229 protein-coding genes, 6 tRNA genes and 1 other RNA gene (2 of these 236 running past the window's edge) are annotated in these 222,974 nt (G+C 62.5%); 135 read left to right on the top strand and 101 right to left on the bottom strand.

The window, feature by feature from the left end; genetic code table 11:
* A protein-coding gene (locus K3165_RS04535; RefSeq protein WP_221547614.1) for a universal stress protein crosses the window boundary here: on the top strand, window positions 1-793 show its 3' portion. Its footprint begins 29 nt before the window's first position; 793 of the gene's 822 nt are visible here — the last part of the coding sequence; its start codon lies off the left edge, out of view; it ends in the stop codon at window positions 791-793.
* A gap of 26 nt (window positions 794-819) precedes the next feature.
* On the opposite strand, the gene K3165_RS04530 is transcribed toward K3165_RS04535, so the two are convergent.
* Window positions 820-2,637, bottom strand: a complete 1,818-nt coding sequence (locus K3165_RS04530) for a DEAD/DEAH box helicase (RefSeq protein WP_221547613.1) — start codon at window positions 2,635-2,637, stop codon at window positions 820-822.
* 193 nt (window positions 2,638-2,830) lie between these two features.
* Complete coding sequence (locus K3165_RS04525; protein WP_221547612.1) at window positions 2,831-3,997, bottom strand: glutathionylspermidine synthase family protein; 1,167 nt, start codon at window positions 3,995-3,997, stop codon at window positions 2,831-2,833.
* Between the two features lie 84 nt (window positions 3,998-4,081).
* On the opposite strand from K3165_RS04525, the gene K3165_RS04520 reads away from it, so the two are divergent.
* Window positions 4,082-4,756, top strand: a complete 675-nt coding sequence (locus K3165_RS04520) for a DUF1190 domain-containing protein (RefSeq protein WP_221547611.1) — start codon at window positions 4,082-4,084, stop codon at window positions 4,754-4,756.
* Window positions 4,757-4,777: 21 nt separating this feature from the next.
* Here the strand turns inward: K3165_RS04520 and K3165_RS04515 are convergent, their stop codons facing one another.
* From K3165_RS04515 to hisG, 6 genes are all read right to left on the bottom strand, one after another.
* Complete coding sequence (locus K3165_RS04515) at window positions 4,778-5,674, bottom strand: acyl-CoA thioesterase (RefSeq protein WP_221547610.1); 897 nt, start codon at window positions 5,672-5,674, stop codon at window positions 4,778-4,780.
* A gap of 93 nt (window positions 5,675-5,767) precedes the next feature.
* Window positions 5,768-7,867: a sodium-translocating pyrophosphatase gene (locus tag K3165_RS04510; protein ID WP_221547609.1), complete on the bottom strand. Its 2,100-nt coding sequence runs from the start codon at window positions 7,865-7,867 to the stop codon at window positions 5,768-5,770.
* A 147-nt stretch (window positions 7,868-8,014) separates the two neighbouring features.
* Window positions 8,015-8,878: a thiamine-phosphate kinase gene (thiL, locus tag K3165_RS04505; protein ID WP_221548324.1), complete on the bottom strand. Its 864-nt coding sequence runs from the start codon at window positions 8,876-8,878 to the stop codon at window positions 8,015-8,017.
* Window positions 8,875-9,327 (bottom strand): transcription antitermination factor NusB, encoded by a 453-nt coding sequence (gene nusB / locus K3165_RS04500; protein ID WP_221547608.1) that lies wholly within the window; start codon window positions 9,325-9,327, stop codon window positions 8,875-8,877. Before nusB ends, thiL begins: the two co-directional genes overlap by 4 nt.
* Entirely contained in the window at window positions 9,324-10,613 is a 1,290-nt protein-coding gene (gene hisD / locus K3165_RS04495) for a histidinol dehydrogenase (RefSeq protein ID WP_221547607.1), read from the bottom strand. The genes nusB and hisD overlap by 4 nt, the downstream gene beginning before the upstream one ends.
* A complete protein-coding gene (gene hisG / locus K3165_RS04490; RefSeq protein ID WP_221547606.1) occupies window positions 10,613-11,266 on the bottom strand; it encodes an ATP phosphoribosyltransferase in 654 nt (217 codons plus the stop codon). Before hisG ends, hisD begins: the two co-directional genes overlap by 1 nt.
* Before the next feature lie 44 nt (window positions 11,267-11,310).
* Between hisG and K3165_RS04485 the strand changes: the two genes are divergently transcribed.
* The gene (locus tag K3165_RS04485; protein WP_221547605.1) at window positions 11,311-12,378 is read left to right on the top strand and encodes a DUF2332 domain-containing protein; all 1,068 of its coding nucleotides are present in this window, start codon (window positions 11,311-11,313) and stop codon (window positions 12,376-12,378) included.
* On the opposite strand, the gene K3165_RS04480 is transcribed toward K3165_RS04485, so the two are convergent.
* Genes K3165_RS04480 through K3165_RS04465 form a run of 4 tightly spaced genes read right to left on the bottom strand, consistent with a single transcriptional unit; the run spans window position 12,375 to window position 15,276 of the window.
* Window positions 12,375-13,271 (bottom strand): alpha/beta fold hydrolase, encoded by an 897-nt coding sequence (locus tag K3165_RS04480; protein WP_221547604.1) that lies wholly within the window; start codon window positions 13,269-13,271, stop codon window positions 12,375-12,377. The two genes, K3165_RS04485 and K3165_RS04480, sit on opposite strands and share 4 nt — an antisense overlap.
* Window positions 13,271-14,086 carry an SDR family NAD(P)-dependent oxidoreductase gene (locus K3165_RS04475; RefSeq protein ID WP_221547603.1) on the bottom strand — a complete coding sequence of 272 codons (816 nt, stop codon included), beginning with the start codon at window positions 14,084-14,086 and terminating at the stop codon, window positions 13,271-13,273. The genes K3165_RS04480 and K3165_RS04475 overlap by 1 nt, the downstream gene beginning before the upstream one ends.
* A gap of 10 nt (window positions 14,087-14,096) precedes the next feature.
* Entirely contained in the window at window positions 14,097-14,987 is an 891-nt protein-coding gene (locus K3165_RS04470) for a pirin family protein (RefSeq protein WP_221547602.1), read from the bottom strand.
* A 16-nt stretch (window positions 14,988-15,003) separates the two neighbouring features.
* Window positions 15,004-15,276, bottom strand: coding sequence for a BolA family protein (locus K3165_RS04465; RefSeq protein ID WP_221547601.1), 273 nt, complete (start codon window positions 15,274-15,276; stop codon window positions 15,004-15,006).
* Window positions 15,277-15,335: 59 nt separating this feature from the next.
* Here K3165_RS04465 and K3165_RS04460 point away from each other — a divergent pair, with 59 nt between their 5' ends.
* The gene (locus K3165_RS04460; protein WP_221547600.1) at window positions 15,336-15,926 is read left to right on the top strand and encodes a J domain-containing protein; all 591 of its coding nucleotides are present in this window, start codon (window positions 15,336-15,338) and stop codon (window positions 15,924-15,926) included.
* Here K3165_RS04460 and K3165_RS04455 read toward each other — a convergent pair.
* Genes K3165_RS04455 through K3165_RS04445 form a run of 3 tightly spaced genes read right to left on the bottom strand, consistent with a single transcriptional unit; the run spans window position 15,923 to window position 17,809 of the window.
* Window positions 15,923-16,552, bottom strand: coding sequence for a glutathione S-transferase family protein (locus K3165_RS04455; protein ID WP_221547599.1), 630 nt, complete (start codon window positions 16,550-16,552; stop codon window positions 15,923-15,925). The two genes, K3165_RS04460 and K3165_RS04455, sit on opposite strands and share 4 nt — an antisense overlap.
* Window positions 16,552-16,911, bottom strand: coding sequence for a DUF1428 domain-containing protein (locus K3165_RS04450; RefSeq protein WP_221547598.1), 360 nt, complete (start codon window positions 16,909-16,911; stop codon window positions 16,552-16,554). The genes K3165_RS04455 and K3165_RS04450 overlap by 1 nt, the downstream gene beginning before the upstream one ends.
* A 52-nt stretch (window positions 16,912-16,963) precedes the next feature.
* Window positions 16,964-17,809: an oxygenase MpaB family protein gene (locus K3165_RS04445; RefSeq protein WP_221547597.1), complete on the bottom strand. Its 846-nt coding sequence runs from the start codon at window positions 17,807-17,809 to the stop codon at window positions 16,964-16,966.
* Window positions 17,810-17,895: 86 nt separating this feature from the next.
* Here K3165_RS04445 and K3165_RS04440 point away from each other — a divergent pair, with 86 nt between their 5' ends.
* The 3 genes from K3165_RS04440 (at window position 17,896) to K3165_RS04430 (ending at window position 21,862) form a co-directional block, all read left to right on the top strand.
* Complete coding sequence (locus K3165_RS04440) at window positions 17,896-18,570, top strand: cupin domain-containing protein (RefSeq protein WP_221547596.1); 675 nt, start codon at window positions 17,896-17,898, stop codon at window positions 18,568-18,570.
* Window positions 18,571-18,644: 74 nt separating this feature from the next.
* Entirely contained in the window at window positions 18,645-19,628 is a 984-nt protein-coding gene (cobS, locus tag K3165_RS04435; RefSeq protein WP_425594401.1) for a cobaltochelatase subunit CobS, read from the top strand.
* A 50-nt stretch (window positions 19,629-19,678) separates the two neighbouring features.
* Window positions 19,679-21,862, top strand: a complete 2,184-nt coding sequence (locus tag K3165_RS04430; protein WP_221547594.1) for a transglycosylase domain-containing protein — start codon at window positions 19,679-19,681, stop codon at window positions 21,860-21,862.
* 3 nt (window positions 21,863-21,865) lie between these two features.
* On the opposite strand, the gene K3165_RS04425 is transcribed toward K3165_RS04430, so the two are convergent.
* Window positions 21,866-22,279: a PaaI family thioesterase gene (locus K3165_RS04425; RefSeq protein WP_221547593.1), complete on the bottom strand. Its 414-nt coding sequence runs from the start codon at window positions 22,277-22,279 to the stop codon at window positions 21,866-21,868.
* Window positions 22,272-22,733 carry a PaaI family thioesterase gene (locus tag K3165_RS04420; protein WP_221547592.1) on the bottom strand — a complete coding sequence of 154 codons (462 nt, stop codon included), beginning with the start codon at window positions 22,731-22,733 and terminating at the stop codon, window positions 22,272-22,274. The genes K3165_RS04425 and K3165_RS04420 overlap by 8 nt, the downstream gene beginning before the upstream one ends.
* Before the next feature lie 134 nt (window positions 22,734-22,867).
* Between K3165_RS04420 and K3165_RS04415 the strand changes: the two genes are divergently transcribed.
* From K3165_RS04415 to K3165_RS04405, 3 genes are read left to right on the top strand one after another with little or no spacing between them, the layout of a single operon-like run.
* On the top strand, window positions 22,868-23,029 hold the full coding sequence (locus tag K3165_RS04415) for a hypothetical protein (RefSeq protein ID WP_221547591.1): 162 nt from the start codon (window positions 22,868-22,870) through the stop codon (window positions 23,027-23,029).
* A 16-nt stretch (window positions 23,030-23,045) separates the two neighbouring features.
* Window positions 23,046-24,008, top strand: a complete 963-nt coding sequence (locus tag K3165_RS04410; RefSeq protein ID WP_221547590.1) for a hypothetical protein — start codon at window positions 23,046-23,048, stop codon at window positions 24,006-24,008.
* Window positions 23,996-24,907 carry a transposase gene (locus K3165_RS04405; protein ID WP_221547589.1) on the top strand — a complete coding sequence of 304 codons (912 nt, stop codon included), beginning with the start codon at window positions 23,996-23,998 and terminating at the stop codon, window positions 24,905-24,907. The genes K3165_RS04410 and K3165_RS04405 overlap by 13 nt, the downstream gene beginning before the upstream one ends.
* Here K3165_RS04405 and K3165_RS04400 read toward each other — a convergent pair.
* From K3165_RS04400 to pyrE, 9 genes are read right to left on the bottom strand one after another with little or no spacing between them, the layout of a single operon-like run.
* The gene (locus tag K3165_RS04400) at window positions 24,892-25,032 is read right to left on the bottom strand and encodes a hypothetical protein (RefSeq protein WP_221547588.1); all 141 of its coding nucleotides are present in this window, start codon (window positions 25,030-25,032) and stop codon (window positions 24,892-24,894) included. The genes K3165_RS04405 and K3165_RS04400 overlap by 16 nt on opposite strands.
* Before the next feature lie 18 nt (window positions 25,033-25,050).
* Window positions 25,051-25,536, bottom strand: coding sequence for a Holliday junction resolvase RuvX (ruvX, locus tag K3165_RS04395; RefSeq protein WP_221547587.1), 486 nt, complete (start codon window positions 25,534-25,536; stop codon window positions 25,051-25,053).
* Window positions 25,515-26,756 carry a DUF3089 domain-containing protein gene (locus K3165_RS04390; protein ID WP_221547586.1) on the bottom strand — a complete coding sequence of 414 codons (1,242 nt, stop codon included), beginning with the start codon at window positions 26,754-26,756 and terminating at the stop codon, window positions 25,515-25,517. Before K3165_RS04390 ends, ruvX begins: the two co-directional genes overlap by 22 nt.
* The gene (locus K3165_RS04385; RefSeq protein WP_221547585.1) at window positions 26,746-27,861 is read right to left on the bottom strand and encodes an AI-2E family transporter; all 1,116 of its coding nucleotides are present in this window, start codon (window positions 27,859-27,861) and stop codon (window positions 26,746-26,748) included. Before K3165_RS04385 ends, K3165_RS04390 begins: the two co-directional genes overlap by 11 nt.
* 11 nt (window positions 27,862-27,872) lie before the next feature.
* On the bottom strand, window positions 27,873-28,757 hold the full coding sequence (gene lepB, locus K3165_RS04380) for a signal peptidase I (protein WP_221547584.1): 885 nt from the start codon (window positions 28,755-28,757) through the stop codon (window positions 27,873-27,875).
* Window positions 28,754-29,155, bottom strand: a complete 402-nt coding sequence (gene acpS, locus K3165_RS04375) for a holo-ACP synthase (protein ID WP_221547583.1) — start codon at window positions 29,153-29,155, stop codon at window positions 28,754-28,756. The genes lepB and acpS overlap by 4 nt, the downstream gene beginning before the upstream one ends.
* Window positions 29,152-29,424: a pyridoxal phosphate biosynthetic protein gene (locus K3165_RS04370; protein WP_221547582.1), complete on the bottom strand. Its 273-nt coding sequence runs from the start codon at window positions 29,422-29,424 to the stop codon at window positions 29,152-29,154. Before K3165_RS04370 ends, acpS begins: the two co-directional genes overlap by 4 nt.
* On the bottom strand, window positions 29,421-30,161 hold the full coding sequence (locus K3165_RS04365) for a pyridoxine 5'-phosphate synthase (protein ID WP_221547581.1): 741 nt from the start codon (window positions 30,159-30,161) through the stop codon (window positions 29,421-29,423). Before K3165_RS04365 ends, K3165_RS04370 begins: the two co-directional genes overlap by 4 nt.
* A complete protein-coding gene (pyrE, locus tag K3165_RS04360) occupies window positions 30,158-30,739 on the bottom strand; it encodes an orotate phosphoribosyltransferase (RefSeq protein WP_221547580.1) in 582 nt (193 codons plus the stop codon). The genes K3165_RS04365 and pyrE overlap by 4 nt, the downstream gene beginning before the upstream one ends.
* A gap of 213 nt (window positions 30,740-30,952) precedes the next feature.
* On the opposite strand from pyrE, the gene coxB reads away from it, so the two are divergent.
* From coxB to K3165_RS04290, 14 genes are all read left to right on the top strand, one after another.
* Complete coding sequence (gene coxB, locus K3165_RS04355; RefSeq protein ID WP_247713879.1) at window positions 30,953-31,993, top strand: cytochrome c oxidase subunit II; 1,041 nt, start codon at window positions 30,953-30,955, stop codon at window positions 31,991-31,993.
* A 33-nt stretch (window positions 31,994-32,026) separates the two neighbouring features.
* The gene (ctaD, locus tag K3165_RS04350; RefSeq protein WP_221547579.1) at window positions 32,027-33,742 is read left to right on the top strand and encodes a cytochrome c oxidase subunit I; all 1,716 of its coding nucleotides are present in this window, start codon (window positions 32,027-32,029) and stop codon (window positions 33,740-33,742) included.
* An 83-nt stretch (window positions 33,743-33,825) separates the two neighbouring features.
* A complete protein-coding gene (locus K3165_RS04345) occupies window positions 33,826-34,785 on the top strand; it encodes an alpha/beta fold hydrolase (protein ID WP_247713878.1) in 960 nt (319 codons plus the stop codon).
* 28 nt (window positions 34,786-34,813) lie between these two features.
* Window positions 34,814-35,737, top strand: a complete 924-nt coding sequence (locus K3165_RS04340; RefSeq protein WP_221547578.1) for a heme o synthase — start codon at window positions 34,814-34,816, stop codon at window positions 35,735-35,737.
* 123 nt (window positions 35,738-35,860) lie between these two features.
* Window positions 35,861-36,424, top strand: a complete 564-nt coding sequence (locus K3165_RS04335; protein WP_221547577.1) for a cytochrome c oxidase assembly protein — start codon at window positions 35,861-35,863, stop codon at window positions 36,422-36,424.
* Between the two features lie 95 nt (window positions 36,425-36,519).
* A complete protein-coding gene (locus K3165_RS04330) occupies window positions 36,520-37,341 on the top strand; it encodes a cytochrome c oxidase subunit 3 (protein ID WP_221547576.1) in 822 nt (273 codons plus the stop codon).
* A gap of 89 nt (window positions 37,342-37,430) precedes the next feature.
* Window positions 37,431-38,012 carry an SURF1 family protein gene (locus K3165_RS04325; RefSeq protein WP_221547575.1) on the top strand — a complete coding sequence of 194 codons (582 nt, stop codon included), beginning with the start codon at window positions 37,431-37,433 and terminating at the stop codon, window positions 38,010-38,012.
* Between the two features lie 51 nt (window positions 38,013-38,063).
* Window positions 38,064-39,455 (top strand): threonine synthase, encoded by a 1,392-nt coding sequence (gene thrC, locus K3165_RS04320; RefSeq protein ID WP_221547574.1) that lies wholly within the window; start codon window positions 38,064-38,066, stop codon window positions 39,453-39,455.
* Window positions 39,455-40,342, top strand: a complete 888-nt coding sequence (locus K3165_RS04315; RefSeq protein ID WP_221547573.1) for a class I SAM-dependent methyltransferase — start codon at window positions 39,455-39,457, stop codon at window positions 40,340-40,342. The genes thrC and K3165_RS04315 overlap by 1 nt, the downstream gene beginning before the upstream one ends.
* 9 nt (window positions 40,343-40,351) lie before the next feature.
* Complete coding sequence (locus K3165_RS04310) at window positions 40,352-40,723, top strand: dihydroneopterin aldolase (protein WP_221547572.1); 372 nt, start codon at window positions 40,352-40,354, stop codon at window positions 40,721-40,723.
* Complete coding sequence (locus K3165_RS04305; RefSeq protein ID WP_221547571.1) at window positions 40,723-41,025, top strand: Rossmann fold domain-containing protein; 303 nt, start codon at window positions 40,723-40,725, stop codon at window positions 41,023-41,025. The genes K3165_RS04310 and K3165_RS04305 overlap by 1 nt, the downstream gene beginning before the upstream one ends.
* Window positions 41,025-41,267, top strand: a complete 243-nt coding sequence (locus tag K3165_RS04300) for a MoaD/ThiS family protein (RefSeq protein WP_221547570.1) — start codon at window positions 41,025-41,027, stop codon at window positions 41,265-41,267. Before K3165_RS04305 ends, K3165_RS04300 begins: the two co-directional genes overlap by 1 nt.
* A 46-nt stretch (window positions 41,268-41,313) precedes the next feature.
* Window positions 41,314-41,727 carry a molybdenum cofactor biosynthesis protein MoaE gene (locus K3165_RS04295; RefSeq protein ID WP_221548321.1) on the top strand — a complete coding sequence of 138 codons (414 nt, stop codon included), beginning with the start codon at window positions 41,314-41,316 and terminating at the stop codon, window positions 41,725-41,727.
* Window positions 41,728-41,801: 74 nt separating this feature from the next.
* The gene (locus K3165_RS04290; protein ID WP_221547569.1) at window positions 41,802-42,227 is read left to right on the top strand and encodes a hypothetical protein; all 426 of its coding nucleotides are present in this window, start codon (window positions 41,802-41,804) and stop codon (window positions 42,225-42,227) included.
* 8 nt (window positions 42,228-42,235) lie between these two features.
* On the opposite strand, the gene K3165_RS04285 is transcribed toward K3165_RS04290, so the two are convergent.
* The gene (locus K3165_RS04285; protein ID WP_221547568.1) at window positions 42,236-42,916 is read right to left on the bottom strand and encodes a Crp/Fnr family transcriptional regulator; all 681 of its coding nucleotides are present in this window, start codon (window positions 42,914-42,916) and stop codon (window positions 42,236-42,238) included.
* On the bottom strand, window positions 42,913-43,395 hold the full coding sequence (locus tag K3165_RS04280; RefSeq protein WP_221548390.1) for a hypothetical protein: 483 nt from the start codon (window positions 43,393-43,395) through the stop codon (window positions 42,913-42,915). Before K3165_RS04280 ends, K3165_RS04285 begins: the two co-directional genes overlap by 4 nt.
* Before the next feature lie 226 nt (window positions 43,396-43,621).
* On the opposite strand from K3165_RS04280, the gene rplU reads away from it, so the two are divergent.
* The 3 genes from rplU (at window position 43,622) to K3165_RS04265 (ending at window position 45,148) form a co-directional block, all read left to right on the top strand.
* Window positions 43,622-44,113: a 50S ribosomal protein L21 gene (gene rplU / locus K3165_RS04275; RefSeq protein ID WP_221547567.1), complete on the top strand. Its 492-nt coding sequence runs from the start codon at window positions 43,622-43,624 to the stop codon at window positions 44,111-44,113.
* Between the two features lie 12 nt (window positions 44,114-44,125).
* Window positions 44,126-44,395: a 50S ribosomal protein L27 gene (gene rpmA / locus K3165_RS04270; protein ID WP_006833595.1), complete on the top strand. Its 270-nt coding sequence runs from the start codon at window positions 44,126-44,128 to the stop codon at window positions 44,393-44,395.
* Window positions 44,396-44,608: 213 nt separating this feature from the next.
* Window positions 44,609-45,148, top strand: coding sequence for a GNAT family N-acetyltransferase (locus tag K3165_RS04265; protein ID WP_221547566.1), 540 nt, complete (start codon window positions 44,609-44,611; stop codon window positions 45,146-45,148).
* 60 nt (window positions 45,149-45,208) lie between these two features.
* On the opposite strand, the gene K3165_RS04260 is transcribed toward K3165_RS04265, so the two are convergent.
* A complete protein-coding gene (locus tag K3165_RS04260) occupies window positions 45,209-46,087 on the bottom strand; it encodes a metal-dependent hydrolase (protein WP_221547565.1) in 879 nt (292 codons plus the stop codon).
* Window positions 46,088-46,203: 116 nt separating this feature from the next.
* On the opposite strand from K3165_RS04260, the gene K3165_RS04255 reads away from it, so the two are divergent.
* The gene (locus tag K3165_RS04255) at window positions 46,204-46,803 is read left to right on the top strand and encodes a TetR/AcrR family transcriptional regulator (protein WP_221547564.1); all 600 of its coding nucleotides are present in this window, start codon (window positions 46,204-46,206) and stop codon (window positions 46,801-46,803) included.
* Here K3165_RS04255 and ygfZ read toward each other — a convergent pair.
* Window positions 46,787-47,530, bottom strand: a complete 744-nt coding sequence (gene ygfZ, locus K3165_RS04250; RefSeq protein WP_221547563.1) for a CAF17-like 4Fe-4S cluster assembly/insertion protein YgfZ — start codon at window positions 47,528-47,530, stop codon at window positions 46,787-46,789. The genes K3165_RS04255 and ygfZ overlap by 17 nt on opposite strands.
* Before the next feature lie 39 nt (window positions 47,531-47,569).
* On the opposite strand from ygfZ, the gene pyrC reads away from it, so the two are divergent.
* A complete protein-coding gene (gene pyrC, locus K3165_RS04245; protein WP_221547562.1) occupies window positions 47,570-48,616 on the top strand; it encodes a dihydroorotase in 1,047 nt (348 codons plus the stop codon).
* Here pyrC and rarD read toward each other — a convergent pair.
* Window positions 48,594-49,496, bottom strand: a complete 903-nt coding sequence (rarD, locus tag K3165_RS04240; RefSeq protein ID WP_221547561.1) for an EamA family transporter RarD — start codon at window positions 49,494-49,496, stop codon at window positions 48,594-48,596. The genes pyrC and rarD overlap by 23 nt on opposite strands.
* A 183-nt stretch (window positions 49,497-49,679) precedes the next feature.
* Between rarD and K3165_RS04235 the strand changes: the two genes are divergently transcribed.
* Entirely contained in the window at window positions 49,680-50,186 is a 507-nt protein-coding gene (locus K3165_RS04235) for a glycine zipper 2TM domain-containing protein (protein WP_221547560.1), read from the top strand.
* Between the two features lie 102 nt (window positions 50,187-50,288).
* On the opposite strand, the gene astD is transcribed toward K3165_RS04235, so the two are convergent.
* On the bottom strand, window positions 50,289-51,737 hold the full coding sequence (gene astD / locus K3165_RS04230; protein WP_221547559.1) for a succinylglutamate-semialdehyde dehydrogenase: 1,449 nt from the start codon (window positions 51,735-51,737) through the stop codon (window positions 50,289-50,291).
* A 66-nt stretch (window positions 51,738-51,803) separates the two neighbouring features.
* A complete protein-coding gene (locus tag K3165_RS04225; protein ID WP_221547558.1) occupies window positions 51,804-53,216 on the bottom strand; it encodes a protein adenylyltransferase SelO family protein in 1,413 nt (470 codons plus the stop codon).
* Between the two features lie 79 nt (window positions 53,217-53,295).
* Here K3165_RS04225 and K3165_RS04220 point away from each other — a divergent pair, with 79 nt between their 5' ends.
* From K3165_RS04220 to K3165_RS04205, 4 genes are all read left to right on the top strand, one after another.
* Window positions 53,296-54,156, top strand: coding sequence for an alpha/beta fold hydrolase (locus K3165_RS04220; protein ID WP_221547557.1), 861 nt, complete (start codon window positions 53,296-53,298; stop codon window positions 54,154-54,156).
* Window positions 54,153-55,268, top strand: a complete 1,116-nt coding sequence (locus K3165_RS04215) for a glycosyltransferase family 4 protein (protein WP_221547556.1) — start codon at window positions 54,153-54,155, stop codon at window positions 55,266-55,268. The genes K3165_RS04220 and K3165_RS04215 overlap by 4 nt, the downstream gene beginning before the upstream one ends.
* A 131-nt stretch (window positions 55,269-55,399) precedes the next feature.
* The gene (locus K3165_RS04210; RefSeq protein ID WP_221547555.1) at window positions 55,400-56,179 is read left to right on the top strand and encodes a tetratricopeptide repeat protein; all 780 of its coding nucleotides are present in this window, start codon (window positions 55,400-55,402) and stop codon (window positions 56,177-56,179) included.
* 17 nt (window positions 56,180-56,196) lie between these two features.
* Window positions 56,197-57,549, top strand: coding sequence for a PQQ-like beta-propeller repeat protein (locus tag K3165_RS04205; protein ID WP_221547554.1), 1,353 nt, complete (start codon window positions 56,197-56,199; stop codon window positions 57,547-57,549).
* Between the two features lie 12 nt (window positions 57,550-57,561).
* Here K3165_RS04205 and K3165_RS04200 read toward each other — a convergent pair whose 3' ends face one another.
* Genes K3165_RS04200 through K3165_RS04190 form a run of 3 tightly spaced genes read right to left on the bottom strand, consistent with a single transcriptional unit; the run spans window position 57,562 to window position 60,049 of the window.
* Window positions 57,562-57,864 (bottom strand): putative quinol monooxygenase, encoded by a 303-nt coding sequence (locus tag K3165_RS04200; RefSeq protein WP_221547553.1) that lies wholly within the window; start codon window positions 57,862-57,864, stop codon window positions 57,562-57,564.
* Window positions 57,865-57,880: 16 nt separating this feature from the next.
* Complete coding sequence (locus K3165_RS04195) at window positions 57,881-59,251, bottom strand: glutamate--cysteine ligase (protein WP_221547552.1); 1,371 nt, start codon at window positions 59,249-59,251, stop codon at window positions 57,881-57,883.
* Between the two features lie 42 nt (window positions 59,252-59,293).
* Window positions 59,294-60,049 carry a 16S rRNA (uracil(1498)-N(3))-methyltransferase gene (locus K3165_RS04190; RefSeq protein WP_221547551.1) on the bottom strand — a complete coding sequence of 252 codons (756 nt, stop codon included), beginning with the start codon at window positions 60,047-60,049 and terminating at the stop codon, window positions 59,294-59,296.
* Between the two features lie 39 nt (window positions 60,050-60,088).
* On the opposite strand from K3165_RS04190, the gene ubiA reads away from it, so the two are divergent.
* Genes ubiA through K3165_RS04175 form a run of 3 tightly spaced genes read left to right on the top strand, consistent with a single transcriptional unit; the run spans window position 60,089 to window position 62,081 of the window.
* The gene (gene ubiA / locus K3165_RS04185; protein ID WP_221547550.1) at window positions 60,089-61,003 is read left to right on the top strand and encodes a 4-hydroxybenzoate octaprenyltransferase; all 915 of its coding nucleotides are present in this window, start codon (window positions 60,089-60,091) and stop codon (window positions 61,001-61,003) included.
* On the top strand, window positions 61,003-61,623 hold the full coding sequence (locus K3165_RS04180) for an SOS response-associated peptidase (protein WP_221547549.1): 621 nt from the start codon (window positions 61,003-61,005) through the stop codon (window positions 61,621-61,623). Before ubiA ends, K3165_RS04180 begins: the two co-directional genes overlap by 1 nt.
* A gap of 5 nt (window positions 61,624-61,628) precedes the next feature.
* The gene (locus tag K3165_RS04175; RefSeq protein ID WP_221547548.1) at window positions 61,629-62,081 is read left to right on the top strand and encodes a tRNA (cytidine(34)-2'-O)-methyltransferase; all 453 of its coding nucleotides are present in this window, start codon (window positions 61,629-61,631) and stop codon (window positions 62,079-62,081) included.
* Between the two features lie 59 nt (window positions 62,082-62,140).
* Here K3165_RS04175 and K3165_RS04170 read toward each other — a convergent pair whose 3' ends face one another.
* On the bottom strand, window positions 62,141-62,524 hold the full coding sequence (locus K3165_RS04170; protein ID WP_221547547.1) for a VOC family protein: 384 nt from the start codon (window positions 62,522-62,524) through the stop codon (window positions 62,141-62,143).
* Window positions 62,525-62,637: 113 nt separating this feature from the next.
* On the opposite strand from K3165_RS04170, the gene soxR reads away from it, so the two are divergent.
* The 3 genes from soxR to K3165_RS04155 all read left to right on the top strand — a co-directional run bounded on the left by soxR (window position 62,638) and on the right by K3165_RS04155 (window position 65,489).
* Window positions 62,638-63,075, top strand: coding sequence for a redox-sensitive transcriptional activator SoxR (gene soxR, locus K3165_RS04165; RefSeq protein ID WP_221547546.1), 438 nt, complete (start codon window positions 62,638-62,640; stop codon window positions 63,073-63,075).
* A gap of 109 nt (window positions 63,076-63,184) precedes the next feature.
* The gene (locus K3165_RS04160) at window positions 63,185-64,393 is read left to right on the top strand and encodes an acyl-CoA dehydrogenase family protein (RefSeq protein WP_221547545.1); all 1,209 of its coding nucleotides are present in this window, start codon (window positions 63,185-63,187) and stop codon (window positions 64,391-64,393) included.
* A 4-nt stretch (window positions 64,394-64,397) separates the two neighbouring features.
* The gene (locus tag K3165_RS04155) at window positions 64,398-65,489 is read left to right on the top strand and encodes an acyl-CoA dehydrogenase family protein (protein WP_221547544.1); all 1,092 of its coding nucleotides are present in this window, start codon (window positions 64,398-64,400) and stop codon (window positions 65,487-65,489) included.
* Between the two features lies 1 nt (window position 65,490).
* Here K3165_RS04155 and K3165_RS04150 read toward each other — a convergent pair whose 3' ends face one another.
* The 4 genes from K3165_RS04150 to K3165_RS04135 form a co-directional block, all read right to left on the bottom strand.
* Window positions 65,491-65,835, bottom strand: coding sequence for a hypothetical protein (locus tag K3165_RS04150; protein WP_221547543.1), 345 nt, complete (start codon window positions 65,833-65,835; stop codon window positions 65,491-65,493).
* A 41-nt stretch (window positions 65,836-65,876) separates the two neighbouring features.
* Window positions 65,877-66,404: a SixA phosphatase family protein gene (locus tag K3165_RS04145; protein ID WP_221547542.1), complete on the bottom strand. Its 528-nt coding sequence runs from the start codon at window positions 66,402-66,404 to the stop codon at window positions 65,877-65,879.
* The gene (locus tag K3165_RS04140; RefSeq protein WP_221547541.1) at window positions 66,401-69,151 is read right to left on the bottom strand and encodes an ATP-dependent DNA helicase; all 2,751 of its coding nucleotides are present in this window, start codon (window positions 69,149-69,151) and stop codon (window positions 66,401-66,403) included. The genes K3165_RS04145 and K3165_RS04140 overlap by 4 nt, the downstream gene beginning before the upstream one ends.
* Window positions 69,152-69,214: 63 nt before the next feature.
* Entirely contained in the window at window positions 69,215-70,423 is a 1,209-nt protein-coding gene (locus K3165_RS04135; protein WP_221547540.1) for a methionine gamma-lyase, read from the bottom strand.
* A 117-nt stretch (window positions 70,424-70,540) separates the two neighbouring features.
* Here K3165_RS04135 and K3165_RS04130 point away from each other — a divergent pair, with 117 nt between their 5' ends.
* Complete coding sequence (locus K3165_RS04130; protein WP_221547539.1) at window positions 70,541-70,990, top strand: Lrp/AsnC family transcriptional regulator; 450 nt, start codon at window positions 70,541-70,543, stop codon at window positions 70,988-70,990.
* A gap of 51 nt (window positions 70,991-71,041) precedes the next feature.
* On the top strand, window positions 71,042-72,670 hold the full coding sequence (locus K3165_RS04125) for a lysine--tRNA ligase (RefSeq protein WP_221547538.1): 1,629 nt from the start codon (window positions 71,042-71,044) through the stop codon (window positions 72,668-72,670).
* A 9-nt stretch (window positions 72,671-72,679) separates the two neighbouring features.
* Here the strand turns inward: K3165_RS04125 and K3165_RS04120 are convergent, their stop codons facing one another.
* On the bottom strand, window positions 72,680-73,348 hold the full coding sequence (locus K3165_RS04120) for a prolyl hydroxylase family protein (protein ID WP_221547537.1): 669 nt from the start codon (window positions 73,346-73,348) through the stop codon (window positions 72,680-72,682).
* A 102-nt stretch (window positions 73,349-73,450) separates the two neighbouring features.
* Here K3165_RS04120 and K3165_RS04115 point away from each other — a divergent pair, with 102 nt between their 5' ends.
* A complete protein-coding gene (locus tag K3165_RS04115; RefSeq protein WP_221547536.1) occupies window positions 73,451-74,005 on the top strand; it encodes a cytochrome b in 555 nt (184 codons plus the stop codon).
* 93 nt (window positions 74,006-74,098) lie between these two features.
* On the opposite strand, the gene K3165_RS04110 is transcribed toward K3165_RS04115, so the two are convergent.
* Complete coding sequence (locus K3165_RS04110; RefSeq protein ID WP_247713877.1) at window positions 74,099-75,091, bottom strand: RcnB family protein; 993 nt, start codon at window positions 75,089-75,091, stop codon at window positions 74,099-74,101.
* Between the two features lie 177 nt (window positions 75,092-75,268).
* Between K3165_RS04110 and K3165_RS04105 the strand changes: the two genes are divergently transcribed.
* Both K3165_RS04105 and K3165_RS04100 read left to right on the top strand, forming a co-directional pair.
* Window positions 75,269-75,838 (top strand): PNPOx family protein, encoded by a 570-nt coding sequence (locus K3165_RS04105; RefSeq protein WP_247713876.1) that lies wholly within the window; start codon window positions 75,269-75,271, stop codon window positions 75,836-75,838.
* An 83-nt stretch (window positions 75,839-75,921) separates the two neighbouring features.
* The gene (locus K3165_RS04100; protein WP_221547535.1) at window positions 75,922-76,767 is read left to right on the top strand and encodes a substrate-binding domain-containing protein; all 846 of its coding nucleotides are present in this window, start codon (window positions 75,922-75,924) and stop codon (window positions 76,765-76,767) included.
* Here K3165_RS04100 and K3165_RS04095 read toward each other — a convergent pair whose 3' ends face one another.
* From K3165_RS04095 to K3165_RS04085, 3 genes are read right to left on the bottom strand one after another with little or no spacing between them, the layout of a single operon-like run.
* Window positions 76,768-78,555: a sensor domain-containing diguanylate cyclase gene (locus K3165_RS04095; protein WP_221547534.1), complete on the bottom strand. Its 1,788-nt coding sequence runs from the start codon at window positions 78,553-78,555 to the stop codon at window positions 76,768-76,770.
* A 60-nt stretch (window positions 78,556-78,615) separates the two neighbouring features.
* On the bottom strand, window positions 78,616-78,900 hold the full coding sequence (locus K3165_RS04090) for an acylphosphatase (RefSeq protein WP_221547533.1): 285 nt from the start codon (window positions 78,898-78,900) through the stop codon (window positions 78,616-78,618).
* A gap of 37 nt (window positions 78,901-78,937) precedes the next feature.
* Complete coding sequence (locus K3165_RS04085) at window positions 78,938-79,375, bottom strand: FKBP-type peptidyl-prolyl cis-trans isomerase (protein ID WP_221547532.1); 438 nt, start codon at window positions 79,373-79,375, stop codon at window positions 78,938-78,940.
* Window positions 79,376-79,578: 203 nt separating this feature from the next.
* On the opposite strand from K3165_RS04085, the gene K3165_RS04080 reads away from it, so the two are divergent.
* Window positions 79,579-80,697, top strand: a complete 1,119-nt coding sequence (locus K3165_RS04080) for an endonuclease/exonuclease/phosphatase family protein (RefSeq protein WP_221547531.1) — start codon at window positions 79,579-79,581, stop codon at window positions 80,695-80,697.
* Between the two features lie 22 nt (window positions 80,698-80,719).
* Here the strand turns inward: K3165_RS04080 and K3165_RS04075 are convergent, their stop codons facing one another.
* On the bottom strand, window positions 80,720-81,736 hold the full coding sequence (locus K3165_RS04075; protein ID WP_221547530.1) for a M28 family peptidase: 1,017 nt from the start codon (window positions 81,734-81,736) through the stop codon (window positions 80,720-80,722).
* A 2-nt stretch (window positions 81,737-81,738) separates the two neighbouring features.
* On the bottom strand, window positions 81,739-83,412 hold the full coding sequence (ettA, locus tag K3165_RS04070) for an energy-dependent translational throttle protein EttA (RefSeq protein WP_221547529.1): 1,674 nt from the start codon (window positions 83,410-83,412) through the stop codon (window positions 81,739-81,741).
* 123 nt (window positions 83,413-83,535) lie between these two features.
* Here ettA and K3165_RS04065 point away from each other — a divergent pair, with 123 nt between their 5' ends.
* From K3165_RS04065 to K3165_RS04050, 4 genes are all read left to right on the top strand, one after another.
* Window positions 83,536-84,711 carry a glycosyltransferase gene (locus K3165_RS04065; protein WP_221547528.1) on the top strand — a complete coding sequence of 392 codons (1,176 nt, stop codon included), beginning with the start codon at window positions 83,536-83,538 and terminating at the stop codon, window positions 84,709-84,711.
* The gene (locus K3165_RS04060; RefSeq protein WP_221547527.1) at window positions 84,708-85,706 is read left to right on the top strand and encodes a UDP-glucuronic acid decarboxylase family protein; all 999 of its coding nucleotides are present in this window, start codon (window positions 84,708-84,710) and stop codon (window positions 85,704-85,706) included. The genes K3165_RS04065 and K3165_RS04060 overlap by 4 nt, the downstream gene beginning before the upstream one ends.
* Before the next feature lie 39 nt (window positions 85,707-85,745).
* A complete protein-coding gene (locus tag K3165_RS04055) occupies window positions 85,746-87,101 on the top strand; it encodes a M20/M25/M40 family metallo-hydrolase (RefSeq protein ID WP_221547526.1) in 1,356 nt (451 codons plus the stop codon).
* 133 nt (window positions 87,102-87,234) lie between these two features.
* Window positions 87,235-88,440: a GGDEF domain-containing protein gene (locus tag K3165_RS04050; RefSeq protein ID WP_221547525.1), complete on the top strand. Its 1,206-nt coding sequence runs from the start codon at window positions 87,235-87,237 to the stop codon at window positions 88,438-88,440.
* Between the two features lie 2 nt (window positions 88,441-88,442).
* On the opposite strand, the gene K3165_RS04045 is transcribed toward K3165_RS04050, so the two are convergent.
* From K3165_RS04045 to K3165_RS04020, 6 genes are all read right to left on the bottom strand, one after another.
* On the bottom strand, window positions 88,443-89,588 hold the full coding sequence (locus K3165_RS04045) for a DUF1501 domain-containing protein (protein WP_221547524.1): 1,146 nt from the start codon (window positions 89,586-89,588) through the stop codon (window positions 88,443-88,445).
* Between the two features lie 2 nt (window positions 89,589-89,590).
* Window positions 89,591-90,988, bottom strand: coding sequence for a DUF1800 domain-containing protein (locus K3165_RS04040; RefSeq protein ID WP_221547523.1), 1,398 nt, complete (start codon window positions 90,986-90,988; stop codon window positions 89,591-89,593).
* A 57-nt stretch (window positions 90,989-91,045) separates the two neighbouring features.
* Entirely contained in the window at window positions 91,046-92,308 is a 1,263-nt protein-coding gene (locus K3165_RS04035; RefSeq protein ID WP_221547522.1) for an MATE family efflux transporter, read from the bottom strand.
* Between the two features lie 93 nt (window positions 92,309-92,401).
* Window positions 92,402-92,478, bottom strand: a tRNA-Pro gene (locus tag K3165_RS04030).
* Between the two features lie 33 nt (window positions 92,479-92,511).
* A tRNA-Ile gene (locus tag K3165_RS04025) sits at window positions 92,512-92,588 on the bottom strand.
* A 73-nt stretch (window positions 92,589-92,661) separates the two neighbouring features.
* A complete protein-coding gene (locus K3165_RS04020; protein ID WP_221547521.1) occupies window positions 92,662-94,353 on the bottom strand; it encodes a histidine kinase dimerization/phospho-acceptor domain-containing protein in 1,692 nt (563 codons plus the stop codon).
* Between the two features lie 254 nt (window positions 94,354-94,607).
* On the opposite strand from K3165_RS04020, the gene K3165_RS04015 reads away from it, so the two are divergent.
* Window positions 94,608-95,069, top strand: a complete 462-nt coding sequence (locus K3165_RS04015) for an Lrp/AsnC family transcriptional regulator (protein ID WP_221432201.1) — start codon at window positions 94,608-94,610, stop codon at window positions 95,067-95,069.
* Window positions 95,070-95,272: 203 nt separating this feature from the next.
* Window positions 95,273-97,180, top strand: coding sequence for a TIR domain-containing protein (locus K3165_RS04010; protein WP_221547520.1), 1,908 nt, complete (start codon window positions 95,273-95,275; stop codon window positions 97,178-97,180).
* 60 nt (window positions 97,181-97,240) lie between these two features.
* On the opposite strand, the gene accC is transcribed toward K3165_RS04010, so the two are convergent.
* The 6 genes from accC to K3165_RS03980 form a co-directional block, all read right to left on the bottom strand.
* Window positions 97,241-98,590 carry an acetyl-CoA carboxylase biotin carboxylase subunit gene (gene accC / locus K3165_RS04005; RefSeq protein ID WP_221547519.1) on the bottom strand — a complete coding sequence of 450 codons (1,350 nt, stop codon included), beginning with the start codon at window positions 98,588-98,590 and terminating at the stop codon, window positions 97,241-97,243.
* 3 nt (window positions 98,591-98,593) lie between these two features.
* Entirely contained in the window at window positions 98,594-99,085 is a 492-nt protein-coding gene (gene accB / locus K3165_RS04000) for an acetyl-CoA carboxylase biotin carboxyl carrier protein (RefSeq protein ID WP_221547518.1), read from the bottom strand.
* Window positions 99,086-99,159: 74 nt separating this feature from the next.
* A complete protein-coding gene (locus K3165_RS03995; protein WP_221547517.1) occupies window positions 99,160-99,594 on the bottom strand; it encodes a type II 3-dehydroquinate dehydratase in 435 nt (144 codons plus the stop codon).
* A gap of 56 nt (window positions 99,595-99,650) precedes the next feature.
* A complete protein-coding gene (locus K3165_RS03990) occupies window positions 99,651-99,866 on the bottom strand; it encodes a helix-turn-helix transcriptional regulator (RefSeq protein WP_221547516.1) in 216 nt (71 codons plus the stop codon).
* 7 nt (window positions 99,867-99,873) lie between these two features.
* Window positions 99,874-100,320 (bottom strand): hypothetical protein, encoded by a 447-nt coding sequence (locus K3165_RS03985; RefSeq protein WP_221547515.1) that lies wholly within the window; start codon window positions 100,318-100,320, stop codon window positions 99,874-99,876.
* Window positions 100,321-100,409: 89 nt separating this feature from the next.
* Window positions 100,410-100,823: a holin family protein gene (locus tag K3165_RS03980; protein ID WP_221547514.1), complete on the bottom strand. Its 414-nt coding sequence runs from the start codon at window positions 100,821-100,823 to the stop codon at window positions 100,410-100,412.
* Between the two features lie 154 nt (window positions 100,824-100,977).
* On the opposite strand from K3165_RS03980, the gene K3165_RS03975 reads away from it, so the two are divergent.
* Window positions 100,978-101,412, top strand: coding sequence for a hypothetical protein (locus tag K3165_RS03975; RefSeq protein ID WP_221547513.1), 435 nt, complete (start codon window positions 100,978-100,980; stop codon window positions 101,410-101,412).
* A 64-nt stretch (window positions 101,413-101,476) separates the two neighbouring features.
* Here K3165_RS03975 and K3165_RS03970 read toward each other — a convergent pair.
* Window positions 101,477-101,553, bottom strand: a tRNA-Pro gene (locus K3165_RS03970).
* 203 nt (window positions 101,554-101,756) lie between these two features.
* On the opposite strand from K3165_RS03970, the gene yajC reads away from it, so the two are divergent.
* Genes yajC through secF form a run of 3 tightly spaced genes read left to right on the top strand, consistent with a single transcriptional unit; the run spans window position 101,757 to window position 104,707 of the window.
* Entirely contained in the window at window positions 101,757-102,083 is a 327-nt protein-coding gene (gene yajC, locus K3165_RS03965) for a preprotein translocase subunit YajC (protein WP_221547512.1), read from the top strand.
* A gap of 38 nt (window positions 102,084-102,121) precedes the next feature.
* Complete coding sequence (gene secD, locus K3165_RS03960; RefSeq protein WP_221547511.1) at window positions 102,122-103,717, top strand: protein translocase subunit SecD; 1,596 nt, start codon at window positions 102,122-102,124, stop codon at window positions 103,715-103,717.
* Between the two features lie 12 nt (window positions 103,718-103,729).
* Entirely contained in the window at window positions 103,730-104,707 is a 978-nt protein-coding gene (secF, locus tag K3165_RS03955; RefSeq protein ID WP_221547510.1) for a protein translocase subunit SecF, read from the top strand.
* Window positions 104,708-104,726: 19 nt separating this feature from the next.
* Here secF and K3165_RS03950 read toward each other — a convergent pair whose 3' ends face one another.
* Window positions 104,727-105,299 (bottom strand): helix-turn-helix transcriptional regulator, encoded by a 573-nt coding sequence (locus tag K3165_RS03950; protein ID WP_221547509.1) that lies wholly within the window; start codon window positions 105,297-105,299, stop codon window positions 104,727-104,729.
* A 100-nt stretch (window positions 105,300-105,399) separates the two neighbouring features.
* Between K3165_RS03950 and K3165_RS03945 the strand changes: the two genes are divergently transcribed.
* Window positions 105,400-105,876, top strand: a complete 477-nt coding sequence (locus tag K3165_RS03945) for a DUF6456 domain-containing protein (protein WP_221547508.1) — start codon at window positions 105,400-105,402, stop codon at window positions 105,874-105,876.
* A 67-nt stretch (window positions 105,877-105,943) separates the two neighbouring features.
* Here K3165_RS03945 and K3165_RS03940 read toward each other — a convergent pair whose 3' ends face one another.
* Genes K3165_RS03940 through K3165_RS03925 form a run of 4 tightly spaced genes read right to left on the bottom strand, consistent with a single transcriptional unit; the run spans window position 105,944 to window position 110,265 of the window.
* On the bottom strand, window positions 105,944-106,519 hold the full coding sequence (locus K3165_RS03940; RefSeq protein ID WP_221547507.1) for a uracil-DNA glycosylase family protein: 576 nt from the start codon (window positions 106,517-106,519) through the stop codon (window positions 105,944-105,946).
* Window positions 106,516-108,321, bottom strand: coding sequence for an ABC-F family ATP-binding cassette domain-containing protein (locus K3165_RS03935; RefSeq protein ID WP_221547506.1), 1,806 nt, complete (start codon window positions 108,319-108,321; stop codon window positions 106,516-106,518). Before K3165_RS03935 ends, K3165_RS03940 begins: the two co-directional genes overlap by 4 nt.
* A 48-nt stretch (window positions 108,322-108,369) precedes the next feature.
* Window positions 108,370-108,684, bottom strand: coding sequence for a phage tail protein (locus tag K3165_RS03930; protein ID WP_221547505.1), 315 nt, complete (start codon window positions 108,682-108,684; stop codon window positions 108,370-108,372).
* 24 nt (window positions 108,685-108,708) lie between these two features.
* A complete protein-coding gene (locus K3165_RS03925) occupies window positions 108,709-110,265 on the bottom strand; it encodes an amidohydrolase family protein (RefSeq protein ID WP_221547504.1) in 1,557 nt (518 codons plus the stop codon).
* A gap of 138 nt (window positions 110,266-110,403) precedes the next feature.
* Between K3165_RS03925 and K3165_RS03920 the strand changes: the two genes are divergently transcribed.
* The 4 genes from K3165_RS03920 (at window position 110,404) to K3165_RS03905 (ending at window position 113,712) form a co-directional block, all read left to right on the top strand.
* Window positions 110,404-111,120, top strand: a complete 717-nt coding sequence (locus K3165_RS03920) for an SIMPL domain-containing protein (protein WP_221547503.1) — start codon at window positions 110,404-110,406, stop codon at window positions 111,118-111,120.
* A 61-nt stretch (window positions 111,121-111,181) separates the two neighbouring features.
* Complete coding sequence (locus K3165_RS03915; RefSeq protein ID WP_221431544.1) at window positions 111,182-111,487, top strand: PepSY domain-containing protein; 306 nt, start codon at window positions 111,182-111,184, stop codon at window positions 111,485-111,487.
* A gap of 85 nt (window positions 111,488-111,572) precedes the next feature.
* Window positions 111,573-112,253, top strand: a complete 681-nt coding sequence (locus tag K3165_RS03910) for a response regulator transcription factor (RefSeq protein WP_221428849.1) — start codon at window positions 111,573-111,575, stop codon at window positions 112,251-112,253.
* On the top strand, window positions 112,201-113,712 hold the full coding sequence (locus K3165_RS03905; protein WP_425594393.1) for a sensor histidine kinase: 1,512 nt from the start codon (window positions 112,201-112,203) through the stop codon (window positions 113,710-113,712). Before K3165_RS03910 ends, K3165_RS03905 begins: the two co-directional genes overlap by 53 nt.
* On the opposite strand, the gene K3165_RS03900 is transcribed toward K3165_RS03905, so the two are convergent.
* On the bottom strand, window positions 113,709-114,020 hold the full coding sequence (locus tag K3165_RS03900; protein WP_221547502.1) for a chorismate mutase: 312 nt from the start codon (window positions 114,018-114,020) through the stop codon (window positions 113,709-113,711). The two genes, K3165_RS03905 and K3165_RS03900, sit on opposite strands and share 4 nt — an antisense overlap.
* 67 nt (window positions 114,021-114,087) lie before the next feature.
* Between K3165_RS03900 and K3165_RS03895 the strand changes: the two genes are divergently transcribed.
* Window positions 114,088-115,104: a polyprenyl synthetase family protein gene (locus K3165_RS03895; protein ID WP_221547501.1), complete on the top strand. Its 1,017-nt coding sequence runs from the start codon at window positions 114,088-114,090 to the stop codon at window positions 115,102-115,104.
* 48 nt (window positions 115,105-115,152) lie between these two features.
* Here K3165_RS03895 and K3165_RS03890 read toward each other — a convergent pair whose 3' ends face one another.
* Complete coding sequence (locus tag K3165_RS03890) at window positions 115,153-115,956, bottom strand: hypothetical protein (RefSeq protein WP_221547500.1); 804 nt, start codon at window positions 115,954-115,956, stop codon at window positions 115,153-115,155.
* A gap of 226 nt (window positions 115,957-116,182) precedes the next feature.
* Here K3165_RS03890 and hrpB point away from each other — a divergent pair, with 226 nt between their 5' ends.
* From hrpB to ffs, 3 genes are all read left to right on the top strand, one after another.
* On the top strand, window positions 116,183-118,609 hold the full coding sequence (gene hrpB, locus K3165_RS03885; RefSeq protein ID WP_221547499.1) for an ATP-dependent helicase HrpB: 2,427 nt from the start codon (window positions 116,183-116,185) through the stop codon (window positions 118,607-118,609).
* A 17-nt stretch (window positions 118,610-118,626) separates the two neighbouring features.
* The gene (locus K3165_RS03880) at window positions 118,627-118,905 is read left to right on the top strand and encodes an ETC complex I subunit (protein ID WP_221547498.1); all 279 of its coding nucleotides are present in this window, start codon (window positions 118,627-118,629) and stop codon (window positions 118,903-118,905) included.
* A gap of 56 nt (window positions 118,906-118,961) precedes the next feature.
* Window positions 118,962-119,056: signal recognition particle sRNA small type (gene ffs, locus K3165_RS03875), an RNA gene on the top strand.
* Between the two features lies 1 nt (window position 119,057).
* On the opposite strand, the gene K3165_RS03870 is transcribed toward ffs, so the two are convergent.
* Entirely contained in the window at window positions 119,058-120,164 is a 1,107-nt protein-coding gene (locus K3165_RS03870; RefSeq protein ID WP_221547497.1) for a hypothetical protein, read from the bottom strand.
* A gap of 85 nt (window positions 120,165-120,249) precedes the next feature.
* On the opposite strand from K3165_RS03870, the gene K3165_RS03865 reads away from it, so the two are divergent.
* The 4 genes from K3165_RS03865 to K3165_RS03850 all read left to right on the top strand — a co-directional run bounded on the left by K3165_RS03865 (window position 120,250) and on the right by K3165_RS03850 (window position 125,502).
* Window positions 120,250-122,100, top strand: a complete 1,851-nt coding sequence (locus tag K3165_RS03865) for a DNA polymerase III subunit gamma/tau (RefSeq protein WP_221547496.1) — start codon at window positions 120,250-120,252, stop codon at window positions 122,098-122,100.
* A gap of 10 nt (window positions 122,101-122,110) precedes the next feature.
* Window positions 122,111-122,452, top strand: a complete 342-nt coding sequence (locus K3165_RS03860; protein ID WP_221431535.1) for a YbaB/EbfC family nucleoid-associated protein — start codon at window positions 122,111-122,113, stop codon at window positions 122,450-122,452.
* 136 nt (window positions 122,453-122,588) lie between these two features.
* A complete protein-coding gene (gene lon / locus K3165_RS03855; protein WP_221547495.1) occupies window positions 122,589-124,985 on the top strand; it encodes an endopeptidase La in 2,397 nt (798 codons plus the stop codon).
* A 244-nt stretch (window positions 124,986-125,229) separates the two neighbouring features.
* Window positions 125,230-125,502: an HU family DNA-binding protein gene (locus K3165_RS03850; protein WP_221431532.1), complete on the top strand. Its 273-nt coding sequence runs from the start codon at window positions 125,230-125,232 to the stop codon at window positions 125,500-125,502.
* Window positions 125,503-125,582: 80 nt separating this feature from the next.
* Here the strand turns inward: K3165_RS03850 and K3165_RS03845 are convergent, their stop codons facing one another.
* Both K3165_RS03845 and rlmB read right to left on the bottom strand, forming a co-directional pair.
* Window positions 125,583-126,437, bottom strand: coding sequence for a hypothetical protein (locus K3165_RS03845; RefSeq protein WP_221547494.1), 855 nt, complete (start codon window positions 126,435-126,437; stop codon window positions 125,583-125,585).
* 21 nt (window positions 126,438-126,458) lie between these two features.
* Window positions 126,459-127,250 carry a 23S rRNA (guanosine(2251)-2'-O)-methyltransferase RlmB gene (gene rlmB / locus K3165_RS03840; protein WP_221547493.1) on the bottom strand — a complete coding sequence of 264 codons (792 nt, stop codon included), beginning with the start codon at window positions 127,248-127,250 and terminating at the stop codon, window positions 126,459-126,461.
* 153 nt (window positions 127,251-127,403) lie between these two features.
* Here rlmB and K3165_RS03835 point away from each other — a divergent pair.
* From K3165_RS03835 to K3165_RS03820, 4 genes are all read left to right on the top strand, one after another.
* Window positions 127,404-127,489 (top strand) — tRNA-Tyr (locus tag K3165_RS03835).
* 187 nt (window positions 127,490-127,676) lie between these two features.
* Window positions 127,677-129,395 (top strand): DUF6538 domain-containing protein, encoded by a 1,719-nt coding sequence (locus tag K3165_RS14155; RefSeq protein ID WP_221547492.1) that lies wholly within the window; start codon window positions 127,677-127,679, stop codon window positions 129,393-129,395.
* A complete protein-coding gene (locus tag K3165_RS03825; protein WP_221547491.1) occupies window positions 129,395-130,549 on the top strand; it encodes a hypothetical protein in 1,155 nt (384 codons plus the stop codon). The genes K3165_RS14155 and K3165_RS03825 overlap by 1 nt, the downstream gene beginning before the upstream one ends.
* Window positions 130,550-130,588: 39 nt before the next feature.
* Complete coding sequence (locus K3165_RS03820) at window positions 130,589-131,230, top strand: recombinase family protein (RefSeq protein ID WP_221547490.1); 642 nt, start codon at window positions 130,589-130,591, stop codon at window positions 131,228-131,230.
* Window positions 131,231-131,428: 198 nt separating this feature from the next.
* Here the strand turns inward: K3165_RS03820 and K3165_RS03815 are convergent, their stop codons facing one another.
* Window positions 131,429-131,668 carry a helix-turn-helix domain-containing protein gene (locus tag K3165_RS03815; RefSeq protein WP_221547489.1) on the bottom strand — a complete coding sequence of 80 codons (240 nt, stop codon included), beginning with the start codon at window positions 131,666-131,668 and terminating at the stop codon, window positions 131,429-131,431.
* A 131-nt stretch (window positions 131,669-131,799) separates the two neighbouring features.
* On the opposite strand from K3165_RS03815, the gene K3165_RS03810 reads away from it, so the two are divergent.
* From K3165_RS03810 to K3165_RS03765, 10 genes are all read left to right on the top strand, one after another.
* Complete coding sequence (locus K3165_RS03810) at window positions 131,800-132,213, top strand: hypothetical protein (protein ID WP_221547488.1); 414 nt, start codon at window positions 131,800-131,802, stop codon at window positions 132,211-132,213.
* A 116-nt stretch (window positions 132,214-132,329) separates the two neighbouring features.
* Window positions 132,330-133,511: a hypothetical protein gene (locus K3165_RS03805; protein ID WP_221547487.1), complete on the top strand. Its 1,182-nt coding sequence runs from the start codon at window positions 132,330-132,332 to the stop codon at window positions 133,509-133,511.
* 198 nt (window positions 133,512-133,709) lie between these two features.
* A complete protein-coding gene (locus K3165_RS03800; RefSeq protein ID WP_221547486.1) occupies window positions 133,710-134,141 on the top strand; it encodes a hypothetical protein in 432 nt (143 codons plus the stop codon).
* 295 nt (window positions 134,142-134,436) lie between these two features.
* Complete coding sequence (locus K3165_RS03795; protein WP_221547485.1) at window positions 134,437-135,546, top strand: serine hydrolase domain-containing protein; 1,110 nt, start codon at window positions 134,437-134,439, stop codon at window positions 135,544-135,546.
* Window positions 135,547-135,809: 263 nt separating this feature from the next.
* The gene (locus tag K3165_RS03790; protein WP_221547484.1) at window positions 135,810-136,451 is read left to right on the top strand and encodes a hypothetical protein; all 642 of its coding nucleotides are present in this window, start codon (window positions 135,810-135,812) and stop codon (window positions 136,449-136,451) included.
* Window positions 136,452-136,526: 75 nt separating this feature from the next.
* Window positions 136,527-137,432, top strand: coding sequence for a porin family protein (locus tag K3165_RS03785; RefSeq protein WP_221547483.1), 906 nt, complete (start codon window positions 136,527-136,529; stop codon window positions 137,430-137,432).
* A gap of 170 nt (window positions 137,433-137,602) precedes the next feature.
* Window positions 137,603-139,153, top strand: a complete 1,551-nt coding sequence (locus K3165_RS03780; RefSeq protein WP_221547482.1) for a S8 family serine peptidase — start codon at window positions 137,603-137,605, stop codon at window positions 139,151-139,153.
* Window positions 139,154-139,219: 66 nt separating this feature from the next.
* The gene (locus tag K3165_RS03775; RefSeq protein ID WP_221547481.1) at window positions 139,220-139,768 is read left to right on the top strand and encodes a sigma-70 family RNA polymerase sigma factor; all 549 of its coding nucleotides are present in this window, start codon (window positions 139,220-139,222) and stop codon (window positions 139,766-139,768) included.
* Entirely contained in the window at window positions 139,765-140,508 is a 744-nt protein-coding gene (locus K3165_RS03770; protein WP_221547480.1) for an anti-sigma factor family protein, read from the top strand. The genes K3165_RS03775 and K3165_RS03770 overlap by 4 nt, the downstream gene beginning before the upstream one ends.
* 808 nt (window positions 140,509-141,316) lie before the next feature.
* Window positions 141,317-141,694, top strand: a complete 378-nt coding sequence (locus K3165_RS03765) for a hypothetical protein (protein ID WP_221547479.1) — start codon at window positions 141,317-141,319, stop codon at window positions 141,692-141,694.
* 92 nt (window positions 141,695-141,786) lie between these two features.
* Here the strand turns inward: K3165_RS03765 and K3165_RS03760 are convergent, their stop codons facing one another.
* A complete protein-coding gene (locus K3165_RS03760) occupies window positions 141,787-142,425 on the bottom strand; it encodes a cation diffusion facilitator family transporter (protein WP_247713874.1) in 639 nt (212 codons plus the stop codon).
* Window positions 142,426-142,621: 196 nt separating this feature from the next.
* Window positions 142,622-142,882, bottom strand: coding sequence for a hypothetical protein (locus tag K3165_RS03755; RefSeq protein ID WP_221547478.1), 261 nt, complete (start codon window positions 142,880-142,882; stop codon window positions 142,622-142,624).
* Window positions 142,883-143,032: 150 nt separating this feature from the next.
* Here K3165_RS03755 and K3165_RS03750 point away from each other — a divergent pair, with 150 nt between their 5' ends.
* The 11 genes from K3165_RS03750 to K3165_RS03700 all read left to right on the top strand — a co-directional run bounded on the left by K3165_RS03750 (window position 143,033) and on the right by K3165_RS03700 (window position 157,067).
* The gene (locus K3165_RS03750) at window positions 143,033-143,413 is read left to right on the top strand and encodes a response regulator (protein ID WP_221547477.1); all 381 of its coding nucleotides are present in this window, start codon (window positions 143,033-143,035) and stop codon (window positions 143,411-143,413) included.
* A 1,062-nt stretch (window positions 143,414-144,475) separates the two neighbouring features.
* On the top strand, window positions 144,476-145,066 hold the full coding sequence (locus K3165_RS03745) for a thermonuclease family protein (protein ID WP_221547476.1): 591 nt from the start codon (window positions 144,476-144,478) through the stop codon (window positions 145,064-145,066).
* Window positions 145,067-145,634: 568 nt separating this feature from the next.
* On the top strand, window positions 145,635-146,114 hold the full coding sequence (locus tag K3165_RS03740; RefSeq protein WP_221547475.1) for a hypothetical protein: 480 nt from the start codon (window positions 145,635-145,637) through the stop codon (window positions 146,112-146,114).
* 50 nt (window positions 146,115-146,164) lie between these two features.
* Complete coding sequence (locus K3165_RS03735) at window positions 146,165-146,440, top strand: hypothetical protein (protein ID WP_221547474.1); 276 nt, start codon at window positions 146,165-146,167, stop codon at window positions 146,438-146,440.
* 45 nt (window positions 146,441-146,485) lie between these two features.
* Window positions 146,486-147,058, top strand: a complete 573-nt coding sequence (locus tag K3165_RS03730) for a hypothetical protein (RefSeq protein ID WP_221547473.1) — start codon at window positions 146,486-146,488, stop codon at window positions 147,056-147,058.
* 724 nt (window positions 147,059-147,782) lie between these two features.
* Window positions 147,783-149,027, top strand: a complete 1,245-nt coding sequence (locus tag K3165_RS03725) for a serine hydrolase domain-containing protein (protein ID WP_345720383.1) — start codon at window positions 147,783-147,785, stop codon at window positions 149,025-149,027.
* On the top strand, window positions 149,024-150,457 hold the full coding sequence (locus K3165_RS03720) for a metallophosphoesterase (protein ID WP_221547472.1): 1,434 nt from the start codon (window positions 149,024-149,026) through the stop codon (window positions 150,455-150,457). Before K3165_RS03725 ends, K3165_RS03720 begins: the two co-directional genes overlap by 4 nt.
* On the top strand, window positions 150,454-154,254 hold the full coding sequence (locus K3165_RS03715) for a GMC family oxidoreductase N-terminal domain-containing protein (RefSeq protein ID WP_221547471.1): 3,801 nt from the start codon (window positions 150,454-150,456) through the stop codon (window positions 154,252-154,254). The genes K3165_RS03720 and K3165_RS03715 overlap by 4 nt, the downstream gene beginning before the upstream one ends.
* A 44-nt stretch (window positions 154,255-154,298) precedes the next feature.
* A complete protein-coding gene (locus K3165_RS03710; RefSeq protein ID WP_221547470.1) occupies window positions 154,299-155,441 on the top strand; it encodes a beta-ketoacyl-ACP synthase III in 1,143 nt (380 codons plus the stop codon).
* Window positions 155,442-155,481: 40 nt separating this feature from the next.
* Window positions 155,482-156,231, top strand: coding sequence for a phosphatidylserine decarboxylase (locus tag K3165_RS03705; protein WP_221547469.1), 750 nt, complete (start codon window positions 155,482-155,484; stop codon window positions 156,229-156,231).
* 83 nt (window positions 156,232-156,314) lie between these two features.
* On the top strand, window positions 156,315-157,067 hold the full coding sequence (locus K3165_RS03700) for a CDP-alcohol phosphatidyltransferase family protein (protein ID WP_221548315.1): 753 nt from the start codon (window positions 156,315-156,317) through the stop codon (window positions 157,065-157,067).
* Here the strand turns inward: K3165_RS03700 and K3165_RS03695 are convergent.
* Window positions 157,036-157,278, bottom strand: a complete 243-nt coding sequence (locus K3165_RS03695; protein WP_221547468.1) for a hypothetical protein — start codon at window positions 157,276-157,278, stop codon at window positions 157,036-157,038. The two genes, K3165_RS03700 and K3165_RS03695, sit on opposite strands and share 32 nt — an antisense overlap.
* 354 nt (window positions 157,279-157,632) lie before the next feature.
* On the opposite strand from K3165_RS03695, the gene rpsB reads away from it, so the two are divergent.
* Window positions 157,633-158,382, top strand: a complete 750-nt coding sequence (rpsB, locus tag K3165_RS03690; protein WP_221431524.1) for a 30S ribosomal protein S2 — start codon at window positions 157,633-157,635, stop codon at window positions 158,380-158,382.
* 117 nt (window positions 158,383-158,499) lie between these two features.
* Window positions 158,500-159,426: a translation elongation factor Ts gene (tsf, locus tag K3165_RS03685; RefSeq protein ID WP_221547467.1), complete on the top strand. Its 927-nt coding sequence runs from the start codon at window positions 158,500-158,502 to the stop codon at window positions 159,424-159,426.
* 62 nt (window positions 159,427-159,488) lie between these two features.
* Here tsf and K3165_RS03680 read toward each other — a convergent pair whose 3' ends face one another.
* Complete coding sequence (locus tag K3165_RS03680) at window positions 159,489-160,688, bottom strand: hypothetical protein (RefSeq protein ID WP_221547466.1); 1,200 nt, start codon at window positions 160,686-160,688, stop codon at window positions 159,489-159,491.
* 133 nt (window positions 160,689-160,821) lie between these two features.
* On the opposite strand from K3165_RS03680, the gene pyrH reads away from it, so the two are divergent.
* The 10 genes from pyrH to rpmE all read left to right on the top strand — a co-directional run bounded on the left by pyrH (window position 160,822) and on the right by rpmE (window position 170,221).
* On the top strand, window positions 160,822-161,547 hold the full coding sequence (gene pyrH, locus K3165_RS03675; RefSeq protein WP_221547465.1) for a UMP kinase: 726 nt from the start codon (window positions 160,822-160,824) through the stop codon (window positions 161,545-161,547).
* A gap of 33 nt (window positions 161,548-161,580) precedes the next feature.
* Complete coding sequence (gene frr, locus K3165_RS03670) at window positions 161,581-162,138, top strand: ribosome recycling factor (RefSeq protein ID WP_221547464.1); 558 nt, start codon at window positions 161,581-161,583, stop codon at window positions 162,136-162,138.
* Between the two features lie 36 nt (window positions 162,139-162,174).
* Window positions 162,175-162,861 carry a polyprenyl diphosphate synthase gene (gene uppS / locus K3165_RS03665; protein ID WP_221547463.1) on the top strand — a complete coding sequence of 229 codons (687 nt, stop codon included), beginning with the start codon at window positions 162,175-162,177 and terminating at the stop codon, window positions 162,859-162,861.
* The gene (locus K3165_RS03660; RefSeq protein WP_345720378.1) at window positions 162,851-163,552 is read left to right on the top strand and encodes a phosphatidate cytidylyltransferase; all 702 of its coding nucleotides are present in this window, start codon (window positions 162,851-162,853) and stop codon (window positions 163,550-163,552) included. Before uppS ends, K3165_RS03660 begins: the two co-directional genes overlap by 11 nt.
* A complete protein-coding gene (locus K3165_RS03655; protein WP_221547462.1) occupies window positions 163,549-164,706 on the top strand; it encodes a 1-deoxy-D-xylulose-5-phosphate reductoisomerase in 1,158 nt (385 codons plus the stop codon). The genes K3165_RS03660 and K3165_RS03655 overlap by 4 nt, the downstream gene beginning before the upstream one ends.
* Window positions 164,707-164,732: 26 nt before the next feature.
* Window positions 164,733-165,842: an RIP metalloprotease RseP gene (gene rseP / locus K3165_RS03650; protein ID WP_221548313.1), complete on the top strand. Its 1,110-nt coding sequence runs from the start codon at window positions 164,733-164,735 to the stop codon at window positions 165,840-165,842.
* A gap of 136 nt (window positions 165,843-165,978) precedes the next feature.
* Entirely contained in the window at window positions 165,979-168,741 is a 2,763-nt protein-coding gene (gene bamA, locus K3165_RS03645; RefSeq protein ID WP_425594392.1) for an outer membrane protein assembly factor BamA, read from the top strand.
* Entirely contained in the window at window positions 168,741-169,427 is a 687-nt protein-coding gene (locus K3165_RS03640; protein WP_221547461.1) for an OmpH family outer membrane protein, read from the top strand. Before bamA ends, K3165_RS03640 begins: the two co-directional genes overlap by 1 nt.
* A 22-nt stretch (window positions 169,428-169,449) precedes the next feature.
* Complete coding sequence (gene fabZ / locus K3165_RS03635; RefSeq protein ID WP_221431514.1) at window positions 169,450-169,902, top strand: 3-hydroxyacyl-ACP dehydratase FabZ; 453 nt, start codon at window positions 169,450-169,452, stop codon at window positions 169,900-169,902.
* Window positions 169,903-169,996: 94 nt separating this feature from the next.
* Window positions 169,997-170,221: a 50S ribosomal protein L31 gene (gene rpmE / locus K3165_RS03630; RefSeq protein WP_006834406.1), complete on the top strand. Its 225-nt coding sequence runs from the start codon at window positions 169,997-169,999 to the stop codon at window positions 170,219-170,221.
* Window positions 170,222-170,287: 66 nt separating this feature from the next.
* Here rpmE and K3165_RS03625 read toward each other — a convergent pair whose 3' ends face one another.
* From K3165_RS03625 to K3165_RS03615, 3 genes are all read right to left on the bottom strand, one after another.
* On the bottom strand, window positions 170,288-170,605 hold the full coding sequence (locus K3165_RS03625) for a TraR/DksA family transcriptional regulator (protein ID WP_221431513.1): 318 nt from the start codon (window positions 170,603-170,605) through the stop codon (window positions 170,288-170,290).
* A gap of 70 nt (window positions 170,606-170,675) precedes the next feature.
* Window positions 170,676-171,101 (bottom strand): GFA family protein, encoded by a 426-nt coding sequence (locus K3165_RS03620; RefSeq protein ID WP_247713873.1) that lies wholly within the window; start codon window positions 171,099-171,101, stop codon window positions 170,676-170,678.
* Entirely contained in the window at window positions 171,095-171,730 is a 636-nt protein-coding gene (locus K3165_RS03615; RefSeq protein WP_221547459.1) for a prolyl hydroxylase family protein, read from the bottom strand. The genes K3165_RS03620 and K3165_RS03615 overlap by 7 nt, the downstream gene beginning before the upstream one ends.
* 194 nt (window positions 171,731-171,924) lie before the next feature.
* Between K3165_RS03615 and K3165_RS03610 the strand changes: the two genes are divergently transcribed.
* The 10 genes from K3165_RS03610 (at window position 171,925) to K3165_RS03565 (ending at window position 180,082) form a co-directional block, all read left to right on the top strand.
* Window positions 171,925-172,001, top strand: a tRNA-His gene (locus K3165_RS03610).
* 55 nt (window positions 172,002-172,056) lie between these two features.
* On the top strand, window positions 172,057-173,121 hold the full coding sequence (locus K3165_RS03605) for a Leu/Phe/Val dehydrogenase (RefSeq protein WP_221547458.1): 1,065 nt from the start codon (window positions 172,057-172,059) through the stop codon (window positions 173,119-173,121).
* Between the two features lie 55 nt (window positions 173,122-173,176).
* Window positions 173,177-173,899, top strand: a complete 723-nt coding sequence (gene ccmC, locus K3165_RS03600) for a heme ABC transporter permease CcmC (protein WP_221547457.1) — start codon at window positions 173,177-173,179, stop codon at window positions 173,897-173,899.
* A complete protein-coding gene (locus tag K3165_RS03595; protein WP_221547456.1) occupies window positions 173,899-174,039 on the top strand; it encodes a hypothetical protein in 141 nt (46 codons plus the stop codon). Before ccmC ends, K3165_RS03595 begins: the two co-directional genes overlap by 1 nt.
* On the top strand, window positions 174,036-174,497 hold the full coding sequence (ccmE, locus tag K3165_RS03590) for a cytochrome c maturation protein CcmE (RefSeq protein ID WP_221547455.1): 462 nt from the start codon (window positions 174,036-174,038) through the stop codon (window positions 174,495-174,497). The genes K3165_RS03595 and ccmE overlap by 4 nt, the downstream gene beginning before the upstream one ends.
* A complete protein-coding gene (locus K3165_RS03585; protein WP_221547454.1) occupies window positions 174,494-176,449 on the top strand; it encodes a heme lyase CcmF/NrfE family subunit in 1,956 nt (651 codons plus the stop codon). Before ccmE ends, K3165_RS03585 begins: the two co-directional genes overlap by 4 nt.
* Window positions 176,446-176,973, top strand: coding sequence for a DsbE family thiol:disulfide interchange protein (locus K3165_RS03580; RefSeq protein WP_221547453.1), 528 nt, complete (start codon window positions 176,446-176,448; stop codon window positions 176,971-176,973). The genes K3165_RS03585 and K3165_RS03580 overlap by 4 nt, the downstream gene beginning before the upstream one ends.
* On the top strand, window positions 176,970-177,374 hold the full coding sequence (locus K3165_RS03575; RefSeq protein ID WP_247713872.1) for a cytochrome c-type biogenesis protein: 405 nt from the start codon (window positions 176,970-176,972) through the stop codon (window positions 177,372-177,374). The genes K3165_RS03580 and K3165_RS03575 overlap by 4 nt, the downstream gene beginning before the upstream one ends.
* Window positions 177,371-178,024 carry a tetratricopeptide repeat protein gene (locus K3165_RS03570; RefSeq protein WP_221547452.1) on the top strand — a complete coding sequence of 218 codons (654 nt, stop codon included), beginning with the start codon at window positions 177,371-177,373 and terminating at the stop codon, window positions 178,022-178,024. Before K3165_RS03575 ends, K3165_RS03570 begins: the two co-directional genes overlap by 4 nt.
* A 114-nt stretch (window positions 178,025-178,138) precedes the next feature.
* Window positions 178,139-180,082, top strand: coding sequence for a potassium transporter Kup (locus tag K3165_RS03565; RefSeq protein WP_221547451.1), 1,944 nt, complete (start codon window positions 178,139-178,141; stop codon window positions 180,080-180,082).
* A 7-nt stretch (window positions 180,083-180,089) separates the two neighbouring features.
* Here K3165_RS03565 and K3165_RS03560 read toward each other — a convergent pair whose 3' ends face one another.
* The 6 genes from K3165_RS03560 to K3165_RS03535 are packed head-to-tail and all read right to left on the bottom strand — an operon-like array spanning window position 180,090 to window position 185,894.
* Complete coding sequence (locus K3165_RS03560) at window positions 180,090-180,566, bottom strand: GNAT family N-acetyltransferase (protein WP_221547450.1); 477 nt, start codon at window positions 180,564-180,566, stop codon at window positions 180,090-180,092.
* A gap of 31 nt (window positions 180,567-180,597) precedes the next feature.
* Window positions 180,598-181,233 carry an inner membrane-spanning protein YciB gene (locus tag K3165_RS03555; RefSeq protein ID WP_221547449.1) on the bottom strand — a complete coding sequence of 212 codons (636 nt, stop codon included), beginning with the start codon at window positions 181,231-181,233 and terminating at the stop codon, window positions 180,598-180,600.
* On the bottom strand, window positions 181,233-182,156 hold the full coding sequence (ftsY, locus tag K3165_RS03550; protein WP_221547448.1) for a signal recognition particle-docking protein FtsY: 924 nt from the start codon (window positions 182,154-182,156) through the stop codon (window positions 181,233-181,235). Before ftsY ends, K3165_RS03555 begins: the two co-directional genes overlap by 1 nt.
* A complete protein-coding gene (locus K3165_RS03545; protein WP_247713871.1) occupies window positions 182,153-183,343 on the bottom strand; it encodes a MiaB/RimO family radical SAM methylthiotransferase in 1,191 nt (396 codons plus the stop codon). The genes ftsY and K3165_RS03545 overlap by 4 nt, the downstream gene beginning before the upstream one ends.
* The gene (gene dapF, locus K3165_RS03540; RefSeq protein WP_221547447.1) at window positions 183,325-184,134 is read right to left on the bottom strand and encodes a diaminopimelate epimerase; all 810 of its coding nucleotides are present in this window, start codon (window positions 184,132-184,134) and stop codon (window positions 183,325-183,327) included. Before dapF ends, K3165_RS03545 begins: the two co-directional genes overlap by 19 nt.
* 41 nt (window positions 184,135-184,175) lie before the next feature.
* A complete protein-coding gene (locus K3165_RS03535) occupies window positions 184,176-185,894 on the bottom strand; it encodes a putative bifunctional diguanylate cyclase/phosphodiesterase (RefSeq protein ID WP_345720369.1) in 1,719 nt (572 codons plus the stop codon).
* Between the two features lie 156 nt (window positions 185,895-186,050).
* Here K3165_RS03535 and K3165_RS03530 point away from each other — a divergent pair, with 156 nt between their 5' ends.
* Together K3165_RS03530 and K3165_RS03525 are read left to right on the top strand one after the other, a co-directional pair.
* Window positions 186,051-186,461 (top strand): EVE domain-containing protein, encoded by a 411-nt coding sequence (locus tag K3165_RS03530; protein WP_221547446.1) that lies wholly within the window; start codon window positions 186,051-186,053, stop codon window positions 186,459-186,461.
* Window positions 186,462-186,582: 121 nt separating this feature from the next.
* Window positions 186,583-186,753, top strand: coding sequence for a CsbD family protein (locus K3165_RS03525; RefSeq protein ID WP_221547445.1), 171 nt, complete (start codon window positions 186,583-186,585; stop codon window positions 186,751-186,753).
* A 72-nt stretch (window positions 186,754-186,825) separates the two neighbouring features.
* Here K3165_RS03525 and K3165_RS03520 read toward each other — a convergent pair whose 3' ends face one another.
* Both K3165_RS03520 and K3165_RS03515 read right to left on the bottom strand, forming a co-directional pair.
* Window positions 186,826-188,493: a thiamine pyrophosphate-binding protein gene (locus K3165_RS03520; RefSeq protein ID WP_221547444.1), complete on the bottom strand. Its 1,668-nt coding sequence runs from the start codon at window positions 188,491-188,493 to the stop codon at window positions 186,826-186,828.
* Window positions 188,494-188,839: 346 nt separating this feature from the next.
* Window positions 188,840-190,183, bottom strand: a complete 1,344-nt coding sequence (locus K3165_RS03515; protein ID WP_221547443.1) for an MFS transporter — start codon at window positions 190,181-190,183, stop codon at window positions 188,840-188,842.
* A gap of 115 nt (window positions 190,184-190,298) precedes the next feature.
* On the opposite strand from K3165_RS03515, the gene pgsA reads away from it, so the two are divergent.
* A complete protein-coding gene (gene pgsA, locus K3165_RS03510; RefSeq protein ID WP_221547442.1) occupies window positions 190,299-190,892 on the top strand; it encodes a CDP-diacylglycerol--glycerol-3-phosphate 3-phosphatidyltransferase in 594 nt (197 codons plus the stop codon).
* A gap of 127 nt (window positions 190,893-191,019) precedes the next feature.
* Window positions 191,020-191,268, top strand: coding sequence for a hypothetical protein (locus tag K3165_RS03505; RefSeq protein WP_221547441.1), 249 nt, complete (start codon window positions 191,020-191,022; stop codon window positions 191,266-191,268).
* Between the two features lie 10 nt (window positions 191,269-191,278).
* On the opposite strand, the gene K3165_RS03500 is transcribed toward K3165_RS03505, so the two are convergent.
* Together K3165_RS03500 and rnd are read right to left on the bottom strand one after the other, a co-directional pair.
* Complete coding sequence (locus K3165_RS03500) at window positions 191,279-192,175, bottom strand: hydrogen peroxide-inducible genes activator (protein ID WP_221547440.1); 897 nt, start codon at window positions 192,173-192,175, stop codon at window positions 191,279-191,281.
* Window positions 192,172-193,416, bottom strand: coding sequence for a ribonuclease D (rnd, locus tag K3165_RS03495; RefSeq protein WP_221547439.1), 1,245 nt, complete (start codon window positions 193,414-193,416; stop codon window positions 192,172-192,174). The genes K3165_RS03500 and rnd overlap by 4 nt, the downstream gene beginning before the upstream one ends.
* Window positions 193,417-193,582: 166 nt before the next feature.
* On the opposite strand from rnd, the gene aspS reads away from it, so the two are divergent.
* The 11 genes from aspS (at window position 193,583) to K3165_RS03440 (ending at window position 203,813) form a co-directional block, all read left to right on the top strand.
* Window positions 193,583-195,403, top strand: coding sequence for an aspartate--tRNA ligase (gene aspS, locus K3165_RS03490; protein ID WP_221547438.1), 1,821 nt, complete (start codon window positions 193,583-193,585; stop codon window positions 195,401-195,403).
* Window positions 195,404-195,556: 153 nt separating this feature from the next.
* Window positions 195,557-196,579 carry a tetratricopeptide repeat protein gene (locus tag K3165_RS03485; RefSeq protein WP_221547437.1) on the top strand — a complete coding sequence of 341 codons (1,023 nt, stop codon included), beginning with the start codon at window positions 195,557-195,559 and terminating at the stop codon, window positions 196,577-196,579.
* Window positions 196,580-196,688: 109 nt separating this feature from the next.
* On the top strand, window positions 196,689-196,925 hold the full coding sequence (locus K3165_RS03480) for an acyl carrier protein (protein ID WP_006834437.1): 237 nt from the start codon (window positions 196,689-196,691) through the stop codon (window positions 196,923-196,925).
* A 111-nt stretch (window positions 196,926-197,036) separates the two neighbouring features.
* Complete coding sequence (fabF, locus tag K3165_RS03475) at window positions 197,037-198,299, top strand: beta-ketoacyl-ACP synthase II (protein ID WP_221547436.1); 1,263 nt, start codon at window positions 197,037-197,039, stop codon at window positions 198,297-198,299.
* 14 nt (window positions 198,300-198,313) lie between these two features.
* Window positions 198,314-198,781 carry a hypothetical protein gene (locus K3165_RS03470; protein WP_221547435.1) on the top strand — a complete coding sequence of 156 codons (468 nt, stop codon included), beginning with the start codon at window positions 198,314-198,316 and terminating at the stop codon, window positions 198,779-198,781.
* Window positions 198,782-198,848: 67 nt separating this feature from the next.
* Window positions 198,849-199,808 carry an endolytic transglycosylase MltG gene (gene mltG / locus K3165_RS03465; RefSeq protein WP_221547434.1) on the top strand — a complete coding sequence of 320 codons (960 nt, stop codon included), beginning with the start codon at window positions 198,849-198,851 and terminating at the stop codon, window positions 199,806-199,808.
* Window positions 199,805-200,323 (top strand): 2'-5' RNA ligase family protein, encoded by a 519-nt coding sequence (locus K3165_RS03460; RefSeq protein WP_345720363.1) that lies wholly within the window; start codon window positions 199,805-199,807, stop codon window positions 200,321-200,323. The genes mltG and K3165_RS03460 overlap by 4 nt, the downstream gene beginning before the upstream one ends.
* A gap of 78 nt (window positions 200,324-200,401) precedes the next feature.
* A tRNA-Met gene (locus tag K3165_RS03455) sits at window positions 200,402-200,478 on the top strand.
* A 713-nt stretch (window positions 200,479-201,191) separates the two neighbouring features.
* Window positions 201,192-201,875, top strand: a complete 684-nt coding sequence (locus K3165_RS03450; protein WP_221547432.1) for a LuxR C-terminal-related transcriptional regulator — start codon at window positions 201,192-201,194, stop codon at window positions 201,873-201,875.
* Window positions 201,876-202,070: 195 nt separating this feature from the next.
* Complete coding sequence (locus K3165_RS03445; RefSeq protein WP_221547431.1) at window positions 202,071-203,372, top strand: UDP-glucose dehydrogenase family protein; 1,302 nt, start codon at window positions 202,071-202,073, stop codon at window positions 203,370-203,372.
* 3 nt (window positions 203,373-203,375) lie between these two features.
* Window positions 203,376-203,813 carry a GtrA family protein gene (locus K3165_RS03440; protein WP_221547430.1) on the top strand — a complete coding sequence of 146 codons (438 nt, stop codon included), beginning with the start codon at window positions 203,376-203,378 and terminating at the stop codon, window positions 203,811-203,813.
* Here K3165_RS03440 and K3165_RS03435 read toward each other — a convergent pair.
* The 7 genes from K3165_RS03435 to K3165_RS03405 form a co-directional block, all read right to left on the bottom strand.
* Window positions 203,755-204,747, bottom strand: coding sequence for a glycosyltransferase family 2 protein (locus K3165_RS03435; protein WP_221547429.1), 993 nt, complete (start codon window positions 204,745-204,747; stop codon window positions 203,755-203,757). The genes K3165_RS03440 and K3165_RS03435 overlap by 59 nt on opposite strands.
* A complete protein-coding gene (locus K3165_RS03430; protein ID WP_221547428.1) occupies window positions 204,740-205,708 on the bottom strand; it encodes an NAD-dependent epimerase/dehydratase family protein in 969 nt (322 codons plus the stop codon). The genes K3165_RS03435 and K3165_RS03430 overlap by 8 nt, the downstream gene beginning before the upstream one ends.
* A 20-nt stretch (window positions 205,709-205,728) precedes the next feature.
* Complete coding sequence (locus tag K3165_RS03425; protein ID WP_221547427.1) at window positions 205,729-206,946, bottom strand: class I SAM-dependent methyltransferase; 1,218 nt, start codon at window positions 206,944-206,946, stop codon at window positions 205,729-205,731.
* 34 nt (window positions 206,947-206,980) lie between these two features.
* Window positions 206,981-208,201: a DegT/DnrJ/EryC1/StrS family aminotransferase gene (locus tag K3165_RS03420; RefSeq protein WP_221547426.1), complete on the bottom strand. Its 1,221-nt coding sequence runs from the start codon at window positions 208,199-208,201 to the stop codon at window positions 206,981-206,983.
* Complete coding sequence (gene rfbG, locus K3165_RS03415; RefSeq protein ID WP_221547425.1) at window positions 208,192-209,334, bottom strand: CDP-glucose 4,6-dehydratase; 1,143 nt, start codon at window positions 209,332-209,334, stop codon at window positions 208,192-208,194. The genes K3165_RS03420 and rfbG overlap by 10 nt, the downstream gene beginning before the upstream one ends.
* Window positions 209,327-210,148, bottom strand: a complete 822-nt coding sequence (gene rfbF / locus K3165_RS03410; RefSeq protein WP_221547424.1) for a glucose-1-phosphate cytidylyltransferase — start codon at window positions 210,146-210,148, stop codon at window positions 209,327-209,329. The genes rfbG and rfbF overlap by 8 nt, the downstream gene beginning before the upstream one ends.
* Window positions 210,149-210,304: 156 nt before the next feature.
* A complete protein-coding gene (locus K3165_RS03405) occupies window positions 210,305-211,861 on the bottom strand; it encodes a glycosyltransferase family protein (RefSeq protein WP_221547423.1) in 1,557 nt (518 codons plus the stop codon).
* A gap of 248 nt (window positions 211,862-212,109) precedes the next feature.
* Here K3165_RS03405 and K3165_RS03400 point away from each other — a divergent pair, with 248 nt between their 5' ends.
* Genes K3165_RS03400 through K3165_RS03390 form a run of 3 tightly spaced genes read left to right on the top strand, consistent with a single transcriptional unit; the run spans window position 212,110 to window position 214,849 of the window.
* Window positions 212,110-213,216: a glycosyltransferase family 4 protein gene (locus tag K3165_RS03400; RefSeq protein ID WP_221547422.1), complete on the top strand. Its 1,107-nt coding sequence runs from the start codon at window positions 212,110-212,112 to the stop codon at window positions 213,214-213,216.
* Entirely contained in the window at window positions 213,213-214,181 is a 969-nt protein-coding gene (locus K3165_RS03395) for an ATP-grasp domain-containing protein (RefSeq protein WP_221547421.1), read from the top strand. Before K3165_RS03400 ends, K3165_RS03395 begins: the two co-directional genes overlap by 4 nt.
* Window positions 214,178-214,849: an HAD family hydrolase gene (locus tag K3165_RS03390; protein ID WP_221547420.1), complete on the top strand. Its 672-nt coding sequence runs from the start codon at window positions 214,178-214,180 to the stop codon at window positions 214,847-214,849. The genes K3165_RS03395 and K3165_RS03390 overlap by 4 nt, the downstream gene beginning before the upstream one ends.
* Before the next feature lie 4 nt (window positions 214,850-214,853).
* Here K3165_RS03390 and K3165_RS03385 read toward each other — a convergent pair whose 3' ends face one another.
* The 5 genes from K3165_RS03385 to K3165_RS03365 form a co-directional block, all read right to left on the bottom strand.
* The gene (locus tag K3165_RS03385) at window positions 214,854-215,432 is read right to left on the bottom strand and encodes a sugar transferase (protein ID WP_221547419.1); all 579 of its coding nucleotides are present in this window, start codon (window positions 215,430-215,432) and stop codon (window positions 214,854-214,856) included.
* A 12-nt stretch (window positions 215,433-215,444) separates the two neighbouring features.
* A complete protein-coding gene (locus K3165_RS03380; RefSeq protein ID WP_221547418.1) occupies window positions 215,445-217,760 on the bottom strand; it encodes a GumC family protein in 2,316 nt (771 codons plus the stop codon).
* Window positions 217,761-217,914: 154 nt separating this feature from the next.
* The gene (locus tag K3165_RS03375) at window positions 217,915-219,726 is read right to left on the bottom strand and encodes a hypothetical protein (RefSeq protein ID WP_221547417.1); all 1,812 of its coding nucleotides are present in this window, start codon (window positions 219,724-219,726) and stop codon (window positions 217,915-217,917) included.
* Window positions 219,727-219,947: 221 nt separating this feature from the next.
* Window positions 219,948-221,141, bottom strand: coding sequence for a glycosyltransferase (locus tag K3165_RS03370; RefSeq protein ID WP_221547416.1), 1,194 nt, complete (start codon window positions 221,139-221,141; stop codon window positions 219,948-219,950).
* A complete protein-coding gene (locus tag K3165_RS03365; protein WP_221547415.1) occupies window positions 221,138-222,259 on the bottom strand; it encodes a glycosyltransferase family 4 protein in 1,122 nt (373 codons plus the stop codon). The genes K3165_RS03370 and K3165_RS03365 overlap by 4 nt, the downstream gene beginning before the upstream one ends.
* A gap of 219 nt (window positions 222,260-222,478) precedes the next feature.
* On the opposite strand from K3165_RS03365, the gene K3165_RS03360 reads away from it, so the two are divergent.
* A protein-coding gene (locus K3165_RS03360) for a hypothetical protein (protein ID WP_221547414.1) crosses the window boundary here: on the top strand, window positions 222,479-222,974 show its 5' portion. Its footprint extends 347 nt past the window's final position; the window shows 496 of its 843 coding nt (coding positions 1-496); its start codon is at window positions 222,479-222,481; the stop codon falls past the right edge of the window.

Raw genomic sequence — 222,974 nt, 5'->3', positions numbered from 1 at the left:
CGACGAAGGCCATTCGCGACGTCTCGACGTGGTGCTGGACCTCGTGCGGGCATTCGACGGTCACCTGACCTTGCTGAATGCCGTTCCTTACGAGGCCGCGGCAAGCGCCGATCCCTATGGCGCGGCCTTTGCTGCCATGGTCCCTGTCTGGCGCGAAGAAGCGCGCAAGCTGCGCGAGGAGACCGAGAAGGACCTCGCCAACGAGGACGTGCGGTGGGACTGGATCGATAAGGCCGGGCCGGTATCGCTGGCCCTGCTCCAGAACTCGTCGCTGGCCGACCTAATCGTCCTGGGCGAGCGCGATCCGACCACCCGCGGCAAGGTTCCGTCCTTCACGGCCGGTGAACTGGCAGTCACGGCTGGCTGCCCCGTGCTGGTCCTGCCCGACGATTGCGAGCGGCTCGATTTCGACAAGCCTGCGCTGGTGGCATGGGACGGTTCGGCAGAGGCCAGCCACGCCCTGCGCGCTGCGCTGCCCCTCCTGAAGCGGGCAAGTTCGGTCTATCTCGTCAGCATACGCACGAAGAAATCACGAAAGAAGGACACGCTGGACCTGCCGCCGACACGCGGGGCCGACTACCTCTCGCATTACGGCATCAAGTGCGAAGTCGTCGAAGTCGACGAGGGCGATGAGGGCACCGCGCATGCGCTCAAGAACGCCGCCGACGTGCGTGACGTCGGGCTGGTCGTGATGGGCGCCTACGGCCGCACGCGTATTTCCGAATGGATTTTCGGCGGCGTAACCCGCGCGATGCTGTCAGACATTCGCGTGCCCCTGCTGCTCAAGCACTAGGGGCTGACCGGAGCAGCCGCGCAGGTTCAGCTGCGCGGCTTGCCGCCCGGCTTGCGCTTGCCGGCAAACTTCTTGCCGCCCGGCTTGGGACCATTCTTGAACGGGGCGCCCGGCTTCTTGCCTCCGGGGCCGCCCTTATGCGGGCCCTTGTGCGGACCCTTGCCGAAAGGCTTGGGACGCACGCGCGGACCGCCTTCATGGCGGTCGCGGCGGTTCTGGCGAGCCTCGACGCGCGGACCATCGGGTGCTTCCTCGATCAGGATCGCGTCCTGTTCGTCATCGGCCGACGCCGTGCGGGCGATGGCTTCGGCGAACTTCGGGGCGATGTTGGTCGGGACCTGGAACCACGTTTCGAACTGCCCGACGCGGATCGCGCCGATCTCGTTGCGGGTGATGTGGCCGCGGCGGCAGAGCAGCGGGAGGATCCAGCGCGGCTCGGCGTTCTGGCGGCGGCCGACGCCGATCTTGAACCACACGACATCTTCGAAACCCGGGCGATGGCGGTCGGCCTTGGCCTTGTCGCGCGCTTCGGGAGTGTTGGGGATGAGCTCTTCGGGCTCGGGCAGTTTCGAACGGTGCGCCTGCACCAGCGCCGCCGCGATATCTTCGGGCGAGCGCTTTTCCATCAGCTCCTTGGCCAGTTCGCGGTCATGCTCTGCGAATTCGGTCTCGGCGGTGAGCATTTCCATCAGGCGCGAGCGATCCTGCTTGCGGATCATATCGGGCGTGGGTGCATCCATCCACTGCGCCTCGATCTTCGCGCCGCGCAGCATGCCTTCGACCCGGCGGCGACGGTTATAGGGTACGATGATCGCCGCCGTGCCTTTCTTGCCTGCGCGGCCCGTACGGCCCGAGCGGTGCTGGAGCGTCTCGGCATCGCGCGGAATCTCGACATGGATGACGAGGCTCAGCGTCGGCAGGTCGATCCCGCGCGCGGCCACGTCGGTTGCCACGCAGACACGCGCGCGCCGGTCGCGCAGCGCCTGCAGCGCCTGGTTGCGCTCGGACTGCGAATGCTCGCCCGACAGCGCCACGACGCCGAAGCCGCGCTCCTGCAGGGTGGCATGGAAACGCCGCACATTGTCGCGCGTGGCGCAGAACAGGATGGCCGTCTCCGCCTCGTGATAGCGCAGCAGGTTCACCACCGCATTCTCGATTTCGGACGGCGACACGGTGATCGCCTGATAGCTGATATCGCCATGGCCGCGGTCCTGCCCGACGAGGCTGAGGCGCAGCGAATTGGTCTGGTAACGCTCGGCCAGCCGCTCGATGGGGCGGGGCATGGTGGCGGAGAACAGCAGCGTGCGGCGGCCCTCGGGCGTCGCGTCGAGAATTTCTTCCAAGTCCTCGCGGAAGCCCATGTCGAGCATCTCGTCCGCTTCATCGAGCACCACGCCGACAAGGCCGGAGAGGTCCAGCGCACCGCGTTCCAGATGGTCGCGCAGGCGGCCCGGCGTGCCGACGACGATGGCAGGTCCGGCACGCAGCGCGCGGCGCTCCTTGCTCGCATCCATCCCGCCCACGCAGGTCGCAATGCGCAGGCCCGCGCCCGCATAGAGCCAGCCGAGTTCGCGACTGACCTGCAGCGCCAGCTCTCGCGTGGGCGCGATCACCAGCGCCAGCGGCTTGTCGACAAGGGCGATATTACCCGTTTCGGCCAACAGCGCTTCGGACAGCGCAAGGCCGAATGCGACCGTCTTGCCCGAACCGGTCTGCGCCGACACGACGAGGTCGCGCCCCTGCGCTTCGGGCTCGATGACGGCGGACTGGACGGGGGTGAGGGCGGTATAGCCGCGCGCGGAAAGGGCTTCACCGATTACCGGCGGGAGGGTTTCGAAAGGCATCTTGGCTCGCAATACAAATGCGCCGCGGCAACGGGCCGCGGGGCGAAAACAGGAAGAGGGATAGGGCCGGTCGCTACGACGGCAAAAGGCCCGCGCACCGGCTAACCGGCTCCCACGCGACCTTGGTTCGGCGTGCCCCTACACGAATGCGTTGCGTTTGGCTTGTGTTATTTTGCAGGTGCGAAAAGAAGCGTCAGCCCAGGATCACGTGCGGCAGGTAGCGTGCGAGGTCCCTCGTGATGGGGCTGGCGTCCTCGCGGATCGACATGGCGACGGCCTCGTCGCCGACGATCCAGCTGCCGATGACCGCGTGGTTCTCGCCTGAGCGGGCGAGCGGGGCGTAGGCCTGCACGATCGCGCCTTCCGCGCCATAGCCCTCGTCGGGGCCGCGGTGGCGTTGCTGCCCGTCGTAGAGCGAGATGTCGGCACCCTCGCGGCTGAAGAAGGGTTTGCGCACGTGGGGCCCGCGCGACATCTCGCGGCCTTCGGGCGAATATTCGAAGAAGGTGGGCAGGAGGTTGGGGTGGCCCTCGTTGCGCTCCCACAGGAGCGGGAGCATCGCCTTGTTGGAGAGGATGGCCTTCCAAGCAGGCTCGATGAAGAGGGTCTCGCTACCCGGGATGTCCCTGGCGAAGCTTTCGCGCAGCATGTCCTCCCACGGGTAGAGCTTGAACAGCGCGCCGATCCTGAGGCCTTCGGGATCGACGAAGCGGCCGTCCTCGGTCATGCCGATGGAGGAGATGTCGACGAAGCGGGTTTCCATGCCCGCCTGCCCGGCAAGGTCTTCGAGATAGGCGACCGTTGCGCGATCCTCGATATGGTCGGCGACGCCGGAGAAATGGACGAGGCTGTCCTTCTCGAAGATCGCCTGGAAGCGTTCGATCAGCGCCTCGTGGAGGCGGTTGAACTGGTCGGCATCGGGGGGAAGCTGGCCGAGCTCGATCATGTCCTCGAGCCAGCCCCACTGGAAGAAGGCGGTTTCGTAGATGGAGGTCGGAGTGTCGGCGTTGAATTCGAGCAGCTTGGCCGGGCCACTGCCGTCATAGGCGAAGTCGAAACGGCCGTAGAGCGAGGGATCGCCGTCGCGCCAGCTGTTGGCGACGATGTCGCGCATGTCCTCGGGGATGGCGAGGCGTTCCATCAGCTGCTGGCTGTCGCAAGCCTCGTCTACCAGCTGGAGGCACAGGGCATAGAGTTCGGTCGAGGGATCTTCGATCTGGTTTTCGACCTCGTCGAGCGTGAATTGCCAGCAGGCGCGCTCGTCCCAGTAAAGATCGCCGTCGACGTGATGGAAAATAAATCCGTTGGCCTGAGCAATGTCCTGCCAATTGGGCCGTTCTTCGACCGTTTTTCTCAACATTTCGCGGCTGCGCCCCCGTCGCAAAGAATTTGTCAGGAATTTCCCTGTATGCCCATCAACATAACGGGAAACTGGGGACATCCAATGACGAATTCGGCTTTTCGCACCAAGCGCAGCAAGCGCTCCGGCAAGGTCGCACTGACGACCATGGCAGCGCTGGGTAGCGGTGCGCTTCTGTCGGGCTGCGGCGAGGCTTCTGCCGAACAGACCGTTGCGCCGATGCAGGTGGCAAATGCCGAGACCGGACAGGAAGTCCAGGTCTTCGAAAACGTCTTCGCCTGCGCCAAGGAAACCGGCCTCAGCCGTGAAGAATGTGCCGATATGCGCGAAGAAGCGGTTGCGACCGCCAAGGAAGAAGCTCCGCGTTTCGAAGCGCTGGCCGATTGCGAGGCGCAGTACGGCGCGGGCAAATGCGTCGAGGAAGGCGCCGGACAGCAGGAAACCAGCAGCCGTCGCAGCCATTTCTCGCCCTTCGTGGCGGCATTCCTCTGGAGCCGCTCGAACCCGCGTCCGGTGCCGGCCTTTTCCGCGCCGGGTGGCGGTTACCAGACCAGCCGCGGCGTCCGTCTGGGCTATGCCGGTTCGCCGGGTAAGTATTACGCCGGTGCACGCGCCTTCGAAAAGGCTCGCAGCATTCCGAAGGTGAAAGCTGCCTCGGCAATGGCCAAGGCCGGCGGTTTCGGTGAGAAGAGCCGCGGCTGGAGCGTCTCCAGCCGCACGGGCGCTGCCGGAACCAAGGCTGCAAGCCGCGGCGGCTAAACGCCCGGCCCGCATACCCAGCTATTTCTTGCGTGCTTTCCGCACGACGCCTTCCTGCGCGACGCTGGCGACCAGTTCGCCTGCGCGGTTGAAGATGCGGCCGCGGTTGAAGCCTCTGCCGCTACCCGACCACGGACTATCGGTCGCATAGAGCAGCCACTCGTCGGCGCGGGCAGGGCGGTGGAACCACAAAGCGTGGTCGAGGCTGGCACCCTTCAGTTCGCCGCGCGCCCAGCTCAGGCCATGCGGCAAGGCGCTGGTACCCAGCAAGGTGAAGTCGCTGGCATAGGCGATCACCGCCCGATGGAGCGCCGGATCGTCGGGTAGCGGTGCTGCCGTCCTGAACCAGCTGTGCGCGTGCGGAGGTTTCTTATCCGCGTTCATCCAGTGCAGCTTGCCGCTGGTGCGCATCTCGATCGGGCGCGGGCGGAGCATAAGATTGCGCTGCATTTCGGAGACTTCGCCCATCTCTTCGATGAACTTCTTGCGCATCTCCATGTCGGAGGGGAGATCCTCGGGGTCGGGCACGTCCGGCATGGGGCTGTCGTCATGCTCGAGCCCTTCCTCGGGCCGCTGGAAGCTGGCGGTGAGGTTCAGGATCGGCGTTTCTTCCTGCCGCGCCACGACACGGCGGTTGGCGAAACTGCGGCCATCGAAATCCGAAGCCACGGAAAAGTCGATATCGACCCCTTCGCGGCCGCCACGAAGGAAATAGGCGTGGAGGGAATGGGCTTCCATCCCGTCTGGTGCGTTCGCCTGCGCTGCCTGCAACGCCTGTGCGATGACCTGTCCGCCGAAGACCCTGCCGATACCGCCGGGCTGCTGGTTGCCCTTGAATGCATTCTCTCCATCAGGCGCGACGGTCAGGAGGCGGACGAGGCCGGCGACGAGCTGTTCGGGGGTCTTGGTGTCAGTCACTCGGTAGGCTCTGCGTTCCCTTTACGTGAGGGTCAAGAAAAAGGCGGCGACACCGGAGTGCCGCCGCCCTTTGAAGCGTTATGATCGAAAGGATCAGCCAGCCGCGAGAGCTGCAAGAAGCAGCAGCGCGACGATGTTGGTGATCTTGATCATCGGGTTCACGGCCGGACCCGCGGTGTCCTTGTAGGGATCACCTACGGTGTCGCCGGTCACGGCAGCCTTGTGGGCTTCCGAGCCCTTGCCGCCGTGGTTGCCGTCTTCGATGTACTTCTTCGCATTATCCCATGCACCGCCACCTGCGGTCATCGAGAGTGCGACGAAGATACCGCCGATGATCACGCCGAGCAGCAGTGCACCCACGGCTGCAAAGCCTTCGGCCTGGCTGCCGGTAGCCCAGAGGATCGCGAAGTAGACCACGATCGGGGCAAGCACCGGAAGCAGCGAAGGAATGATCATTTCCTTGATCGCGGCCTTGGTGACGAGGTCCACCGTCTTGGCGTAGTTCGGCTTGCTGGTGCCGGCCATGATGCCCGGATCCGCTGCGAACTGTTCGCGCACGTCGACGACCACGTCGCCGGCGGCACGGCCAACGGCGGTCATGCCCATCGCACCGAACAGGTACGGGAGCAGCGCGCCGAGCAGCAGGCCGACGATGACATACGGGTTCTCGAGGCTGAAATTGACTTCCGTGTCGGGGAAGAATTCGGCCAGGTCTGCCGTGTAGGCAGCGAAGAGAACCAGTGCGCCGAGGCCTGCCGAACCGATGGCATAGCCCTTGGTCACGGCCTTGGTGGTGTTGCCCACTGCGTCGAGCAGGTCGGTCTTTTCACGAACGCTGTCGTCCAGACCGGCCATTTCGGCGATGCCGCCTGCGTTGTCCGTCACCGGACCGTAAGCGTCGAGCGCCACAACCATGCCTGCCAGCGCCAGCATTGCGGTGGCTGCATAGGCGATGCCCATGAGGCCTGCGAGCTGGTAGGTGGCGATGATGCCGGCGACGATGACGATCGTCGGCAGCGCGGTCGATTCAAGGCTGATGGCGAGGCCCTGGATCACGTTGGTGCCGTGGCCCGTTTCCGAGCTCTTGGCGATCGAGCGGACCGGACGATAGTTCGTGCCGGTGTAGTACTCGGTGATCCAGATGATGAGGCCGGTGATCGCAAGACCGATCAGCGAGCAGTAGAACAGCATGCGACCGCTGAACTCGGTGCCCGGAATGGTCGTGGTCATGCTGCCGAGCGCATAGTCGGCGACGAACCAGATCAGCGGGATTGCGAGCACGGCCGAAACAAGGAAGCCCTTGTACATGGCGCCCATCACGTTCGTGCCGCCCTTGCCGAGCTTCACGAAGTAAGTGCCGATGATGCTGGTCACGATGCAAGCGCCGCCGATCAGCAGCGGGAGCGTCATCATGGGCATCAGCAGGTCACCCAGCGCTTCGCCGAAGAGCAGCGCGGTGAGGACCATGGTTGCACCGACGGTCACTACGTAGGTCTCGAACAGGTCGGCAGCCATGCCGGCACAGTCGCCCACGTTGTCGCCCACGTTGTCGGCGATCACGGCAGGGTTGCGCGGATCGTCTTCGGGAATGCCTGCTTCGACCTTGCCGACAAGGTCGGCGCCGACGTCTGCAGCCTTGGTGAAGATACCGCCGCCAAGACGCGCGAAGATCGAGATCAGCGAGGCGCCGAAGGCGAGGCCGACGAGACCATCGATCACTTCACGGCTGTTGGCAGCGTGTCCGGCGGGGCCGGTCAGGTACCAGAAGAACACGGCGATCGCGAGGAGCGCGAGGCCCGCCACGAGCATGCCGGTGATGGCACCAGCGCGGAATGCGAGGGTCAGGCCCTGCTGCAGTCCGCTCTGCGCGGCAGCAGCCGTACGCACGTTCGAGCGCACCGAGATGTTCATCCCGATGAAGCCGGCCACGCCCGACAGGATCGCGCCGATGACGAAGCCAATGACCGGAATGATGCCGAGGAACACGCCGACCAGCACGGCGACGACGACGCCGACCATGCCGATAGTGGTGTACTGACGCTTCAGGTAGGCCTGCGCGCCTTCCTGGATGGCGCCGGCGATTTCCTGCATTTTCTCATTGCCTGCGCCCGAACTGAGCACCTGGCGGCTGGTGACGAAGCCGTAAATTACGGCAAGCAGTCCCAACCCTATGGATAGGATTACAAGGTCCACGAAAAACTCCCCTCCCGTTATATGTTTGATGCGCTCGGCATGGGAGATGCCGGCGCAACGTGGCGGAGAGGTATAAAGGGCATGCAAGTGCTGGCAAGGGGGCAAAAGCGCACATTTCCGCGCTTTTCCCCCGAGCTGCGCGAAAGATTAGTGCGTGTAGCCGAGATCGCCCTCGGGAGGCTCGCCGTCGAGCATGACCGGTCCGGCTCCCATTGCGGTCACTTCGCCGATGCGCGTCACCGGGAATTGCGCGTCCAGTCCGGCAGGGCCCGTACAGAGCAAGACATAGTCGTCGCCCCAGCGCATGGCGTCTTCCAGCCGATCTTCGGGGGCAAGCGGAGCGACCAGGTTCCGCTCGATTGCAAGTGTGACACCGCTTGCATTCGCGATGCGCGATGCGTCAAGCAGCAGGCCATCCGAGACGTCCATCATCGCCGATACATCGGGGGCAAGGTCGCGTCCGAGCGCCAGCTGCGGGACGGGACGACGATAGGCACTGTCATCGTTTTCCGTATCGTCGCGCAATGCCTCGAAGCCGAGCATGGCAAAGCCGATCCGTCCGCCGAGGTAGATCGCGTCACCCGGCTTCGCCCCATCGCGTGCCGGTACTGGAGTATGCGACGCGCGTCCGATTGCCGTGCATCCCCACGAACGGGCACCATCGCCGCGAACCGTGTCTCCGCCAAGCAGTGGGACATCGTAGGTTTCGAGAACATCCTTGAGACCGGCGACGAAACGGTGATCGTCACTGCCGAGCATGTGCGAAACGAGCACGCCGACCGGCTCCGCCCCCTTGGCGGCCAGATCGGACAGGTTCACCGCCACGAGCTTCCAGGCGATATCGGCGGGATCCTGCCCCTCGAGGACATGGACGCCTTCGACCATGGTGTCGTGGGTCAGGACGAGCGTTTCGCTGCCGAATTCGATTACGGCCGCGTCATCGGCGAGCCCTCTGGCCTGCGGCGAGGTCGCGATGGCGCGCAGGGCGGATATGAATTCCGCTTCGTTCAGCGGCCCGCTTCCTTCGCGACTGCGTCGAGGATGCCGTTCACGAACTTGGCTTCGCGGTCGTCGAAGAAGGCCTTGGCGACATCGACATATTCGCTGATCGCAGCAGCCTTGGGCACGTCGGCGCGGGCGAGCAGTTCGTAGCTGCCTGCGCGCAGGATCTGCAGCATCGTCTTGTCGAGACGGGCCAGTGTCCAGCCCGAAGCGAGGCGGGCGGTCAGCAGATCGTCGATCTCTTCGCGGCGGGCGTCGACGCCCTTTACGAGGTCATCGAAGAAATCGACGTCGGCGTCGGCATATTCCTCGTCCTCGATCACTTTGCCGAGACGGTGCTGGTGAAATTCGTTGAGCAGCTTGGCGGTAGGCGTGCCTTCCATCTGCTGCTGGTAGAGCGCCTGCACCGCGCCGAGGCGGGCTGCGCTGCGTGACTGGGAGCGGGGGCTGGTGTTCATGACAGTCTCTTGGAAATCGAAAGGGCGTGGGCGGGAAGGCCCTCGGCATCGGCGAGGCGCACGGCGGCCGGGCCGATTGCCTTCAGAGCATCCTCGGATGCGCCGATGAAGCTGGTGCGCTTCATGAAGTCGAGCACCGACAGGCCGCTGGCAAATCGGGCTCGGCGACCGGTTGGAAGGACGTGGTTGGGGCCGGCGATATAGTCGCCGACGGCTTCAGGAGTCATCCGGCCGAGGAAGACGCTTCCTGCGTGGCGAAGCTTTGCGAAAATGCTTTCAGGATCGTCGGTGGCTATCTCGACATGCTCCGCGGCGAGGCGATCCGACAGGGCAGGTGCTTCGTCGAGGCTGTCGACGATGACGACCAGTCCGTGATCGTCCCAGCTTGCTTTGGCGGTCTTGGCCGTCGGGAGCTTCATGAAGGCAAGGTCGATGGCGTCGCTGACCTGCGCTGCGAAGCCGGCATCGTCGGTGATCAGGATCGACTGGCTGGTCGGATCATGCTCGGCCTGGCTGAGCAGGTCGGCGGCGATCCATTCCGCATTGTTGTCGCCATCCGCGATCACGAGGATTTCGCTCGGCCCTGCGACCATGTCGATGCCGACGACGCCGTAGAGCTGGCGCTTGGCTTCAGCGACCCATGCGTTGCCCGGGCCGGTGATCACATCGACCCGCTCGATCCGGTCGGTGCCATAGGCGAGCGCGGCCACTGCCTGCGCACCGCCGACGCGGTAAACTTCGTCCACGCCCGCGATATGCGCTGCGGCGAGCACGAGGTCGTTCATCTCGCCCTTGGGTGTCGGCGTCGTGACGACCAGCCGCTCCACACCCGCGACCTTGGCGGGGATCGCGTTCATCAGAAGCGAGGAGGGGTAGGCTGCCCGGCCGCCGGGTACGTAGAGACCGGCGGCTTCGACTGCGCTCCAGCGTGCGCCGAGGCGCATGCCGATATCGTCGGTATAGTCGCGATCTTCGGGAAGCTGGCCTTCGTGATAGGCGCGGATACGCGCGGCGGCTGTCTCCAGCGCGTCGCGAAGTTCGGCATCGAGCCCGTCGTAGGCGGCCTTGCAGGCTTCCTTCGAGATCGACCAGTCGTCGTCGCTCGACAGGTTATGCTGGTCGAAGCGTTTGGTGTATTCCACCAGCGCCTTGTCGCCGCGCTCGCGCACTTCGTTGAGAATGCCCGCGACATCGCGCCCGACCTGGACGTCGCTTTCGCGGCGGTCGCGCACGACACGTTCAAACTTCGCCTCGAAATCGGCGTCGCTGGTGCGCAGCAGCTGCATCAGGCCGCTTTCCGGTTTTCGCTATCGGCGCGGAATGCCTCGACCAGCGCAGCGACGCGCGGATCGGTCTTGAGCGCTGCGCGATTGACGATCAGCCGCGCCGTGATGTCGAGAATGTGGTCGGTTTCGACCAGCCCGTTCTCCTTGAGTGTGCGGCCGCTGGAGACGAGATCGACGATACGGCCTGCAAGTCCCAGCTCGGGCGCGATTTCCATCGCCCCGTTCAGCTTCACGCATTCGGCCTGGATACCCTGCCGTTCGAAATGGCGACGGGTGAGGTTCGGGTACTTGGTCGCAACGCGCAGGTGGCTTGCGCCATTGGTCGCACTCGCGCCCTTGGGTTCGGCCACGGCGAGGTAGCAGTGTCCGATGTCCAGATCGACGGGGGCGTAGAGATCGGCGTAGTCGAACTCTTCGATCACATCGCTGCCCACGATGCCCATCTGCGCCGCGCCATGCGCGACAAAGGTCGCCACGTCGAAAGCGCGCACGCGGATCAGCCGCATGTCGTCGCGCGTGGTCGCGAAAGTGAGCGAGCGGTTAGCCTTGTCGTGGAAGGCATCTTCCGGCACCACGCCGGCACGCTCCATGACGGGTAGCGCTTCATCGAGAATGCGCCCCTTGGGAATGGCGAAGGTCAGGCTGTTGGTCATTGCGGAGCGGCAAATAGGCACGCCAGGCGAAAAGGGCAACGAATATGGGCACCAGCGGAGTGATGGATATCGTTTCGGTCCCAGAAGCCATCGAATGGCAGGCCGAGCATGCCGAAAAAGCGGGTGCGCCCGGAACCGCGCAGGTCATCCGCGCGCTCCTGGCGCTGGAAGATAGCGATGCGGCGACGGCGCGTCGGATCTTCGCGTGGCAGGGGCTCTCGCTGCGCGATGCCATGCCGCTGCGGATCGCGGGTGGTCTGCACAACCTCCTGCTGACCGGTGAGGAACCGCGGCTGGAGGATGTCTATGCCGGTCGGATGCCCGCGCAGGACCAGGTTGATGCGCTGGTGCGCGAGATCGTCGAGACGCATGATTTCCAGCTCATGCCATGGCTCGACGGGCCGCCGCAGACGAACGAGGCAGGGCGCTCCGCCAGCCTTGCTGCCGGATTGCTCTGGCTTGCGGACGGACGCACGACTGCGCAGTTCGAATGGCTGGAAATTGGGGCGAGCGCGGGCATCAACACCATGCTGGGCCGCTACCGCTACAATCTGGGCGGCGTGTCTGTAGGCCCGGCGACGAGCCGCATGCAGATCGAGCCGGAATGGCGCGGCGCGCCTCCGCCTGCGGGCGACATCGGTTTCGTGGATGCGCGCGGCAGCGACATTGCGCCGGTGGACCTGACCGACCAGCGGCAGGCGTTGCGTTTGAAAAGCTATGTTTGGCCGGAAGCCACCGGCCGCATGGCGCGGATCGATGCCGCGATTGCCCTCGCAGAGAGAATGCCTCCCGAAATCGAGCGGATGGATGCGGGCGATTGGGTGGAACAGGAGCTGGCGCGCGATCAGGAGGAGGGCGTCACCCGCGTGATCGCGCATTCGATCATGTGGCAATATCTTCCCGATTTCACGCAGGAGCGGATCGAGACTGCCTTGGTAGAGGCTGGCGAAAATGCCACGCCAGAACGTCCGCTCGCCCACCTCTCGCTGGAAACCAATCGCGAGACGTTCGCGCATGAATTGCGGGTGCGCTACTGGCCCGGCGGCGAAGAGGAAGCGCATCTCGCCAATGCCCATCCGCACGGTGCGTGGGTCGAATGGCTGGGCGCTTAGCCCGTTCGCGAGAAGAACTCCTCCATCGCGGAATTGACCGCATCGGGCTTTTCCCAAGGGACGAAATGTCCGCAATCGGGCACCTCGACCAATGTCAGGTCCTCGATGTGATCGGGCAGGGCGGCGGTATTTTCCGGGGGTAGCGCGAGATCGTCCTGCGCCCAGATCACAAGCGTGGGAATGCCAAGCTTGGGGAAGGGCGGTGGTGCCCAGTCTTCGGGAATTTCGAAGGGCGCGTCCATCGGCGGAATATCGATCGGGCTTGCGCGGTACCAGTTGAGCATGGCGAAGGCGGCTTCGCGGTCCTGCCAGTCCTCGAGCAATCGCGCGCGTTCCTCGGGCTCCATCTTGTCAGGAGCGTCCCAACGGATTTCCTGCGCGAGAATGCCGTAGAGGCCTTGTTCGCGCACCAGTTCGTCATTCGCGGGATCGCGGAAGCCGCGCATATATTGGCTCGCCTCGCGTTGGACGGGCGAGGTGTAGAGCAGCTTCTGGAATACGGCGTGATGCGGCGCATTGGCGATAACGGCGCGCGGGACGCGGCCCATCTGTTCGCCCGCCATGGCGACTCCCCATGCGATTGCGCCGCCCCAGTCATGGCCCACGACGGTGAAGTCCTTCACCCCGAGCGCATCGGCCAGCAGGAAAATGTCGCCCACCAGCTTGTCGGGCGTGTAATTGTCGACGCCTTCCGGCTTCGACGATCCGCGATAACCGCGCTGGTCGGGGGCGATGCAGCGGAAGCGATCGCTGAAATGCGCGATCTGGTGCCGCCATGTGCGGTGGCTCTCGGGAAAGCCGTGGAGGAAGATGATGGCGGGCGCATCGCGCGGCCCGACGTCGACCGTGTCGAGCTCGATACCGTTGGCGAGCGTGACGCGCTTCTGTTCCATCAATCCTCCGACTGCATCTTTTCCATGTATCCGGCCGCGACCATGCCTGCGACCTGGTCGAACAATTGGTCGGGCGTCCGGCGCATTTCGCCCATTGCCTCTTCCATGCCCTCGGCCACGATGATCTCGCGCTGGTTGAGCTCGACGGCATCAATGATCCGCGCAGCGGCTTCATCCGGCGCGATACCGTTGTCGATCACCTTGTCGCTGCGCCCGCGCGGAGTGCCGTCGGCGGAAAGCGCGTTGCGGCTGACGTCGGTGGCGACCGAGCCGGGGCAGATCACATGCACGTCGATCCCGCTTTGCGAGAGCTCACCGCGCAACGCATCGGCATAGCCGATGAGCCCGTGCTTGGCCGCGCAATAGGCAGTGCGCATCGGAACGCCGACTTTCCCGGCGATCGACGAGATGAAAAGCAGCTTCCCGCTCCCGCGCTGCGTCATGTGCGGCAGGAGCGCCTGAATTGCGGCGATCTGCGCGGTGAGATCGATGTCGATGATGTCGCGATAAACCTGCATGTCGGTATCGACTGCCGGGCTGCGCTGCGAAATTCCCGCATTGGCCACGAAGATGTCGACACCGTCTTTCCAGCCGGCGGCTTCCTCGGTGGCCCGCTGCATCGCTTCGTCATCGCGCACATCGAAGGGCAGGGTTTTCGTTTCGGTCTCGAGGCGGTCGGCGACCGCGCTTAGCCTGCTTTCGTCGCGTCCGGACAGGATGATGTTGGCGCCCCGCTTTGCCCATTCGCCTGCCAGCGCAGCGCCGATCCCGGAAGATGCGCCGGTGATCCATGCAGTCTTGCCTTCGAAACTCATGCTTGCTTCCTCACGGATAGGTAACTGTTTTCGGCTGGCCGTCGGGGAGCGGGATATATTCCTCACTGTCGCCCGGGACTTGGGGGAAACGTCCCTTCCGCCAGTCATCCTTGGCCTGGTTGATGCGTTCACGGCTGGAACTGACGAAGTTCCACCATGCGTGACGCGGGGTCTGGAAAGCCTCGCCGCCCAGCAGCATTACCCGCGCGCCTGTCTTGCTTTCCAGCGTCATGTCCCGGCCCGGCTGCAGGATAGCCAGTTCATAGGGCTTGAGAGGATGGCCATCGATCACCGCCTCGCCGCCAACGAGCATGACCGCGCGTTCGTCGGCCTCTTCCTCGATCGGGATGGCACCGCCTGCGCCCAGAACGATCTCGGCATAAATGGTGTCGGCATAGGTCGTGGTCGGCGCGCGTTCGCCCCACAGTTCGCCCATGATCACGATCGCCTTGGCGCGGCCATCTTCGATCACGGGCAGGTCACTCACGGCCTCGAACGCCGGATCGATTTCCTCTTTGCCGTCGGGCAGGGCGAGCCATGTCTGCATGCCGTACAGCTTGGGGCCTGCTTTGCGCTCGGCTTCGGGAGAGCGCTCGGAATGCACGATCCCCTTGCCGGCCGTCATCAGGTTCACCTGACCCGGACGAATGGTCGAAAAACTTCCCAAGCTGTCGCGGTGATCTATCGCGCCCTCGAACAGCCATGTGACCGTGGCGAGATTGATGTGCGGATGCGGGCGCACGTCCATCCCGCTGCCGAGGTCGAGCTGCGCCGGGCCGAACTGGTCGACGAAAATGAAGGGGCCGACCATGGTCCGTTTCTTGGAGGGCAGCACGCGTCGGACCTCGAACTGCCCGAGATCATGCGTCGTCGGCGTCAGCGTGAGGTCGATCTGGCTCATTTCATGCCCCTTGTCTCTACGGTGTCGGTGCGGAAGCCTGGATGGCGAGGGCGTGGACGCGCTCTCCGGGAATGTCGCCCAGCGCCTTGTTGACCATGCGCTGGCGGTCGAGGCGCGACTTGTCGGCAAAGGCGGGCGCTTCGATCACGACGGTGAAATGCGATTCCCCGCTGCCGTCGTCACCCGAGTGACCGGCATGTTTTGCGCTGTCGTTGATGACTTCGAGCCGCGTCGGTGCAAAGGCCTCGGTCAGAAGGCGTTCCATCTCCTGTTGGACCGGTCCTGACATACGCTCGAATCTCCTCTCGCCTCTTTCCATACAGGGTTTGGCTCCCCATCCTAGAACGAATGCGCCAGTCAAAGTTCCACGGTAGATACGAAGATACGGGCCGCGTGTGCGCCCACCCGGCTTGCGACGAGCCGGGAGAGTTCCGCGCGCCGGGCAGCGGCCACCGTTTCGACGGGCCGGGCGAATGGCGCTGGATGTGCCTTGAACACGTGCGCGAATTCAATTCCGGCTACGACTGGTTCGAGGGAATGAGCGCGGAGGAAATCCTCGATGCACAGGGGCCGGCCAGCGGCTGGCGCACCGAGAGCCCGAGTTTCCGGCCCACGGCAGGCGTCGACGGGATGCCGCGCTGGTCCGATTTCGACGATCCGCTCGATGCGATCTCGGCGCGGGCTGCCGGCATCAAGAGCCGCGCCCAACGCGAGGCCGAGATGGCAATGGACGGACGCTACAGCCGCGAAGAAGCAGCAGCGCTCGAAGTCATGGGACTGGGCAGCGACACGGACCGGCGGAGGCTACGGAGGCGCTATTCCGAACTCGTTCGCCGCTACCACCCTGATCGCAATGGCGGGGATCGCCAGTACGAAACGCGCCTCAACAAGGTGGTCGAAGCCTACAACACCCTTCGCCAATGCAGGGCAATCGCCTAAGCCTGCGCCTCGGCGATCAGTTGCATGTCGATCGCTTTCGCTTCCTTGTAGGCCTTTCGCTCGCGCAGCCGCGCTGCATAGTCTTCGAATACCTTGCGTTTCGGGATCGATCCGAACTGCAGTCCCCAGTCGACCTGGCTGCCGACATAGACATCGGCCATGGTGAAGCGGTCGCCGCAAACATAGTCTCGGTCGGACAGCAGCATGTCGAAGGTGTCCATCGCCCGTTCGTAGCTGCCGAAGCCCACCATGCCCTGTTTCTGCGGATCGTCGACGCCCCAGCCCATGTTCCGCGCGACCACGGCCTGCTCGACCGGTCCGGCGGCAAAGAAGAGGCGGCGGAAATAGGCCGCTTTCTCATGCGGCTCGGGCAGCAAGCCAGCGTCGGGGTGCATCTCTGCAAGATAGTGGCAGATCGCCGCAGCTTCGGTCACGACATGGACGTGGTCTCCATGGTGGTGGACCAGCGTCGGCACCTTGCCGAGCGGGTTGGCCTTCAGGAATGCCTCGGACTTCGCCGCCCATTCCACCAGCTCGGTATCGTAATCGGCGCCGACTTCATGCAGCGCCCACCGCGCGATCTGGCCGCGGCTCATCGGATTGGTGAAGAAGGTATACTCGGCCATCAGTCTCTCCCCATCGTGTAAAGCGGTGTGAAGCCACCCCACATCATCCGCATGCCGTCGAACGGCATCTCGTTCATCTCCTCCATCCAGAAGGGATCGTCCTCCATCTTGGCATGGGCGGCGTCGGCGGTTTCCTTGTCGGGCCAGATCATCCAGCTGAAGACGATCTTCTCGCCCGGCTCTGCCTTGGTCGCCATGCGGAAGTCGGTGACCTTGCCGTCACTTACATCCTCTTCCCAGGCTTCGACGATTTCGGTCACGCCGTATTCGCGGAACTTGGCCCCGGCCTTTTCTGCCGTTGCACGATAGGCTTCCTTGTTGCCCTCGGGGACCGCGATGAGAAATCCTTGAACATACATGACTGCTCTCCTCTCCACCGCGAGGCTAGCACCGAAGCAAGTCCGTTGCGCGTCAATTCTGGCGGAAGGCCCAGCGCAGCGTCTTGCCCATGCCCCATGTCGCCGCACGTGCGGGGATGGAGGCGAGGCCGGGTCGCTCGAGTCCGAGCATGGAGCGGGCGAAGGGCGGGAGCAGCGCCACCGCCTCTGCGCCCAGCATGGCCTGAACTGCAGGCGGTGCGCCGGCGGGACGCTGGCTCAGCACGAGATCGGCGATCTCGCGGGCCTGTTCAGACGTAGCGAGATCCCCGCGCAGCTCGCGAAAGATCGCTTCGGCCTCGCGCCGGTCGGTGGGGACCGGGTCCGCGCCGAGTGCATTCGCGATGATGGCGAACTGGCGATAATACTCGTCCTGCTCACTACCCGGCATATCGGGACGGACGTGACGCAGGTAGGCGGCGAGGAAGCTCGTGGCCTCGGCGACATGGACCCAGGCAAGCGTGCGCGCATCGGTTGCCGAATAGCTCGATCCGTCGGGGAGCGTCCCGCCGACCGAAGCATGGATGCGGTTCACCCGCTCGATTGCTTTCATCGCATCGTCGCGGTGGCCGAAAGTCGTGACTGCGATAAACCGCGCAGTCCGCCTGAGTCGCCCGTGCATGTCGCTGCGGAAGTTCGAATGGTCGAGCACGCCCTGTAGTGCATGAGGGTGGAGCATCTGGAGCAGCAGCCCGCGGATGCCGCCGACCATCATTGCGACGATATCGGCATGGACCATGCGGATCGGCGTGTCCTTCTCGAACAATGCCTCGTCCGAGACGGGGACCGGCTGCTCCCCGCCCTCGACATCGTTGAAGACGCCGCGAACCTTCTCGACGAGCTTGAGGCGGAGATATTCGCTGGGGGAGGGCGACGCCATGATGGCAATGTAGGAGGGCCGGGCGCACTTGGCGAGGGGCTGTGTCGTTCCCATGTGGCCCCTGCAACTGATTTCGGGAGCACCTAATGCGCGTCAATGCCGACTTTTCCGAGCGGGTCCTCGTCCACACCGACACTCTCGAATGGCAGGCTTCTCCCATGAAAGGGGTCGAGCGGCGGATGCTCGACAGGATCGGCGGCGAAGTCGCTCGTGCTACTTCCATCGTTCGCTATGCGCCCGGCAGCGCCTTTTCGGAGCATACCCATGACGGGGGCGAGGAATTCATCGTGCTGGAGGGTACCTTCCAGGACGAGCATGGCGACTATCCGGCAGGCACCTACGTCCGCAATCCGCCGACCACCCACCACATTCCGCGCTCGGACGGTGGTTGCACGATCTTCGTGAAGCTCTGGCAATTCGATCCCGGGGACCGCAACCAGTTCGATCTCGACCTGTCCGCACTCGACCTCGAACCAGCGGGCGACGGCCTGTCGGCCTCGGTCCTGCACAATGACGAGCGCGAAACGGTAGCCTTCGAGAAGCTGGAGCCGGGAGCTAGCCGATCCTTGGGCGACGCCGGTGGAGCCGAAGTGCTCCTGCTGGAAGGCGCGCTTTCCGGCGAGGGGATCGAGATGGCGAAGCACGACTGGCTACGTCTTCCCAAGGGGGATCGCGTTGACCTCGTCGCCGGACCCGAAGGCGCCTCGCTGTGGATCAAGACCGGCCATCTTGCCCATGTCCGGGAACCAGAGCCCGCCTGAAATCGGTTTCTCATTGCAATGGGGCATTGCGAGCAGCGCGCGCCTCATCTAACCCGCCTCACGATATGAACGAGATGACCGACAAGACCTTCGAGCCTTCCGCCAAGACCGTGCTTCCCGCGCCCGACACCGAAGTCGATGTGCGCGAGACATTCGGGATCGACATCGACTGGAAGGTTCCGGCCTTCTCCAAGCCGGATTCGCGCACGCCAGATCTCGACGAAGCCTATGTCTTCGATCCGGACACCACGCTCGCGATCCTTGCTGGCTTTGCCCACGACCGCCGCGTCATGGTGCAGGGCTATCACGGCACGGGTAAGTCGACCCACATCGAACAGGTCGCCGCGCGCCTCAACTGGCCGTGTATCCGCATCAACCTCGATGCGCACATCAGCCGTATCGACCTCGTCGGCCGCGATGCCATCGTGCTGCGCGACGGTTTGCAGGTCACGGAATTCCGCGAAGGCCTGCTGCCCTGGGCGCTCCAGCACCCGGTCGCGCTCGTGTTCGACGAATATGACGCCGGCCGTCCGGACGTGATGTTCGTGATCCAGCGCGTGCTCGAACAGCAGGGCAAGCTGACGCTGCTCGACCAGAACCGCGTGATCCGTCCCGATCCGAACTTCCGCCTGTTCGCCACCGCCAACACGGTGGGCCTCGGCGACACGAGCGGGCTGTATCACGGCACGCAGGCGATCAACCAGGGCCAGATGGACCGCTGGAATATCGTCACCGCGCTCAATTACCTGCCGGCAGAGACCGAGCAGCAGATCGTCGAGGCGAAGAACCCCGACATCGATCCCAAGATCCTCGCCGACATGATCAAGGTCGCCGACCTGTCGCGGCAGGGCTTCATCAATGGCGATATCTCGACCGTGATGAGCCCGCGTACGGTTATCACCTGGGCGCAGAACTACGCCATCTTCAAGGATGTCGGCTTCGCCTTCCGTCTCTCCTTCCTCAACAAGTGCGACGAGGAAGAACGCATGCTTGTGGCCGAGTATTACCAGCGGGTGTTTGGTGAAGACCTGCCCGAAAGCGTCGTTGGCAAGAGTTAAGGTTGGAGGCTCTATGCATCGCTGTGTTATTTGTGTAGCACAGTAGGTCCATGGGCGTAATCGACTCAATTTTCCGCCGCAAAAGGCCCGAGCCGGAATTCACCGGCCATCGCGGTTATTACGCGACCCATGACGCGTTCGACGATGCGGAGTGGGACAGGCGGCTCGACGATCTCGATCATGCGCTCGCTGCCGAGGAAAAGCGGCGAAAGCGGTTCTGGCAACGCGACTACTGGCGCGGCCGGCGCAAGCGCTGGTGGGCTGCGCGCATCTTCGCCGGGCTGCTCGGAATCTTCATCCTGCTTGTCGGCTGGCTCGCGATCACTGCGCCGCTCGGCAAGTCGCTCGAACCGATCGCTCCTCCGCAGATCACGCTGCTCGCTGCCGACGGCACGCCAATTGCCCGCAATGGCGCGATTACCGACGAGCCGGTCGATGTCTCGAAGCTCCCACCGCATGTGGTGGAGGCATTCCTCGCCATCGAGGATCGGCGTTTCTACAGCCACTGGGGAGTCGATCCGCGCGGCATCGCCCGCGCGGCCGTAACCGGCACGGGCGGTGGCAGCACGATCACCCAGCAGCTGGCGAAATTCACCTTCCTGACGCCGGAACGCACGCTGACGCGCAAGGCCCGCGAGGCGCTGATCGCCTTCTGGCTCGAGGCATGGCTGACCAAGGACGAGATCCTCGAGCGCTACCTCTCGAACGCCTATTTCGGTGACAATGTTTACGGACTGCGCGCGGCGAGCCTGCACTATTTCTACCGCAAGCCCGAGAACCTGAGGCCCAACCAGGCCGCCATGCTCGCCGGGCTGCTCCAGGCGCCCAGCGCCTATGCACCGACCCGCCATTACGATCGCGCTGCCAAGCGGATGGAACTGGTTGTCCAGTCGATGGTCGCAGCCGGCTACATCACCGAGGCCGAGGCCCGCGCCATGCGCCCGCCCGCGCTCGACGTGAGGATGAAGAGCGATATTCCGACCGGCACCTATTTCGCCGACTGGGCGCTGCCCGAGGCTCGCGAGATGTCGGACAGCGGCTATGCCCGGCAGACGCTCACTACCACGCTCGATTCCAAGCTTCAGAATATTGCCCGCCGGGTGACCTCGCGTGCACCGCTTGGCAATGCGCAGGTCGCGCTTGTCGCCATGCGTACCAATGGCGAGGTCGTGGCGATGATCGGTGGGAAGGATTACGAGAAATCACCCTTCAACCGTGCGACGCAGGCCAAACGCCAGCCCGGTTCCACCTTCAAGCTGTTCGTCTACCTAGCTGCGCTGCGCGACGGCTGGGAGATCGACGACCGGATCGACAATCGCGAAATCACGGAGGGTTCGTACCGTCCGGGTAATTCGGGCGGGCGCTATTCGGACAGCCTCACGCTGGAAGATGCCTTCGCCCAGTCGAGCAATGTCGCCGCGGTGCGCCTTTTCGGCGAAGTGGGTAGCGAGAAGGTCATCGAGACCGCCCGCGACCTGGGTGTGACTTCCGACCTCACCAAGGGCGATCCGAGCATGGCGCTGGGCACCTCGACGATGAGCCTTCTGGAATTGACGGCGGCCTATGCCGCAGTGGCCGGCAATGCCTTTCCTGTCGAACCCCATGCCTTTGCGCGCCCCGAGCGGGGCTGGTTCGAAAATCTCGTCGATGGCCCTTCCAGCCTGCCTGGCGATACCCACCGCGAAATGGAGGCCCTGCTCCGGGCCGCGATCAACAAGGGCACGGGTCGCGCGGCTACGCTGAGCGGGCCGAACTTCGGCAAGACCGGCACCACGCAGGACAATCGTGACGCGCTGTTCGTCGGCTATGCTGGCGATCTCGTGGTCGGCGTGTGGATCGGCAATGACGACAATTCGCCGCTCGACGGTATTTCCGGCGGCGGGCTGCCGGCGCGTATCTGGCGTGACTTCATGACGCAGGCGCTCGGTGTTTCCGCCGCTCCCAGCCAGCCCGGTCCGCGCGAGAACACCGATCCGGGCGGACCTGTCGAGCCGCTCGACGTGCCGGACCTCGAGGATATCCCGCTTGGCGATGGCAACAGCCGCCTGCGCATCCGCGATGGCGAGGCCGTGTTCTCGACCGAGGTCGACGGCATCCCCATCGATATTACGATTACCGAAGGCGGTATCGGTATCGACGAAGAAGCAATCGAGGAAGCGCGCCGGCGTGCGGAAGAGGCACGCTACGAGGCGGTCCGGGAAGAGCTGGAGCGGCGGCGCGAGCGGGCCGAGTAGAGCCTAGTCCTTCGGTTCGGCGACCAGCACGTTCATCACGGCAGTCGCGATAGGGCGCGAAGGGTCGTCCTGCCATGCTTCCACCGTCAGATTGGCACTGCGGCGCCCGAGCTTCGTGACGCGTCCCTTGGCATAGCTGGTCCGGCTTTTGCCAGCGGACAGATATTGCACCGTGATATTGATCGGCTTGAGCAGCGCTTCGCGGTCGCGCTTGGCCAGCTCGGCCCGCAGAGCGGCATATCCCGCCGTTTCGAGAAGTCCGCCGGTCGCGCCGCCGTGATAATGTTCGGGCCGACCTTCGACTGCCTCGTCGAAGGCGACGCTCATTACCGGGACACCGTCTTCCATTCCGGACAGCTCGATGCCGAGCGAACGGGCATAGGGCGTCAGCGCATCGGGATTGCCTTTGTCACTCACCGGGCAGCTCCCGCTTGTCGGTCGACTGTCCGATTTTCATGAAAACCGCCTGGATATGCGCGACCGGGTCGCTCGCGTCGCCGTCATGCGCAAGGCCGCGCACGAAGGCGGCCGAGCGGGTGACGCGATAGCATTGCGAACGTCCGAACACCGGCGATCCCTCGCGCGCCGGGCGTACGTAATCGACCCGTAGGTCCAGCGTTGCGATCGGTTCGAACCGGTCCATCGCTTTCCAGATCGCAAGCCCGCTCGCCATGTCCATCAGGCTGAGGATCGGTCCGGATGCGAGCACGCGCTGTCCATCCTCGCCCAAGAGGTCTTCGCGCCAGGGAAGCTCGAGCTCTACCCAGTCGTCGCCATGGTCGGAATAGCGGAGACCCAGCCAGCCGGAGTGGCCGCGGCTGGTCAGGAACGGCGTCGCCGTCTTGGGATCGAATGCGGGTTTGTCGGTCATAGTGGAGAGCCGCCGATAGCGTCCGGTTCCCGACGATTACAATGTTTTAATTCGATCGCGCGGCAACAAGCCGCCAGCCTCCTTGCCGGAGGGTGACACCGGGTCGCGCCTCCGACAATCAGGAGGATTACCTAATGAACCTACCCAAGATCGACCTTTCGAGCCTGCCCGCCCTCGACACGGTGACCGGCCTGTTCGGCACTTTGTCGGCATCCGAAGGTCCGACCGTGGATGATCGCGTGGTCGTGATCATGACCTACATCTACGAAGTCGCTCCGCCCGAAGCGCTGCTGTGATCGGGAACGCGGAACGATGAGAATCGACCCGCAATTGCGCGCGCTGCGGAGCGACACTGCTCCGCAGCGCAAGGCGCAGATCGCGCTGGAAGCGGCCCGCGATGCCTGGGCGCAGGGCCCGGCTCGCAAGGTCCTCGAGGAACTGGAGCGCTACGGGAGCGAGGGCGCGCTTGGTGAGTATCCCGCGCTCGCCGGCCTGTTCGCACAAGAAGGCACCGCCAGAGAGCTGACCGAGGCGCTGATGGCTTCCTTGTTGGAAGAGGTAAGGGCGCACCCGCTCGGACAGGTCCCGCTGCGGCACCAGTACAAGGACGGTTTGTCCGTCCTGCAGATCGCCCAGCGCGGCCGCGCCGCCTTGTCGCTGATCACATATGAAGAGACACAGATCGACCCGACCTCGGTGTGCTTTGCCGGTGGTGAACGTCACGAGGCAGTGCTGGCAGGATCGGCGGACATCTGCGAGTTCGAGCTGCTTGCCGAAGGGCCCGAGCGCGCCTCCATCGATTGCCACACGCGCCGCGCGGTCGCCGGCGAATACCTGCGCTGCGAAGGGCAGGCGCACACGCGCCAGATACGGCAGGTCCATGGCCGCTTCGTTGTCCTGCGGCTTTCGCGGACCGAAGAGGTGCCGCCCGAAACGCGCCAGTACAGCCTTGCCGACGGACGCCTGCTCCACCGTGCGAGCGGCTGCCGTGCGGAAAGCCAGCGCGAAATGGCGACGGCGCTGCTCGGCCGGATGGGACGGAGCGATGTCGCCCCCTTGCTGGCCCGGCTCACGAGGGAAGGCAGCGACCACATCCGCTGGCAGACCCTGCGCGAATGCCTCGCTCTCGATACGGTCCAGGGCTTCGTGGCCCTGTCGGCCATTGCCCGCGATCCCGCCGATCCGCTCTCGACACCTGCCGGTGCGCTAATGGCGCAGCTGGTCGAGGCGCACCCCCAACTTTCCCAAATCGAGGTTTCCAGATGCCCCGCATAATTCCGTCCGACGAAACCGCAGTTCACGGCCTCGAAGAATGCCTCGAAATGCTGGATGCGGTGCCCTTCGAACCGGATGATGAAGATAGCCTCACCAACGGTGCCATGGCATTGAAGCGGCTCGCCAACAATCGCGACTTCCTGGGCGACCTTCTGATCGAGCAATTGAAGGTCGGCCACAAGGATGGCGGGATCGAGAGCGCCTATGGTCCGCAATCGATCGTGCTTTCGCGCATGCGTGGCCGCAGCTTCCTTCGCGCCAATATCTGGCCCAGCGAGCAGGAAAGCTGTTTCCGCGCGAGCGGGTCCGACGCCTTCGTCTACGGCGTGCCGCACGACCATAATTTCAGCTTCCTGACCGCTGGCTATTTCGGGCCGGGCTATGGCAGCGATTACTACGAGTACGACTACGAGAGCGTCGCGGGATATCGCGGGGAAGTGTGCGACCTGCGCTTCGTCGAGCGCACGCATCTGGAGGAGGGCAAGCTCATGCTCTACCGCGCCAATCTCGACATCCATTCGCAATTGCCGCCCGAGAGCATGTCGGTCTCGCTCAACATCATGCACATCGATCCGGCGCAGGCTTGGTCGGACCAGTACGGCTTCGATCTCGACAGCAATGCCATGACGGGCGTGCTCAATCCGACATCGACCGAATGTTTCCTGCGCTGCGCAGTGGGAATGGGCGGCGATGAGGCTCTGGACTTTGCCGAGTGGGCCGGACGCGAACATCCAAGCGACCGGCTCCGGCTGGCGAGCTTCGAGGCGCGGAGCGGGCTGGTGCAGGGTGCCGCACGCGACGCCCTGTGGCGCGAAGCCGAGCTATCGGGAAGCGTCATGCTTGCAAGGGAAGCGGCGGAAAAACGCCGCTGGATCGAGCGATCCTACCAGAGCGCGTAGATCGTCATCACGAGGAAAAGGGCAATGAATGCCATGCCGAGCAGGCGGCCAAGCGCGTTGAACAGACCGCGCCGCCGCCTGCCGCGATTGGGCACGGCTTCGAATACGTCCAGAAAATCCATCATTGCTGCGACCCCTCCCCCTTAAAAACCACCTCCTGCGAGCGTATCGATCGCTCCTTGGAGGATGACCGCAGCTGCATGGCTGTCGATCTTTTCGGCACGCTTTGCGCGGCTCATATCCTGGCCGATCATCGCGCTTTCGGCGGACGATGTCGACCAGCGTTCGTCCCATAAAAGAACCGGCAGTTCAAGCGCTTGTGTAAGGTTCCTGGCGTAAGCACGGCTCGCTTGGGCGCGGGGGCCTTCGCTACCGTCCATATTGCGCGGCAGGCCGAGGACGAGGCCCTTGATGCTGCGCTCTGTCACGATCTCGCGCAGTTTGCCGCAGTCCTTGGTGAACTTGCTGCGCGGGATCGTCTTGCCCGCGGTCGCAAAGCGCCAGCCCGCATCGCAAGTGGCGACGCCGATGGTCTTGGTGCCGAGGTCGAGCCCAAGCAATGCGCCGCCATCTGGCAGCGCATCGCCATAGTCGAGCGCGTTGTCGGTTACGATTGCGTCGGAGCCCATGCGCCCACGCGCCGCAGCACGTCTTCCTGAAGGTTCTTCCAGAACAGCGGAATATCGTAGACGTGGTAATTCCCGCCGGGCAACACGCCCTGTCCGATATCGGGCCCTTCCCCGATCCGCAGGATGCCGCTGGTGTCGCAGCTTGCGGGGACCGCTCCTGCCACGAGCTCGCCTGATGACATGTCCGCGCTGGGCTTGAGCGTGCCGAGATTGTCTTCGGCTGCGGCGGTGCCACCCGTCATACCGGTCAGCGGATTGACGCACAGGATCGTATCGTCCGAGCCGCGTGGCTTTCCATCCATGCCGGGAAGGGCGCTGTAGCGCTTTAGGAGTTGGCCCGGGTCGCCGCCATCGGTGAAGCTGATGTAGCTCACGACGCAGCGCGCCTGGTCCGGCGCGGCACAGGCGGGCAGGGGATAGGACGGCAGGTCATGTTCGACCGAGATCGGCCAGCCGGGGGCGTAGACCGCGGCGATGCGGCTTTCGACCGGGCTGCCGGGTACCTTCTCGCGCAAGAGGCGCAAGATGTGGACCGAACCCTGGCTGTGACCGGCGAGGATGATCGGTTTGTCGGCCCCGACGCTCTCGACGAAGAATTCGAAGGCCTGCTCGACGTCGGCATAGGCCGCGTCGATGGCCATGGTTGCCTCTTCCTGATCGGTCAGGAAGGCACCGACCGCCGCCTGCCGATATTTCGGAGCCCAGATCTCGTCGGCGCGGTTGAAGGGGCTGGCAAGGCCGCGAAGGAAGACACGGGCAAGACGGTCGGTTTCCTCGTCGTTCAGAGGCGCATTCCATTCGCCCAACGCGCCCTTGGTGTAGCTTGTAGGCGGGACGAAGAAGACTGCGAAATCGGGCGTCGCCTGCGCATCGGCAGCTTCGCCTCTCTGCGATCCTGCAGTGTCGAGGGCGCCGGGAGCATCGAGGCTCCGTTCTGCCGCAGGATTGTCGGGCGAGGGGGCCTGCGCTGCCGGATCGGCGGCGGGCTGTGCGACGGCGGGCTGGTAACGCGAAGGGTCGCTCGTGCCGATACCCGGCCGTGAATACCACATGGCCGGATCCTGGTAGGCATTGTCCGCCAGCGCTTGCTGCTCCACGAACTCGCCGCGCGGGACCATCGCGATTTCCGTCGCTTCGCGGGACCAGATCGAAAGGGCGATCGCGCCCACGATCAGCGTCACGATGATGATGGCAATAAAGTAGAGAAACTTACGCGCCATTCTCGGCGGCCTCCTGTTTCTTGGCTTCGGCGTCGTTCTGTTCGGCGCGGCGTTCCAGCGCGACCTTGATCATGGCGAGCAGCGGATCGGCGAGGAAAAGGCCGATGATGCCGAACAGGATGCCCATGATCAGCTGTGCCGCCAGCACCAGCGCAGGTGCAAGATCGACCGTCTTCTTGGCGATCATAGGAATGATCACATAGCCGTCGAAGTTCTGGACGAGGAAATAGACCCCGATGGTGTAGAGGCCCATGTCAGTGCCACCCGAGAAGCCGACGAGCACCATCAGCGCGCCCGAAATGATCGCGCCGAGATTGGGAACGAAAGCCAGCAGGCCGGTCAGGATCGCGAGCAGCGCGGCCATGGGGACCGGATCGATCCCGAACAATTGGCCGCCGAACGCGAGCAGAACGTATGTGAAGATGCCTTCGAACAGCATGCCCACCAAGCGCCCGGCCATGAGGCGGCGCAGGGTCTCGCCCATCCGGGCTGCGGTAATGTAGAATTCATCGCGACGATGACGCGGAAGCATCCATGCAACACCGCGCTCGTACAATGTCGGATCGATCGCGACATAGACACCGATGATCGCAATCAGAACGATTGTGGTCAGCCCGCCGACGATGCCGCTCAGCGCTCGGGTGACGGTGCTGATCCCGCTGCCGATACTGCCGGCATAATTTTCGAGATGGTCCTGCGAGATGGCAAAGCCCTGCGAGCGGGCATAGGACAGGAGCTCACCGATCTGGCGTTCGATGATGGCGGGAAATTCGGCCGCTTCCTGCGAGATGGTGGAGCCGGCGAAATAGACCAGCCAGCCAAAGAACAGCACCACGCCGATCAGGACTATGCTGACGCGCCAGGTCCTTCCGATGGGCAGGACACGTCCGAGAAGCCGTGTTCCGCCCTCGATCATCGAGGCGAAGACGAGTGCTCCGAAAATAACCAGCAGCGGTCGTGCAATGTAGACGGCCAGAACACACAGGCCGATCACGCCAGCCCAGATCGCTGCGCGCATGATCTCCATGCGCATGAGCGGATCGCCAATGCGTGACGGGCTGGTGCCGAGATCCTTGCTGGCGATATCGAGCTTGTCGTCGGCCATCTATACCCCTGTTATTGTGCCTTTTCCGAAGGCTTGGAGGGGCGCAAGGTGGTCCAGGCGCGGCCTTCGCGCAAGCTCGTAAACCAGGTCACCGGATTGAGCGTGGTCGTGCCGTCGAGCGAGAAGGTGATGAATTCCGCGCGCCCCCCGATATTTTCCAGCGGTACCGGGCCCAGCAGCCCACGCGAGGAATTGAGCTCGCGGCTGTCGGAAGAATGGTCGCGGTTGTCGCCCATCACGAAGACATGCCCTTCGGGGATCGTCATCTCGTCGAAATCGTCGAGCCAGCTGTTTGTGTGGTCTATGACGAGGTAATTCGCGCCATTGGGAAGTGTCTCACGGTAAACGGGTACGCGGCAAACGGTCGCGCCTTTGTCGTTCGTGACGATAAAAGAGGGGTCGTCGAAGCCGCGGCAAGTCGAATTCGCGTCGATCGGCAAGTCGAGCGGTGGTTCGGCTTCCTGCGGGACAGGTTCACCGTTCAGGATGATCTGGCCATTGCGGACCGCGATTGAATCCCCCGGCAGGGCGACCACGCGCTTGATGTAATCTTCGTCGCGTTCCGGATGCACGGGAATGACGATGTCGCCATATTCGGGCGTTGCAGGGGCAACGCGCCAGTCGCCACGGGGCGCAAGGTGGAAGCTGACCGAGGACCAGTTCCAGCCATAGGGATATTTGCTCACCACCAGCCGGTCTCCGACCAACATGTTGGGCAGCATGCTTTCCGACGGGATGTAGAACGGCTTCGCCACGAAGCTGTGGAAGGCGAACACCGCCAGCAGCATCAGGGCAAGGCCGCGGATTTCCGCCAGCCAGTCGACCTTCTTGTCGTCGTCGTTCGTGTCGGTTTTTTCGGGGGTCGGTTCTGTCACGGCCGCGGTATCTGAGCTCATGCGGGGTGGGCCTCGATGATTACGAATGCCTGTGCCCATGGATGATCGTCTGTGAGGGTGAGATGAATGCTGGCCTCATGGCCGTGCGGCAGCATTTCGGCAAGCCTTAGTGCAGCGCCCCCGGTGAGCGCCAGCGTAGGCGCGCCCGACTTGGCGTTCACCACACCGATATCGCGCATGAAGACGCCGCGCCTGAAGCCGGTGCCCACGGCCTTCGAGAAAGCTTCCTTGGCGGCGAAGCGCTTGGCGTAGGTGCCGGCGATGGTGAAGGGTCGCTTGCGGGCCTTGGCGCGCTCGATCTCGGTGAAGACGCGGTTCTCGAACCGCTCGCCATAGCGGTCGAGCGAATTGGCGATGCGCTCGATATTGCAGAGGTCGGAGCCGAGGCCGATAATCATAATACCCTCGCGAATATGGCGATCAGGATGACGAGCATCATCCAGTGCAGCACGACCTGTGCCTTGACCAGCGGATGATCGATCTGCCCGCCTGAGCGTTTGAGCGCGCCTGCGTATCCGAACAGCTGGAGCAGCGGCCAGCCGACCGCGAAGGCCAGCAGCACCTGGCGCGAAAAGGCCACGCCGAGCAGGGCCAGGCTAAGCAGGAAGGGGATCGCCGCCGCGAGTGCCCACAACTGAGCGCCGCGCGAAAGCCCGGCCTCGCTCACCGCGCTTCGTCCATCAGCTCGCGCATGTGGCGCACGGCGTGCTCGAGTCCGACGAATACCGCCTCCCCAACGAGGTAGTGACCGATATTGAGTTCGGCGATCTGCGGGATGGCCGCAATCGGCTGGACGTTTTCGTAGGTGAGGCCATGGCCAGCATGCGGTTCGATGCCGTTCTTCGCGGCAAGCGCGGCCATGTCGGAGATGCGCTTCAGTTCGCGCGCGACCTTCTCGCTATCGCCGTCGAGATGGGCATGGGCATATTCGCCTGTGTGGAATTCCACGACTTCGGCACCAAGCTTGAGTGCTGCATCGAGCTGGCGTTCGTCCGCCTCGATGAAGAGCGACACGCGAATGCCGTTGTCGCGCAGTTTCCACACGATCGGGGCGAGCGTGTTGTGCTGGCCCGCCGCATCGAGTCCGCCCTCGGTGGTGCGCTCCTCGCGCTTTTCGGGGACGATGCAGGCGGCGTGCGGCGAGTGCCTGAGGGCAATCTCCAGCATTTCCTCGGTGGCGGCCATCTCGAGGTTGAGCGGGAGGTCGGTCGCATCCTGGATGCGTTTCAGGTCGGCATCACGGATATGCCGCCGGTCTTCGCGCAGGTGGGCGGTGATCCCGTCACCGCCGACACGGGCGACGATCTCCGCTGCCCTGACAGGATCGGGATGGTCGCCGCCCCGGGCGTTCCGGATGGTGGCGACGTGGTCGATATTGACGCCAAGGCGGAGGGGCCGGTTCAAGCCTTGCGGCTCCCCGGCTTCGTGATCTCGATCGCTGCGAGCTCTTCGGGGACCTCGTCATCGGCATAGGTCGGGAAGTTGATGTCGATCAGCGGGAAGAAGGGTACGCCCAGATCGGCCGCGCCATTGCTGCGATCGACGAGCGAGACTTCGGCGATGACCTCGCCGCCCTCGCGACCGACGGCCGCGATCGCCTCGCGGCTGGAAAGACCGGTGGTGACCACGTCTTCTACCATCAGCACCTTGGCGCCCGCTTCGAGGCGGAAGCCGCGGCGCAGGTGGAACTCGCCTTCAGGGCGTTCGAGGAACATGGCGTCCTTGCCGAGCGCACGGCCCATTTCCTGGCCGATGATGATGCCGCCCATCGCAGGGCTGACGACCACATCGATCTGGCTGCGGATGTCGCGCGGGATCTTCTGGGCGAGGGCAAAGGCAAGCCGGCCGGCCCGTTCCGGGTTCATCAGCACGCGTGCGCACTGGAGATAGTGCCCGCTGTGGCGTCCGCTGGAGAGGAGGAAATGGCCTTCGAGCAGGGCTTCGCTGGCGCGGAATTCGGAGAGGATTTCGTCTTCTGTCATGGTGTGGATGCTCAAAGCGCCTCGAGCGCGTTTGCGCAAGAGGCAAAGGGACTTGCACATTTTTATCCGTCACCCGCTTGAGGCGCGCGGCATCCCTGCCTATAGGGCGCATCGCAAACGGACCTCGCATGAGGTGCGGCCACCGCGCACACGCGGTCGCCGCGAAAGCTACAGGGTCCGCCTGACGACACGACACGAAAGAGTTCCAACGTAATGAAAACTCTCGGATTTCACCGGATCGTAGCCAGCCTCGCACTGGCGTTTTCGCTGGTCATCGGCACGCCTGCCGCCATGGCGCAGGACGCAACCGAAGCAGCGCAACTCGAATCCGTCGATCCCGCGGAAGCCGCCGACGTCGCGAATCCCGACGCGGTTGCGGAAGGCAGCGACGCCTACACGCCGATGGCTCCGACCGAAGGCAAGGGTATGCCCGTAGCCGGTGGATGGGACATCCAGCCCCAGTATTCCGAGAATGGTGAACTCGCCTATGGTCTTCACTACGGCCTGATTTGGGTCATGGCGGCGATCAGCATCTTCGTGCTCGTCCTGCTTCTCTACACGGTTTTCCGTTTCCGCCGGTCGGCCAACCCCGTCCCGTCGAAGACCAGTCACAACACGGTGATCGAAGTCATCTGGACTGTCGTGCCGGCACTCATCCTGCTGGTGATCGCGGTTCCCTCGATCACGCTGATTGCCAAGCAGTACGAAACCCCGCCGAAGGATGCGATCACCATCAAGGCGATCGGTTACCAGTGGTACTGGGGCTACGCTTACCCTGACAATGGCGACTTCGAAATCGTCTCGAACATGCTCGAGAAGGAAGAAGCCGATGCGCGCGGCGAACCGCACCAACTGGCAGTCGACAACCGCATGGTCGTGCCCGCGGGTGTTCCCATCCGCCTGCAGGTTACCGCTGCCGACGTTATCCACTCGTTCGCGGTGCCGAGCCTCTGGTTCAAGATGGACGCTGTTCCGGGCCGCCTGAACGAGCGCATCTTCCAGATTGACGAGCCGGGCGTTTACTACGGCCAGTGTTCGGAACTCTGCGGTGCCCGTCATGGCTACATGCCTATCGCGGTCGAAGCACTGCCGATGGACCAGTACAATGCCTGGGTCCTGGCGCAGGGCGGCACCGTGAAGGCTGCCGAAGGCGCTGGCACCGAAGCCGAGATGGTGCCGGTCCAGACTCCCGAAAGCGCAGTTCCCGATGCAGCGGGTGCAGGCGCTCCGCCGGTCGAAAACCCGGCTGAATAATCAAGTTTACGATAGACGCGAGAGTATAGCACGATGGCCACTACCGCCGACAGCTTCCAGGCTCATACCGACGACCACGCACACGACGCCGATCACAAGCCCGGCTTCTTCGCGCGTTGGTTCATGTCCACCAACCACAAGGACATCGGTACGCTTTACCTGATCTTCGCGATCATCGCCGGTATCATCGGCGGCGCGATGTCGGGCGTGATGCGCTTCGAACTTGCAGAGCCGGGTATCCAGTACCTTGGCTGGTGGGTCGAATTCTTCGGCGGCGAAGCAAGCTTCGATGCCAATCTCCACATGTGGAACGTGTTCATCACCGCCCACGGCCTGATCATGGTCTTCTTCATGGTCATGCCGGCGATGATCGGCGGCTTCGGCAACTGGTTCGTACCGCTGATGATCGGCGCACCGGACATGGCCTTCCCGCGCATGAACAACATCTCGTTCTGGCTCACCGTTGCCGGTTTCGTCAGCCTCTGCTTCTCGCTCTTCGTACCGGGCGGCACGGGCCTCGGCGCGGGCGTGGGCTGGACGGTTTATGCACCGCTCTCGACCTCGGGCTCGACGGGTCCGGCTGTCGACTTCGCGATCTTCTCGCTGCACCTTGCCGGTGCAGGCTCGATCCTGGGTGCGACCAACTTCATCACCACCATCTTCAACATGCGTGCGCCGGGCATGACCTTGCACAAGATGCCGCTGTTCGTATGGTCGGTGCTGGTTACCGCATTCCTTCTGCTGCTGGCCCTTCCGGTCCTCGCAGCTGCCATCACCATGCTGATCACGGACCGTAACTTCGGTACGACCTTCTTCGATCCGGCAGGCGGCGGCGACCCGATCCTTTACCAGCACCTGTTCTGGTTCTTCGGTCACCCCGAAGTGTACATCATGATCCTGCCGGGCTTCGGCATGATCTCGCAGATCGTTGCGACCTTCAGCCGCAAGCCGGTCTTCGGCTACCTCGGCATGGCCTACGCCATGGTCGCGATCGGCGTCGTCGGCTTCATCGTCTGGGCGCACCACATGTACACCGTGGGCCTCGACGTGAACACGAAGATGTACTTCACCGCGGCCACCATGGTGATCGCGGTTCCGACCGGCGTGAAGATCTTCAGCTGGATCGCCACGATGTGGGGCGGTTCGATCGAATTCAAGTCGCCCATGGTCTGGGCCCTTGGCTTCATCTTCCTGTTCACCGTCGGCGGTGTGACCGGTGTCTACCTCGCCAATGGCGGCGTCGACGACGTGGTTCACGACACCTACTTCGTGGTGGCTCACTTCCACTACGTGCTGTCGATGGGTGCCGTCTTCTCGATGTTCGCGGGCTTCTATTACTGGTTCCCGAAGATGAGCGGCCGGATGCACTCCGAACTGCTGAGCCACCTGCACTTCTGGGGCTTCTTCATCGGCGTGAACGTGATCTTCTTCCCGCAGCACTTCCTCGGCTGGCAGGGTATGCCGCGTCGCTACCCCGACTATGCCGATGCCTATGCCTACTGGAACGAGATCAGCTCGCTCGGCTACACGATCATGGCGCTTTCGATGATCCTGTTCTTCGTGAACATCATCTACGCATTCGTCGCCGGCAAGAAGGCGGAAGACAACTACTGGGGCGAAGGTGCGACCACGCTCGAGTGGAGCCTGTCGAGCCCGCCGCCGTTCCACCAGTTCAGCGAACTGCCGGTGATCGAGGACCACCACGACCACCACGACCACATTGGCGATGCGAAGCCTGCAACGGCCTGAGCGCGCTAATCACTGGACAGAAACAAGCGGCCGGTTCCACAAGGGACCGGCCGTTTTCTTTTGTGCGGACGAGAGGATTTTTCATGCCCGAAATGCGGACCATCGGTGTCGGAGACCTGAGCCTTAGATGCGCAATAGAGGGAGAGGGGCCGCTGGTTATCCTGGTCCACGGCTTTCCGGAAAGCTGGTACAGCTGGCGCCACCAGCTGGGTCCGTTGGCAGAGGCCGGGTTCACCGCCTGCGCGATCGACGTTCGCGGCTATGGCGGTTCGGGCAAGCCCGAACCGATCGATGCCTATGCGATGGAGCATATCGTCGGCGATCTGGTCGGTCTGAGGAAAGCGCTGTCGCCCGACCGGCCCGCTATCCTTGTCGGGCACGACTGGGGTGCCCCCATCGTGTGGAACTCGGCGCTGACCCATCCGGAGCATTTCCGTGCAGTAGCCGGTCTTTCGGTGCCCTTCGCTGGCGTCCCGAGCCGCCCCTTCACCGAGGTCTTCCACGAGCATTTCACGAGCCAGGGCAAGTTCTTCTATCAGGAATATTTCCAGGAACCGGGCGTTGCCGAGGCCGAGGCGGAAAAGGACCCGCGCGACTGGGTCGCCCGCATGATGTATTCGATCAGCGGCGACGTGCCGCCGGGCGAATACTGGACCAAGCCTTATGGCGCGACCTTCCTCGAAGGCCTGCCCGATCCGCAGCCTGTCGATTGGCTGACCGAGGAGGACCTCGATTTCTACGAGGCGGAGTTCAAGCAGTCGGGCTTCCGCGGTCCGCTCAACCGCTATCGGAATCATGTCGACGACTACGAATGGCTGCAGACCTGGCAGGGCAAGCAGATCGAACAGCCCGCCCTGTTCATCGGCGGAACGCGTGATCCGGCCACCTACCTGTTCGGCGCGGTGGAGGATCCGGTTGCTCTTATGCGGATGTTCGCTCCGAAGGTCGAAGGACATATTCTGGAGGGCGTCGGCCACTGGACACAGCAGGAGCGCCCCGACGAGGTGAACCGCTTGCTGATTGACTGGATTCAGCGGCTCTGAGTCACTATAGGGCGCCCAAGCGAATCCCATGACCGAAGCAACCACACCCTCCACCCAGCTCCCCGCGGACTGGCGCGACTTTTTCGCGCTGACCAAGCCGCGCGTGATGAGCCTCGTGATTTTCACCGGCCTGTGTGGTCTGCTGGCGGCTCCGGGAAGCATCCATCCCATCATCGGTTTCACCGCAATCCTCTGCATTGCGCTTGGCGCGGGCGGTGCCGCGGCGCTGAACCAGTGGTGGGAAGCGGATATCGATGCAGGCATGAAGCGCACGTCCAAGCGCCCTCTGCCCGCCGGGCGGATGAACCGCACCGACGCGCGTGACTTCGGCATCCTGATCTCCGCTGCCTCGGTGGTCATCATGGGCCTGGGCGTGAATTGGCTCGCGGCAGCGATCCTCCTGATCAGCATCATCTACTATGCGGTGGTCTATACGATCTGGCTGAAGCCTCGCACGCCGCAGAATATCGTTATCGGCGGCGGAGCCGGGGCATTTCCGCCCATGATCGGCTGGATCGCGGTGACCGGCGACATCACCCTTATGCCGGTCCTGCTGTTCGCGATCATCTTCTTCTGGACCCCGCCGCACTTCTGGGCGCTCGCCCTGTTCGTGCAGAGCGACTATGCCAAGGTCGGCATCCCGATGATGCCGGTGGTCAAAGGCGAACGTTCGACGCGTCGCCAGATCCTCGCCTATTGCATCCTGCTGGTTCCGATCGCTGCCGCGCCGTGGTTCATCGGCGGCACCGGGGCGTTCTATGGTATGACCGCAATCGTGCTGTCGCTCGTCTTCCTGCTGATGAGCGTGCCTGTCGCCCTGCGTACGGCAGTCGAAGGCGACAAGATGAGCCTCGAGAAACGTCTGTTCGCCTTTAGCGTTTTCTACCTGTTCGCCCTGTTCGCGGCGCTGGTTGTCGACCGGGTCGCAGCCCAATACGGAGTTTTCGGATGACCCCCGAAGAGGAAAAGGAACTACGCCGCCGCCAGAAGAGCCGTAATCTCGTGCTCGGCGGCATCCTGCTGTTCATGGCGATCCTGTTCTACGCAATCACCATCGTGAGGATGTGAGGGACTTATGACCACCGCGACTTTGCAAAACCGGAAGAACCGCACGGCGATGCTCGCCCTGCTGGCGGCGGCGGGCATGCTGGGTCTCGGATATGCGGCGGTCCCGCTCTACCAGCTGTTTTGCCAGGTCACCGGTTTCGGCGGCACCACCCAGCGCGCAACCGAAAGCGAAGCGGCCATTGCCGAACGGATCGGACAGGCAGCGGGCGGCCAGCAAATCTCGATCCGCTTCGATGCCACGACCGCGCCGGGCCTCGGCTGGACGTTTAAGCCCGAACAGGTGACCGATACCGTCACCATCGGCCAGCGCGACATGGCGATCTATCTCGCGAAGAACAATTCGGACCGCCCGGTAACCGGCACTGCGACCTTCAATGTCGAGCCGGAACAGGCAGGCGCCTATTTCAACAAGATCCAGTGTTTCTGCTTCACCGAGCAGACGCTGCAGCCCGGTCAGGAAGTGCGCATGCCCGTGCTGTACTTCGTCGATCCCAAGGCACTGGACGATCCCAATATGGAAGGGGTGGAGCAGATCACCCTGTCCTATACCTTCCACGAAGCGATCGATTAGACCACGAACGCAAGAATAACCTCGGCTGCCCCCTAGACCCGCGCGTTCTTGCGCATTAAGGGCACCCGCATAGCGAAACCCAGGACACAGGTACTATGGCTGGTAACGTCAATCACGAATATCACATCCTCGAACCCGACATCTGGCCGCTGATCGGCTCGATCTCGGCGCTGACCTTCACCAGCGGCATGGTTCTGTTCATGCATGAAATGGGCAGCGCCCATCTCGTGCTGGGCCTCGGTATCGCAGGCCTCATCGCCACTTTCTTCGCCTGGTTCTCGAACATCGTGAAGGAAGCGCAGCGCGGCGATCACACGCCGATCGTGCAGCTGCACATGCGCTACGGCATGATTCTCTTCATCGCTTCGGAAGTGATGTTCTTCGTCGGCTGGTTCTGGAGCTGGTTCGACTTCTCCCTCTTCCCTTCCGAGATTTCGGAAGTCGTCGGCGGCCAGTTCCCGCCTGCAGCAATCGAGGAAGTGATCAATCCGTTCAGCCTCCCACTGCTCAACACGCTGATCCTGCTGTGCTCGGGCACCACGGTTACCTGGGCGCACCACGCGCTGATCCACGGTGACCGCGACGGCCTCAAGAAGGGCCTGTGGGCGACCATCCTGCTCGGCGCGGTCTTCACCGCGATCCAGGCTTACGAATACGGCGTTGCTCCGTTCGCATTCGGCGGCAACACCTACAGCTCGGCCTTCTACATGGCGACCGGCTTCCACGGCTTCCACGTGCTCGTCGGCACGATCTTCCTGATCGTCTGCCTCGTGCGCGCCTACGCCGGCCACTTCACGCCGCGCCAGCACTTCGGCTTCGAAGCCGCTGCCTGGTACTGGCACTTCGTCGACGTGGTGTGGCTGTTCCTCTTCGCCGTCGTCTACGTCTGGGGCGGCTGGGGCGCTGAGTTCCACTGATACCTTCCGGCTTGCCGGACACATGAAAAGGGGCAGTCCGGCAAGTCCGCGACTGCCCCTTTCGCTTTTTCGATCGGACGAAACCCAAGATGACCCGCAACATTCCCATCATCCCGACGATCATCGTGGCCGGCGCCATCGCGGTCATGATTGCGCTGGGCTTCTGGCAGCTTGGCCGGATGGGCGAAAAGGAAGCCCTGATCGCGCAGGCGGAGCAATCGCTGAAGATGTCGTCGGAGGTCGAATATCCCCGCGACGAGGCTGGCATCGAGGCAGCCATGTATCGTCGCACCACGATCCAGTGTGCCAGCGCATCGGGCGGGACGACGACTGCCGGAACCAGCGCCCGCGGCGAAAAGGGCATGGCGCAGCGCGTCCTCTGCCAGCTGGAGGACGGCACACCGGTAAAGGTCGATCTCGGCTTTTCGCGCAATCCCGCTCCGGTCGAGTGGAGCGGCGGCGAAGTAAGAGGCACTATCGCGCCCGGTGGCCGAGTAGTGGCCGCAGAACCGCTGGCAGGGCTGGAGCCGCTCGCCACCCCGGACCCGCGCGATCTGCCCAACAACCACCTCGCCTATGCCGGGCAGTGGTTCTTTTTCGCGCTCACCGCGCTTGTCATCTACATCCTCGCGCTGCGTCGCCGTCCTGCCACCAAGGCTAGGGACGACTAAACACCCGCTTGCTTGCCCGCTTGGACCTGCGCGGCTAACCGCCTTGGCGACATGAAATACGTCTCGACACGCGGTGAGGCCCCGAGCCTCGATTTTGCAGGAGTCACGCTGGCAGGTCTTGCCAGTGATGGCGGTCTCTACGTGCCCGAAAGCTGGCCGCAGTTCTCAGTGGAAGAGATCGCCGCCATGCGCGGGCTTCCCTATGCCGAGCTGGCCGCACGCGTGATGGAGCCGTTCGTTGGCGACTGCCTGACACCCGAACGCCTGCGCGAACTCACGGCCAAGGCCTATGGCCGCTTCGCCCACAAGGCGGTTACCCCGCTGGTGCAGCTGGACGAGCAGCACTGGGTGCTCGAACTCTTCCACGGCCCGACGCTCGCCTTCAAGGACGTGGCGCTGCAGATGCTCGGCCTGCTGTTCGAGGAATTTCTCGGCCGCGAGGAAGGCAGCCTGACCATTGTCGGTGCGACCAGCGGCGATACCGGAAGCGCCGCCATCGACGCGGTCGCGGGTCTCGAGAATGTCGAGATCTTCATGCTCCATCCCAAGGGGCGGGTGAGCGATGTCCAGCGCCGCCAGATGACCACGGTGCGCGCACCCAACGTCCACAATATCGCCATCGACGGCAGCTTCGATGATGCACAGGCGATGGTGAAGCGAATCTTCGCAGATGCAGACGTGACGGCCAAGCATCGTATCGGTGCGGTCAACTCGATCAACTGGGCGCGCCTGATGGCGCAGGTGGTCTATTACTTCGCCGCCTCGCTCCAGCTGGGCGGGCCCGAGCGCAAGCTCGCCTTCAGCGTCCCGACCGGCAATTTCGGCGATGTCTTTGCAGGTCACGTTGCGGCGCGGATGGGCCTGCCGATCGAAAAGCTCATCGTCGCGACCAATGTGAACGACATTCTCCACCGCGCTCTGGCCGAGGGCGACTATTCGACCGGTACCGTCACGCCCACTGCCGCACCGAGCATGGATATCCAGGTCAGTTCCAACTTCGAGCGCCTGCTGTTCGATGTGGGTGGCCGCGACGGACTGGCCCTCGCGCAGCAAATGCGCGATTTCGATGCAGCGAAGGCTATGCGCCTGACCAATTCGCAGCGCGAGGGCGCTTCGGCCATGTTCACCAGCGCCCGCGCGGATGAGCACGATACGCTACAGGCGATGCGTTGGGCCTGCGAGGAATGCGGCGAGATGCTCGACCCGCATACTGCGATCGGTCTCCATGCGGCGCGCAGGGCCGGTATCGAGCCGACCACGCCCGTGGTGACGCTGGCAACGGCGCATCCGGCGAAGTTCCCCGATGCGGTGGAGCGTGCGACGGGCCTGCGTCCCGGTCTGCCATCCCGCGTGGGCGACCTCTTCGCCCGCGAAGAAAGCTATATAGAACTGCCCGGCACCTACGAGGCTGTGCGCGACCACATCATGGAGAAGGCTTCCTGATGGCCGAGCTCGTCCGTAATCCGGTACTGATGATCGGCGAAGGCTGGGACGGCTACCGCCTGCTCGACAGCGGGCATGGCCGCAAGTTCGAAGCCTATGGCGACTATCGCTTCGTGAGGCCCGAACCGCAGGCCATGTGGACCCCGCGCATGGAAGAGTGGGACGCCCACGCCGAATTCGTGCCCGGCAGCGACGAGGACGGCGGCGGCCGCTGGCAGTACTTCCGCGAAGTCCCGCGCGATGGCTGGCAACTTGGCTGGGGCGACCAGGTCCGCTTCACTGCACAGTGCACGCCCTTCCGCCACCTTGGTTTCTTCCCCGACATGGCGCCCGTCTGGACATGGATGGGCGAGCAGCTTGAAGGGCGCGCCGATGCCGAGACGATGAACCTGTTCGGCTATACTGGCGTCGGCACACAGGCGCTGAGCAGATATGGCCGCGTCACCCATGTCGATGCGAGCAAGAAGTCGGTCGCACAGGCGCGCGAGAATGCTGCGCTGGCCGGCCTCGACGACCGTCCCGTTCGCTGGCTGGTCGAAGATGCGATGAAATACACCGCACGCGAGGTTCGTCGCGGGCGTCGCTACGACGGCATCATCCTCGATCCGCCCAAATTCGGGCGCGGACCCGATGGCGAGGTTTGGCGGCTCGAACAGGGCCTGCCCGATCTCGTCTCGGATTGCCGACAGCTGCTCGACAAGGACAGCAGCTTCCTCTTCCTCACGGTCTATGCCGTGCGCATGAGCAGCCTCGCGCTCGGCGGGCTGTTGCAGGAGGTCTTCGAAGGCCTTCCCGGCAAGATCGAGCATGGCGACCTCGCCGTGCAGGAAGAGGGCGGTCGGATGTTGCCCACGGCGATCTTCGCGCGCTGGTCCAATCCGCGCTAGGGAACCTTCATGACCGATTCGCTGATCCTCGAAGTCGCCGATTTCGAACATGATGTCCTGACCGGCATCTATTCCGAAGAGACCGGCAAGCCGCAGCCGCTGCGCTTCACTATCCAGGTGCGGATGAAACCGCTGCACCACTACGATGCCGATACGCCGCTCGACGATTCGAAGAATTACATGGACCTCAAGTTCGCCGCGTCGCAGGCGCTGCCAGAGGGCGTCCATTTCAAGCTGATCGAGGCGGTGGCCGACCATGTCTGCGAAACGCTGTTCCTGCAGGACAAGCGGATCGAGGCGGTCACGGTGAAGATCGTGAAGCTCGCCATTGCCGAGGCGGGCGAGAAGATCGGGATCACGCTCCACCGCGAGCGTCGCTGATGAAGCGTATCGAGGTCGAGGGACTGCCGGAAGAGCCTCTCGCTGCGGCGGGGCTGTTCCACCAGAACTGGCTCGACCCGATCGAACGTGCGCTTGGCGACGGGCTGGACGTTATGGTCGTCCTCGTTCCTGCCGATCACACCCATTCCGAATGGCGCAAGGCTGCTGTTGCCATGCTGGCGCGCAAGCATACGCCGCGCCGCGTCAATTTCGTCGCGGGCGAGGGGCCCGGGATCGACAAGACCGAAGCCTATCTGGCCGACGCTCCCGGTGTGACCGGTCAGTATCTGCAGGTCACCTGATGAGCGTGACCATTCTCTTCCTCGGACCGCTTGCCGACCTTGCTGGCGAAAAGGAGCGCGAAGTCGATGCACCACTCGACTGGGCGGGCCTGATCGACGCGGTCGGCGCCGAAGTAGCCGAACAGCTCGAACTCGAACGCGTCAATGTCGCCTGCAAGGGCCGTGTGCTGGCAGACAAGCGCGCGCTCATGGCGGAAGATGGTGACGAGGTCGCGCTGCTGCCCCCGGTGAGCGGTGGCTAGGCTATTCATCTCCAGCCCGCTCGACGTCCGGCTGCTCGACAGGGGGATGTCGGTGGGCGAGGCTCTGGCGGCCTTCAACGCGGCGCATGGCGAAGCGGGCGGTGTGGTCTCCTTCCTCGGCAAGGTCCGTCCCGACGGCAATGTCCGCGCGCTGGAACTGACGCATTACGAACCGCTTACGCTTCCGGGCATGGAGGACTTGGCCAAAACTGCTGCGAGCAGGTTCGGCCTGGATGGCGCACTGGTCTGGCACCGGATCGGGGTGATGATGCCGGGTGAGGCGATCGTTCTGGTCGCGACTGCGGCACGCCACCGGCGCGATGCATTCGAGGCCGCCGATTATCTCATGGACCACCTCAAGTCCGCCGCATGGCTGTGGAAGCGCGAGAGGCGCGATGACGGCTGGCACTGGATCGAACCGCGCGGTCAGGACCACGAAGATCTCGCCAGATGGCAATAAATTTCGCGGTTTGATTTCGATCAAGGAAGCGTGATCCGGGGTGCGGCAGAAAGGCTCCAACAAAGGAGATCGTCATGTCGAAGCATCTTACCCGTGACCTGGTCGCCGAGCAGGCCGCTATCGTCAAAGCGCCGGCCAAGCACCACGAGGCCGATCGCACGTTCGAGCTGCCCAAGGGCCTGTATGGCGCGACGGTCGCGCTCTACCTCGGCTTCATTGCCATCATGGCTACCGGTCTCCCGACGCCGGGTCTCATCATCCCGATGACCGTCTTTGCATTGGTCATTGTTGCGGCATTCGGCGTTCCCGCCATCTGGACCAGGCTTGCGCCGGAAACCGCTTCGAAGCCGATGCCGTTCGCCAAGCTTCGCAGTCAGGGCATCCAGACGCTGACGGGTCGCCTTCCGGCAAAGGATGCAGCCGTGCAGATGCTCATCCTGCCCGCCATCATCTTCTGCTGGGGCGTAGCGTCCATCACAATCGCGGCACTGGTCCGCTAAGAGAAGCCTCAGGAGAGGGGCAAGAGCGCGGGGTCGATCAGATCGATCCCGCGCTTACCTGTGCGCCTGATCGCCCCGTCCTTTTCGAATCGCGTGAGCATGCGGCTAACGGTTTCGATCGTGATGCCCAGCATGTCGGCAAGCTCGCCGCGCGAGAGAGGCAATTCGAAGCTCGTCGCCGGATGACACGGCGAATCGCTGGCCGCACGGGCGAGCGAGAGCAGGGCGCCTGCCACGCGCTGCTCGGCCGAGGCATTCCCGGTAAGCGCAAGCAACTCGCGGCTGGCGTAGAGATCTTCCTGCGTGCGCCGCAGGAGCGCCTGTCCAAGCCGGGGAAAGCGGTCCACTGCATCGGCGAAGTTGGGACCGGAGAAAACGCACAGCTCCGCATCGCCCAACGCTACGACGTCATGGCGCATATAGGGGCCGAACATCTCCCCGATGAAACCGGAAGGGTGGACCAGCGACAGGATGCGCTCGCGCCCGTCGATATCGGTCGAGGTGATCTTCAGCGCGCCCGACTTGAGCGTGGCGCAGGCGGCTTCGCTCTCACCTGCAGAGAAAAGCGTTTCGCCCTTGGTCAGCTTGCGGGTGCGGCCGACCCGGGCCAATTCGTCACGCTCTTCTTCGCTCAGTACGGCGCAGGCGGCACGGTCGCGTACCGGACAGGTGGCGCAGGAAAGGCTCATCGGATGCTCCCGCGCAGGTTCGCGAGGACCGCGTCCTCTTCGCTGACCATGGCGATCACGGTGCTTCGGGCATCGTCGATCTTGGTGATATCGTCGGCCGCGACGCGGCTGGCAGTATAGAGCGCGTCGAGGTCGGCCAACGGAACCGCGGCGCGACTACGAGCCGAATCGAGTTCGGCGAGGGCGACCTGTGCTGCCGCCCAGCGGTCGCTCGCTATATCGCTGCCGCTCGCGGCCGCGACCAATTGCCTTGCGCCGGGTTCGATCCGGTTGAATTCGGCGTGCGCTTCGCGCGCGGCACCCACCAGGCTGTCCAGGCGCGCGTCGAGACCGCCGGTCAGGTCGACTTCCACGGGCGGGACATCGAGGCGCTTGGGCTCGGGACTTTCGAAGGTTCCTTCGGTCCGCTCGGCATCGCGGATCGACAGCGAGGGATACTCGGAGCCGCTCGATGCGCACGCGCCCAGGGCGAACAACATTGCGAGGGAGAGGGGAACACTTGCAATTGTATGCATGTCCGCCACATAGCATGCGGAAGCGCAGGTGCCAGTGCGAAAGCCAAAAAACCACCGCATCCAGCGTTGACTTGGGGGCACCTTTCGCCTAACGGCACGCTTCTTTCCGGGCCCGCACACCAGCGGGTCGACGGGCGCGCCGTAGATTCGCAAGGATGCGGCACAGCAATTTGTAACGAGAGATACGACCATGTTCGCAGTAGTGCGCACGGGCGGCAAGCAATACCGGGTTGCCGCCGGAGACAAGATCGCGGTTGAGAAGCTGGCTGGCGAAGCCGGTGACACCATCACGCTGGGCGACATCCTGCTCGCCGGCGAAGGCGACAAGATCGAAGACGCCTCGAAGGTGACTGTTTCGGCCGAAATCATCGCCCAGGCGAAGAGCGAAAAGGTCGTCGTCTTCAAGAAGCGTCGTCGTCACAACTACCGTCGCAAGAACGGTCACCGTCAGATGATGACGCTGCTGCGCATCACCGACGTCGGCACCGGCGGCGCCAAGAAGGCTGCTCCGAAGAAGGCCGAAGAAAAGAAGGCCGCTCCGAAGAAGGACACTTCCGAAGAGAAGGCAGCGCCCAAGGCCAAGAAGGCTGCGCCGAAGAAGGCTGCAGCTACCAAGGCGGCTCCCGCCAAGAAGGCTCCTGCCAAGAAGGCAGCTGCCAAAAAGACCGAATCCAAGAAGTAAGGAACCCGGACCATGGCACATAAAAAAGCAGGCGGTTCATCGCGTAACGGTCGCGACTCAGCCGGTCGTCGTCTTGGTGTGAAGAAGTTCGGCAGCGAAAACGTCGTCGCCGGCAACATTATCGTGCGTCAGCGCGGCACCAAGTTCTACCCGGCCGTCAACGTCGGCATGGGCAAGGACCACACGCTGTTTGCGCTTACCGACGGCGTCGTCCGATTCCACTCGGGCAAGCTCGGCCGCAAATACGTATCGGTCGACCAAATGGCTGAAGCTGCCGAATAAACGGACGCTCCGATAACGGGATCGTCCAGACGAGACGGTCCCACAGCCGGGCTAACGATCCGGCAGACGAAGAGGGAGATGGGGCCGACCCGTCTCCCTCTTGTCGTTTCTCCCTCTTCAAAACCGCTTGGGCGAAAATTCCTTTCGCCATCACGCAATTGTCACGTGTCCGGCCTAGGAGCCCGGAGCGTGGTCCTACGGGGAGTAAAACGTATGTTCCATGTAACCGAAAGGCTGCTGCTGCGGCCTGCCTGGCCCGAAGATGCAGATGCACTGTTTGGCGGTATCGCCGACAAGGGAGTCGTCCGCAATCTTGCCCGTGCGCCCTGGCCGTACCTTCCCGAGCATGCTCTTACCTTCGTCAAGCGCATGCAGGACCCGCGATATCCGGTCTTCCTCATTACCATGCCCACAGAACGTGGTTCGCAACTCGTCGGCTGCATCGGCATCGATGCCGGTGAAGGCGCTACCGAACTCGGTTACTGGATAGCCCGGCCGTACTGGGGCCGCGGCTTCGCGACCGAGGCAGGTCGCGGCGTGATCGAGGTGGCCCGCTTGCTGGGACACGAACGCCTGACGGCAGGTCACTTCACTGACAATCCCGCCTCGGGCAAGGTGTTGCGTAAGCTCGGCTTCGTTCCCACCGGCAAGACCGCCATGCGGCACAGCTGCGGGCGCGGCGAGGACGCCGAATGCGTAATGTACAGCCTCGATCTGGACGCGGACCAAGCCTCCAGCCTGCAAGCTGCCTGATACGAAAAAGGGCCCCGCGATCAGCTCGCGGGGCCCTTATCGATTCGCTTGGCGAGGTTCTTACTCGGCAGGCATCAATGCTGCCTGGAATTCGCCCTCATACTTGCCGATCAGTGCGCGATCGTCGTGGTCCCACGGGTGGAAGCCCGGCTTGAAATAGGCCAGCCACGCGGGAAGGATGCGGCGCACGACGCCCGGGGTGATCGTGAGGTACTTGAACAGGCCCCACTTGGCCTTCCAGCCGGTGATTCCGTCCTGCGCAAGCAGTTCGAGCGTGTCGTGGCAGCGATTCTTGAAGAAGTTGAACGTCACGATCAGCATCATGAGGCTGCGCAGCTTCCAGCGGCGCCACTTCGTCCAGTCCTTCGTCGCATGGAGATAGGTGTCGAAGGCGACACCCTTGTGTTCGATTTCCTCGACCGAATGCCATTCCCACATTGCGCGCACTTCGGGATCGGCGTCCTTGAAGTGCTTCGGATTCGCGAGGAATTCGGCGGCCATCATGGCGGTGTAGTGTTCCAGCGCCATGGTCGCGGCGAGATTGACGATGACCGGGCGATCTTTGGTCAGGGCCAACATCTCCGCAACGCGCTGGTCGATCGCCTTGATGTCGTAGCCGTGATCTTCGGCGAGGCGATTGAAAGCGATGTGTTCGCGGGTGTGGTTGATTTCCTGCTTCACGAAAGCGCGGATCTCTTCGGCCAGCTGCGGGTCGGCACCTTCGCGGTGCGCCTTCACGGCCTCGATGAAGAATGCCTCTCCGCGCGGGAAGGTGGCGGAAAGGGCATTATGCCATGCGGTGCCGAAGGGTTCGCCTGCCCACCAGCGACGCGGCGTAGTGCCACGGTTGAAGCGCTCGTCGCGCACGGTGATGGTGAGGTCGCTCGGCGTGGGTGCCTGGCGGTCGGTATCGGTATCGATCTTGACGGGGGCGTTCATGACGGCTCCGGGTTAGTTACTTACATGAGTGTTAATAGCGGTTACTGACATAAATGTCAATAATGCTTGGCTATCGGCTTTGCGTTCGAGCGGGGATGGGTTAACGCTGATCGGCAATGGCAACTCGCAAACGACTTTCCCCCGAGGAATCCCGACTGGCCGCGCTCGAAGCGGCGCGTTCGCTGCTGATCGAAACGGGGCCGCAGTCGGTCACGCTGAAGGCGGTTGCCGGGCGAATCGGGCGCACCCACGCGAACCTGCTCCACCATTTCGGTTCGGCTGCCGGATTGCAGAAGGCACTGGCCGGGCACCTGGCAGAGGCGGTGTGTGCAACCATTGCCGATGCGGTTCGCGCCAGCCGCGCAGGGCTGGGCAGTCCGCGAGAAGTGGTCGACCTGGCGTTCGATGCCTTCGACAAGGAAGGTGCAGGCGCGCTTGCCAGCTGGATGATCCTGACCGGCAATGAAGACGCGCTGACCCCGATCGTGGAGACCATTCACGAGCTGGTCGACGAGATTGCGCCTGAAGAAGCCGCGCATTCCGGAAATGCGACGCAGGTTCATGAAGAGACTTTGGCCTTGGTGCTCATGGCCATGGGCGATGCGCTGATCGGGACTGCACTCGCCCGTTCGCTCGGCCTGCCCGACACCGCGGCGCGCGACCGCGCCGAGCGGATGCTGGTCCGTTCGCTGGAAACCGTTACTCCGCCGGCTTGAAGCTCTCGCGCAGCCATTCCGGCGCGCTCTCTGCATCGATGTCGCTGACCCGCAGGTGATCGACTGCGAGGCCGAGGCTCTCGTAGGCAACCTTGCGGCGTTTCTCGTCCGACTGGTCCAGCGGCACAACGACAAGCCTGCGATTGACCTTGCTGCGCCAGTTCATGCGGGCGGTATTCTCCTGCCCGATGTAGCAGCCTTTGTCGAAGGCGACGCCATGAAGCTCCACCGCATTGGTCTCGAGCCAGAGAATATCGCCCAGCTCTGCACGTCCTTCCGGCACACCCAGCGAAAGGCGGTGCTCGAGATAGGCATCGTCTGCCGCGTCTTCGCCATCCTGCGCAGGGGCAAGCCACCGCTGGCCGAGCGCGGAAAGCCGGGGATCGGGCGCGCCGCCGTCTCCCTGATGTCCCTGCCAATGCACTGCAACGCTCTCGTCGACCGCGATGTCGATCCGGCGGCGCAGGCGATAGAGCGTCAGGCGCCTGGCAAGATCCTGTGCAACCTCGGCCTCGCAATCGAGCAGGATTGCGCCATCGCCTGCCGGCCAGACGAACATGTCGAACATGGTCTTGCCCTGCGGCGTCAGCAGGGCGGCGTAGACCGGCAGCGGCTGCCTGAGATCGTTTGTCAGCAGGCCCTGGAGGAAATCGACGACATTGTCGCCGTCCTCCCCCTGCGGGCTGAGGCGGATCACGGCACGGTTCGTCAGTCGGGTTGCTGTCATGCGTGACAGATAGGCGCCTGCCCGTCATAGGCAACCGTCATGAACACGGCATCCGAATCGCTAACCATCCGCCGCCCCGACGACTGGCATTTGCACTTCCGCGATGGCGAGACCATGCGCGCCGTGGTGCCGCATACGGCCCGCCAGTTCGCCCGCGCGATCGTGATGCCGAACCTTGCGCCGCCGGTGACCACCAGCGCTCTCGCGGCGGCCTATCGCGACCGCATCGCTGCCGCCGTTCCCGAAGGCGTGGAATTCACGCCGCTGATGACCGCCTATCTCACCGACGAAACCGATGCCGACGACATGGCGGCCGGCTTTGCCGATGGCGTGTTGACCGCGGCCAAGCTCTATCCGGCTGGCGCAACCACCAATTCCGCGCATGGCGTCACCGATGTAGCGAATATCGAAGGCGTACTCGAGCGCATGGCCGAGATCGGCATGCCTCTGTGCGTGCATGGCGAGGTCACGCACTCGGAGATCGACATCTTCGACCGCGAGGCTGTCTTTATCGACCGGATCCTCGCACCGCTGGTCGAGCGGCTGCCCGATCTCAAGGTCATCTTCGAACACATCACCACCAAGCAGGCGGTCGAGTTTGTCGATGCCTCGGGTCCGCGCATCGGCGCGACGATCACGCCGCAGCACCTGCATATCAACCGTAACGCGATCCTTGTCGGCGGCATCCGTCCGCACATGTTCTGCCTGCCGGTCGCCAAGCGCGAGGAACACCGGCTCGCGCTGCGCAAGGCGGCGACGTCGGGTTCGGCCAAGTATTTCCTCGGCACCGACAGCGCACCGCATCATCGCCACGCCAAGGAAAGCGACTGCGGCTGTGCGGGTATCTTCAACGCGCCCTTCGCGCTCGAGAGCTATGTCACGGTCTTCGATGAAGAAGGCGCGCTCGAACACTTCGAAGCATTCGCCAGCCTCAACGGCCCGGCATTCTACGGCCTTCCGGTGAACGAGCAGACGATCACGCTGGAGAAGGCTCCGGTCGAAGTGCCGGCAGAGGTCGAGGGCGGCGAGGCCGAGATCGTGCCCTTCCACGCAGGCGAAACGCTCAAGTGGCGGCTGGCTTCCTAGAGCGCGACCACAGGTCCCAGACGAACAGTGCTGCTGCCGTCCAGATAAAGGCGAAGCAGGCGGCCTGGACGGGCTTCAGTTCCTCGCCGAAGACGGTCAGACCCAGGATGAAGACGATGCTGGGCGCGAGGAACTGGATGAAACCCAGCGTCGAATAGGGAAGCTTCTTGGCCGCGATGGCGAACAGCAGCAGCGGGAAGGCCGTCAGCGCACCGCCGAGCATGATCGCCAGCGTAAGACCGGTGGAATCGTCGATCGAGGAGCCCATCGGCGACTGCGCGTAGAACCAGGCGACGCCGGCTGCAGGAAGCAGCAGGACGATGGATTCGATGGTGAGCCCGGGCAGGGCACCCACGTCCACCTGCTTGCGAATAAGGCCATAGGTACCGAAGCTGATGGCGAGTGTCAGGCTGATCCACAGCGTGGTCAGGGCTCCGCCGAGCAGCAGGGAGACCCCGATCATGGCCAGCCCGACCGCTGCCCACTGCGTGCGCGTCAGGCGCTCCTTCAATAGCAGGGTGCCGAGAAGGACGTTGAACAGCGGGTTGATGTAGTAGCCTAGGCTGGCCGCGTAGACATTGCCGGCCTGAATCGCCCAGACATAGACCACCCAGTTGACCGCGATCAGGGCAGAGCTGGCGAGCAACCACATCATCGTCCTGCGATTGGACAGCGCGCGCTTCAGCTCCGGTAGTTGCTTGCGGAATGCCACGATCACGAGGCAGATCGGCAGGGTCCAGATGATACGCCAACCGACGAATTCGAACGGCGGAACGCTCTTCACCAGTATCAGGTAGAGCGGCAGGAAGCCCCAGATGACATAGGCCGTGAACGCCGCGACGAGACCCTTGCGGCCATGCTCGGTTTCTGTCGTGTCCATGAACATCCGGCGCCTAGTGCGCGGCTTTCGCCGCCGCAAGCCTCATCTCGTCGCAGCCTGATATTCGGTTCGTCGATTAACGCAAATCTGTCGTTTGCGTTGCATTCTGTTCAGGATGGCGAGCGTAAACCTGAACGGTATCGAGGCTCCACCGAGTCGAACACGATCCACAGGACAAAGAACATGAACCGCATTTTGAAGACCGCATCGCTGGCGCTGGCCGCATCGGGCCTGACGCTCGCTGTACCGGCAGCCGCCGCACCGCTTCCCGTCCAAGCCGCTCCGCAGGCCCACGTGATGGCAGGCGACACGGTCTACGAGCATGGTCGCGGTCATCACAAACACAAGAAGCGCAAGCATCGTCGTTATCACGGCCGTCATTACGACGACCGTCGTTACTATGACGACCGCAGCTACTATCGCGAGCGCCCCTATTACATGCGTTACGACCGCAACTGGGGTCAGCCGGTCTATCGCAACACCCGCATCTGGCGCGGCCGCGACGATCGCTATTACTGCGAGAAGGACGACGGCACGACGGGCCTGCTGGTCGGTGCCGGAGTCGGCGCGTTGATCGGTCATGAAGTCGCAGGGCGCGGCGGAGACCGCACCCTCGGCGCGATCATCGGTGGCGCGGCTGGTGCGCTGCTCGGTCGCTCGATCGACCGCTCCAGCACTCGCTGCGGCTAATTCTCACGAACTTCGGGCTGCGCCCACCCGCAGCTCGAGGGCGGCCTTCGGGTCGTTCTGGGCGTCGTCCGGATCCTCGCAACGAGGGGCGGGCGGCGCCCTTTACTTATGCGCGTCCTTGGACTTGCGGGTCTTCTTGACCGTGTCGGCCAGGCCGACACCGATGCTTGCGCGGGGCTGGTCCAGCTCGGAGCTGGCCACCGGATAGGCGCAATAGTCGGCTGCGTAGTAGGCGGCCGGACGGTGGTTGCCCGATAGGCCGATGCCGCCGAAAGGTGCGGCGGACGAAGCGCCGTTGGTCGGACGGTTCCAGTTGACGATGCCGGCGCGGGCTTCGCTCCAGAAACGTTCGAAATCGGCGGGCTTGCCGCCGACGAGCGAAGCGGAGAGGCCATAACGCGTGTTGTTGGCTTCCGCGATAGCCTCGTCGAAATCCTTGACCCGTATGACCTGCAGCAGCGGGCCGAACAGTTCCACGTCTGGGCGTTCGGCAATCGCCGTGCTGTCGATGATGCCGGGCGTGAGGAACGGCAGGCTGTCGTCCTTGCGTGTCATTTCCAGGATCGTTTCGGCCCCGTGCGAGGTCAGCGCCTCGTAGCTCTGGATGAGCATATCCGCTGCCTCGTTGTCGATCACCGTGCCCATGAAGGGCTGCGGATCGGCGAAGGGTTCGTCCACCAGCAGGCGCTGCGCGAGGTTCGTCACCGCAGGCACGATTTCGTCATACATGCTGTCGAGCACGACCAGGCGGCGCGCAGCGGTGCAGCGCTGGCCGGCGGTGGTGAATGCCGACTGGATGATGGTGACCGCCGCATCCTCGATCTTTGGCGTCTCGAGCATGACGATCGGATTGTTACCGCCCATTTCGAGCGCCACGATCTTGGAAGGATCGCTCGCAAGCTTGCGGTTGATGGCGATGCCGCCACGCGCGGAGCCGGTGAACAGGACGCCGTTGACCAGCGGGTGCGCGACCAGCGCCTTGCCCGCTTCCGCGCCGCCATGAACCACCTGCACCACGTCTTCGGGCACCTGCGCTTCATGGAACAGCTTCACGAGGAATTCGCCGACGGCGGGGGTCTTTTCGCTCGGCTTGAAGACCACGACATTGCCCGCGATGAGGGCGGGCACGATGTGGCCATTGGGCAGGTGAGCCGGGAAATTATAGGGGCCGAGTACGGCCATCACGCCATGTGGCTTGTGGCGCAGCGCCGCCGAACCCTGAAGCGCGCTGTCGAGCTTCTTCTGGCCGGTGCGTTCGGCATAGGCGGAGATCGAAATCTCTACCTTGTTCTTCACCGCCTCGACTTCGGTACGCGCTTCCCACAGCGGCTTGCCCGTTTCGCGCGCGATCAGTTCGGCGAAGGGTTCTGCGTGCTTGAGGACTTCGTTGGCGAAGCGGCGCATGAATTCCATGCGACGAGCGGCGGATTCGCGTGCCCATCCGGTGCGCGCCTTTGCCGCACGCTCCAGGATCTCGTCGACATCGCCGATCTTGCCGCGCCAGATCTCGTTTCCGGTCGCCGGTTCGGTGGAAATCATTACGTCCGACACTGGAATCCTTGCCCCTGAACCCGTTGCTCTATCTGCAATTGCCTATGTGCTTTCTCTCTAGGCAGGTCAAATTGAGTTTCGGCTAATATGTGCACATGGCGCAGGCGCGCGTCCGTGCGCTTCGCCCATCCGGCGCAGGCGCGCAACCTTGTCGTGAAGCGGCGCCCAGTCATCGCGTTCGTCGATGGCCGACCAGATCGCCTCGACCTCGTCGATGAGCATGCTTTCGGGCGCGTTCTCTTCCCAATATTCGTGGCTGTCACCGACAGCCTCGTACCCCGCCAGTAGGGCGCCAAGCTCGCCTTCGGCATTGCGGCCCCCGCGCAGGCGGTAGAAGAAGGCGTCGGGCTGCTCGCCGCTTTCGGCCATCGCCGCCTCGCATGCCCCGACCAGTTTTCCGTCCTCCTCGAGGCCACGGCTCGCGACACCCAGCCGCCAGCACCAGCGTCGTCCGACCGCTTCCATGTAGAGCGGTCCGAAGCGCTCCATTGCCGCGATCAGCGGAGGTGCATCGCAGATGAGGCGCAGCGCGATCGCGAATTGCCCGCAATTCCAGTGTAGCGCCTCGGGCTGGCGTCCGAAGGCGTAGAGCCCCGCGTGGTCGAAATAGGCAGCGGTGAAACCCGGCTTCCACTGCGGCAGGAAACGCCAGGGTCCGTAGTCGAAGCTTTCGCCCGAGATGTTCATGTTGTCGGTGTTGAGCACGCCGTGGACGAAGCCTGCGACCATCCAGCTTGCGGCAAGATCGGCCATGCGTTCGACCACGAGATGCATCAGCTGGACGGCTGGCTCGTCGCGGCTTGGCGCATCGTCCGGCGGGGGAGGGCCGGGAAACTGGGTGAGGCAGTAGTCGACCAGCTGTCTCATGTGCTCTTCCTCTTCCAGCGCGAGCAGGCGCTGGAAGGTGCCGATGCGGATATGTCCGTGGCTGAGGCGCGTCATGACCGAGGAACGCGTTGGCGAGGGCTCGTCGCCTCGTGTCAGTTCTTCGCCGGTCTCCACGATGCTGAAGGTCTTGGACGTGTTCACGCCGAGCGCCTCGAGCATTTCTGTCGCAAGGATTTCTCGCACGCCGCCTTTCAGCGTCAGGCGTCCGTCGCCATCGCGGCTCCACGGCGTCTGCCCCGAACCCTTGGTCCCGAGATCGAGAAGGCGGTCCGAAGAATCGCGCATCTGGGCGAACAGGAAGCCGCGCCCGTCTCCGATTTCGGGGTTGTACACGCGGAACTGGTGGCCGTGATACCTGAGCGCTAGCGGTGTCGGCAGGTTATTTGGCAGGGGTTCGAAGCGTCCGAAATGCCTGACCCAGTTTTCGTCGGACAGATTCTCGAGACCCACCGCAGCGGCCCAGCGATCGTTGCGGAAACGCAGTGTCGCTTGGGGAAAATCGGCCACACGTACCTCATCGCCAAGCCAGTCGGCGAGCTGAGTGATCGGCGTTTCGGGGCGGTATTCGGCGGGTTTGGGGGCGCTGGGCATATGTGGGGGATGGGGAAGCAGGCACGCGCATGCAAGTCGTCTCTCGAAATTTGCTTCAGGTGGCGCTACCGCAGCATTCATGGATAGCGATTTCAGCGAGCGCAGCTGGCAGAGCCCCGACGGGCTGGAGCTGTATTTCCGCGATTATGCGGGCGACAAACTGCCCGTCCTGTGCCTTCACGGCCTGACCCGTAACAGCCGCGATTTCGAGGGGCTGGCGCCTTTCGTTGCGGAGAAGGGCCACCGTGTCATCGTGCCCGACATGCGCGGCCGCGGCCAGAGCGCCTATGCCGACGACAGCGCGACCTATGCCGTGCCGACCTATATCGCGGACGTGATGGCACTGCTCGAGCAGGAAGGGATCGACCGTTTCGTCTCCATCGGCACGTCGATGGGCGGTTTGATGACCATGCTGATCGCGCAACTCGCCCCGCAGAGGCTGGCTGGCGCGCTGATCAACGATATCGGGCCGGTGGTCGATCCGCGCGGGATCGACAAGATCAAGACCTACCTTGGCAAGGGCGGCAGCTTCCCCACCTGGATGCACGCTGCCCGCAGTCTCGAGGAAGTTCACGGCGCCTCGCATCCCGGTTTCGACACGAATGACTGGATTGCCATGGCCAAGCGCTCGATGACGCTGTGCAACAATGGCCGCATCGCGTTCGATTACGACATGAAAATCGCCGATCCTTTCAACGAGGTCGACGACAACGCCGTCCCGCCCGATTTGTGGCCGGGCTTCGAGGCACTGGCAGGCAAGCCGCTGGTTCTGGTCCGCGGCGAGGTTTCCGAGATTCTCAGCGCCGAAACGCTGGCCGAGATGCAGAAGCGTGCGCCCGATGCGGACACCGTGGTGGTCCCGCACGCTGGCCATGCGCCGACGCTCGACGAACCCGAAGTCCGCAGCGCCGTCGAAGCGCTGCTCGCCTCCGTCAAATGAGCAAACCCAACGACGGCATCCCGCCGCACGTCCTCCATATCTATCCCGACCGCGAGGCGGCTGGGCTGATCGCGCATTACGGGCGCAGGCTGCGGCATACGATCGTCACCGATGACGATCTGGTCATGCAGGCGATGCCTAAGGGGCTGACGCTCAAGCAGGCATCGCATTTCCCGCCGCTGGAGGGTGTTCCCACTCCCGGACGGCTGCAGAAGCTCGCCCGTGCAATGACGCCCTTCGATCTCGTGCTGACGCATGGCTGGGGGGCGATGGATGCGGCGATGGCGCATACGCTGTTCAAGGATGCGATGCAGCTTCCGCCGCTGATCCACCACGAGTTTTCGCTCGGTGAGGCCGAGGCGAGGCGCCTTTCGAAGCGGCGGACGTGGTATCGCCGGATCGCCCTCGGCAAGTCGTCGGGCCTCGTGGTGCCGTCGGAGAAGCTGGAAGAGGCGGCGCTGGTCGACTGGCAGCAGCCGCTCGGCCGCGTCAAACGCATCGCGCCCGGCGTCGATACGAAACTGTTCGCCAAGCAGCCCAAGCCCGATGGCTTCAGGGTCATCAAGCGTCCCGGCGAGTTCTGGGTCGGCACGCATGTCGACCAGGCAGACGCTCAGGACCTGCCGATGCTGGTTCGCGCGTTTTCCTCGCTTGGCGATGACTGGCACCTGATCGTGCTGGGCGAGGGTGCGGGACGCGCAGAGGCGGAACAGACCATCGACGCGCTCGAACTGAACGACCGGGTCCACTGGGTCGGCACGACGGCACAGCCGGAAAAGGTCATGGGCCTGCTCGATATCTTCGCCGTTGCAGCCGATGCGGGGCGCTTTCCCGAGGCGGGCGTACAGGCCATGGCGGCCGGAGCGCCGCTGGTGGTGCCGGACGAAGGCGAGCTTGCGCATACTGTCGCAGACGCCAACCATCCCTGGCTCTTCCAGAAGGGCGACGAGACGGCGCTCGGGGAAAAGCTGGGCGGTCTCGCCAAGGACAAGGCAGCGCGCCGCTCGGTGGGCGAGGCCAATCGCGCCCATGCGGTTGCCCGCTTCGATCGCGACAAGACCATCGCGACCTACCGCCGCCTTTACGGCAGCGCGATGCAGATCGAGCTGTAATGCCTTTCATCGCGCATTCACGCGGGCGGGGACAGGCTTGCCGCAACAGGGTCGAAAGCATTGCCCTTGTGCGGTGCGATGCTTAAAGACCCGCCCATTCAATTTTAGCCAATACTGGAGCCCGCGCCACAGTGGCCCGCACACCCAAGACCGAACCGACCCGCGAAGAAAAGAAGGCCAAGGCCGAAGCTGCAGAGCAGGAAGCGCTGCTGCGCGAAGTCGACGATGCCGTCAGGCAGGGCGATCTCGACAGCTTCCTTTCGACTTACGGCAAGCCCTTGCTCGGGCTGGTAATCCTCGGCCTCGCGGCTTTCGGCGGCTATATCTACTGGCAAAACCAGCAGGAAAAGGCGATCGAAGCGTCGGGCGAACAGCTCGTCCTTGCGCTCGAAAAGCTGAGCGATGGTGACGAAGCCAGCGCCCTGTCCCGCCTCGCTCAGGTCGATGGTGAAGGCAGCGCGGTCTACAGCGCCAAGATGGTGCGCGCGGGCCTGCTTTCGCAGAACGGCGATGACGCACAGGCAATCGAACTGTTCGGCGAAGTCGCCAATGCCGAAGGTGCTCCCGAAGAAATCCGCAATCTGGCGCTGATCCGCATGACGGCGCTCCAGATGGACACGATCAAGCCGGATGAGGTCGTCGCGGCTATGCAGCCGCTGGCGGCGCCGGGCGAACCCTTCTTCGCATCGGCGGGCGAACTGCTCGGCCATGCCTATCTCGAACAGGGCAAGCGCGACGAGGCAGCTGCGCTGTTCGCGGAAATCGCGCGTGACGAGAATACCCCGATGACGGCGCGTGCGCGCATGCTCAACTTGGCTTCGAGCCTTGGCGTCAATGCCGTGGACGACGTGCAGGACCTGCTCGACGTGCAGAGCGGTGGTACGGCTGCGCCCACGCTCGTCAACGAATGAAAAGAAACGGAATTTCGATGAGCCAGATCAATCTCAAGACCATCCTGCGTGCCGGTTCCGGCGCATCCCTCGCACTTGCGCTGGGTGCCTGCAGCGGCGGCCTGTTCGGTGGTGGCGACGGCGAAAAGGATACGCCGACCCTCGGCGATCGCCAGCCGATCCTATCGCGCATCGCCACCGGTGCCGAGGTCGATCCCGCTCTCGTCGGTACGCCGGTCGTGCTGCCCGCAGCGCAGGCAAACGACGTCTGGGGCCAGGCTGGCGGTACGGCCAGCAAGAGCTACGGCCATCTGGCGCTGGCGGAAACGCCCGCCCGCGCATTCACGGTCAATGTCGAAGGTGCCGGTGAACGCCGCCGCCTCGGCGCATCGCCCGTCATCGGCGGAGGCAAGCTCTTCGTCGAAGGTACCGACGGCCGCGTGACTGCGTTCGACGCGCAGACCGGCGCGGCGCTGTGGAACTACCAGAGCGACATTACCGACGATACGCGCGCTTCTGCCTTCGGCGGGGGCGTCAGCTTCGACAACGGTCGCCTTTACGGAACGGACGGTGCGGGCAATGTCTATGCGCTCGACGCCGATACCGGTGCGCAGCAGTGGAAGGTGAAGCCCGGCGGTCCGCTGCGCGGTTCGCCCACTGTCGCGTTCGGAAACGTCTTCGTCATGTCGCAGGACAACCAGCTCTTCGCGCTCGACGGGAATGACGGTGCGCTCCAGTGGCAGGAATCGGGCTCGACGACCATGGCTGGCGTGTTCGGCGTCGCCGCTCCGGCGGCAGGCCAGGGCACCGTGGTCGCCGGCTACACCTCGGGCGAACTCATCGCCTATCGTTACGAGAACGGCCGCAGCCTGTGGGCCGATGCTCTGGCTCGTACCTCGATCTCCACGCAGGTCGGCGCGCTGTCGGACATCGACGCCGATCCGATCATCCACAATGGCCGCGTCTATGCGCTGGGCCAGGGTGGCCGCATGGCCGCTTATGAGCTGGTAACCGGCCAGCGCCTGTGGGAACTGACCGTGGCCGGTATCTCGACGCCCGCCATCGCCGGTGACTGGGTCTTCGCGCTGACCGACGAGGGCAAGCTCCTCGCGATCAAGGCGGACACGGGCAAGGTGCGCTGGCTGACCCAGCTGCCGCGCTACCGGAACGAGGAAAAGAAGAAGAACCCGATCTTCTGGCAGGGTCCGGTTCTGGCCGGCGGCCAGCTGTGGGCGGCGAACTCGGAAGGCCAGATCTACCGGATCAGCACCGGAGAAGGTTCGGCCACGCTGTTCCACGAACTTGAAGAGCCGGTGAGCCTTGCACCCGTCGTGGCGCAGAACACGCTCTACGTGCTCGACGACAGCGGCCGCGTCACGGCATTCCGGTAAGGACCGGAAGGGTCAGCCGAGCGGCTGGCCCTCGTCCGTTTCGTACATCCTGAGTTCCTGCGAGGCGGGCGGGTTCGCCGCCATGACCTCGCGGAAGGTTGCCATGTGCGCGCTTTCGCCATGCGCGGCGAGCGCCGCCTGGTCGCGCCAGCGTTCGAACAGGATCAGCGTGTCGGGATCGGCGATGTCGCGGGCAAAGGAATAGTCGAGGCAGCCATCTTCGGCGCGGCTCGCGCGTACCATTTCGACGATGGCCTTCTGGGTTGCCGCATCGATCGTGCGGCCCAGCTTGATGGTGCCGTTGATCTGGATCATCGCCTCTCTCCTTCGCTCAGAAGCTGTATTTGTAGACTCGTGAAACGTCGCCCTGCCATTCGCCATGATAGCGGTCGAGCAGGACCTGCGCCGGGACCTTCCCGCTGGCGACGATCTCGTCCAGCGTTTCGAGGAAGCCGGTCTCGTTGTCGCCCGAGCTGTTGAAGCGGGCCCTTGAGGTCAGTCCGCTGCGCGCGACGGCGAGAACTTCCCTCGCGAGATCGCGCAGCTTGCCGCCGCCCGGGATGGACGCGTCGAGTGCAAGCTTGGGAACCGCGTTGCGAAGCTCCTCGCGCTCTTCCATCGTCCAGTGCTTGACCAGGTCCCACGCTGCGTCGAGCGCATCCTGTTCATAGAGTAGGCCGACCCAGAAAGCGGGAAGGGCGCAGATGCGGCTCCACGGACCGCCGTCGGCGCCGCGCATTTCAAGGAAGCTCTTGAGGCGCACTTCGGGGAAGGCGGTGGACAGGTGATCCCACCAGTCGCTCTCGGTCGGCTTTTCGCCCGGCAGCACTTCGAGCTTTCCTTCGAGAAAGTCGCGGAAGCTCAGACCCGCAGCATCGATGTATTTTCCGTCTCGGAAGACGAAATACATCGGCACGTCGAGCATGTAGTCGACCCAGCGTTCGTAGCCGAAGCCGTCCTCGAACACGAAGGGCAGCATGCCGGTGCGGTGCGGGTCGGTATCGCTCCAGATATGGCTGCGATAGGACAGGTATCCGTTCGGCTTGCCTTCGGTGAATGGCGAGTTGGCGAACAGCGCCGTCGCGAGCGGCTGGAGTGCAAGACCGGTGCGGAACTTCTGCGCCATGTCGGCTTCGCTCGAATAGTCGAGGTTTACCTGGATGGTGCAGGTACGCAGCATCATGTCGAGGCCCAGCGTGCCGACGCGCGGCATGTGCCGCTTCATGATCTCGTAGCGCCCCTTGGGCATCATCGGCAGTTCTTCGCGGGTCTTGTCCGGCCACATGCCGAGACCTAGGAAGCCCACATCGAGAGCCTCGCCAATTTTCTTCACCTGCTGGAGGTGGCGACCCGTTTCGGCGCATGTCTCGTGGAGGTTTTCGAGCGGCGCGCCCGACAATTCGAGCTGTCCGGCCGGTTCGAGGCTGACCGTCCCGTCCGCCCCGCGCATGGCGATGACCTTGCCGCCTTCCTCGACAGGCTCCCAGCCGAACTGGCGCAGCGACAGGAGGATATCGCGAATGCCGCCCTTCTCGTCATAGCTGGGGGCGCGGTGATCGCTCTTGTGGAATACGAGCTTTTCGTGCTCGGTCCCGATGCGCCAATCGGCCTTGGGTTTCTCGCCCTTCTGCATCGGCGCGACCAGCTGGTCGCGGCTTTCGATGATCGGATCGTCCTTGGCGGAAGTATCGCGCGTGCTCATGATCGGTGGCGATAGGCAACCGAACCTTGCGTGAAAAGGAAATTATTCCTCGTCGAGCCAGTCGCCCGCCTCGGCCATCCACACGGCTGTGCCGGCGATAGCAGCGGTTTCACCGCGAAGGATACGAGGACCAAGGCTGATCGGGCGCGCATTGGGGTGCGCGCGGATCATCGCCCTTTCGGCATCGTCGAAGCCGCCTTCCGGCCCCACCAACAGCGCCGCCGGATCGTCTGCATAGCAAAACGCGTCGGCGGCAGGCTCTCCCCCGTCCTCGTCCGCGAAATAGAGAATGCGTTCTTCGGGCCAGTCGCGCAGCAGCGCCTCGAGTTTCTGGACCGGTGCGATTTCGGGAAGAGCCGTGCGCGCGCATTGCTCCGCCGCTTCGGTTACTATCGTGTCGGCGCGCTCTGCATTGAGCTTGTCCGCGACGCAGCGCCGCGTGACCACGGGCGCGATCCGCGCAACGCCCAGTTCGGTCGCCTTCTCGAGCACGAGGTCGAACCGGTCTTTTTTGAGCAGCGCGGGACAGAGCCAGAAATCGGGCACTTCCTCGCGCTCGCGCAGCTGTTCCTTCACGGAAAGGGTGACGTGCCGCTTGGCCGCATCGACGACTTCTGCCGCCCATTCGCCCGTCACATCGTCGCACAGGATCACTGCATCGCCGGGCGAAACGCGCATCACCTTGCCGAGGTAATGCGCCTGATTGCCCTCGATCACGACTTGCGCATCGGCGGCAAGCGGGTTTTCGACGAACAGGCGGGGTGCGCTCTTGGGCGGCCAGGCGGGTGTTGCAGGCATGGCTTTGCAGGTGGCACGTGCGCTTGTAGGGAGCAAGCCATGAGCGACAGCGCGGCACCTGAAATCGTCCCCGACAGCGAACATCGCGGCCTTGTCGCGCGCCTGCCGCAGCTTCCGCGCGATCTCGCACAGCTTGCGCGGTTCGACCGGCCGATCGGCTGGTGGCTGCTGTTCTGGCCGTGCGTCTGGGGCGTGTGGCTGACCGGCGCAGGCTGGCAGTGGGCGCTGCTCGGCTGGCTGCTCCTGGGCAGCATCGCCATGCGCGGCGCGGGCTGCGTTTACAACGATATCGTCGATGCGAAGCTGGACCAAAAGGTTGCGCGCACGGCCAGCCGTCCCGTTGCAAGCGGACGGGTATCGAAGAAGCTCGCTTGGGGCTGGCTGCTGGTCCTTTGCCTCGTGGGGCTGGTAGTCCTGCTGCAGTTGCGGCCCCTCGCGCAGATCGTCGCTCTTGCGAGCCTCGCGCTGGTCGCCGCCTATCCCTTCATGAAGCGCATTACCTGGTGGCCTCAGGCATGGCTCGGCATGGTATTCACCTGGGGCCTGCTGGTCGGCTGGACCCAGCTGCGCGCCGATAACTGGGATGCGTTGGCTGCCATGTATGCGGGCGCAGCGCTCTGGGTGATCGGTTACGACACGATCTACGCCATGCAGGACCGCGAGGATGATGCGCTGGTAGGCATTCGCTCCAGCGCGCTGAGGCTTGGCGGCCATATCAAGGGCGGGGTGACGCTGTTCTACACCGGAGCGGTTGCGCTCTGGGCGCTCGCATTCTGGCTCTACCGTGCCGACTGGATCGCGCTGCTTGCGCTGCTTCCGGCTGCCGGACACCTCTTGTGGCAGGTCTCGACGCTCGATGGAGAAGACCCGGGTAATCCGCTTGAGCGGTTTCGGTCGAACCGCTGGACCGGTGCCTTGGTCGCTGCGGCCTGCTTTGTCGTGGGGAACGCGTAATGTGCAATCTCTATCGCATGACCAAGAACAAGGACGAGGTCGCGGCCTGGTTCGACGTGGTGAACGAGCTCGGCGGCGCGAATTTCGGTGCGGAAGTCTATCCCGGGTATCCGGGCGCAGTCGTCGCCGAGGGCAAGCTCACGCAGATGAGCTGGGGTTTCCCGCTGGTGATGAAGGGCAAGAGCGGCCAGCCGCTGAAGCCGAAGCCGGTCAACAACGCGCGGACCGACAAGCTCGACAGCTTCTTCTGGCGCTACAGTTTCGAGGAACGCCGCTGCCTCATCCCCGTCACTGCATGGGCGGAGGCCGAGGGGCCGAAGGGCGGCAAGACGCGTAGCTGGCTCTCGCGGCCCGACGCTGAATTGTTCGCTTGCGCAGGCGTATGGCGCAATTCGGACGAATGGGGCGATTGCTACTCCATGGTCATGACCGATGCTGGCGGTCTGGCGAAAGAGGTGCACACGCGTATGCCGGTGCTGCTCGCCAAGGACGACTGGAGCACGTGGACCGGCGGTTCGCCCGATGAGGCCCGCGCGCTTTGCCGTCCGTGGGAGGGCGAACTCGTGCTCGACCGGACCAAGGTGCCATGGTCGGGCAAAGGCCAGGTAGGGCTGCTTTAGTCGCCATGCGGATCGCGCTGTTCGAACCCGAGATCGCCGGAAACGTCGGCAATGTGATGCGGCTGGGTGCCTGCATGGGTGCAGGCGTGGACCTGATCGAGCCGCTCGGTTTTCCGTGGGACGACCGCCGCGTCCGCCGCGCCGCAATGGACTACATCGATCATGTCGAGGTCGTGCGCCACGCCAGTTTCGATGCTTTCCGCGAGGCGAGGGCAGGGTGCAGGCTGGTGCTGTTCACCACCCGCGCGACCCTGTCCTCCTATGAATTCGAGTACCGGCCCGACGACATCCTCCTCTTCGGCAAGGAAAGCGCCGGCGTGACCGATGCCGTGCGGGCAGAGGTCGACGCCAGCGTACGCCTGCCGATGAAGCCGGAGGTCCGATCGCTCAACCTGGCGACCAGCGCGGGCCTCGCGCTGGGCGAAGCGCTGCGGCAGACGGGGCAGTTGCCGAGTTAGGCTTTCCTCTATCCTTCCTATCGGGTCTGCTCTGGAAAATCGGGCGGCGCAGGATGATCTCATTCATAGCTGACGACCTCGAATTCGATGCCGTCCCAGTCGAAGAAGTAGAACCTGCGGCCGGGCTCGTAATCGTCGTGACCGAAGGGCTTCAGGCCATGGCGCTCGACCACCTCTTCCGCCGCGTCGAGATCGCCAACGGTGAAGGCGATGTGGTTGAGCGGCTGGCCCTTCCGGTATTCGCCTTTCACGTGGTCGCCTGTGTAAAGCGCGATGTAGTCGTGATCGGCGCCGACATGCACGGACCTTCCGAATTTCATCGAAGGGCCACGCCAGCGCTCTTTCCAGCCGAGCAGGTCGATCAGAAGGGCGGCGCTGCGTTCGGGGTCGGTGACCGAGATATTGGCGTGTTCGAGGCGGCCCTGTGGTTTCGGGTGTGCCATGGTGCATCTCCTTTTGCAGCCTGCGCGTTGGGCAGGCTCGATTGCGATGCACAAGGATATGCAACCTCAAGCTAAGTTGAGGTCAAGCTTTGTTTTCGCTATCGCTGTGATCGATGAAAGCGAACGACCTCCTGCCAATCGGCGATCTCGCCCGCCGCACCGGCCTCTCGGTGTCGGCAATCCGCTTCTACGAGGAGAAGGGGTTGGTCGAACCGCATCGCACCGCGGGCAACCAGCGGCGTTTCCTGCGCAGCGACATCCGACGGCTGAGTTTCATCCTGATTGCTCAGAAACTCGGCCTTTCCCTGTCGGAGATAGAGGATGCGCTTGCCGGCCTGCCGCAGGGTCGCACTCCCAATGCCGCCGACTGGAAGCGGATAAGCGGGGAAGTGAAGCAGCGCATCGACGCGCAGATCGCCGCTCTCGAGAAGGTGCGCGAGGATCTCGATGGTTGTATCGGTTGTGGTTGCCTCTCCCTCAAGAAATGCGCGCTCTACAATGCGGGTGACAAGTGGGGCGAGGGCGGCAGCGGCCCGCGGGTACTGCGATAGCTCTCCTGTATCGGGCTAATCCCATTTGCGGGTAGCAGCGCGCGCCCTCGGCGTGCATGAAGGGCATCGATCCCGGCCAATCCACATGGCGGGGACGATGGGGAGAGAGATGAAGATCGAATTCGCACCCGAGCTCGAAGCATTCCGCGCCGAAGTTGCAGAGTTCTTCGCCACTGCGCCCACGCCCGCCATTCGCGAGGCCGGCCGCAAGACCACCAGCGTCTTCGCCCCGTTCAAGGAATGCATGGAATGGCACCGCATCCTTTATGAAAAGGGATGGGTGGCCCCGCACTGGCCCGAGGAATACGGCGGCACCGGCTGGAGCGTGGAGCAGCGCTTCATCTTCGCCGAGGAATATCGCAAGGCCGACCTTCCGCCGCTGCTGCCGCAGAGCCTCGGCATGGTGGGGCCGCTGCTGATCGACATCGGGACGCAGGAGCAGAAGGACCGCTACCTTCCCGGCATCCTCAATGGCGACGATTTCTGGGCGCAGGGCTATTCGGAACCCAACTCCGGTTCCGACCTCGCCTCGCTGAGCTGCCGCGCGGAGCCCGATGGCGACGACTACATCATCAACGGCTCGAAGATCTGGACTACATACGCGCATCACGCGAACCGCATGTTCATGCTCGTGCGCACCAGCAACGAGGGCAAGAAGCAGCAAGGCATAACCTTCCTGCTGCTCGACCGGATCGACTATCCGGGCATGGAAATCCGTCCGATCGTGGGCCTCGACGGCTTCCCCGAACAGTGCGAGGTCTTCTTCGAGGATGTGCGCGTACCCCAGTCGGGCCGCGTCGGTGAGGAGAACGACGGCTGGAGCGTCGCCAAGCACCTCCTCAAGCACGAGCGCGGCGGCGGCAATGCCGCGAGCCCGACGCTGATGCGCTATTGCGAAAGGGCGCGGGCAGCGGCCGAGAAGACGCCTTCGCCTTTCGGCGGTATGGTCGCGGACGATGCGGTTTTCCAGCGCGAGATCGGTGAGCTGGAAGCGGACATCGCCTCGCTCGGGCATTTCGAGAAGCTGGCGATCAGCGGTCACGAGATCGCGCGCGATCCCGCGTTCCCCTCGATGAACAAGACGATCAATTCGGAGCTGGTGCAGCGCGCCTCGGTGCTGATGACGCAGGTTTCAGGCGTAGACGGCCTCGCGCGGCAGCTGGAGGCCCTGCGTGTGGGTTCGAACGTAGAACCGCTCGGCAGCGAGTTCGATCTCGTCTCCATGCCGCTCTATCTCAACAGCCGTGCGACCACGATCTACGCCGGTTCCAATGAAGTGCAGCGCGACCTGATCGCCCGCACGGTGTCGGGGAGCTAAGCCGATGGATTTCAGCTTCACGGACGAACAGCAGATGCTGCGCGATGGCGTCGGCAAGTTCCTGGAAAAGAGCTACGATTTCGACACTCGCCAGAAGCTGGTGAACTCGGACGCGCCCTGGTCAGCCGACGCATGGCAGCAATTCGCCGAATTTGGCCTGCTGGCGCTGCCCTTCAGCGAGGAGCAGGGCGGTCTCGGCGGTTCGATCTCCGATTGCGTCGCGTTTGCCGAGCTGTTCGGCAAACATCTGGTGATCGAACCCTATCTCGGCTCGGTCATTCTTGCAGGCTCGGCGCTTGCGCAGAGTGGGCATGAGGCCGCGCAGGAGTGGGTGGAAAAGATCGTCTCGGGCGAGGCAGTGGTCGCTTTCGCTTTCGAGGAAGGACACGGGACGGCTTCGCCCGAGCTGGTCACGATGACCGCGCAGGGCAGCGGAGACAGCGCGCGCCTGACCGGCGAAAAGCGCCTCGTCCATGCGGGCGGGGATGCGGATGCCATTGTAGTGCTGGCAAGGAAGGGCGAGGGCGGCCCTCCCGCATTCTACCTCGTCGAAGCGGGGGCGGAGGGCCTCGATGCGCGCGCCTACACGACCATCGACGGGCGCAGCGCAGCGAACATCACCTTCAACGATGTCGCCGCGACCGAGCTTCAGGCCTCCGAAGAGGCAGTCGAAAAGATCATCTCCGAAGCAATCATCGTCCAATCGGCGGAGGCGGTCGGCGCGATGGAAGCCCTCGTCGCGATGACCGGCGAATATGCCCACACGCGCAAGCAGTTCGGCGTGCCGATCGCGACCTTCCAGGCCGTCGCGCACCGCCTCGCGGATATGAAGATCGCCTATACCAAGGCGCGCGCGACGCTGATCTACACCACAGCGCTGGCCGAATCCGGGGCGGCGACCCCGCGCGATATCGCCATCCTCAAGGGACAGATCGGCAAGCTGGGGCGGGCCGTCGGAGAAGCCGCCATCCAGACGCACGGCGGCGTCGGCATGACCGACGAGCTAAGCGTCAGCCACTACCACAAGCGCCTGCTGGCCTGCGACACGATCTTCGGCGACCATGCTTATCACTTCCGCAAGGTCGGGATGGGTTAACTCAGCCGAGGATCAATGCGGCGGTGAGTGCCAGCGCTGTGGCCGCGATCGCGCGATGCATCCGGGATGGCCCGGAACCCTTCCTGCCGCCCAGAAGAAGCGAGACGGTCGCCGCGATAGGCAGGACCGATATCGCCGTCCCGCTGGCGAGATAGACTGCCTTGCTGGTGTAGCGCCACGATTCGGCGGCCGGACCCTCGGCGCCCCAAGGGTAGCAGTTTGCTGTCCAACGCCCTGCCGAACACGCTTCCGCTCCCAAGGCCATCACCAGATCGATAGCAATAATGACGCCGAACAGGCTGAGAGCAATCCCGATCAGGAGGAGAAGCTTGTCTGTTCGTGCCATGTGCCGGGTCCAGCCGTTCGGGAGCGGATGAGGCGCGCGCCCTAGTGCTCCGGCCCGAGATCGGGATCGAGATCGCGCGGGCGGGCGAAGTGGACGAGCTTGCCGCAACCTTCCTTCAGCTCGGCCCAGTCGTCGATATCGAGCTCGAATACCGCGAAGGCGGCGGTCGGGAATTTGACCTTGGCCTCGTCGAACAAGGCGTTCTCGTTCTTCGGTGCGACCAGTTCGAAGACCATGTCGCCAAAGCCGGGGTTATGGCCCGCGAGCAGGAGAGTGTCGGCATCTCCGCCATCTTCGCGGATCACGTCACAGATCGTTTCTGTCGAGGCGAGATAGAGGCGGTCTTCCCATTCGGGTTCGATACCTATCGCTGCCTGTTCGAGCGTGGTTTTCACGCGCTGCGCAGGGCTGGCGACCAGCTTGTCCCACCTCACCCCGTGTTCCCGGATGTGCTTGCCGATCAAGGCGGCGCCCTTGCAGCCGCGGGAATTCAGACCCCGGTCGAAATCGCGCTTGTCGCTCTGCCCCCAGTCGGACTTGGCGTGGCGCAATAATCCAAGGACCTTCACTGCTCTTCGCTCTCCGCGGTTTCGGCTTCGTCTTGCGTGTCTTTCCCAACACCCTTCGCGACGCGCTGTAAAGCCTCGTCGAGTGTCAGGCGTATGACGGGCGTGCCTTCGGGGAAGGCGGAGAGCAGCCGGCTGGGAAAGGCGGAGGAGAGCACGACGAAGTGCCCGGCATCGTCCTTGCTGCGGATGAGCCGCCCGAACGCCTGGGCAAGACGCGCCCGGATGATGCGGTCGTCATAACGCTGCGCACCGCCCGCCTGCTCTGCCGCTGCAGCGCGGCGGGCGCGGTGGAGAATGGTGGGGCGGGGCCACGGCACGCTCTCCATCACCACGCAGCGCAGGGACCGGCCGGGAACGTCCACCCCGTCACGCAGGGCATCTGTGCCGAGCAGGCTGGCGCGGGCATCGTCGCGGAAAATATCGGTGAGTGTGCCGGTATCGATCGGGTCGACATGCTGGGCAAACAGCGGCAGCCCTGCGCGCGCAAGCCGGTCGGCAATCCGCCCGTAGACCGCGCGCATCCGGCGGATCGCGGTGAACAGGCCGAGCACGCCGCCGTCAGACGCCTCGATCAGCCGGGCATAGGCCCCGGCGAGAGCGGGAATGTCGCCGCGCTTGATATCGGTGACGATCAGCACTTCGGCTCGGCCTGCGTAATCGAAGGGACTGTCGGCCTGCGTGGTTTTGGGCTGCAATTCGAGATGCGGCGCGCCGCTTTTGGCGATGGCATGGTCCCAGTCGGGGCCGGTCTCGTCACGGTCCGTCAGCGTGGCGCTGGTCAGCATCACACCATGCGAGGGTTCGAGCACGACCTGCGCAAACGGTTTCATCGGGTCGAGCCAATGGCGATAGAGCCCGACGTCGAATTCACGCGCGTCGTTGCGATCGACCGCCAGCCAGTCGACGAATTCGGGATCGGCCGGCCCGCCGAGGCGCGAGAGCAGGGCTTCCCACGCGGCGATGAGATCGATGCGCCAGGCGAGTGAGTGCCGCGCGCCCTCGATCCGGGCCCGGCCCTGACCATCGAGCCAGTCTGGTGCATCCTCCAGCACGGCCTCTAGCCTTCCGGCGAGCTTCAACAACGGCGTACGGATCTGCGCCAGCGCCTGCGCTGCGGTGCCTGCTGCCTCCACGAGTTCTCCCGGCAGCTGTGCGGTCTCGGTTTCGATGCCGTAGCCTGCCTCGAGCCCGCTCTCGTCGCGGGCGAAGGTGGTCGCGCGGACCTGTGCAAGCAGTGCTTCGAGTGGTCCCGACGGCGCCCCCTCTGCCAGCCGCCCCAACCAGCCGTCCGAAGGCAGTGCCTCGGCAGCTTCCACCGCGGCCTCGACTGCATCGCCGCCCGCTTCGTCATAGCTCGCGACATCGGCAAGCCTTGCGGCAAGACCGCGCCGGCGTCCGCGCGAATTGCGCTCCGGCCCGATGATCCAGCGGCGAAGCTCGATCGCTTCCTGCCCGGTCAGCGCGGCTGAGAAGGTGCTGTCGGCGGCATCGAAAACGTGATGGCCCTCGTCGAAGACGATGCGGGTCGGACGGCTGGCGAGGTCGCGCCCGCGCGCGGCGTTGACCATTACGAGCGCATGGTTGGCGATCACGAGGTCGGCTTGCGCCGCATTCCTCGCGCTGCGCTCGATGAAACACTTCCGGTAATGCGGGCAGCCTGCATAGACGCATTCGCCGCGCTGGTCGGTGAGCGCCGCGATCCCGCGCTTGCGGAACAGCGTGCCGAGCCAGCCGGGCAAGTCCCCGCCGATCATGTCGCCGTCCTGCGTATAGGCCGCCCAGCGAGCCACCAGCTGCGCGAGGATCGCCGGACGCCCGGCAAAGCCGCCCTGCAGTGCGTCCTCGAGATTGAGCAGGCAGAGGTAATTCTCGCGCCCCTTGCGCACCACCACCGGCGGCGAGCCGTCGGGGCGTGTCGCGGGCCATGCGCGGGTGCTTTCGCGGCGCAGCTGGCGTTGGAGGTTCTTGGTGTACGTGCTGACCCAGACCGTCCCGCCCGATTGCGCCGCCCAGAGCGATGCCGGTGCGAGATAGCCGAGGGTCTTGCCGATCCCCGTACCCGCCTGGGCGAGCAGGACATGTGGGCGCTTCTGCGCATCGCGCGGGGCGAACACCCCGCCGGCACCGCGCGCGAAAAGGCGCTGCCCCTCGCGCTTCTCGGCGCCTTCGCCGGTCAGCCGCTCAAGGTGTGCCTCGATCTCCGGTTCGTCGATCAGGACCTGCGCAGGCTGGGGCCGGTCTGGCGTTTCTTCCCATTCCGGAAGCTTGGTGAAGAGCCATTTTTCGGCTTTCTGTGGCTTGGCGACATGGGGGGCGAGCACATTCGCCCACGGCCAGCGCAGACGCGCCAGGGATTGCAGGCTCGACCATGCGCCCTCGCGCTCGGCCCAGTCATCGCTCTCGCAGGTGGCCACCAGTGCTCCTGCCGCCTGTTGCAGCAGCAGCGGGACGTCGGCGTCGTCAGCGGGCGCTTCCAGTCCCAACGCATCGGCGAGGCCCTTGGGCGTCGGCACGCAGAACTTCGCCGGATACACGAAAGCGAACAGTTCGAGCAGGTCGAGCCCCGACAGGTCGGGATAGCCCAAGCGGCTCGCCACCAGCGGCGCATTCATCAGCAGCAGCGGCGTATCCGCAGCCGCCATGACCGCCTCGCCCTTCGAACAGCCGCGCGTCGCGCCATTGGCATCGCGCAGCCAGGTGCCTGCGTGGCTGGCATGCAGCGAGGGAAGGGGGAGAGGCTGGCTCACCCCCTCGCGTTAGAACACAAACGGAACGAGGGGCAAGGCGTGTACCGCCCAATCCCCCTCGAATTATGCCGCGATCGACAGTTCCGATGCGTGGAGCGCCTGTTCGAGGTCGGCGAAGATGTCTTCGGCGTCTTCCAGCCCGACCGACAGGCGCAGCAGGCCCTCGCCGATGCCGTGCGCGGCGCGCTCTTCGGGCGTGTAGGTCGAATGCGTCATGCTGGCCGGATGCTGGATGAGCGTTTCGGCATCGCCCAGCGACACTGCACGGGTGATCATGCCCAGGCGGTTCATGAAGCGGATGCCCTGGTCGTACCCTCCGGCAAGGTCGAAGGCGATCATGCCGCCGGGCAGCGCCATCTGGCGGCTGGCGAGCTCGGCCTGGCCGAAGCTTTCGAGACCCGGATAGTGGACTGCGGCAACCTGCGGCTGGGCTTCCAGCCAGCGTGCGACTTCGAGAGCGGTCTTGCTGTGGCGCTCCATCCGCAGCGCCAGTGTCTTCAGGCCGCGCATCACCAGCGTCGCGGTGAAGGGGCTCATCACCGCGCCGGTCATGTCTTTCAGGCCTTCGAGCCGCACCTTCTGCATCGTTTCCGCGCTACCGGCGACAAGGCCGCCGACGAGGTCGCCATGGCCGCCAAGATACTTGGTGGCCGAGTGCACGACGATATCCGCGCCGAGCTCGACCGGACGGGTCAGGGCAGGGGTGGCATAGGTATTGTCGACCACGACCTGCGCCCTGCGCTTGTGCGCGACTTCGCTGATCGCAGCGATATCGACCAGCCGCATGTTCGGGTTCGCAGGCGTCTCGAAATAGACGACCTTCACCTTGTCGGTCATCGCCGCTTCGAGCGCAGTCGGATCGGTCAGGTCGACATGCGTCACCTTCACGCCGAACTTGGCAAGCCCGTGGCGGAAGAAGGCAAAGGTACAGCCGTAGAGCGTCTTGTCGGTGATGATCTCGTCACCGGCCTGTAGCAGGCTCCACATCACCGCGGTGATCGCACCCATGCCGCTTGCCGTGGCAACGCCAGCCTCGGCGCCCTCGAGCGTGGCGATGCGCTGTTCGAGGAGATCGAGCGTAGGGTTGGAGATACGGCTGTAGAAATAGCCCTGCTGGTCGCCTGCGAAGATAGCGCCGCCCTGTTCCGCGCTGTCGAAGGCGAAGGTCGATGCCATGTGCATCGGTGGGGTCAGCGCGCCCATGTTCTCTGCCGGATCGTACCCGTGATGGATGGCGCGGCTGGAGAATCCGGAAAGCGTGGAGCGACTCATGTGATTGACCTCATTGTGCGTGTTTGAAGCCGGTATACCGCTATCTGACTGGAATATCCCTGCGAAGTATGCCAACCGAAGGGTCATTATTGGCAGATTGTGCTACTGGAGGGCGTGATGGACGCGAAAGACCGCCAAATCCTGCGTGAATTGCAGCGCGACGGACGGCTCACCAATGCCGAGTTGGCGGAACGGGTAAACCTGTCCCCTTCGCCCTGCCTGCGCCGGGTCCGCAACCTCGAAAGGGCCGGCGTGATCGATCGCTATGTCGCCATCGTGGATCGTGAAGAAGCGGGTTATCCGGTGACCGCCTTCGTCCAGGTCACGCTCGCCAGGCACGACCGCGAGGTGGTCGAGGCCTTCGAACAGCGCGTGCGCGAAACACCGCAGATACTCACCTGTCATCTGATGACGGGAAGTTCAGACTATCTTCTCCAGATCGTGGTCGCAGGCCTCGATGCCTACGAGGCGTTTATGCGAGACACACTGCACACGACGCCGGGCATCGCCACGATCAACACCAGCTTCGTCTACGGTACCGTCAAGGACACGGTGGAGCTGCCCTGACGCGGTTTCGCGCTTGCAACACGCGCGCGCTTGCGCAACAGGCTCACCCCTATGAGCATGAACGATCTGATCACCGCCGCACGTGTGTCCAAGGCCTGGCCCTTCCAGGAGGCGCAGCGGCTGCTCAAACGCTATCCCGACGGTGTTAAGCCCGACGGCAGCCCCGTGCTGTTCGAGACAGGCTACGGCCCCAGCGGCCTGCCGCATATCGGCACCTTCCAGGAAGTCCTGCGCACCACGCTTGTTCGCCGCGCCTATGAAGCGATGATCGGGGCGAAGCCCGAGGACGGCAAGACGCGCCTCGTCGCCTTCTCCGACGACATGGACGGCCTGCGCAAGGTGCCCGACAACGTGCCCAATCAGGCACTGCTCGAGGCAAACCTCCACCTGCCTCTCAGCCGCGTGCCCGACCCGTTCGAGAAGGGCCACGAGAGCTTCGCCGCGCACAACAATGCCAAGCTTCGCGAATTCCTCGACCAGTTCGGTTTCGAGTACGAGTTCATCGCGGCGAACGACATGTACAACTCCGGGCGCTTCGACGATGCGCTGCGACAGGTCCTGCGCAAGAACCAGGACATCCTCGACATCATGTTGCCGACGCTTCGCGAGGAGCGCCGCCAGACCTATTCGCCGGTGCTGCCGATCTCGCCCTCCACGGGCCGCGTGCTGCAGGTGCCGGTCGAGGTTCTCGATGCGGAAGCCGGCACGATCCGCTTCACGGACGAGGACGGCACGGTGGTCGAACAGTCGGCTCTGGGCGGAATGTCCAAGCTGCAGTGGAAGGTCGACTGGGCGATGCGCTGGTATGCGCTCGGCGTCGATTACGAGATGTACGGCAAGGACCTGACCGACAGCGGCGTGCAGTCGGGCCGCATCGTCAAGGTGCTCGGCGGGCGCAAGCCGGAAGGCCTCATCTACGAGATGTTCCTGGACCAAAACGGCGAGAAGATCTCGAAGTCCAAGGGCAACGGCCTCTCGATCGAGGAATGGCTGCAGTACGGCAGCGAAGAGAGCCTCGGCTTCTACATCTTCCCCAATCCCAAGAGCGCCAAGCAGCTGCACGTGGGCGTGATCCCGCGCGCGGTGGACGATTACTGGCAGTTCCGCGAGCGGTTGAGCGAGCAGGAACTCGACAAGCAGCTCGGCAATCCGGTCTGGCACCTCCAGCGCGCGAACGGCGGGTTCGAAACCGACGAGGCCCCGGGTGCAGGCGACAGCCTGCCGGTGACCTACGGCCTGCTGCTCAACCTCGCCAGCGTGCTGGGCGCAGAGGCCAGCGAGGACGCGCTGCGTGATTATCTCGCCAGCTACATCGGCGCCGACAAGATTACCTCCGAGCTGGAGGTCCTGATCGGGACCGCGGTGGCCTATACCCGCGACTATATCGTCCCGACGCTGAAAAAGCGCGCGCCCGAGCCGAACGAGGCAGAAGCATTGCGGGCGCTGGACGCCTATTTGGCGGGGGCTTCGGAATACACCAGCGCTGAAGATCTCCAGACCGAGGTCTACGAGATCGGCAAGCGCGAGGAGTACGGCTTCGAGTCGCTGCGCGACTGGTTCAAGGCGCTCTACCAGACCCTGCTCGGCAGCGATCAGGGACCGCGTATGGGCAGCTTTATTGCGCTCTACGGGGTCGAGAATTCGCGCAAACTGATTGCCGAGGCGCTGGCACGCGCCTGACGCTCCGGCTCAACTGTGCTTGCGCGTGCGGTACCACTTGGTGAGCACGTATTTGGCGCCCGCAATCACCGGCGTTCCGGCATGCATCGTGTCCACATTGGGTTCGCCCTCGGGTGTGGCGTTGTTCCACACTAGGAGAACGCCCGGCTTGGGTTCGATCGAGGCGCCGACTTCGGTGAAGTGCGTGTGACCGCCCTCCTGGACCTTGTTGAGGAAGGCCATGGCAGTCCAGCAGCGTTGACCGCCGCGCTTGCGCTCCAGCTTCCAGTATTCCTGGTCGGTGTAGAACCAGTCGTTATGCGGCTTGAACTCCTGGCCCGGCAGGTAACGCTGGCCCTGGATTGCCTCGCCGGTGACCGGGTTCATGCCCAGCAGGTCGTCGATCCGGCGCGAGATGCCTTTGACGAAGGGATCGTTGGGGTTGAAATTGCCCGAGTAAGACGTGCGGAACTTTGCGATATAGGCCGTCTCGTGCAACTCGCTCGGCCGCGCGACCACATCGATCATGGTGATGAACCGGCGGCATTCGTCGGGCGAGAGGAAATTCGGCACGGCGAAGATCTCGGCGCGGTCGGTCGGCACCTTGTAGATCTCGGGATCGTTTTCGAGGCGTTCGCGCACCTTGGCGCCGATACGCCTGAGAGCATCCTGATCGGGAATCGCAGTGGTCTTGGTCATGGCAGGAAGTGTTAGCGTGGCTCCGCCGCCGCGAAAACCGTCAACTTGCAGAGCGGGTTGGACTCGCTAAGCTCGCGCCAAATTCCTGAGGGGAGTGACTAAATGACCGATACAGCCCGCCGCTATTCCGCCGGTGCGATGATTTTCCACTGGGTGATCGCCATCGCCGTCATCGTGAACTGGAGGCTGGCGGAGAACGCCGAGCATGCCGAGGCGATGGAGGACAAGATTGCCATCTTCGCCAATCACAAGGCGCTTGGCATACTGATCCTCGTCCTGACGCTCGGACGGCTGGCCTGGCGCTGGACCCACCCTGTTCCGCCGCTTCCTTCGAACCTCGCAAAGTGGGAGGCGACGCTGGCGCGCACGGTGCATGTCATCTTCTACGTCCTGTTGATCGGCTTGCCGCTGGGAGGCTGGATGGCCAATTCGCTGTCCGGACGGGAGATCGACATGTTCGGCCTGTTCGTGATCCCGCCTCTGCCCGTCGGCGAGAATGCCGAGGCCGCCAAGGCCATCTTTGGCCTTCATGCGACGGGTGGCAGCGTGTTCATCTACCTGATTGCGCTGCATATACTTGGCGCGTTGAAGCATACGTTCTTCGACAAGAATGGCGGGATCTTCCGCATGCTTCCCTTCGGCAAGGTCCCCGACTGAGGCCAAGGAAAAACCCCCGCCGATCGCTCGGCGGGGATTTCTCTGCTTCTCCGATCCACTCTCACGCCGGAGAAGCGGGGTGAGGTAAGTGACTTACCAGAAGAAGTCGTAGATCACGTCGACCACTTCGCCGCTGTAGATGTCGACCAGCAGCACGTCGTCGTGATACCGGACCCAGCGATAGGGGCCGTAGACTTCCGGCAGGCGATAGCGCCAGGGATCGTTGATCCAGTAGCGGCTGCCGAAGAACAGGTTGCCAAGGCGGAACCCGATGTCGAGCCTGCGATAGCGATAGTCCCGGTACGGCGCGTAGTAACGGCCGAGGCGGAAGATGCTGCGGTTGGTATGGCGATAGCGATACCAGTCGTAGCGGTGGTTATCGCGCCAGCCGTAACGGTCCCACCGGTCGTAATTGTGCCAGCGGCGGCCATCCCAATAGCGCGAACGACGCTCTAGCGTGCTGCGGGCAGCACGGTCACGGACGCTGCGCTCGCGATAGATGCGTTCCGCGCGGCGATCGGCCCGACGGTCTGCGCGACGTTCCTGATAGCGACGTTCTGCGCGGCGGTCGGCACGACGCTCGGCGCGACGCTCTTCGATCCGACGCTCGGTGCGGCGTTCCGCACGACGTTCGGCACGGCGCTGTTCTTCGCGGCGTTCGCTGCGGTTCCAGTCGCGACCCGAACGCTCCTGCGCCCGTTCTGCACGGCGGTCACCACGGTTCCAGTCGGCGCCGCGACGTTCCTCGGCGCGGTTCTCGCGCGAGACTTCGCGGACAGCCTGGCGACGAGCACGTTCGCGCTCGGCACCGTAGTCACGGCGTTCCTGGCGCCGTTCCTGGCGCTGTTCGCTGCGGCGTTCCTGACGCTGCTCACTACGACGCTCCTGGCGTCGTTCGCTGCGTCGTTCCTGGCGTCGATCGCTGCGGCGTTCCTGGCGGCGCTGCTGCTGTCGTTGTTCGCGATCCTGCTGCGAGCGCTGCTCGGCAGCTGCGGCCGCTTCAGCCTGTGCGGGCAGGGCAGTGACCGCCATCGCGACCGCGAGGGCGCTCAGCGCGCTGCCTTTCATCAGCTTTGTAAGTGTCATGGAGCGTGTCCTTTTCTTCTTCTTCAAGCCGCTCCACACCTGCGGCTCATGTTCGATGTATTGCTTTGTATCACATCGGCCTGACTTGTATCTGAACCGGATCGTCGACCTTACGTTCATGTTGGGAGCAGCGAAAATTAACGCAACCCAGTGCCAATTCATGCGTTGGCTCTTGCGATGATCGATAATCTCCCTGCGGTCCGGAAGGACGTTATTGCACGGCTGACGGAAGCCGCAACCGGCCGCAAGTCGCCGATGCACACCCCCGTGGTGGCGACCGCCGATGCGGATGCACGTATCATGGTCTTGCGTGATTTCGATCCGGAGAGCTGGACCTTGCGATTCCACACCGACGTGCGATCTCCGAAGTCCGATGTCATCGGCGAAGGCGCGCCGCTTTGCGTCCTGTTCTACGATCCCGAAGCAAAGGTGCAGATCCGTTGTCGGGGAACAGGCCGGATCGAATCGGAAAGTCAGCGGGTGCAGGAATTCTGGGAGGCGAGCGATCGCTTTGCCCGCCGGTGTTATCTAGGGGCGCCACCGGGCGAAGTTCGCGATGAGCCGTCGAGCGGACTTCCGGACTGGGTCGAGGGAGCGCGTCCCACCGAGGAAGAACTGGCCCCGGCTCGCCAGAATTTCAGCGCTCTTATCGTCGAGATTGCCACCATCAACTGGTATTACTTGTCCTTCGGTGGACATCGTCGTGCGATCCTGCGCAGGGACGAGGCGAATTGGGTTACTCCCTGATAAACCATCCCGATTGTCGGGCTGGTCATGTTTAAGAGCGAGTATAGGCGGAATCCGTTATTTAACAGAGGCTAGCCGGCTCTATGACGTCCAATACGCGCATTCTTATGCTGTTCGACAACATGAACCGCGACTACGTGTCGCGGTTGCAATCGGGTGCCGCGCGCAAGGCCAGTGCGTCCGGCGTGACGATCGAGGCAGAGAATATCCACGGAACGGACAGGAGCGTCGAGAGCCTGCTCGATTCTCCGGGCCTTGGCGGCGTCATCCTGACCGCGCCATTGTGCGATGACCGTCATGTCCTCCTCCAGCTGGAAAAAAGAGGCATCCCTTTCGCACGCATTGCTTCGATGCTCGATCCGGGCCGGGGGATCACCGTATCCATGGATGAGTACGAGGCGTCGCGTGAGATTACGGGGCTGCTGCTCGAGGCCGGCCATCGCCGCATCGCGATCATTCGCGGACCCCGTTCGCACCTTGCGAGCATGCGGCGTTACAACGGCTTCACTGCCGCCATGGGGACCAAGGGTGGCCGAGCCGATCCTGCATTGATCGTGGAGGGCGATTTCACGCCCGAGAGCGGCAAGCAGCTCGCCTCCAAGCTGTTGGCTGGAAGACCGACCGCGGTCTTCTCGAGTAATGACGGCATGGCCGCCGGTTTCATCGAGGCGGCGAGGGCGGCAGGTTATGACCTCCCGGGCCAGATCTCGATCGTGGGCTTCGACGATGATCCGGTTGCCAAATCACTCAATCCGCCGCTGACCACCGTGCGCCAGCCGCTGGAAGAAATGGGGGCGACCGCCTGCACCCTCCTGGCCGACTGTATCAGGGGATCGGGCCGGAGCGTGGCCCATGCCGATGTGCCCTATGCGATTGTGGAACGATCTTCGATTGCGCCGCTGGCGACGGAAGCAGCCAGCGCTGCCTGATCAGGCGGAGTGAACCGAGTGCCGGTTTCGTCCGGCGTGCTTTGCATCATACAGGGCCTGATCGGCCGCACGCAGCAAATCGCGCTCGTCCCAGCCGGGCTTGAGTTCGGCAATGCCGATACTGAGCGTGATCTCTATCGGCTCTTCCCACCGGGTCGAGCTGAGGCGATCATTGATCGAGATGCAGCGTAGGTCGAGCTCTTCCGCGCGGCGGCTGGGGAAGACGAAGAGGAATTCCTCGCCTCCGATACGGCCGACTGAATCATCGCCAATCGCCTCGTCGCACAGGATGTCGGCGATGCCCTTGATCACCCTGTCGCCGACACCGTGGCCGAATTCGTCGTTGATACGCTTGAAGTAATCGATGTCGATCATGGCGACCGACAGCGGGTCGCCCGTCAGTTCGGACGCGTCCATCGCCTCGGCAAGATTGGCGAGGATACAGCGGCGGTTGGGCATGCCGGTCAGCGGGTCGGTGGCAGCCAGTGTGCGGACTTCGGCAGCTTCGCGCTCTGCCCTGGCGCGGGCGGCTTCGAGCTGGCGCATGGTTTCGGCACGTTCGGTCACATCGAGCATCGTGCCGAACAGAGCAGTGACACGGCCCCTGCTGTCGGCTTCGGCCTCGCCGCGGCAATCGATATAGACGATCTCGTTATCGCCGCGCCGGATCCGTGCCTCGAAGGCAAAGGGCAGGGCATGGCTGGTCGCCTCGACGATGAAGGATCGCACTCGTTCGCGATCGTCTTCGTGGAAGAGGTCGAACCAGTCTTCGAGGCTCGGCTGGCTCTCGGCATCGAAACCGCAGATGCGCAGTGCTTCGCGCGACCAGCGGGCCGAATTGTCGACCGGGCTGAAACGCCAGTGGCCGACCTTGGCCGCACGCTCGGCGGATTCGAGCAGGCGCGCATTCTCCGCGATCTCCGCGAGGTCACGTCCGCGCTGGGCGAGCAGGAAGGCGACCGGCATCGAAGAGACGAGCAGGGCGACGAGATAGACCTGGAAGAAGAAGACCTGCTTCTCGGTCGTGTCGAAGAACAACGTGACAGGGCCGGTGTTGGCGATGGTGAGGACCGAGCCGGTTGCCGCGATGATGACGAGCGCTGCTGCAGCGCCGCTGAGGCCAAGCGTTGCGGTTGCGATTGCCATGGCCATGACGGGCAGGAACAGCAGCGGCATATCGGCTTGGCCGAACGCCGCAATGCTCAGGATTGCGACGACACCGACGGTCCAGAGCGAGCGCAGCGACAGCAGGCTTCGGCGGTCCTGCGGGTCCTGCGCAATGAACAGGATAACGGGCGTGACGATCAGCATGCCCAGCGTGACCGTGCTCATCCACGAACTGAGGAAGCCGTATGTGAGATTTCCCGAAAGGACGCCTGCCATCAGCGCACTGAAGCAGCCGGCGGCAATGGCAGCCCCGCCAAAGCGGGCCATGTTCCACGGGCGCGAAAGCATGAGCTGCGTGGCCGAGCGCCCACCCATCAAGGCGAAAACGAGATAGCCTTCAAGCAGGTTGGCAATGGTGTAGCCTGTGGTGGCGAGGAAGCTCGATCCCGCCCACAGGTTCGCTGTCATGCTGGCGGCAGCAATCCATGCAGTGGTTATGACCCTGCGGCGAGGACCGAAGTGGAGAAGGGCGGCAACGAAGATGCCGCTCGATGGCCAGACGGCGGCAATGCCGTCTTCGCCTTGGGTGAGTTTCAGGGCAACCAGCGCACAGACAAGCCACGCGATGCCGTACAGCATCGGCCAGCCATAAAAGCCTGCACCCTTGCGGTTCGAATTCACTGACAGTCCCCTCCCTTGGTCGTCGCTCTAACCAAGGCTGATGACGGCTTGCTTAACGGCTCACCTATCGGATTTCCAGTTGCCTCTCGTGAAACCGGACAAGCTCTGGGATTCAATGATTTGCACGTCGATTCCGGTAGGCCGCGCACGCGGCGGTCCCTCGTGCATGGCTTCTATCATGCGCTCGATGGAGGAGGAATCACCCTCCAGATGGGCCTCGACAGTGCCATCGGGCAGGTTGCGCACCCACCCGGCAAGGCCGAGCGAACGCGCAGTGGCGACGGTCCAGTCGCGATAGAAGACGCCCTGGACCCGCCCGTGGACGATGAGGCGGCGGGCGGTCATCGGATGCGTCCGAAGTTTTCCGCCCGCCGAACTATTGTCAGGCAGCCTGCTTGATTTCGCGCAGGGTGAGCTCGAAGGTCACGTCTTCGCCGGCCAGCGGGTGGTTGCCGTCGACCTTCACCGCCTCTTCGCCGACTTCGACGATGAAGAGCGTCATCGGATTACCGTCGGGAGCCTGTGCCTGAAGCGCCATGCCCGGCTGCGGGGCGGGCTCGGGCGGCAGGTTGGCGCGCGGAATGTCCATGATCAGTTCTTCGCGGCGCGGTCCGAATGCATCGTCGCTGGCGATTGCGACCGTCTGCTGGTCGCCGACTTCCATGCCGGTCAATGCCTGTTCGATCTGCGGGAAGATCTGTCCGCCGCCGAGCTGGATTTCCTGCGGTCCGACCTCTTCGGTATTGCCGACGACCTGGCCGTCACCACGCTTGAGGACGTAGTCGATGGTTACGGTGTCACCGTTGTTGGGAGTGGTCATGAATATCCTTTGAGATTTCGTGTTCGCGGCACTGTCGGTGCCGCATGGAAAGCGCGCCCGCGTACCGGGCGCCTTGCAGGGGGCTCTCGCAATTCGGGCAGGGTTAGTCAAATCGGCGCGCGATTGTGTGGAACTTTGCGGGCTTGCGGCGATAATGCCCCTGTGACCAAGTGAAAAACGCGGTCGGAACAGGGGGAATATTCGTGAGCGAAACGCGCAATCCAACGTGGAAGGTGGCCGGTATCTGGCTGCTGAGGATAGCCGCAATCATGCTGGTTATCGGATCGCTGATGAGTACCACCGATCTCAACCAGTGGTGGATCAGGATCTGGGACTTCCCGCGTATCCAGATCCTTATCGCGATGATCCTCCTCGGGATCGCGCTATGGTTCGTCGATCGTGCCTGGCGCCCATGGCTGCCGGTGGTGCTGGCGGCAGTGAGCATCTGGCAGGTCTATCGGATTGCGCCCTATACACCGCTCGCCCCGGCAGAAGTGGCGCGGGTGTCCCCCGATCAGGCGGCGGGTAATTCCTGTTTCACGTTGCTGACGCTCAACGTCCTGCAAAAAAACCGCGAATACGAGCGCACCATCGACCTCATTCGCCGCGTCGATCCGGATCTCGTCCTTCTGACGGAAACCGACCAGGCATGGGCCGATGCGGTGGCCGGCGTGCTGCAAGATTACCCGGGCCAGATCCAGCGACCGCTCGACAACACCTATGGCATCCTTTTCGCTTCGAAGCTGCCGATGTTCGATGCGGCGATCCAGGACATGGCGCAGGAGGACACGCCTTCGGTCATCGCGACCCTGCGTGCAGGCAATCACAGCTTCCTGATGATCGGCCTGCACCCGCGTCCGCCCAAGCCCAACCAGGATACGGAGGAACGGGATGCCGAGATCGTCGTGGCCGCACGCCGTTCGCGCGAGGTCGGGCTTCCGGTGCTCGCAATCGGCGATTTCAACGACGTCGCATGGTCCGACACGACGAGCCTGTTCAAGGACCTCGGCAGCTTCTTGGACCCGCGCATCGGCAGGGGGACCTATGCCACCTTCCCGGCGGACTATGTCTGGCTGGGCTGGCCGCTCGACCACCTCTTCGTGACCGAGGAATTCCTGCTCGACGAAATGCGCGTCGGCGAGCCAGTCGGTTCCGACCACCGCCCCGTGATCGCCCGCCTGTGCCTCGACCCCGCAGCCGCACGCGGTCGCAACGAAGACGCCGAAGGCCCCAGCGCCGAGGACGAGGCCGAAGCGAACGAGGTAATGGAGGAGTTCAAGGAGGACGAGGCGCAGGATGCTGTGGAGGGCGAGGAGGGCTGACGCCCAAGGGGCGCAAATCCGCTCAGCTACCGGGAGCGCCCATGTCAGCCAGCCAGCCCCTTAGACCCTCGACGACCAGCGCCATGCGCACATAGTCGAGGGTGTCTGCCGTATCGGTCTGCCTGTGATAGTGCGGATTGCGGAATATGGCCGTGTCCGTGACCATGATCGCCGGTATTCCTTGCTCCGAATAGCCCCAGTGATCGGACCAGTCGGTGCCGCGGAACAAGGGCGGCGGGGCCCCGCCTTCCGACGCTATACGGGCCTTCTCTCGAAAACCCCCGATTGCGTCCCTGAGAAAATCCCGGGACGACCATTCGCCGACGAAGGCGACGAAATTGCCGGTATCCGGATATCGGAGCGACAGAGGGAATGGGAAATCCTGCGAACCGGCTTCGTCGGAAAAGTAGCCGATCGACTCGATTGAGATCATGCCGAGGACGCGCGCCGGATCCTCGATCGAGCGCGCATGCACCAGGCTGCCCATTGCATTGGTCTTGAAATAGGGCGGCTCTTCATTGCTGTAGAAGACGAGCTGGAGTTCGATCTCGCTCTTTCCGTCCAGCGCGTCGAGCGAGCGGGCGAGTTCGAGAAGTCCGGCGACACCGCTGGCGTTATCGTCGGCTCCCGGTGCCTTGCCGAAACTGTCGTAATGCGCCCCGATGATGAGCACGGGTGCCCCGTCCCATGCGGGCCTGATCCTCACGATGAGGTTGTCGGCGGGCGACAAGACCTCTTGGCGCGCAACCGAGTAGCCATAGCTCTCCAGCTCTTGCGCCAGATAGGAGGTCGTGCGCTCGATGCTGGAAAGGTCTTCGAGATTGCGGGGGCGTTCGGCCAAGAGCCGAACGTGCTTTTCCAACCGTGCAGGGAGCTGCGTGTCCTCAGGAGCCGCGCGCGGCCCCGAATAGGATTCCCCGGGCGTCGCGGTGCTCCAGTAGAAGCCGAAAACGAGGAGGGAGAGGATCAGGGCGCCCATCGCGAGGAAGAAACGCTTATGCGAAGCGCCCTTCCTCTCGATGTCGTCGACCCAGCTCACTCCTATCGGGTCAGCTTCTTGTACGCCAAGCGGGTCGGACGATCCGCCGCATCGCCCATGCGGCGACGCTTGTCTTCTTCGTAAGCCTCGAAGTTGCCCTCGAACCATTCGACGTGGCTGTCGCCCTCGAAGGCGAGGATGTGCGTTGCGAGACGGTCTAGGAAGAAGCGGTCATGGCTGATGACCACGGCGCAGCCGGCGAAGTTTTCGATCGCCTCTTCCAGCGCGCCCAGCGTTTCCACGTCGAGGTCGTTGGTCGGTTCGTCGAGCAGCAGGACGTTGCCGCCCTCCTTCAGCATCTTGGCCATGTGGACGCGGTTGCGCTCACCGCCCGACAGCTTGCCGACGTTCTTCTGCTGGTCAGCGCCCTTGAAGTTGAACGCGCCGACATAGGCACGGGTCGAGGTGTCGTGGCCATTGACCTTCATGTAGTCGAGGCCGTCCGAAATCTCTTCCCAGACGTTGTTCTTGGGGTTCAAGTGGTCGCGGCTCTGGTCGACATAGCCGAGGTGGACGGTCGAGCCGATTTCGACCGTGCCGCTGTCGGGTTCTTCCTTGCCGGTCAGGATCTTGAACAGCGTGGACTTGCCCGCGCCGTTCGGGCCGATCACGCCGACGATGCCGCCCGGGGGCAGCATGAAGGAGAGGTTTTCGAATAGCAGCTTGTCGCCATAGGCCTTGGAGATGTTCTTGGCCTCGATGACCTTGCCGCCGAGACGCTCGGGCACCTGGATGACGATCTGCGCCTTGCCGGGCTTGCGGTCCTTCTGGCTCTCCTGCAGTTCCTCGAACTTGCGGATACGCGCCTTGGACTTGGTCTGGCGCGCGCTGGGCGTCTGCCGGATCCATTCGAGTTCGCGCGAAAGGGCCTTCGAACGGCCGCTTTCCTCGCGCGCTTCCTGCTCGAGGCGCTTGGCCTTCTTTTCGAGGTAGGTCGAGTAGTTGCCTTCGTAGGGGTAGTACGAACCACGGTCGAGTTCGAGGATCCACTCCACCACATTGTCGAGGAAGTAGCGGTCATGGGTGATCATCAACACCGCACCCGCATAATCCTTGAGGTGGTTTTCGAGCCACTGGACGGATTCCGCGTCGAGGTGGTTGGTCGGCTCGTCCAGCAGCAGGATGGAAGGCTTCTGGATCAGCAGGCGGGTGAGCGCGACGCGGCGCTTTTCACCACCCGACAGGTCGGTCACGGGCCAGTCACCCGGAGGGCAACGCAGCGCTTCCATCGCGACTTCGAGCTGGTTGTCCAGCGTCCAGCCGTCGACCGCGTCGATCTTGTCCTGCAGTTCGGCCATCTCGGTGCTGAGCGCGTCGAAATCGGCGTCTTCCTCGGCCATTTCCATGCCGATCGCATTGAAGCGTTCGACCATGTCGGCGATCTCGCGCGCGCCGTCCTTGACGTTTTCGAGCACGGTCTTGCTCTCGTCGAGCTCGGGCTCCTGCTCGAGGTAGCCGACAGTGATGTTCTCGCCCGGCCATGCCTCGCCGGTGAAGTCTTTGTCGATGCCGGCCATGATCTTGATCAGCGTCGACTTACCCGCACCGTTCGGACCCACGATGCCGATCTTGGCACCCTGGTAGAACTGCAGGTTGATATTGCTGAGCACCGGCTTCTGGGCACCGGGGAAAGTCTTGGTCATGTCCTTCATGACGAAGGCGTATTGCGCGGCCATCGGGCGAATCCTTGAATCGATCTTGCGAGAATGGGAGAGTTGGTGGGGCAGATAGTGGCACGGTGCCCTCGGGGCAAGGTGGCACTGGCATTTGGCAACCGGCTAGCCTAGGCGAATTTCGCAATGAGCGAGAAGCCGGGTCAGTCAGGGAAATTGCCGCAGGTCGCGATCCTGTTTTCGCAGTTCGCCGCCTATCATGTCGACCGCGTAGAAGCGGCCGCACGGCGGCTGAAGGGCAGGGCAGAGGTGCTGGCGGTAGAATATGCCACCACCAGCGCGACTTATGCGTGGGAGCCTGCCGAGGGCATCGAGCAGGCGCGGCACATCACGCTGTTTCCCGGCAAGAGCTATGACGAGGTTGGCCACCTAGCGCGCTATCGCGCCGCGATGAAGGCGCTGCGCGGAGCCGACATGGTCTGCGTGGGAGTACCTTACTCGGAACGCGACATCATCGCGCTCTCGTGGCGCATGGCGGCAGCGGGCAAGCGCATGGTCATGATGACCGAGAGCAAGTTCGACGATTTTCCCCGTGTATTGGCACGCGAGACGGCGAAGGCGAGGGTGCTCTCGCCCTACAGGGCGGCCATCGTTGGAGGTCTGAGACAGCGCGATTATCTGAGGTTCTTGGGCTTCGGGGACAAGCCGATCCTGCCGGGCTACGACACCGTCGGCCTCGACCGTATCCGCGAGCAGGGCGGCAGTGAGGCGGTGCGCTTCGAGGACCGCGATTTCCTTTTCGTCGGGCGCTTCGTGGAGAAGAAGAACCTTTCGGCGCTGCTGGCCGGATATGCGCGCTACCGCGAGCTTGCGGGCAAAGCTGCGCGCAAACTCGTGCTCGCTGGCGACGGTGAACTGGCCAACCAGCTGAAAGCGCAGGCAGGCGAAGGGGTGGAGTTCACCGGCTTCCTGCGCGCCGAGGACGTGTCGAAGCGGCTGGCGCGCTCGCTCGCGCTGTGCCTCGTCAGTACCGAAGAACAGTGGGGGCTTGTCGTGAACGAGGCGGCGGCATTCGGCGTCCCCGCCATCGTCAGCCACGCGGTCGGCTCGCGCGATGCGCTCGTGCGCAATGCGGTGACTGGTTACGTGGTCGAGCCGCAATCGGTGGAAAGCATCGCACGCTCGATGCTGGCGCTTTCGCAGAGCGAACAGGCATGGCAACGCTATTCGGACGCAACGTCTGAGCGCGCGCATCTAGGCGATACCGAACGCTTCGCCGATGCTGTGGAAGCCTTGTTCGACCCGGCAAGCGAAGGCGCCGTGCGAGCGCAGAAATTCTGGCAGGAGATTTCCGAGACATGAGTGATGCGAAACCGGGCGCTCTGGCGCGCTATTCGCTGACCAAGCGCGTGCTGGTGACGGGCGGGGCGGGGTTCCTCGGCTCGCACCTGTGCGACCGCCTGCTTGCCGAGGGGCACGAAGTCCTGTGCGTCGATAACTTCTTCACCGGCGCGCGCGCGAATATCGCGCACCTGCTCGGCCACGAGCGTTTCGAACTGTTGCGCCATGACATAACGATGCCGCTGTCCGTCGAGGTGGACGAGATCTACAATTTCGCCTGTCCGGCCTCGCCGATCCATTACCAGTTCGACCCGGTCCAGACGACCAAGACCAGCGTCATCGGCGCGATCAACATGCTTGGCCTCGCCAAGCGGCTGAGGGTGCCGATCCTCCAGGCCTCGACCAGCGAGGTTTATGGCGACCCGGAAATCCATCCCCAGACCGAGGACTACTGGGGCAACGTCAATCCGATCGGCCCGCGCTCCTGCTATGACGAGGGCAAGCGCTGCGCGGAGACGCTATTCTTCGACTATCGCCGCCAGCACAACCTCCCGATCAAGGTCGTTCGTATCTTCAACACCTATGGTCCGCGTATGCATCCGAACGACGGGCGCGTGGTGTCGAACTTCATCCTGCAGGCCTTGCGCGGCGAGGACATCACCATTTTCGGTGACGGCGAGCAGACGCGCAGCTTCTGCTATGTCGACGACCTGATCGACGGCTGCGTGCGCATGATGGACACCGACGCCGACACGACCGGTCCGGTGAATATCGGCAATGAGGGCGAGTATTCGATGCTCGAACTGGCCGAGAGCGTGCTCGACATCGTCGGCGGCAAGTCGAAGCTGGTGCACAAGCCGCTCCCGCAGGACGATCCGCGGCGCCGCAAGCCGGACACTACGCTCGCACGCGAGATGCTCGGCTGGGAAGCGACCACGAAACTGCGCGACGGCCTTGCGAAAACCATCGAGTATTTCGAGCAAAGCGGACACGCGGACGCCAGCCGGAGCGATTGAGGCTTGGCATAGCCGCTGGCGCTGTTAGCAAGCGCCGCCATGAACAAGTCGCTCCTCGCGCTCGCCGCGCTTTCGCTTTCCGTCCCTGCCTACGCCGACCGCGCCGACGATGCGCTCGAAAGCGACACGATCGCCTGGGATTTCGTCGAAGGGATCACCACCGAGGTCGGTCCGCGTATGCCGGGCACCGAGCAGGAAGCGCGCGGGCGGGTCTGGGCGATGGAATGGCTGCGCGTCAACGGCTTTGCCAATATCGCCGACGAGCCTTTCGACATGCCGACCTGGGTTCGCGGAATCGAAACCGCCGAGGTGACCGCGCCTTTCGCGCAGCCGATGGCGATCACCGCGCTCTCGACTACGACGTCCACCGGACCCGACGGGATCGAGGCCGAAGTGGTCTATTTCGCGAGCTATGCCGATCTCGTGGCCGCTGAAGACGGCAGTCTTGACGGCAAGATCGCCTTCGTCAGCCACGACATGCGCGCGGCACAGGATGGCTCGCACTACGGTTTCGCAGGGCCCGCACGCTGGACCGCGCCGTCGCTGGCAGCTAGCAAGGGCGCGCTGGCCACGGTGATCCGCTCGGTCGGCACCGACAGCCACCGCGTTCCGCACACCGGTACCACGACCTTTGCCGATGGAGTGACACCGACCCCGGCAGGCGCGCTGTCCAATCCCGATGCCGACAATCTCGAGCGCATGTTCGAGCGCGCAGATGGCCAGCCGATCCGCATGAAGCTGGTCATGACCCCGCGCGATCTCGGCACGACGCGCAGCGGCAATGTCGTGGGCGAGATCGTCGGACGCGATCCTTCGCTTCCCCCCGTGCTGCTCGCCTGCCACCTCGACAGCTGGGACCTCGGTACCGGCGCGATCGACGATGGCGCGGGCTGCGGCATTATTGCGGCAGCAGCCAAGCACGTGGCAGCAGAAGGCCAGCCGCTGCGCACGATCCGTCTCCTCTTCGCAGGGGCTGAGGAGACCGGCCTCTGGGGTTCGAAGGCCTATGCCGAAGCCCATCTCGACGACCCGGTCTATGTCGGCCTCGAAAGCGATTTCGGTGCCGACCGCATCTGGCGCCTTGAAAGCAACTTCACCGCCAGCGATCCGGCACTTTACCGCGATCTGGCCGCTGCGGTCGGCCGCTTCGGCGTTGCGCCAAGCCGCATCGTTGCGAGCGGCGGTGCGGATCTCAACCTTGTACGCGAGCAGGGCGGTCCGTTGATCGACCTGCAGCAGGACGGCACGCGCTATTTCGACCTGCATCACACGGCGGACGATACGCTGGACAAGATCGATCCCGTCCAGCTGCGCCAGAATGTGGCCGTCTGGACCGCCGTCGTGGGCGTGCTTGCCAACCGCGAAGAGCCGGTCTTGATGCCCGACGCGGAATGAACCCGTTACATATGTGACTGGTTTGCAATAGTAAGAACACATAGCGCGGGCGGGACTTGTAACCGCGCGACACCCTAAGTACCCGTTAACCTTCTCTGCCTAATAGGGGGCAAAGGAGGTTCGGGGCGGAACCATGAGAGAACAGATTATCGGCTTGATCACGCCCACCATGGCGGTGGTCTTCATGCTCGTGTTCCTGGTGATGTGGAACCGCGGGAAGATGGGCAATTACGTGCTCGCTTTCGCCGCGTCCTACCTGTTTTTCTGCATCGGGTTCGCGGCAACGCACCTGCTCGACACCAGCACCCTCTACATCTTTCATGTAACCCAGTTCTTCTACACGCTATCGACCGTCAGCGCCCTGTGGGGCCTCGCGATGCGTGTGGGCCAGCCGCCCTATCTGGGCGTGCAACTGACCATTTACGGCCTTTCCGCGACTACGCTGGCAATCGCCGTGGTCCTCTCGACCGACATCGCTCCGCGCCTGATTATCGTCAACACCGGCTATGGGGCCATGTACCTGATCGGCGTGATGACGCTGCTCGGTGCACATCAGCGCGAAGCGATCGACAAGCTGATCATCGCCGTACAGGCCCTGCTGGCTGCGCAGTTCCTGATCCGCCCCGTGCTGACGCTGCTGGCCGAATCCTCGATTGCGGCGGATTCCTATCGGGAATCGATCTACTATTCGGTCGTGAACCTGTCGCTTTCGCTGATTTCGCTTGTTGCGGCGATGGTTCTGGTCGGCGCCTGCGTCTACGACCAGATCAGGGCAGTGCGCGAGCGCGCCGAAATGGACATGCTCACCGGACTGAGGACGCGCCGCGCGTTCGAGCAGGACGTCGTCGCACAGATCGAGAAGGCGAAGCAGGAAGGCATTCCGGTCTCGCTCGTCGTCGCCGATATCGACCACTTCAAGTCGGTCAACGACGTCTGGGGACACCAGGTCGGCGACAAGGCGATCGCGGCTTTCGGCCGGGTAATCGAAGATACGATCCGCGACACCGACATCGCCGGGCGCATCGGCGGCGAGGAATTCTGCGTCCTTGCCTGGAACTGCGAAGGCGATGCAGCCGTCGCGATGGCGGAACGCATCCGCAAGAAGTTCGGCGCGGCACAGGTCGACGGCATGCCCGAAGACCACCGCCTTACGGCAAGCTTCGGTGTGGCCGGGCGCAAGGAAGGCGAAGGCTATGGCAAGCTCTTCGCCCGTACCGACGCGGCACTCTACAGGGCCAAGGAAGAGGGACGCAACCGCACCCTGCGCGATGGCGACCAGCGCCGCGCGAAAGCCAGCGTCACACCGATCCCGACTGCGAACAACCAGAAGCGGGCGTAAGCCTAGGCGATCAGACCCTCTGTCGGGCGATCCGTCCGGCCGGGATAGAGCGAGCGCATGACCCTTTCGGCATCCAGTCCGAAGTGGCTTGCCAGCGCGCCCGAGGTAAGCGCTTCAAGCGACATGGTCGGCTTGAGGTCGCGCCCTTCGTAAAGCTGCGCAGGAGCAAGGCCCGGCCAGTCGGCCATCACGCGGCCTCCCCTGACGGCGCCGCCAAGCAGCAGCGCAGCGCTGCCGGTACCGTGATCGGTGCCGTTGGTGCCGTTGATCGCCACGGTCCGGCCGAACTCGGTCACCACCAGAACCAGCGTATCGTCCCAGACAGGACCTATTCCGGTGCGGAATGCTTCCATCAGGCCATCGAACTGGGTGAGGCGGCGCTGCAGCATACCAAGCTGGTTGGCGTGACTGTCCCATCCGGCCAGGTCCATCATCACGACGCGTGCACCTTGCGGGTCGGCCAGCATGCGCGCAGCGAGCGTTCCGGCATCGCGTGCCCGGCCGAGCGAATCCATGTCGGACGCATCGGCAATCGCCTCCGTCTGGCGTGCCTGTTGCCACAGACCGGCCAGCTGCGGATCGCCGGCATAGAGATCGGGTAGCCGGTCGAGTAGCGCTTCGCTGGCCTTGGGCAGCGTCGTCGGTGCGTAAGTGGAAGCAGGGTTCGAACCGCGCAGCGCCAGCGGCAGGGCCGAGGCCAGCGCAATGGCCGGGCTTTCGCTCCCTTCCAGCAGGCCGAGGAAGCGGTTGAGGAAGCCGTCCCGCCTCTCGAACGGCCGAATGCCGCCGGTCTCGAGCAGGTTCTGCGCATCGAAATGCGAACGCTCGCGATAGCTTGTCGCCACCGCATGGACCAGCAGGGCATCGCCGGCGCCATAGAGGCGGCCCGTCTCTGCGAGTGCCGGATGCAGCGCGAATGTGCCGTCCAGCTTCGGCGCATCGGCATAGGTGTCGAGCCATTTCGCCCGTGCGGTACGGAACGCGGGATCGGCAAGCGGTGCGGCAAGGGCAAGACCGTCGGTCGCCCCGCGCATCACGAGGACCAGCAGGCGCTTCTCGCCAGCGGTCCGGGCAAAAGCCATACGCGGACCGAGCGATGCCGCAGCAAGGGCGGCGCTTCCGGCAAGCATTGTCCGTCTGTCGATCATGCTCACCTCCTCATCATCTCGGGTGAAACGAGCAGGAGCGCGAAGCCCATCTCGTTGCTTTCTGCCCAGCGTACCGACTGGCGGGTCGTGTCCGACAGCGAGCCGGGGAACATTGCCTCGGCAAGGTCGCGGACATCCTCCAGCCGCAAGAGATCGGCGACGCGTTCGGCCGCCTCGACCCTGCGATAGAGGGCATTGGCTCCGGCCCAGGTCGCCTCGCGGTCGTCCCATCCGGCAGGAGAGCCCGGCTGCCACGCCTGCTGGCCAAGCTCGCGCAGCATGATGGCGAACTGGCGGTCTGCCAGTTTCATCTCGCCTCCGGCACGCAGCAGGCCGACCGCCCATTCCCAGGGCTGGCGGAACTTGACCGGCTGTTCGGCCCACGTCTCGGGTGCATCGATCAGCGCTTCGTAAACCTTGGGCAGATGCCCGCCGCTTTCCGCAAAGGCCTTCGCCAGCCTGTCGATGAGGCTTTCGGGCGGCGCGTCGCCTGCAAAGTGGCGTGCGAGCTTGGTCGCAATGAAGCGCGCGGTCGACGGATGGACCGCAAGGTCGTCGAGTATATCGAGGGCCTGGCCTGCGCCCGTGTCGCGGTAGCTGCGGCCCATGATAGTTCGCATACCGGGCTCGTGGATGTAGTCGAAGAATGCCGCGCCGCCGGACTGCGGCGTGGCGCGGGCAGCGGCAGGAAGGCCCTGCATCGTCCAGCCGGTCAGCGCGCGTGCCAGTTCCTTCACGTCTTCCTGCGTATAGCCGCCATCGACCCCCAGCGTGTGGAGCTCGAGGATTTCGCGACCGAGGTTTTCGTTCAGGCCCCTCTCGGGCCGGCCGCGGCGTTCGCGCATTGCTGCCGCCCGGCTGTTGGGGCCCTGCGACTGCCACTGGTCGAGATAGACCAGCATCGCCGAATGCAGCGAGGCAGCCTTGAGCAGGTCGCCGAAATAACCGGTAACGTGCGGCCGGATAGCGCCGAATTCATACGGCCCGACGAGCAAGGGGACCTGCGCCTTGTCCGTCGATACCGCGAAATGGTTCGACCAGAAATGGACTATGCGCTCCATGAAGGGCGTATCGCTCTCAAGTGCCAGCCTGCCGCGTAGTGCGATGTCTGCGACCAGGCTGCGCCTCACATCCTGCTGGCGCTCCTTGCTCATCATCGCCGCGGCTTCGGGATCGTCGGCGTCTTCGCGAGCAGCGTTGCGCATGGCGCGAAAATCGGCGGTATCGGCAATTACGCGCGCGACCTCTTCACCATCGACTGCCCTCCCGGCCAGCGCCTTGGGAGAGGGTTCGTAATCGGCAATCTGGCGCTTGAGCCAGCCGCGCGGATCCTGCGGCAGCGCGTCTCCGCGGCGATAGCCGAGGCCGAAACGGTTGAGGGCGATCGATTGAGGGGTCACGGGACTGCAGTCGGCTCCTTGGCTGTGCAACGCATGGCGCCGCGATGTGTCCCCCTGTTACGCCATCCGGGATAGGAGGCGCGGCATGAATGCCAGCTGTAGTCCGGCGCGGGCGATTAGAAAGGCTGTGAACGACAACCACAAGCCGTGATTGCCCATCGGCCATGTCAGCCACAGGGCAAGGGCATAGATCGCGAAGGCGCCGAGCATCGTAAGCAGCAATGCGCGGGTCCAGCTTGCGCCCACGAAGACGCCGTCGAAGACGAAGCCTGCCACGCCTGCAAAGGGGATCACGATGAGCCAGGGCCCGAGCTCCTGCGCGACCTCGCGCACGTCGTCGGTGGCTGCGAAGCTGGCGAGGATCGGGTCGGCAAGTATGGCGAAGCCGATCGCGACTAGCCCCGCCGTCGCCATCCCGCGCAGCATGATCGCGCGCACATAGGCGGCGAAGCCCTTGCGATCGTCTGCGCCCGCACGCTCGCCATTGAGGACTTGCGCTGCGTTCTCGAACCCGTCGAGCAGCAGCGCGGTGAAGACGAACAGCTGGTAGATGATCCCGTTCGCCGCGAGCACCACTGCTCCGCGTTCTGCCGAAAGGCGTGTGAGCCCGGCCAGCGCGATCATCAGGATTACCGTGCGCAGGAAGAGGTCGCGATTGACCGAGAGGAAGGGGCGCAATTCGGAGAAGCGGGCAATGCCGCCCTGCCGCGCGCGGTCCACCAGCGCCTTGCCGGAAACACCGCCTAGAAGCAGCGCTGCCACGGCGACAAGCTTGGCGTACTCGGCGATGAAGCTCGACCAGCCGATCCCCGCGATACCCCAGTCGAGGCCGAGGACGAACCACAGGCCAAGCCCGACATTGAGGAGGTTGTAAGCGACCTCGATCACCAGCACGGTCTTCATTCGCCGCTGCCCGACGAGGAAACCGATGGCGGCAAAATTCGCCATGACGGCCGGCGCGCTCCAGTAGCGGATATCCGCGTAGACACCTGCAGCGCTGCGCACCTCGCCCTCGGCACCCAGCGCATCGAGCAGCAGCGGCAGCAGGACCGGCTTGGCAAGGATGAGCAGGGCGGCGATTGCCAGTCCGACCAGCAATCCGCGCAGCAGCACGGCGGCCTGCTCGGACAAACCGCTGCGAGTGCCGGCCTGCGCGACCAGCCCCGTGGTGCCGGTCTTGAGGAAGTTCATGACGGTGAACAGCACGGCGAAAAGCCTCGCGCCCACGTCGACCGCGCCCTGCGTCGGCGCATCGCCAAGCTGGCCGACGATCCACATGTCGCCTATGCCGATCATAGCCGTGGCGACGTTGGTGACCATTGCGGGCAGGGCGATCGCCCATATTGCGCGCTTGTCGATTGCTGCGGGATTGGCCGTGGAGGTCAGGTCTTGCTCCTCACACTAATATCGACGTGGTCGGGGAGACTGGATTCGAACCAGCGACCCCCTGTACCCAAAACAGGTGCGCTACCAGGCTGCGCCACTCCCCGACTTGACGTCGATATATTACCGGACCCGACGGTTGGTAGGCCCGGCAGGACTCGAACCCGCGACCTAGCCGTTATGAGCGGCCAGCTCTAACCAACTGAGCTACGGGCCCCCGCCATCCGTCCGGCGAAGCTGCCGCCTAGCCTCGCCATGGCGCGAGGGCAAGCGGCGAGATGCCGCATTGCTCAGCCTGATGCGTTTTCCGGGCTGAAAGCGGCGTCCTGGGCGGTGAGAAGCGGCAGCGAGAGCACCAGCCGGTCGCCCACGCGCACGAGTTCACCGCCTGCAACCCGTGCCTCGGCCCGGGCAAGGCGCAGCGAGAAGCCGGCGCCGAAAATGCCAGCGCTCAGCGCACCGCCGGCGGGCCGGGTCTCGACCGCGAAGATGTTCTCTGCTTCGCGCAAGGATGCGGGCAGGCTCGTGGCGAGTTCGACCTGGTCGCCTTCCGTGACCAGCTGGAGCGCCACTGTCTCTCCGGCAGCGACTGCGCCTGCAATCGTGGCGAGCAGGCGCCAGCACAGCATTTCCGCTTCCGACTGGGCGAGGGCGAGCGGTGCGCGGCCTTCGCCGAGCTTTGCGTCGAAGCGCGCGACACGAGGACTAAGGACGGTCTGGAGCTGGCTGACCTGCTTGCGAACGATGGCCGCAAAATCGGCCTCGCCGCTCTCGAGATCTAGCGCGCCGACTTCCAGCTTTGCGAGGCGGTCGAGCTCGTCGAAGCCGGCGAGGATATGTGCGGAATCCCCCGCAATGGTCGCGGCCAGCGAGCGGTATTCGTGCGGGACGGGGCCGATCATCTGCTGCTGGATGATCTCGGCATAACCCTGCATCGCGTTGACCGGCGTGCGCAGCTCGTGAAGCAGCTGGCGCAGGCGGTCGGCTTCCGCCTCGCGCCGGTCGGCCTCGTCGCTGACGGCGCGGCGAAAGCGGCCGACATAGCCGAAGAACCGGCCTTCGCCGCGGGTGAAGCGCGGTGCGGCATCGACTATCCAGTCGCCTTCGATCCGTGTCGCCCCGCGCAGGGTGACGCGCGAAGCGTCGAGCGGCTGGCGGCGCTGGATGGCCGCTGCGATCGTGTCCGAGCCCAGCGCGGCGAGATCGATGCCGACCACCATCGATGCGATCCGTTCTTCGGCCCAGTTTACCCGGCCTTCCGAATCGGCGGCGAAGAGGAAGTGGCCGAGCGGCTCTTTCGCTTCCTCGTCGACAGCCTCTCCAAGCGGCAGGCGCGGTGCCTCTGTTCGCGATGTCTCACCGCTGCGGGCCTTGCGGAAGGTCTCGATCCGGTCGACCAGCGCGCGTACGTCATCCTTGCCGGGGGCAGTGCGCGGTGCAGGCTCGGCCGGTTCGGCTTCTACCGCGGGCTCGGCGTCGGGCTCGGGTGTTTCTGCCTCCGGTTCGGGCGGCGCGATTTCGTCGATCAGCTCGAAAGGTTCGGGTTCGGGCAGGGCGCGGTCGCTTACGCCCAAGCGGTCGAGAATGCGTTCGGCCTCCACCGGCAGGTCCTTGCGGTGGCGCAGGAAGCCGCGTGCCCGGATCGGCAGCTTGGGAATGATCTCTTCCCATTCCGCCGCGGTCAGCTGTGCACGGTAAAGCGCGGCTGCGGCAATCTGCGGATGCGCCTCACCGAACCATTTCACAAGTTCGGGATTGCGGAAGCGCCAGCCGCTTTCGCCGACCATCTTCGCCCTGTCGACGACCGAAATCATCTCGCCCAGCGCGATCAGGCGAAGGTAGGAGGCTGCTTTCAGCGCCTTGTCGCCGGCCTGCGGACGCTCGCCCAACAGGTCGATGAGCTGGCGGAACTGTGTCTTCGCGGCACGCTCGCTGGCTGCGCGGATGCGCAGCACCGTGGCGAGGCGGTCGTCGAAGTGCATTCGTAATTAGTCCTTCAAGGGCGGAAATTCGCAGAATCAGGCATGCCACAGGCACATTCACCCTTGGACAATGAGCATGGTTAAGTGCGCATTGACCATCGCTGGATTCTGCTGCGTTGCAATGTGGGACAATTGCTGGCAAAGATAATAATGTTAGCCAATCGGTTGGTTGCGCCTTTTCAACATTTCATATGTGCGCACCGCAAGCCTTGGCCCATCGCGCGATTACGCGCGTTTATGAGGAAGACACAACGATGGCCAATCTCGACGATATCGATCGTCGCCTGCTCGGCGAATTGCAGGACGAAGGCAGGATTACCAACGTCGAACTGGCGCATCGCGTCGGGCTGACTGCACCCCCGTGCCTGCGCCGTGTGCGCGCGCTCGAAGAAGAGGGCGTCATTCGCGGCTATCATGCCGAACTCGATCCGTCGAAGCTGGGCTTCTCGATCACCGTTTTCGCCATGGTGAGCCTCAAGAGCCAGGCAGAAGACGCGCTGCGCGAATTCGAAGATGCGATGCGCGACCTTCCCGAAGTGCGCGAAGTTCACATGCTTAACGGCGAGATCGACTTCATCATCAAGATCGTCAGCCGCGACCTGCAGAGCTTCCAGGAATTCCTCACCAGCAAGCTCACGCCTGCGCCCAATGTGGCCAGCGTGAAGACCTCGCTGACTATCCGCACCAGCAAGAATGAGCCGGGCGTCCCGCTCTGAGCGGACTGACTGGTGTCGCTCGGGCAGAGATCATCGGCAAGAAACCAGGAAAGAGGTAATCGCGCAGGCAAAAGCTGCGGAGTTTGAGTTCGACCGAGCCCATGATCGCTGTGCAAACCCGACACCGTGAAGCAAAGTACTAATCTGCTGCACAAATCCATCCAACGTGTTAACGATTGCCGCGTCGCATGTTTGGAGGGTCCTTGGCCGATATCTTCATATCATACGCTCACGGCGACCGCGACACGATCGAGAAACTTGCGGGCGCTCTAGAAGCTAGAGGCTATTCGGTTTGGTGGGATCGAGAGATTGCTGCCGGGTCGGAATTCAGCATGGTGATCGAGCAAGAATTGCAGGCTGCCGATGTTGTCGTCGTAGCGTGGTCCGAACGTTCGCTCGGGTCGCACTGGGTTCGAGATGAAGCGGATTTTGCACGCGGACAGGGAAAGCTCTTGCCCTTGTCGCTCGACGGCTCGCTTCCGCCGCTGGGGTTCCGGCAAATTCACGCGGTGAACTTTCACGGATGGGATGGTGGTCCTTCCCATCGCGCGATCGACGAACTGGCCTCATCGATCGGCGGCTCGCGATCGGTCCCGAATGGCGCAGCTTCTGTCCGGCAGGTTAGTCCGACTTCAGCTTCGATTGCGGTTCTTCCCTTTGCAAATATGTCCTCCGACCCCGAGCAGGAATATTTCTCCGATGGAATGGCGGAAGAGGTTCTCAATGCTCTGGCCAACGTGCCGGGCCTCCTCGTGGCGGGAAGGACCTCATCTTTCGCGTTCAAGGGCAAGAACGTAGATATTCGCGAAATCGGCAGGGTACTGAATGTTGGCAATGTCCTCGAAGGTTCCGTCCGCAAGCAGGGCGAGAGGGTCCGCATAACCGCGCAGCTCGTTCGCGCCTCGGACGGCTTTCACCTCTGGTCGGAAAAATATGATGGAACGCTCGACGATGTTTTCGATCTGCAGGACCAGATCTCCCTGGCGATTGTCGGCAAGCTGGAAACCCTGCTCGGCCGGGGCACGGATCAGCGCCTCGCCGAGAAGCTGACGGACAACAAGGAGGCTTATGACCTTTTCCTCCGAGCTCGCGCACTTCTGAACAAGTATTGGGGTGACGATACGGTGTCGCGCGCGCTCGAGCTTTTGCAAGCTGCAGTGGAGCTCGACCCCGGCTTCCTGAAGGCGTGGGAATTGACGGCCTTTGCCCAGGCGCAGGTGCCACAGATCATCACTGTGCCCGATGAACACGGATATTACGAAGCTGCAGCAAGGGCAGCCACTCGCGCCCTTGAAATCGATCCTCAATCACTGACTGCAAAACATGTTATCGCCTATTCCCAGTGGGATGGGACAGATTTCGTCGGCTACTATGAGAAGACGAGCGAAACGATAGAGAGCAATCCCGAGTCCGTATTCGCGAAGGCTTACAAGAGCATGGCAATTGGCAGGTTCTCTGCTGGATTGCCGCATGTTCTGGATGCCCTTGATCTTGAACCGCTGTCTGGTCGAATCTCCTATTGCGCAGGCCAATGCTATCTCGGCCTTTCCGAGTTTGAATTGGCTGAAGCGATGTTTCACCGGGCGCAAGAGGCCGGGTTCGCAGGGAGTGTTTTCTATTCGGCAGAAATAAAGGCGATGCAGGGCGAGCCAGATTTGGCGTTTAATATGATCATGCAAAATTACGAGGCGGTTGGCGAAAGGTTTGCCTCGCAATTGAGGTCAAAGGAACAATGGGAAGTCCTCTTTCGAGCCAGATACTTTGACGATCCGCAAGCTCAGGATTTGGTCGAGACATTCATCCTGAATGCCGCGCGCACCAAGTCCCAACCAATCAACTATCCAATGTTGTCCGGGCTGGTGTGTGAAAGGAGCGCCGAAAGCTATTTCCGGCTCTACCTCGAACATAGATCACCCGCCAACTGGATATCACTGGTTAGCGAAGCCTGGATGCCGTGGAATCGTGCACGGGAATTCCGCATGCACCCGGGCTTCAAGGACTTCGCAGAAAAGATCGGGCTGGTTGCGGCTTGGCAGAAATACGGGTGGCCGGACCTCGCGCGGCCCGATCCCGGAACAGACGGTTCCAATGGTTCGTGGACGATCGACTAGGCGATCGGTGTCAGTCGTTCACCCACACATTGAGGTCAGCGACATGAGCAAGAACGAGCCTCACCCCTCGCGCGTCTTCAGCCACTCTTCGAGCCACTTGATTGAATAGTCGCCGCTCTTCACGTCGTCCTGCTCCAGCAGCGCTTGATGCAGCGGGATCGAAGTCTTCACGCCTTCGACCACCATTTCCTCCAGTGCGCGCTTGAGGCGCATCATGCAGCCTTCGCGGTTGCGGCCATAGACGATCAGCTTGGCGATCATGCTGTCGTAATAGGGCGGGATCGAATAGCCGGCATAAAGCCCGCTATCGACGCGCACATGCATGCCGCCCGCGGGATGGTAATGCGTGATCTTGCCGGGACTCGGCGCGAAAGTGAACGGGTCTTCCGCATTGATGCGGCACTCGATCGCGTGGCCCTTGAACTCGATGTCTTCCTGCGCGACCGACAGCGGGTGGCCCGCCGCAATGCGGATCTGTTCGCGCACCAGGTCGACGCCGGTGATGGCTTCGGTGACCGGGTGTTCGACCTGCAGGCGGGTGTTCATTTCGATGAAGTAGAACTCGCCGTTTTCCCACAGGAACTCGATCGTGCCCGCACCGCGATAGGCCATGTCGCGCATCGCCTTGGCGCAGACTTCGCCCATGCGCATGCGGTCTTCCTCGCCCAGAACCGGGGAGGGCGCTTCCTCGAGCACCTTCTGGTGGCGGCGCTGGAGCGAGCAGTCGCGTTCGCCGAGGTGGATGGCATTGCCTTCACCGTCGCCGAAGACCTGAAATTCGATGTGGCGCGGATCGCCGAGATATTTCTCGATATAGACGGTGGCATCGCCGAAAGCGGCCTTCGCCTCGCTGCCGGCCTGCTTCATCAGCGTTTCGAGCTGGTCTTCGCTTTCGCAGACCTTCATCCCGCGACCACCGCCGCCGCTGGCTGCCTTGATGATGACCGGATAGCCGATCTCGTCAGCAATCGCCCGAGCTTCCTCGACCGTGTTTACCGCACCGTCCGAGCCGGGGACGAGCGGCAGGCCCAGTGCGCCCGCGGTTTTCTTGGCCTCAACCTTGTCGCCCATCGTGCGGATATGTTCGGGCTTGGGGCCGATCCACTTGATGTCGTGCGCTTCCACGATCTCGGCGAACTTGGCGTTTTCCGAAAGGAAGCCATAGCCCGGGTGGATCGCATCGGCATGGCTGACTTCGGCAGCCGAGATGATGTTGGCGATGTTGAGATAGCTGTCAGCCGCAGCCGGCGGGCCGATGCAGACGGCGTGGTCTGCAAGGCGGACGTGCATCGCGTCGGCATCGGCGGTGGAGTGCACCGCTACCGTTTCGATGCCCATTTCATGGGCTGCTCGGTGGATACGCAGCGCGATTTCGCCGCGGTTGGCGATGAGGATACGCGAAATCGTCATGGCTTACCCGATGACGACGAGCGGCTGGTCGAATTCGACCGGCTGGGCGTTCTCGACCAGGATCGACTTGACCGTACCTGCCTTGTCGGCGGCGATCGGGTTCATCACCTTCATGGCTTCGACGATCAGGAGGGTCTGGCCTTCCTTCACGCTGTCGCCGACCTTCACGAAGTCCGACGCACCCGGTTCAGGGGCGAGGTAGACGGTGCCGACCATCGGCGACTTGATCGCACCTGCGGTATCGGCCTCTGCCGGAGCGCTTTCGGCTGCGGGTGCTGCCGCAGGCGCCGCAGCTGCCGGAGCGGGAGCTGCCATCGGTGCGGGCGCTGCGGCCATTGCCACGCCACCACCGCGCGAAACGCGGATCTTGCGTTCGCCGTCCTCGACTTCGATTTCGGTTAGCCCTGTGTCGCCAAGCATCTCTGCCAGCTCGCGCACGAGCGAGGTGTCGACGTTCATACCGGATTTACCGGCGCTACCTTTACGTTCGGCCATGAATGGTCCCTTGTCAGTTATTGCAGGCGCCTATGCTCTGGCTGGCGCGCCAAGACAAGGGGGAGGGGACGCTTTTAGAGAGCCGCCGCCTTGTCCAACGCTACGGCATAGCTGCGCGCGCCCAAGCCCTGCACGCAATCGGCGGCCGCCATGCCGACATAGGAAACATGGCGGAAATCCTCGCGGGTGGTGGGGTCGGAGAGGTGGACTTCGATGACCGGAACCGTGATCGCCCGACAAGCATCGAGCAGTGCGATCGAGGTGTGGGTATAGGCCGCAGCATTAAGCAGGACCGCCTTCGCGCCTTCGCGCTGCGCCTCGTGGAGCCAGTCGACCAGTTCGCCTTCGTGATTGGTCTGGCGAAAGTCGATCGCAAGCCCGAGGGTATCGGCCTGCCCGCGAAGGTCCGCCTCGATATCGGCAAGCGTTGCGCTGCCGTAGATCTCCGGCTCGCGCGTGCCGAGCAGGTTGAGGTTGGGTCCGTTGAGGACGAAGACAGTGTCGGTCATGAGGTGGGCATAGCTTCGGTTGTAGCGCTCTCAAAGCGGGAAGAGCGACGAAAGATCTATTGGTCCAGGTCTGCGACTGCTTCTGTCTTGTCGAAGATCGAATCTACCGACTCGCCGAAGACATGAGCGATGCGAAAGGCCAGCGTAAGCGAGGGATCGAATTTCCCGTTCTCGACCGAGTTGATCGAATTTCGCGAAACCCCGACCTTTTCGGCCAATTCGGCCTGGCTCCAGCGCTTCTCGGCGCGCAAGATGCGTATGCGGTTGTCCACGGGCCGCTCAGCTTTTCAGGCGGTGCCAGATGGCGCTGACCACAGTCTTGGTCATGAGTTGCAGGGCAAGTGCGCAGATCAGGCCGAGCACGAACAGGCGGACCTCGATCGGGAAAGGCGACGAGACTGGATCGAAGCTTTGCGCGAAACCCGTAATCAGTCCCTGCAGCGGGGTGAGGAAAACCGACAGCAGCGTCAGCAGAATTACAGCGCAGATGCCCCAGAGGGCTCCGAAGCTGTTTCCTGCCATCTCCACTTCGTCCAGCTGGCTTTCGCGATAGGCTTCACGCCAGATGCCGATGCCGGTGATGAGCAAAGCCATGCCGATCAATAACGCGGTGACGAGAAGACCGCGCCCTGTGCCGGTGGAAACCAGTGTAATGCAGAAGCCGACAAGTCCCGCGACCAGTGCAAGATCGAGAAAGCTGCCGGTCCGTTTGCTCTTGTTCGACATGGTTCATCTCCTGAAGTCTCCTCCAGCAGGTATGAATGCCAAGTATACTTGTCAATATGCAAAACTAGCTTTTCATTCAGGAGGGCGCTTTAGCCCGCGACCCCCTTCACTTTTCCCCACTGCCTCGCAGCGGTGTAGCCGAGGTAGCCGGTGCCGAAGAGTGCGTACAGCTCCTCGGGGAGGCCTCTGAGGTAAGTCGTGATCCCGCTGCCGATATCCTCCGCCGCCTGGGGGGAGAATGCCGCCAGCACTCCCATCGGCAGGGCGAAGAGGATCATGGCATACATGACATAGAGGAAGCTGGGGCGCGCCCGGCTGGTCCACGGGTCCGCGGATCGCGCCTCAGCCACGATTGCCGAGAGGCGTGCTTCGATCTGTTTCATTTCGTGCGTGCCTTCGAGCGCGAGAAGCTCCAGCTTGGCTTTTGCGCGCGCCTGTTTGTCGGGGATGATCTTGTCGATGATCGAAGCGATCGGACCGATGAGCGATTCTACGAGGGCCATTATTCTTCTCCTGTCACGCAGGAAGATCGCCAAATCGGTTCAAGTAGGAAAGTGGATTATCCAATTGCGAATCGAATATGCGAACGGTCATTGAAAATTCACGCATTGCGGGTATTGAAGTGCGCGAAGAACACTTCGCCGGAACCCTGACGCAATGCGCAAAATCCTACCGATCACGCTGATGGCCGCCGCAGCATCGCTTGCGGCGAATACTGCCATTGCGCAGGCCGATGCGGCGCCGATCGCTTCGGACAGCGTCGGCGCGCTCGAGGCGCCCGAGGAATGGGACTGCGGCCGCTATGAGGAAGAATGGCGGAAGTGGATCGATCAGGGCAATTCGCCCGATACGTGGCGATTCGCCGGCAAACGCTACCGCGCAGTGTCGGACGGTGATCTCTACACCTGGGAAGACTGGCTCGACTGGTCGGACGAGAACGGCTGCCTTGCCGGCGCCTATCTCGACGGCGGCACCGCCGAGAATTCGGGCGGCGCCTTCGGTGGTTCGACGGCAATCGGCCTCGTCGTCGGTTTCTTCGCGACCGCGCTCATCGCGGCCAGCGGCGGCGAGAATTCGCAGAGCCCCGGCTAAGTCGCCGGCATCGCGAGCCGCAATCCGGCTGCGATCACAATCTTCGAATTTTGGGGAATACCACTGGTCGGGATGACTGGATTCGAACCAGCGACCCCCACACCCCCAGTATGGTGCGCTACCAGGCTGCGCTACATCCCGAAACCAGTGGAGGCGGCCCTATAGGCTCGGCATTTCGGCGATGCAAGCCTTGTGGCGCTCAATTCGTTGCGAGTTCCATCCATTGCTGCTAACCGCCCGCCACCAATGTGGAAGGGGGATCGCAAGAGGGCTTGAAGCCCGCATGTGCGTCACCCACTTCGCTTTCGCACCAGACACGAACTTAATAACAGGTCCGACCACACATGCTCGATATCCTCGCCTCCGCCGGCACTGCCGCAGACCAGCCGCCGGTATGGCTGCAGATCCTGCCCTGGATCGCGATCTTCGCGGTTTTCTGGTTCCTGATGATCCGCCCGCAGCTGCGCCAGCAGAAGGCGCACCGCGAAAAGGTCGAAGGCCTGAAGAAGGGTGACGAGGTGGTCACTGCAGGCGGTCTCGTCGGCAAGATCACCAAGGTCGAAGAGCAGTTCGTCGAACTGGAACTGGCCAAGGGCATAAAGGTGCGCGCAGTGAAGCACACCATTGGCGACGTGCTGAACGCCAAGCCCGCCAAACCGGCCAACGACTGATCCGGCCCTCAAGGAAGGCTAAGGGGTAGACCGCCACAATGCTCGAATTTCCGACATGGAAGAAGGTAATGTTGTGGGGCATCGCCCTGCTCGGTGCGCTCGCCGCACTGCCTTCGATCTTCTCGCTCACCAACACTGCCTGGCCCGAGCAGCTGCCGAACCCGACGGTCAACCTCGGGCTCGACCTTGCCGGCGGTAGCCACATCCTACTCGAAGCCGATCCGGCGCAGGTCGAGGCGTCGCGCCTCGAAGACATGGAAGAAGGCGTTCGCAACGCCATGCGCCGTGCCGACCCGCGCATCCGCATCGGCGATGTATCGACCGAAGGTGGCCAGCTCAGCTTCCTGCTCAGCGATGCTGCGGATATCGACCGCGCACGCGCAGAAATCGAAGGGCTGATCAACGGCACCGGCCCGGTCCGCGAATGGGACCTGCAGGTGGTAGACGGCCAGCGCTTCGTGCTGACGCAGACCGCTGCCGGCCTCGAGAATGCCGTGGATGAAGCGATGGAAGGCGCGCTGCGCACCGTCGGCATCCGTATCGACGGCCTCGGCACGCGCGAGCCGACGATCCTGCGCCAGGGCGACACCCGCATCGTGGTCCAGGTGCCCGGCCTGCAGGATCCCGAACAGCTCAAGGAACTGCTCGGCAAGACCGCACAGCTCGAATTCAAGCTGGTCCAGCGCCAGGCAACGCAGGAAGAGGTCGAACGCGGCTTCGTCTCCGGCGGTGAAGTCGTTCCCTATGCGGCAGACGCGCGCGGCCAGGGCTTCGGTGTCGTCGTGGAACGTCTCGGCGGGATCAGCGGCGAAACGCTGACCAGCGCGCAGCAGAGCTTCGACAGCCGCACCAACGAGCCGGTCGTGTCGATCGCCTTCAACCCCGAAGGCGGCAACAAATTCCGCGTCATGACGACCCAGTACACGAAACGGCAATTCGCGATCATCCTCGATGATGAAGTCATTTCGGCCCCGGTCATGCAGGAGCCGATCGTCAACGGCCAGTCGCAGATCTCGGGCAGCTTCACGGTGGAGAGTGCCAACAATCTCGCCATCCAGCTTCGTTCGGGTGCGCTGCCGGTCGATCTTGCAGTGGTCGAGGAACGCACTGTCGGGCCCGACCTCGGCGCCGATTCGATCAAGCAGGGGATGCTTGCCATGGGCATCGGCACGCTGCTGGTCATGCTGTTGATGATCGTCACCTACGGTCGCTTCGGTATCTATTCGACCGTCGCGCTCGTCATCAACGTGCTGATGCTGCTGGGCATCATGGCGGCGCTCAATGCCACACTAACCCTGCCGGGTATCGCGGGCTTCGTGCTGACCATCGGTGCCGCGGTCGACGCCAACGTGCTGATCAACGAGCGTATCCGTGAAGAGCGGAAACGAGGGCGCCGCGTGATGGCAGCTGTCGAGAATGGCTACAAAGAAGCCAGCCGCGCCATCTACGATGCGAACATCACCAACTTCATCGCAGGCGTGCTGCTGTTCAACTTCGGTTCCGGCCCGATCAAGGGCTTCGCCGTGGTTCTCGTAGTGGGCCTGTTCACCTCGGTCTTTACCGCTGTGCCGCTGACCCGGATGTGGGTGGCCGGATGGCTCCGCAAGACGCGGCCCACGGACATCAACCTTTAAGGAGGACGAACAATGAAACTGCTCAAGCTCGTCCCCGACGACACCAACATCAAATTCCTGAAATGGCGCGTGCCTTTCTTCGTGGTCAGCATCCTTCTGATCGCGGCGAGCTGGGCGCTCGTGCTGACCAAGGGTCTCAACTACGGCGTCGATTTCGCCGGCGGCCTCGAAGTGCGGGCGACGTTCGAACAGAGCGAACAGGCACCTGTCGTGCAGCTCCGGTCGGAGATCGCCGAACTTGGTTATGGAGAGCCGGTCGTCCAGCGCTTTGGCGAGGACAACCAGGTTTCGATCCGCGTTCGCCTGACGGACGAAGTGTCGAGCGACAAGGAAGCCGCACAGGCCGCGGCTTCCGCGGTGATCGCGGATTTGCAGGCCAATCATCCGGACATCCGGATCGACGGCAACGACAACGTGTCGGGCAAGGTTTCAGGTGAGTTCCGCACCGACGCCACGCTGGCCTTGATCTACGCGATGCTGGCCGTTGCGCTCTACATCTGGATCCGCTTCGAATGGCAATTCGGCGTGGGCGCGCTGTTCGCGCTGTTCCACGACGTCTCGCTGACATTGGGGCTGTTCTCGCTGTTCCAGATCGAGTTCAGCCTGCAGATCATCGCCGCGATCCTTGCGATCATCGGTTATTCGCTCAACGATACGATCGTCGTTTACGACCGCATCCGCGAGAACCTGAAGAAGTACCGCAAGATGGAACTGCCCGAGCTGCTCGACCTCTCGGTCAACGAAACGCTCGCCCGAACGGTGATGACCTCGCTGACCCTGCTCGTGGCGCTCCTGCCGCTGCTGTTCTTCGGTCCGGCCAGCCTGTTCGGCCTTACGGTCGGCATCACCTGGGGCCTGTTCGTCGGTACCTATTCCTCGGTCTACATGGCTTCGCCGCTGCTGGTGTGGATGGGGGTCAATTCGGACAGCTTCGTTCCGGAAGAAACCATCGCCGACAAGCAGGAAAAGAAACTGCGCGGCGAAGTCTGATCGCTGGTGTCCGCTGCCTCTAGAGGCGGCGGACCAGCATCTCTGCCACACCGATCCACGCAGGGTTGTCCACGACCTGCTGCTTTTCGCCGTGACCCGGCGGAAGCAGTCCGACGAGGTTGCCCTGCCGGTCGATCAGGCGGCCGAAGGCGAAGCGCCCGCCGCTCTTGGGCACCAGCACATCGCGATTGACCGCACGCCCCGCATCCTCAGGAGCGAGCTGGCGCAGCCACAGCTGGTCGCCGGGGCGGTATTCGCCGTGGGGATAGTCGATCGTCAGGACCACCAATGCACCCTCGCTGCCGAGGTCGGTGGCGAGGATCGCATCGCGCGTTTCGGTCAATGCCTCGGGGCCGGCCTGGCCTAACGTCGCCACCACCTGCGGGTGATCGGCCTTTTCGGAACGGACCAGTACTTCTGGCTCGACGCCCAAGGCGGCACCGATCCGCTCCATCCATTTGAGCGAGAGGTTGCGCATGCCCGTTTCGAGCCGCCCGACCGTTTGCGGAGTAGTGGGCGGGACGCATGCTTCGGCGAGATCGGCCAGCGTCATGCCCTTTTGCTTGCGGATATCGCGGATGCGGTTGATCATGACGCTGACAAATCCTTCTAACCAAATCGGTGTTTTCTCTTTCCTACACTAACCGGATGTTTGCAAGCCCGTCGTCCACTGACAGCGAGGAGACGGCAATATGCGCAGGGAACTGGTAGAACGGGAACTCACCGAAGTCGGGCCGCGGCGCGCAGGCTCTCCGACGCGCAAGACGCGCAGCGTCACGATGAACTTGGGCGAAAGCCCGCTCACATGGCTGCATTCGCGAGGCCACCTCGATGATCGCCAGTTCGATGCGGGTGAGCGGCTGCGCGCCGATTACGAGCGGGCGCAATTGTCGCCCTCTGTCACGATGCGCTGGGACCCGGTGCGCGTGGACGGAGGCGGAGGTGGTGACGGCTTGACGTCATCGGAGCGGCAATTGGCTGCGAAAGCGCGCTTTGACGGGGCGATGGCCGAGGCAGGCGCAGGGCTGAAGGATATCCTCTGGCGCGTGGCCTGCGGCTGCGAAGGGCTGCCCGAGGCGGAAAAGGGGCTCGGCTGGCCTGCGCGTAGCGGCAAACTGGTATTGAAACTGGCGCTCGACCGGGTGGCCGACTTCTACCGGATCAGGTGAGTGGGGAGTTCTATCCTAGGACCGTGTTCCATGTGTTCCAGCCTTTGGGACTACACGGGCGGCAATCCTAAATATGTCCAACAACCGCCTCGCGCAGGACTGGCAGCACCTCTGCCTCGAACCAGGGGTTCTGCTTCATCCAGATCGCACTGCGCCATGCAGGGTGGGGCAACGGGAGGAAACGCGGGAGGTAGTCGCGAAAAGCGCGCACCCGCTCGGTCATCGAAAGCTTGCGCGCTTCGGGAAGGTAGTGCGCCTGCGCATAAGTGCCGACGAGCAGCGTCAGGCGGCCTTCGGGCAGGATGTCGAGTATCCGGTCATGCCATTGCGGCGCACATTCGGGGCGCGGGGGCTTGTCGCCTCCGCTCGCCTTCCCGGGATAGCAGAACCCCATCGGGACGAGCGCGACGCGCGCGGGTTCGTACATCTGCTCCTTGGAGAGGCCGGTCCACTCGCGAAGCCGGTCGCCGCTCTTGTCGTCCCACGGGATGCCGGTCTCGTGGACGATCGATCCGGGAGCCTGACCGATGATCAGCAACCGGGCGGTCGGTGAGAAACTGGTGACCGGACGAACACCGTGGGGGAGGTGGGCGGCACAGGTGCGGCAACCTGCGATCTCGGTGGCGAGATCGGCCGCGCTCAAAGCGCCTCGACCTGCTCGGCCAGCATCAGCCAGCGTTCTTCCGCAGCGTCCTTCTCGTTTCGCGCATTTTCGATGCCCTTCGAGACATTGGCGAACTTCTGCGGATCTGAGGTGTAGAGATCGGGATCGGCGAGGATTGCTTCGCCGCGCGTGATGGCTGCTTCCAACTCCTCGATGCGCGCGGGCAGCAGCTCGTAATCGCGCTGGTCCTTGTAGGAGAGCTTGGTCGGCTTGGACGCAGCAGGCGCCGGCGCAGGCTTGTCGGCCTGCTTTTCGGTCTTCGCTTTGCCGACCACAGGCTTCTGGCGCTTCTTCTCCCAGTCCTCATAGCCGCCAGCGACGACGTCGACTTTGCCCGTGCCGTCGAGGCCCAGTGTGATAGTCACCGTGCGGTCGAGGAAGTCGCGGTCATGGCTGACGATCAGCACGGTGCCTTCGTAGTCGGCGATGACTTCCTGCAGCAGGTCGAGCGTTTCGAGGTCCAGGTCGTTGGTCGGTTCGTCGAGGACGAGGAGGTTGGAGGCCTTGGCGAACTCGCGGGCCAGCAACAGGCGCGAGCGCTCGCCGCCCGACAGGACCGCGACCTTCATGTCGACGATCTTGGGATCGAAGAGGAAGTCCTTCAGGTAAGCCTGCACATGCTTGCGGTTGCCCCGCACGTCGATCCAGTCGCCGCCCTCTGCCAGCACCTGCCGCACGGTCTTGTCGGCGGTGAGGAGCTGGCGCTGCTGGTCGATCATCACGCCGGTCAGCGTCTTGGCGATATCGACCGTGCCGCTGTCGGGTTCGAGCTCGCCGGTGAGCATCTTCAAGAGCGTCGTCTTGCCCGCGCCATTGGCGCCGACGATACCGATCCGGTCACCGCGCTGGATGCGCAGCGAGAAGGGCTTGATGATCGTGCGGTCGCCATAGGATTTCGTGATCTTGTCCGCGACGATGACCGACTTGGACTTGAACTCCTCCTCGGTCGCCAGCTTGAGCTTGGCGGTGCCGGCGGCGGAAATCATCGAGGCACGCTGCGCGCGCATCTGCCACAGCTTCTCGAGCCGTCCCTGGTTGCGCTTGCGCCGCGCGGTTACGCCGCGCTCGAGCCAGTGCGCCTCGAGCTTGAGCTTGGCATCGAGCTTCTCTGCCGCTCGGGCTTCCTCGGCATAGACCTGTTCTTCCCAAGCCTCGTAGCCGCCGAAGCCGACCTCCTTGCGGCGCAGATTGCCGCGGTCGAGCCAGATGGTCGCGCGGGTCAGGCGCTTAAGGAAGGTCCGGTCATGGCTGATGACTACGAAGGCACCGCGATAGCGGTCGAGCCAGCCTTCCAGCCAGTCGATCGCGCCAAGGTCGAGGTGATTGGTCGGCTCGTCCATGAGCAGCAGATCCGGGTCCTGCGCCAGCGCGCGGGCAATCGCCGCGCGGCGCTTCTCGCCCCCGCTCGCGCCCTTGGTCTCGCGGCTCATGTCGATGCCGAGCTGACCGGCAATGGCCTCGACTTCGTGTTCCTGAGGCGCGTGGTCGCCGGACAGTGCCCAGTCCATGAGCGTGGCATGGCCGGTGAGATCAGGGTCCTGTTCGAGCAGCACGATCTTGGCATGCGGCTTGAGCTTGCGCGTACCCGCATCGGTTTCGATCTGCCCGTCGATCATGCGGAACAGCGTGGTCTTGCCCACGCCATTGCGGCCGATCAGCGCAAGCCGGTCGCGCGGGCCGATATGCAGGTCGAGCGGCTCGTTTTCCGGCCCACCGAACAGCCATTTGCCGCCCTGCTGCAGGGCCATGCCTTCAAGGCTGAGGATTGGGGGCTGTGCCATAGGGGGCGCCGCTTAATCGAGCGCGGTTCGCCCCGCAAGGGAAAGGGCCTAGCTGCGGCTGGGATAGATGCCTTGGGTTACCACGCAATACCGCATGCCAGCTGGTGCATCGCCGCGCAGATCGGGCAGGGCGAAGGTGGTGCGTCCGTCGCCACCATAGGTCGTACCGAGCAGTGAAAAGAGCGCTGCATTCCGCGCAATCGGAAGAAGCTTCCCGTCAGCAGGCAAGGTGCCCCTAGGGCAGAAATTCTGCCCCACGAGGACGACTTCCGCGAGATAGCGGTCCTGTGCCGAAGCCGGCGTGGACGCTATCCCCGCCGACAGCGTCATGGCCGCAACGGCAAGTGTCTTTCCGAACTTCATAGAAAATCCCCCTTTTCCGCGCCCCTAGTTTGCCCGCTGTTCCTCTACCATCCTTGCCACATCTTCAAGCAGGGCGGGCGCGTCGTAGACAATGCCGTCCTTGATGGTCCAGCGCACACCGCCGACCTGCTCGATCTCGCCCGTCTCGTAATTCAGCCTCGTGTGGCCCGTGCCGTAGAGCAGCTTGAGGTTGTCGAGCGGATTGCCCGGCACGATGACGAGATCGGCCAGCTTGCCGACCTGGATCGTGCCCATCGGCGCAGTCTCTCCGCGCGGATCGTAGATTTCCTGCGCACCCGAAACGGTAGCGGCACGGATCACTTCGAGCGGTTCGAGGCCGGCTTCGCGCAGCATCTCAAGCTCGCCGACATAGGCGAAGCCCCAGGTCTGGTAGATATATCCCGGATCGCTGCCCACGGTGACGCGCCCGCCGCGGCGGTGGAACTCCTTCGTCAGGTCGAACCAGTAGCGGTAGAACTTGCGCCATGCGACTTCGTCCTCGGTGCTCCAGTCCTTGTAATAGCTGCCGTGATTGGTTGCGCTGGGCGCGTAGAAATCCATCAGGCTCGGCAGCGTATAGCGTGCGTGCCAGTCACGGTTCTTGGCCGCCATCACGTCGCGGCTGGCGGAATAGATGTTGAAGGTGGGGCTGAGCGTCACTCCGCTGTCGAGCAGGTGATCGATATAGGCGTCCCACTGCTCGTTACCCGGCTCGACCACCTGGTCGGCCAGCCGTGCGACCCAGCCGAAGCGCGATTGTTCGTCGAAGTAATTGTAGCCCTTGGGATAGCGGGGCAAGGCATTCTCATCGAGCAGGCTTTCGAAGTGGCCGTAGAAATGGGTGATGCCATCCATGCCCAGTTCGACCGCCTTAGCCGCGTTGACGCGCTGTACTCCCGGCTGGGCGAGGTGCGAGACGGTGCCGAGCCCCTGTTTCTCGGCTTCGTCGAGCGCTGCGCCGAGGATGTCGGCACCATGCGAGTTGAAGAACTTGATGCCCCAGAAACCGCGCGACTTCGCCCAGCGGACCCACTCGCGCGCCTTGGCCTCGCTGTCGATCGCGCCGCCGTCCCACTTGTCGCCGAATACGGCGTAGGGGAAAAGGCGCGGGGCGGTGATCGTGTTGCTGCGGCTACGCTGCGCATCGCTGAGATCCGGCTGCCCGGGACCGAAATAGAAGGACACACCGCGAACGCTGGTGACGCCATGGGCCAGCCACAGCTTGTAGCCGTAGGAGGGCTGGGCAGCCTTCGACGGATCGCCGTTGTGCCCGTGCGTATCGACGAAGCCCGGCATCACGGTCATGCCCTTGGCATCGAGGATTCTCGCCGCTCCCGCTTTGACCTCGGCAGGTGCGCCGCCGCCATGGATCGCCGTAATCCGGTTGCCTTCGATCACGATATCGACCGGCCCCATCGGCGGTGCGCCCGAGCCTTCGATCATGGTCGCGCCCGAAACGATCAGCGTGGGATAGGGGCCTTCGCCTTCCGTGCGGTCCGGCACCGGCTGCATCGACTGGGCATTGGCCAAGCCGGCGCCGAGCATGGCTGCTGCGGCAAGGACGAGTTTCGCAAACTTCATGGCAGTGGTTCCCCTCTTCGCCACGCCTCGTATCGCGCATCCGGGCCGCTGTGAAGTCGAAGCGATGCGGAACAACCCTGTTCAGCCAACCGTAAAGCGGGCGAAGCGACACTTGCCGTCACGACACGGAGACAGATTATGAAACAGCTACTTGTTCCCTCGCTCGGCCTCGCCATGATTGCGGGCAACGCGCATGCAGCCGAGGTGCAGATTTCCACCGAAGGTCCGGTGGTCGAACTGACCGTGATGGAACAGGTGGAGGCCGACCCCGACCTCGTGACGGTGGGGGCGGGCGTGACGACCGATGCGCCGACTGCGGTCGAAGCGCTCCGGCTGAATTCGGTCGAAATGCGCAAGGTCATCGACCGTCTCAAGGCGTTGGGCGTGGCAGAGCGCGATATCCAGACCACCGGTATCAACCTCAATGCACGCTACGATTACGACCAGCGTACCCAGCGTCAGGTATTCCGCGGATATCAGGCGAGCAACCGTGTCAGCGTGAAGCTGCGCGAAGTGGGCGAGACAGGCAAGGTGCTCGACGCATTGGTGGTGGCCGGGGCGACGGACCTCGACGGACCGCGTTTCAGCCTCGAGGACGATACGCAGGCCAAGGCCGAGGCGCGCCGCAGGGCGATGGAGCGGGCACGCGCGCAATCGCTCGAATATGCGCGGCTAGCCGGCTATTCCGACCTGCGCCTGCTGGAGGTGAACGAGACGATCACCGGCCGCAGCGGCCCGTTTCCCCAGATGCGCGCGGTCGCCACGATGGATGTCGCCGAGGAATCCGCCCCGGTTCAACCGGGCATGGTGAGCAGTTCGGTCAATGTGACGGTGAAATACGAAATGGTTCGCTGAACGTGTGTGAACGTCAACATTCACACCTTGTTCAATGCTCCATGCCTAGTAAGACTGCATTATGAAACCGCTTCTCGCATCCCTGCTCGCACTTGGCCTCGTCGCCGGGCCGCTGACTGCCACTCCGGCAGAGGCGCAGCGTCGCTCCGACCAGGGCGAAGCGCGCAAGGAAATGCGTGCGGGTAACATCCTGAGTTCGCGCGAGATCGAGAACCGCGTGCTTCCGACCATGCGCGGGGCCGAATATCTCGGCTTTGACTATGACCGGACGGCCATGGCCTATCGCCTGAAGTTCATCCGCGACGGCCGCGTGCTCTATGTCGATGTCGATGCGCGCACAGGGCGCATCCTGCGCCGAAGCCGCTGATTTCCGTCATCAGAAACCTCGCTCATCTTGACGCGTTCATCTACATGAACGACATGCGCAAGATTATTAGCAAGGACGGAAATTCATGAGAATCCTTATCGTCGAAGACGAGCCGACGCTGGGCCAGCAGCTCAAGAGCACGCTCGAACAGAACGGCTATGCAGTCGACCTGTCGACCGATGGCGAGGATGGGCATTTCCTCGGCTCCACCGAAGATTACGACGCAGTAATCCTAGACCTCGGCCTACCCGAGATCGACGGGCTCACCGTGCTCGGCATGTGGCGCAAGGAAGGCCGCAAGTTCCCCGTCCTCGTGCTGACCGCGCGCGACAGCTGGTCGGACAAGGTCGCCGGCCTCGACGCGGGCGCGGACGATTATCTTGCCAAGCCCTTCCAGACCGAAGAACTCATCGCCCGCCTGCGTGCGCTCATCCGTCGCGCTTCGGGCAATACCTCGAGCGAACTGACGGCTGGCGACGTGCGTCTCGACACGCGTTCGGGCCGCGTCACGCTGAAGGGCGAGCCGGTCAAGCTGACCGCGCAGGAATACAAGCTGCTGAGCTACCTCATGCACCACAAGGGCAAGGTGGTCAGCCGCACCGAACTGATCGAACATATCTACGATCAGGATTTCGACCGCGATTCTAATACGATCGAGGTCTTCGTTACCCGCATCCGCAAGAAGCTTGGTGCGGAAGTGATCACGACCATCCGTGGACTCGGTTACAGCCTCGACGACCCCGCCGACGCACCCCGCGCATCCTGACGATGTAGCGAGCGAAGCGCGTCCGGCGGCGGGTTCCCTGCCAGCCGGCGATGCTGCGCCCGCTGCCGATGCGCCGCCCGTAACCATGGGCGAAAAGCCCGGCCAGCGTCGCAGCCTTGCTGCGCGCATGATGGTAATCGCCGGTATCTGGATTTCGGTCCTGTTGCTGGGCGGCGGTTTCGCGCTCGATCGCGCGCTCACCCGACAGGTGCAGAGCAATTTCGACGACCAGCTCGAATATGTCCTGACCGCGCTGATCGCCTCGGCAGAGGTCGATGACTGGGGCGATGTGCGGTTCTACCGCTCGCTCGGCGACCAGCGCTTTCTCGAGGTGAACAGCGGCGTCTACTGGCAGATAAGCGGGCCGGACAAGGAACCCTATCCCAGCCGCAGCCTGTGGGATCGCACGCTCGAGGTCGATGGCAGCCATGTCGACGACGAGCCCCATTTCTACGACAGCGAGCAATTCGCCGACGAGCCGCTGCGTGTCGTCGAACGCAACATCATCCTGCCCGACAGCGATACCCAGTGGACCTTCACGGTCGCTTCGGCGCGCGAGGAGCTGGATTTCCAGATTACGCGTATCCGTTCGATCCTGTTCTGGAGCTTCGCGGTCCTCGGCCTTGGGCTCCTGATGATGGCGGCGCTGCAGAGCTATTACGGCCTGTCACCTCTGCGCCGTGTGCGTGCCGCGATCCAGTCGATGCGTTCGGAAGGCGCGAACCGGATCGAGGAGCCGTTGCCGCTCGAGGTCGAACCGCTGGTCGAGGAAATCAACGCCCTGCTCGCGCATAGCGAGAAGCAGGCCGAGGAGGCCCGCACTCATGCCGGCAACCTCGCACATGCCCTCAAGACGCCGCTGACCGTCCTGACCAACGCCGCGACCGCGCATGATCCGAAGCTTTCGGACCTTGTCTGCCGCGAGACCAAGACGATGCAGCGCCATGTCGAGCACCATCTGGCTCGCGCCCGTGCCGTGGGCCGGCGCGCGACCGGTCACGCACGCGCCGATGTCTGGCCGAGCGCTGAAAGCGTCGTCCGCGCCGTCACACGCATCTACGAGAACACGCGCTTCGATCTCGATGGTAACCGCGAGGCGGCCGTCGCGATCGAACGGCAGGACCTTGACGAAATCCTCGGCAACCTGATCGAAAACGCGGCAAAATACGGCGGCGGCAGCGTCTTCGTGACGGTCGATGCAGACCCGATCGATTTCGACAATTGCACCATCTGGGTCGAGGATGACGGCAAGGGTATTCCCGATGCCGAGCGCATCCGCATTTTCGACCGCGGCGCGCGGCTGGACACGGGCAAGCCCGGAACCGGTCTCGGCCTCGCCATCGTACGCGATGTCGCGGAAATCTACGGCGGCACGGTCGAGCTGGACGAAAGCGAGGACCTCGGCGGCCTGATGGTCAGGCTGAAACTCCCGCGCTCGGGAATGGCCAAAGAGGGCTAGTCCGCAGCGCGCGCCTGTTCGTGGTGACGGATCACCTCGTCGATGATGAAGCGCAGGAACTTCTCGGTAAACTCCGGATCGAGTTCGCTTTCTTCGGCGAGCCTGCGAAGACGGGCGATCTGTGCCTTTTCGCGCGCAGGATCGGCGGGCGGTAGCGTGGCTTTCGCCTTGTAGGCGCCGACGGCCTGCGTGATGCGAAAACGCTCGGCAAGCATATGCACAAGTGCCGCATCGATATTGTCGATGCTCTTGCGGAAGCCTGCTAGCGTGCCGTCTTCGCCCTCGGGGTGTTGCGTGTCTTGCGTCATCGCTTGCCAAGCTATCATCAAAACCGGACTTGCCAAGAAAGCATAGGCAGGACATGGCCAAGCTGTAATGACTGCCGACGTCGTCCCCCTTCCGCGAAAAGGGCCAGAGCCCTCGATCGAGCCCATGCTGGCGCTGACCGCCAACGGCATGAACCAGGTCAACCAGGTCATCCTCGACCGGATGCAGAGCGAAGTGCCGCTCATTCCGGCGCTGGCCGGACACCTGATCTCGGGCGGCGGGAAGCGCCTTCGTCCCATGCTCACGCTCGCCGGTGCCGAACTGGTCGGATATACCGGTGCGCGTCACTACAAGCTCGCCGCAGCGGTCGAGTTCATCCACACTGCCACGCTGCTGCATGACGATGTCGTCGACGGCAGCGACCTGAGGCGCGGCAAGGCGGCGGCGAACATCATCTTCGGCAATCCCGCGACCGTTCTGGTCGGCGATTTCCTGTTCAGCCGCAGTTTCGAGCTGATGACCGAGGACGGCAGCCTGAAGGTTCTGAAGATCCTGTCGGGCGCCAGCGCGATCATCGCCGAGGGCGAGGTCGACCAGCTGACCGCCCAGCGCAAGATCGACACCAGCGAGGAACGCTACCTCCACATCATCCGCGCCAAGACCGCGGCCCTGTTTGCAGCTGCCAGCCGCATTGCCGCGGTGGTCGCAGAATGCAGCGACGAGGAAGAGAAGGCGCTGGACGAATACGGCCGCAACCTCGGCGTTGCCTTCCAGCTTGTCGACGACGCGCTCGATTACGATGCGGACGCGGCCCAGATGGGCAAGGATCGCGGCGACGATTTCCGTGAAGGCAAGATGACCCTGCCGGTCATCCTCGCCTATGCGCGCGGCAGCGAGGAAGAGCGCGAATTCTGGAAGGCGGCGATTGCAGGCTTCCGCACCTCGGACGAGGATCTGGAACACGCCATCAGCCTGATCGATCGCCACAAGGCGGTTGCCGATACCAAGGCGCGTGCGCGCCATTTCGCGCAGCGCGCGATCGATGCGCTTTCGATCTTCCCCGATGGCCGTGCACGCCAGGCGATGACGCAGGCCGCGCTCTTCGCCGTTTCACGGGGCTACTGACGAAACATCCGGCCCGCGCGATGCAGGCCGGATGCTCCATTTTTCTGCTTACTGACGCGTTGCGGTCCAGCGAACCACGCTGCCGTCGCGTGCTCCGGACGAGACGCCGGAAAGCGTGTTGCCGTCGATGGTGATGTCCGTGCTCGAAAGCGTTTCCCCGTCGCGCGAATAGGTTTCGCGGAAGGAATTGTCGGACAGACGCTCTACCGCCACCATGACACCCGAATCGCTTCCTTCGATGGCGACGGGATCGCCGCCAAAGGTCGCCGTCCAGCTGTCGCCATTGCCGGTGCTGGTTAGCGTGTCGCCGTCCACGGCGTAGGTGAAGGTAAGGCCTTCGTCATTGATATCGGCCACATCGCTTACAGCCCATTCACCGGACATGGCGTGCGAGCCTTCCGCACCGGCTGCCGTACGCGTGTACATCGTCTTGCCGGTGACAGGCGTGTCGCCGCCAAGGTCGGTCCATTCGGCGGTCGCGGTCTGTCCGTCATCGCTGATGGTCCATGTCGCCCCGCCGAGGTCCTTGTCGCCCAGGCGGCTGGCGAATTTGACGGTGTTGTCGTCGACCACTTCGATCATCTGGCTGTCGACGCCCGGCCGGTCGACCGTTTGCCACTCGCCATTGGCGGCATAGCCATAGGGCGGGGTGCAGCTGTCGCACTGGAACTGCCCGTCGGCGAGCGTGAAGTTGCGATTGTCGTTTTCGAACGAGGCGCTGTCGAGATCGACCTTCCAGGTGCCCGCAATGCCGCCTTCTTCGGCGGCGACCTCGGTTTCCGGTGCTTCGCCGCACGCGGCCATGCCCATCGACATCGTTACTGCGGCGAGCGCAGTCATCATCTTTCTCATGTGTTTCTCCCTTGCTTTGCGCCCCTTGACCGGCCCGCCGATTGACGGTGCTGCGGTAAAAAGACCCCACCCCCTCCACCCGAATGAAGAAGCAAGGACGCGGCTGGATACCAGCAATTCCGGCGTTTCACCAAATGCAATGATTTCGGGACGTGAATTCAGCGGCTTGCGCAAAGGTTACCCCCATGGGGCTGTGCGCGTGGCCGATCTGTGCGAATAGCGTGCCGTGACCGAAAGCCTGCCGATTCACGACGTACTGCCCGACCTGCTCGCTGCAATGTCCGAAGCGACTGCGGCGGTGCTCGTTGCGCCTCCCGGGGCCGGCAAGACGACGGCAGTCGCACCCGCCCTGATCGGTGAGGACTGGTGCAATGGACTGGTGATCCTCACATCGCCCCGCCGCGTTGCTGCGCGGGCTGCAGCCGAGCGGATGGCCCAGATGCTCGGCGAAAAGCCCGGTGAGACGATCGGCTACCTCACGCGTCTCGATACGAAGCGTTCGGCAAGGACGCGCGTCCTCGTCGTGACCGAGGCGATCTTCGTGAACATGATCCTCGACGATCCTGAACTGGAAGGGGTCTCGGCGGTACTGATCGACGAGGCGCACGAGCGGCATCTCGATACCGATTTCGGCCTTGCTCTCGCCCTCGAAAGCCAAGGCGTGCTGCGCGAGGACCTGCGCGTGCTGGTCATGTCGGCGACAATCGACGGGGCGCGCTTCGCTTCGCTCATGGGCGAGGGCACGCCCGTCATCGAAAGCGAAGGTCGGGCCTATCCGCTCGACATACGATGGCTTGGCTCGTCGCCGCAGGAGCGGATCGAAGACGCCATGGTGGCAGCCATCGCAAGCGCCTGGCGCGAGGAGGAAGGCGACATCCTTGCCTTCCTGCCGGGGGTCGGAGAGATCGAACGCACGCGTGAGCGGGTGGAAGCCCGCCTGCCGAAGGCGCTCGTCCTGCCGTTGCACGGACAGGTCCAGCCAGCCGACCAGCGCGCTGCAATCAGGAAGGATCCCGAGGGGCGCCGCCGGATCGTGCTTGCCACGGCCATTGCCGAGACTTCGCTCACCCTCGACGGCGTGTCGGTGGTGGTCGATGCGGGCCTATCGCGCCGTGCGGAATTCGACCGGGCTGCAGGAACCACCCATCTCGTCACCCACCGCGCCAGCCAGGCCGCTGCTGCTCAGCGGGCCGGACGTGCGGCACGGCAGGGTCCGGGCACTGCGTATCGCTTGTGGGAGGAAGGCGGCCATGCCGGTCGTCCCGCATACGATCCGGCCGAGATGGAGATCGCCGACCTCGCGCCGCTCGTGCTCGATCTGGCGAAGTGGGGGACCGGCGATCCGGCTAGCCTGCAATGGCTCGATACGCCTCCTGCAGCCTCGATCAGTGCTGCGCGCGAGATGCTCAGGTCGCTTGGCGCTCTGGACGAGGACGGGCGGATCACAGGGCGTGGGAAGCAGCTCGCGAGCCTGCCGCTCGATCCGGCATCGGCCGCGATGGTTCTCTTCGGTGCGGAGAGGGGCGAGGCGCAGACGGCGGCGCGGCTGGCGCTGCTCTTGCAGGAGCGGGGCCTAGGCGGACGCGGTGAAGACCTCGAGGCGCGATTGCAGCGCTGGAATGCCGACAGGGGCAGCCGTGCGGAGGCAAGCCGGAAACTGGCTGGGCGATGGGCGAAACAGGCGGAGGCGCTGGTAGGAGAGAAGGGCTCCGACGACGTGCCACCCGCGATCCTCCTCGCGGCGGGGCGCCCGGACTTCATCGCCAAGCGCCGCGATGCTTCCGGCGAGAACTGGATTGCGTCGGGAGGGCGCGGATTCATTCTCGATCCGGCATCGCCGCTCGCACGCGCGGAGTTCCTGGTGATCGGGGATGCACAGGGGCAGGCGAAAGGCGCCCGTATCACGGCGGCGATCGCTCTGGAGGAGAGTGAACTCACCGGGTGGCTGGGTGACAAGATCTTGCGGAAATCGGTGCTGCGCTGGAAGAACGAACGCGTCGAGGCGCGGCTCGAGAGGCGGCTGGGTGCAATCACCCTTGCCAGCGGGCCGGATGCCGAGCCCGACGCGCAGGCAGGTGTGGACATGCTTGTGGACAAGGCTCTGGATAACCTGGCAAAACTCCTGCCGGGCGAGCTTCTCGCGCGGGCAGCTTTCATCGGCCTCGAGAGTTTTTCCGAAGAACGACTGGCTGAAACAGCCGATATCTGGCTCGCGCCATTGCTGGCTGGCCGGCGCGACCTGGACATTCCCAAGGGGCGGCTGGTCGATGCGCTTCTCGGTGGTCTCGACTGGAACGACCGCCAGCGCCTCAATGCAGAAGCGCCGCGCGAATTCACTTCGCCTGCAGGCACGACCCACCGGATCGATTACACGGGTGACGATGCACCCAGCGTCGAAGTCCGTGTGCAGGCGCTGTTCGGCCTCGAACGCCACCCGATGGTCGGCAAGACGCCGCTCCTGCTGAAACTCACCAGTCCGGCGGGACGCCCGATCCAGTCGACCCGCGACTTGCCCGGATTCTGGCGTGGAAGCTGGGCCGATGTTCGCAAGGACATGAAGGGCCGGTACCCAAAGCATCGCTGGCCGGAGGAACCTTGGGCCGAAAAGCCGAGTTTGAAGACCAAGAACGCCTTTTCAAAATCCGGCGGCTGAATTAAGGGGCGCTCACTATGGCTGCACGTATCTACCAAAGACCGCAGAGCGCGATGCAATCGGGCAAGGCCCGCACCGACGAGTGGATGCTCGAATTCGAACAGTCCGAAGCGCGCCGCGCAGACCCGCTCATGGGCTGGACCGGCAGCGGCGATACGCAGGCCCAAGTGCAGCTCACATTCCCGAGCAAGGAAGAGGCCAAGGCCTATGCCGAAAAATACGGCATTGCTGCCCGCGTTCACGCAACGCCGCCGCACACTCTGAAGCTGCAGGCCTACGCCGATAATTTCCGCTAATCGCTTCGCTTGAAATGCGGAGTTGAAATCTGGGCAAACCGCCGCCATATGGCGCGCCGGGAGTCGGGTGGACGTTTGCGTTCGCTCACCGGGTCAGGTCCGGAAGGAAGCAGCCCAGGTGAATTGCGGCGGGTCGCTCGGCTCCTTTTCCACTAGTCCAGCGATATGCCTTTCTCTCTCGCGGCGCGTTCGAGCGCCGTGATTGCAGCGCTGTTGCCCTGACGACCTGCTTCGTCGAATTTTACGATCAGGTCCTGCATGCGGATGGTGGCAAGGCAGAAGCCTGCGCGATCGCCTGCTTCACGGGTGTCCCACATTGCCTTGCTGACCTCCAGCGCCTCCCCGAAGCTATCCATTGCGCCGAGCATCGCGCTCGCAAACCCGCCTGCGCCGTCCGAGCCCATCATCAGGCCGATGATTTCCTCGGGAGTGAATTGACCGGACTCGTCCAGCTTCCAGCCCAACCATTGCACGAGCCGCGAATAATAGTCCTGCCGGCGCAAGAGCGCGCTCAGGTAAGTCGTGGCAGGACTGGTATCGGACTGGTCCCAGATCTGTGCGGTGAAATTCGGATCGCCACATTGCTGCGCGCCAAAGCGGGGCGGAAGGGGGATCTCGTCCTGCTCGGGACGCGGTGTTCCATCGGGCAGCTGGCCGAAGGCTTCACCGACCATGTCCATGGTAATGTCCGCCACCCCGCAGGTCAGTGAAACGTCGCCCATCGAATAGGAGATGGACAGCATCTGGCGCTGCTGTCCGCTCTCGGTTTCGATTTCCCGTTCGAAAACATAATCGCCGTAATAGGCCATGAGACCGATCGGCAGCTCATCCATGTCGAGGGTTATAGGCTGCCAGCCTTCTTCCGCGATCGTGGGTGCCAGTCCATCGACGAATGCGTGGTAACCGGCCTCCACGTCGTCCCCCCTGCCGACCGCGACCCAGTAGGACATCCATGCCATTCGGTCCGACCACGGTGTAGAGCGGGGGCGAGCTTCCTCGAACGGAGCCATGCGCCCGGGCAGGACGAAGCTCATGTCGAGTGTTTCCATGATCCTGCTGCTGAGCGGGACCCCGGTCTGACCCCACTCATACTGCATCGCGCCGTTTGTCGAGCACATCCGGCCGAGGACCGGCGCGCTGAAGCTTTCGGGCGGTGCTCCCAATACACGATGCGTTTCGGTGTCGACCGCGAACAATTGGGCATGTGCAGGCTGGGCAAGCAACGCGGTTGCAGCGACGAGTAGATTCTGAATTTTCATAAGAATTGCGACCCCCATGGAAATTCCGTGCTTAATTTCCATCGGGGGCTTCGACAAGATCGGAAGGCTGTCCTAGACAGGTGGCATGGGTGATTCACCGGACAATACCGACGGCCTTCCCTGGGAGACCGATGCGCAGGACGATGCGCCGAGCGCCGCCGAACTCGAAGCGGCGGGGCAGAATTCGATGTTCGGAGATGCGCCCGAGCCCGCTTCCGAGCCGACACCGGCGCCTCCTGCAGCGGAAAAGCCTGCTGAACCCGAGCCTGTCGCAGTGGAGGCGGGTCTGGTGGAGCCTGCCGCAGCACCGACCGAAGCCGCGCAGCCCTATCGCGTGCTTGCGCGCAAGTACCGCCCGCAGACTTTCGCCGAACTGATCGGCCAGGATGCGATGGTGCGTACGCTGGCCAATGCCATCGCGCGCGACCGGCTGGCGCATGCCTTCCTGATGACCGGTGTTCGCGGGGTCGGTAAGACTTCGACCGCGCGGCTCATCGCCAAGGCGCTCAACTGCGTGGGTCCGGACGGGCAGGGCGGTCCGACGATCAGTCCCTGCGGCGTGTGCGAACCCTGCACGGCGATTTCGGAAGGCCGCCATATCGACGTGATCGAGATGGACGCCGCCTCGCATACCGGCGTCGACGATGTGCGCGAGATCATCGAGGCGGTGCGCTATGCGGCGGTCTCGGCGCGCTACAAGATTTACATCATCGACGAGGTCCACATGCTCTCGCGCAACGCCTTCAATGCGTTGCTCAAGACGCTGGAGGAACCGCCCGCGCATGTGAAATTCCTCTTTGCCACGACCGAGGTCGACAAGCTTCCGGTCACCGTGCTCAGCCGGACGCAGCGCTTCGACCTTCGCCGCATCCCGGCCGAACTGCTCGAAGCGCATTTTGCCGAGATCTGCCGCAAGGAAGGAGTGGAGGCCGAGGGCGAAGCTCTGCACATCGTGGCCAATGCTGCCGAAGGTTCGGTGCGCGACGGCCTCTCGATCCTCGACCAGGCTATCGCCCATGCCGACATGGACACGGGCGGCAAGGTCACCGCCGAACGCGTGCGCGATATGCTCGGCCTTGCCGATCGCGGGGCGCAGCGGCGCCTGTTCGCGCATATTCTCGATGGCGATGCCAAGGCAGCGCTGGCCGCTGTGGACGATCAGTACGCGCTCGGCGTCGAACCGCTCGCTTTGATGCGTTCGCTGATGGATCTCACCCACCGCATCGCCCTTGCGCAGGTTGCCGGCGGCGAGGCCGACGGGACGACCGCAGAAGAACGCGAGCAGCTGACCGAATGGGCAAACCGCCTCGAAGTCGGGCAAGTTCACCGCCTCTGGCAGCTCCTGCTCAAGGGGCATGACGAGGTCCGGCAGGCGCCCGATCCGCTTGTCTCGGCGCGCATGGCACTCCTGCGGGTACTACATGCATCGGGCATGCCCGATCCGGGCAAGCTGGCGAAGAAGCTGGAAGAGCTCGCTTCGCGCGCGCCCTCCGCTCCGGCTGCTTCCGGCGAGAGTGGCGGCGAGGCACCTGTGGCCTCGCTCGACTGGGAAGAGCTGGTCGAGAAGGTCGACAATGCCGGACAGATGCAGGCCGCCAATCTCATGCGTTATCAGGTGCGGCCGATTACCGTTGAAGACGGACGTCTGGTCTATTCGCGAGACGAACGCTTCGACCAGGATATCGAGCCGATCCTCAAGGACGCGCTCTATGCTATTTCGGGCAAGCGCTGGCAGCTTGAAACCGGCGATCCCGCGCTGGCTGTGCCCTCGATCGAGGAGGCAGCACAGGCCAAGATCGAGGCGGCGAAATCCGCCATGCGCGAGCATCCGATGGTAAAAGCGGTTGAAGCCGCCTTTCCCGATGCCGAAATGTTGGAAGACGGCGCCGAACTCCCCCCGCAGCGGCGCGAGGTTCCCTGGAACCGCAGAGCATAAGGAAGTACGCATGAAATCGATGGAAGAAATGATCGCCGCTGCGCAGAAGGCAGCCGAGACGATCCAGACCCAGATGAACGACGTGCAGGCGAAGCTCGACACGATCGAGGTCGAGGGCACTGCAGGTGGCGGCCTCGTAAAGGTTCGCGCTACGGCTCGTGGCCGCATCATCGGCGTCGAAATCGACGAGAGCCTGATGAAGCCGGAAGAAAAGCAGATGACCGAAGATCTCGTCACTGCCGCTTTCAACGATGCACGCGACAAGGCCGATCGCAAGTCGGCCGAAGAGATGCAGGCGATCCAGGGCGGTATGGGCCTGCCGCCGGGCATGAATATCCCCGGTTTCGGCTGATCCTGACCCTCTGGCGGCGTTACGCACCGCCAATCCCCAAGATTAGACGCCTCCCGCGTTGCGAAGCGCGGGAGGCGTTCCCATATTCGGTGCCAACACACGGTCCTTTGTCGGACCGCAGATGGACTGAATGCATATGACCGAGACCTTTCCCCTCCTCCCCCTTCGCGACATCGTCGTTTTCCCCGGCATGGTCGTCCCGCTTTTCGTGGGACGCGACAAGTCGGTGGCGGCGCTCGAAAAGGCGATGGAAGGATCGAAAGACATCTTCCTGCTTTCGCAGCTCGACCCGGGCTGTGACGATCCGGAAGGACCGGACCTTTATGATACCGGCGTGATCGCGCAGGTTCTGCAGCTGCTGAAGCTGCCCGACGGCACCGTTCGCGTGCTTGTCGAGGGGCAGGAACGTGCCAAGCTGGAAGCGCTGCACAATGCCAGCGACCATGTCGCAGCCGAAGTTACCATCATCGAGGAACCGACCGCATCGGGTACCGAGATCAGCGCGATGATGCGCCAGGTGGTCGCGCAGTTCGGCGAGTATGCGAAGCTCAACAAGAAGATCGGCGAGGACGCTGCCGAACAGCTCGGCGAGATCGACGATGCCGGCGAACTGGCCGATACGATTGCCGCCGCGATCAATGCCAAGGTTTCGGACAAGCAGTCGCTGCTGGTCGAGCCCGACCCCTTGAAGCGCCTCGAAATGGTCATGTCCTTCATGGAAGGCGAACTGTCGGTGCTGCAGGTGGAGCGCCGCATCCGTGGCCGCGTAAAGCGGCAGATGGAAAAGACCCAGCGCGAATATTACCTCAACGAACAGCTGAAGGCGATCCAGAACGAGCTGGGCGATGGCGACGAGGACGGCGGCAACGAGATCGCTGAACTGACCGAGAAGATCGGCAAGACCAAGCTGTCGAAGGAAGCCAAGGCCAAGGCCGAAAGCGAGCTCAAGAAGCTCAAGGGCATGCAGCCGATGAGCGCCGAGGCGACCGTCATCCGCAATTATCTCGACGTGCTGCTCGGCCTGCCCTGGGGCAAGAAGAGCAAGGTCAAGAGGGACATCGGCAAGGCGCAGGAGATCCTCGATGCGGATCACTATGCGCTGGAGAAGGTCAAGGACCGGATCATCGAATACCTCGCCGTGCAGGCGCGTACCAATAAGCTGAAAGGTCCGATCCTGTGCCTCGTCGGCCCTCCGGGTGTCGGCAAGACCTCGCTTGGCAAGTCGATTGCCAAGGCGACGGGCCGCGAGTTCATTCGCCAGTCGCTGGGCGGCGTGCGTGACGAGGCCGAAATTCGCGGCCATCGCCGCACCTATATCGGCTCGCTTCCGGGCAAGATCGTCACCAACCTCAAGAAGGCGGGCAAGAGCAATCCGCTCTTCCTGCTCGACGAGATCGACAAGCTGGGCCAGGATTTCCGCGGCGATCCGGCTTCGGCGCTTCTCGAGGTGCTCGACCCTGAACAGAACAACAAGTTCCAGGATCACTACCTGGAGCTGGACCTCGACCTGTCGGACATCATGTTCGTCACCACGGCGAACAGCCTCAACCTGCCGCAGCCGCTGCTCGACCGCATGGAGATCATCCGGCTCGAAGGCTACACCGAGGACGAGAAGGTCGAGATCGCGACCCGTCACCTGCTGCCCAAGCAGGTCAAGGACCATGGCCTCAAGGACGGCGAATTCGAGCTGACCGAAGACGGGCTGCGCGATCTCATCCGCTACTACACCCGTGAAGCGGGCGTCCGTACGCTCGAACGCGAACTGGCGCGCCTGGCCCGCAAGTCCCTGCGCAAGATCCTCGAAGGCAAGGCCGAGAGCGTGACAATCACGCCGGAGAACCTTTCCGACTTCGCCGGCGTGCGCAAGTTCAAGCATGGCATAAGCGAGGAAGAGGCACAGGTCGGCGCAGTCACCGGTCTCGCATGGACCGAGGTGGGCGGCGAACTGCTGACCATCGAAAGCGTCACCACCCCGGGCAAGGGCGAGATCAAGACCACCGGCAAGCTCGGAGAAGTGATGAACGAAAGTGTCGCTGCGGCATTCAGCTTCGTGAAGGCACGCGCCCCGCATTACGGCATCAAGCCGAGCATCTTCCAGCGCAAGAACATCCACATCCACCTTCCCGAAGGGGCGGTGCCCAAGGATGGCCCGAGTGCTGGTATCGGCATGGTCACATCGATCGTCTCGACCCTGTCGGGCGTGGCGGTGCGCCCAGATGTAGCGATGACCGGCGAGGTCACCCTGCGTGGCCGCGTCCTGCCGATTGGCGGGCTGAAGGAAAAGCTGCTCGCGGCGCTTCGTGGCGGGATCAAGAAGGTCCTCATCCCCGAAGAGAACGTGAAGGACCTCGCCGAGATTCCGGAGAACGTGAAAGAAGGGCTTGAGATCGTACCCGTCGCACATGTCGACGAAGTACTCGAGCATGCGCTGACTTCGCTGCCTTCACCGATCGAGTGGACCGAGGCGGACGACCTTGCCAGCCAGCCGGGCAATGCCCAGCCGGGAAGCGTGTCGCCGCCGACCGCGCATTAACATTTGTTACGCTGCATCGCAGCGAATCGTGACAGGCTTTTCTCCCGTCTTGCCGCTCGCAAGTGCGGTAATCGTCTGTGGCGTGCGCACTTCATCGCAGAAATCGAATTCGTGGGCGAAATTTGGCCGATTTTGGGGGAATTTGCCTTTGACAGATGCGACAAAAGCCTCTCAATTCCCTGCCTCTCGGTGAAGCGATTCACCGGTCGCAATTTAAAACACGAATTGAGGGGGTTCCCACACAATGAATAAGAACGATCTGATCAGCGCGGTCGCAGACGCAAGCGGCCTTTCGAAGAGCGATGCTTCGAGCGCGGTCGAAGGCGTTTTCGATGCTATCACCAAGTCGCTTTCGAACGGCGATGAAGTTCGCCTGGTCGGTTTCGGCACCTTCTCGGTTGCCAAGCGCAAGGCTTCGACGGGTCGCAACCCGCGTACCGGTGAACCGATGAACATCCCCGCTTCGAACCAGCCCAAGTTCAAGGCCGGCAAGGGCCTCAAGGACGCCGTCAACTAAGACGCGCTTCCAGCTAAAAACGAAACGCCGCAGTCACCCATCGTGACTGCGGCGTTTCTTTTTGCTTGCGAGAGAATTACTTATTCGAAAGCGATCAGCGCCGTGGGAGCCTGCTCCGTGCGCGGGCTGATGTTCCAGACGAGCGCCTGACCGCGGGCGTTTGCCTGCGGACCCTCGTCGGTGTTGTTGGCTAGGATCCTGCCGTCGGTGATGATGGTGAAGGTACCTTCGGGCACGACGATCTTGCCCGGCTCCTCGCCTTCGTTCTCCTCGGACATCTGCGCGAGGCCGGCCATTCCTGCCATCATCCCCTGCATCGGGTTGCCGCCGCCCTGCGCAGCGAAGCCGGGCGCATCGACGCGCACCTGCCCGCCGTCGCGCAGGATCACGGTCACGAACATGTTCCCCATCTGCATCTTCTCGATCACCGGGAAGGCGAAGTCGTGGGTCAGCTGGCCCGAGATGCGGAAATCGACATCGAACAGGCCATCACCCTTATAGGTGACCTGTTCCCAGCCGCGCTGCCGCTCGAGCTTGGCGGCCAGTTCCTGGGCGGCCTCCGGGTTCGACGGATCGACGCCGCCGAGGAAGGCCTTCATATCCTCTGCTTCCTCGCGCTGCTTGGCTGCGCGCGCACTGGCTTTGGCGTCCCACTCGGCGCGCTGCTCGTTGACTTCCGCCAGCGTGCATTCGCGCTCGTTGTACTCCTCGTCATAACACTCGGCCTCGAACTCTTCAGGCTTGTCCGCCATCTGCGCGAGCTTGGAGAGTGCCAGCATCTGGATTTCGCCGTCATAGCTATAGGTGAATGTGCCGTTCTGCATGACCTGCAACTCGCTGGTGAAGGCGCCGGGCGACAGCAGGCATCCCGTCAGCGCGAACGAACTTGCAGCGGCCAATGCTGCTGCACGGACCGGCCTTGAAATGAACGACATTGTTTTCCCCCTCGGTTGAATTCAGTTGCGCGTTGCAGCTGCGTATAGCGCAATCGCTGCTGCATTGGACACGTTGAGGCTTTCGATTTCGCTGGAGATCGGAAGCTTCGCCAGTGCATCGCAATGCGTCTGGATGTTGTGTCGCATGCCTTCGCCTTCCGCGCCAAGCACGATTGCGACCGGCCCCTTGGGCAGGGCTTCTGCAAAGGTGGTGTCGGTGTGGCCGGTCAGGCCGATGCGCCAGTATCCCGCCTCTGCCATTTCTTCCATTGCGCGCGCGAGGTTGACGACCCTGATCCACGGCAGGGTTTCGAGCGCGCCGGATGCGGACTTGGCGATCACGCCGCCTTCGGGCGGGGCATGGCGGTCCTGCGTCACCAGTGCGGCCGCATTGAAGGCGACCGCAGAGCGCATGATCGCGCCGACATTGTGTGGATCGGTAACCTGGTCGAGCACCACGATCGGGCGCGCGGGATCGCCGTCGAGGACTTCGTCGAGGAATTTGTCTTCCAGCTGCGCGCACTCGAGCACGAGCCCCTGATGCGGAGCATCCTTGGCAACGAGGCGGGCAAGATCCTGCACGTCGGCATATTCGACGGGGAAATCCGCCGGCAGTTCACCGTCGAGCGATGCGATTCCCTCACGCGTCGCCCACAGCTTGCGGTGCTGGCGCTCGGGGTTCTTCAACGCGGCCTCGACCGCGTGGCGTCCCCAGAGGCGCACCTGTCCTGCACTTGCGCGGCCGCTTCCCCGGCCACCTTTCATGCGGCCTGCCCGACCCCTGAGTGCGCGTTTGCGTTCGCCTTTTGCCATGTGTCTTGTCCTGTAATCCAGATTGCGTGGCGCTCCTGCCAGTGAGGGCATTGACAGGCAAGCGCCGCTTCGCCAAAGGGGCGCCTCTCGGCAGGGGATTGCCAAGCGAATCCCCGCATATTTCTCTTTTCCAAGAGATTTGGCGACCGGTGTGGACAGGTGGCCGAGTGGTTAAAGGCAGCAGACTGTAAATCTGCCCGCGCAAGCGTACGCTGGTTCGAATCCAGCCCTGTCCACCACCGCCTCCTATAAACGGCGGAACTCCGGGCTTCCCAAAAAGGGCTGGTGCTGGCCACCAACTTTTTGCTACATAATCTGCTACACAGTCCGCCGGGATTCTTATGCTCCGACCCGGCCCCGTGCTGCCGAGGGAACAATATCGGCGGGGACGGCCCAAGAGTGGGGTCGACACCGGAGGGCGCCGCAGTGAGCGGAAGCCGTTCTCCTCACCTCAAACGACGGAATGGGATCTATCACCTGCGTGTGCGGGTGCCAGATCGTCTGCGTGATCGCTTAGGCCGGCAGGAAATCAGCAAATCCCTGCAGACCTACTCGCCAACATTGGCGCGTCGTCTCGCAGCTTCCGTCTCTGCCAAGGTGATGGAGACATTTGCAATGCTAGACGAATTTACGAACGTATCGCCCGATGAAGCTCGTGAGCTAATTCAAGCCTGTTTCGCCGATATTCGCCGAAAGGTTGATGCGTTTCCTCCTTTCACGCCCGAAACACCATTTCCTGAGATGGAAGTCGATGAGCAGCTCTTTCTCGCTGGCCAGGAGATAGCCAAGCTAACTCTTGAGCGTGAGCAGCGTGTTTTCTCAAAGAGTACCGCGAACCAAGCTCAACGTGCTTTGGCGCTTCGGGGCATCGACATGAAGTTAATTGCACCGGGAGCTCGAGCGCGGCTGTTGGATGGGTTCGCTCGAGTCCTCATTGAGCAGCAGCATATGGTTGTGGCGCGTCTCCACGACCCGTTGGCGGAATACCAGCCGCAAGACTCGTTGTTTAACGAGCCCGTGGGAAATCAGCCAACGCTCGTGCAGCAAGAAGCTGAAATTGGGCCATCAGTCGAGGACTGCGTTACCACCTACCTAGTGGCGAAAAAGCCAGTTTGGGCGGCAAAGACCTACACTGCTCGGGTCAAGCAGCTCGGCTATCTCCAAGAGTTTTTAGGCCCGCAGATGCGCATCGCTAAGGTGTCCACTGCTGACATTCGAAATTTTCGAAATGCATTGAAGATGCTTCGGTCAAATCGTGGCCGATCCACCCAAATGACATTCAAAGAACGCTTGACCGAAAACACCGGTGCGCGCGTCTCAGACAAGTCAGCTTCGATCCTATTTGAGCCTGTCAAAGCCTTCTTCCGATGGGCGAAGGAGGAAGAGGGCATTCTCGCCGAAAATCCAGCCGCAGATGTCAAATGGCAGTCAATGACCACTGGCAAGTGTGCTCTCAAGCGCCGACCATTCAGTGCGCAAGAAGTTGCCAGCTTATTCGGCTCACCCCTGTTCACGGGCTCGAAATCGCCATATCGCCGGTTTCAGCCGGGCAATACGATTGTCGAGGACGCGAAATACTGGATACCGATCATTGGGTACTACACTGGGATGCGTCTCGGCGAGATCGTCCAGTTGCACATTTCCGACGCTGTTATCGACGCAGAGGTGCCTCATTTCGATTTGAATGAAAATTCGGGTTCAGGTGATCCAAAGCACATCAAAACTGACGCCGGCATCCGCAAGGTGCCGATCCATCCTGACGTGTTAACATTGGGCTTCGCCGCTTTCGTCGAGAAACGCCGGAAGTGGAACAAGCCCAGCAAGCGGATTTTCTCGGAGACCACGCTTGGCGCTGACGGGCAAGCGTCCACGCAGTTTTCGAAATTCTTTGCCAGACTGCTGGACATCGTGGGCCTAACCGATCCGGCGTTGACCTTCCACAGCTTCCGACATGGGGCAGAGGACGCTTTCAGGAATGCCAACCTTCAGCAATATACGATCGACAGCATCATGGGACACAGCGATGGAAAGGTGAGTGCCTCTTACGGGGAAGGGCCAAGCCTTGCCCTCAAAGTCGAAGCCGTCGAAGCAATGAAATTGCCCGTGTCGCTTGTCTCGCTTCTCAAGCCGAAAGGAGACGAGTGATGCCTGTGCAATTGAACCAGCCGGGTCAGCTAGCATCGTTCCCTCTAACAAGCCCCCCAAAGGGCTACGAGCTTGAGAGCCATGAATGGATTGCGAGTGAAATTAACTTCACTGATCGGAAGGTCGGTATCACATATCCGTTCCCCGACATGATCGATCTAGTTGCTCCAGTTTCAGAACATACTCTATGTTTCCCCGACCAATCTTGGAAGTCTCCGCTTGAAAAAGCCCATCAGCTCGATCAGGAATTGAAAGAGCATCTCAAAGCATTTCCTGCGATTGACGGGATCAAGCTCACCCGCTGCTGGCCCCCGCATAGTCCGGCGAAAGCTATAATCCAATTTGAGTTCGCTGGCGTTCACCTAGGTTTGGTCGAGCTCTGGCGAACCAACATAGATCAATTTCCAAGTTGGTCGCTGAGACTAGAATTCAACCCTAGACAACTCGGCATGGACGGCATGAATCGTCTTTCCCACCTGTTCGAACTAGCGTTCGGTATGCTCAGCCTCGCCGGAATTTTAAAGTCGTCTAAAGTCTCCCGTCTCGATGCGTCGGTGGATGTTTTAGGTGTCCAGCCCATCGATCTCATAACGCGCATCAAGAACGCCGGAAAAACCGGGTCGTATCACTCCAGCAGCGGTGCATTAGAAACAAAGATGTTTTTCGGTGCGAAGCAGCCATCGGCAAATCCGTTGAAGACGGTCGGCCCCCTCAGACTGAAAATTTACGACAAGGTTGCAGAACAAGAAGCGAAATCGAAAAAGCCGCTGTTTAACTCCCCACGCGCTACACGGCTTGAGTGTTCAAGACGGTGGAAGAGCAATCGCCCGTCACTCGCGCAAATCCTCAAAATCAAAAATCCGTTTGAGGGTGTTGAAGTAGCTTACTCTGGTCGGGCCGATCTCATTTGCACACCGGTTTGGAGGCGAACGCTTGAGCGAGCAATAGTCTACGGGATCGACAACATACCAGTCGAACCGCCGCTTGCTCAAAGTCTCAAATTTATCTCGATCTACAAAACCATCCAGCCTGATATTCTTTCTGCGAAAAGTTGGGATGATTGGAGTCAAGGGGTCGCACTGACTGGCCTTACAAACTGGATCAAGCAAACCTGCGAGGACGATTTCTCTTCCCTGTCATTCTATTTTGAATAGCGTTTTACGCATTATCCAACCCTTATCTGTTTGGGCTAAATGCAAAAATTCGTCTCTTACCTTCGTGTTTCCACCAACCGGCAGGGTGTTTCCGGCCTAGGTCTCGATGCTCAACGACAAACCGTAGCGTCCTACCTAGCCGGAAATACCGGAGAACTACTGGAGGAGTTCGTCGAGGTCGAATCTGGCGCGAAATACAGCCGGCCAATCCTCGATGCCGCTCTGGATGCTTGCCGACGAAACAAAGCGGTTCTTGTAATAGCGAAGCTCGACCGCCTAGCCCGTAACGTCGCTTTCATCTCGCAGCTGATGGAAACGCGGGTGGAGTTCGTCGCCTGCGACGCGCCCTATGCTAATCGACTGATGCTCCACATCCTATCGGCTTTCGCCGAACACGAGCGTGAGCAAATCTCAGCAAGGACAAAAGCAGCTCTCGCCGCAGCAAAAGCCAGAGGAGTGAGACTCGGCAAAAACGGCAAAAACTTGGCTCGGCAGAATCGAAACGCAGCAATCCAGTTTGCCGAAGGAATCCGGCCAGAGTTCGAAGCACTGTTTTTAGCGCCGGATCGGACGCTTACATCTGTGGCAGAGCAGCTAAACTTGTCGGAGATTCCGACTAGAGAGGGAACGCGATGGACCGCCACTCAGGTGGCCAGAGTGGCACGATACCTCGACTTGTGATCCCTGCGAACAAGGTTTGGCCCGTTGTCAGAATTTAACTAAAAATTCGAGATAATACGGAGAAGATGATTGGGGACTCGCCGGGTGTGTCGCAGCTGCCTAATCCTGTGTCCCTGTAGCTCTAGATCGGCGAAATTTGTGCCAGCTACTAGACAACCTTCTGGCCACGATGAGGCGTGATGGAAACAGCGACCGGAGCTAGACTTCTTTAGCAAGCAGCGAGATCACGTCCGCTGGATCGTGGCCGAGAGCGTGCATCCACTCGCAAAACTCAAGAACATCGAGGCGCCGCTCTCCGCGTTCGATCTTGGATATAAATGATTGGGTCCGTTCGATCCTTTCGGCGAGGTCTTGTTGTGTCAAACCCCGAGTAAGTCTCATTTCGACGAGCTGCTCCAAAAGCTTTGCCCAGGCCGCTGTGTGCATTGATTTTGCCATCGGCCGAACGTCCCTCCTTGGAGGGCACATCAGCTAAAGGCCAAAATCGAATAGTCGAAAATGGACTATGCATCGGTGGCTAGCTGGTTATCGTGGCGATGAGAATTGGGGTTAGCGAGGGAGATTGATATATGACCACCACGAAAGCCCGCCGCATCTGTCTTTTGGCGACATTCACACTTTTTACGAGTGCTTGCGGTAGCGGAGAGCCTGATAGCGAGTCTAATCCGGATTTACGTGACCCAGCGACACTTGCTCAGTTTGCTACCTTGTCGAAGTACAAGATCGAAGAACGACTACGCGATCCTTCCAGCGCGATTTACCGATCGGTGAAAATCTATGAGCACCCAAACTCAGATGGTGGGGTGGTATTTTGCGGCGAGGTCAACGCGAGAAATGGTTTCGGGGGAATGGTTGGCTTCGAACGTTTTGTGGCACATCCGACAACTGCGGCGCTAGAGAGTATGGGGCCTGCTGAATTTCAGAGCGGCTGGAACAAGTTTTGTGCGAGTTCCCGCTTCATCGAAACTGCTGCGTGGTTTTGACAAGACATAGTTGCTCATTTGTTATCTCTGCCGCTGTTGCCGAGTCGTGCAATTAATTTCACTTCCAAGCAGTGAGTCAATGAATACGTTTCTCCTTATAAAACAAGGAGATTTGTATGTTCGACGTGTGGGAATCGATCCACCAGCTAGGTCAGCAGTGCTTGATCAGGGCAGTGACGGAGCCAGCAATCGACAGCGAAGGTGTCGTCAAAGACTCGATTCTAAGATCGATCGATAGGCTTCTCTGGGACGAAGTCGAAAGCGCAGTTTTCGAAAGCCGGGTGCGTCCCTTTCAGCACGATTCACTCTACACCGCAGACAAATGGTTGACGACGAGCGCACTCCAAAAGTGCATCCGTCGTGGCCATAGTGAGTTGGCTGAGCGATACGTTCGCAGCGGTGTCCGCATTGATGCCGACCATACGTTTCGCCGACTTGCCATCATCGCGCTTGAAGATGTGGGTCTCGGCGACCTGAAATTAATCGCTACGACCCTAGCCATTCTCGGCAACAAGCTGCGCCGACGATCTCTTGGCGAGGAAAGGCTCGCCGTTCACCTCGCTGTTCAAATGAGCAGAGCCATCAAAAGCCGACTGTCATGTGAAATGCTCAGCCTCGTCGAATATGACAATGAGGCCGGCAAGATTGCCGAACGGGTTTCCGGCCTCGATGCAGTAGCTCTGTCGAACATAGTCCAAAGCGAGGACTTTGGATCGACAAGGCAACTCGTTTCGCTCTGGCTGCTCCATGGAACTGACCGACTGCGCAGCCGACAACTGGTCTCGATTGCAGGGCAAGGACAACGAGGGCTGCTGAGGTTGCTGATCGACCAGAGCGCACCCCTGATCTTTCACTACATCGTTCGGATGGGGCTCAGCCGTTGTCGAGACAGCTTGGCGTTACCCTACGTATTGCTGGCAAAATTCGCCGACCAAAACCCCCTATTGTGCACTGTTCGCGGTGAGACACCAAGACCAACGCTGATCGGCTCTTATCCCTACTTCGCCTACGACATGCACACGAGGATCGGTCGCCGAGCAATCAAAGAGTTTGAATTTTGCTTCGGTGAGGAGGTTCGGTCGATGGGAGTGCGCGACGTAGGAAATTTGGTTTTCGCGCTTGAGGGTGGCCTTCTTGATGAACGGGTCATAGGCTGCGGAGCCGACGATATTCATCAGACTTCCACTTGCCTCGAAGTATTCGAACAACGTCACCTGGGCTCAGATATTGGCAATTCCTTCGCCGACCTGACCTCCAATCTACAGGAAATCCGACGCCGAGCCGCTGTCAGCGCCTGACAGCGGTTGAAAGGCAACCGCCCTCATCACTTTTCCTCCAGAATGGTTTTGCCGCTATGTCGGACTTTGGGAGCGATTGCGGACAGTCGGTTTATGGGTCATTCCACCGAAAAGCGGTCATTCCGCTAACGACCCGATTGCGGACATTGAGACCAAACAGCTAGTCAACTGGCTTCATGCGAATTTGGAGGGTGTGTGATGGAATTTCCGAAGGGGTCGCTCAATCTCTATGTAACAGAGATTGGCGAACCATCAGAGAATGAACTTCGGATAGTGGTGGCGGAGGGACTGCTCGGGGAATCCACCGCCATTGAGTTTGCGGGTCACGACCTAGGCGAAGGGCGACCGATAGAAATTACAGACGCCTCCCGCCATTTCGAAATTAGGTGGGCCAGCTATGTGGCCTACGCGGTTAGAGATGAAAGCTATTGGAAGGCAGAGGAGGGCGAGCCGCCCTTAGGCGATCACCTTGACAGACGGTATGGCACCGCCTTTCAACGCTACGTCTCTGAGACAACCTTCGCGGATGACGAATACCCCGGCCCTCTAGAGCACTGGTGCCTGACAACCCTGAATCACATTGTGGATGTGATTAGCGTCGGCCCTCCCAGAGTAATGCGGCGGAGCTAATGACCGCAATCCACCCATCTGACGACAGATTCACCGAGCTAGCGATGTGCCAAGAGCGGACCGCCAGCTAACGACCCGATTGCGGACTTTTTTGCACTTGGAGTTCCCGGCCAAGAAACTGCCTTTCGGCTCCGAAAATCGGTCGATCATGCTTCGACCAGTCCCACTGTCGAAGCCTATCGACGGTTGATCGGCGCGTTATTGAGCGGAGAGCTGGTTCTTGCTTTGCGACCGAATGAAACATTCGAGGGGGACCTTCTTGCGACCGACATACTTCCTGCTTGGGGCTGCGACCATGCTGTGCGCCAGCACCGCTACACTCGCTAATGGTCCTGCAGCCGAAGTCGAAAGGCCGTCAACGACGCCTGAGGGCCTCGCCAGCGCCTTCGCAACGCAACTGAGCGAGGATCCGGATGTCCCGGCCTTCGCCATCGCAGTGGGTAGCTGCAAGTCGATCGATGTGCAGATGGGCGGGCTGCGGAAAGTCGGAGGCGAACAGCAAATCGGCTCCTCGGCGCGATTCAATATCGGCTCGAATGCCAAGTCGATGCTGGCGACCGTTGCCGCAAGGCTCCATGACCGTGGCGTGCTTTCGCTGGATTCGACGGTGGAGGAAATCTGGCCTGAAGCGGCTCAAAAACATCCGGACAAGGCAGATATTACGCTCGCTCAGCTTTTTGCGCATAGCAGCGGCATGCCTGCGTTCGACAAAGGCAGCGATCTGGAGCGGGTGCCCCCGTTCGAAGGAGCCAAACAAGAAATTCGCCGTGCCGCAGCCGAATGGTTCCTGATGCAGCCGCTGGAGACGACACCGGGCGAGGCAACTTCATACTCCAACGCCGGCTACGTGATTGCCGGGTATCTCTTGGAGCACGGCACCGGCACTCCTCTCGAGACGCTTCTGGAAGCGGAGGTGTTCGAACCGCTGGCGCTCGACGCCTCCCTGGGTGAACCGCGCCACATGACCGGAGCGCAGCCTTGGGGCCATTATGTCTCGGGAGATGTGGTCGTGGCTTACGAAGAAGCCGATCCCCCCATACCGCCGTTCTTGGAAGCCGCCGGCAATGTTTCGCTCAGCCCTCTGGCATATGCGCGCTATCTGCAGGCTCAATTGTGCGCGTTGAATGGGGAATCGGACTTCATCGCCCCGGATACAGCACGACGCCTGCATCGACCGACAAAGGAAGGCGGCAGTGCGCTGGGTTGGGGCGTCACGGAGCTGAACGGGGCGCCCGTCAGCTTCCACGTGGGAGGCACCGGCGATTTCACGGCTTATGCCGCGCTTTCGGGTCCACTGGACAGATTGGCGTTTGCAATCCTCAACGTCGGCGGCGCGCCGGCGCAACAATCACTGCAATGGCTGATTGAGGTGATGAGCTTACCGGACACCGAAGCAAGACAATAATGCGAAGATCAGCCTTTTGTCCTCTTCCCACCCAGTTCATGACAGATTTGTGGGGCATAACGCCAGCCGAGAGCGGTCGGTCGGCTAACGACCCGATTGCGGACATGCGGGAACGCAAGCGAACTCGTGCTTTTCGATGGCGAACAGTCAGTTCATTTCGAAATTTTTTGGCCTTACGGGAATAATAGGCCCCAGCTTTTCGTCTTCGTCTGGAATGCGCGGAATTGTGCGCATCACGTGTCAGGAAACGAAAGGAACGAAGAATGAAAATGATCGCAAACAGCACCTCGCTTCTTGCGCTTGTCGCTGCAGCGGGACTGGCATCGAGTCCTCTCGCCGCGCAGGGTTCGGAGGACGAATCCGCCGAAATCCAAAACGAATACGATGCCGATGCAGCCGAAGCTGTCGCGGAATTCGAAGAGGAAGTTGCGGAGATCGAAGGCGAGCGTGCGGAAGCGCAGCGCGAGCTCGATGATGTCCTGAATGACGCGACCGCGTCGGCAGAGGATATTGCAGAAGCGCAGGCCGACTTCGATGAGAAAATGGCCGAGCTAGACGAGGAGCTTGCCGAGGCAGAAGCGGAACTCGCCGAGGAACTCGCAGAGATCGAAGAAGATTTGCAGGAAGATCTCGACGATCGGGACGAAGATTACGACGACGATGATCGAGACGAAGACTACGACGACGATCGAGACGAAGACTACGACGACGATCTCGCCGACGCTGAAGAAGATGCTCGCGAAACCGCTGAGGAAGCAGAAGAAGAGGCCCGCGAGGCCGCTGAAGAAGCCGAAGAAGAAGCTCGCGAAGCAGCCGAAGAAGCTGAAGAGGCCGCTCGTGAAGCAGCTGAGGAAGCTGCTGAAGAAGCTGCCGAAGAAGAAGCTGAGGACGAAGTCGACGACTAAGTCGGCGCTCGTTTCTGGTCCCGGGAGGCGCGCCGCTCGCATGTGGCGCGCCTTTGGAATATTGGGAGTTTTACAATGAAAGTATCTTCAGTCGCCCGCGCCCTGGCTTGCTCGACCATCCTGGTTTCGACCAGCGCCTTTGCAGATGATCAATTCTCGCTCGAGCTCGAAGCGGGAACATTCTACGACAGCCAGCTGGTTGTCGATGAAATCGATACGCAGGTTGATGCAGGGGATCTTGCGTTCAGGCTGGGTGCCGATGCCGAATTCGAGGCGATCGACACCGATGCGTTCGAATTGGAGTTCGGTTACAGCTTCGGCCAAACGCTCTACACCGATTCAGACGAGTTCGACCTTCAGTCGCATACGGCCAGTGTCGATTTGGGAACCCGCGTCATCGGCCCACGTGTCGGCGCGCGCTATGCGTTCTCGCATTACCGGCTCGGCGGCGACGCCCTATTCGACATGCACAGCATCACCCCGAGTATCTCGGGTTTTGTGGCCGATGAGCTCTATGCACGCGCATACTACCAGTATGCCGATAAGGACTTCTCGACTCTCGACGAGCGTGACGCCACCGCCAACCAATTGGGCGCGAGCATCTTCAAATTCTACAACGATAACGCCGGCTTCTTCTCAGTTGCTGGCCGCTGGGAGGATGAAGATGCTTTCGATCCTGCGCTCGACTACGACGGCTTCGTGATCGGAGCTGATTGGCGTATTCCGCTTGCCGGTGGCCGCGGCGGCACTCGTCTTCAGCTGGGCGTTGACTATCGCGATCGCGACTACAAGGCGGTCACGCCTTCGATCAACGAGATCCGTACCGAAGAGCGTCTTCGTGGCGAAGCCGAACTGACGGTGCCGGTTACCGAAAGTCTCAGCATCGAAACGGGCTATCGTTATACGAATCGCAATTCGAACCTGCCCTCGGCAGACTACAACGAGCACCGTCTGAGCGCTGGGGTTCTCTTTGAACTCTGACCGGACCTACTTCGCAAACGGCGTGCGGGAATTTTGCAACCTCACAGCAGGGTGCGGATCACTTCTCGCCGCCGTCAGGCGAGCAAGACTTTAAACATTTTCCGGCCGGCATGTGATATCCCATGCGGGCCGACAGGCCTGGGCCGGAAAAATTGAAAAGCGTGAAACCGATGAAAACACTTCTCCCGATCCTCTTCGCAGCGGTGCTTGGATGCTTGGTGGCGGCCCCGGTTTCCGCTCAGGCTTTCGACGACGACATCGAGGATGCGGCTGAAGAGGCTGCCGAAGAGGCGGCCGAAGAGGCGGCGGAAGAAGCGGCTGAAGAAGCAGCTGAGGAGGCTGCCGAAGAAGCTGCCGAAGCCGCCGCAGAGGCTGCCGATGACGCGGCTGAAGATGCGGCAGAGGCTGCTGAGGAAGCTGCCGAGAAAGCCGAGGACCTGGCAGAAGAGGCAGCCGATACTGGCGAGGAGATCGAGGAAGACGCTCTCGAGGCCGAAGAGGAGGCTATCGAGGCCGAAAAGGAGGCTCTCGAAGACGAGGAGGAAGCCTTCGAAGACGAAGAAGATGACGCCGACGCGCGTGAAGACGATGATGAGGACCGGGATGAAGAGCGCTCGGGTTCATCGGATACTCGCGAAATCGAGATCGCAACCGACGAGAACGGCCGCGAAATCCGTTTCGGTGAAAAGCTTGTACTGGTGGATCCCGATGCCGCCGATCGTCTGGAGGCAAACGGATTCAAGATCGTCGAAAGAACCGAGCTTTCGAGCCTCGGCAAGGTGCTCGTCCGGGTCGCCACGGCGGGCCAGGATTTCGAAAGCGAACTCGAACGGCTCGGTATGGGGCGCTCGAACGTAGAGGCCGATAACAATCATATCTACCGTCCCAACGGAAACAGTGGCGAAAGCGCCGGGACAGGCCTCTATCGTCCCGCCTCCTTTCTTCCCCGTCGCACCGCTTCCCGGGTCGCGAACAGCCGGATCGGTCTCATTGATACTGGCCTCGATCTGACCCACCCGGCGCTTGCCGAAAGGCAGATCGAGACGCGCAGTTTTCTTGCCAGGTATGCGTCGGAGCCTACCGGTCACGGAACAGCTGTGGCCTCTATCCTCGTGGGTAAAGGCAGCGGCTTCGAGGGACTGGTTCCCGAGGCCAAGCTTTTTGCAGCGTCGGTCTTCAATACGGCTCCCGAAACGGGTGTGACGACGACCGCAGCCGATCTGGTTCAGGCGATCGACTGGCTGCTTGAAAACCGCGTTGCCATAGCCAACTTGAGCCTATCGGGTCCGCCTAACGCCATCCTGAGAGCAGCGATCAAAAGGGCGCAGGACAGGGGCATGGTGATCATAGCGGCTGTCGGAAACGGCGGCCCGACAGCCGAACCCGCCTATCCTGCTGCCTATCCGGAAGTGATCGCAGTCACCGCTGTCGGGCGTGGGAACCGCGTCTATCGCCTGGCCGGGCGTGGAAGCCATGTCGACTTTTCCGCACCTGGCGTCGACGTCATGAGCGCGCAAGCGGGCACGGATGGGTATCATTCCGAAACCGGCACATCCTTTGCCGCACCTTTTGTGTCCGCCGCATTCCTGCTGCGCTGCGATAGTGGTGGCAATGGCTGTGGCAACTTCCGTCGCCAACTGAGAGTCCTTGCCCGCAACGCCCTCGACCTAGGCGAGAAGGGGCGCGACGATACCTATGGGTACGGCTTGATCCGTCCGTGAGCGTTCTTGGAGCACTTTTTTTTGCGAGCTTGGGAATAAACAAGTCCATCGGCACGTCTCCAAAATATGCAGGGTAAAGCGTCACCCCGGCTCCAGGCTGAGCTTGCTGCGTTGCTGACGCCGCTTCGACGTTATTGCCATTCGCTGACGGGCAATGCTTATGATGCGGACGACCTCCTGCACGATACGGTGGAGCGTCTTCTTACGCGGGGAGCTCCGGTGGATGCAGATACCCTGCGCTGGGCCCTGAGGGTCTGTCGCAACCGGTGGGTCGACGAGGTTCGGTCTCGCCGAGTGCGCGCTGCAGGTAATATCGATGATATGCCCGACGCCGTCGCTGTCGACGGAGAGATGGAAGGGCGCATGGCGTTGGTCGATGCGGAAGCGGCGATCGCGAGGCTCCCGCAAGAGTTCCGGGAAGTCCTTATGCTCGTAACGGTCGAGGGCATGAAGTACCGGGAAGCGGCCGACCTGATCGGTGTTCCGGTTGGCACGGTAATGAGCCGGCTCGCCCGCGCAAGGAAGGCGCTGGTTGAATATGAGGCGACCGGCCCCGGAAGTCACCAAGAAAGCGAAACGAACAATGTCGTGCAGTTCGACAGGAGCAAGAGATGACAAAGATCACGGACGAAATGCTCTCGGCATATATCGACGGCGAACTCGGCGCGTCGCAAGCCGCCGAGATAGGAACTGCGCTAAATAATGATCCGGCCCTTCGGGCGCGGCTGGAGGAATTCGAACAGGCCAACGAAACAGTTCGCCACGCCGCTTCGGTTATCGAAAACAGACCGGTGCCGGCATCCGTTCTTTCGATGTTGGACGGCACTGGGGCGATTTTTTCCACGCAGCGTATTTCAACATACTGGCCCACCGCACTCGCTGCTTCGCTGGCGCTGGTGGTAGGTTTGGGGGTTGGCTCGCAATTCCTGGCGACCGGCGGCGATGCCGCACCAACTCCGTATTCTCCCTATCTGGCATCGCGCATCTATGCGGGCGATCCACTGTTTGCCGCCTTCGACGCGACACCGAGTAACGGGAGGATTGAAATTGGTGAGAACGGTGCGGAATTGCGGCCCGTTCTGAGCTTCACGAACAGAGGTGGTGAGCCCTGCCGCGAGGCACAAATCACCGGAGATGGCAGGACCATTAATACGGTGGCCTGCCGCGAGGCGGATGCCTGGCGCGTCGACTTCGCTCTGCGCTCGGAAACCACCCGTGATACGCAGGGCTACCAGACCGCGTCGGCATCCGACCTCGCACTCATCAATGCCTATGTAGATCAAGTGATGAATGGGGACGCTTTCAGTTCGGAAGAGGAAGCTGCGACTATCTCCGGGGGCTGGTTGTCGGATTGAGCTCCCCATCGAGCTTCAAGGTGTCCGCTTCCCCCCTTTGACGACGCTTTCACGGAGTGAACGGGGCGCCAAAAGCGGATCAATTGAGCGCCGTCCTGAATGGCGGTTTTATACAATTTCTAGACAAGATGCAGGTCTGCCGCTTATGGCGTCTGCGGCTGCATAGAGATTCTTGGTCCTCACACGCCCCCGAGGTCCGTAACTCCAGTGGAGCCCTTCGGTTCGCAAACCGGAATGCCCTGCCAGCAATGGCGGGGCATTTTTTTAGTCGGCCGCGTTGTCCGCTTTCCACCCAGTGCGTGACTGATTTTCCGAAATAGGCATGTGCCAAAAGCGCCCCGGCTGAGAACGACCCGATTGCGGAAACCACCCATTCCTGCAATTTTCAGCGTCATCAAACGTTTAGACAAGAGATGATCGGTGACACCAGAGCTCGAAAAATATCATAAGATCATGTTCTGGGGGCGGGTTTCGGCTCTCCTATTCCTGGCTACGTTCGCGGTGGTTTACTTTCTCGATGAGACCAGCAACCCAACCCTGTATCTCGGAGCCTTCGTCGCTTTTCAACTCTCGGCCCTCTCTATGATCGGGCTGGGTATCTACCAGTGGCGATACAAGAAAAAGCATGGAATTCACCACCATGGCTGATCAAGCCATTAGCAACTCATAGTCTTCGCCCCCGCTATTCTCGAGGAGTCTGCTTTCCACCCAATTCGCGACCTACTTGCCGAGATAGCGATGCGCCAAAAGCGGACCAGCCGCTAACGACCCGGTTGCAGACCTTAGTTCTGCGGCTAATCTCCCGGTCATGTCGATCAATAAGCCCCAACGTGATGCGGCCTGCGCTGAGCTGCAGGATGTAGTCGGCAATTTGCAGCGACGTATTGCAGGTGAGGAGCTTCAACCAGCTGAGTTGATCTTAGCCTGCCGCAAAATCTTGGACCTATGGATCGTGGGAGGCGGTGAATCGACCGATGATGCTGTGATTAGCTTTCTGGGTATCGAAAGCCAGTCAGATCACGTTTTGGGTGGCAGCCAAGTGAAGGTCGGTCGTGATGTAGATCGTGCCCGCTTCGAGCCTGGATCAGACGCCGAGGCAATAGAGGTCGGCGAGATCGCCCATTTTTTCAGAGAGAGTTTTGGGAGCGCTGTGGCTAGTCTCGCAGATCACCTCGGTGTCCGCTGACCACCCAACTCGTGACAGCTTCACCGAGCTAGCGCCGTGCCAAGAGCAGACGGGCGGGTAACGACCCGATTGCGGACGTTAAGTTAGCTGCCCTAACGGTCAGCTTGTCTTGCTTCCCGCAGTATTTCCATTGCTTCCCTCATGACAAAGAGGCCAATGGCTGCACCGACCAGAAGATCAAAGTAGATCACGCCGGTAAGTAAGACCGACGCACCCGACACAATCACTGCAACATTGGCGACCACGTCGGCACGAGTGAAAATCCAAGCCGCGCGCATGTGGACTTCGTCGCTGCGCTGCCTTTGCAGTAGTCTGAGCACGTAGGTGTTCACGGCGAGTGCCACTAGGGCGACTATAATCATCAAGACACCGACAGGTTCTGCTCCAACGAAGACGCGCCTTACGGCTTCGAAAACGACCCCTATGCCTACAATCAGTAGCAAAGCTCCGCTCAAAGTTGCGGCGCGGGCCTTAAAGGCATTGCTTCGTCCTATGGCCATCAAAGCGACCGCATAGACCGACGCATCCGTGAGCATATCCAGACCGTCCGCTACAAGGCTGGTCGAATCCGCGTAGAGCCCAGAAGCAACTTCCACGAAGAACATTACGGCATTCAGGACAAGCGCCAGCCATAGAGCCCGCTGCTGGGCTTTCGTCTCGATTTCAGTAGGGCCGCATCCGCAATCTGCCATGTGGCGCCGATAATGCCATTCGTCTTCGAGTCCAACCAAGGACCGCTTTCCATCCAGTTCGCGCCCAAATTGCCGAACTAGCGATGTGCCAGGAGCGGACCAGCCGCTAACGCCCCGTTTTCGGAACGGATACAGACTCCACCAGTTACCGAAGAGATGCCCTCATATAAGCATCAGCCGGAGGCTTATTGCGACCCCCGTCCAATCGGGCCTCCGGCACCCTTCCGACAATCAGTCAGTTTAAGTCGTTCAGTTGATCGATCAGAGAGGCGATCTTCTCGACAGCATCGCGGGTTTCGCCTTCGTATCTTGCAGCATCGGCTCGAACGAAGTCGCCAACCGAGGGATGCGCGATGTATTTCACCGCCGCGGCGCGGTAGGCCATCATTGCTTTGTGCAAAGCATCGTGGCTCGTTGGCTTGCCGTCCTTCGCCGCGATTGCCTTTTCTGCGACATCGCGTGCACGTGCAGCCAGATCATCCAGGCCCTTTTTCATACCGCGTCTTTCTGTACCGAAGGAGATAGATCGTAATTGCTCGTGCGTACCAAACTGCAACACCTTTGACCAATCCAAGGAAAGCGGGAACGAAGCAGCCTGAGAGAAACTTATAGAAACTCGCGGGTCGCACTAGCGAGTATGATTTCTTTGAGCGCAAACCCTACCATTCTAGTCGTTGAAGACGAGGCGCTGATCCGCCTCGCGTTGGTCGACTTGTTTGAGGAAGCCGGCTTTGAGGTGCTTGGCGCGTCTGATGCATCCGCAGCGATGGCATTGATCGACAGCCATGCGAGTAGGATCGAGGTTCTGCTCACGGACATCAGGCTTGGTAAGGGACCGGACGGCTGGGATGTGGCCCGCCACGCGCGGTCTCAACGCGACGACCTACCTTTAGTCTTTGTTTCAGCAGACAGCTCTGCTGATTGGAGCGAAGCCAATATCGATCGAAGCGTGATGCTGGCGAAACCAGTCGCCGATGGAGATCTACTAGCAGCGGTTCGGGCAGGCATGAAAGGTCCTGAACAATAACAGCCATTCATCCAGTTCGTGACTGATCCGCTCATCGAGTGAAGCGCCGATCGCTGGCGGTCAGCGATGGCGTTTGCATACAATTTCTAGACAAGATGCTGGCCTGCCGCTTATGGCATCTGCGGCTGCATCTAGATTCTTGGTCCTCACACGCCCCCGAGGTCCGTAACTCCAGTGGAGCCCTTCGGTTCGCAAACCGGAATGCCCTGCCAGCATTGGCGGGGCATTTTTTTAGTCGGCCGCGTTGTCCGCTTTCCACCCATCTGGCGACAGTTTCATCGAGCTAGCGATGGTCCAAGAGCGGTCACTCCGCTAACGACCCGATTGCGGACATTTGCTGGATGGCTTAGCCCCGCTGGATGCTAAGCCAGTGTCAGTCCGGTAGTCTCGATTGGAGAGGATTCATTCTTATCGTCTGCTTGCCAGCCGTTGCCTGTTCGGCACCGACATACGAGCAGGATCTCGGTGCACTGGTGAACGAATGCGAAGCTACGCAATTCGCTTCTGTTCGGGAAAGGCCATTCGACGGGCCATCGACCTTCGTGGTGGACTTTGTCATCGAGCCTGAACAAGCGCGACCTTATGCTGACTGCATATTCTCTGAAGCGAATGCGAGAGGGATCGAAGCGCCTACAATATTTGCTGGCTCGGAACACACGTGGACCATTTTGGAACCCAACCCTGATACACCCCAATAGAATGTCCGCTTCCCACCCATTTCGTGACCAATTTGCCGAGCTATCAGTGTGTCAGGAGCAGACGGGCTGCTAACGCCCCCATTACGGAAATAAGTTTCTCCCAGGAATTTTACAGTTGTTTGATCTGCGCGATGGATCCGCGTCAAAGCCACATCCGTATCCGAATGCCTGGACACCAGTATAATGGTTGCGACGGGCGTTGAATCGACATCTGAATTTTCTGTGGTCAGATCGAGGTGCGCCCGTCGCGAAAACCCTTTGATCAATTGTTACAGGCCGCTCAAGGAGCTGAGTGCCTTGACTTCTTCTTCACTACTAACTGACCATAAGCGCTTACCTTTCTAAAGAGGCGAGCAATACGAGAATGAAGACCAAGCGGCCCAAAGTTGTGAAATTCGGCAAGCCAAAGCGCGATCTCAGCGCCCCGCTGGTCCTTGGTGGCGCGGTCGCCCTCGGCATCGGCGCGGCATTCTTGTGGAGCGTAATCGAAACCGACAGTGCTGCGCTCGCCACCGAAGCGGAACCGATCACCTTGATGGGCCACGGAACAGCCGAGGAAGCTGCTGCGGCTGAAGCGACATCGGACTTATTCAACAGCGACCCAGAGCAGCCCTACCTCCAGTTGTGCGAGGATAGCCGCCGTTTCAATTGCGTGGTGGACGGGGACACTCTCTGGCTCAACGGCAAAAAGATACGAGTGGCCGACATTGATACGCCTGAAGTCAGCAGTCCGCAGTGCGACTACGAATATGACCTTGGGATGCGAGCGACATATCGCTTTCGCGATCTACTCAACGAAGGTCCATTTTCCGTCGAAGGCATCGGCGACCGTGACACCGACCGCTTTGGTCGCCAGCTGCGCGTCATCACCCGCAAGGGCCAGTCCATCGGCGATATGCTGGTGAGCGAAGGCCTAGCCCGAACGTGGACGGGTCGCCGCGAGCCTTGGTGCTGAGAGCCACCTGGTTGGGCGAAAATTTACCCGCAACTTATCCCCACTCAATCGACCGCCGCTACCTTGAAGTGTGGCGGGACACTGGCCAAAATACTGGCAGGCAACATCTTCGCGTCCATAGTGAAGGTAGGGAACGGTGAGCGCTAGGTTGATGTCCCAGCTTCCCTTCCAAAAGGAAGCGCGCGCCGCTCACCGTTCCGAGCCTTTTCTGCCGATACGATTTCCGTAAGGCAAATTTTCGGGTTCGCTGGCAGCAAACTTATCTACAGCAATTCCGAGATTCTCGAAGTCTTGACGCTTGTTCCATATGTGTTCCATCCGCGGCACATATGGGAACGCAACGAATCCGAACGCTCACCGATCTAGTCCGCAACGGCTATTGGCTGCGGCTATCGTGCGATTGCGGACACGACGCGCGGCTCGACCCACACCTACTCATCCAACGCCTTTCCACCGCTGGCGGTTCGCTGTCTCTTGACCGGCTGGACGAACGGCTAAAGTGTTCAAATTGCGGAGGTCGCTGCTTTACTACTGCGGCTAGTTATGGACCGGAAGTGTGGGGGTGAAGATGACTAGAATTACGAAAGTCGGTTGCTCCGTTTTCGGCCTTTTGGTTTTCGGTTTTTTGGCGCTGCTCCTGATTGCGAGAACGGGCATCGACATTGCCGAAGTGCGCTGTGACGGCACCGTAAAGCGGGTCGATAATGGTTCGATCTCAGAGCCATTGGTCGCGCGCCTTGGCTTACGTTTCGAGCAATTCGATGACTTTGTGTTCTGGGCTGACCAGAAACAAAGGTTCTCTTTTTCTCTGACCTACTTTGAAGAAGATGGCAGTGTAGGCCGCTGGCAGGATGCTCTAATACCGTTGGAGGAATTCAACTCAACCTACGCATCGGCTGGCGTCAGCGAGCGCCTAGATTCGCAGGATTCAAATCCCGCTCTGTTTTATGACAACATTGCAGGAATGGCTCAGTTGGTTTTGCCTATAGGGGAGGCGAAGCTGAATTTTGACGGACATTGCTCTGAGGCTGAATTCGCAATCAAATAAACTGGGATTTGGCGATGAACCTGAAGGCTGGATTCATTAGGCTCGGAGTAGTGAGCGCGCTTCTGTGGACCATCGGGTGGTCGATCTACGGCTATGACGCTTCTCAGTCCCTTGAGTATGCGACTGAACAACTGACCAACTTAGAAAAGGGCGATGCGGCGACCTACCTGCGCACTGCCGATTATTACATCGATGAAGCTGCCGAAAGCAGAGCCAAGATCAAGCTAGCGGAACAAGTCGGCATAGGTGTTCCGTTGGGCCTCTTAATCCTGTGGCCGTTCGCATATTTTATCTATCGAGGGTTCAAGCCCAAAGGAGCTGAGTAGCGCGCGGCTCAAGATCGCAAGCAAGAAAGGCAAAGGATGAAGTCAATGCGCTCACGACCTTGGTTGATTGGAGGCTTCGTTTTGTTCCTGCTCGTCGCGGAGTTGGTGCGAGAAGACTTCGTGCTTTCAGCAAAGCCCGAAGCTCGTCCGCTTGTCCGAGAAATGGTCTTCGATTTCGGCGACACTGTGACGGTGCAAGGGCGTTGGACAAGAACCGACGGCGGCGGCGAACTGGTCCCTCACGCTACTCGGATTGAGTGCTCACGAAGCCGCGCTGAATGCATCGAAGCTGGATACCAGATCAACGGACTAACAATTTCCAGCATCGGCTTGGACAGGCGGCCCGCGGTGTTCGAAGAAGGTTCAGTGACCATGCGGAATGAGACTCCCGCTTGTGTCATCTATACGACGCGCATCGACCTTCAAGCTCAGCAAGCATACCAAGTTCGCATGCGGAAGGAAGAACTGGATACCTTAGGCGAAGAGGTTTGCGCGGATATGGCAGTGGAGGACCGAATTGAAATGCAGCTTGCCGGATATGACCACCCATCGTTCGACAAAGACCCCCTAGAAGGGCACTTCGTGCCTCTCGTTCGCTTCCTTAGTTGGGCGCTTTAGTATGTCGAGGGCCTCTATCCTCTTATCGGCCACCCTTTTCACCTTCGCTTGTTCAGATGCGCCTCCACCGTCGGAAATCACGAAGTTTTGCGTAAGTGAAAGCGGGGAATCCCGATACTACGTGAGCCTCAACCTAACTCAGTCCAGTGGCCAGTTGCGATACCAGTATTTCGGGCAAGACATACTCTATCGCGTCGGTGAAATCGCTGTCGACGGAAGTTTGGTTTCCGGCACTGCCTACTTCGACCGTGCTGCTACTGGCGAGGTCCGAGGAAATCCCGTTGACTTCGAGTATGAGTCAAAGACTGACCGGTTCCGCGATGGTGCAATCATTTATGGTTGCGAGAACCTACAAGACCCGACGCTACTAGACCTCCCATCAACAGACGAAGCCTGACCCCAGAGATCACCTTGCTGAGCTCTCAAAACGGTGAAGTTAACTTCACTTCCCAGCCGAGCTATGTCTGCTACATAATTGCTACATAACCTTGCTACACAGGGCGTCTGCAGCTTGCGGAAAACCGCCATTTTTCAACGAACCTCGTGGACTGGTTCTTCTCCAGCCCTGTCCACCACCCGCCTATTCAATGACATGCAGGAACTCCGGTTCGTCCGAAGTCGCGTCCTCGCGTCTGTCCTAAGGGCCGCGTTAACCATTATTCGATAGCACCGATCCGACTGGTCAGCGCAGGGGGCGTTGGCCGACGAGAGAAGGTTGCCCGACGTGTCGCAAACAGCATTGAAACCCGTGACCGAAAGCTTTTCCGGAGTTCAGTCGCGGGTCACCGGCCACGTGGCGCCCGGCTTCGAACCGGTTGTCCATGCTTTTGCCGCACCGATCCAGGCGCGGGCAGCGCTGGGCGCAGCCTGCACGATCTTCCATCGCGGCGAGAAGGTCGTCGATCTTCAAGGTGGCTGGAAAGAGGAAACGCGCACCGATTGCTGGAGCGCGGATACCGCAGCTCTCGTCTATTCGCTGACCAAGGGCCTCACCGGAATGGCCGCCGCCGTCGCAGTTTCGCGCGGCCTGTTCGCCTATGACGAGGCAGTTGCGGACATCTGGCCCGAATTCGCCGCGCACGGGAAGGGCTGCATGACGGTCGGTGAGGCGCTGAGCGAACAGGGCGGACTGGCGGCGATCGATTTCAAGCTCACGCTCGACAATATGGGCGGCGAGGAAACGATCTGCGCGGCCATCGCTGCACAGAAGCCCAACTGGAAGCCCGGCGACCATGCCGGAAACCATGCCTATTCGCTCGGCTGGATTGCCAGCGAGCTCATCCACCGACGGGACCCTGCGGGACGCCGGCTCGGACGGTTCTTTGCAGAGGAAGTCGCAGGCCCGCTTGGCGTGGACGTCTGGCTCGGCCTGCCCGACAGCGTCGATCGCGACCGGCTGGCGCGGGTCGAGGGCTTCCACATGCAGGACCTTTTCATCCGTCACACCACCATGCCGTGGCCGCTGACTTTCGCCATGTGTCTGCCGGGTACGCTGGCATTCCGTACGCTCAACAATCCGCTCCTCCTCGAAGGGCCGGGCGCGCTTGATTGCGAGCAGTTCTGGCGGATCGGGCAGGGCGGTGCCGGTGGTGTTGCAACCTCGACCGGCCTTGCGACGATCTACCAGGCATTTGCCGAGGGCGGCGCCAAACTTGGCATCACGCCCGAGGTCATGGACTATCTCAAGCGCGGCCATGCACACCCGCGCAAGGGCCTTCGCGACCAGGTCCTGACAGCCGACATGTATTATTCGCTCGGCTTTGAGAAACCCTTCGACGAATGGGAGTTCGCCCGGACACGCAGCGCCTTCGGCAGCTTCGCGGTCGGCGGTTCGCTGGCCTATGCCGATCCGGACGACGAGGTCGCCTACGCCTGGATCACGAACCAGCTCGGCACCGGTAAATGGGACGATCCGCGCGAGAAGATCGTGCGCGATGCCTTCTATCGCTGCCTAGAGGCGATTTCGTGAGCATTGCACAGATTGTCCTGTCGGACCTTCACCTCGGCGCGCGTGACAGCCTGCTGACCCATGTGAACGGCGCTGACGAGATCGCCGACGGGCCCAGCGAAGTGCTTGCAAGCTTCGCGAATGCCCTGCGCGAAACCCTGAAAGATGACGAGAAGCCGCAACTGGTGCTGCTCGGCGATGCGCTCGACCTCGGGCTTTCGCCGTTCGGCGACGTGTCCAAGAGCTTCCTGCAACTGATCGATGCCTTCTTTCCGAAAGACGGCACCGAGATATTCAGCCGCGAGATCGTCTATGTCGCCGGCAACCACGATCATCACTTGTGGCGCATGGCGCAGGACCATTGCTTCGTTACCTCGGTGATCGACGGCAATATTCCGGGCGATCTGGAACACATCACCACCATTACGGGCACACCGAAGCATCGCTGCCGGATGATGGAATCGCTCATCGCACACCGGCCGCATCTTGCGGGTGCGCGGGTTCATATTGCCTATCCCAACTGGGGTATCGCCGACCGTGACCGTGGCCGTGCGGTCGTCATGCATCACGGCCATTATCTCGATTCCATGTACCGCGCGCTGTCAAATTTCCGCGGCTTTCTGGAAGGCAGCAATCTGCGGCCTGCCACGATGCGCGAGCTGGAGGAACAGAACGGACCGTGGATCGACTTTCTCTGGTCCGATCTCGGCAGTGCGGGGAAGATCGGGGGCGAGGCAGGGACGCTCTACCAGACGATGCTCAGCGCCGGGGCCAGCCACGACATGGCCGAAGCCATCGCGCGCCGGGTGACGGGCGGATTGCATTCCAAACTGGGCATCAATCCGAAGATGGAGCTCAAATACGGCATCACTCTCGACAACCTCATTCGGGCCGCCGTCGACCTGACGGCCGGACGCGGGGCCGAGAAGCAGCGCGAAGGCTATTCGCGTGTCCTTGGCAACGACGAGATCGACGATATCGGCTGGTATCTCTCGACACCCATGGCAACACAGCTGCGCGAGGAGCTCGGCGCACTCCCGCACGAGTTCCAGTTCGTGTTCGGTCACACGCACAAGCCCTTCCAGGACGAGCTCTTGGTCGACGGCTACGAACTGCCCGTCGGCGTCTTCAACACGGGCGGCTGGGTACTCGACGAGCCGGGCCTCATGCCGGTGCAGGGCTGCGCTGCCATGCTTGTGTCCGACGAGCTCGAAGTCGCATCGCTCAGACTGTTCAACGATCCGGTCGACGATGTGATGGCGCCCGTCCGCGTGGAGGGAAGCGGGCGGGAGACGCGCATCGTTGGCGAAGCTTCAGCCGCGGTCGAAGCAGCGTCTGCCCATTGGCAGGACTTCTCTCGCGCCGTCCATCACCGCATCCGCAGCGAGGCGGACAAGCGCGTCCGCCAATTCCTCGACCGCTCCGAGCACATGCGGGAGGCCGCGGAATGACCACCTTGCAGAAGCGTATCGCCAAGCCTCTTTCCGAGGCCAAGAAGCACTACACCGTCCTTGTGATCGGTTCGGGATACGGCGCCGGTGTCGCCGCAAGTCGTCTCGCCCGGGCAGGGCAGGACGTTTGCGTGCTCGAACGCGGCAAGGAGTTCCTGCCGGGCGAGTATCCGGACAAGCTGGCCGATGCCAAGGGCGCGATGCAGTTCAATGCGAAGGGTGGCCGGATCGGCGAGCCGGATGCCCTATTCGAAGTGCATGTGAACGATGACCAGTACGCACTCGTCGGCTGCGGGCTTGGCGGGACTTCGCTGATCAATGCGAATGTTGCCCTCGAATTCGACAAGCGCCTGCTCGACGAAAAACACTGGCCGGCCGCCTTCCGCGAGAACCCGCACGAGATCGACGCCTATTACGAGCGTGCGCGCGAGATGCTCTCGCCCAATCCCTATCCGGACAGCTATCCCAAGCTCGGCAAGCTGGAGGCGCTGGAGCATTCCGCCAAGGCCATGGGCGAGCGCTTCTACAAGACGCCGATCAACGTCACCTTCGAGGACAAGACCAACCGGTTCGGCGTACCGCAGCCAGCCTGCACCAATTGCGGCGACTGCGTTTCGGGCTGCAATGTGGGCGCGAAGAATACCACGCTGATGAACTACCTGCCCGACGCGGCAAACCATGGCGCGGACATCTTCACCCAGGCGAAGGTTCTCTGGATCGAACGGGACGGCGACCTATGGCGCGTCCACCTCGAAGCGAATGGCAAGGATGCGGCGCACGGACCGAAGTCGATCTCAGCCGATCACGTGATCCTTGGCGCTGGTGCCATCGGTTCGACCGAGATCCTGCTGCGTTCACGTGAGAAGGGCCTATCGCTATCAAAGCGGCTGGGCGAAGGCTTCTCGGGCAATGGCGATGCGCTTGGTTTTGCCTACGACAGCTATTTCAAAGCCGAGAAGCAGGGCGACGTTCTGACCGCTGAACCGATCTACGCGATCGGCGTGGGCGCGAATGATGTGGCGCAGGAAGCCTATCCCGGCCCGTGCATCACCGGCGTGATCGACATTCGCGACACGAAGGACGTGACGAAAGGGCTGGTGATCGAAGAGGGCGTTGCGCCCGGCATAATCGGCATGGCTCTCGCGCCGGCTTTTTTCTTCGGCGAGGCGCTTGCCGACAGCTTCACGCGGTTCGGCATGGATCAGGTCAAACCCCGCCTGCTCGATGCAAAGGCCATGGGCGAGGCATTCCAGTCCGACCCGGGCAGCATCGGTGAGTGGGCCTACAAGGGCCCGATGTCGCGCACCCAGACCTATCTCGTGATGAGCGTCGATGATTCTCATGGTCGGCTTGCGTTGGAAGAGGACCGGATCGCAATCTGCTGGCCGAAAACCGGTGAACAGCGGACTTTCCGCCGCGACGACGACAAGATGCGCGAAGCCGCAGAGGCAATCCAGGCGCAGTATTTTTCCGACCCGATGTGGAACGAGCAAATGGGTCGCAAGCTGATTACCGTGCACCCGATCGGCGGCTGCGGGATGGGCGACGATGCGCGCAGCGGCGTGGTCGACGATACCTGCCGCGTATTCTCCGGCGAAAGCGGTACCGAAGTGCACGAAGGACTCTATGTCTGTGACGGGGCTGCACTGCCCGGCGCGGTCGGGGTCAATCCCCTGATGACAATCACCGCAGTGGCCGAGCGCGCCGTCGAGAAGCTGGCACAGCGCAGCGGCTGGAGCATCGATTTTACGCTCGGGGCGGAAGGACCTCTGCCCCAGCCGGTCGAAGAGGAGGACGGGATCGGCGACGAACCGTTCAAGGTGAACCTTGCCGAAAAGCTGGAACTTTCGGTTGCGAAATGGGTCTCCCGGCACGCCATCGATCCCGTGTCGCGGGACATCCAGACTGCCGCACGCCATTTCGAAGATGGTGCAATCGACGAAGGCAAGAAGGCCATCCGCAAGCTCGTGAAGGAGCACCCCGAGGCGATGAGCCCGGGGCTTGCGTTCACCGAGACGATGGCGGGCCACATCAGCGCGAAAGGTTGCCACCATCGCCCCTGTGACCATGCCGAACGCATTCGTGACGATTACGCCAACGGTGCAGCCTGGGGACGCACCGAAGGCAGTGAATGCAGCTTCCTGCTGACCGTTACGACGGAGAACCTCCACCGGATGATCGAGGAGCGCGAGCACCGGTCGGCCATCACCGGCAGCGTTGTCGTCAGCGCGATCTCGCCCGATCCGCTCAAGGTGCGCGAAGGTACTTTCCGCCTGCTGGTGGCCGATCCCGGCCAATCGGAAAGCTGGAAGATGCTCTACGACATGGTCCTTGAAGGGCCTGACGGGCCGATCCACTTCCACGGTTTCAAGACGCTGCAGCAGCGCGGGAATTCGGATCCCTGGACCGATCTCACCACGCTCTTCGTGACCCTGCGCTACGGCGAGGACGAGACTGGTGAACTGATCGGTCGCGGGGTGCTAAAGCTCGGAATCGACGAGTTCATGCGCCAGCTGACGACTATCGAAGTTCACGACGCGGACACGCTGGTCGGCCATATCGTGAACCTGATCCCGAAGGCGAAGAAGGCGATCGAAACCGTCTTCGTCGCCAAATATGCAGGCTTCTTCGCGATGACCGTATTCCGGGCCTATGGCGGGATGCTGGCTACGCTCAACGACTTCGCGAAGGCGGATGCGGCCGGCTACGTGCCGCGCGAGATGCGTTTGCCGCCTGCCGAACGCCATATCGTTCCGACAGGCGACGGAGTGAACATAGGTCTGACCCGTTATCGCGGCGGCGACCGGGGCCCGTTGGTGCTCGCACCGGGGTTCTCGGTTCGCGCCTCGAGCTTCGCCACGCCCACCGTGGACGAAAACCTTACCGAGAGCCTCGTCGCGAAAGGCTATGACGTGTGGCTCTTCGATTACCGTGCCAGCAATGATGCGGGCAACGACACCGAGCGCCCGCCCGAATTCACGATCGACGATATCGCGCGCTACGACTGGCCCGCAGCGGTCGCGGAAATCCGCAAGGTTACAGGCGCCGACAGCGTGCAGGCACTGGCGCATTGCGTGGGCTCGATGAGTCTGTTGATGGGCATCGGGGCGGGCTATGTCTCTGGCGTGCGCTCGTTGGTCAGTTCGCAGCTCACGTTGCACCCGGTCACCGACTGGCTGAATTACCTGAAGGCCGATATCGGGGTTGCGGGCGCACTCTCGCAGATATCGCTGCTCGATGGCCATCTCGATTTCGTCAGCCAGGGTACGGAGACCGACTACGAAATCGATGCGGTCGCCTACCAGATACCTGTCCCCGACGGGCAGGCCTGCAAGAATCCGACCTGTCGCCGCGTGTTCGGCGTATTCGGACCCAGCTGGGACCATCGCCAGCTCGGCCACGATACGCACAACGCGCTTGGCAGCATGTTCAGCCGCGTTTCGCTGAAGCCTTTCGATCAGCTCGGCGCCATCATGCATCAGGGCCTTGCCGTCGATGCGGATGGCGCGTCAATCTATACCTCGTCGACGGCAGCGAAGCGCCTGTCGCTGCCGATCAGCTTCCTGTCGGGTGCGACCAACCAGATATTCTATCCGGAAAGCGGCCAGCGAACCCGTGCGTGGTTGTCCGAGCACAATGGAGACGGGCTCTACCAGCAGCGTGTTGTGCCGAATTACGGGCATATGGACCTGTTCATCGGCCACAATGCGCATCGCGATGTGACGCCGGTCATCCTCGAGCAGCTGGACTGGCTCGACGCTCACAAGCAGAAATGCGGAGAACGCCGCACGGCGTGATGCAGTCACTTGCGGGGCGGCGGGTGCGGTATTAGGCACGCGGCATGAACGATACATCCAGCATGACCGGTCGCCCCGTCATTTCCTCCACCGGGCTGTTCACGCCCGAGGAAAGCATCACGAACGAAGAACTCGTCGCCAGTTTCAACGAGTATGTGCAGCGGCACAACGCAGAGCACGCCGATGCGATTGCCGCAGGCGAGATGGAACCGTTGGCGGAAAGCTCGGTCGGCTTCATCGAAAAGGCGAGCGGCATCAAGGCCCGCCACGTGATGGCGAAAGAGCCGATCCTCGATCCTGACATCATGGCGCCCCGCTGGCCGCAGCGCTCGAATGACGAGCTGTCGATCCTCGCTGAAATCGGGGTGAAAGCTGCAAAGCAGGCACTGGAACGCGCAGGGCGCAAGCCTGAAGATGTCGACGCGGTGCTGTGCGCAGCCTCGAACATGGAGCGGCCCTATCCAGCCATGGCGATCGAGATCCAGCAGGCGCTCGGCATCGACGGCTTCGGCTTCGACATGAATGTCGCGTGCTCGTCTGCCACCTTCGGTATCCAGACCGCGGCGGATTATATCCGTGCAGGCAATGCGAAGAGCGTGCTGGTCGTCAGCCCCGAAATCACCAGCGGACACCTGAACTGGCGCGATCGTGACAGCCATTTCATCTTCGGTGATGTCGCGACTGCCGTGCTGGTCGAAGATGCCGCCGTCGCGCCGGAAAAACACTGGGATATTCTCGGCACCAAGCTGAAGACCGTCTTCTCGAACAATATCCGCAACAACTTCGGCTTCCTCAACCGGGCCTATCCGGAAGACGCCGGCGGCCCCGACAAGCTCTTCGTCCAGGAAGGGCGCAAGGTGTTCAAGGAAGTCGTGCCGATGGTGGCGCAGATGATCGTGGACGAGGCAGAGCGTCTCGACATCGAACCGCAGGGCCTGCGCCGCTTGTGGCTGCACCAGGCGAACACAGGGATGAACCGCCTGATCGCCCATCGCGTGTTGGGGCACGAGGCGAACGAGGACGAAAGCCCGACCGTGCTCGATACCTATGGCAACACCTCCAGCGCAGGCTCGATCATCGCCTTCCACCTCCACAGCGAGGACCTGAAAGAGGGCGACACCGGCCTGATCTGCAGCTTCGGTGCAGGCTATTCGGCCGGCACCGTTTTCGTGCGCAAGCACGGTTGAACGGCTTGTGGCGCTCGATTCCAGCGCCTAAGCCCGCCCAATGGCAGGTGACCTTTTAGACAGCGAGGGCAGGGGCGAGGTCTTCTCTTCCCTGCCGCGTATCCATCCGGAAGGGCGCAAGTTCGCGATCGGCGCACTCGGCATTTCGCTGCTGTTCGCCTTTTTCGCCTGGGAAACGCTGGCCTGGCCAATGGCGTTTCTCTCGCTCGGCATTCTCGCCTTTTTCCGCGATCCGGACCGCGTCGTGCCGCAAGACGAACGCTATGTCGTATCTCCTGCCGACGGGACGGTGGTTCAAATCACGCAGGTCGCACCTCCGCAGGAACTGGTTGTCGACGATGGCAGCGGGACCGAAGGGCTCGGCATTGTGCCGGTAACCCGGGTCTCGATCTTCCTTTCGGTATTCGACGTCCACATCAATCGTACACCGATTGCCGGGATGGTACGCCGCCTGGTCTACATACCGGGCAAGTTCCTCAACGCCGATCTCGACAAGGCGAGCGAGGATAACGAGCGGCAGTACATCCTCGTCGAACGGTCCGACGGGGTGAAGATCGCTTTCGCCCAGATCGCTGGTCTCGTTGCGCGTCGGATCGTGCCCTTCGTGAAACCGGGCGATACGCTGGGCGTTGGTCAACGTGTCGGCATGATCCGCTTCGGCAGTCGTGTTGATGTCTATTTGCCTGCCGGTACCGGATCAAAAGTCATGATCGGGCAGCGTGTGATTGCGGGGGAAACGGTTATCGCTGAGCTCGATACGCGTCCCCTCATCGAAGGAGTGTCGCAGTGAGTATCCCCGAAGCCGATCCGCATCGCCAGTATGAAGAACGTGCGCGCCTCGGGCCAAAAGCTGCCGAGGACGAAAAGCCCGTCATGGGTAAGTCGCGCGGCCTGTCGCTGCGGGCCATGGCGCCCAACGCGATTACGGCCGCGGCCCTGTGTTCCGGCCTGACCGGCATCCGCTTCGCGATTTCGGAACAGTGGGCTGCCGCAGCAGTCGCGATTATCGTCGCTGGCCTTCTCGACGGCATGGATGGCCGCATTGCGCGTGCACTCAATGCCCAGTCGCGTTTCGGTGCGGAACTGGACAGCCTCGCGGATTCGCTGAGCTTCGGTACTGCGCCCGCGATTATCCTCTATTTGTGGTCGCTATCGGCAGAACCGCGGCTGGGCTGGTTTGCCGCTCTCGCGCTTGCGATTTGCTGCGCACTGCGGCTGGCGCGTTTCAACGCGCAGATCGACATGCAGGAACAGCCGCACAAATCGCTCGGCTTCCTGACGGGTGTTCCGGCACCCATGGGGGCGGGACTTGCCTTCATGCCCTACTACCTGTGGGCGGCGACCGGTCTCGATATCTTCCGCGAGCCTATCATCGTGGGCCCGTGGCTGATTGCCGTGGCACTCCTGATGATTTCGAGCATGGCGACGCCGAGCTGGACTTCGCTGCGTCCGCGCAGGGGCATCAGGTTGTGGGTGCTTGCCTTCGTCGGCCTGCTGTTCGCTGCCTTGCTGGTCGAGCCGTGGTGGACCTTGAGCGCAATCGGTATCGGCTATCTGGTCCTGCTGCCGTTCACGCTGCTGCGTTACGGACGGATCAAGCGGCGCGCCGCGTCGTCTGCCGGATGACCGGATTTCCTGTCCGCGCACGGGCATAACCCAACGAACCTTCTCCAAGCGAATGCGGACGCTGTCCGGCCGGAGCACTGGCATATCCCTGCTTCATGCGCATCCGCAGCATGCCGAAAGCGGACCACCAGCGCAGTCCGCTATCGGCGAGCACGGCAATCGCCACCAGAGCGGCGAGGGCGAAAGCAACGAAAAGGAACAGTGCGAACATCGTTTCATCTCCTGCCCCGTGCCTGTCGATAAAGCTGTTGACAGGCGGGGTAAGTTTACGGGAAAACCCCTAATGCCCGCCGGGTGTTCCGGCGATGAGAACAATGTTCCTGTTTTGTTCTCACGTGTCAAGCGCTTTTCGCGCCGAGATTCCCTTTTTTGTCGGTGAATTGAGTCTGGATTTGTCCGGAAAAGGCCGCTATGCGCCCGCCGTCCGTCCTTGAAGCGGCCAATTCGGGTCATTTCGAAGGGCGGGCAAATCCACATGGAAGGCGCTCATACCGGTGCCCGATCGCGGGATACTCCGCATCACGGGTTCCAGCCTTCCAGAGGTACAACCGGAAAGGAAATGACCATGGCGGCTCCTACCGTCACCATGCAGCAACTGATCGAGGCCGGCGCACACTTCGGCCACCAGACCCACCGTTGGAACCCGCGCATGAAGCCGTATATCTTCGGCGCGCGCAACGGCATCCACATCATCGACCTGTCGCAGTCCGTGCCGCTCTTCGCGCGCGCTCTCGACTTCATCAGCCAGACCGCACGTTCGGGCGGCAAGGTGCTGTTCGTCGGCACCAAGCGCCAGGCGCAGGACCCGATCCGCGAAGCAGCGCTCGCTTCGGGCCAGCACTTCGTCAACCACCGTTGGCTGGGCGGCATGCTCACCAACTGGAAGACGATTTCGCAGTCGATCAAGGAACTCAAGACCCTCGAGGAAAAGCTTTCGGGTGACACCGGTGGCCTGACCAAGAAGGAAGTCCTGAACCTGACGCGCAAGAAGGACAAGCTCGAGCTTTCGCTCGGCGGCATCCGCGACATGGGCGGCATTCCGGACATCATGTTCGTCATCGACGCCAACAAGGAAGACCTCGCCATCAAGGAAGCCAACGTGCTTGGCATCCCCGTGGTCGCCGTGCTCGACACCAACGTCGACCCGAACGGCATCGCATTCCCGATCCCGGGCAATGACGACGCTGCCCGCGCCATCAAGCTCTATTGCGATGCGGTTGCTGAAGCAGCCCGTTCGGGCAAGGGCGAAGGCGTGACCGACAGCGGCAAGGACGTCGGCGCGATGGAAAATCCGCCGGAAGAAGCTGCGGCCTAAGGCCTATTCGTGAGGCGGGAGCGCAACGTTCCCGTCACACAGGCGAATTAAGCGCCGGGCCGCTGACCACAGCAGGCCCGGTGCCTACGCATCCAAGATACCAAGAAGGAAATTACCATGGCTGCATTCACTGCTGCTGACGTAAAGGCCCTGCGCGAGAAGACCGGCGCGGGCATGATGGACGCCAAGAAGGCTCTCGAAGCCGCAAACGGTGATATCGAAGCCGCAGTCGACGCACTGCGCGCCAAGGGCCTCGCCACCGCCCAGAAGAAGTCGAGCCGTACCGCGGCCGAAGGTCTCGTCGGCCTTGCCGTCGAAGGCACGAAGGGCGTTGCCGTCGAAGTGAACTCGGAAACCGACTTCGTTGCGAAGAACGACAAGTTCCAGGACTTCGTCCGCAAGACCACCACTGTCGCGCTCGGCGTGGACGGTGACGACGTCGAAGCCCTCAAGGCTGCCGGCTATCCCGAAGGCGGCACCGTCGCAGAGAAGCTGACCGACAACGTCGCAACGATCGGTGAAAACCAGCAGATCCGCCGCATGAAGACCGTTTCGGTCACCAACGGCGTGATCGTGCCCTACATGCACAACGCTGTCGCATCGGACCTCGGCAAGATCGGCGTTCTCGTCGCTCTCGAAAGCGAAGGCGACAAGGCCAAGCTCGAAGAACTCGGCAAGAAGCTCGGCATGCACATCGCTGCTGCTTTCCCGCAGGCTCTCACCGCTGAAGGCCTCGACGCCGACGTGATCGCCCGCGAGCGTGCCATCGCCCAGGAAAAGGCTGCCGAAAGCGGCAAGCCCGAAAACGTCCAGGAAAAGATGGTCGAAGGCGCTGTCGCCAAGTACGCCAAGGAAAACGCGCTCCTCAGCCAGATCTACGTGATCGACAACAAGACGCCGATCGCCCAGGTCGTCGAGCAGGCTGGCAAGGACGTCGGCGCCAAGGTCGAACTGGTAGACTACGTCCGCTTCCAGCTCGGCGAAGGCATCGAGAAGGAAGAAAGCGACTTCGCTGCAGAAGTGGCTGCTGCCGTCGCCGGCTAAGCGCTTCCTCGCTTCGAAAAGATTGAAGGCCGCCGGAGCACTGCTTCGGCGGCCTTTTTCGTTCAACCGCTCAAAGACAGGGTAAGCTCGGCCTGCTTCCCGTCGTAGCTGGCCTCCAACCCGGCCCTGTGCAGCGTGGCCGTACTGACGAACGCTCCAGCAGTGTTCGAGCTTGCAAGGACTGCGAACCTGTTCGGAGGCATCCCAGCCTCGACAACGTCCAGCAATGAGCCGAGCCGGACCCACGAGAGCTTTCCGTCGCTTACGATGACATCGTCCGGCGCAATGGTGCCTGTGACAGATTGCGAGGTGGCCGATGAGGGACTGTCTTGTCCCCGCGGTTCGGTATTCCTCGCATAGTCCACGCGCGGGTGGGCATTCTTCAAGGCCGAAATTTTCTCGCGCATCTCTCCGACCTTCTGCAGGTAGGGCTGGAAAGGCTCGCGCGCCGCGTGCAGGCTCTGGACCTCGCTGTCCGGGATCGGGATATCTCGAGCCACTCCGGCAATCTTGACGGTCTGTGAGTAGTCGCGGCGGACATACTCGACTTCGGCATCGAGCGTCTGCGTTTCCGAAGCGCGTTCGATCTCCAATTCTATGAGCGGCTGGCCGGTGACGAGGCTAGTCTCGTTATTCGCCCCGAGCACTTGCTTGGCTTTCACCGCATTTGCAAATGCCAAGGACGAGCGACTTTCTGGAAGAGCAGTCGGCGCGAATGGCGGGATGAGTTCGCCCGCGACCGGGTCCGCACCTCGAGACGACGTAATCGGGTCTGGCCGCGCGACCATTTGCAGTTGCCCAGCTTGCGTCACGGCAGCTTGCCCGATTTCCCTGCCTCGTGGTTCGACAGCGGCAATGCGTGCGGGCTGAGCATCTTCTCGGACACCTTCAACCGTTCTTGCGACCGCCACGCTTTCGACTGGAATAGTGACCGCTTGTGGGACCCTTTCGACCAGTATGGGTGCGCGGTTCGGAGTGGGTTCGAATGCGTCTGCTGGAGTGCTGCTTTCGGGCGTCGCGCTTCTCTCGGGAGCGGTGGAGCTGGCGAAAGCGATGATGCCAAGCGTTATCGCTGCCGCAGGGGTGACAATGCCTGCCACGTTGCGCACGAGGTTGCGGTCCTTTTCCGCATCAACTGGCCTGACATTCTGCTGCCCACGCGGCCACGCGCCGTAGGTGACAACCGGCGGCGAACGGGCTGGTCCAAATGCAAACGATCCAGCCAATACTACCTTCCTGGCCAACCTTGCTTGGATCGTCATTGATACATGGGAATCCGCCGATCGACAAAAGCGCAAACGGGGTAGGCATTGCTCCGGCGGGTCCCCTCAAGGCTTGGCAGCGGCCTCAACGCGCTCTAAGGCCGCGCAAACCCCATAAATAGAGACTGCCCGCATGACCCTCCCCAAGATGAACCGCGTCCTCCTGAAATTGTCGGGCGAGGTGTTGATGGGGGATCAGCAGTTCGGCATCGATCCGGCCTTCGTGCTGGAGCTGGCCAAGGAAGTGAAGGCGGCCAAGGAAACCGGGCTCGAAATCTGCCTCGTCATTGGTGGCGGCAATATCTTCCGCGGCATGGCAGGCGCGGCGCAGGGCATGGACCGGGCGCAGGCCGACTACATGGGCATGCTCGCCACGGTGATGAACGCACTGGCGATGCAGAGCGCGCTCGAGCAGATCGGTGTCGAGACCCGCGTGCAGAGCGCGGTGCAGATGGACCAGGTGTGCGAACCGGTGATCCGCCGCCGCGCAGAGCGCCATCTCGAAAAGGGCCGTATCGTGATCTTCGCGGCTGGCGTTGGCGCCCCCTATTTCACCACCGATAGCGGCGCTGCACTGCGCGCGGCCGAAATGAAATGCGACGCGCTCCTGAAGGGAACCAGCGTCGACGGGGTTTACGACAGCGATCCCAAGAAGAATGCAGATGCCAAGCGCTATGAGACCGTGAGCTACGGCAAGGTTCTGGCAGACGATCTGAAAGTCATGGATGCGAGCGCGGTTGCGCTGTGCCGTGACAACGACATCCCCATCGTGGTCTTCTCGATCCGCGAGAAGGGCAATGTGGCAAAGGTTCTTTCGGGCGAGGGTACCCAGACCGTCGTGACCGACCACACCGCTTAAGACGAACGAACAGACAGGACGAGGAAGCCGATCATGGCAAAGTACGACAAAGCCGATATCGAACGCCGCATGCAGGGCGCGATCGAAAGCCTGAAGGGCGATCTTTCGGGTCTGCGCACGGGCCGTGCGAACACCAGCCTGCTCGATCCGGTGGTGGTCGAGGTTTATGGCTCGATGATGCCGCTGAACCAGGTTGCGACCGTTTCGGCTCCCGAACCGCGCATGCTCAGCGTGCAGGTGTGGGACAAGGCGAATGTGACCGCGGTCGAGAAGGGTATCGCCAAGGCGAACCTCGGCCTCAACCCGATGATCGACGGCCAGAATGTCCGTCTGCCGATGCCCGACCTCACCGAAGAGCGTCGCCGCGACCTCGCCAAGCTGGCCGGCCAGTATGCCGAACAGTCCAAGATCGCGATCCGCAACGTGCGCCGTGACGGCATGGAAGCGCTCAAGGAAGACGAGAAGAAGAAGGAAATCTCCGAAGACGAGCGCAAGCGTTCGGAAGACGAGGTCCAGAAGCTGACCGACAAATATGTCGCCGAAGCCGACACCGCCGCATCGGCCAAGGAAAAGGAAATCATGACGCAGTAAGGTCCTTGCCGACCTTTTCTCCGTTCATTTCCTGCCATGGCTGACAGCCCCGACAAGACCGCCCGCCACGTGGCCATCATCATGGATGGCAACGGACGCTGGGCCAAGCGCAAGCACCTGCCGCGCGTCATGGGGCATCGCAAGGGCGTGGAGGCCGTGCGCGAGTTGGTGCGCAGCCTCAAGGATACTTCGATCGAGTGCCTGACGCTCTATGCGTTCAGCAGCGAGAACTGGAAACGGCCCGGAGAAGAGGTCGATGACTTGATGAATTTGATGCGCAAGTTCATCAAATCGGACCTGCCGGAATTCATCGCCAACGATGTGAAGCTCAAAATTCTCGGCGACTGGCAATCGCTTGCGCCCGATATCGTCGAGATGCTCGAGGATGCGCTGGCGCAGACCGCCAACGGTTCGCGCACGCTGGCCGTCGCGCTGAATTATGGCGCGCATGCCGAGATCACGGCCGCTGCCCGCGCTGCTGCGGCGCAGGGCGAGATCACTGAAGAGACGCTTGCGGCCAATCTCTACAGCGCCGATCTGCCGCCGCTCGACCTCATGATCCGCACCAGCGGCGAGGTTCGCCTGTCCAATTTCCTCTTGTGGCAGGTCGCATATGCGGAAATGATCTTCACCGACGTGTTGTGGCCCGACTTCACGCCAGCGCATCTGCACGACGCGCTAGACCAGTTTGCGGGCCGGGAGAGACGATTTGGTGGCAGGTGAAGCTCCGGTGAAGGGCAAGAATGCCGATCTGCCCATCAGGTTGCTGTCTGCTGCGGTAATGCTGGCAGTCGCGGTTGCCGCGCTGATGGCAGGCGATCCGTGGCTCGACTATTTCATTATCGCCGTGGTTGCCGCCACGCTGGTCGAATTCGTTAGACTGGTGCTCAAGGCGACCGAAAAGCTGGCTTTCCGCATCGTCGCTCTCGCAGCGGGTGCTGCCTACATCGTGCTGGCGGGCATCGCGCTTACCCGATTGCCGCCCGCCATGATCGTAGGCGTGGTCGGCACCGTGATCGCGGTCGATACTTTCGCCTATTTCTTCGGAAGAACCATCGGCGGCCCCAAGATCGCGCCGAGGATCAGTCCCTCCAAGACATGGGCCGGGCTGCTTGGCGGCATCGTCGGTGCCAGCGCGTGGCTCGCGGCCTTTATCTACTTCGCCGCTCGCCAGACGAGCGGCCCCACCACGATGGGCTTCGAAGCCCGCGAAATCGCGATCATCGTAGGGCTCGGGGCGCTCCTTGCGGTGGCGGCACAGGCGGGCGATTTCCTCGAAAGCTGGCTCAAGCGCAAGGCGGGCGTGAAGGATAGCTCGAACCTTATTCCCGGACATGGCGGGTTCTTCGACCGGACAGACGGCATGATACCGGTGGCCCTGATTGCCGGCGCGTTTCTGGGCCTGGCTGCATGACCCGCTCGATCACCATTCTTGGCGCGACCGGATCGGTAGGAGCATCCACGCTCGACCTCGTCCGGCGCAATCCCGACGAATGGCGCGTCGAAGCCCTGACTGCGCATTCCAACGTGGCCGACCTGGCCAAGCTCGCCCGCGAATTCGGAGCGAAACTCGCAGTGATCGCCGACGATGCGCGTCTCGACGACCTGCGCCAGGCGCTCGCCGGATCGGACGTCGAGGCTGCTGCCGGACGCGCGGCCTTATGCGAAGCGGCGTCGCGACCCGTCGATATCGTGATGGCGGCAATCGTCGGCTGTGCCGGGCTCGGCCCGGTGATGGCGGCGATCGAGCAGGGTGCGACTGTCGCGCTCGCCAACAAGGAAGCTCTGGTTTCCGCTGGCGAGGTCATGACCGAGGCGGTCAAGCGTCACAAGGCTACGCTGCTTCCCGTCGACAGCGAACACAATGCGATTTTCCAGTGCCTGCAGGGCGGGAAACTGTCCGAGGTCCGCACCATCACTCTCACGGCCAGCGGCGGCCCCTTGCGCACATGGTCGCAGGACCAGCTCGACGCGGCCACGCCTGCACAGGCAATCGCGCATCCCAACTGGGACATGGGCGCAAAGATCAGCGTCGACAGCGCCACAATGTTCAACAAGGGTCTCGAACTGATCGAGGCGCATCACCTGTTCCCCGTCGGTCTCGACAAGATCCGCATCGTGGTTCACCCGCAAAGCGTGATCCACTCCATGGTCGAGTATCGCGACGGGTCGACCTTGGCGCAGCTCGGACCATCCGACATGCGTGTGCCGATCGCATCCTGTCTCGCATGGCCCGCGCGCATGGACACGCCGATGGACCCGCTAGACCTTGCGGAAATCGGCGAACTCACCTTCTTCAAGCCCGATGAAGACCGCTTTCCCGCCACCCGGCTCGCCCGCGAGGCGGCTCAGGCGGGCGGTGCGGCCCCGGCGACGCTCAACGCAGCAAACGAGGTTGCGGTGGCGTCATTCCTGGCAGGTAACATCCCGTTCAGCCGTATTGCGCTATTGGTTGAACGCGTCCTCACGGAAAAAGAGCTTCCGACTGCGCCGCGGACCCTCGAAGAGGTCCTGCGCGTTGACGAGGATGCGCGGATGCGCGCAAGCGCGATGATGGAGCAAGCCTGACCTTGGACGGATCGATCCCTTTCTGGATGTATCTCATCGGTTTCCCGCTCTTGCTGGGGCCGTTGGTGACCCTGCACGAGCTGGGTCACTATCTCGTCGGACGCTGGTTCGGCGTGAAGGCGGAGGCGTTCGCCGTCGGTTTCGGCAAGGAACTGCTCGGCTGGACCGACAAGCGCGGCACGCGCTGGAAGCTCTGTGCGTTGCCGCTGGGCGGCTATGTGCAGTTCAAGGGCGACATGGACCCCGCCAGCATCCCGCATCCCGACCAGATCGAGAAGGCCACGCCCGAAGAGCGTGATGGCAGCTTCCACCACGCCTCGCTGTGGAAGCGTGCGCTGATCGTTTTCGCAGGTCCGGCTGCCAACATCCTGATCACGCTGGCGATCTTTGCCAGCTTCTTCGCGTTCTACGGCAAGCCCGTGGCCGAAGACCCCAACCAGACCAACATCGTCCGCAGCTTTGCCGAGGAATCGGTCGCGCGCGATGCGGGCCTTCGCGAAGGCGACCGTATCGTCGCGATCGACGGCGAACAGGTGATCGAGTTCCAGGACATCCAGGACCGGGTCCTGATGTATCCTGGGCGCACGATCGAAATGCAGGTCGAACGCGGCAGCGAAACTCTCGAAATCCCGGTCACAATCGGTGACGTGACGGAGACCGATCAGTTCGGCAATGAATCGCGCATCGGTCGCATCGGTGTCTATTCGAACGGCCTCGCTTTCGAAGAGGTCGGGATCGTCGAATCCATGGGGCTGGCGGTCACCCAGACCGGCAAGCTGGTCGACATGATGGTCACGGGGATCAAGCAGATCATCGTCGGCGATCGCTCGGTGAAAGAGCTGGGCGGCCCGGTCACGATCGGCAAGTTCGCAGGCGAGCAATTGAGCCTCGGACCGCTTGCTTTCATCAACTTTGCGGCGCTGATCTCGCTTAACTTGGCATTCATCAACCTCCTGCCAATCCCGGCACTCGACGGCGGGCACCTGGCTTTCTACGCGGCAGAAGCAATCCGCCGGAAGCCCTTGGGACCCCGCTCGACGGAGGTGGCCTACAGGGCCGGCGTGGCCCTCGTGCTTGCGCTGATGGTTTTCGTCACCTTCATCGACATCGCCAAACTTCCCTTCTTCGGGAATTAGGCGGGGACAGGGTCGTGTCAGGCGCCTGCTTAGGTGCCACACGGCTTGATTGGACGGCCTGCATCGGGCAGGGGGCCAACTGGCTTCCGCAGGGCGCAGGCCGATGGATTATTTGAGGACGGGAACTCCCTTGTCGATGACTGGAATTGCGACTTCCGCAAGCGAAGCGAAACTGCGCAGCAAGCGCGTGATGGCCGGCCTGTTGGCGGGCACCGTTCTGGGCGCACTGCCGGTTACGGCGATGGCGCAGGAAACAGGCGCCGATGCGACCGCCGAAGGACAGGGCACGGCGCAGGCCGAACAGCCCAGCTCGCTCCAGCAGCAGGATGTCGTCCGGACCATCGCAGTGGCAGGCGCCCAGCGCCTCGAGCCGCAGACCATCCTGTCCTATATTCGCCTCCGTCCCGGCGATCCCTACACCCAGGCCGCGGGTGACCAGGTCCTCAAGGATCTCTACGCGACCGAGCTGTTCTCCAACGTCAGCGTTGTGAACGAAGGCGGCAATGTCGTCATTTCAGTGGTCGAGAACCCGGTCATCAACCGCATCCTCCTGGAAGGCAACGAGCGTATCAAGGCGGACAAGATCCTGCCGGAAATCCGCCTCGCACCGCGCCAGATCTATACCCGTTCGAAGGTTCGCGCCGACGTGTCGCGCATCATCGAACTCTACAAGCGCCAGGGCCGCTTTGCCGCCACGGTCGAACCGCAGCTGGTGCAGCTCAGCCAGAACCGCGTGGATATCGTCTTCGAGATCAACGAAGGCCCCAAGTCCAAGGTTCGCCAGATCAACATCATCGGTAACGAGCAGTTCTCCGACGGCGATCTGAAGGGTGAGATGGTCACGAAGGAAGCGCGCCTGCTGACCTTCCTCAGCTCGAACACCAGCTACGACCCCGACCGCCTGGCCTTCGACCAGCAGCAGCTGCGTACCTTCTACCTGACGCAGGGCTATGCCGATTTCCGTGTCGTGTCCGCCGTGGCCGAGCTCACGCCCGACAAGGAAGACTTCATCATCACCTATGTGGTGGAAGAGGGCGAGCGCTATAAGTTCGGCGAAGTGAAGGTCGAAAGCGAACTGCGCGACTTCGACAGCGATTCCATGACCCAGCGCCTGCCGATGCAGACCGGCGACTGGTACGATGCGCAGCGTGTCGAAGATACGGTCGAACAGCTCACCGACCTTGCCGGAACCTTCGGCTATGCCTTTGCCGATGTCCGTCCGGACTTCCGCCGCAATCCCGACGACCTGACCATGGACGTTACTTTCGCCCTGCGCGAAGCGCCGCGCGTCTATGTCGAGCGTATCGACGTGAACGGCAATACGCTGACGCAGGACAAGGTCGTGCGCCGCGAATTCCGTGTCGCAGAAGGCGATGCCTTCAACAGCCTCGCGATCAAGCGCTCGGAAGCGCGTATCAAGTCGCTCGGTTTCTTCCAGGAAAACTTCGAGATCTCGCAGGTCGAAGGCAGCGCGCCCGACCGCATCGTGCTCGAGGCGAATATCGAGGAGCAGCCGACGGGCGAACTCCAGCTCTCGGCCGGTTTCTCGTCGATCGAGCAGTTCATCCTCGCCGGCTCGATCCGCCAGCGCAACTTCCGCGGTCGCGGCCAGACCATCGGTCTTAGCCTGAACTATTCGCGCTATTCGAAGTCGGCCAATGTCAGCTTCTCGGAGCCCTACGTCTTCGACCGCAACATCTCGATGGGCGCGGACATCTACCACCGCGAATTCGACAACGAGCGCTTCACCTTCGCCAGCAACCGCTACAAGCAGGCGACGACCGGCTTCCAGACGCGTGCCGGCGTTCCGCTCACCGAATACATGGCGCTGATCGGCAGCTACACCTTCAACTACGAAGACATCACTGTCGGTTCGAACTTCTTCAGCGACACCGATGGAGATGGCATCGAGGAATGTGTCGGCTCGCGCTTCGTTTGCGAAGCGGTCGGCCAGCGTACCTCGTCGATCGTCGGACTGACGCTGAACTACGATTCGCTCGACAGCCGCCTGCGTCCCACGCGCGGCGAGCGTATCTCGGTTACGACCGAATTCGCAGGCCTCGGTGGCGACGTGAAATATGCCCGTATGCGCGCGCAGATGGGCAAGTGGTTCCCGCTCGGCAGCGGCTTCATCTTCTCGCTGAATGCTGAAGGTGGCTGGATCCATGCCCTCAAGGACAATCCCAACCCGGGCTTCGACGACGTTCGCCTGACCGACCGCTTCTTCCTTGGCGAATCGCAGTTCCGCGGCTTCGACATTCGCGGCCTCGGCCCGCGCGTCGTGCGCCTGCGTTACCAGGATCTCGACAGCGATCCGACCACGCCGCGTACGCTGCAGACGATCGAGGAATTCCGCGAGATCGACAGCAACCAGTTCGACGATGCGCTGGGCGGCCGTGCCTACTACCTCGGCCGTGCAGAGCTCGAAATCCCGCTCGGTTCGGGCGCACGTGAAATGGGCCTGCGCCCCTCGATCTGGGCCGACGTGGGTTCGCTCTTCGCGATCGACCGCCCGATCCTCGCCGACTTCCCGAACAGCTTCCAGCAGACGCAGTTCGGACGCGCGATCTTCTTCGGCCCGCTCTATGACGCGGATGGCAACCCGGTCATCGACGACAACGGTACGCCCGACGATCCGAGCGACGATTTCCCGACCACGGGCAACACCTTCGATGCTGTTGATGCCGACGGCAATCCGAACGACATCGTGCTCGACCCCAACGGCTTCTATAAGGAAGTCCTGCTCGGCGACAGCCCGAGCCCCCGTATCACCGTGGGTATCGGTGTGAACTGGAACTCGCCCTTCGGTCCGTTCAGGATCGATCTATCGCATGCCATTAAAACGCAGCCGGGTGACGACACCAAGACCCTTTCCTTCAACGTAGGAACGCAATTCTAATGAAACTTCTCACCAAGACCCTTGCCGCTGCGAGCCTCGCCGGTGCGGCCCTTGCCGCTACCCCCGCCGCTGCGCAGGTTTCGGGTAACATCGCCGTTGCCAATGCTCCGGCTACGATCGCTTTCAGCAACGCGCTGAACACCGCGTACCAGCAGATCAATACCACCTATGCGGCGGATATCACTTCGCTCCAGCAGAAGAGCCAGCAGCGCCAGTCGCTGGTGCAGCCGTTCGACACCGATGGTGACGGCCAGCTTAACCAGACCGAGATGCAGGCGTACCAGGGCACGACCCAAGCACAGCAGGTGCAGACGCTCGACCAGGAACTCGGCCAGCTTTCGAACCGCCTCGACGCAGCCCGCGTCTACGCGATCGAGCAGGTCCTCAACCAGTACGGCACTGCGCTGCAGTCGGTGATTACCCAGAACAACATCGTGGCGGTCCTTTCGCCCGATTCGCTGGTCTGGTCGAACCAGGCAGCCAACATCAACCAGAAGGTCCTCGACGCGATGGACGCCGCTCCTGTCGCGGTCCAGGTAACGCCGCCGCAGGGCTGGCAGCCTTCGCAGCAGGCCGTGGCCGCTTTCCAGCAGGTCCAGCAGATCCGCCTGATCGCAGCCGCCCGCCAGCAGCAGGCGCAGCAGCAGGCACAGCAGCAGCAGCCGGCGCAGCCGAGCGGCCGCTAAGCCAGACAAGGGAGCAGGGGATATGAGCGATACCGGTTTCGACGTCGTCGAGGTGCTCAAGCGCCTTCCGCACCGCTATCCCCTGCTGCTCGTCGACCGCGTGGCCGAACTCGTCCCCGACGAGCGTATCCACGCGGTAAAGGCGGTCAGCTTCAACGAAGATTTCTTCCAAGGGCATTTCCCCGGTGCACCGATCATGCCGGGCGTCCTCCAGATCGAGGCGCTGGCACAGGCAGCTGGCGTACTCGCGGTGGAAAGCCTCGGTCTCGCCGGATCGGGCAAGCTCGTTTATTTCATGGCGATCGAGAACGCGAAATTCCGCGCTCCGGTGACGCCGGGCGTGCTGCTCGACCTCAAGGCCAGCTTCGTCCAGAAGCGCGCGCGCGTCTGCAAGTTTGCAGGCGAGGCCAGCGTCGACGGCAAGGTGACCTGCGAAGTCAGCTTCACGGCCATGATCGCCGACGCGCCCGAATAATCTTGCGAATCCCGGTTTGCGCCGCTAATGGCGCAGCCTTTCCCAACACAGCTGGACCGGTCGGAACCGCTCCGAAGCTAAAAGGACGTTTATCATGAAGGCCGAAGGTCACCCCGATTACCACATGATCACGGTCAAGATGACCGATGGTACCGAATTCCAGACGCGCTCGACCTGGGGCAGCGAAGGCGACACGCTGACGCTCGACATCGACCCCACCAGCCACCCGGCATGGACCGGCGGCAAGCAGCAGCTTCAGGAAGGCGGCCGCGTCGCAGCCTTCAACAAGCGCTTCGGCGGGCTCACGCTCAAGAAGTAAGCTGTTCGCGAGTAGCGACGAAGTTTCGAAGGGCGGCCTCGCGGGGCCGCCCTTTTTCGTTGCGCTTCAGGCCGCGCAATCGATGCAGCGCGTGGCGATCGGGCGCGCTTCGAGGCGCGCCTTGGCGATGTCCTTGCCGCAAGTCACGCAGGTCCCGTAGGTGCCGTTTTCGATCCTCTGCAAGGCCATCCGGATCTGGGAGATCTCCTTGCGCAGCACCTCGTCCACGCCTTCCAGCGCCTCGTCATCGGCCAGGTCGACCGCCTGCTCGCTCGAATCGGCGTCGAGCGGGTGGCGCAGGTCGTCCTCGATGACTTCCGCCCTTTCCAAAAGGTCGGCGAGCCGGTTTTCCAACTGCGTCCGTATTTTTTTGAACTGGTCCATGTCTAAGCCCTTTTTCGCTTGAGAATGAGGGCAGTCTACCACCTCGGGTGGGCGATGAATTTGATCGGGATCAATTCCCGTTCGGTTCGAACCGCAATATGCCGGCATATTCATAGGCGTTGCCATCACCGGGGTGGCGCTGGCCGTTGAACACCGGCACTTCGGGTAGCTCGTAGATCGAGATGCCGTCCACGCAGGCCATGTTCACACCGTAATGGTCGGGTTCGGACCGCAGCTGGTGGAAGGTGTGGATGCCGCATTTCGAGCAGAAGCGATGCTTCGCCTGCCCGCTCCCGAATGTATAGAGCGAGAGCGCTTCCTCGCCTTGCGTAATATCCAGCGAAGTCATCGGGACGTCGAGCATGACCACGCCTTTCATCGCGCAGATCGAGCAGTTGCAGCGCCTGACGACCGCGTTTTCCGGCACGGTCAGGCGGAAACGGACGGTCCCGCAGTGACAGCCACCTTCAAGAGACTTTCCGGCTTCGATCACCATCCCCACTCCCTTTCGCGATACCATTTGGTGATCACGTATTTGACGCCCTTTCGAACCTTCATGCCGTGATGGATCGTGTTGGGGTTCTCGCGCCCGTCGGGACGCATGTTGTTCCAGCACACCAGCTTGCCGGGTTCGGGCTGGAAGGTCTTCTTCACGGCCTTGAACCGCGTCGCGCCACCTGCCTCGACCTCGTTGAGGTAAATCATGAAGGTCCAGGTGCGCTGGCCGGCGACCGAACAGTATTTCTCCCAATCCTGTCCGCCGCGATTGAAATAGTCGCAATGCGGCTTGAATTCCTGCCCGACGTCATAGCGCTGGCCCTGAAGCGGCTCGCCATAGACCGGGTCGATACCGTTGAGCGCGGTGAGCATTGCCTCCAGCTCGCGAACCGCAGGTTCCCCGGCATCGAGGTCGCAGGTCTCGCTGGTGCGGAAATAATGATCGTCGCCTGCATCGGCGAGGGTGGACGGACGGCGATCCTTTTCGATCAGCGCGATGATCTTCTCGCGCAGCTCCGGCCCGAGAAAATCGCGCATCTGGAACAGCTCCAGCTTGTCGCTCGGGACGCGCTGCACGCCGGGTCTCGACAGCAGCAATTCGGCAGAGGATTCGCCCGGGGCATTCATGGGATCGCACGATAGACGCTCGCTTCGCGCTATCAAGCCGAGAAAGATAGTTGCGCGAGTGGGGGTTGAAACGCTTTTTCGCTTCCCATATCGGCCTCGTTGTGCAACAGGCACGCGCCGTTGCGCAAGGCGGGTTGACGGCCCGTCACTCGCGTATATGTGCCGCCTTCCCGGCAGCGTTCCGGGGGCATGTGGCGATCGTAGCTCAGTTGGTTAGAGCGCCGGTTTGTGGTACCGGAGGTCGCGGGTTCGAACCCCGTCGATCGCCCCATTTTCTCCCTTCGCACCGGGTAGACAGATACCTTATCCAAAGGGGCGAGAGGCTGATGACTGCATTCTGGACCGAAGCGGACTATGACGATCACGAGCTGGTACAGCTCGTGCGCGACGCGAAGAGCGGCCTGACTGCGATTATTGCACTCCATTCGACCCATCTCGGCCCCGGCGCGGGCGGAACCCGCTTCTGGCACTATGCCGAACCCGGCGATGCCATGCGCGATGCGTTGCGTCTGTCGCGCGGCATGAGCTACAAGAACGCGATGGCCGGCCTGCCCATGGGCGGCGGCAAGGCCGTGATCCTGGCCGACGCCGACAAGACCAAGACGCCTGAGATGCTCGCGGCATTCGCCGACGCGGTCGAGGCGCTGGGCGGACAGTATGTCACCGCCGAAGACGTCGGTATCTCCGAAGCGGACATGGCTGCGGTTGCAGAGCGTACCCAGTATGTCTCGGGTCTTCCGGTCGACGGTGAAGACGCGGCGGGCGGCGATCCCGGCCCGTTCACTGCACTCGGCATCTTCCACGGCATCAAGGCTGCGGTAAAGCACAAGCTCGGCAAGGACAGCATGGAAGGCGTGCATGTCGCCATCCAGGGTACCGGCAGCGTTGGCGGCGGTGTCGCCCGACTGCTCGCCAAGGAAGGCGCAAAGCTGACGCTGTCCGACATCCACGAAGACCGCTGCGAAGCGCTGGCCAGTGAAATCGGCGCTGAAACGGTGGCGTCGGACGCCGTCATGTCGGTAGCTTGCGACGTTTTCTCGCCCAATGCCCTTGGCGCGATCCTCGATGACGAAGGCATTGCCCGTCTCGACTGCAAGATCGTGGCCGGCGGTGCGAACAACCAGCTGAAGCGGCCCGAGCATGGCCCCATGCTGGCCAAGCGCGGCATCCTCTATGCCCCGGACTACGTCATCAACGCTGGTGGCATCATCTCGGTGACGCTCGAGTATCTGTGCCGCAACGAAAAGGCGCCGTGCGACATCAACGAAGTCCGCAAGCGCATCGCCCTTATTCCCGGTCGCCTCGAGCAGATCTGGCAGAAGAGCGACGAGACCGGCAATTCGCCCGACCAGGTGGCAGACAAGATGGCGCAGGAACTGATCGGACGCTGATCATGCTTGCCCGTTGAGGCCGCTACTGCAATAGGCTGACCACACGGCTTTCGACATGCACGGTTTCGCCAATCCCAAACGCTTCCTGGCCCTTGCTGGCTGGTTGACTCCGGTCCTGTTGACCGGCGGCCTGCTGCTTACTGCAGCGGCCCTGTTCTGGGGTTTCACCCAGGTTCCGCCCGACCGGCTGATGGGCGAGACGGTGCGCATCATCTTCATCCACGTGCCGACCGCATGGCTCGGAATGGGAGGATGGACCGCGATCGCCGTTTCCAGCCTCGTCTTCCTCGTCTGGCGGCACCCCCTCGCAGCCATTGCGGCGCGCGGTGCAGCTGTGCCGGGCCTCGTCTTCACCATCATCTGCCTCGTCACCGGTTCGGTGTGGGGCCGCCCGACCTGGGGGACGTGGTGGGTCTGGGATGGCCGCTTGACCTCCATGCTGGTCCTCGCCTTCCTATACATCGCTTATATCGCCCTGGCGCAGGCCGCCCAGCGCGAGGGAATTTCCGCCCGCATCCCGGCGATTTTCGGACTGTTGGGTGCGGTCAATATCCCCATCATCAATCGCAGCGTCGTGTGGTGGAACTCGCTTCACCAGCCGCCCAGCATCACCATGGGCAAGAGCGCGATCGACGGCGTCTTCCTCATGCCGCTGCTCGTCGCAGTGCTCGGCTTCTCGCTGATTTTCGGCGGCGTCGTCCTGGCCCGCATGCGCGCACTTCTCGCCGACATTCAGGCCGAGGCGCGCCTGCGCCGCCGTGCGATGGAGGCGGACTGATGCGCGAGGCACTCGACCAATGGACTTTCGTCTATGCCGCCTACGCAATCGGCGTTGGCGGTACGCTGGCTATGATCGCATGGAGCTGGATCGCAATGAAACGCGCCGAAGCGCGCCGTGAGAAGGCGAAACGCAAATGAAGGCGAAGCACCAGCGCCTTGTCCTGGTCCTGCTCGCAATCGTCGCGCTTGTCGGCGCGGCCCTGCTGGCGGTCTACGCACTGCGTAACCAGGCAAGCTACTTTTACCTGCCGGAGCAGATGCAGGCCGATCCGCCTGCCGTGGGGCAGGCCGTCCGCCTGGGCGGCATGGTCGCTCCCGGATCGCTCGAGACACTGCCGGACGGGATCACGGTGACCTTTACCGTCACCGGTCGCGAGGCTTCGGCGATACCAGTGCGATATGCAGGCATCCTGCCCGACCTCTTCGTCGAGGGTTCGGGAGTGGTGGCCGAGGGGCGGCTGGCAGCGGACGGCACGTTCGAAGCCGACAACCTGCTCGCCAAACATGACGAGAACTATGTCCCGCGCGAACTTCAGGACATGAGCGAACACCAGGCCGCCGAAATGGCGGAAGAGACGACCGTAGGGCTCGAATGATCGCTGAAATCGGTCTTGCCGCACTCTGGTTGGCGGCAGCACTGGCGGTGCTGCAGCTTGCCGGCGGTCTTGCTGCCCTGAGGGCGGGCGAGAATAGCGACATCGCTGCGCTGACACGGCCGGCAGCCGTTCTCCAGGGTGGGCTGGTTGCAATTGCCTTCGCGATGCTGCTGTGGGTGTTCGCCATCACCGACCTGTCGGTGAAACTGGTGGCGATGAATTCGCACACGGCCAAGCCGTTGATTTTCAAGCTTTCTGGTGCATGGGGCAATCACGAAGGCTCGATGCTGCTGTGGGTTACGGTCATGGCACTGGCAGGTGCGTTGATCGCAGGTATCGAACGCCGCCTGCCCGAAAAGACCATGCAGGCGACCTTGGCCGCACAGGGCTTCGTCGCTCTCGGTTTCTACGCATTCCTCCTGCTCAGCTCGAACCCGTTCGAGCGCCTGCCCGAGCCTGCTCTCGAAGGGCTGGGTCTCAACCCGCTGTTGCAGGACATCGGCCTCGCGTTGCATCCGCCCACTCTCTACTTCGGATACGTCGGGCTATCGGTTGCCTTCAGCTTTGCCGTCGGCGCGCTGGTCACCCGCAATGTGACGCCCGATTTCGCCCGCGCCATGCGCCCGTGGATTCTCGGCGCATGGGTTTTCCTGACGCTAGGCATCACTGCGGGCAGCTATTGGGCCTATTACGAGCTGGGTTGGGGCGGTTACTGGTTCTGGGACCCGGTGGAGAACGCCTCGCTCATGCCGTGGCTCGCCGCGACTGCGCTGCTGCACTCGGCCAGCGTCCTTGCGAGCCGGGATGCCTTGCGCGTCTGGACCATCATGCTGGGTGTGGTGGCCTTTTCCATGTCGATGCTGGGCACTTTCCTCGTGCGCTCGGGCATCCTGACAAGCGTGCACGCCTTCGCGGTCGATCCGGAGCGAGGCAGCTTCATCCTATTCCTTCTTGCCCTCTATATCGGCGGAGCGCTCCTGCTGTTCGCGCTGAGGGCAGGGACGATCAGCGAGGGCGAGCGTTTCTCGATCGCTAGCCGCGAGGGTGCGCTGGTCGTCAACAATGTGATGCTGAGCGCGATCCTCGCCGTGGTCCTGCTCGGAACGCTCTATCCCTTGCTGACCGAGGCGTTCGATGTGCGCGTTTCGGTGGGCCCGCCTTATTTCAATCCAGTCAGCGCGGTGTTCGTGTTCCCGATGCTGGCGGTGATGGCGGTCGGTCCGCTGCTGCGCTGGCGGCGTGACAGCTGGAGCCGCGTTTCCAAGGAAATGGCGCTCACGGTCGCGCTTCTGCTCGTAGCGCTGGTGATCTTCGGCGTGGTCTCGCAAGTCGCGCTGTTGCCGCTGCTGGGCCTGTCCTTCGCCATTGCGCTTGGCGTGGCGAGTTTCCTGCCGCTCAGGGGGCGCAGCCTTCGCCGTGTACCCATCGCCGTCTGGGGCATGGTAATTGCCCACTTCGGCCTGGCGGTCGCCTTGCTCGGAATGGCCAGTGAAAGCGCCTTCTCCACCGAACGTCTGGCGGCTCTTGCAGAGGGTGAGCGGACTTCCGTCGGCCCCTGGGCAGTCGAGCTTCAGGCGGTGGAGCCGGTTGCCGGTCCGAACTGGACGGCCATGGCTGCGCGGATGGAGGTCAGCTACGACGGCGGCAAGCCGATCGAGATCGAACCGCAATCGCGCAATTTCTGGGCCCCGGCGCAGCAAACCACCGAAAGCGTGCTCGTCACGCGCTGGAATGGCCAGCTCTATGCGGTGGTCGGCAGCTCCTCCAATGACGGCCGCTGGCAGGTCCGGCTGTGGTGGAAGCCGCTCGTCACGCTGATCTGGTATGGCGGCCTGCTGGTGGCTCTAGGCGGCATCCTTGCCCTGATCGGGCGGGTGCGCACCGACCTCAAGCGCCGCACGGCTGCGCGCAAGGGCGCGGCGCGTCGTCTCGAAATGGAGAAGATTTCATGAGCTGGCGCCTGTGGGTCCCATTGCTGCTGTTTTCCGGCTTCCTCGGCCTTGCGGCCTACCAGCTGACGCAGCCCAAGGACGACGTCGTCGAAAGCCGCATGGTCGGGCGCGAATTGCCTTATTTCACCCTGCCGCCTGCCAGTCTCGACCGGCCCGGCGTCGACAGCCGTGACTTCTACGATGGCAAACCCAAGCTGCTCAATATCTGGGCCAGCTGGTGCCTGCCCTGCATTGCCGAGGCTCCGCAGCTCGAAGCCCTGAAGGAACAGGGCGTGGAGATCGTCGGTGTCGCCATCAGGGATGAGCCGGTCGACGTGATGCGGTTCCTGACCCAGCACGGGAATCCCTATACGCGGATCGGGCGTGACGATCTTTCCGAAGTGCAGCTGGGCATCGGCTCCTCGGGCGTGCCCGAGACCTTCGTGATCGATGGCAAGGGCGTCATCCGCTACCAGCACATCGGCGATATCCGCGAAGAGCATGTCCCGATCCTGCTCGAAGAATTGCGGAAGGCCGAGAGTTGAAGGGGCTCTTCGCCCTCATCGCGATGATGATCGCTCTGCCGGTGGCTGCGCAGCAGTCGGTGCCGCCCGCACCCTATGCCTATCGCCAGCTGGAAGATCCGGTGCTCGAGGCCGAGGCGCAGGAATTGATGGAAACCCTGCGCTGCCTGAAGTGCCAGTCGCAGTCGATCGCCGATAGCGATGCCGCGATGGCGGGCGACATGCGCCACCAGGTTCGCATTCGCATCGCCTCGGGTGAAAGCCCCGAGGAAGTTCGCAGTTGGCTGGTCGAACGCTATGGCGATTACGTGAGCTATGAACCCGTGCTCAGCACGAGAACCTGGCCGCTGTTCGCAGTGCCGGTGATTCTCGTGCTTGTTGCCGGCATGCTATTCTGGCGTCGCTTCCGGAGGCGCGGATGAGCTGGATTGCCGTCATCGGACTTGCAGCGCTCAGCTTCCTTGCGGCTGTATTCCTGCTCAAGGTCAACCGGACGGGCTGGAGCCTGCTCGGTGCTGCCTTGTTATTCGGCCTGTCAGGCTACGGATTGCAAGGGTCGCCCGCGATGCAGGCCGCTCCCGGCACGACGCGTGCGCAGCAGGGCCTCGATGGCGAACTGCTCGTCAGCTCGAGGCGCGACTTTTTCGATTCGAGCCAGCTCCCGTCGCGCTGGATCCTGACCGGCGATGGGTTCGCCCGTCGAGGCGATTACATGCAGGCAGCGGGTTTCTATCGCAGCGCGACGCAGGAAAATCCGGCAGATACAGAGGCATGGCTGGCGCTTGGTATTGCGCTTGTCGAACATGCCGAGGGCAATTTGACCCCGCCCGCACTCAATGCATTCGAACGGGCGCAGGCGCTCGACGAGACGAACGGCGGTGCGCGCTACTTCCTCGGCCTCTCTTGGCTGAGGGCGGAACAGGTCGGAAGAACAGTGGAGCTTTGGGCCGAGGCGCTGGAAGCCGCACCCGAGGATGCTCCGTGGCGCGATACGCTCGCATTGAGGTTCATGCGACTGCAGCAACTGCTCGGAATGAGCGCTCCAGCAGCCGACGAAGCCCCCCAGCCGTGAGCCTTGCAGATATTGCGGCGGTGTCACCTTGGTGCTAAGCGCCGCGACCTTGCACGGGGATCGCACCCAGAAGCGCAAGGTTTTTGACGCAATGCGGCAGGATAACACCCACATATGACAGAGGCGACCACGCCAAACTCCCAGCCGTCCACCGGCGGGGAAAACGCCACGGGCCACGGCCACGGCCATGGCGGGTCCAAGGCCGCGCTTGCCGTGGGCGCGATCGGTATCGTCTTCGGCGATATCGGTACCAGTCCGCTCTACGCATTCCGCGAGACCTTCGCCGGTGCAGCGAACATCGCGATCGACCGGATGCACGTCCTCGGTGTCGTCAGCCTGATCTTCTGGTCGATGATTATCGTGGTGGCGCTCCAGTACGTCACCATCCTGATGCGCGCCGACAACAAGGGGCAGGGCGGTAGCCTTGCCCTCGTCGCACTGCTCAGCCGCCACATGGGCAAGTCCCGCTGGGGCTGGCTCGTAGTGTTGCTCGGTGTTTTCGCCACCTCGCTGTTCTATGGCGACAGCATGATCACGCCCGCGATCTCGGTCCTATCGGCCGTGGAAGGGCTCACGGTGGTCAACCATACGCTCGATCCGATGGTCATCCCGATCGCGCTGGTGCTGCTGGTCATTCTGTTCGTCCTGCAAAGCCGGGGGACGGCAAAGGTGGGGGCACTCTTCGCCCCCGTGATGATCGTCTGGTTCACGACGCTTGCGGCGCTGGGCCTCAATCAGATCATCCAGCATCCCGAAATCCTTCACGCGCTGAATCCCTATTACGCGGTCATGTTCTTCGTCACCGACGGGTTCATCGCCTTCCTCGCGATGGGCGCCGTGGTGCTGGCGGTGACGGGCTCCGAAGCGCTCTATTCGGACATGGGCCATTTCGGCCGCGGACCGATGCGCCTCTCGTGGTTCGGCTTCGTCATGCCGTGCCTCCTGCTGAACTATTTCGGACAGGGCGCAATGATCGCCAGCCTTCCGCCCGAGCAGGCGGCAGAGGTTGTGAAGAGCCCCTTCTTCCTGTTGGCGAGCGAGGAATACCGCCTGCCGCTCGTGATCCTTGCGACCGTCGCGACCTTCATTGCCAGCCAGGCGGTGATCTCCGGCGCCTTCAGCATCACGCACCAGGCCATGCAGCTCGGTTTCATGCCGCGCCTCTCGATCCGCCACACCAGCGAAACCGAGGCGGGCCAGATCTACATTCCGGTGGTGAACTGGGCGCTGATGGTCGCCGTGATCATCCTCGTGCTGACCTTCCAGAGTTCGTCGAACCTCGCCGGTGCCTACGGCATCGCGGTGACGGGCGCGGTCACCATCGACACGCTGCTGATGGGCGTGTTGTTCGTCGGCGTGTGGAAGTGGAAGTGGTGGTACGCAGCGCCAGTCGTGATCTTCTTCCTGATCATCGACGGAGCCTATTTCGCGGCGAACCTGTTCAAGGTGCCTGATGGTGGCTGGTTCCCGCTTGTCGTGGGCCTGATCGCCTTCACCCTGCTCACGACATGGGCGCGCGGCCGCAAGCTGATGCGCGAACGCATGCACGAAACTGCGCTACCGATCGAAATCTTCGCCAAGAGCGCCAAGAACTCCGCCACGCGCGTGCCGGGCACCGCCATCTTCATGGCCAGCCAGACCGCCGGCGTCCCAAGCGCGCTGCTGCACAACATCAAGCACAACAAGGTCCTCCACGAACGCGTGGTGATCCTGACCGTGCTGATTGCCGATGCGCCCTATGTCGATGCCGACGAGCGCTGCGAAATCCACGACCTCGGCGACGGTTTCTACCGCGCCGTGCTGCACTATGGCTTCATGCAGGAAACCAACGTGCCGCAGGGGCTGAAGGAAATGGAACGCTGCGGCGGCGAGTTCGACATGATGCACACCAGCTTCTTCCTCAGCCGTCAGACGCTGCTGCCGAGCGACAAGCCCGGCATGCCCATCTGGCGCGAGAAAATATTCGCGTGGATGCTCCGCAATGCCGCGACGGCGATGGACTTCTTCCGCCTGCCCACCAACCGCGTGGTCGAACTGGGCAGCCAGGTCGAAATCTAACGGGCCCTCAGGCCAGCACTTTCTCCATCTCGGCGCGCTCGAAGCTTTGCTCGCCTATATGGACGATCTGCTGTTCCACCACGGTGAAGCCCATCCGTGCGAAGGCAGGTTGCGCCATCAGGCTGGCGTGGACCCATAGGCGCTGCTCGCCCTTTTCGCGTGCCTTCCGCTCGATCGCGTCGAACATGCGGCGGAACAGGCCGCTCCCTTGCGCAGCGGGCCGGATATAGGCGAAGTCGATATAGCCCTCCGCATCAAGGCTCATGAAGCCGAGCGTTTCGCCGTCCGGGTCTCGAGCCTGAATCACGTCCTGACGGGCAAGGCGCTCGTCCCATGCATCGCCGCTGCGGCGTTCGGGGACCCAGGCGGCGCGCTGCGCCTCGCTGTAGCGGCTCGGGCCTTGGCGCACGGCGTCGTACATCACGTCGGCGAGCGTGGCATGATCGGCCTGCGTGGCCCAATGCAGTTCGAATTGATCGGTCATCGGCGGCTCACTAGCGGGCCGCCCTGCAAGTTCAACCCGTCGGGGGCTCGTCCTTCAGCACTTCGTCCGTGTCTTCGAGTGAGAGGCCATGCTTCAGCAGCATCGGGATCTGCGTGAAGGTAAAGAGGAACGTCAGCGGCAGGAACACCCACAGTTTCGCCCAGAGCCAGCTTTCGAAACTCATCGTGCGGACCATCACCTCGTTGAGGCCGGCGAGGAAGACGAAGAAGAAGCCCCAGTTTCGCGAAAGCTTGAGCCAGCCCTCGTGGGTCACGCCCTCGAAGGCGGCTTCCAGCAGGACCTGCAGCCATGCGCGGTCGCGGAGCCAGCCGATGATCAGCACCGCGCCAAACAGCAGGTAGATTGCCGTCGGCTTGAACTGGATGAAGCTTTCGTCCTGCAGCCAGATCGTCAGCGCGCCGAAACCGATGATCAGCGTGGTGGAGAGGATCAGCATCGGGCTGACCTTGCCGAATTTCCACTTGCTGAAAGCGAGCGCGATGACAGCAGCGACCATGAAAGCGCCGGTGCCGGAGATGACAGCTGCAATCTCGCTACCGCCTTCGGGCTGGGAGAACTTGTAGACGCCGAGGAAGACCAGCAGCGGGCCATAATCGACCAGCGTGTGCAGCCAGCCGGTGGGTTTCTTTTCGCCGCTCTCGGCCATTACGCCACTCCTGCAATCACGCGCGCGACCAGGTCCGGGTCGAAGGGGCGCAAGTCGTCGATCTTTTCGCCCACGCCGATGGCGTGGATCGGCAGGCCGTATTTTTCGGCTGCCTGAACCAGTACGCCGCCGCGCGCCGTCCCGTCCAGCTTGGTCATGACTAGACCGGTGACGCCAGCGACTTCCTTGAATACGTCGATCTGGCTGAGGGCATTCTGCCCGTTGGTCGCATCGAGCACGAGCACAACATCATGCGGTGCCTCGGGATTGAGACGGCCCAAAACTTTGCGGATCTTGGCCAGCTCGTCCATCAGCTCGCGCTTGTTCTGGAGGCGGCCGGCGGTGTCGACGATCAGCACGTCGGTACCGATCTCGGTGCCTTTCTTGACCGCGTCGAACACGATGGAGGCCGGATCGCCGCCCTCCGGCCCGCGCACGATGGGAACGCCCACGCGGTCGGCCCAGGTCTGGAGCTGGCCGATCGCGGCAGCGCGGAAGGTGTCACCCGCCGCCAGCATGACGTTGTAATCGTCTTCCACGAAGAGATGCGCCAGTTTGGCGATGGTGGTGGTCTTGCCGCTGCCGTTGACGCCGATCACCAGCAGTACCTGCGGGCGCGGGAAGGCGGTGATTTCGAGCGGTTTGGCGACCGGGCGAAGGATCGCGGCGATCTCGTCGGCCACAGCCTGCTTCAGCTCGTCGGCGCTGATCTCGAGGCCGAAGCGTTTTTCCCTCAGCTTCTCGCGAATGCGCGCGGCAGCACTGGGCCCGAGATCGGACATGATCAGCGCGTCCTCGACATCGTCGAGCGTCGCATCGTCCAGCTTCGCCTTGGTGACCGCCTCGGTGAGGTTCTCGGTCAGGCGATCTGAGGTTTTCTTGAAGCCGCCGAACAGGCGCTCGGTCCAGCTGGGTTTGCTCATGACAGGAGATTGTCCTCGAGTGTCTTGGGCGTCACGGTGACGATGGAGCCGCGCTTGGTGCCTTGCGGCAGCTTCACGCGGGCGAATTCGGGCGAATAGCCGGTTCCGTCGGCTTCGGCGAGGACCGGTAGCGGCTTATCGACCAGCGTAGCCAGCCAATCTGCGCGCAGCGTTGCGACTTCGGCGCGCAGTTCGGCGGCTCGGCGTTTTACCGATTGGCGATCGACCTGCGGCATTCGTGCGGCGGGCGTGCCCGGGCGCGGCGAATAGGGGAAGATGTGGCCGTGGACGATGGCGAGCTCGCGGATGATCGAGAGATTGGCCGCGTGGTGTTCTTCGTTCTCGGTCGGGAAACCGGCGATGAGGTCGGCGCCGACCGCGAGATCGGGTCGACGGGCCTTGAGGCGGGTCACCAGCTCGACCGCGTCGCTGCGAAGGTGGCGGCGCTTCATGCGCTTGAGGATGAGGTCGTGACCGTGCTGCAGCGAGAGGTGGATATGCGGCATCACGCGCGGCTCGCTCGCGAACATTTCGAATAGTTGCTCGTCCACCTCGATCCCGTCGATCGACGACATGCGGATGCGGGAAAGCTCGGGGAAAGCATCTAGCACGGCGCCAACGAGGGCGCCGAGCTTCGGGCTGCCGGGAAGGTCGTGGCCCCATGAGGTGACATCCACGCCCGTCAACACGACTTCACCCGCCCCGGCTTCGAGATGCGTTTCGACCTCGCGCAGGACCTCTGCAAAGCTTAGCGAGCGGCTTTTCCCGCGGCCTTGCGGGATGACGCAGAAGGTGCAGGCGTGATCGCAGCCGTTCTGCACGGCAACGAAGGCGCGGGTGTGAAGGGCAGGCACCGGCGGCGCGCTGGCAGGTACGTTCCAGGCACGCGGGTCGAGCTTGGCCTCATTGGCAATCAAGCCGTCCACTTCCGGCATGGCGGCCAGCTGGTCACGCTCGATATCGGCGGCACAGCCGGTGACGAGCAGGCGCGCATCGGGATTTGCCTTGCGCGCCTTGCGGATCGCCTGCCGCGTCTGGCGCACTGCCTCACTGGTGACCGCGCAGCTGTTGACCACGACGAGGTTGTCCTCGCCCGCCAGCATTGCGCGCATGCGTTCGCTCTCGGAGATATTCAGCCGGCAGCCGAGAGAGACGATCTCTGGCGCATTCACGCGTAATCGTCCCATTCGAACGTTCCGCGAAAGGCTTCGGTCGCAGGCCCGGTCATGCGGATCTTGCCACCCGGTTGCCAAGCGATCTCCAGTTCGCCGCCAGGCAGGGCGACTGTGACGGGGCTATCGACCAACTTGCGGCGGATGGCGTGAACTGCGGTGGCACAAGCGCCGGTGCCGCACGCGCGGGTCAGGCCGGCGCCGCGTTCCCAGACGCGCAGGCGAATGCGGTTGCGGCTTTCCACCGTTGCCACATTCACGTTCACCCGCTCGGGAAACAGCGGGTCTTTCTCGATTTCCGGCCCAAGCCGGTCGAGCGGCACTGCATCGGTATTGTCCGCGAAAGCGATGACGTGCGGGTTGCCGACATTCACTGCGCCGGGGTTCTCGAGCATTTCCCAGCTGACCGGCATCGATAGCGTATCCATCGGATAGGCCAGCGGGATTGCATCCCAGTCGAAACGCGGCTCGCCCATGTCGACGCTGGCACCGCCTTCGCCCGGCGATACCGCCAGCATGCCGCCTGCGGTTTCGATAGTGCCTTCGCTGCCGTGAAGCAGGGCCACTGCGCGCGTGGCATTCCCACATGCCTCGACCTCGCCACCGTCCGCGTTGAAGATACGCATCTTGAGGTCGGCGTTCTCGCTCGGTTCGAGCAGGATCAGCTGGTCGCATCCAATGCCCGTATTCCGGTCGGCCAGCGCGGCAGCCACTCGCGACGAGATCGCGGGCAGGGCCTGTTCACGCGCATCGAGGACGACGAAGTCGTTGCCGAGGCCGTGCATCTTGATGAAGGGGATGCGCATTATGACGCGCATCTAGGTGCTGGCGCGCGTAGCGTAAAGTGTCAGCCGGCAGCCTTGCCGCTACCGGTGGTCTTGCCGGGCGCACGATCCTGGCCACCTGCCGCGTCGCTGATGTCGACAACGGCCGCGTCATTGCTGCCAGCGAGACGGCCCGCGGCTGCGAGGCGCTTGATGACCTTGTCCGCGGGTTCGGGGCGGCCATAGTGATAGCCTTGGCCCTTCATATTGCCCCAGCGGCTCAGCGCCCTGAGCACGGCTTCGTCCTCGATACCTTCGGCAATGACCGGCATGGAAAGCCCGTCACCCATCGAGACGATGGCGTCGACCAGCTTGTCGCTGTGGTCGGCGTTGCGAAGTTCGCTGATGAAGCTGCGGTCGATCTTGAGTTGGTCGAACGGCAGGCTGCGCAGCTGCGAAAGGCTGGAATAGCCGGTGCCGAAATCGTCGAGGCTCACGCGCACGCCCTGGTTGCGCAGCGAGGTGATCATCGAGCGGACCATGCCGATATTCTCGTGCAGGCAGGTTTCGGTGATCTCGATATCGAGGCGATTGGCCGGGAAGCGGTGTTTGACCAGCAGCTTGAGCAGCTTCTGCGCGAACCACGGATCGCGCATCTGCACCGGCGAGATGTTCACCGACAGGGTCAGCTTGGGGTCCCATTCGCGTGCGTCTTCGAAGGCGCGACCGATCAGGTTTTCGCTGAGCTCGGCGATAACGCCGATGTCTTCGGCGATCGGGATGAAGATGTCAGGCCCGATCAGGCCCATTTCGGGCGAATCCCAGCGTGCCAGCATTTCAAAGCCGACCAGTTCGCCGGTTTCGAGATCGACCTGCTGTTCGTAATAGGGGACGAACTCGTTGTTGAGGATGCCGCGGCGGATGCCGGCTTCGATCTCGTTACGGAAGCGAAGCTCGTCTTCCATGTTGTGTTCGAACCAGTAGAACCGGTTCTTCCCCTGCTTCTTGGCGTGATACATGGCGATGTCCGCCTTGTGCATCAGGCGCTGTGCAGCGTCCTCGTAAGATTCACCCTTCTCGCCCTCTTCCAGGTGGAGCGAGCTTGCTATGCCGATCGAAATCGTGATTTCCATGGCAACGCCATCGTGCACCACGGGCGCAGCGAATTGCTCGACCATCCGCGTCGCAAGGTGATCCACCCTCTCGGGTGACTGCGGGTGGTAGGGCACCACGCAGACGAACTCGTCGCCGCCGAGACGTGCCAGCGATCCGCCTTCCGGCAGGAGCGAGGCGACACGCTTTGCAGCCGTGCGCAGGACAAGGTCGCCGGCAGCATGACCGTTGAGGTCGTTGACCTGCTTGAAATTGTCGAGGTCGATCGCAATCGCGGCCAGCGCCCGCTCGTCCCTGGGGCTGCTTTCCAGCAGCGCGCCGAGCGTTTCGGCAAAGCTGCGGCGATTGAGGCAACCGGTAAGATCGTCGATTTCGGCGAGCCTGCGTGCCTCTTCCTCGGAAAGGCGAGTGCATTCCAGTTCGGTATTGAGCGCCTTGTAGCGCTGCCAGCCGAGCAGGATCAGCGCAATATTCAGGAGAAGCGCATTGGTGAGCGCGACGTCGGGTCCTGCACCGAAGCCCCTGAGTGCCTGGATGGCGAGGGGAAGGACCGAACTCGCGGTCGCGACGAACAGCATGGTCGCGGCAAGGGCGATGCCGAGAGTGACGAAATCGGTACGTTTGCGGACTTTCGACAGAGCACGCGCGGGACGTCCCGCATCCAGCACTGTCTTGCTCAAACGATTCACGCGAACCCCCGGAAATTCCTGCGTGGAGAGGTGAGTAGTCCGGCAAGCCTAAAAAGCGGTTAATCCTGCGCGCAAAGGAGCGCACAGGGTGGCCAGCGCAGGGACGGCTCGCTAACGAGGCGCGGCACACGATAGTTCGACGGGAGAATGATGCAGATGGCGCGCTACTGGCTGATGAAATCCGAACCGTTCAAATACAGCTGGGACGACCTTGTTGCCGAAAAGGAAGGCACTTGGGACGGCGTTCGCAACCATCGTGCAAAGAACAACCTCGCGGCCATGGAAGTCGGCGACCAGGCCTTCTTCTACCATTCGCGCGAAGGGCTGGAGATCGTCGGCATCTGCGAGGTCAGCGTCGCAGGCATCACCGATCCGACCGATCCCGAAGGCAAGTGGGCCGCGGTCAAGGTCGTACCCAAGACCAAGCTGCCCTCTCCGGTCACGCTCAAGCAGATCAAGGCCGAACCCAAGCTCGCAGATTGCGAACTGGTCAAGCTGTCGCGCCTGTCGGTTGCCGAGATCAAGCCCGACGAATGGTCGATCATCTGCTCGATGGCGGGCATCTGAGCTTCGTCGCGCAGGGCTACCGGTTGGACGCAACCGGTCGGAACTGTATCGCGGGAATCGCCGTTATCCTTTTGTAACCGCGCCGGTTTTTCGGCGCAGACCAAACAAGAGGAGAGGCCCCATGGGCGAACTGACAGAGAAGATCAAAGGCAACACCAACGAAGCCATCGGCAACCTGAAGCAGCAGTCTGGCGATCCCGAAACGCGCGCCGAAGGTCGCCAGCAGGAACAGAAGGGCGAAGCCCAGCAGTTCAAGGGCGAAATCGAAGGCGAGCTCGGTAACGACATCTGACGCACGCCGTCGCGCTGACATACAGCTAGGAAAGGCCGTTTCCCTATGCGGGAGACGGCCCTTTGCTTTAGCCTACCGGTCGCGCAATCCGCTTACCGTGGCGCCGCTGGCGGCGAGCTGTTCGATCTCGATCTTGCAGTGGATCAGGCGCAGGCCGGAGCGGCTCTCCGCCGCCACGAGTGCGTCCTTGAATTCCGCCGTCGTCGTTGCGGATGCGGACCAGCCGCCGAATGCGCTCGCGAGGGCCGCGAAATCGGGATTGGCCAGCCGCGTGCCGCTGATCCGCTCCTCGCCCGGGAATTCGCGCTCCTGGTGCATTCGGATCGTGCCATAGGCCGAGTTGTCGACCACTATGACCAGCAAATTGGCTCCATGCTGGACCGCCGTGGCCAGTTCCTGCCCGTTCATCAGGAAATCGCCGTCACCTGCCACGGCAACCACGGTGCGCTCCGGATGGCGTAGCGCCGCAGCGACAGCAGCAGGAACGCCAAATCCCATTGCGCCGCAGGTCGGGGCGAGCTGGGTCGGGAAGCCCTCGTAGCGCCAGTAGCGGTGCCACCAGCCTGCGAAATTGCCCGCTCCGTTGCAGATGATCGTATCGGCGGGCAGCGTATCGCGCATGAACTGCACGCACTGACCCATGTCGAGCGCGTGATCGGCCGGGTGTGCGGTCGCCCACGCTTCCCACTCGGCATGCGCCTGCGCTCCTGCATCGAAATCGATCGTGTCGCCATCGTCCCAAAGCGCGGCGCTTTCGGCGAATTCGGCCATTCCTGCGCAGATAGCGAGATCGGCGGGATAGACGCTGTTGAGCTCGTCCGGATCGGGATGGATGTGGATCAGCTTGCGGTCCTCGGCCACCAGCGGCGGCACGGTGTAGCCATCGGTGGTCGCCTCACCCAGCCGCGCACCGACCGCGATGACCAGGTCGGCATTCTTCACCCGCTCGACGAGCTTGGGGTTGGGGCCATAGCCGAGGTTGCCGGCATAGACCCGGCTGGACGGCGAGATCGCGTCCTGCCTGCGGAAGGCGGTTGCCACGGGAATGCCGAGCCGTTCGGCGAACAGCTGGAAATGTTCGCGTGCCTTGGGATCCCAGCCCGCTCCTCCGACGATGGCGACCGGCGATGCCGCATCGGCGATGAGTGCCATCATGGCCTGCATCGCATCGGGGCAGGGCGCCTGTGCCGGCGCATCGACCCGCGGACGCGGCTTGGACGCGGTATCGCGGCTCAGCATGTCTTCGGGGAGGGCAAGGACAACCGGACCGGGTCGTCCGGACACTGCCGTGGCATAGGCGCGGGCGACATATTCGGGGATGCGATCGGCGCTATCGATGCGCGCGGCCCACTTGGCGATCGGGCCGAAGAAGGATGCGAAATCGACTTCCTGGAAGCCCTCGCGGTCGCGCATCTCGCTGTCGACGTCGCCCACGAAGAGGATCATCGGCTGCGAATCTTGCATGGCGACGTGGACGCCGATGCTGGCATTGGTCGCGCCGGGACCGCGCGTGACGAAGGCAACGCCGGGGCGCTGTGTCATGGCCCCGTCGGCACAGGCCATCATCGCGACGCCGCCTTCCTGCCGGCAAGTCACAAGGTCGATCTGGTCCTGCTGGCCCAGTGCGTCGAGTGCCTGCAGGAAGCTCTCGCCCGGAACAGTGAAGATGCGTTCGCATCCCTGTTCGATCAGGCAATCGACGAGAAGCTTGGCGGCGGCGGGCGTGGCGCGAGTGGTCATGGTTCCGGCGGTTAGCCGCGCGCGGCGCGCCGTGCAATTACCGTCTTCGAATGAGCTGTTTATCCACCGGATGACGCATGGCTGTCCCATTTTGGGGCAGGGTGGACTCTTCGGGAAACCAATGGTTAAAAAAGCGTTAAGTTGCCATCATGAGACGCGCACTTGTCCTCTCCAGCGAAGCCGCACGCCATTGGATGCGGTCCGGGATTCCCCAGCGACGCCGCATGTTTGCGGACGCTCCGCAGGCTATGCCGGTCGACTGGAAGCTGACCGCGAACGACGTCCGCGGTGTTGCGACGACCTACTTCGCGACTCTCGCTGCAGTCCTCGCCTTCATTATCTGAATTCAGGCAGCAGCTGCCGCTGCCGCATGACGCTCCGCATTGAGCAACCTGCGCCCGAGCCATGCCGAGACGAGGCACATGGCCGCGCTGATCAGCACCTGCTCGACGATCGGTACGCCTGCCGCGCTCATGCCCATCACCAGCAGCGACCCGATGACCATCGCGCCCGAGTTGACGATATTGTTTGCAGCGATCGTGCGCGATGCCTGGTCGGGCGCGGCACGCGTCGTAAGGAATGCGTAGAGCGGGACGACGAACATGCCGCCCGCAACTGCGATGCCGAGGAGGCACAGCAGCAGGACCGTTGCCATCGGCCAGGCGAGGAAGCCTGCAACATCGAGCAGTTCGGTCGGCTTGTCCGCTGCCCAGAGCTTGGCGACGAAATAGAACGCCACCACGAACAGCCCCATCGCGATGACCGACTGCGGGGCATAGCGGGCCGACACATTGCCCTTGAGCAGCGCATTGATTGCGACCGATCCGATCGCCACGCCGACAGAGAAAACAACGAGGAAGATGCTCGCGACTTCCTTGCTCGCCATGATGACGTTCTTGGCGAGTGGCGGGAACTGGATGAACAGCACCGCGCCGATGGTCCAGAAGAAGCTGATGGCGAGGATCGCGTAGAAAACCTCGCGATTGTGCATCGTGTCCACCACCAGTTTCCGCGATGCACGCAGGATGTGCCAGTCGAGCTTTTCGACCTTGCCCAGCGGTGGAGCCTCGGGAACCTGACGGCTGATGAGATAGCCCACGATCGAAGTCGCAATGATCGCGACTGCGGCGACTTCCACCGGGATCCAGCCGGCCAGGATCGTACCTGCCAGGATGGCGATATAGGTTCCCGCCTCGACCAGTCCGGTGCCCGCCAGCACTTCATCCCTGCGCAAGTGCTGCGGCAGGATCGCGTATTTGATCGGGCCGAGGAATGTCGACTGGATCCCGGTCATGAACAGCGCCAGCAGCATGAGCAGGACCGGGATGCTCGTCTCGATGCCAAAGACGTTGACCGGCAGCTCGTAACCCTTCCACGCCAGCAACAGCCCGCTCGCGCCGATGACCATCAGCAGGATCTCGCAGGCCTTCACCTTGCGAATGATCGAGGCCTTGTCGCGCATGTCCGCCAGTTGGCCCGCCAGTGCGCTGAGTATGAAGAAAGGCAGGATGAAGAGGCCCGAGGCCACTGCGGAGAACATCCCCTCCGCCTCTTCCGAATTGTAGATCTGGTAAACGACGAACAGGACCATCGCGGTCTTGTAGAGATTGTCGTTGAAGGCGTTGAAAAGCTGCGTGACGAACAGCGGCAGGAACCGCCTCGTGCGCAGCAGGTGTGTGGATGTAAACATGACCCCCCGGGAGGATACCTCTCGTCTCGACAACCCTCGTAAAGACATCATGGCAGCGGACAACCCCGCGTGAAAGCTTTTGCGCCGGGACGTTTGGCGTTAGGGGAGGCCAAAGATGCTGACTTTGCCCAACATACTGACGCTGTCGCGCATCGTGGCGATCCCTCTCCTTGCTTACCTGCTCTGGTGGCGCGAGTGGGAAGTCGGGTACCTTATGGCTTTCGGCCTTTATTGCCTGATGGGCATCACCGACTATTTCGACGGCTATCTCGCTCGCTCCAGTGGTGCTGTTTCAAAGCTGGGTATCTTCCTCGATCCGATTGCCGACAAGATAATGGTTGCCTCAGTGATTCTGGTGCTGGCCGCACAGGGGGTGCTGAATGGCCCATATGTGGGGGATGCGCATGTTATTGCCGGTTTAATCATCTTAGTCAGGGAGATCGCCGTATCGGGCCTGCGCGAGTTTCTCGGCGGGCTCCAAGTATCGGTGCCGGTTAGCCGGCTTGCGAAATGGAAAACCACATTCCAGCTTCTTGCGCTGGGCTCGCTCATCCTTGGCCAAGGCCTGCCGGACTGGAAAATAATGATCGGTACGATCGATGCCAATGTGCCGCACACGGTCGGTCTGGTCACGCTTTGGGCTGCAGCCGTGATGACCGTCATCACCGGCTGGGATTACCTGCGGGTAGGCCTCAAGCACATGGATTGAGACTGGATTGGAACCGCAATTAAGGCGCGTTCCGCCACAATCCCGCGACGAAACGGTTCACCGTATAGATGCAACGCCGGTTGCATGGTGAACCTTTTCTCAACCATTAGCGTTCATCTAGTAGCTCATGAACGCAACGCTACACATGATCCTCGGCGCGCTCCTCAAGCTTGGAGGCATCGCCATCGCCTTCAACGAAGTGCGCGGTCTCGTGCTCGCGGCACCCGTTCTTTACGGCATGTGGACCTCGGGCGGAACGGCCATGGCCATCTGGCTCGGCTTCTGCGCTCTCGGCGGAATCGCGCTGAGCGTCATCGTACCGCTCGTCGCGTACAAGAAACTCGACAAATACGTGCAGTCGAAGGCGCCGGCCTGAACGAACCCGCCTAACCGGCGCGCAGTTCCTTAGCCAACAATTCGAAATCCTCGCGGCGCGGTGAATTCTTGCGCCAGATGAGCGCGATCTCGCGGCTCGCCTGATCCGACTTCAGCGGGCGTGCGACCACGTCGGTCCCGTCAAGAATGCCTGCGTCCACTGCCATCTTGGGCAGCATGGTAAGACCAAGGCCGTTATCGACCATTTGCACAAGCGTGTGGAGGCTGGTCCCGATCATCGTGGTCGAACCGCGCAATTCGGGTCGGTTGCAGGCCGCCAGAGCGTGATCCTTGAGGCAATGTCCGTCTTCGAGCAGCAGCAGCCGCCCGTCGTCGATCATGTCGGCCGAAATCGTCGCCGGCGGATCGCGCGGGTCGTCCTTGGGGAAGGCAACATAGAGCGGATCGTCCGAGATGTGGGCCTTGTCGACCTCGCCCGTAGCGAAGGGCAGTGCGAGCAGCACGCAGTCCACACGCCCGTGCTGGAGCGATTCGACCGCGTCATGGCTGGTCTCTTCGCGCAGGAACAGTTCGAGGTCGGGCCTTTCCTTGCGCAGGCGCGGCAGGAAACGCGGCAGCAGGAACGGCGCGATCGTGGGGATCACGCTCATGCGCAGCTGCCCGGCAAGCGGCTTGCCGGCGGCCTGGACCAGATCGGCCAGTTCTTCGGCTTCGCGCAGCACGCGGTGCGCCTTCTCGACCACCTGGTTGCCCAGCGCCGTGAACCGCACGACGCGTCGGCTGCGCTCTACCAGGGTCACACCCAGCAGCGATTCCAGTTCGCGGATGCCCGCGGACAGGGTCGATTGCGAGACGAAGCTCGCTTCCGCCGCGCGGCCGAAATGGCCGTGTTCGTGCAGTGCGACGAGGTACTGCAACTGCTTGAGAGTGGGGAGGTAGGTGCTCACTCTGCCGGAGCCCCGGCCTCTTCAGCAGGACCGGTGATGACTTCATCTGCCGCCGCTTCGACCATGCCCGCATGGACATCATCGACATGGGTCATGAGCAGCTTGCCGTCCTTGACTGCGAACGCGAGGCGGCCCTCGACCAGCTCGAGCGCATCCTTGCCGAACACCTCGTAACGCCAGCCCTCGAGGATCGGCAGCTTGCGGACACCTGCAGCTAGTGCCTCCATCTCGTCGGCACGGGTCAGCAGCCGCGCGGCCACGTCGATTTCGCGGGCACGGATCTTCAGCAGCAGCTTGAGCAGGTCGGCCACAAGCGCGCCTTCCTTGCCAAGCGGCGCGCCGCGCTTGGGCTTGGACGGCATTTCCTCTTTCGACAGCGGCTCCGCTTTGTCGATCACCTTGAGCAGGCGCTTGCCGATGTCGTTGTCCTTCCAAGCATTCGACAATCCGCGGACCTTGGTGAGGTCGGCCTGTTTCTTCGGCGGATGGCTGGCGATGTCGGCCAGCGTTTCGTCGCGCATGATGCGGCCGCGCGGGATGTTCTTGTGCTGCGCCTCGCCCTCGCGCCATGCCGCGAGCGCCTTGAGGCGCCCGAGGACGGCAGGATTGCGACCCGGCGAACGGATGCGCTTCCAAGCAAGCTCTGCGTCATTGGCGTAATTGGCCGGGTCGGCAAGCTTGTCCATCTCGGCATTGAGCCATGCACCGCGACCGGTCTTGATCAGCTTGCGAAGCATCTTGGGGAAGATGTTCGACAGGTGTGTCACGTCTCCGATGGCGTATTCGATCTGGCGATCAGTCAGCGGACGGCGGCTCCAGTCGGTGAAGCGCGCGCCCTTGTCGACGGTGATGCCGAGCCAGCTTTCGACGAGGTTGGCATAGCCGATCTGCTCGTTCTGGCTGATCGCCATCATCGCGATCTGCGTATCGAAGATCGGATGCGGGGTCTTGCCGGTGAAGTTGTAGACGATCTCGACGTCCTGCCCGCCTGCATGGAAGACCTTGAGGACATCCTCATTGTCGCACAGCAGGTCCCACAGGGGCTGGAGGTCGATCCCGTCGGCCAGCGGGTCGATTGCCGCGGCTTCTTCCTCGTTCGCGATCTGCACCAGGCACAGTTCCGGCCAGTAGGTGTTTTCGCGCATGAATTCGGTGTCGACGGTGACGAATTCGCTTTCCGCAAGGCGCTCGCAAAGGTCGGCGAGGCGTTCGGTATCGGTAATCAGGTCGTGTATTTTCATCGTTTCGTTTCTGTCTGTCGAGCGGAGTACCGCTCCCGCACCGTCCAAAGCCTCTGCCAAAACCTTGACAAAAGCCCGCTGGTGCCCTGTTAGCGCGCGCGATTCCTGCTAAGGAGCGCGGCGCCTGCGCCCTAGCGGCATAACTCCGAAAATGGAAAGATTTTAGATGCACGCCTATCGTACCCACAACTGCGCACAGCTGACGAAGGAAAATGTCGGCGACACCGTCCGTCTCTCGGGCTGGGTGCATAACAAGCGTGACCACGGCGGCGTGCTCTTCGTCGATCTTCGCGACCACTACGGTATCACGCAGATCGTTGCCGACAGCGACAGCCCGGCACTGCCCGTCCTCGAAAAGATGAAGCTGGAATCGGTCGTCACCATCGACGGCACGGTGAAGGCGCGCGACGAAGTGGCAGTGAACAAGAACCTGCCGACCGGCGAGATCGAGGTCTTCGCCCGCGAAATCACGGTGCAAAGCCGCGCCGACGACCTGCCGCTGATCGTCAACCAGGCCGAAGACTATCCGGAAGAAACGCGTCTCAAGTACCGTTTCGTCGACCTGCGCCGCGAACGCGTCCACAACAACATCATGCTGCGCAACCGCGTGATCACCTCGCTGCGCCGCCGCATGACCGACCAGGGCTTCAGCGAGTTCCAGACGCCGATCCTTGGCGCATCCTCACCCGAAGGCGCGCGCGACTACCTCGTGCCCAGCCGCCTCCACCCGGGCCGCTTCTACGCGCTTCCGCAGGCGCCGCAGATGTTTAAGCAGCTGCTGATGGTCGCCGGTTTCGACCGCTACTTCCAGATTGCACCGTGCTTCCGCGACGAAGACCTGCGGGCCGACCGTTCGCCGGAATTCTACCAGCTCGACTTCGAGATGAGCTTCGTCACGCAGGAAGACGTTTTCCAGGCGATCGAACCTGTCCTCGCAGGCGTGTTCGAGGAATTCGCGAACGGTAAGACGGTGACGCCGGCCGGTGAATTCCCGCGCATCCCCTATGCGGAATCGATGCTGAAATACGGCACCGACAAGCCCGACCTGCGCAACCCGCTGATCATTTCGGACGTCACCCACCACTTCGAGAAGTCCGGCTTCGGCCTGTTCGAGAAGATCGTCGGCACCGGCGGCAAGGTCCGCGTCGTCCCGGCTCCCAACACGCATGAGAAGAGCCGCAAGTTCTTCGACGAGATGAACGACTGGGCGCGTAAAGAAGGCTTTGCAGGCCTTGGCTACGTCACCCGTAAGGGCGGCGAGTTCGGCGGCCCGATCGCCAAGAACCACGGCACCGAAGGCATGGAAAAGCTCTATGCCGAGCTCGGCCTTGGCGAAAACGACGGCCTGTTCTTTGCCGCGGGCAAGGAAAAGGACGCTGCCAAGCTGGCTGGTGCTGCCCGCACCCGCGTCGCCGAAGTGCTCGAACTGATCGAAGAGAACTGCTTCAAGTTCTGCTGGATCGTCGACTTCCCGATGTTCGAATATGACGAAGAGGCGAAGAAGGTCGACTTCAGCCACAACCCCTTCTCGATGCCGCAGGGCGAGATGGAAGCGCTGGAAACCAAGGACCCGCTCGATATCCTCGCCTGGCAGTACGACATCGTTTGCAACGGCTACGAGCTGTCTTCGGGTGCCATCCGTAACCACCGCCCGGACATCATGTACAAGGCCTTCGAAATCGCCGGCTACACGCAGGCCGACGTGGACGAGAACTTCTCGGGTATGATCGAGGCCTTCAAGCTCGGCGCACCGCCGCATGGCGGCTCGGCCCCGGGTATCGACCGCATCGTGATGCTGCTCGCCGACGAGCCGAACATCCGCGAAGTGATCGCATTCCCGCTCAACCAGAAGGCGCAGGACCTCATGATGGGCGCACCGTCGCTCGTCTCGCCGCGCCAGCTGCGCGATGTGCATATCCGCACCATCGAGGCGCCCAAGCCCGAAGGCGCGGAGGCCACCCGGGTCGACCGCGCGGGCGACGCGTAACTCACATCGGGTGCGGCGTTCCGTCGCACCCGCTCCATACAATCTGGCGCAAGACAGGCTGCGGGATCGGCCTTGGAGAACTGCGCCTTGTTCATATTCCGATCACTTTTTCTGACTAAAACCGATGTTGGACACCACAGGGGGCGTCGACAAATGAATTACAAAACCAACACAATCGCGGCCGTGACGGTGGCAGCCATGACCATGGTCGCGGCTCCGGTAACAGCGGAAACCCTCCCGGTTTCGGGGATCTATGCGGCTGGCGAAGACGCCCCGTCGGAATTCAGGACCCTCGTCGTCGAGCGATTCGACGGCAACGAGGGCACGAAGTTCGAACTCGAGCTGCGCAATGCGATCTCGCGTGCGACCATCGATGGCGAAGGCTATTTCGACGTGCGCCGGAATACCGGCCCGGGCGAGGGGGCTTCGCCCGTCGCATGGATCAGCGGCACCGCTTTCTCCGAAGTCGAGCGCCTGCCGTCGGGCACCACGGAAGAAAGCAAGTGCGTTCGCGAAGACAAGGACGGCAAGTGCATCCAGCGTCGTACGGTCACCTACAAGTGCCGCGAACTCAACGTGCGCTTCACGGGTGAAGTGCAGATGCTCGATGCGCGAGACGAGCTTGTTTATGATCGCGGTTTCTCGACCAGCGGATCGCAGCGCTACTGCGCAAACCAGTCGTCCGTTCCGACCGTCAGCGACATGGTCACGGGCATGATCGAACGGTTGGCATGGGAAGTGCGCCGCGACCTCGCGCCGCTCCAGCGCAATGAGGACATTCGCGTGCTCGAAAGCCGCAGCGACATGGACAAGCCGCTGCGCAAGCCATTCAAGAAGGCGCTCAAGCTGACCAAGTCCGACTGGGGCGCGGCCTGCGCCGAGTTCGATCGCCTCAACACGCTGCAGCCGGATAACATCACGCTGACCTTCAATGCCGGCCTGTGCCGTGAAGTGGTCGGCGACCTCGACGGGGCCGCAGATCTGTACCGCCGCACGCTCGAACTCGAAGCGGGCAAGGATTATCCCACGGCAGGTCTGTCGCGCATTTCGTCGCGCCGCAGGGCGGAAACCCAGCTGGCAGCACATTTTGCCGAGCCCGAAGATGAACTTCTCGCCGAGGGCGAGGAAGCGCAGCCTTCCGCCGATTCTCAGGAAAGTGGCGCAGGGCAGGACTAGGCCGACCGCGCGTGCCGGTTTACGCAGGGTCAAGTGGCCCTTGCGCTAGCGCGCGCCGTTGATTAGGGCGAACCGCAACTATCAAACCCCCAAGATGAGAGGGAATAGAATGAGCGATACTGCCGACCGCGTGCAGAAAATTGTCGTCGAGCATCTCGGCGTCGAAGCAGACAAGGTGACCCAGGAAGCCAGCTTCATCGATGATCTTGGCGCAGACAGCCTCGACATCGTCGAACTCGTGATGGCCTTCGAAGAAGAATTCGGCGTGGAAATCCCCGACGATGCGGCTGAGAAGATCACCACCGTCGGCGACGCGACCAAGTACATCGAAGAGCACAAGGGCTAATCCCCAGGGGGCTGAGCCCCCAGCTTTTCATTGCCCGCGATATTGCGCGGGACCGGACAGGCCCGACCCTGAATATGGGCCGGGCCTGTTGTCTTTTTTGCGGAGAATTTCATGCGTCGTGTGGTCGTTACCGGACTTGGCCTCGTCACCCCGCTGGGCGGCGACGTCGAAACCACCTGGTCCAATCTTATCGCCGGCAAGAGCGGGGCGGGGCAGATCACCCGTTTCGATACCGAAGGCCAGAAGGCGACCATCGCCTGCGAGGTGAAGGGCAAGGATCACGAGTGGGGCTTCGATCCCGACAAGCGCGTCGACCACAAGGTCCAGCGCCAGGTCGACCCGTTCATCGTTTACGGCATCGATGCCGCCGGACAGGCGATCGAAGATGCCGGCCTCGAAGACATGGATGATGACACCAAACTGCGCGCCGGCGTTTCGATCGGCTCGGGTATCGGCGGCTTGCCGGGCATCGAGAGCGAATCGATCGTTTTGCATGAACGCGGCCCGGGCCGTGTCAGCCCGCACTTCGTCCATGGACGCCTGATCAACCTCATCAGCGGCCAGGTCTCGATCAAGTACGGCCTCATGGGCCCGAACCACGCAGTTGTGACTGCCTGTTCGACCGGCGCGCACTCGATTGGCGACGCCGCGCGCATGATCGCGCTCGACGATGCCGACATCATGCTGGCGGGCGGTGCGGAAAGCACCATCAACCCGCTTGGCGTTGCCGGCTTCGCGCAGGCCCGCGCGCTCAACATGAGCATGAACGACCGGCCCGAAAAGGCGAGCCGCCCTTACGACAAGAACCGTGACGGCTTCGTCATGGGCGAAGGTGCAGGCGTCGTGGTCCTCGAAGAATACGAACACGCCAAGGCACGCGGCGCGAAGATCTATGCCGAAGTCGTCGGCTATGGCCTGTCGGGCGATGCCTATCACGTCACCGCCCCGCACCCCGAGGGCAAGGGCGCGGAACTCGCCATGAAGATGGCACTCAAGAAGTCGGGCCTCGAGCCTTGCGACATCGACTACGTCAATGCGCACGGCACCTCGACCATGGCCGACACGATCGAACTCGGCGCAGTCAAGCGCGTGCTGGGCGACGATCTGTGCGGCGCATCGATGAGCAGCACCAAGTCCGCCATCGGTCACCTGCTGGGCGGCGCGGGCGCGGTTGAAGCGATCTTCTGCATTCTCGCCATCCGCGACCAGATCGTGCCGCCGACGCTCAACCTCGACGATCCCGACGAGGGCACGGAAGGTGTCGATCTCGTGCCGCATACGGCGAAGAAGCGTGAAGTGAAGGCTTGCCTCAACAACAGCTTCGGCTTCGGCGGCACCAATGCATCGCTGATCGTCAAGAAGGTCGAGGACTGACGGTCGCACCGCGGGTGACGTCGGACAGGTTCCAGCCGCTTCCAGTCGCGCAGCAGAGACCGGCGAATGAAGCTGTTCGCCGGTGCCTGCGGCTGCTCGGCATGCTCCACGAGCTGCACAAGGTCGGATACCAGCGGCTGCGGGCGGACATGGGCATGTCGCCCAGCGGAATCCACTGGCGGTGCAAGATCTTCGTCGCCGACCGGCCCGGCATCGAACCGGCCTATTACACCAGCGCCGACCTGACGAATTACTATCGCTGGACCGATGCTGCGCACGATACCGCGCGCCAGATGGCCGTGAAATTCATCGACCGCTTTCCCGAGCTTTGCGAGGCGGGCGTGGGGCTCGATTTCGCCAATGCAGGCTGGCTGACGTGGATGCTCGGCAAGGCCGAGGGCGGGGAACTGCCGGTGTTTTTTGCCGATTACCCGATAGACATCGATCCGCGCGACCGGCCGCCGCCACCGGCTGCCGATTGAGCTTTCCCTTCCCCGGGCCGAGCCGCTAGGGCGTTCGTGCTCAATTCGACCGAGGCATAGTTACGACGTGAAGAAGCTTGGTTGCCTGATTGCCGTCATCCTACTTGCAGGCGCTGCGCTGTTCGCCGGCTCGCGCATGGGTTCGGCGACGGTTGAAGAGGATACAGCCTTCATCATTCCTGCCGGTTCTTCGCTGACTTCGGTCGCGCAGAAACTTGAGGACGAAGGGCTCATCACCTCTTCCGACGGGTTCCTGCTGCGCTCGAAGATCTTCGGCGGTTCGGACCCGATCCAGGCAGGCGAGTTCATGCTCTCTGCGGGCATGTCCCAATCGGAAATCCTGGACGCTTTCCAGAACGGGGATGTCATCCGGCGCTTCGTGACGATCCCCGAAGGCCTCCCTTCGATCCTCGTCTACGAACGGCTGATGGCCGAAGAGCTGCTCACGGGCGAGATCGAAGTGCCGGAGGAGGGCTCTATCCTTCCCGACACATATGATTTCGAACGGGGCGAAAGTCGCGCATCCGTCATCGCGCGCATGCAAAAGGCGATGGACGACTATCTTGCCGAGGCGTGGGAGAAGCGCACCGACAAGGCAGTAGTGAAGACGCCTGAGGAAGCCCTGATCCTTGCCTCGATCGTCGAGAAGGAAACCGCGCAGGCCGACGAGCGACCGATGGTCGCAGGCGCCCTGTCCAATCGCGTGCGTATCGGGATGATGCTGGGCGCGGACGCGACGACGATCTACCCGATCACCAAGGGTAAGCCACTCGGGCGACGCATCCGCGTCTCGGAGCTCAGGAGCACCAATCCCTACAACACCCGCGCGGTTGCGGGACTGCCGCCGGGCCCAATCACCAATCCGGGGCGCGAAAGCATCGCGGCCGTGCTCGATCCGGCTGAAACGAAGGCACTCTATTACGTTGCCGACGGCACGGGTGGGCACGTCTTTTCCGAAACGCTCGAAGAGCATAATCGCAATGCGGCCAAATGGCGCGCGCTGCGCCGCGAACGTGGCGAGATGTGAGCGAGGGCGACGCACCCCTCATCCTGACGGCGGAGCTCCCGCCCGAGCTGCATCGGCGCTACACCGACTTTCGTACCGAGCACTTCCCGCCCGAGCGCAATTATCTCGAGGCGCATGTCACACTCTTCCACGCGGTACCCGCCCAGTGCGAGGATGAATTGCGCCGCTATCTTGCGCGCCTTGCAGGTGAAGTGCCGCCGATCGACGGGCGGGTCGAGGGCCTGATGTCGCTCGGTGGTGGCACTGCGATCAAGCTGTCGAGCCCGCAGTTGCTCGAACTGAGGGACGAGATTGCAGAGTTCTTCCGTGGAATGCTGACCAAGCAGGACCAGCACCGGCCGCGGCTTCACGTGACCATCCAGAACAAGGTCACCTCTAAAGAAGCCAAGGCGCTGCAGGCCCGACTTTCCGGACTGATCGAGCCGCGTGAATTCGCATTTCCGGGCCTGGCGCTATACGCCTATCGCGGCGGCCCTTGGGAATTCCTGCGTCGCTTCGCATTTCGCGGGAATTGAGTGTTGACCGCACCGCAACCGCGCCCTAAATGCGCCGCCTGCCGAGCGGGCTTGTAGGCCCGCCGCACGGCCTTTCGGGGCGGAGTAGCTCAGGTGGTTAGAGCAGCGGAATCATAATCCGCGTGTCGGGGGTTCGAGTCCCTCCTCCGCTACCATTCCAGATAGTTCGGAATATCACGCCTTCTTCTTGCGGGGCCGCATGTGGTCGCGTCAGACTGCCCCGCCTCGCATATTTCGAGCTTGTACCTGCGCGTGGACGTGTTCCTTTCGGCTCGGCCCAAGTAATGCGTGCAATGGTTGTTATCATTTGATGCAATTCCCGGTTCACGAGGTTCGAAGCCGCGATCTTCGAATGCGTCTCGAAAGGGGAGGTTGGCGACCATTCGGTTGGCCCGGCCCGATTCGCTCAAAATGGCAGAATCTTTTTTGAGCAAGATCTAATATGCTGGAAATGATAACGTTATTTCGGGCCCAGAATGTCGTTTTTGACCAACAAATGCAAAAAAGTTTGACCTCTTTCGGCCTATGCCGTTCGTCAGAATCTGCGTTGCATTTCAGTTAACTTACGAGGGAGGTGTAAGGTTTACCGACGATCTGAGAGCCTTTCCCTTGCTGCGAAACGCGGGTTTCCGCGGTTTTGGCGCTTGTAGTCCCCGTGGAATCACGTATCTTAAGTATCGAAATCGCAGATCGCTGGGGTATTAGGACGGGATTCCAACCGCATCGCGATGTCGATTTCTTACAAAAAATAATATTCTAACCCTGGGTTCGCGTACTTCCAATTACTTGGTCGGAGTACTCGAATATGTTGGACAAATCTGAAGTAAATGTTGCGCTCGTCTGCGCCAATTCTATTATGCGTGAAGGATTGCGTCGAATTCTTGATGAAGAAGAATTCGTAGTCGGTCACTCCTACAAGAACTGCGAAGCGATGCTGACCGGCGAGATGGAGCCGGTCGATACATCCGAATTGATCGTCATCGACGTAAGCGCTGCTCAGGACGTGAAGACTGAAGTCCACGCGCTGCGCAAGGCTTATGCCAATTCGCGGCTCGTCCTGTTGACCGACGAGTTCGAATACGAGGTGATGGTCGACTCCTTCCGCGCCGGTGTGGATGGCTACATCGTCAAGGAAATCGCCTGCCGATCGCTCGTAGAGTCTCTGCGACTGGTCACCCTTGGCGAAAAGGTCCTGCCGAGCGCACTGCTCGATCATCTGGCGGACCGTAGCGTCATGCCCGGACCCAGCGGCAAGAGCGGTGCAGATCTGGTCAAGCTGCTCTCGGAGCGCGAAATCGAAACGCTGCGGTGCCTCATCATGGGCTATCCCAACAAGGTGATCGCGCATCGTCTCGATATCAGCGAGGCAACCGTGAAGGTCCACGTGAAGGCAATCCTGCGCAAGCTGATGGTCCAGAATCGTACCCAGGCAGCCATCTGGGCCGTCAATAACGGTGTCGATGCGAACGCGGCATGTGCCACGGTCGCTGCGGAAGCCGCTCCTGCGGAGCAGGACGAGGCGCCTGAATTGGCGATCGGTCAGCACGCCTAAACATCGCTCCGATCAACGATCACAAAAGGGCGCGGTAGACGGATTTGGTTCCGTTTTCCGCGCCCTCTTTTCATTGGTCCAAGCTCCGCACTTGGACGCCCATTTGCCCTATATTTCCTAGCCTTAAGGACAATTGCAGGAGCCGCCGGGCTTTCGCATGATCTGCATGACGAAGGACTTGAGAGGCAGTAGGAAATGCGGATCGGAGTTGTGGGTTCGGGCTATGTCGGATTGGTATCCGGCGCTTGCTTTGCCGATTTCGGGCACGATGTGGTTTGCGTCGACAATGACGAAGCAAAGACCGCGGCCTTGCGCGCAGGCAAGGTGCCCATATTCGAGCCGGGGCTCGATGCCCTGATCGAACGCAACGTCGCGGCCGGCAGGCTCTCCTTTACCACCGATCTCGCTTCCATTGTAGCCAATAGCGACGTGGTCTTCATCGCTGTCGGAACGCCTTCGAGGCGAGGGGACGGTCACGCCGACCTGACCTATGTCGAGGCGGCCGCGCGCGAGATCGGCAAGGCTATCGACGGCTTCACTGTTGTCGTCACGAAATCGACAGTGCCCGTAGGCACGGGAGAGCGGGTGGAAGAGATCATCCGTGATGCCAATCCGGATGCCGATTTTGCCGTCGTATCCAATCCAGAATTCTTGCGCGAAGGCGCGGCTATAGAGGATTTCAAGCGGCCCGACAGGATCGTGATCGGGAGCGACGATCCGCGCGCACTGGAGGTCATGCGGGAGGTCTACAGGCCCCTGTTCCTCAACAAGTCGCCGGTCGTGGAGATGAACCGCGCCTCTGCGGAGCTGGCGAAATATGCCAGCAACGCCTTCCTCGCCACGAAGATCGCCTTCATCAACGAGATCGCGGATCTCTGCGAGAAGACCGGTGCGGACGTCCAGAATGTTGCCCATGCCATCGGGCTGGACAAGCGCATCGGGCCGAAATTCCTCAATGCCGGGCCCGGTTACGGCGGAAGCTGCTTCCCCAAGGACACGCTCGCCTTGCTCAAGACGGCGCAGGATTACGAAGTCCCCCAGTTGATCGTGGAATCGGTCGTTTCCTCCAACGACAAGCGCAAGCGCGCAATGGGAAGGCGCATCGTCCATGCGATCGGCGATGAGGCGCGCGGCAAGAGGGTCGCGATCCTCGGCCTGACCTTCAAACCTGAAACCGACGATACGCGCGACAGTCCTGCAATCGCCATCATCCAGGCCCTGCAAGATGCAGGCGCTAGCGTTTCCGCCTACGATCCCCAAGGGACAGAGCAGGCGAAGCAGCTTCTCACCGATGTGGAGTATTGCCGTTCGCCTTATGAGGCCGCCGATAACGCGGATGCAGTGGTGATCGTGACCGAATGGGACGAATTCCGCGCGCTCGACCTTTCGCGCATCCGCGATCAGCTGCGTGATCTCGTGCTGGTCGACCTGCGCAATATCTACCACCGTCCGGAAGTGGAGCGGCTCGGCATGAAATATGTTGCCGTGGGGCGCTAGGGGGTGGACGACGGCCCACCTGACCGCGCCGTACCGCACGATCTTGCGGAGATTGCGCGGTTCCTAGCCGTAGGCGCGCTCAACACGCTGGTCGGCTATGGCTTCATCCTTGCGGGCCTGTTCCTGGGTGCTGGCGATTACCTTGCGAACGCGATCGGCTTTGCGTTGGGCACGCCGGTTTCATGGTTACTCCACCGCAGGCTGACCTTTCGTGTGCAGCGTCGCATCTCGACGGGCGAGATCGGGCGCTATGTGGTCGCAGTCGCGCTTTCCTATGGAGCAAACCTTGCGGTCGTGACGGCGGGTCGCATGGCCGGTTTCATCGAAAGCCCGTTCGTGCAGCTTGCTGCCGTGTGCTGCTACGCTGCGGTCTTCTACCTGCTCAGCCGCCGTTTCGTATTTCGCGCAGGTGAGGGGGATGCGGCGGCTCGCGAAAATTGAGCCGTGTCTCGATGATCGGGTCGGCATCCGTGCGCGACTGGATAAACAGCCGGCCGATATATTCGCCCAATATCCCCATGAAGATCGCGTTGATCGAGATCGACATCAGCAGGAGGATGGTGGTGGTTGCAAAACCGGCCGGCCATGCCTGCCCGAAGAAGACCCTCCCGAGTATGTAGACGAAGGACACGATCATGCTGATCAGGCCGACGATGATCCCGGCATAGGACGCAAGACGGAGCGGTAGCAGCGAATGGTTGAGCAGCCCGTCGACCGCAAGCGAGACCATCGATTTGAACGGAAACTTGCTTTCCCCGGCCACCCGGTCGGCCCGGTCGTATTCGATGCCGATTTGCGAGAAGCCCATCGAGCTGATCAGCCCGCGCAAATACGGGGTCGTGTCCTCGACCTTGCGCAGTTCGTCGAGGATGCGGCGGTCGCACAGTCGGTATTCGCCTACGTTGATCGGCAGATCGTCGTCGCTGATCTTGGAGATCAGGCGGTAGAAGCCGCGGCGAAGCTGGCGGACGACGAAGCCGTCGGGAAGCGAGCGGCGGATACCGTAGACGACCTGGTGATCCATCCGCCACAGCTTCAGCATTTCCGGAATGAGGGAAGGCGGGTCCTGCAGGTCGCAATCGAGCTGTATCGAGCACGCGCCGGTCGCGGCCTTGTAACCGCACAGGAGCGAGCGCTGGTACCCGAAATTGCGCGAGAAACGGATGACCTTCAGCCGAGAGTCATGCCGCGCCAGCCCCTCGAGGATCGAGAAGGTACGATCCGTCGAGTGATTGTCGGTGAAGATGATCTCGTAATCGTAATCGGGCAGGCGCTCGAATGTGTTGACGATGGCCTTGTAGGCACGTTCGACATTGTCCTCTTCATTGAAGGCAGGGACGAGTACGGAGACGAGGGTGCGCGCGGTTTCAGGCATGGTGCTGCCTCAATGGCTTGTGCTCCTGGAGAAAGGCGTCGGCGAGAAGTTCCAGACCCTGTTCGATACCGATCTTCGACCTCCAACCGTAGATCTGGCCGGCGAGTGCTGCATCGGAGAGCAGGACGCTTGGCTTTTGCGAAGATGAGGTGTCGGCAACTTCGATTAGATCGTCATTGCGTCCCATGACCTCGAGAATGCGCGAGGCAACCTGCCGCATCGTCGGTGCCTGACCCGTGCTGACATTGACGTGGCGGGCACCGGGAAGCGGCGATTGTCCCATGATCAGCAGGGCATCGATGACATCGTCGATATGGATCAGGTCGCGCCGGTCATCGGGGCGCTGAAGCCTGACCGAACGGCCAGTCTGGCAGGCCTCGAAAAGGGCAGGCACGAAAAAGTCGGAAGACTGCCCCTCGCCATATGTCAGGGCGAGGCGTGCGGTCACGCTCGGGAAGGGGAGGTCATCCTGCAGGAGCGCGAGGAAATGTGTGCCCGCAAGCATGGCCGTGCCGTATGGCGTAACCGGTGCTTCTCGCTGCTCTTCGCGGTAAGGGAGGGCCACGTTGCCGTATTCCGCGATCGTCCCCGTCCGTACGAAGTTTTCCGGCGGACGTGGCAGGTCGGCAAGTGCCTCGACGAGCGTGATGAGCGGCTGGACGATCCTTTCCACCGATGCAGCTGCATTGGCGACGGGGTCATCGCTGGCAAACCGGGTCGGGGTGGCGAGGTGGTAGACGACGTGCGGCTCGGCCTGTGCGAGGCATGCAGCTAGAGCGTCACGATCCGCGAGGTCGGCCCGGTGGATGACCAGCCTGTCTGCAATGCCCGCAATCCGCTCCAGCCCTGTTCCCGGCCGGACCAATGCATGCACCCGCGCTCCTTCATCTAGCAGCCGACGGCAAAGGTGCGAGCCGATGAAGCCCGCGGCGCCTGTCACAAGGCAGTTCTTCCCGTCCATGGCGCTCGTCTCCCTTGTGGTCAGGAAACCAGGCGGGGTTTCGGATAGGGAACGATGAACTGGCCGCCGCGCTCGCGGAATGCCTCCTGCTGGGCATAGATTTCATCGAAGAAATTCCACGCGAGCATGAACAGCACGTCGGGCTTCTCTTCCTCGATCGCTTCGACCGGCTTGATCGGGATGCGTGTGTTCGGGGAATAAAGCCCGTGCTTGAGCGGGTTCTTGTCTGCCAGGAAAGCAAGATCGTCAGCGCCGATACCGTAATAGGTGATGGTGGTGCTGCCCCGGGCCGATGCGCCGTAGCCTGCGATGGTCTTGCCTTCGGCCTTCAGCGCATCGATCATTTCGCGCAATTCGCGTCCGATCTCGTCGAATTGCTGGGTACGCCTGTCGTAAGTCGCCTGGTCGAGCATGCCGACAGCCTTTTCGTCCGCGAGCATGGCGGCGACGTTCGGTCCGATCGGGAAGCCCGCGCTCTTGCGGGTCATGAAGGTGCGGAAAGAGCCGCCGTGGATCCCGTCGAGATAGGTGACATCGCTCACCTCGAGATCGAACTTCTCGGCGAGCTTCACCATCGAGAGCACGCTGAATTCGGACACATGCTCGTGGTACATGTTGTCGAACTCGGCCTTCTCGAGCATCTCCTTGGCCCAGGGGACCTCGATGATGAAGGTTCCGTCGTCCTCAAGCAGGATGCAGACAGCTTCCATGAAATTGTCGAGATCGCCGATGTGGTTGAAGGTGTTGGTGGTCGTGATGACCTTCGCCTTGCCGCGCGCGTCGCGAACCTCGGTTGCGGATTGCGGGTGGAAATAGGCGATATGCGTTTCGACACCGCGCTCGGCGGCGATTTCGGCGATGTTTTCTGCCGGGTCGAAACCCAAGGTCTTGCAGCCGCGCGCATTGCAGGCAGCCAGCAGCAGGCCATCGTTGCTGCCGATATCGACGACCAGTCCGCCGTCGGCACGCTCGGCGATCACGTCGGCAAAGCTGTCGAAATGCGAATGCATCGTTGCCGCACCCGAAGGCACATAGAGATAGTGCGAGAAGAAACCGTCGGGGATCTGGTCGGCCACGGCGATGAGACCGCATTCCAGACAGGCATGGGCGTTGAGCGGGAAGGCCGGCTGCGCCTTGTCCATATCCTCGGGACGGATAAGCATCTGGCCCGGCGAGTGCTCGCCATAGCTCAGGAACAGGTAGGGGTCCTTGGCCCCGCAAGCGCGGCAGGTGTCCATGGTGGATTTGGCAAGGCGGTCTGTGGACTGGGGATCAAGCATGGGCGGCCTCGCTGACAGGTGAAAAAAGACGAGACTTGGCGAATGCTTCGAATGTCTCGTGCATGTAGTCGATCTGCGCATCGTTCAGCCCGTGGTGGCAGGCGAGCAGGATGCCTCCGCGCATCACGGCATCGGACACTGCATAGCCATCGGCAGACGTGCGTGATTCCACGTTCTGCATGGCCGGCTGGCGCAGGATATTGCCGGTGAAGACCGGGCGTGTTTGCACGTCCCGTTCCTCAAACCAGATCTGGAGTTCGCGACGCTCGAAGGGGGCCTCGGGGCGGATGGTAAGCGGGAAGGAGAGCCAGCCAGTACGCGATTCCGGCATCTGGCGCGGCAGGACGAACCATTCCTCGTACTGGCGGAAGAAGTCCATCTGGCGGTCGAAATTGTATTCGCGGGCAGCGATATTGCCTTCCAGCTTGCCCAGCTGGACGAGTCCGAAGGCAGCGCCCATTTCGGATGGCTCCACGTTGTAGCCGAGCTCGTCGAACAGGAATTTCGCGTCATAGCTGATCCCGTCTACGTCGACGTTGAAGCGCTTCTCGATACTCTCGCTGTCCTGATAGAGCGACGAAGTCCGCCCCCAGGAACGCAGCAGCAGCGCCTTGCGTGCGAGTTCCTCGTCGGTGACGCAGAGCATCCCCCCGTTACCGGCAGCATTGATGACATGCGAGCCGTAGAAGCTGGTGGTGCTGATATCAGAGCGCGTGCCTGTGCTCGTGCCGCGCAAGGTAGCACCCAGCGTGTCGGCGCTGTCCTCGATGACCTTCAGGTTGTGGGCATCCGCCAGCTCGCGGATGCGATCCCAGTCGGGAAGGTTGCCGATGAGCGAGGGGATCATCATCGCCTTCGTTTTCGGGCCGATCATCTCCTCGATCTTGTCGACGTCGATGTTGTAGGTTCCCACGGCGGCGTCGACGAAGGCGGGGACCAGCCTGCCCCGCACGATCGGCGCCACCGTGGTGGCAAAGGTAAGAGCTGGCGTGATGACCTCGCTCCCCTCTTCCAAATCGAGCAGCTCCATCGCCAGGTAATTGGCGGAGGAGCCGGAATTGACCATGATGCCATGCTGCTTGGCGAAAAGCTTGGAGACGCGCTCCTGCATTTCGCGCACTTTGGGGCCCATCTGCGTTGAGGTGCGCAGCACTTCGACGACGGCTGCGATTTCCTCTTCGCCGTGGACGGTTTGTCCGTAATTCACGCGCATACCGGGCGTTTCCCTTCAGGCTGGTTGATAGTTGACTCTGTGCCGCAAAAGCGGTCGATCTGGGCAAGGGTGAGGGCGCGCATGTCGACGTCCCCATCGGCATAGGCACGGTACCACTGGGCGATCATGGCGATCGCTTCGTCGGTGGAGAGGCGCGAGGCCCAGCCAAGCCGCTGCATCGCCTTGCTGCTGTCCAGTGTGAGCATGCGGGCTTCGTGGGGTTCGCCGCTGCGCTTGCCGAATGCGATCTGTGCCGCGCCCGGGCCCCACTCGGCCTGAAGCTTGCGCGCGATCGGTTCGACTTCCTGGAATGCCGCAGGGGGCGGTCCGAAATTCCATGCTTCGGCGAAACGGGCACCGTCCTCCGAAATCAGCTTGGCTGCGAGTTCGAGGTACCCGGAAAGCGGTTCGAGCACGTGCTGCCACGGCCGCACGCTTGCCGGATTGCGAATGGTGACTGCGGTTCCGGCCAGAGTGGCGCGTATAATGTCCGGGATCAGCCGGTCGACGGCCCAATCGCCGCCGCCGATGACGTTGCCGGCCCTGACCGTTGCGAGGTGCGGGCTGCCCGCTTGCGAGAAATAGGAGCGGCGGAATGAGCTGGCGACCAGTTCGGTGCAGCCCTTCGACGCGCTGTAGGGATCGCTGCCACCCAGTTGGTCGGTCTCGCGATAGGGCCATTCCCACTCGTGGTTTTCGTAGCACTTGTCGCTGGTGACGACGACGATACCCTTGAGCGACGGCATCCGGCGTGCGCGGTCGAGGACCACGGCGGTGCCGGTCACATTGGTGGCGAAGGTGTCGACCGGATCGTCATAGGAAGGGCGGACCAGCGATTGCGCGGCAAGATGCAGGACGAGATCGGCATCTACGCCTTCGGTCGCGCGCTCGAAATCTGCGGCAGAACGGACATCGCCGATCCGGTGGTCGATCAATTCGGCAAGACCGACGCTTTCGAACATGGACGGACCCGGCGGCGGTTCGAGGGCAACGCCGATGACCTCAGCGCCCATCCGCTCGAGCCACAGCGACAGCCAGCAACCCTTGAAGCCCGTGTGCCCGGTAACGAGCACGCGTTTGCCGGAAAAGCAGCTGGCCAACGCCTCCATCGGGACGGGGGGTATGTCAGGCATTGACCAGCTGCACCTGGGAATCGGTGGAAAGGACTGGCTTGCCGTTTTCGAAATCGAGCCAGGGCGGATTGTCGCTCGCGGCGTATTTGTTGAGCGTGTCGCGGTCGCGGACGGTGTCCATCGGGTGCCAGAAGCCCTTGTGCTTGTAGGCCATCAGCTCGCCGTCGCGGGCGATCTTGGTCAACGGTGCCTGTTCGAGGGGTTCGTCGTCACCGGTCAGGTAATCGAGCACGCCCGGCTCGAAGACGAAGAAGCCGCCGTTGATCCAGGTTTCGTGCTTGCGCACCTTCTCGGTAAACTCGGAGACCTGGTCGCCAGCGAGCTCGAGGTTGCCGAAGCGTGCAGGCGGTTGGACGGCGGTGACCGTGGCCAGCTTGCCGTGCGATTTGTGGAACTCGACCAGCTTGCCGATATCGATATTGCCCACCCCGTCGGAGTAGGTGACCATGAAGGGCTCGTCGTCGATCCAGTCGCGCAGGCGCCGCAGGCGACCGCCGGTCATGGTGGAGAGGCCGGTGTCGACGACTGAAACCTTCCAGTCGACCTTGGACGTGGGCTTGAGATCCATCTTGCCGTTCCCGATGCCGACCGTGAAGTCGTTGGTCATCAGGTGCAGGTCCTGGAAGAAACTCTTGATGGAGATCGCCTTGTACCCGCAGGCGATGATGAAATCGCTGAAACCGAAATGGTCGTAGATATCCATCACGTGCAGCATGATGGGGCGACCGGCGACCTCGACCATGGGCTTGGGAATACGGACGGTCTCTTCCGCAAGTCGGGATCCGAGCCCCCCTGCCAGCAGAACCACCTTCATCTCAGCTTCCTTTCGCCTTCAACGGTGGCGGGAGCCGCTAGAAGGCCCCCGCCGTGGTTGAAGTCTACGGAAACCGCGGGTTTTGCCGAAATGGGCATCGGGGTTAGGCAGGTTTAGCCAGCGCCCCTCCCAAGGGGCTAGCACCATACGAAAGGGTCAGCGTCCGGCGACGTAGAGATCGAAGGAATTGCCGGAATCCGGGCCACCGAACCGCTGGTAGCCGTTCAGGCGGGCATATTCGGCGAGATCGGCCTCCATTTCCTCTTCCCGGTTGACCAGAATTGCCTTGGGCTGCTGTGCATCGAGGAAGCGGGCCAGCTCGGCAGGCGAGGTGGTGCGGTAGAGCTCGCGATCCTCATCCGTCATGTAGGGCGCCACCCGGTAGACGAACTGGCCCGCCGCGAACTCCGGATAGATCGAGTAGCCCCCTTCCAGCGCGAGCACGGGTGATAGCGTTGCGATCCTGTCGCCTTGCTCCAGCCCTGCGGTGGCTCCTGCACTCTGGACATCGCGCGCGAGGCGCAGCGTTTCCCACGAGCCGGTGGAGGCAAAGCTGGCAAGCCCGCCTGCGAGCCTTGGCGTGGCGTTGAGAACGCACAGAACCGCTGCGCTCGCCATGAGCATCGTCACAGCCTTGCGATGTTCGCCTGCGAGTTTTCCCGCGAGAATGAGGATCAGCAGGACGAGGAAGGGCAGCGGGGGGACGTAATAGTGATCGAATGACGGGGTCGGGACGAAGGACACCACGAAACCGCAAAGCGCCATCCCGGCTACCACGATCACTTTCCAGTCGGTCAATGCGCGGACGCCCTTCGTGGCGGTGACCAGAGCAGTCATGGTGCCGACGATTACGAGAGCAAGCAGGCTCGTATTGCCCAGCCACATCCGCTCGGCGAGCAGGATCTTGTCCTTGATGCCGACGGCTTTCGGCAGGTTTGCATCGGCCCAGTAAGCCGGGTGCAACTCCATGAAATAACTGAGAGTATGCGCGAAAAATGCATCCGGATCGGACAGCATATGCGCGAGGGTGGGCAAGCCTCCGATGATCCCCCCGGCTGCCAGCGGCAACAGGCCGCGGATCAGTCTTTCCTTCAGGGAATTGGCGTTCGGCGCGATCAGGATTGCCAGCGCGAAGAAGGGAGCAATGAAAACGTAATTCGCCTTGAACCCGATGGCGAGCGAAGCGATCAGCCCTGCGAAGAGCAGGCGTGTTGGCGAGAGGCTGTCCCGCTCGATCCCGGAAACCAAGAGGGCAAACGCCGGGAAGACCAGGGCCACCGAGATGAAATTGTTGGTCGCTAGCGTGCCAGCACCCGTCAGCAGCATCGTGTTGCAAACTAGGACCAGTGAAGCGGCAAGAAATGGCGTGCTTCCGGAGGACAGTTGCCGCGAAAGCTTCCAGATTGACGCGATCGCCAAGAGCCAGAAGCCGACCAGCAGCACACGCGCGGTGAGGAGCGGGTTCGAGGTTCCGACCACCTCGTAAACCAGCCCGAGCAGATAGGGCATGTTCGGCAGGTGATTGTAGCCAAGGTCGCGATAGATATCGCCAGTGCCGATCTTGGCGGCGACCGTCACGAACAGGTTCTCGTCGCGGTTCAGCGGGAAGGAGAGGATACGGCCCGCAAGTCCAGCGAGAACGAGGCCCAGTACGGCAAATCCGGCGAGGCGCAGCCTGCCGTTGCTGCCTTCGAGTGGCTCCTGGGTTGCCATCGTCCCTGTTTCGACCGGTCTGTGCATCGCCGGGCAGAATGGTCCCATGCGCACGCCCTGACGAGCGGAAAGACGAGCTACCCCTTTAGTACTGCAAGATGCTTGTCCGCCGGGGGTGCGCGAATAGGCTCAGGGCATAAGGGGTTAGACCGTTTGCCCATCTAAACCGCTCCATCATCTGTGCTAATTCATGGGCTCCCGAGCGACGGAGAGCGAAGACTTCAGGCGTGGCGCAGCATATTGCAATCTTGATCACTGCTCTTGGCGCAGGGGGCGCCGAGCGCGTTATCGGCCAGCTATGCGACCATTGGCATGCGTCGGGACGCAGGGTGACCGTGATCAGTTTCGATGCGCCGGATGACCCTGTCTATCACTCGCTTCCCGCAGGCGTGGAACTCGTTCGGCTCGACTGTAGTGGCGGCGGTGTCACGTCCGTCCTGCGCAAGATCTGGCGCCTCAGGAAGACCCTTATGCAGTTGCAGCCCGACGTGCTGCTGTCGTTCCTCACCAAGAACAATTTGATCGCCGGGCTGGCAGGTGCAGGGATGCAGCATGGCTGGGTCGCCTGCGAACGTAACAATCCCGAAGTACAGGGCGCGCATCCGTTGTGGAACCGCTTGCTTCGCCGCGCCTACCGCCGCGCCGATGCAATCGTTTGCCAGACAAGGGGAGTGAAGCGGTGTTTCCCGGTCGGCTTGCGCGATCGACTGGTCGTGATCAACAATCCGGTCACACCACCGGCATTCGAGGCGGGACGGGATGCGCGAAGGATTGCTGGCGTCGGCAGGCTCGATCGCCAGAAAGGTTTCGATCTTCTCGTGAAGGCCTTTGCCCGGATCGCTCCGCGACACCCGGATTGGCACCTCGACATATGGGGGAGCGGAGACGAGCGGGAGAACCTCCAGTCCCTGATCGTCCAGCGCGGACTCAAGGATAGCGTGACCCTGCGCGGGACGAGCGAAGTCCCGGGTGCGTGGCTCTCGGAAACCGAGATTTTTGTGCTTTCGTCCCGCTACGAAGGGTTTCCCAACGTCCTTGGCGAGGCCATGGCGGCAGGCCTTCCGGTAGTTGCCACGCAATGCGATTTCGGGCCGGAAGAGATGCTGCATAACCAGGCGAGCGGATTGCTGGTGCCGACAGAGCAGGTCGGACAATTGGCCGCCGCGATGGAGCGGCTGGTCAGGGACCCCGAGCAACGCCACCAGCTGGGCGAGGCCGCCCGCGAAGCGGCCCGGGCCTTCGCGCCGGAGAAGATCTTTCCGCAGTGGGACGAACTGCTCGACCATTTTGCTCGCCGCAAAGGTGTTGGCGCACCGGCCGGATCCATGCGGCGGGAGGCGATGGCGGAAGGATGAGCGCTGAACGCTTCCCCATCCTTTTTACCTCGGCAGGGCGCAGGGTCGAATTGACCCGCTGCTTTCGAGCAGCGGCAGTAAAACTCGGCCTCGAGCTCGAAGTGCATGCCTGCGATCTCGAACCGGATTTGAGCGCAGCCTGCCGCGATGCCGATGCACGCTTTGCCGTGCCGCGCTGCACCGACGATGGATATGTCGAACGATTGCTCGAGTACTGCGAAGAGCACGGGATCAGGCTCCTCGTCCCGACAATCGACCCGGAACTCCAGCCGTTGGCATTGGCCAAGGACCGTTTCGCCGCGATCGGGACCATGGTCCATGTGAGCTCTCCCGAGACGATCGAAATCGTGCGCGACAAGGCAATGACAGCCACGCGGCTGGCGGACGCCGGTGTGCCTGTCCCGAAGACTGCCACCGCCGACGAGGTGCGCGCCGATCCGGATTCCTGGCACTGGCCGTCCTTCATCAAGCCATCGGGCGGAAGCGCCAGCCGGGGCATCGGGGAGATTGCTTCACCCGAAGAACTGCTGCCGCATTATGACGAACCGATGATCCTTCAGGACCTGCTCGATGGCGAGGAATACACGGTCAATATCTACGTCGACGCCGACGGGCGGCTAGCCTGCGTAATTCCCCATATCCGCCTGTCGGTCCGGGCGGGCGAGGTCGAGAAGGGGCGGACCGCGAAATGCCCCGATATCGAAAAGATCGCAGCGGGCATCGTGCAGGCGCTGCCGGGACTGAGGGGCGTGTCCTGTTTCCAGCTGATCGACGATGCCCGGCTCGGCATGCGCGTCTTCGAAATCAATGCCCGTTTCGGCGGGGGGTATCCCCTGGCGGACCATGCGGGCGGACGATTTGCCGAAAGCGTCCTGGCTCTTGCAAGTGGCCGCCCGGAATGCGCCAGCGACGTCTGGCAAGATGGCGCCACAATGCTGCGCTACGACGGGGCGGTATTCGTGTGATCGAGCTGACTGCACGGACGGTGGTGCTCGATCTCGACGACACGCTCTATCTTGAGCGCGACTTTGCTCGCAGCGGCTACGCTGCGGTCGGGCGCTCGCTATCGCACCTCCTGGATAGCGAGCGCTTTGCGACCGTCTGCTACGAGCTGCTTGCCATCGGCCATCGCGGCGACATCTTCGACAGGGCGCTGGACTATTGCGGTATCGCGCCGGAAGATCGCGATATTCCCGAGCTCGTGCGCATCTATCGCGGGCATGATCCCGAGATCGCATTGTGCGACGATGTGGCCGGTTTCCTCGAGAGGTTTTCCGAGAGGCGCATTGGTCTGATCAGCGATGGTCCGGCTGACATGCAGGCGAGGAAGCTCGAGGTTCTTGGGCTGAAGGACAGGTTCGATCACTGCATCCTGACGGGTCAGTGGGAGGGCGATTTCGGCAAGCCGCATCCGCGCGCTTTCGCCGAGATCCAGGAACGTAGCGGCCATTCTCCCGAAGAGCATGTCTATATTGCCGACAATGCGACCAAGGATTTCCTTGCGCCCAACCAGATGGGTTGGCTGACGATCCAGCTCTTCCGCCCCGGACGCATCCACAACAAGCCCCCGCCAAGCGACGAACACGCGCCGCGGCTTTCGCTGACGGATTTGAAGGGACTGAAGCCGGCCTGAGAGTTCAGCGATGCTGCGAAAGGTCGGGCTTGGCCCCGCCTGCGACCGAAGTGCGGCGTTCGCCCCCGATCATCACCCAGAATGTCCGCATGAGGATGACCAGATCCCTGCCAAGGCTCGGGTTGCTTACGTAGTCGAGATCGAGCGCGACCTTTTCGTCGAGGCTCAGCAAGGTGTTGCCGTTTACCTGCGCCCAGCCCGTGAGGCCGGGCCGGACCTTGCCCCGTTCTCTTCCCCGCTCTCCCAAGGAGGCGATGGTCTCGGGAAGCAGCGGTCGTGGGCCGACGAACGCCATGTCGCCACGCGCAATCGACCAGAGCCCCGGCAATTCATCCAGACGCGAGCGACGCAGGAACCTGCCCCAGGCGGTTACGCGCTCGTCGTCGGGCAGCAATGCGCCACTGGCATCGCGCTTGTCGGTCATCGAGCGGAATTTCGCGATGTCGAAAGGCTTCCCACCGAGCCCCGAGCGCTGCTGCCTGAAGAGGACGGGAGAGCCTTGGCTCATCCGGGTCAGTAGCCACAAAAGCGCCAGCAGCGGGGCCAGGCCCACCAGCAGGATGATGGCGAATAGGCGCTGCATCCGGCCAGCCTGTCAGGCTGCGCGCGGGCTGCGCCTGAAGAGCCTGCGGACCTGGTCGAGGAAGCTGATCTTCTCGGGTACGTCGTCGACGTAATATTCCGAGGCTTCCATGTAGAACTGGACCGAGTCCCCGTACTTGCGGCGGGCGTGTTCGGCATAATCTACGTGATTGTAGACCACGCCGTTGACCTGGTCGCCCAAGAGCTCGAGCGTCGCCTTCATCTGGTCGACCGTGGTCTGGCCCCAGTGCGCAACGACGACGGTGTTGTCCGTGTAGTCGCACATGGCGCGCGCATCGCGGACGGCGAGCGCCGCGGGCGCATTGATGATTACCTTGTCGAACAGCTGGCTCAGCTTCTCGATCAGCATGGTCAGGCGATAGCTGGTGAGGATCGAAGCGGGGTCGCTTACGGGACGGTTTGCGCTGAGCAGGACGATCCGGGGCTTCTCTTCCTCGCTCTGGTCGCCCTTGCGATGCCATTCGATCATGTCGGGCGACGGATTGGAGAGCAGCGCATCGAGGTCTGCGCGGCCGGTGATCACGTCGACGATATCTGGCGTATCAAGCTCGTTCTGCAGCGTCTGCAACAGGCCGTGGCGCCGAAGGTCGAGGTCGACCACCACTGCCGTCTGACCCATGCTGACCGCAGCTGCTGCCATGGTGAGCGAGACGGTGGATTTGCCATCGCCGGGCAGGGGCGAGGTGATGAGGACCGACTGAGAGCCCGAATTGGGCGAGAGTGCCTTCAACTCGGCATAGGCTGACCTTGCCGCTTCGCCATAAAGCGACTGCGGATTACGCAAAACGAGGTTCTCGTCGATCTTGTCGGAGACGCCGCTCTGGATAGTCGGCAGCATGCCGAGCGTCGGTACGTTCACGAATCTGCGGATTTGCGCAGCGGTACGCAGCCGGTCGTCGATCAGGTCGCGGGCGAAGGCAATCAGGACAGCGATGACGCCCGAACCCAGCAGTGCCAGCAGCACCATCTTCAGCGGCTCAGGCGAAATGCGATCGAAATCGGGGACAGCCGGCGACACGACGAGGGTATTCACGCCTTGTAGCTGCATCTGCGCTTCGATCTGTTCGATGCGATCCGCGATCTTGGCATAGGCAGTATCGGCCAGCACGCTGGCACGCTGCAATTGCGACAGTTCGGCCATGTTCGAATTGTTCTGGTAGGCCTTGGCCGTCATCGAGGCGAGCGTACCCTGGAGACGCGATGCGCGGGCGGCGTCCATCGCGGCATCGCTCCGCGCAAGGGCCGTCATGCGGGCGGCATCGGCAGATGCGACCTCGTTTGCCGCCGCGCGGGCACGGGCCTGCTCGCTGGTCAGGGCACTGTTGACCGATGAAAGCTGCGAATTGACGCGCTGTACGTCGGGATGATTGGGGCCGTAAGTGGCACCGAGGCGAGCCTGTTCGGCAATCAGCTCTGACTGCTGGCGTTCGAGTTGCTGCACCGCTGCGGAGGTGGCCTGTGCGGTACTGCGCAGTCGTGAGGCATTCGAAATACCGGCACTGCGCGAAGCGGAACCGCTGCTGGCAGCACTGGCCGATGCGGCCTCGACTGCGATGCGGTTGATCTGTTGGAGATCTTCCTCGCTACCGGCGCCGACCAGCATACCGGTGCGAGCGCGGAATTCTGAAAGCTCGCGAGCCGCGGTTTCTGCGTCTTCCGCGCGGCTGGCCTGTTCCGACTTCAGCGAAGCGAGCAACTCCTGGCGGCGCTGGTTGCTGTGCGAATTGCGCACGTCACGAACCGATTCCGGATACTGGTTGGCAATGCGGGCAGAGAGCGCGGGAGAACGGGTTGTCGCGGCGACCTGGATGAGGTCGGAACCCGGCTCGCTGGATACCGACATGATCGCCAGGAGCCGGTTGGTCGCAGCCTGCATGAGGGCGTTCTGGCTTTCGGGGACATCGCCCAGTTCGGCGAGGAAAGCCTCGTCTTCGAGGAGCGACAGGTCTTCGATCACCCGTTCGGCTGAAGCACGCGAACGATAGAGGCGCACCGCATTGGCCACGCGTTGTTCGTTGCGCGAATTCACATCGGCCTGGTTGGTCCCCACCTCGTCAACCAGTTCGACCTGCACCTGCGCTACCGAACGATACTGGCTTGGCGCGAGCAATTGCTGGGCGGCCACGGCAAGCGTCGTCAGCCCGACGATCACGATGATCAGCAGCTTGTGACGCTCCAGCAACCGCAGCATGTCGCGCAAGGACATGACCTGCGGGGCCTGTGGTCCTTCGTGGCTTACGGCACTCGCATAGCGGTGATCGACTGCCGTGTTTCCGGAAGCGGCTTGTGGAGCAAGGTATTGGGACATGGTGGCGTCTCGGCTGCTAAAAAGGCTTTCGCCAAGGCAGCATAGCCCGGGCGTTTCCACCCGCAGTATGAACGTTCCGAGACGCTCACCATATCACCCATAGGATAAAATGATGGCTATTGAGATTAGCCAGAGCACTTAGACCATAGGGCTATTAAACCATCGGACGACCGCAATTATAGGCAGGAAGCGCACCGGTGCCGGCATCGTAGATACCGCGGTAGCGATTGTGATCCTGGGCCACGAAATTGAGGTATTCCTCGATGTTGGGATAGCCGTCACCGTCCGCATCGTCGTTCGCATCCCACTTGTCGGGATCGGTGCTGGTGAACTGCTCTTCCCACGCATCGGGCATGCCGTCGTTGTCACGGTCGGGCAGCGCCCCGCCGGTTGCCGTCAGGTTCGCATAGCCGGCGATGGCCGTGCGAATGTCGTTGGGCAGGTCGACGAGATACGGAGCCGCGTCGCAGGTCCGAACATCCTCGATGAATGCCTTGTCGACATTGTCGCGGCAGCTTCCGTCACGGCACAGGTCCGCACCGGCGAAGGCAAGCACATTGCGCATGCCCTGCATCGGGCTGGAGATCATCCAGTCCTCGAACGTCCTGGTAAGTCCCGGTGCCAGCGCGAACCTGACTCCCTGGACGACGTCCTTGCCCTGGATGGCGCAGTTTTCGAGGCCGTTGGAAGTCACGCCGCAAACCGTCGTGGAATCGACGCCGTCGAGGAAGCCGACCGCATCGAGATAATTGTCGGTCACCGTCGACCCGAACTGGCCGGCGATCCGGTTCCTCGGGGTCACGTTGTTCTTCATGTAGACATCGAAGCCGTAGGGCAGGCCGCTGACCGCGCGGTTATAAAGCGCGGGCCAGTAATTGCCCTTGCGGTTGGTGAAGTACGAACCACGGAACCAGGTGTTGCCGATGTAATTCACATAGACCGAACCGAACTGGTTCGATAGCAGGCCACCTTCTTCGGTGTAGTTGTAGAGGACGTTGTTGAGCACGTCGACCTGGCCGGTATCGCCGACACCCCCGTTGCGTACGCCCGGAGACACGTTCATCCCACGCTGCACGCCATGCTGCGACAGGTTGTAGGCGATCGTCATGCGATTGCCCGGCTTGGTGAACCAGGTCTTGCAGTGAAGCGCCGAGCTGTGGCCCGCGTCGCGGCAGATGTTCGGGCCGGCAATCGACCACTGCACGGTGCAGTCGGAGCAGGTGACGTCCATGCTCTCGTCGGTGCCGTACATCGCCGACACGTGGTCGACGATCTGGTAGCGGGTGTTGTTGAGGCGGATCGGGTCGCCGTTATCAGACGGCCGGTTGGGGTGGGGAGCGAACCGCAGCCTGATATGGCGCGCGATCATGTGGTTCCCGTCGCGGCGCGTATCGAGCAGCGAGTCCACCGGATTGTAATTGTTGCCGAGGCGAAGTTCGATCCCGCCGGGCGAGGTCTGGCCCGCGATGTAAATCTTCTCGGTCGTGATCCACGCTTCGGACTGGAGCGTGATGGCGCCGGACACGTCGAACACGCAGTAACGCGGGCGACCTGCCGGGATGCTGTAAGGCGAATTGACCGGCAGCGCCTTGGCGCATTCACGATAAGTGATCTTGCCGTCGTTCGGATCGGCCGAGTCTTCGAGCGAGTTGATCTTGTAGACCACTGCGTTCGACGAACGGACACTGGTGACGCGGCCATATCCAATGGCCGTCGGGAAGGCCATCGGGTGGATCGCCTTGTCGGGGATCCCGCCATCGTCGGGGTTCGCGAAAGCTGCCGCTGCGCCGGCCGTCGACGGGGTGGGCGTCGGAGTAGGCGAGGGGCTCGGGCTCGGGCTGGGGCTCGGACTCGGGCTGGGTACGCCGGTCGTCGGAGGAGCGCTGGAATCGCCGCCGCCACATGCGGCGACAAGCAGGGTTGCTGCGGCAGTCCCAAGTAGGACGCCGGGGTTTAACTTGGCCATTTGCCAACCTTTACAGGGTATTTCAGGTGGATAGGGGAAGGCTGGGCGCAATTTGCACCGGCGACCCTCCTGCACTTAATGTTATCGAGAATATTTCTCTGTCGGGGATGGTTAATAAATCAACACCGAACCGCGGAATTCCGCCAAACAGAGCACTATTTGGGGCGAGTTGTTTGGTTGTGTGGGTTCATTTCACGCAACCCTTGGGGTAGGTTGGGAAATCAGCTGAGCGTGTTCGACTTCCCGACCGGATGCTCCTGGCGATTCGGATTCGGCGCCCGGTTCCCCCGCTTGCTGCTTACCTCACGATACAGGTCCTCGTAGCGCTGTGTGATCGCGTCCAGCGAGTAATTGTCGACGACCCGGTCCCTGCCGGCGAGCCCCAGGCGGCTGCGCTCGTCCCGTGACAGCTCGAGCATTCTCGATATCGCCCCGGCAAGTGTCTCCGGGTCCTCGGGCGAGACGATCTCACCGGCCGGCCCGACGATGGCGCTGCTGTCACCCACGTCGGTCGAGATTACAGGCACGCCGCAGGAGAGTGCTTCACCGATGACGTTCGGGAAGGCCTCGCCCCAGCCTGACGGGACCGCGAGTATGTCGATACCCGGCAGCCATTCGGCAACGTCGAGCCGCGCATCACAGGTCGTGACGCGACCTGACGGAAGATTTGCGATCAACTCCTGCAAATCATTCGGCGGCTCTGCCAGCCCGTGACCCACCATCAACAGGTGGAAATCGCTGCCTCGCTGCATCGCTATCGTGGCAGCGGCCAGAAGGTTGGCATGTCCTTTCATGGGATGGAGCCTAGCGATGCACCCCATGACGGGACGACCAGGAGGTATCCCGAACAGGGCTTCGACCTTCTCACTAGCCTCGGGATCGGGGCGGAAGAGAGAACAGTCGAAGCCATTCGGGATCACGATCCGCTGCGCGGCGGAAAAACCGTAGGCTTCGTGCTGTGCTGCCGATGCGGCGGAGTTGTAGACAATGGCGCTGGGACGGTGCGACAGGCGCCGGCTGATGGCCAGCAGGGCTCTCGTGCGAAGGGTCTCGCGCCGGGCATCTTCCAGCGAATGGCGAATATTCCAGATGGTCGGGATTGCACTCCGGTTGGCAAACTGGGCGTAAGTGACTGCCAGGTTGCCGTGATACATCCATCCATGAAGGACGTCGGGGCCGATCTCGCGCACAAGCTTGGTCAGGCGCCTTGCCGCAGCGATCGTGGGCAACCCGCGTTCCATTCCGAGCGTGTGCACCGTCGCGCCGGTCGCTGTGATCCGTTCCGCCAGCGGGCCGGGCTTTAGCAGGGAAAGCACGTGTTGCGTTTGCGGCCTGGGATCTTTCTCGATCAGCTTGGCCAACATGTTTTCAGCGCCACCGACGTTCAGTCCCGTGATGACGTGCAGGATCTTCATGCAGCGATTTCCGAGTACAGGTCCTCGATCGCACGCACGTGCTTGTTGATTCCGAAACTGCTCAGCGCATGCTCGCGCGCGTTCGCCGCAATCCGCGCGCCGAGGGTGGGATCGTCATCGAGGAGCGCGAGCTGCTTCGCCATGTCTTCGGGATCGTCGGCCTTTGCCAAGAGGCCGGTCTCACCATGTTCGATAGCCTCGATATTGCCTCCAGACGCTGCAGCAACGACCGGTGTGCCGACCAGCATGGCTTCGACGAGCGTGCGCCCGAACGGCTCGTTCACGGCGGGTACCAGCAGCGCATCGCAAGCAGCAATCCAGCGCTCTGCAGGCTTGCGGAAGCCCATCATGAGCACACGGTCCTGAAGGCCGTTTCGTTCAATGGCATCGCGGACCCGCTCTTCGAAACCTGCTTCGTATTCCTCTCCGAAGAGCAGGCCGTAGATCTTCCTCCCGGGATTTTCGCGCAAGGCCGCGGCGATCGCGTCGACAAAGGTTTCCGGTCTCTTGCGGTCGCCGAACTGGGCGAAGAACCCGACGATGAAACTGTCTGCGTCGAAGCCCAGCTCTTCCAGCGCTTCACGCCTGCTTTCGCTGCGGTCGATGTCGGCACAGGAGGTGTCGAAGGGAGAATGGATGACGCGGCACCGGTCACCGGCCGAATAGTTCGATGGCTGCGGCGATGCGTAATGCGACACGGAAACCACGGCCCGGGCGGTCAGGGGCGCGACGAAGCGAAGGCCCTTCGCACGGGGATGGCCGCGATGGTGCCAGACCTGCTCCACTCCCGCCAACTTGGCTGCCAGCCCCCAGACCACGTGGTTGCGCCCTTCATTGGTGTGCACATAGTCGAAGCGGCCCTCCTTGAGGTGAGCAATCGCTGCGCGCACACTCGAGGTGAGGCCGATCAGCGTTTCGGAACTCGGGTCGGGCATGGCGATGCGGGAGTAGGGTATGCCCTCATCATCCAGCATCCTGCCCAGATCGCCTTCCGGCCCGGACAGGAGCACCTGCGGTTCGAACCGCGCCGGGTCGAGTTCGCGCAGCATGGTCAATGCCGAGATATGGCTGCCGCCGACCATTCCGTCGGTGAAAGGGAAGCATATTCTGATCGGCATTCAACTGGCCTCGCCGTTGCTGCGCAGAGAATTCCCGCGCTGTATCGCCCCGATTATGGCGTAATCCCGGATCTCATGGGCAGATAAATAGGCCAATATCCAAAAGGCTACCAAGCCTTGCGGCCGTTATCTCGGAGGGGCAGCGGCTTGCTCGCATGCTCAATTGCGACTTGCCAGCGGATAGGCTGTTTATCGTTGGGAAACGAGCATCCTGAAACCATGTCCATCGCAGCTTCGCGCTTCTTCTCGCTGCCGCCCGAGCAGATCACACCGGCCCTCGAGGTCGCGTTCTTCAGCAGCCTGAAGACCGGCAACGATACCTTCAAGAAAACCGACGTCCGCCGCTTCGAGGAAATCGACGGCCTTGTTGCGGCAGAGCTTGGGAAGGCATTTCCGGGAGAGACGCTCGAACTTCTCGACGTCGGCATCTCCTCCGGCACGACCACGATGGAACTCGCCGAGGCTCTCGAGCAGGCAGGTGCCGACTTCCGTATCACCGCCACGGATCGCAGCTTTGCCGCATCCATTCTCGACGGCCCGCTCGGCAGTCGCGCGCTAGTGGAGGACAGTGGGCATATCCTCCAGTTCGAGATTTTGGGCCGACCACTAAGAGCCTGGGACAGGCGGCTGGATCGCTTCACAGGGAGGTCGATCCTCAATGCGGCGCTGCGCAAGGTCATCGGCAAGTCGGCCAAGGTACAGGCAGGCAATCGAC

The sequence above is a fragment of the Qipengyuania xiamenensis genome (assembly GCF_019711495.1).
In the GTDB taxonomy this organism is placed as follows: Bacteria; Pseudomonadota; Alphaproteobacteria; order Sphingomonadales; family Sphingomonadaceae; genus Qipengyuania; species Qipengyuania xiamenensis.
The sequence above is the reverse complement of the archived record's forward strand: the minus strand, read 5'-3'. Positions and strand labels throughout refer to the sequence as shown.

Bases quoted from the DNA above. Each gene is read 5' to 3' on its own strand.
- K3165_RS04530 (WP_221547613.1), bottom strand. From the start codon at position 2,637: ATGCCTTTCGAAACCCTCCCGCCGGTAATCGGTGAAGCCCTTTCCGCG.
- K3165_RS04525 (WP_221547612.1), bottom strand. From the start codon at position 3,997: ATGTTGAGAAAAACGGTCGAAGAACGGCCCAATTGGCAGGACATTGCT.
- K3165_RS04520 (WP_221547611.1), top strand. From the start codon at position 4,082: ATGACGAATTCGGCTTTTCGCACCAAGCGCAGCAAGCGCTCCGGCAAG.
- nusB (WP_221547608.1), bottom strand. From the start codon at position 9,327: ATGAACACCAGCCCCCGCTCCCAGTCACGCAGCGCAGCCCGCCTCGGC.
- hisD (WP_221547607.1), bottom strand. From the start codon at position 10,613: ATGCAGCTGCTGCGCACCAGCGACGCCGATTTCGAGGCGAAGTTTGAA.
- hisG (WP_221547606.1), bottom strand. From the start codon at position 11,266: ATGACCAACAGCCTGACCTTCGCCATTCCCAAGGGGCGCATTCTCGAT.
- K3165_RS04485 (WP_221547605.1), top strand. From the start codon at position 11,311: ATGGGCACCAGCGGAGTGATGGATATCGTTTCGGTCCCAGAAGCCATC.
- K3165_RS04480 (WP_221547604.1), bottom strand. From the start codon at position 13,271: ATGGAACAGAAGCGCGTCACGCTCGCCAACGGTATCGAGCTCGACACG.
- K3165_RS04475 (WP_221547603.1), bottom strand. From the start codon at position 14,086: ATGAGTTTCGAAGGCAAGACTGCATGGATCACCGGCGCATCTTCCGGG.
- K3165_RS04470 (WP_221547602.1), bottom strand. From the start codon at position 14,987: ATGAGCCAGATCGACCTCACGCTGACGCCGACGACGCATGATCTCGGG.
- K3165_RS04465 (WP_221547601.1), bottom strand. From the start codon at position 15,276: ATGTCAGGACCGGTCCAACAGGAGATGGAACGCCTTCTGACCGAGGCC.
- K3165_RS04460 (WP_221547600.1), top strand. From the start codon at position 15,336: ATGCGCCAGTCAAAGTTCCACGGTAGATACGAAGATACGGGCCGCGTG.
- K3165_RS04455 (WP_221547599.1), bottom strand. From the start codon at position 16,552: ATGGCCGAGTATACCTTCTTCACCAATCCGATGAGCCGCGGCCAGATC.
- K3165_RS04450 (WP_221547598.1), bottom strand. From the start codon at position 16,911: ATGTATGTTCAAGGATTTCTCATCGCGGTCCCCGAGGGCAACAAGGAA.
- K3165_RS04445 (WP_221547597.1), bottom strand. From the start codon at position 17,809: ATGGCGTCGCCCTCCCCCAGCGAATATCTCCGCCTCAAGCTCGTCGAG.
- K3165_RS04440 (WP_221547596.1), top strand. From the start codon at position 17,896: ATGCGCGTCAATGCCGACTTTTCCGAGCGGGTCCTCGTCCACACCGAC.
- cobS (WP_425594401.1), top strand. From the start codon at position 18,645: ATGACCGACAAGACCTTCGAGCCTTCCGCCAAGACCGTGCTTCCCGCG.
- K3165_RS04430 (WP_221547594.1), top strand. From the start codon at position 19,679: ATGGGCGTAATCGACTCAATTTTCCGCCGCAAAAGGCCCGAGCCGGAA.
- K3165_RS04420 (WP_221547592.1), bottom strand. From the start codon at position 22,733: ATGACCGACAAACCCGCATTCGATCCCAAGACGGCGACGCCGTTCCTG.
- K3165_RS04415 (WP_221547591.1), top strand. From the start codon at position 22,868: ATGAACCTACCCAAGATCGACCTTTCGAGCCTGCCCGCCCTCGACACG.
- K3165_RS04410 (WP_221547590.1), top strand. From the start codon at position 23,046: ATGAGAATCGACCCGCAATTGCGCGCGCTGCGGAGCGACACTGCTCCG.
- K3165_RS04405 (WP_221547589.1), top strand. From the start codon at position 23,996: ATGCCCCGCATAATTCCGTCCGACGAAACCGCAGTTCACGGCCTCGAA.
- K3165_RS04400 (WP_221547588.1), bottom strand. From the start codon at position 25,032: ATGATGGATTTTCTGGACGTATTCGAAGCCGTGCCCAATCGCGGCAGG.
- ruvX (WP_221547587.1), bottom strand. From the start codon at position 25,536: ATGGGCTCCGACGCAATCGTAACCGACAACGCGCTCGACTATGGCGAT.
- K3165_RS04390 (WP_221547586.1), bottom strand. From the start codon at position 26,756: ATGGCGCGTAAGTTTCTCTACTTTATTGCCATCATCATCGTGACGCTG.
- K3165_RS04385 (WP_221547585.1), bottom strand. From the start codon at position 27,861: ATGGCCGACGACAAGCTCGATATCGCCAGCAAGGATCTCGGCACCAGC.
- lepB (WP_221547584.1), bottom strand. From the start codon at position 28,757: ATGAGCTCAGATACCGCGGCCGTGACAGAACCGACCCCCGAAAAAACC.
- acpS (WP_221547583.1), bottom strand. From the start codon at position 29,155: ATGATTATCGGCCTCGGCTCCGACCTCTGCAATATCGAGCGCATCGCC.
- pyrE (WP_221547580.1), bottom strand. From the start codon at position 30,739: ATGACAGAAGACGAAATCCTCTCCGAATTCCGCGCCAGCGAAGCCCTG.
- coxB (WP_247713879.1), top strand. From the start codon at position 30,953: ATGAAAACTCTCGGATTTCACCGGATCGTAGCCAGCCTCGCACTGGCG.
- ctaD (WP_221547579.1), top strand. From the start codon at position 32,027: ATGGCCACTACCGCCGACAGCTTCCAGGCTCATACCGACGACCACGCA.
- K3165_RS04345 (WP_247713878.1), top strand. From the start codon at position 33,826: ATGCCCGAAATGCGGACCATCGGTGTCGGAGACCTGAGCCTTAGATGC.
- K3165_RS04340 (WP_221547578.1), top strand. From the start codon at position 34,814: ATGACCGAAGCAACCACACCCTCCACCCAGCTCCCCGCGGACTGGCGC.
- K3165_RS04335 (WP_221547577.1), top strand. From the start codon at position 35,861: ATGACCACCGCGACTTTGCAAAACCGGAAGAACCGCACGGCGATGCTC.
- K3165_RS04330 (WP_221547576.1), top strand. From the start codon at position 36,520: ATGGCTGGTAACGTCAATCACGAATATCACATCCTCGAACCCGACATC.
- K3165_RS04325 (WP_221547575.1), top strand. From the start codon at position 37,431: ATGACCCGCAACATTCCCATCATCCCGACGATCATCGTGGCCGGCGCC.
- thrC (WP_221547574.1), top strand. From the start codon at position 38,064: ATGAAATACGTCTCGACACGCGGTGAGGCCCCGAGCCTCGATTTTGCA.
- K3165_RS04315 (WP_221547573.1), top strand. From the start codon at position 39,455: ATGGCCGAGCTCGTCCGTAATCCGGTACTGATGATCGGCGAAGGCTGG.
- K3165_RS04310 (WP_221547572.1), top strand. From the start codon at position 40,352: ATGACCGATTCGCTGATCCTCGAAGTCGCCGATTTCGAACATGATGTC.
- K3165_RS04305 (WP_221547571.1), top strand. From the start codon at position 40,723: ATGAAGCGTATCGAGGTCGAGGGACTGCCGGAAGAGCCTCTCGCTGCG.
- K3165_RS04300 (WP_221547570.1), top strand. From the start codon at position 41,025: ATGAGCGTGACCATTCTCTTCCTCGGACCGCTTGCCGACCTTGCTGGC.
- K3165_RS04295 (WP_221548321.1), top strand. From the start codon at position 41,314: ATGTCGGTGGGCGAGGCTCTGGCGGCCTTCAACGCGGCGCATGGCGAA.
- K3165_RS04290 (WP_221547569.1), top strand. From the start codon at position 41,802: ATGTCGAAGCATCTTACCCGTGACCTGGTCGCCGAGCAGGCCGCTATC.
- K3165_RS04285 (WP_221547568.1), bottom strand. From the start codon at position 42,916: ATGAGCCTTTCCTGCGCCACCTGTCCGGTACGCGACCGTGCCGCCTGC.
- K3165_RS04280 (WP_221548390.1), bottom strand. From the start codon at position 43,395: ATGTTGTTCGCCCTGGGCGCGTGCGCATCGAGCGGCTCCGAGTATCCC.
- rplU (WP_221547567.1), top strand. From the start codon at position 43,622: ATGTTCGCAGTAGTGCGCACGGGCGGCAAGCAATACCGGGTTGCCGCC.
- rpmA (WP_006833595.1), top strand. From the start codon at position 44,126: ATGGCACATAAAAAAGCAGGCGGTTCATCGCGTAACGGTCGCGACTCA.
- K3165_RS04265 (WP_221547566.1), top strand. From the start codon at position 44,609: ATGTTCCATGTAACCGAAAGGCTGCTGCTGCGGCCTGCCTGGCCCGAA.
- K3165_RS04260 (WP_221547565.1), bottom strand. From the start codon at position 46,087: ATGAACGCCCCCGTCAAGATCGATACCGATACCGACCGCCAGGCACCC.
- K3165_RS04255 (WP_221547564.1), top strand. From the start codon at position 46,204: ATGGCAACTCGCAAACGACTTTCCCCCGAGGAATCCCGACTGGCCGCG.
- ygfZ (WP_221547563.1), bottom strand. From the start codon at position 47,530: ATGACAGCAACCCGACTGACGAACCGTGCCGTGATCCGCCTCAGCCCG.
- pyrC (WP_221547562.1), top strand. From the start codon at position 47,570: ATGAACACGGCATCCGAATCGCTAACCATCCGCCGCCCCGACGACTGG.
- rarD (WP_221547561.1), bottom strand. From the start codon at position 49,496: ATGGACACGACAGAAACCGAGCATGGCCGCAAGGGTCTCGTCGCGGCG.
- K3165_RS04235 (WP_221547560.1), top strand. From the start codon at position 49,680: ATGAACCGCATTTTGAAGACCGCATCGCTGGCGCTGGCCGCATCGGGC.
- K3165_RS04225 (WP_221547558.1), bottom strand. From the start codon at position 53,216: ATGCCCAGCGCCCCCAAACCCGCCGAATACCGCCCCGAAACGCCGATC.
- K3165_RS04220 (WP_221547557.1), top strand. From the start codon at position 53,296: ATGGATAGCGATTTCAGCGAGCGCAGCTGGCAGAGCCCCGACGGGCTG.
- K3165_RS04215 (WP_221547556.1), top strand. From the start codon at position 54,153: ATGAGCAAACCCAACGACGGCATCCCGCCGCACGTCCTCCATATCTAT.
- K3165_RS04205 (WP_221547554.1), top strand. From the start codon at position 56,197: ATGAGCCAGATCAATCTCAAGACCATCCTGCGTGCCGGTTCCGGCGCA.
- K3165_RS04200 (WP_221547553.1), bottom strand. From the start codon at position 57,864: ATGATCCAGATCAACGGCACCATCAAGCTGGGCCGCACGATCGATGCG.
- K3165_RS04195 (WP_221547552.1), bottom strand. From the start codon at position 59,251: ATGAGCACGCGCGATACTTCCGCCAAGGACGATCCGATCATCGAAAGC.
- K3165_RS04190 (WP_221547551.1), bottom strand. From the start codon at position 60,049: ATGCCTGCAACACCCGCCTGGCCGCCCAAGAGCGCACCCCGCCTGTTC.
- ubiA (WP_221547550.1), top strand. From the start codon at position 60,089: ATGAGCGACAGCGCGGCACCTGAAATCGTCCCCGACAGCGAACATCGC.
- K3165_RS04180 (WP_221547549.1), top strand. From the start codon at position 61,003: ATGTGCAATCTCTATCGCATGACCAAGAACAAGGACGAGGTCGCGGCC.
- K3165_RS04175 (WP_221547548.1), top strand. From the start codon at position 61,629: ATGCGGATCGCGCTGTTCGAACCCGAGATCGCCGGAAACGTCGGCAAT.
- K3165_RS04170 (WP_221547547.1), bottom strand. From the start codon at position 62,524: ATGGCACACCCGAAACCACAGGGCCGCCTCGAACACGCCAATATCTCG.
- soxR (WP_221547546.1), top strand. From the start codon at position 62,638: ATGAAAGCGAACGACCTCCTGCCAATCGGCGATCTCGCCCGCCGCACC.
- K3165_RS04160 (WP_221547545.1), top strand. From the start codon at position 63,185: ATGAAGATCGAATTCGCACCCGAGCTCGAAGCATTCCGCGCCGAAGTT.
- K3165_RS04155 (WP_221547544.1), top strand. From the start codon at position 64,398: ATGGATTTCAGCTTCACGGACGAACAGCAGATGCTGCGCGATGGCGTC.
- K3165_RS04150 (WP_221547543.1), bottom strand. From the start codon at position 65,835: ATGGCACGAACAGACAAGCTTCTCCTCCTGATCGGGATTGCTCTCAGC.
- K3165_RS04135 (WP_221547540.1), bottom strand. From the start codon at position 70,423: ATGAGTCGCTCCACGCTTTCCGGATTCTCCAGCCGCGCCATCCATCAC.
- K3165_RS04130 (WP_221547539.1), top strand. From the start codon at position 70,541: ATGGACGCGAAAGACCGCCAAATCCTGCGTGAATTGCAGCGCGACGGA.
- K3165_RS04125 (WP_221547538.1), top strand. From the start codon at position 71,042: ATGAGCATGAACGATCTGATCACCGCCGCACGTGTGTCCAAGGCCTGG.
- K3165_RS04120 (WP_221547537.1), bottom strand. From the start codon at position 73,348: ATGACCAAGACCACTGCGATTCCCGATCAGGATGCTCTCAGGCGTATC.
- K3165_RS04115 (WP_221547536.1), top strand. From the start codon at position 73,451: ATGACCGATACAGCCCGCCGCTATTCCGCCGGTGCGATGATTTTCCAC.
- K3165_RS04110 (WP_247713877.1), bottom strand. From the start codon at position 75,091: ATGACACTTACAAAGCTGATGAAAGGCAGCGCGCTGAGCGCCCTCGCG.
- K3165_RS04105 (WP_247713876.1), top strand. From the start codon at position 75,269: ATGATCGATAATCTCCCTGCGGTCCGGAAGGACGTTATTGCACGGCTG.
- K3165_RS04100 (WP_221547535.1), top strand. From the start codon at position 75,922: ATGACGTCCAATACGCGCATTCTTATGCTGTTCGACAACATGAACCGC.
- K3165_RS04090 (WP_221547533.1), bottom strand. From the start codon at position 78,900: ATGACCGCCCGCCGCCTCATCGTCCACGGGCGGGTCCAGGGCGTCTTC.
- K3165_RS04085 (WP_221547532.1), bottom strand. From the start codon at position 79,375: ATGACCACTCCCAACAACGGTGACACCGTAACCATCGACTACGTCCTC.
- ettA (WP_221547529.1), bottom strand. From the start codon at position 83,412: ATGGCCGCGCAATACGCCTTCGTCATGAAGGACATGACCAAGACTTTC.
- K3165_RS04065 (WP_221547528.1), top strand. From the start codon at position 83,536: ATGAGCGAGAAGCCGGGTCAGTCAGGGAAATTGCCGCAGGTCGCGATC.
- K3165_RS04060 (WP_221547527.1), top strand. From the start codon at position 84,708: ATGAGTGATGCGAAACCGGGCGCTCTGGCGCGCTATTCGCTGACCAAG.
- K3165_RS04055 (WP_221547526.1), top strand. From the start codon at position 85,746: ATGAACAAGTCGCTCCTCGCGCTCGCCGCGCTTTCGCTTTCCGTCCCT.
- K3165_RS04050 (WP_221547525.1), top strand. From the start codon at position 87,235: ATGAGAGAACAGATTATCGGCTTGATCACGCCCACCATGGCGGTGGTC.
- K3165_RS04045 (WP_221547524.1), bottom strand. From the start codon at position 89,588: ATGATCGACAGACGGACAATGCTTGCCGGAAGCGCCGCCCTTGCTGCG.
- K3165_RS04035 (WP_221547522.1), bottom strand. From the start codon at position 92,308: ATGGTCACCAACGTCGCCACGGCTATGATCGGCATAGGCGACATGTGG.
- K3165_RS04020 (WP_221547521.1), bottom strand. From the start codon at position 94,353: ATGCACTTCGACGACCGCCTCGCCACGGTGCTGCGCATCCGCGCAGCC.
- K3165_RS04015 (WP_221432201.1), top strand. From the start codon at position 94,608: ATGGCCAATCTCGACGATATCGATCGTCGCCTGCTCGGCGAATTGCAG.
- accC (WP_221547519.1), bottom strand. From the start codon at position 98,590: ATGACGATTTCGCGTATCCTCATCGCCAACCGCGGCGAAATCGCGCTG.
- accB (WP_221547518.1), bottom strand. From the start codon at position 99,085: ATGGCCGAACGTAAAGGTAGCGCCGGTAAATCCGGTATGAACGTCGAC.
- K3165_RS03995 (WP_221547517.1), bottom strand. From the start codon at position 99,594: ATGACCGACACTGTCTTCGTCCTCAACGGACCCAACCTCAACCTGCTC.
- K3165_RS03985 (WP_221547515.1), bottom strand. From the start codon at position 100,320: ATGTCGAACAAGAGCAAACGGACCGGCAGCTTTCTCGATCTTGCACTG.
- K3165_RS03980 (WP_221547514.1), bottom strand. From the start codon at position 100,823: ATGGCCCTCGTAGAATCGCTCATCGGTCCGATCGCTTCGATCATCGAC.
- K3165_RS03975 (WP_221547513.1), top strand. From the start codon at position 100,978: ATGCGCAAAATCCTACCGATCACGCTGATGGCCGCCGCAGCATCGCTT.
- yajC (WP_221547512.1), top strand. From the start codon at position 101,757: ATGCTCGATATCCTCGCCTCCGCCGGCACTGCCGCAGACCAGCCGCCG.
- secD (WP_221547511.1), top strand. From the start codon at position 102,122: ATGCTCGAATTTCCGACATGGAAGAAGGTAATGTTGTGGGGCATCGCC.
- secF (WP_221547510.1), top strand. From the start codon at position 103,730: ATGAAACTGCTCAAGCTCGTCCCCGACGACACCAACATCAAATTCCTG.
- K3165_RS03950 (WP_221547509.1), bottom strand. From the start codon at position 105,299: ATGATCAACCGCATCCGCGATATCCGCAAGCAAAAGGGCATGACGCTG.
- K3165_RS03945 (WP_221547508.1), top strand. From the start codon at position 105,400: ATGCGCAGGGAACTGGTAGAACGGGAACTCACCGAAGTCGGGCCGCGG.
- K3165_RS03935 (WP_221547506.1), bottom strand. From the start codon at position 108,321: ATGGCACAGCCCCCAATCCTCAGCCTTGAAGGCATGGCCCTGCAGCAG.
- K3165_RS03930 (WP_221547505.1), bottom strand. From the start codon at position 108,684: ATGAAGTTCGGAAAGACACTTGCCGTTGCGGCCATGACGCTGTCGGCG.
- K3165_RS03925 (WP_221547504.1), bottom strand. From the start codon at position 110,265: ATGAAGTTTGCGAAACTCGTCCTTGCCGCAGCAGCCATGCTCGGCGCC.
- K3165_RS03920 (WP_221547503.1), top strand. From the start codon at position 110,404: ATGAAACAGCTACTTGTTCCCTCGCTCGGCCTCGCCATGATTGCGGGC.
- K3165_RS03915 (WP_221431544.1), top strand. From the start codon at position 111,182: ATGAAACCGCTTCTCGCATCCCTGCTCGCACTTGGCCTCGTCGCCGGG.
- K3165_RS03910 (WP_221428849.1), top strand. From the start codon at position 111,573: ATGAGAATCCTTATCGTCGAAGACGAGCCGACGCTGGGCCAGCAGCTC.
- K3165_RS03900 (WP_221547502.1), bottom strand. From the start codon at position 114,020: ATGACGCAAGACACGCAACACCCCGAGGGCGAAGACGGCACGCTAGCA.
- K3165_RS03895 (WP_221547501.1), top strand. From the start codon at position 114,088: ATGACTGCCGACGTCGTCCCCCTTCCGCGAAAAGGGCCAGAGCCCTCG.
- K3165_RS03890 (WP_221547500.1), bottom strand. From the start codon at position 115,956: ATGAGAAAGATGATGACTGCGCTCGCCGCAGTAACGATGTCGATGGGC.
- K3165_RS03880 (WP_221547498.1), top strand. From the start codon at position 118,627: ATGGCTGCACGTATCTACCAAAGACCGCAGAGCGCGATGCAATCGGGC.
- K3165_RS03870 (WP_221547497.1), bottom strand. From the start codon at position 120,164: ATGAAAATTCAGAATCTACTCGTCGCTGCAACCGCGTTGCTTGCCCAG.
- K3165_RS03865 (WP_221547496.1), top strand. From the start codon at position 120,250: ATGGGTGATTCACCGGACAATACCGACGGCCTTCCCTGGGAGACCGAT.
- K3165_RS03860 (WP_221431535.1), top strand. From the start codon at position 122,111: ATGAAATCGATGGAAGAAATGATCGCCGCTGCGCAGAAGGCAGCCGAG.
- lon (WP_221547495.1), top strand. From the start codon at position 122,589: ATGACCGAGACCTTTCCCCTCCTCCCCCTTCGCGACATCGTCGTTTTC.
- K3165_RS03850 (WP_221431532.1), top strand. From the start codon at position 125,230: ATGAATAAGAACGATCTGATCAGCGCGGTCGCAGACGCAAGCGGCCTT.
- K3165_RS03845 (WP_221547494.1), bottom strand. From the start codon at position 126,437: ATGTCGTTCATTTCAAGGCCGGTCCGTGCAGCAGCATTGGCCGCTGCA.
- rlmB (WP_221547493.1), bottom strand. From the start codon at position 127,250: ATGGCAAAAGGCGAACGCAAACGCGCACTCAGGGGTCGGGCAGGCCGC.
- K3165_RS03825 (WP_221547491.1), top strand. From the start codon at position 129,395: ATGCCTGTGCAATTGAACCAGCCGGGTCAGCTAGCATCGTTCCCTCTA.
- K3165_RS03820 (WP_221547490.1), top strand. From the start codon at position 130,589: ATGCAAAAATTCGTCTCTTACCTTCGTGTTTCCACCAACCGGCAGGGT.
- K3165_RS03815 (WP_221547489.1), bottom strand. From the start codon at position 131,668: ATGGCAAAATCAATGCACACAGCGGCCTGGGCAAAGCTTTTGGAGCAG.
- K3165_RS03810 (WP_221547488.1), top strand. From the start codon at position 131,800: ATGACCACCACGAAAGCCCGCCGCATCTGTCTTTTGGCGACATTCACA.
- K3165_RS03805 (WP_221547487.1), top strand. From the start codon at position 132,330: ATGTTCGACGTGTGGGAATCGATCCACCAGCTAGGTCAGCAGTGCTTG.
- K3165_RS03800 (WP_221547486.1), top strand. From the start codon at position 133,710: ATGGAATTTCCGAAGGGGTCGCTCAATCTCTATGTAACAGAGATTGGC.
- K3165_RS03795 (WP_221547485.1), top strand. From the start codon at position 134,437: ATGCTGTGCGCCAGCACCGCTACACTCGCTAATGGTCCTGCAGCCGAA.
- K3165_RS03790 (WP_221547484.1), top strand. From the start codon at position 135,810: ATGAAAATGATCGCAAACAGCACCTCGCTTCTTGCGCTTGTCGCTGCA.
- K3165_RS03785 (WP_221547483.1), top strand. From the start codon at position 136,527: ATGAAAGTATCTTCAGTCGCCCGCGCCCTGGCTTGCTCGACCATCCTG.
- K3165_RS03780 (WP_221547482.1), top strand. From the start codon at position 137,603: ATGAAAACACTTCTCCCGATCCTCTTCGCAGCGGTGCTTGGATGCTTG.
- K3165_RS03775 (WP_221547481.1), top strand. From the start codon at position 139,220: ATGCAGGGTAAAGCGTCACCCCGGCTCCAGGCTGAGCTTGCTGCGTTG.
- K3165_RS03770 (WP_221547480.1), top strand. From the start codon at position 139,765: ATGACAAAGATCACGGACGAAATGCTCTCGGCATATATCGACGGCGAA.
- K3165_RS03765 (WP_221547479.1), top strand. From the start codon at position 141,317: ATGTCGATCAATAAGCCCCAACGTGATGCGGCCTGCGCTGAGCTGCAG.
- K3165_RS03755 (WP_221547478.1), bottom strand. From the start codon at position 142,882: ATGAAAAAGGGCCTGGATGATCTGGCTGCACGTGCACGCGATGTCGCA.
- K3165_RS03745 (WP_221547476.1), top strand. From the start codon at position 144,476: ATGAAGACCAAGCGGCCCAAAGTTGTGAAATTCGGCAAGCCAAAGCGC.
- K3165_RS03740 (WP_221547475.1), top strand. From the start codon at position 145,635: ATGACTAGAATTACGAAAGTCGGTTGCTCCGTTTTCGGCCTTTTGGTT.
- K3165_RS03730 (WP_221547473.1), top strand. From the start codon at position 146,486: ATGCGCTCACGACCTTGGTTGATTGGAGGCTTCGTTTTGTTCCTGCTC.
- K3165_RS03715 (WP_221547471.1), top strand. From the start codon at position 150,454: ATGACCACCTTGCAGAAGCGTATCGCCAAGCCTCTTTCCGAGGCCAAG.
- K3165_RS03710 (WP_221547470.1), top strand. From the start codon at position 154,299: ATGAACGATACATCCAGCATGACCGGTCGCCCCGTCATTTCCTCCACC.
- K3165_RS03705 (WP_221547469.1), top strand. From the start codon at position 155,482: ATGGCAGGTGACCTTTTAGACAGCGAGGGCAGGGGCGAGGTCTTCTCT.
- K3165_RS03700 (WP_221548315.1), top strand. From the start codon at position 156,315: ATGGGTAAGTCGCGCGGCCTGTCGCTGCGGGCCATGGCGCCCAACGCG.
- K3165_RS03695 (WP_221547468.1), bottom strand. From the start codon at position 157,278: ATGTTCGCACTGTTCCTTTTCGTTGCTTTCGCCCTCGCCGCTCTGGTG.
- rpsB (WP_221431524.1), top strand. From the start codon at position 157,633: ATGGCGGCTCCTACCGTCACCATGCAGCAACTGATCGAGGCCGGCGCA.
- tsf (WP_221547467.1), top strand. From the start codon at position 158,500: ATGGCTGCATTCACTGCTGCTGACGTAAAGGCCCTGCGCGAGAAGACC.
- K3165_RS03680 (WP_221547466.1), bottom strand. From the start codon at position 160,688: ATGACGATCCAAGCAAGGTTGGCCAGGAAGGTAGTATTGGCTGGATCG.
- pyrH (WP_221547465.1), top strand. From the start codon at position 160,822: ATGACCCTCCCCAAGATGAACCGCGTCCTCCTGAAATTGTCGGGCGAG.
- frr (WP_221547464.1), top strand. From the start codon at position 161,581: ATGGCAAAGTACGACAAAGCCGATATCGAACGCCGCATGCAGGGCGCG.
- uppS (WP_221547463.1), top strand. From the start codon at position 162,175: ATGGCTGACAGCCCCGACAAGACCGCCCGCCACGTGGCCATCATCATG.
- K3165_RS03655 (WP_221547462.1), top strand. From the start codon at position 163,549: ATGACCCGCTCGATCACCATTCTTGGCGCGACCGGATCGGTAGGAGCA.
- rseP (WP_221548313.1), top strand. From the start codon at position 164,733: ATGTATCTCATCGGTTTCCCGCTCTTGCTGGGGCCGTTGGTGACCCTG.
- bamA (WP_425594392.1), top strand. From the start codon at position 165,979: ATGACTGGAATTGCGACTTCCGCAAGCGAAGCGAAACTGCGCAGCAAG.
- K3165_RS03640 (WP_221547461.1), top strand. From the start codon at position 168,741: ATGAAACTTCTCACCAAGACCCTTGCCGCTGCGAGCCTCGCCGGTGCG.
- fabZ (WP_221431514.1), top strand. From the start codon at position 169,450: ATGAGCGATACCGGTTTCGACGTCGTCGAGGTGCTCAAGCGCCTTCCG.
- rpmE (WP_006834406.1), top strand. From the start codon at position 169,997: ATGAAGGCCGAAGGTCACCCCGATTACCACATGATCACGGTCAAGATG.
- K3165_RS03625 (WP_221431513.1), bottom strand. From the start codon at position 170,605: ATGGACCAGTTCAAAAAAATACGGACGCAGTTGGAAAACCGGCTCGCC.
- K3165_RS03620 (WP_247713873.1), bottom strand. From the start codon at position 171,101: ATGGTGATCGAAGCCGGAAAGTCTCTTGAAGGTGGCTGTCACTGCGGG.
- K3165_RS03615 (WP_221547459.1), bottom strand. From the start codon at position 171,730: ATGAATGCCCCGGGCGAATCCTCTGCCGAATTGCTGCTGTCGAGACCC.
- K3165_RS03605 (WP_221547458.1), top strand. From the start codon at position 172,057: ATGACTGCATTCTGGACCGAAGCGGACTATGACGATCACGAGCTGGTA.
- ccmC (WP_221547457.1), top strand. From the start codon at position 173,177: ATGCACGGTTTCGCCAATCCCAAACGCTTCCTGGCCCTTGCTGGCTGG.
- K3165_RS03595 (WP_221547456.1), top strand. From the start codon at position 173,899: ATGCGCGAGGCACTCGACCAATGGACTTTCGTCTATGCCGCCTACGCA.
- ccmE (WP_221547455.1), top strand. From the start codon at position 174,036: ATGAAGGCGAAGCACCAGCGCCTTGTCCTGGTCCTGCTCGCAATCGTC.
- K3165_RS03585 (WP_221547454.1), top strand. From the start codon at position 174,494: ATGATCGCTGAAATCGGTCTTGCCGCACTCTGGTTGGCGGCAGCACTG.
- K3165_RS03580 (WP_221547453.1), top strand. From the start codon at position 176,446: ATGAGCTGGCGCCTGTGGGTCCCATTGCTGCTGTTTTCCGGCTTCCTC.
- K3165_RS03570 (WP_221547452.1), top strand. From the start codon at position 177,371: ATGAGCTGGATTGCCGTCATCGGACTTGCAGCGCTCAGCTTCCTTGCG.
- K3165_RS03565 (WP_221547451.1), top strand. From the start codon at position 178,139: ATGACAGAGGCGACCACGCCAAACTCCCAGCCGTCCACCGGCGGGGAA.
- K3165_RS03560 (WP_221547450.1), bottom strand. From the start codon at position 180,566: ATGACCGATCAATTCGAACTGCATTGGGCCACGCAGGCCGATCATGCC.
- K3165_RS03555 (WP_221547449.1), bottom strand. From the start codon at position 181,233: ATGGCCGAGAGCGGCGAAAAGAAACCCACCGGCTGGCTGCACACGCTG.
- ftsY (WP_221547448.1), bottom strand. From the start codon at position 182,156: ATGAGCAAACCCAGCTGGACCGAGCGCCTGTTCGGCGGCTTCAAGAAA.
- K3165_RS03545 (WP_247713871.1), bottom strand. From the start codon at position 183,343: ATGGGACGATTACGCGTGAATGCGCCAGAGATCGTCTCTCTCGGCTGC.
- dapF (WP_221547447.1), bottom strand. From the start codon at position 184,134: ATGCGCATCCCCTTCATCAAGATGCACGGCCTCGGCAACGACTTCGTC.
- K3165_RS03530 (WP_221547446.1), top strand. From the start codon at position 186,051: ATGGCGCGCTACTGGCTGATGAAATCCGAACCGTTCAAATACAGCTGG.
- K3165_RS03525 (WP_221547445.1), top strand. From the start codon at position 186,583: ATGGGCGAACTGACAGAGAAGATCAAAGGCAACACCAACGAAGCCATC.
- K3165_RS03520 (WP_221547444.1), bottom strand. From the start codon at position 188,493: ATGACCACTCGCGCCACGCCCGCCGCCGCCAAGCTTCTCGTCGATTGC.
- K3165_RS03515 (WP_221547443.1), bottom strand. From the start codon at position 190,183: ATGTTTACATCCACACACCTGCTGCGCACGAGGCGGTTCCTGCCGCTG.
- pgsA (WP_221547442.1), top strand. From the start codon at position 190,299: ATGCTGACTTTGCCCAACATACTGACGCTGTCGCGCATCGTGGCGATC.
- K3165_RS03505 (WP_221547441.1), top strand. From the start codon at position 191,020: ATGAACGCAACGCTACACATGATCCTCGGCGCGCTCCTCAAGCTTGGA.
- rnd (WP_221547439.1), bottom strand. From the start codon at position 193,416: ATGAAAATACACGACCTGATTACCGATACCGAACGCCTCGCCGACCTT.
- aspS (WP_221547438.1), top strand. From the start codon at position 193,583: ATGCACGCCTATCGTACCCACAACTGCGCACAGCTGACGAAGGAAAAT.
- K3165_RS03485 (WP_221547437.1), top strand. From the start codon at position 195,557: ATGAATTACAAAACCAACACAATCGCGGCCGTGACGGTGGCAGCCATG.
- K3165_RS03480 (WP_006834437.1), top strand. From the start codon at position 196,689: ATGAGCGATACTGCCGACCGCGTGCAGAAAATTGTCGTCGAGCATCTC.
- fabF (WP_221547436.1), top strand. From the start codon at position 197,037: ATGCGTCGTGTGGTCGTTACCGGACTTGGCCTCGTCACCCCGCTGGGC.
- K3165_RS03445 (WP_221547431.1), top strand. From the start codon at position 202,071: ATGCGGATCGGAGTTGTGGGTTCGGGCTATGTCGGATTGGTATCCGGC.
- K3165_RS03435 (WP_221547429.1), bottom strand. From the start codon at position 204,747: ATGCCTGAAACCGCGCGCACCCTCGTCTCCGTACTCGTCCCTGCCTTC.
- K3165_RS03430 (WP_221547428.1), bottom strand. From the start codon at position 205,708: ATGGACGGGAAGAACTGCCTTGTGACAGGCGCCGCGGGCTTCATCGGC.
- K3165_RS03425 (WP_221547427.1), bottom strand. From the start codon at position 206,946: ATGGACACCTGCCGCGCTTGCGGGGCCAAGGACCCCTACCTGTTCCTG.
- K3165_RS03420 (WP_221547426.1), bottom strand. From the start codon at position 208,201: ATGCGCGTGAATTACGGACAAACCGTCCACGGCGAAGAGGAAATCGCA.
- rfbG (WP_221547425.1), bottom strand. From the start codon at position 209,334: ATGCCTGACATACCCCCCGTCCCGATGGAGGCGTTGGCCAGCTGCTTT.
- rfbF (WP_221547424.1), bottom strand. From the start codon at position 210,148: ATGAAGGTGGTTCTGCTGGCAGGGGGGCTCGGATCCCGACTTGCGGAA.
- K3165_RS03405 (WP_221547423.1), bottom strand. From the start codon at position 211,861: ATGGCAACCCAGGAGCCACTCGAAGGCAGCAACGGCAGGCTGCGCCTC.
- K3165_RS03395 (WP_221547421.1), top strand. From the start codon at position 213,213: ATGAGCGCTGAACGCTTCCCCATCCTTTTTACCTCGGCAGGGCGCAGG.
- K3165_RS03385 (WP_221547419.1), bottom strand. From the start codon at position 215,432: ATGCAGCGCCTATTCGCCATCATCCTGCTGGTGGGCCTGGCCCCGCTG.
- K3165_RS03380 (WP_221547418.1), bottom strand. From the start codon at position 217,760: ATGTCCCAATACCTTGCTCCACAAGCCGCTTCCGGAAACACGGCAGTC.
- K3165_RS03375 (WP_221547417.1), bottom strand. From the start codon at position 219,726: ATGGCCAAGTTAAACCCCGGCGTCCTACTTGGGACTGCCGCAGCAACC.
- K3165_RS03370 (WP_221547416.1), bottom strand. From the start codon at position 221,141: ATGAAGATCCTGCACGTCATCACGGGACTGAACGTCGGTGGCGCTGAA.
- K3165_RS03365 (WP_221547415.1), bottom strand. From the start codon at position 222,259: ATGCCGATCAGAATATGCTTCCCTTTCACCGACGGAATGGTCGGCGGC.